Annotated in this window: 207 protein-coding genes, 3 tRNA genes, 1 other RNA gene and 2 pseudogenes (2 of these 213 cut by a window edge); 125 read left to right on the top strand and 88 right to left on the bottom strand. The window is 28.1% G+C overall.

The window, feature by feature from the left end:
* On the bottom strand, positions 1 to 3,270 hold the 5' portion of the coding sequence (locus tag BMUR_RS09665; protein ID WP_013114377.1) for a midas domain-containing protein. The gene continues 741 nt to the left of window position 1, outside the view; the window shows 3,270 of its 4,011 coding nt (coding positions 1-3,270); the start codon lies at positions 3,268 to 3,270; the stop codon falls past the left edge of the window.
* A gap of 33 nt (positions 3,271 to 3,303) precedes the next feature.
* Positions 3,304 to 5,373 carry a hypothetical protein gene (locus tag BMUR_RS09670; protein WP_013114378.1) on the bottom strand — a complete coding sequence of 690 codons (2,070 nt, stop codon included), beginning with the start codon at positions 5,371 to 5,373 and terminating at the stop codon, positions 3,304 to 3,306.
* A 476-nt stretch (positions 5,374 to 5,849) separates the two neighbouring features.
* Between BMUR_RS09670 and BMUR_RS09675 the strand changes: the two genes are divergently transcribed.
* On the top strand, positions 5,850 to 6,455 hold the full coding sequence (locus BMUR_RS09675) for an HAD family hydrolase (protein ID WP_013114379.1): 606 nt from the start codon (positions 5,850 to 5,852) through the stop codon (positions 6,453 to 6,455).
* A gap of 29 nt (positions 6,456 to 6,484) precedes the next feature.
* Positions 6,485 to 8,275 carry a sensor histidine kinase gene (locus BMUR_RS09680; protein WP_013114380.1) on the top strand — a complete coding sequence of 597 codons (1,791 nt, stop codon included), beginning with the start codon at positions 6,485 to 6,487 and terminating at the stop codon, positions 8,273 to 8,275.
* Between the two features lie 4 nt (positions 8,276 to 8,279).
* Here BMUR_RS09680 and BMUR_RS09685 read toward each other — a convergent pair whose 3' ends face one another.
* Together BMUR_RS09685 and BMUR_RS09690 are read right to left on the bottom strand one after the other, a co-directional pair.
* Positions 8,280 to 8,636, bottom strand: a complete 357-nt coding sequence (locus BMUR_RS09685; RefSeq protein WP_013114381.1) for a response regulator — start codon at positions 8,634 to 8,636, stop codon at positions 8,280 to 8,282.
* A gap of 27 nt (positions 8,637 to 8,663) precedes the next feature.
* Positions 8,664 to 8,747, bottom strand: a tRNA-Leu gene (locus BMUR_RS09690).
* Between the two features lie 162 nt (positions 8,748 to 8,909).
* On the opposite strand from BMUR_RS09690, the gene BMUR_RS09695 reads away from it, so the two are divergent.
* Together BMUR_RS09695 and BMUR_RS09700 are read left to right on the top strand one after the other, a co-directional pair.
* Positions 8,910 to 9,914 (top strand): hypothetical protein, encoded by a 1,005-nt coding sequence (locus BMUR_RS09695; RefSeq protein WP_013114382.1) that lies wholly within the window; start codon positions 8,910 to 8,912, stop codon positions 9,912 to 9,914.
* 102 nt (positions 9,915 to 10,016) lie between these two features.
* On the top strand, positions 10,017 to 11,156 hold the full coding sequence (locus BMUR_RS09700) for an HD-GYP domain-containing protein (protein WP_013114383.1): 1,140 nt from the start codon (positions 10,017 to 10,019) through the stop codon (positions 11,154 to 11,156).
* A gap of 9 nt (positions 11,157 to 11,165) precedes the next feature.
* Here BMUR_RS09700 and BMUR_RS09705 read toward each other — a convergent pair whose 3' ends face one another.
* Both BMUR_RS09705 and BMUR_RS09710 read right to left on the bottom strand, forming a co-directional pair.
* Positions 11,166 to 11,498, bottom strand: coding sequence for a hypothetical protein (locus BMUR_RS09705; RefSeq protein WP_013114384.1), 333 nt, complete (start codon positions 11,496 to 11,498; stop codon positions 11,166 to 11,168).
* 2 nt (positions 11,499 to 11,500) lie between these two features.
* Positions 11,501 to 11,974 (bottom strand): chemotaxis protein CheX, encoded by a 474-nt coding sequence (locus BMUR_RS09710; RefSeq protein WP_013114385.1) that lies wholly within the window; start codon positions 11,972 to 11,974, stop codon positions 11,501 to 11,503.
* A 197-nt stretch (positions 11,975 to 12,171) separates the two neighbouring features.
* Between BMUR_RS09710 and BMUR_RS09715 the strand changes: the two genes are divergently transcribed.
* On the top strand, positions 12,172 to 12,489 hold the full coding sequence (locus BMUR_RS09715) for a hypothetical protein (protein WP_013114386.1): 318 nt from the start codon (positions 12,172 to 12,174) through the stop codon (positions 12,487 to 12,489).
* Between the two features lie 3 nt (positions 12,490 to 12,492).
* A complete protein-coding gene (locus tag BMUR_RS09720; RefSeq protein ID WP_013114387.1) occupies positions 12,493 to 21,567 on the top strand; it encodes a midas domain-containing protein in 9,075 nt (3,024 codons plus the stop codon).
* A gap of 124 nt (positions 21,568 to 21,691) precedes the next feature.
* Here BMUR_RS09720 and pyrR read toward each other — a convergent pair whose 3' ends face one another.
* Positions 21,692 to 22,219 (bottom strand): bifunctional pyr operon transcriptional regulator/uracil phosphoribosyltransferase PyrR, encoded by a 528-nt coding sequence (pyrR, locus tag BMUR_RS09725; protein ID WP_013114388.1) that lies wholly within the window; start codon positions 22,217 to 22,219, stop codon positions 21,692 to 21,694.
* 253 nt (positions 22,220 to 22,472) lie between these two features.
* Here pyrR and BMUR_RS09730 point away from each other — a divergent pair, with 253 nt between their 5' ends.
* From BMUR_RS09730 to BMUR_RS14775, 11 genes are all read left to right on the top strand, one after another.
* Positions 22,473 to 23,021, top strand: a complete 549-nt coding sequence (locus BMUR_RS09730) for a flagellar basal body-associated FliL family protein (protein ID WP_013114389.1) — start codon at positions 22,473 to 22,475, stop codon at positions 23,019 to 23,021.
* Between the two features lie 41 nt (positions 23,022 to 23,062).
* Complete coding sequence (gene fliM, locus BMUR_RS09735) at positions 23,063 to 24,094, top strand: flagellar motor switch protein FliM (RefSeq protein ID WP_008722421.1); 1,032 nt, start codon at positions 23,063 to 23,065, stop codon at positions 24,092 to 24,094.
* Between the two features lie 4 nt (positions 24,095 to 24,098).
* On the top strand, positions 24,099 to 25,178 hold the full coding sequence (gene fliN, locus BMUR_RS09740) for a flagellar motor switch protein FliN (RefSeq protein WP_013114390.1): 1,080 nt from the start codon (positions 24,099 to 24,101) through the stop codon (positions 25,176 to 25,178).
* A 149-nt stretch (positions 25,179 to 25,327) separates the two neighbouring features.
* Positions 25,328 to 25,660 (top strand): flagellar motor switch protein FliN, encoded by a 333-nt coding sequence (gene fliN / locus BMUR_RS09745; RefSeq protein ID WP_041750006.1) that lies wholly within the window; start codon positions 25,328 to 25,330, stop codon positions 25,658 to 25,660.
* Between the two features lie 13 nt (positions 25,661 to 25,673).
* Positions 25,674 to 26,228: a Panacea domain-containing protein gene (locus BMUR_RS09750; RefSeq protein ID WP_013114391.1), complete on the top strand. Its 555-nt coding sequence runs from the start codon at positions 25,674 to 25,676 to the stop codon at positions 26,226 to 26,228.
* 163 nt (positions 26,229 to 26,391) lie between these two features.
* On the top strand, positions 26,392 to 26,562 hold the full coding sequence (locus BMUR_RS14770; protein WP_181039133.1) for a hypothetical protein: 171 nt from the start codon (positions 26,392 to 26,394) through the stop codon (positions 26,560 to 26,562).
* 93 nt (positions 26,563 to 26,655) lie between these two features.
* Positions 26,656 to 27,600 carry an N-acetylmuramoyl-L-alanine amidase family protein gene (locus BMUR_RS09755; protein ID WP_013114392.1) on the top strand — a complete coding sequence of 315 codons (945 nt, stop codon included), beginning with the start codon at positions 26,656 to 26,658 and terminating at the stop codon, positions 27,598 to 27,600.
* A gap of 70 nt (positions 27,601 to 27,670) precedes the next feature.
* Positions 27,671 to 28,576 (top strand): M23 family metallopeptidase, encoded by a 906-nt coding sequence (locus tag BMUR_RS09760; RefSeq protein WP_013114393.1) that lies wholly within the window; start codon positions 27,671 to 27,673, stop codon positions 28,574 to 28,576.
* A complete protein-coding gene (locus tag BMUR_RS09765; RefSeq protein ID WP_244833432.1) occupies positions 28,566 to 28,793 on the top strand; it encodes an AtpZ/AtpI family protein in 228 nt (75 codons plus the stop codon). The genes BMUR_RS09760 and BMUR_RS09765 overlap by 11 nt, the downstream gene beginning before the upstream one ends.
* Before the next feature lie 3 nt (positions 28,794 to 28,796).
* Positions 28,797 to 29,996, top strand: a complete 1,200-nt coding sequence (gene pncB, locus BMUR_RS09770) for a nicotinate phosphoribosyltransferase (RefSeq protein WP_013114395.1) — start codon at positions 28,797 to 28,799, stop codon at positions 29,994 to 29,996.
* Between the two features lie 609 nt (positions 29,997 to 30,605).
* Positions 30,606 to 30,749, top strand: a complete 144-nt coding sequence (locus tag BMUR_RS14775) for a hypothetical protein (RefSeq protein ID WP_013114396.1) — start codon at positions 30,606 to 30,608, stop codon at positions 30,747 to 30,749.
* Between the two features lie 3 nt (positions 30,750 to 30,752).
* Here BMUR_RS14775 and BMUR_RS09775 read toward each other — a convergent pair whose 3' ends face one another.
* Positions 30,753 to 31,865 carry an ATP phosphoribosyltransferase regulatory subunit gene (locus BMUR_RS09775; RefSeq protein ID WP_013114397.1) on the bottom strand — a complete coding sequence of 371 codons (1,113 nt, stop codon included), beginning with the start codon at positions 31,863 to 31,865 and terminating at the stop codon, positions 30,753 to 30,755.
* 215 nt (positions 31,866 to 32,080) lie between these two features.
* Here BMUR_RS09775 and BMUR_RS09780 point away from each other — a divergent pair, with 215 nt between their 5' ends.
* Complete coding sequence (locus BMUR_RS09780) at positions 32,081 to 32,305, top strand: hypothetical protein (RefSeq protein WP_013114398.1); 225 nt, start codon at positions 32,081 to 32,083, stop codon at positions 32,303 to 32,305.
* 26 nt (positions 32,306 to 32,331) lie between these two features.
* Positions 32,332 to 32,745, top strand: coding sequence for a hypothetical protein (locus BMUR_RS09785; protein ID WP_013114399.1), 414 nt, complete (start codon positions 32,332 to 32,334; stop codon positions 32,743 to 32,745).
* A 3-nt stretch (positions 32,746 to 32,748) separates the two neighbouring features.
* On the opposite strand, the gene BMUR_RS09790 is transcribed toward BMUR_RS09785, so the two are convergent.
* On the bottom strand, positions 32,749 to 33,459 hold the full coding sequence (locus BMUR_RS09790) for an LrgB family protein (RefSeq protein WP_013114400.1): 711 nt from the start codon (positions 33,457 to 33,459) through the stop codon (positions 32,749 to 32,751).
* Between the two features lie 29 nt (positions 33,460 to 33,488).
* Positions 33,489 to 33,848 carry a CidA/LrgA family protein gene (locus tag BMUR_RS09795; protein ID WP_013114401.1) on the bottom strand — a complete coding sequence of 120 codons (360 nt, stop codon included), beginning with the start codon at positions 33,846 to 33,848 and terminating at the stop codon, positions 33,489 to 33,491.
* A 206-nt stretch (positions 33,849 to 34,054) separates the two neighbouring features.
* Here BMUR_RS09795 and rpmG point away from each other — a divergent pair, with 206 nt between their 5' ends.
* The 11 genes from rpmG to BMUR_RS09850 all read left to right on the top strand — a co-directional run bounded on the left by rpmG (position 34,055) and on the right by BMUR_RS09850 (position 46,499).
* On the top strand, positions 34,055 to 34,231 hold the full coding sequence (rpmG, locus tag BMUR_RS09800; protein ID WP_013114402.1) for a 50S ribosomal protein L33: 177 nt from the start codon (positions 34,055 to 34,057) through the stop codon (positions 34,229 to 34,231).
* A gap of 36 nt (positions 34,232 to 34,267) precedes the next feature.
* Positions 34,268 to 34,340, top strand: a tRNA-Trp gene (locus BMUR_RS09805).
* A gap of 45 nt (positions 34,341 to 34,385) precedes the next feature.
* Entirely contained in the window at positions 34,386 to 34,706 is a 321-nt protein-coding gene (gene secE / locus BMUR_RS09810; RefSeq protein WP_013114403.1) for a preprotein translocase subunit SecE, read from the top strand.
* 6 nt (positions 34,707 to 34,712) lie between these two features.
* Positions 34,713 to 35,300, top strand: a complete 588-nt coding sequence (gene nusG, locus BMUR_RS09815) for a transcription termination/antitermination protein NusG (protein WP_013114404.1) — start codon at positions 34,713 to 34,715, stop codon at positions 35,298 to 35,300.
* A 27-nt stretch (positions 35,301 to 35,327) separates the two neighbouring features.
* Positions 35,328 to 35,750, top strand: coding sequence for a 50S ribosomal protein L11 (gene rplK, locus BMUR_RS09820; RefSeq protein WP_013114405.1), 423 nt, complete (start codon positions 35,328 to 35,330; stop codon positions 35,748 to 35,750).
* Between the two features lie 66 nt (positions 35,751 to 35,816).
* Positions 35,817 to 36,518 carry a 50S ribosomal protein L1 gene (gene rplA / locus BMUR_RS09825; RefSeq protein ID WP_013114406.1) on the top strand — a complete coding sequence of 234 codons (702 nt, stop codon included), beginning with the start codon at positions 35,817 to 35,819 and terminating at the stop codon, positions 36,516 to 36,518.
* 104 nt (positions 36,519 to 36,622) lie between these two features.
* Positions 36,623 to 37,147 carry a 50S ribosomal protein L10 gene (rplJ, locus tag BMUR_RS09830; RefSeq protein WP_013114407.1) on the top strand — a complete coding sequence of 175 codons (525 nt, stop codon included), beginning with the start codon at positions 36,623 to 36,625 and terminating at the stop codon, positions 37,145 to 37,147.
* Positions 37,148 to 37,209: 62 nt separating this feature from the next.
* Positions 37,210 to 37,596: a 50S ribosomal protein L7/L12 gene (gene rplL / locus BMUR_RS09835; RefSeq protein WP_013114408.1), complete on the top strand. Its 387-nt coding sequence runs from the start codon at positions 37,210 to 37,212 to the stop codon at positions 37,594 to 37,596.
* Between the two features lie 132 nt (positions 37,597 to 37,728).
* Positions 37,729 to 41,250, top strand: a complete 3,522-nt coding sequence (gene rpoB / locus BMUR_RS09840) for a DNA-directed RNA polymerase subunit beta (protein ID WP_013114409.1) — start codon at positions 37,729 to 37,731, stop codon at positions 41,248 to 41,250.
* 19 nt (positions 41,251 to 41,269) lie between these two features.
* Entirely contained in the window at positions 41,270 to 45,472 is a 4,203-nt protein-coding gene (rpoC, locus tag BMUR_RS09845) for a DNA-directed RNA polymerase subunit beta' (RefSeq protein ID WP_013114410.1), read from the top strand.
* An 85-nt stretch (positions 45,473 to 45,557) separates the two neighbouring features.
* Complete coding sequence (locus BMUR_RS09850) at positions 45,558 to 46,499, top strand: TDT family transporter (RefSeq protein WP_013114411.1); 942 nt, start codon at positions 45,558 to 45,560, stop codon at positions 46,497 to 46,499.
* A 33-nt stretch (positions 46,500 to 46,532) separates the two neighbouring features.
* Here the strand turns inward: BMUR_RS09850 and BMUR_RS09855 are convergent, their stop codons facing one another.
* From BMUR_RS09855 to BMUR_RS09880, 6 genes are all read right to left on the bottom strand, one after another.
* On the bottom strand, positions 46,533 to 47,288 hold the full coding sequence (locus tag BMUR_RS09855) for a type II restriction enzyme (RefSeq protein WP_013114412.1): 756 nt from the start codon (positions 47,286 to 47,288) through the stop codon (positions 46,533 to 46,535).
* Entirely contained in the window at positions 47,285 to 48,064 is a 780-nt protein-coding gene (locus BMUR_RS09860; protein WP_013114413.1) for a DNA-methyltransferase, read from the bottom strand. Before BMUR_RS09860 ends, BMUR_RS09855 begins: the two co-directional genes overlap by 4 nt.
* A 6-nt stretch (positions 48,065 to 48,070) precedes the next feature.
* Entirely contained in the window at positions 48,071 to 49,345 is a 1,275-nt protein-coding gene (gene hisD / locus BMUR_RS09865; RefSeq protein ID WP_013114414.1) for a histidinol dehydrogenase, read from the bottom strand.
* 12 nt (positions 49,346 to 49,357) lie between these two features.
* The gene (hisG, locus tag BMUR_RS09870; RefSeq protein ID WP_013114415.1) at positions 49,358 to 49,978 is read right to left on the bottom strand and encodes an ATP phosphoribosyltransferase; all 621 of its coding nucleotides are present in this window, start codon (positions 49,976 to 49,978) and stop codon (positions 49,358 to 49,360) included.
* Positions 49,979 to 50,265: 287 nt separating this feature from the next.
* Positions 50,266 to 51,096, bottom strand: coding sequence for a pantoate--beta-alanine ligase (gene panC, locus BMUR_RS09875; RefSeq protein WP_013114416.1), 831 nt, complete (start codon positions 51,094 to 51,096; stop codon positions 50,266 to 50,268).
* Positions 51,097 to 51,100: 4 nt separating this feature from the next.
* On the bottom strand, positions 51,101 to 51,562 hold the full coding sequence (locus BMUR_RS09880; protein WP_013114417.1) for a hypothetical protein: 462 nt from the start codon (positions 51,560 to 51,562) through the stop codon (positions 51,101 to 51,103).
* 382 nt (positions 51,563 to 51,944) lie between these two features.
* Between BMUR_RS09880 and BMUR_RS09885 the strand changes: the two genes are divergently transcribed.
* Positions 51,945 to 52,544: a PDDEXK family nuclease gene (locus tag BMUR_RS09885; protein WP_013114418.1), complete on the top strand. Its 600-nt coding sequence runs from the start codon at positions 51,945 to 51,947 to the stop codon at positions 52,542 to 52,544.
* Here the strand turns inward: BMUR_RS09885 and dcm are convergent.
* From dcm to BMUR_RS09905, 4 genes are all read right to left on the bottom strand, one after another.
* Positions 52,539 to 53,513, bottom strand: a complete 975-nt coding sequence (gene dcm / locus BMUR_RS09890; protein WP_013114419.1) for a DNA (cytosine-5-)-methyltransferase — start codon at positions 53,511 to 53,513, stop codon at positions 52,539 to 52,541. The genes BMUR_RS09885 and dcm overlap by 6 nt on opposite strands.
* A gap of 147 nt (positions 53,514 to 53,660) precedes the next feature.
* Positions 53,661 to 56,855: an efflux RND transporter permease subunit gene (locus tag BMUR_RS09895; RefSeq protein WP_013114420.1), complete on the bottom strand. Its 3,195-nt coding sequence runs from the start codon at positions 56,853 to 56,855 to the stop codon at positions 53,661 to 53,663.
* A 144-nt stretch (positions 56,856 to 56,999) separates the two neighbouring features.
* Positions 57,000 to 58,463 (bottom strand): TolC family protein, encoded by a 1,464-nt coding sequence (locus BMUR_RS09900; RefSeq protein WP_013114421.1) that lies wholly within the window; start codon positions 58,461 to 58,463, stop codon positions 57,000 to 57,002.
* Between the two features lie 29 nt (positions 58,464 to 58,492).
* Positions 58,493 to 59,209 carry a TetR/AcrR family transcriptional regulator gene (locus tag BMUR_RS09905; RefSeq protein WP_041750008.1) on the bottom strand — a complete coding sequence of 239 codons (717 nt, stop codon included), beginning with the start codon at positions 59,207 to 59,209 and terminating at the stop codon, positions 58,493 to 58,495.
* A 294-nt stretch (positions 59,210 to 59,503) separates the two neighbouring features.
* On the opposite strand from BMUR_RS09905, the gene BMUR_RS09910 reads away from it, so the two are divergent.
* The 11 genes and pseudogenes from BMUR_RS09910 to BMUR_RS09960 all read left to right on the top strand — a co-directional run bounded on the left by BMUR_RS09910 (position 59,504) and on the right by BMUR_RS09960 (position 68,542).
* Entirely contained in the window at positions 59,504 to 59,839 is a 336-nt protein-coding gene (locus tag BMUR_RS09910; protein ID WP_013114423.1) for an STAS domain-containing protein, read from the top strand.
* Between the two features lie 142 nt (positions 59,840 to 59,981).
* Positions 59,982 to 60,893: a F0F1 ATP synthase subunit A gene (gene atpB / locus BMUR_RS09915; RefSeq protein ID WP_013114424.1), complete on the top strand. Its 912-nt coding sequence runs from the start codon at positions 59,982 to 59,984 to the stop codon at positions 60,891 to 60,893.
* Positions 60,894 to 60,951: 58 nt separating this feature from the next.
* Positions 60,952 to 61,173 carry an ATP synthase F0 subunit C gene (gene atpE, locus BMUR_RS09920; RefSeq protein ID WP_008723511.1) on the top strand — a complete coding sequence of 74 codons (222 nt, stop codon included), beginning with the start codon at positions 60,952 to 60,954 and terminating at the stop codon, positions 61,171 to 61,173.
* A gap of 28 nt (positions 61,174 to 61,201) precedes the next feature.
* Positions 61,202 to 61,702 (top strand): F0F1 ATP synthase subunit B, encoded by a 501-nt coding sequence (gene atpF / locus BMUR_RS09925; protein ID WP_013114425.1) that lies wholly within the window; start codon positions 61,202 to 61,204, stop codon positions 61,700 to 61,702.
* 39 nt (positions 61,703 to 61,741) lie between these two features.
* Complete coding sequence (gene atpH, locus BMUR_RS09930) at positions 61,742 to 62,290, top strand: ATP synthase F1 subunit delta (RefSeq protein WP_013114426.1); 549 nt, start codon at positions 61,742 to 61,744, stop codon at positions 62,288 to 62,290.
* A gap of 35 nt (positions 62,291 to 62,325) precedes the next feature.
* A complete protein-coding gene (gene atpH, locus BMUR_RS09935) occupies positions 62,326 to 62,970 on the top strand; it encodes an ATP synthase F1 subunit delta (RefSeq protein WP_013114427.1) in 645 nt (214 codons plus the stop codon).
* A gap of 27 nt (positions 62,971 to 62,997) precedes the next feature.
* The gene (atpA, locus tag BMUR_RS09940; protein WP_013114428.1) at positions 62,998 to 64,497 is read left to right on the top strand and encodes a F0F1 ATP synthase subunit alpha; all 1,500 of its coding nucleotides are present in this window, start codon (positions 62,998 to 63,000) and stop codon (positions 64,495 to 64,497) included.
* Positions 64,498 to 64,500: 3 nt separating this feature from the next.
* Complete coding sequence (locus BMUR_RS09945) at positions 64,501 to 65,334, top strand: beta-1,6-N-acetylglucosaminyltransferase (protein WP_013114429.1); 834 nt, start codon at positions 64,501 to 64,503, stop codon at positions 65,332 to 65,334.
* A 28-nt stretch (positions 65,335 to 65,362) separates the two neighbouring features.
* A complete protein-coding gene (gene atpG, locus BMUR_RS09950; protein ID WP_013114430.1) occupies positions 65,363 to 66,241 on the top strand; it encodes an ATP synthase F1 subunit gamma in 879 nt (292 codons plus the stop codon).
* Between the two features lie 128 nt (positions 66,242 to 66,369).
* Positions 66,370 to 67,128, top strand: a pseudogene (locus tag BMUR_RS09955) (ankyrin repeat domain-containing protein).
* A gap of 652 nt (positions 67,129 to 67,780) precedes the next feature.
* Positions 67,781 to 68,542 (top strand): ankyrin repeat domain-containing protein, encoded by a 762-nt coding sequence (locus BMUR_RS09960; protein WP_013114433.1) that lies wholly within the window; start codon positions 67,781 to 67,783, stop codon positions 68,540 to 68,542.
* 634 nt (positions 68,543 to 69,176) lie between these two features.
* Here the strand turns inward: BMUR_RS09960 and guaB are convergent.
* Positions 69,177 to 70,298 (bottom strand): IMP dehydrogenase, encoded by a 1,122-nt coding sequence (guaB, locus tag BMUR_RS09965; protein ID WP_013114434.1) that lies wholly within the window; start codon positions 70,296 to 70,298, stop codon positions 69,177 to 69,179.
* A 283-nt stretch (positions 70,299 to 70,581) separates the two neighbouring features.
* On the opposite strand from guaB, the gene BMUR_RS09970 reads away from it, so the two are divergent.
* Positions 70,582 to 71,643, top strand: coding sequence for a hypothetical protein (locus tag BMUR_RS09970; RefSeq protein ID WP_013114435.1), 1,062 nt, complete (start codon positions 70,582 to 70,584; stop codon positions 71,641 to 71,643).
* A 47-nt stretch (positions 71,644 to 71,690) separates the two neighbouring features.
* On the opposite strand, the gene rbr is transcribed toward BMUR_RS09970, so the two are convergent.
* The 4 genes from rbr to BMUR_RS09990 all read right to left on the bottom strand — a co-directional run bounded on the left by rbr (position 71,691) and on the right by BMUR_RS09990 (position 75,483).
* Positions 71,691 to 72,224 carry a rubrerythrin gene (rbr, locus tag BMUR_RS09975; RefSeq protein ID WP_013114436.1) on the bottom strand — a complete coding sequence of 178 codons (534 nt, stop codon included), beginning with the start codon at positions 72,222 to 72,224 and terminating at the stop codon, positions 71,691 to 71,693.
* Between the two features lie 48 nt (positions 72,225 to 72,272).
* Positions 72,273 to 72,869: a superoxide dismutase gene (locus BMUR_RS09980; RefSeq protein ID WP_013114437.1), complete on the bottom strand. Its 597-nt coding sequence runs from the start codon at positions 72,867 to 72,869 to the stop codon at positions 72,273 to 72,275.
* Positions 72,870 to 73,038: 169 nt separating this feature from the next.
* Positions 73,039 to 74,079 (bottom strand): hypothetical protein, encoded by a 1,041-nt coding sequence (locus BMUR_RS09985; RefSeq protein ID WP_013114438.1) that lies wholly within the window; start codon positions 74,077 to 74,079, stop codon positions 73,039 to 73,041.
* Positions 74,080 to 74,088: 9 nt separating this feature from the next.
* Positions 74,089 to 75,483, bottom strand: coding sequence for a DNA polymerase III subunit delta' (locus tag BMUR_RS09990; protein WP_013114439.1), 1,395 nt, complete (start codon positions 75,481 to 75,483; stop codon positions 74,089 to 74,091).
* A 186-nt stretch (positions 75,484 to 75,669) separates the two neighbouring features.
* Here BMUR_RS09990 and BMUR_RS09995 point away from each other — a divergent pair, with 186 nt between their 5' ends.
* Together BMUR_RS09995 and BMUR_RS10000 are read left to right on the top strand one after the other, a co-directional pair.
* Positions 75,670 to 79,188, top strand: coding sequence for a hypothetical protein (locus BMUR_RS09995; RefSeq protein WP_013114440.1), 3,519 nt, complete (start codon positions 75,670 to 75,672; stop codon positions 79,186 to 79,188).
* A gap of 24 nt (positions 79,189 to 79,212) precedes the next feature.
* Positions 79,213 to 79,911: a ribonuclease HII gene (locus tag BMUR_RS10000; protein ID WP_013114441.1), complete on the top strand. Its 699-nt coding sequence runs from the start codon at positions 79,213 to 79,215 to the stop codon at positions 79,909 to 79,911.
* Between the two features lie 125 nt (positions 79,912 to 80,036).
* On the opposite strand, the gene BMUR_RS15015 is transcribed toward BMUR_RS10000, so the two are convergent.
* From BMUR_RS15015 to BMUR_RS10035, 8 genes are all read right to left on the bottom strand, one after another.
* On the bottom strand, positions 80,037 to 80,372 hold the full coding sequence (locus tag BMUR_RS15015) for a leucine-rich repeat protein (protein WP_013114442.1): 336 nt from the start codon (positions 80,370 to 80,372) through the stop codon (positions 80,037 to 80,039).
* Positions 80,373 to 80,525: 153 nt separating this feature from the next.
* Positions 80,526 to 80,696: a hypothetical protein gene (locus BMUR_RS15020; RefSeq protein WP_013114443.1), complete on the bottom strand. Its 171-nt coding sequence runs from the start codon at positions 80,694 to 80,696 to the stop codon at positions 80,526 to 80,528.
* Positions 80,697 to 80,718: 22 nt separating this feature from the next.
* On the bottom strand, positions 80,719 to 81,804 hold the full coding sequence (locus BMUR_RS10010) for a leucine-rich repeat domain-containing protein (protein WP_013114444.1): 1,086 nt from the start codon (positions 81,802 to 81,804) through the stop codon (positions 80,719 to 80,721).
* Between the two features lie 127 nt (positions 81,805 to 81,931).
* A complete protein-coding gene (locus BMUR_RS10015; RefSeq protein WP_013114445.1) occupies positions 81,932 to 82,579 on the bottom strand; it encodes an outer membrane protein in 648 nt (215 codons plus the stop codon).
* Positions 82,580 to 82,589: 10 nt separating this feature from the next.
* Entirely contained in the window at positions 82,590 to 83,255 is a 666-nt protein-coding gene (locus BMUR_RS10020; RefSeq protein ID WP_013114446.1) for an outer membrane protein, read from the bottom strand.
* Between the two features lie 20 nt (positions 83,256 to 83,275).
* Positions 83,276 to 84,004 carry an outer membrane beta-barrel protein gene (locus BMUR_RS10025; RefSeq protein ID WP_041750116.1) on the bottom strand — a complete coding sequence of 243 codons (729 nt, stop codon included), beginning with the start codon at positions 84,002 to 84,004 and terminating at the stop codon, positions 83,276 to 83,278.
* Between the two features lie 19 nt (positions 84,005 to 84,023).
* A complete protein-coding gene (locus tag BMUR_RS10030) occupies positions 84,024 to 84,983 on the bottom strand; it encodes a hypothetical protein (RefSeq protein WP_013114448.1) in 960 nt (319 codons plus the stop codon).
* 18 nt (positions 84,984 to 85,001) lie between these two features.
* Positions 85,002 to 85,523 (bottom strand): hypothetical protein, encoded by a 522-nt coding sequence (locus BMUR_RS10035; protein WP_013114449.1) that lies wholly within the window; start codon positions 85,521 to 85,523, stop codon positions 85,002 to 85,004.
* Between the two features lie 273 nt (positions 85,524 to 85,796).
* Here BMUR_RS10035 and BMUR_RS10040 point away from each other — a divergent pair, with 273 nt between their 5' ends.
* The 7 genes and pseudogenes from BMUR_RS10040 to BMUR_RS10070 all read left to right on the top strand — a co-directional run bounded on the left by BMUR_RS10040 (position 85,797) and on the right by BMUR_RS10070 (position 92,294).
* Complete coding sequence (locus tag BMUR_RS10040; protein ID WP_013114450.1) at positions 85,797 to 86,216, top strand: HIRAN domain-containing protein; 420 nt, start codon at positions 85,797 to 85,799, stop codon at positions 86,214 to 86,216.
* 38 nt (positions 86,217 to 86,254) lie between these two features.
* Positions 86,255 to 87,271 carry a DNA polymerase III subunit delta gene (holA, locus tag BMUR_RS10045; RefSeq protein WP_041750117.1) on the top strand — a complete coding sequence of 339 codons (1,017 nt, stop codon included), beginning with the start codon at positions 86,255 to 86,257 and terminating at the stop codon, positions 87,269 to 87,271.
* A 106-nt stretch (positions 87,272 to 87,377) separates the two neighbouring features.
* A pseudogene (locus BMUR_RS15250) lies at positions 87,378 to 88,326 on the top strand (Rpn family recombination-promoting nuclease/putative transposase).
* 446 nt (positions 88,327 to 88,772) lie between these two features.
* Positions 88,773 to 89,447: a late competence development ComFB family protein gene (locus BMUR_RS10055; RefSeq protein WP_013114452.1), complete on the top strand. Its 675-nt coding sequence runs from the start codon at positions 88,773 to 88,775 to the stop codon at positions 89,445 to 89,447.
* A 69-nt stretch (positions 89,448 to 89,516) separates the two neighbouring features.
* Positions 89,517 to 90,068 (top strand): hypothetical protein, encoded by a 552-nt coding sequence (locus BMUR_RS10060; protein WP_013114453.1) that lies wholly within the window; start codon positions 89,517 to 89,519, stop codon positions 90,066 to 90,068.
* Positions 90,069 to 90,191: 123 nt separating this feature from the next.
* On the top strand, positions 90,192 to 90,578 hold the full coding sequence (locus BMUR_RS10065; protein WP_013114454.1) for a Fur family transcriptional regulator: 387 nt from the start codon (positions 90,192 to 90,194) through the stop codon (positions 90,576 to 90,578).
* 129 nt (positions 90,579 to 90,707) lie between these two features.
* The gene (locus BMUR_RS10070) at positions 90,708 to 92,294 is read left to right on the top strand and encodes a glycoside hydrolase family 57 protein (protein WP_013114455.1); all 1,587 of its coding nucleotides are present in this window, start codon (positions 90,708 to 90,710) and stop codon (positions 92,292 to 92,294) included.
* A 105-nt stretch (positions 92,295 to 92,399) separates the two neighbouring features.
* On the opposite strand, the gene BMUR_RS10075 is transcribed toward BMUR_RS10070, so the two are convergent.
* From BMUR_RS10075 to BMUR_RS10085, 4 genes are all read right to left on the bottom strand, one after another.
* The gene (locus BMUR_RS10075; RefSeq protein WP_013114456.1) at positions 92,400 to 92,921 is read right to left on the bottom strand and encodes a hypothetical protein; all 522 of its coding nucleotides are present in this window, start codon (positions 92,919 to 92,921) and stop codon (positions 92,400 to 92,402) included.
* A gap of 23 nt (positions 92,922 to 92,944) precedes the next feature.
* Positions 92,945 to 93,297, bottom strand: a transfer-messenger RNA (tmRNA) gene (ssrA, locus tag BMUR_RS14495).
* Between the two features lie 326 nt (positions 93,298 to 93,623).
* Positions 93,624 to 95,432 (bottom strand): LysM peptidoglycan-binding domain-containing protein, encoded by a 1,809-nt coding sequence (locus tag BMUR_RS10080; RefSeq protein WP_013114457.1) that lies wholly within the window; start codon positions 95,430 to 95,432, stop codon positions 93,624 to 93,626.
* A 26-nt stretch (positions 95,433 to 95,458) separates the two neighbouring features.
* Positions 95,459 to 95,719 carry an acylphosphatase gene (locus BMUR_RS10085; RefSeq protein WP_232473656.1) on the bottom strand — a complete coding sequence of 87 codons (261 nt, stop codon included), beginning with the start codon at positions 95,717 to 95,719 and terminating at the stop codon, positions 95,459 to 95,461.
* A gap of 103 nt (positions 95,720 to 95,822) precedes the next feature.
* On the opposite strand from BMUR_RS10085, the gene BMUR_RS10090 reads away from it, so the two are divergent.
* Entirely contained in the window at positions 95,823 to 96,422 is a 600-nt protein-coding gene (locus BMUR_RS10090; protein ID WP_013114459.1) for a class I SAM-dependent methyltransferase, read from the top strand.
* On the opposite strand, the gene BMUR_RS10095 is transcribed toward BMUR_RS10090, so the two are convergent.
* The gene (locus BMUR_RS10095) at positions 96,413 to 97,081 is read right to left on the bottom strand and encodes a phosphatase PAP2 family protein (RefSeq protein WP_013114460.1); all 669 of its coding nucleotides are present in this window, start codon (positions 97,079 to 97,081) and stop codon (positions 96,413 to 96,415) included. The two genes, BMUR_RS10090 and BMUR_RS10095, sit on opposite strands and share 10 nt — an antisense overlap.
* Positions 97,082 to 97,278: 197 nt before the next feature.
* Between BMUR_RS10095 and BMUR_RS10100 the strand changes: the two genes are divergently transcribed.
* Both BMUR_RS10100 and BMUR_RS10105 read left to right on the top strand, forming a co-directional pair.
* Entirely contained in the window at positions 97,279 to 98,031 is a 753-nt protein-coding gene (locus BMUR_RS10100; RefSeq protein ID WP_013114461.1) for a hypothetical protein, read from the top strand.
* The gene (locus BMUR_RS10105; RefSeq protein WP_013114462.1) at positions 98,019 to 99,062 is read left to right on the top strand and encodes a hypothetical protein; all 1,044 of its coding nucleotides are present in this window, start codon (positions 98,019 to 98,021) and stop codon (positions 99,060 to 99,062) included. The genes BMUR_RS10100 and BMUR_RS10105 overlap by 13 nt, the downstream gene beginning before the upstream one ends.
* A 145-nt stretch (positions 99,063 to 99,207) precedes the next feature.
* Here the strand turns inward: BMUR_RS10105 and BMUR_RS10110 are convergent, their stop codons facing one another.
* Positions 99,208 to 100,386 (bottom strand): ATP-binding protein, encoded by a 1,179-nt coding sequence (locus BMUR_RS10110; RefSeq protein ID WP_013114463.1) that lies wholly within the window; start codon positions 100,384 to 100,386, stop codon positions 99,208 to 99,210.
* A 230-nt stretch (positions 100,387 to 100,616) separates the two neighbouring features.
* Here BMUR_RS10110 and BMUR_RS10115 point away from each other — a divergent pair, with 230 nt between their 5' ends.
* Complete coding sequence (locus tag BMUR_RS10115) at positions 100,617 to 102,278, top strand: methyl-accepting chemotaxis protein (RefSeq protein WP_013114464.1); 1,662 nt, start codon at positions 100,617 to 100,619, stop codon at positions 102,276 to 102,278.
* Positions 102,279 to 102,343: 65 nt separating this feature from the next.
* On the opposite strand, the gene BMUR_RS10120 is transcribed toward BMUR_RS10115, so the two are convergent.
* The gene (locus tag BMUR_RS10120; RefSeq protein WP_013114465.1) at positions 102,344 to 103,471 is read right to left on the bottom strand and encodes a hypothetical protein; all 1,128 of its coding nucleotides are present in this window, start codon (positions 103,469 to 103,471) and stop codon (positions 102,344 to 102,346) included.
* 480 nt (positions 103,472 to 103,951) lie between these two features.
* Here BMUR_RS10120 and BMUR_RS10125 point away from each other — a divergent pair, with 480 nt between their 5' ends.
* The 7 genes from BMUR_RS10125 to BMUR_RS10155 all read left to right on the top strand — a co-directional run bounded on the left by BMUR_RS10125 (position 103,952) and on the right by BMUR_RS10155 (position 109,526).
* Complete coding sequence (locus tag BMUR_RS10125; RefSeq protein ID WP_013114466.1) at positions 103,952 to 104,761, top strand: Cof-type HAD-IIB family hydrolase; 810 nt, start codon at positions 103,952 to 103,954, stop codon at positions 104,759 to 104,761.
* A 61-nt stretch (positions 104,762 to 104,822) separates the two neighbouring features.
* Positions 104,823 to 104,895 (top strand) — tRNA-Gly (locus tag BMUR_RS10130).
* 104 nt (positions 104,896 to 104,999) lie between these two features.
* Positions 105,000 to 106,310 (top strand): trigger factor, encoded by a 1,311-nt coding sequence (locus BMUR_RS10135; protein ID WP_013114467.1) that lies wholly within the window; start codon positions 105,000 to 105,002, stop codon positions 106,308 to 106,310.
* 17 nt (positions 106,311 to 106,327) lie between these two features.
* The gene (gene clpP, locus BMUR_RS10140) at positions 106,328 to 106,930 is read left to right on the top strand and encodes an ATP-dependent Clp endopeptidase proteolytic subunit ClpP (RefSeq protein ID WP_013114468.1); all 603 of its coding nucleotides are present in this window, start codon (positions 106,328 to 106,330) and stop codon (positions 106,928 to 106,930) included.
* A gap of 172 nt (positions 106,931 to 107,102) precedes the next feature.
* Entirely contained in the window at positions 107,103 to 108,338 is a 1,236-nt protein-coding gene (gene clpX / locus BMUR_RS10145) for an ATP-dependent Clp protease ATP-binding subunit ClpX (RefSeq protein WP_013114469.1), read from the top strand.
* A 61-nt stretch (positions 108,339 to 108,399) separates the two neighbouring features.
* On the top strand, positions 108,400 to 108,963 hold the full coding sequence (gene efp, locus BMUR_RS10150; RefSeq protein WP_013114470.1) for an elongation factor P: 564 nt from the start codon (positions 108,400 to 108,402) through the stop codon (positions 108,961 to 108,963).
* Positions 108,963 to 109,526, top strand: a complete 564-nt coding sequence (locus tag BMUR_RS10155) for a hypothetical protein (protein WP_013114471.1) — start codon at positions 108,963 to 108,965, stop codon at positions 109,524 to 109,526. Before efp ends, BMUR_RS10155 begins: the two co-directional genes overlap by 1 nt.
* Positions 109,527 to 109,710: 184 nt before the next feature.
* Here the strand turns inward: BMUR_RS10155 and BMUR_RS10160 are convergent, their stop codons facing one another.
* The gene (locus BMUR_RS10160) at positions 109,711 to 111,306 is read right to left on the bottom strand and encodes a peptide ABC transporter substrate-binding protein (protein ID WP_013114472.1); all 1,596 of its coding nucleotides are present in this window, start codon (positions 111,304 to 111,306) and stop codon (positions 109,711 to 109,713) included.
* Between the two features lie 284 nt (positions 111,307 to 111,590).
* Positions 111,591 to 113,201 (bottom strand): peptide ABC transporter substrate-binding protein, encoded by a 1,611-nt coding sequence (locus tag BMUR_RS10165; protein WP_013114473.1) that lies wholly within the window; start codon positions 113,199 to 113,201, stop codon positions 111,591 to 111,593.
* A 350-nt stretch (positions 113,202 to 113,551) separates the two neighbouring features.
* On the opposite strand from BMUR_RS10165, the gene BMUR_RS10170 reads away from it, so the two are divergent.
* The 8 genes from BMUR_RS10170 (at position 113,552) to BMUR_RS10205 (ending at position 123,671) form a co-directional block, all read left to right on the top strand.
* Positions 113,552 to 114,901, top strand: a complete 1,350-nt coding sequence (locus BMUR_RS10170) for a butyryl-CoA:acetate CoA-transferase (RefSeq protein ID WP_013114474.1) — start codon at positions 113,552 to 113,554, stop codon at positions 114,899 to 114,901.
* Between the two features lie 65 nt (positions 114,902 to 114,966).
* Entirely contained in the window at positions 114,967 to 116,892 is a 1,926-nt protein-coding gene (locus BMUR_RS15025; RefSeq protein ID WP_013114475.1) for an acyl-CoA dehydrogenase family protein, read from the top strand.
* Positions 116,893 to 116,927: 35 nt separating this feature from the next.
* On the top strand, positions 116,928 to 118,142 hold the full coding sequence (locus BMUR_RS10180) for an FprA family A-type flavoprotein (RefSeq protein ID WP_013114476.1): 1,215 nt from the start codon (positions 116,928 to 116,930) through the stop codon (positions 118,140 to 118,142).
* Between the two features lie 138 nt (positions 118,143 to 118,280).
* Positions 118,281 to 119,903 carry a hypothetical protein gene (locus BMUR_RS10185; protein WP_013114477.1) on the top strand — a complete coding sequence of 541 codons (1,623 nt, stop codon included), beginning with the start codon at positions 118,281 to 118,283 and terminating at the stop codon, positions 119,901 to 119,903.
* Between the two features lie 81 nt (positions 119,904 to 119,984).
* The gene (gene prfA, locus BMUR_RS10190; RefSeq protein WP_013114478.1) at positions 119,985 to 121,061 is read left to right on the top strand and encodes a peptide chain release factor 1; all 1,077 of its coding nucleotides are present in this window, start codon (positions 119,985 to 119,987) and stop codon (positions 121,059 to 121,061) included.
* A gap of 24 nt (positions 121,062 to 121,085) precedes the next feature.
* The gene (locus tag BMUR_RS10195) at positions 121,086 to 121,778 is read left to right on the top strand and encodes a hypothetical protein (protein WP_013114479.1); all 693 of its coding nucleotides are present in this window, start codon (positions 121,086 to 121,088) and stop codon (positions 121,776 to 121,778) included.
* Between the two features lie 21 nt (positions 121,779 to 121,799).
* Complete coding sequence (locus tag BMUR_RS10200; RefSeq protein ID WP_013114480.1) at positions 121,800 to 123,230, top strand: spiro-SPASM protein; 1,431 nt, start codon at positions 121,800 to 121,802, stop codon at positions 123,228 to 123,230.
* Positions 123,231 to 123,239: 9 nt separating this feature from the next.
* Positions 123,240 to 123,671, top strand: a complete 432-nt coding sequence (locus BMUR_RS10205; protein ID WP_013114481.1) for a hypothetical protein — start codon at positions 123,240 to 123,242, stop codon at positions 123,669 to 123,671.
* 94 nt (positions 123,672 to 123,765) lie between these two features.
* Here the strand turns inward: BMUR_RS10205 and BMUR_RS10210 are convergent, their stop codons facing one another.
* From BMUR_RS10210 to BMUR_RS10255, 10 genes are all read right to left on the bottom strand, one after another.
* Complete coding sequence (locus BMUR_RS10210) at positions 123,766 to 124,752, bottom strand: sugar phosphate nucleotidyltransferase (protein ID WP_013114482.1); 987 nt, start codon at positions 124,750 to 124,752, stop codon at positions 123,766 to 123,768.
* A gap of 79 nt (positions 124,753 to 124,831) precedes the next feature.
* Positions 124,832 to 125,386, bottom strand: a complete 555-nt coding sequence (locus BMUR_RS10215; RefSeq protein WP_013114483.1) for a DJ-1 family glyoxalase III — start codon at positions 125,384 to 125,386, stop codon at positions 124,832 to 124,834.
* A gap of 79 nt (positions 125,387 to 125,465) precedes the next feature.
* Positions 125,466 to 126,050, bottom strand: coding sequence for a tetratricopeptide repeat protein (locus tag BMUR_RS10220; protein WP_013114484.1), 585 nt, complete (start codon positions 126,048 to 126,050; stop codon positions 125,466 to 125,468).
* 88 nt (positions 126,051 to 126,138) lie between these two features.
* Entirely contained in the window at positions 126,139 to 126,771 is a 633-nt protein-coding gene (locus BMUR_RS10225; RefSeq protein ID WP_013114485.1) for a bifunctional 4-hydroxy-2-oxoglutarate aldolase/2-dehydro-3-deoxy-phosphogluconate aldolase, read from the bottom strand.
* Between the two features lie 43 nt (positions 126,772 to 126,814).
* A complete protein-coding gene (uxaC, locus tag BMUR_RS10230; protein WP_013114486.1) occupies positions 126,815 to 128,221 on the bottom strand; it encodes a glucuronate isomerase in 1,407 nt (468 codons plus the stop codon).
* 81 nt (positions 128,222 to 128,302) lie between these two features.
* Positions 128,303 to 129,370, bottom strand: coding sequence for a mannonate dehydratase (uxuA, locus tag BMUR_RS10235; RefSeq protein WP_013114487.1), 1,068 nt, complete (start codon positions 129,368 to 129,370; stop codon positions 128,303 to 128,305).
* Between the two features lie 19 nt (positions 129,371 to 129,389).
* A complete protein-coding gene (locus BMUR_RS10240; RefSeq protein WP_013114488.1) occupies positions 129,390 to 131,018 on the bottom strand; it encodes a mannitol dehydrogenase family protein in 1,629 nt (542 codons plus the stop codon).
* Between the two features lie 73 nt (positions 131,019 to 131,091).
* Positions 131,092 to 132,531 carry an MFS transporter gene (locus BMUR_RS10245; RefSeq protein ID WP_013114489.1) on the bottom strand — a complete coding sequence of 480 codons (1,440 nt, stop codon included), beginning with the start codon at positions 132,529 to 132,531 and terminating at the stop codon, positions 131,092 to 131,094.
* A gap of 73 nt (positions 132,532 to 132,604) precedes the next feature.
* Positions 132,605 to 134,410 carry a beta-glucuronidase gene (gene uidA / locus BMUR_RS10250; protein ID WP_013114490.1) on the bottom strand — a complete coding sequence of 602 codons (1,806 nt, stop codon included), beginning with the start codon at positions 134,408 to 134,410 and terminating at the stop codon, positions 132,605 to 132,607.
* Positions 134,411 to 134,451: 41 nt separating this feature from the next.
* Positions 134,452 to 135,324 (bottom strand): hypothetical protein, encoded by an 873-nt coding sequence (locus BMUR_RS10255; protein ID WP_013114491.1) that lies wholly within the window; start codon positions 135,322 to 135,324, stop codon positions 134,452 to 134,454.
* 180 nt (positions 135,325 to 135,504) lie between these two features.
* Here BMUR_RS10255 and BMUR_RS10260 point away from each other — a divergent pair, with 180 nt between their 5' ends.
* On the top strand, positions 135,505 to 136,212 hold the full coding sequence (locus tag BMUR_RS10260; protein ID WP_013114492.1) for a GntR family transcriptional regulator: 708 nt from the start codon (positions 135,505 to 135,507) through the stop codon (positions 136,210 to 136,212).
* Between the two features lies 1 nt (position 136,213).
* Here the strand turns inward: BMUR_RS10260 and BMUR_RS10265 are convergent, their stop codons facing one another.
* From BMUR_RS10265 to BMUR_RS10295, 8 genes are all read right to left on the bottom strand, one after another.
* Entirely contained in the window at positions 136,214 to 137,236 is a 1,023-nt protein-coding gene (locus BMUR_RS10265) for a sugar kinase (RefSeq protein ID WP_013114493.1), read from the bottom strand.
* A 158-nt stretch (positions 137,237 to 137,394) separates the two neighbouring features.
* Positions 137,395 to 137,682, bottom strand: coding sequence for a thioredoxin family protein (locus BMUR_RS14505; protein WP_083771116.1), 288 nt, complete (start codon positions 137,680 to 137,682; stop codon positions 137,395 to 137,397).
* A 225-nt stretch (positions 137,683 to 137,907) separates the two neighbouring features.
* Positions 137,908 to 138,222 (bottom strand): thioredoxin-like selenoprotein Sec.1, encoded by a 315-nt coding sequence (gene sec1, locus BMUR_RS10275; protein WP_222832558.1) that lies wholly within the window; start codon positions 138,220 to 138,222, stop codon positions 137,908 to 137,910.
* Positions 138,223 to 138,373: 151 nt separating this feature from the next.
* Positions 138,374 to 138,661, bottom strand: coding sequence for a thioredoxin family protein (locus tag BMUR_RS10280; RefSeq protein WP_013114495.1), 288 nt, complete (start codon positions 138,659 to 138,661; stop codon positions 138,374 to 138,376).
* Between the two features lie 40 nt (positions 138,662 to 138,701).
* Positions 138,702 to 139,712, bottom strand: a complete 1,011-nt coding sequence (locus tag BMUR_RS10285) for a permease (RefSeq protein WP_013114496.1) — start codon at positions 139,710 to 139,712, stop codon at positions 138,702 to 138,704.
* Positions 139,713 to 139,849: 137 nt separating this feature from the next.
* Entirely contained in the window at positions 139,850 to 140,020 is a 171-nt protein-coding gene (locus BMUR_RS15285; RefSeq protein WP_275041394.1) for an arsenic resistance protein, read from the bottom strand.
* Positions 140,021 to 140,039: 19 nt separating this feature from the next.
* Positions 140,040 to 140,912: an ACR3 family arsenite efflux transporter gene (arsB, locus tag BMUR_RS10290; protein WP_280513011.1), complete on the bottom strand. Its 873-nt coding sequence runs from the start codon at positions 140,910 to 140,912 to the stop codon at positions 140,040 to 140,042.
* 18 nt (positions 140,913 to 140,930) lie between these two features.
* Entirely contained in the window at positions 140,931 to 141,254 is a 324-nt protein-coding gene (locus BMUR_RS10295) for an ArsR/SmtB family transcription factor (RefSeq protein WP_013114497.1), read from the bottom strand.
* Positions 141,255 to 141,424: 170 nt separating this feature from the next.
* On the opposite strand from BMUR_RS10295, the gene BMUR_RS10300 reads away from it, so the two are divergent.
* Together BMUR_RS10300 and BMUR_RS10305 are read left to right on the top strand one after the other, a co-directional pair.
* On the top strand, positions 141,425 to 142,450 hold the full coding sequence (locus BMUR_RS10300; RefSeq protein ID WP_013114498.1) for an aldose epimerase family protein: 1,026 nt from the start codon (positions 141,425 to 141,427) through the stop codon (positions 142,448 to 142,450).
* Between the two features lie 37 nt (positions 142,451 to 142,487).
* Positions 142,488 to 143,123 carry a class I SAM-dependent methyltransferase gene (locus tag BMUR_RS10305; RefSeq protein WP_013114499.1) on the top strand — a complete coding sequence of 212 codons (636 nt, stop codon included), beginning with the start codon at positions 142,488 to 142,490 and terminating at the stop codon, positions 143,121 to 143,123.
* A gap of 87 nt (positions 143,124 to 143,210) precedes the next feature.
* Here the strand turns inward: BMUR_RS10305 and BMUR_RS10310 are convergent, their stop codons facing one another.
* Positions 143,211 to 144,449, bottom strand: coding sequence for an NAD(P)-dependent alcohol dehydrogenase (locus tag BMUR_RS10310; RefSeq protein ID WP_013114500.1), 1,239 nt, complete (start codon positions 144,447 to 144,449; stop codon positions 143,211 to 143,213).
* A 751-nt stretch (positions 144,450 to 145,200) separates the two neighbouring features.
* Here BMUR_RS10310 and BMUR_RS10315 point away from each other — a divergent pair.
* On the top strand, positions 145,201 to 145,602 hold the full coding sequence (locus BMUR_RS10315; protein ID WP_013114501.1) for a tetratricopeptide repeat protein: 402 nt from the start codon (positions 145,201 to 145,203) through the stop codon (positions 145,600 to 145,602).
* A gap of 345 nt (positions 145,603 to 145,947) precedes the next feature.
* Here the strand turns inward: BMUR_RS10315 and leuS are convergent, their stop codons facing one another.
* The 3 genes from leuS to BMUR_RS10330 all read right to left on the bottom strand — a co-directional run bounded on the left by leuS (position 145,948) and on the right by BMUR_RS10330 (position 150,592).
* Positions 145,948 to 148,509, bottom strand: coding sequence for a leucine--tRNA ligase (gene leuS, locus BMUR_RS10320; RefSeq protein ID WP_008727890.1), 2,562 nt, complete (start codon positions 148,507 to 148,509; stop codon positions 145,948 to 145,950).
* A gap of 469 nt (positions 148,510 to 148,978) precedes the next feature.
* Positions 148,979 to 149,503: a DUF3226 domain-containing protein gene (locus BMUR_RS15035; RefSeq protein ID WP_322785249.1), complete on the bottom strand. Its 525-nt coding sequence runs from the start codon at positions 149,501 to 149,503 to the stop codon at positions 148,979 to 148,981.
* Between the two features lie 63 nt (positions 149,504 to 149,566).
* Positions 149,567 to 150,592 carry an AAA family ATPase gene (locus tag BMUR_RS10330; RefSeq protein WP_013114503.1) on the bottom strand — a complete coding sequence of 342 codons (1,026 nt, stop codon included), beginning with the start codon at positions 150,590 to 150,592 and terminating at the stop codon, positions 149,567 to 149,569.
* A 130-nt stretch (positions 150,593 to 150,722) separates the two neighbouring features.
* Here BMUR_RS10330 and hisA point away from each other — a divergent pair, with 130 nt between their 5' ends.
* The 10 genes from hisA (at position 150,723) to BMUR_RS10380 (ending at position 159,368) form a co-directional block, all read left to right on the top strand.
* Positions 150,723 to 151,439 carry a 1-(5-phosphoribosyl)-5-[(5-phosphoribosylamino)methylideneamino]imidazole-4-carboxamide isomerase gene (gene hisA / locus BMUR_RS10335; protein WP_013114504.1) on the top strand — a complete coding sequence of 239 codons (717 nt, stop codon included), beginning with the start codon at positions 150,723 to 150,725 and terminating at the stop codon, positions 151,437 to 151,439.
* 27 nt (positions 151,440 to 151,466) lie between these two features.
* Positions 151,467 to 152,423 (top strand): FkbM family methyltransferase, encoded by a 957-nt coding sequence (locus BMUR_RS10340; protein WP_013114505.1) that lies wholly within the window; start codon positions 151,467 to 151,469, stop codon positions 152,421 to 152,423.
* A 111-nt stretch (positions 152,424 to 152,534) separates the two neighbouring features.
* Positions 152,535 to 153,041, top strand: a complete 507-nt coding sequence (locus BMUR_RS10345) for a bactofilin family protein (RefSeq protein ID WP_013114506.1) — start codon at positions 152,535 to 152,537, stop codon at positions 153,039 to 153,041.
* 19 nt (positions 153,042 to 153,060) lie between these two features.
* Positions 153,061 to 153,855 (top strand): type I methionyl aminopeptidase, encoded by a 795-nt coding sequence (gene map, locus BMUR_RS10350; protein WP_013114507.1) that lies wholly within the window; start codon positions 153,061 to 153,063, stop codon positions 153,853 to 153,855.
* 89 nt (positions 153,856 to 153,944) lie between these two features.
* A complete protein-coding gene (locus BMUR_RS10355; RefSeq protein ID WP_013114508.1) occupies positions 153,945 to 154,775 on the top strand; it encodes a tetratricopeptide repeat protein in 831 nt (276 codons plus the stop codon).
* A gap of 132 nt (positions 154,776 to 154,907) precedes the next feature.
* On the top strand, positions 154,908 to 155,840 hold the full coding sequence (locus BMUR_RS10360; protein WP_013114509.1) for a hypothetical protein: 933 nt from the start codon (positions 154,908 to 154,910) through the stop codon (positions 155,838 to 155,840).
* A 222-nt stretch (positions 155,841 to 156,062) separates the two neighbouring features.
* Entirely contained in the window at positions 156,063 to 156,737 is a 675-nt protein-coding gene (sdaAB, locus tag BMUR_RS10365) for an L-serine ammonia-lyase, iron-sulfur-dependent subunit beta (RefSeq protein ID WP_013114510.1), read from the top strand.
* Between the two features lie 55 nt (positions 156,738 to 156,792).
* Positions 156,793 to 157,674 (top strand): L-serine ammonia-lyase, iron-sulfur-dependent, subunit alpha, encoded by an 882-nt coding sequence (gene sdaAA / locus BMUR_RS10370; protein ID WP_013114511.1) that lies wholly within the window; start codon positions 156,793 to 156,795, stop codon positions 157,672 to 157,674.
* Between the two features lie 296 nt (positions 157,675 to 157,970).
* A complete protein-coding gene (locus BMUR_RS10375) occupies positions 157,971 to 158,945 on the top strand; it encodes an ankyrin repeat domain-containing protein (protein WP_013114512.1) in 975 nt (324 codons plus the stop codon).
* An 84-nt stretch (positions 158,946 to 159,029) separates the two neighbouring features.
* A complete protein-coding gene (locus tag BMUR_RS10380) occupies positions 159,030 to 159,368 on the top strand; it encodes a hypothetical protein (RefSeq protein WP_013114513.1) in 339 nt (112 codons plus the stop codon).
* 135 nt (positions 159,369 to 159,503) lie between these two features.
* Here BMUR_RS10380 and BMUR_RS10385 read toward each other — a convergent pair whose 3' ends face one another.
* Positions 159,504 to 160,205: a hypothetical protein gene (locus BMUR_RS10385; protein WP_013114514.1), complete on the bottom strand. Its 702-nt coding sequence runs from the start codon at positions 160,203 to 160,205 to the stop codon at positions 159,504 to 159,506.
* Positions 160,206 to 160,475: 270 nt separating this feature from the next.
* On the opposite strand from BMUR_RS10385, the gene BMUR_RS10390 reads away from it, so the two are divergent.
* The 3 genes from BMUR_RS10390 to BMUR_RS10400 all read left to right on the top strand — a co-directional run bounded on the left by BMUR_RS10390 (position 160,476) and on the right by BMUR_RS10400 (position 163,280).
* Positions 160,476 to 161,162, top strand: coding sequence for a potassium channel family protein (locus BMUR_RS10390; RefSeq protein WP_013114515.1), 687 nt, complete (start codon positions 160,476 to 160,478; stop codon positions 161,160 to 161,162).
* A gap of 2 nt (positions 161,163 to 161,164) precedes the next feature.
* A complete protein-coding gene (locus BMUR_RS10395) occupies positions 161,165 to 161,380 on the top strand; it encodes a DUF2905 domain-containing protein (protein WP_013114516.1) in 216 nt (71 codons plus the stop codon).
* A gap of 208 nt (positions 161,381 to 161,588) precedes the next feature.
* Complete coding sequence (locus tag BMUR_RS10400) at positions 161,589 to 163,280, top strand: phospho-sugar mutase (protein ID WP_013114517.1); 1,692 nt, start codon at positions 161,589 to 161,591, stop codon at positions 163,278 to 163,280.
* Between the two features lie 423 nt (positions 163,281 to 163,703).
* On the opposite strand, the gene recG is transcribed toward BMUR_RS10400, so the two are convergent.
* Entirely contained in the window at positions 163,704 to 165,794 is a 2,091-nt protein-coding gene (gene recG, locus BMUR_RS10405; protein ID WP_013114518.1) for an ATP-dependent DNA helicase RecG, read from the bottom strand.
* Positions 165,795 to 165,816: 22 nt separating this feature from the next.
* Positions 165,817 to 166,296: a YkvA family protein gene (locus BMUR_RS10410; protein WP_013114519.1), complete on the bottom strand. Its 480-nt coding sequence runs from the start codon at positions 166,294 to 166,296 to the stop codon at positions 165,817 to 165,819.
* 142 nt (positions 166,297 to 166,438) lie between these two features.
* On the opposite strand from BMUR_RS10410, the gene BMUR_RS10415 reads away from it, so the two are divergent.
* Together BMUR_RS10415 and BMUR_RS10420 are read left to right on the top strand one after the other, a co-directional pair.
* Positions 166,439 to 167,197, top strand: a complete 759-nt coding sequence (locus BMUR_RS10415; protein WP_013114520.1) for a PilZ domain-containing protein — start codon at positions 166,439 to 166,441, stop codon at positions 167,195 to 167,197.
* On the top strand, positions 167,178 to 167,783 hold the full coding sequence (locus BMUR_RS10420) for a 5-formyltetrahydrofolate cyclo-ligase (protein ID WP_013114521.1): 606 nt from the start codon (positions 167,178 to 167,180) through the stop codon (positions 167,781 to 167,783). The genes BMUR_RS10415 and BMUR_RS10420 overlap by 20 nt, the downstream gene beginning before the upstream one ends.
* Positions 167,784 to 167,798: 15 nt before the next feature.
* Here BMUR_RS10420 and BMUR_RS10425 read toward each other — a convergent pair whose 3' ends face one another.
* Entirely contained in the window at positions 167,799 to 168,311 is a 513-nt protein-coding gene (locus BMUR_RS10425) for a chemotaxis protein CheW (RefSeq protein WP_013114522.1), read from the bottom strand.
* Positions 168,312 to 169,049: 738 nt separating this feature from the next.
* Positions 169,050 to 170,234, bottom strand: coding sequence for a cation:proton antiporter (locus BMUR_RS10430; RefSeq protein ID WP_013114523.1), 1,185 nt, complete (start codon positions 170,232 to 170,234; stop codon positions 169,050 to 169,052).
* A gap of 464 nt (positions 170,235 to 170,698) precedes the next feature.
* Between BMUR_RS10430 and BMUR_RS10435 the strand changes: the two genes are divergently transcribed.
* The 14 genes from BMUR_RS10435 to BMUR_RS10500 all read left to right on the top strand — a co-directional run bounded on the left by BMUR_RS10435 (position 170,699) and on the right by BMUR_RS10500 (position 184,334).
* Complete coding sequence (locus BMUR_RS10435) at positions 170,699 to 171,889, top strand: hypothetical protein (protein ID WP_013114524.1); 1,191 nt, start codon at positions 170,699 to 170,701, stop codon at positions 171,887 to 171,889.
* A gap of 20 nt (positions 171,890 to 171,909) precedes the next feature.
* Positions 171,910 to 172,632: a hypothetical protein gene (locus BMUR_RS10440; protein WP_013114525.1), complete on the top strand. Its 723-nt coding sequence runs from the start codon at positions 171,910 to 171,912 to the stop codon at positions 172,630 to 172,632.
* A 132-nt stretch (positions 172,633 to 172,764) separates the two neighbouring features.
* On the top strand, positions 172,765 to 174,771 hold the full coding sequence (locus tag BMUR_RS10445; protein ID WP_013114526.1) for an ankyrin repeat domain-containing protein: 2,007 nt from the start codon (positions 172,765 to 172,767) through the stop codon (positions 174,769 to 174,771).
* 182 nt (positions 174,772 to 174,953) lie between these two features.
* Positions 174,954 to 175,283, top strand: coding sequence for a PadR family transcriptional regulator (locus BMUR_RS10450; protein WP_013114527.1), 330 nt, complete (start codon positions 174,954 to 174,956; stop codon positions 175,281 to 175,283).
* A 23-nt stretch (positions 175,284 to 175,306) separates the two neighbouring features.
* Positions 175,307 to 175,951, top strand: a complete 645-nt coding sequence (locus BMUR_RS10455) for a permease prefix domain 1-containing protein (RefSeq protein WP_013114528.1) — start codon at positions 175,307 to 175,309, stop codon at positions 175,949 to 175,951.
* A 3-nt stretch (positions 175,952 to 175,954) separates the two neighbouring features.
* Positions 175,955 to 176,611, top strand: coding sequence for a permease prefix domain 1-containing protein (locus BMUR_RS10460; protein WP_013114529.1), 657 nt, complete (start codon positions 175,955 to 175,957; stop codon positions 176,609 to 176,611).
* 86 nt (positions 176,612 to 176,697) lie between these two features.
* Positions 176,698 to 177,702 (top strand): hypothetical protein, encoded by a 1,005-nt coding sequence (locus BMUR_RS10465; protein WP_013114530.1) that lies wholly within the window; start codon positions 176,698 to 176,700, stop codon positions 177,700 to 177,702.
* 20 nt (positions 177,703 to 177,722) lie between these two features.
* Entirely contained in the window at positions 177,723 to 178,382 is a 660-nt protein-coding gene (locus BMUR_RS10470; protein WP_013114531.1) for a hypothetical protein, read from the top strand.
* A gap of 34 nt (positions 178,383 to 178,416) precedes the next feature.
* Positions 178,417 to 179,139, top strand: coding sequence for a hypothetical protein (locus BMUR_RS10475; RefSeq protein ID WP_013114532.1), 723 nt, complete (start codon positions 178,417 to 178,419; stop codon positions 179,137 to 179,139).
* 249 nt (positions 179,140 to 179,388) lie between these two features.
* Entirely contained in the window at positions 179,389 to 180,165 is a 777-nt protein-coding gene (locus BMUR_RS10480) for a hypothetical protein (protein WP_013114533.1), read from the top strand.
* A 2-nt stretch (positions 180,166 to 180,167) separates the two neighbouring features.
* Complete coding sequence (locus BMUR_RS10485; RefSeq protein ID WP_013114534.1) at positions 180,168 to 180,842, top strand: ABC transporter ATP-binding protein; 675 nt, start codon at positions 180,168 to 180,170, stop codon at positions 180,840 to 180,842.
* Between the two features lie 532 nt (positions 180,843 to 181,374).
* The gene (locus tag BMUR_RS10490) at positions 181,375 to 182,592 is read left to right on the top strand and encodes an ABC transporter permease (protein WP_013114535.1); all 1,218 of its coding nucleotides are present in this window, start codon (positions 181,375 to 181,377) and stop codon (positions 182,590 to 182,592) included.
* Complete coding sequence (locus BMUR_RS10495; RefSeq protein WP_013114536.1) at positions 182,585 to 183,268, top strand: hypothetical protein; 684 nt, start codon at positions 182,585 to 182,587, stop codon at positions 183,266 to 183,268. The genes BMUR_RS10490 and BMUR_RS10495 overlap by 8 nt, the downstream gene beginning before the upstream one ends.
* A gap of 7 nt (positions 183,269 to 183,275) precedes the next feature.
* On the top strand, positions 183,276 to 184,334 hold the full coding sequence (locus tag BMUR_RS10500; RefSeq protein WP_013114537.1) for a hypothetical protein: 1,059 nt from the start codon (positions 183,276 to 183,278) through the stop codon (positions 184,332 to 184,334).
* 302 nt (positions 184,335 to 184,636) lie between these two features.
* Here BMUR_RS10500 and BMUR_RS10505 read toward each other — a convergent pair whose 3' ends face one another.
* Complete coding sequence (locus tag BMUR_RS10505) at positions 184,637 to 185,068, bottom strand: PepSY-like domain-containing protein (protein WP_013114538.1); 432 nt, start codon at positions 185,066 to 185,068, stop codon at positions 184,637 to 184,639.
* 318 nt (positions 185,069 to 185,386) lie between these two features.
* Here BMUR_RS10505 and BMUR_RS10510 point away from each other — a divergent pair, with 318 nt between their 5' ends.
* A complete protein-coding gene (locus tag BMUR_RS10510; RefSeq protein ID WP_013114539.1) occupies positions 185,387 to 186,388 on the top strand; it encodes an FAD:protein FMN transferase in 1,002 nt (333 codons plus the stop codon).
* Here the strand turns inward: BMUR_RS10510 and rsmD are convergent, their stop codons facing one another.
* The 4 genes from rsmD to BMUR_RS10530 form a co-directional block, all read right to left on the bottom strand.
* Positions 186,389 to 186,958: a 16S rRNA (guanine(966)-N(2))-methyltransferase RsmD gene (rsmD, locus tag BMUR_RS10515; RefSeq protein WP_013114540.1), complete on the bottom strand. Its 570-nt coding sequence runs from the start codon at positions 186,956 to 186,958 to the stop codon at positions 186,389 to 186,391.
* Positions 186,959 to 186,977: 19 nt separating this feature from the next.
* Positions 186,978 to 187,652: a hypothetical protein gene (locus BMUR_RS10520; RefSeq protein WP_013114541.1), complete on the bottom strand. Its 675-nt coding sequence runs from the start codon at positions 187,650 to 187,652 to the stop codon at positions 186,978 to 186,980.
* A 92-nt stretch (positions 187,653 to 187,744) separates the two neighbouring features.
* The gene (metX, locus tag BMUR_RS10525; protein WP_013114542.1) at positions 187,745 to 188,905 is read right to left on the bottom strand and encodes a homoserine O-acetyltransferase MetX; all 1,161 of its coding nucleotides are present in this window, start codon (positions 188,903 to 188,905) and stop codon (positions 187,745 to 187,747) included.
* 78 nt (positions 188,906 to 188,983) lie between these two features.
* Positions 188,984 to 190,279, bottom strand: coding sequence for an O-acetylhomoserine aminocarboxypropyltransferase/cysteine synthase family protein (locus BMUR_RS10530; RefSeq protein WP_013114543.1), 1,296 nt, complete (start codon positions 190,277 to 190,279; stop codon positions 188,984 to 188,986).
* 722 nt (positions 190,280 to 191,001) lie between these two features.
* Between BMUR_RS10530 and BMUR_RS10535 the strand changes: the two genes are divergently transcribed.
* Positions 191,002 to 191,736: an ankyrin repeat domain-containing protein gene (locus BMUR_RS10535; RefSeq protein ID WP_013114544.1), complete on the top strand. Its 735-nt coding sequence runs from the start codon at positions 191,002 to 191,004 to the stop codon at positions 191,734 to 191,736.
* A gap of 415 nt (positions 191,737 to 192,151) precedes the next feature.
* Here BMUR_RS10535 and BMUR_RS10540 read toward each other — a convergent pair whose 3' ends face one another.
* The 3 genes from BMUR_RS10540 to BMUR_RS10545 all read right to left on the bottom strand — a co-directional run bounded on the left by BMUR_RS10540 (position 192,152) and on the right by BMUR_RS10545 (position 194,540).
* Positions 192,152 to 193,417 (bottom strand): RtcB family protein, encoded by a 1,266-nt coding sequence (locus tag BMUR_RS10540; RefSeq protein WP_013114545.1) that lies wholly within the window; start codon positions 193,415 to 193,417, stop codon positions 192,152 to 192,154.
* Between the two features lie 163 nt (positions 193,418 to 193,580).
* Complete coding sequence (locus tag BMUR_RS14780; RefSeq protein ID WP_013114546.1) at positions 193,581 to 193,742, bottom strand: hypothetical protein; 162 nt, start codon at positions 193,740 to 193,742, stop codon at positions 193,581 to 193,583.
* A 69-nt stretch (positions 193,743 to 193,811) separates the two neighbouring features.
* Positions 193,812 to 194,540 (bottom strand): glycosyltransferase family 8 protein, encoded by a 729-nt coding sequence (locus BMUR_RS10545; RefSeq protein WP_013114547.1) that lies wholly within the window; start codon positions 194,538 to 194,540, stop codon positions 193,812 to 193,814.
* A gap of 236 nt (positions 194,541 to 194,776) precedes the next feature.
* On the opposite strand from BMUR_RS10545, the gene BMUR_RS10550 reads away from it, so the two are divergent.
* From BMUR_RS10550 to BMUR_RS10575, 6 genes are all read left to right on the top strand, one after another.
* Positions 194,777 to 195,685 (top strand): SPL family radical SAM protein, encoded by a 909-nt coding sequence (locus BMUR_RS10550; protein WP_013114548.1) that lies wholly within the window; start codon positions 194,777 to 194,779, stop codon positions 195,683 to 195,685.
* A gap of 62 nt (positions 195,686 to 195,747) precedes the next feature.
* Positions 195,748 to 195,888, top strand: a complete 141-nt coding sequence (locus BMUR_RS14785) for a hypothetical protein (RefSeq protein ID WP_013114549.1) — start codon at positions 195,748 to 195,750, stop codon at positions 195,886 to 195,888.
* The gene (locus tag BMUR_RS15040) at positions 195,881 to 196,882 is read left to right on the top strand and encodes a glycosyltransferase (RefSeq protein WP_013114550.1); all 1,002 of its coding nucleotides are present in this window, start codon (positions 195,881 to 195,883) and stop codon (positions 196,880 to 196,882) included. Before BMUR_RS14785 ends, BMUR_RS15040 begins: the two co-directional genes overlap by 8 nt.
* Before the next feature lie 617 nt (positions 196,883 to 197,499).
* Positions 197,500 to 199,674 carry a PTS transporter subunit IIABC gene (locus tag BMUR_RS10565; RefSeq protein WP_013114551.1) on the top strand — a complete coding sequence of 725 codons (2,175 nt, stop codon included), beginning with the start codon at positions 197,500 to 197,502 and terminating at the stop codon, positions 199,672 to 199,674.
* A gap of 221 nt (positions 199,675 to 199,895) precedes the next feature.
* Entirely contained in the window at positions 199,896 to 201,701 is a 1,806-nt protein-coding gene (locus tag BMUR_RS10570; RefSeq protein WP_013114552.1) for a methyl-accepting chemotaxis protein, read from the top strand.
* A 476-nt stretch (positions 201,702 to 202,177) separates the two neighbouring features.
* Positions 202,178 to 203,632, top strand: a complete 1,455-nt coding sequence (locus BMUR_RS10575; protein WP_013114553.1) for a peptidylprolyl isomerase — start codon at positions 202,178 to 202,180, stop codon at positions 203,630 to 203,632.
* Positions 203,633 to 203,710: 78 nt separating this feature from the next.
* Here BMUR_RS10575 and BMUR_RS10580 read toward each other — a convergent pair whose 3' ends face one another.
* Positions 203,711 to 204,079: a DMT family protein gene (locus tag BMUR_RS10580; RefSeq protein ID WP_013114554.1), complete on the bottom strand. Its 369-nt coding sequence runs from the start codon at positions 204,077 to 204,079 to the stop codon at positions 203,711 to 203,713.
* Positions 204,080 to 205,513: 1,434 nt separating this feature from the next.
* Between BMUR_RS10580 and BMUR_RS10585 the strand changes: the two genes are divergently transcribed.
* Together BMUR_RS10585 and BMUR_RS10590 are read left to right on the top strand one after the other, a co-directional pair.
* Entirely contained in the window at positions 205,514 to 208,648 is a 3,135-nt protein-coding gene (locus BMUR_RS10585) for an efflux RND transporter permease subunit (RefSeq protein WP_013114555.1), read from the top strand.
* Positions 208,649 to 208,762: 114 nt separating this feature from the next.
* On the top strand, positions 208,763 to 209,737 hold the full coding sequence (locus BMUR_RS10590) for a sulfurtransferase (RefSeq protein ID WP_013114556.1): 975 nt from the start codon (positions 208,763 to 208,765) through the stop codon (positions 209,735 to 209,737).
* 53 nt (positions 209,738 to 209,790) lie between these two features.
* Here the strand turns inward: BMUR_RS10590 and BMUR_RS10595 are convergent, their stop codons facing one another.
* Together BMUR_RS10595 and BMUR_RS10600 are read right to left on the bottom strand one after the other, a co-directional pair.
* A complete protein-coding gene (locus tag BMUR_RS10595) occupies positions 209,791 to 210,240 on the bottom strand; it encodes a hypothetical protein (protein WP_013114557.1) in 450 nt (149 codons plus the stop codon).
* A 75-nt stretch (positions 210,241 to 210,315) separates the two neighbouring features.
* On the bottom strand, positions 210,316 to 211,311 hold the full coding sequence (locus BMUR_RS10600) for a LacI family DNA-binding transcriptional regulator (protein WP_013114558.1): 996 nt from the start codon (positions 211,309 to 211,311) through the stop codon (positions 210,316 to 210,318).
* A gap of 188 nt (positions 211,312 to 211,499) precedes the next feature.
* Here BMUR_RS10600 and BMUR_RS10605 point away from each other — a divergent pair, with 188 nt between their 5' ends.
* The 9 genes from BMUR_RS10605 to BMUR_RS15045 all read left to right on the top strand — a co-directional run bounded on the left by BMUR_RS10605 (position 211,500) and on the right by BMUR_RS15045 (position 221,554).
* On the top strand, positions 211,500 to 212,564 hold the full coding sequence (locus BMUR_RS10605) for a BMP family lipoprotein (RefSeq protein WP_013114559.1): 1,065 nt from the start codon (positions 211,500 to 211,502) through the stop codon (positions 212,562 to 212,564).
* Positions 212,565 to 212,671: 107 nt separating this feature from the next.
* Complete coding sequence (locus BMUR_RS10610; RefSeq protein ID WP_013114560.1) at positions 212,672 to 214,192, top strand: ABC transporter ATP-binding protein; 1,521 nt, start codon at positions 212,672 to 212,674, stop codon at positions 214,190 to 214,192.
* A gap of 38 nt (positions 214,193 to 214,230) precedes the next feature.
* Complete coding sequence (locus BMUR_RS10615) at positions 214,231 to 215,292, top strand: ABC transporter permease (RefSeq protein WP_013114561.1); 1,062 nt, start codon at positions 214,231 to 214,233, stop codon at positions 215,290 to 215,292.
* A 22-nt stretch (positions 215,293 to 215,314) separates the two neighbouring features.
* Complete coding sequence (locus BMUR_RS10620; RefSeq protein WP_013114562.1) at positions 215,315 to 216,253, top strand: ABC transporter permease; 939 nt, start codon at positions 215,315 to 215,317, stop codon at positions 216,251 to 216,253.
* Positions 216,254 to 216,308: 55 nt separating this feature from the next.
* On the top strand, positions 216,309 to 217,241 hold the full coding sequence (locus BMUR_RS10625) for a nucleoside hydrolase (RefSeq protein WP_013114563.1): 933 nt from the start codon (positions 216,309 to 216,311) through the stop codon (positions 217,239 to 217,241).
* A 16-nt stretch (positions 217,242 to 217,257) separates the two neighbouring features.
* A complete protein-coding gene (locus BMUR_RS10630) occupies positions 217,258 to 218,526 on the top strand; it encodes a M20 family metallopeptidase (protein ID WP_013114564.1) in 1,269 nt (422 codons plus the stop codon).
* A 31-nt stretch (positions 218,527 to 218,557) separates the two neighbouring features.
* On the top strand, positions 218,558 to 219,310 hold the full coding sequence (locus BMUR_RS10635; protein WP_013114565.1) for a glutamine amidotransferase: 753 nt from the start codon (positions 218,558 to 218,560) through the stop codon (positions 219,308 to 219,310).
* 13 nt (positions 219,311 to 219,323) lie between these two features.
* A complete protein-coding gene (gene rbsK, locus BMUR_RS10640) occupies positions 219,324 to 220,196 on the top strand; it encodes a ribokinase (RefSeq protein ID WP_013114566.1) in 873 nt (290 codons plus the stop codon).
* Positions 220,197 to 221,326: 1,130 nt separating this feature from the next.
* Positions 221,327 to 221,554 carry a hypothetical protein gene (locus tag BMUR_RS15045; RefSeq protein ID WP_013114567.1) on the top strand — a complete coding sequence of 76 codons (228 nt, stop codon included), beginning with the start codon at positions 221,327 to 221,329 and terminating at the stop codon, positions 221,552 to 221,554.
* Here BMUR_RS15045 and BMUR_RS10650 read toward each other — a convergent pair.
* Both BMUR_RS10650 and BMUR_RS10655 read right to left on the bottom strand, forming a co-directional pair.
* Positions 221,513 to 222,496, bottom strand: coding sequence for a DUF2157 domain-containing protein (locus BMUR_RS10650; protein ID WP_013114568.1), 984 nt, complete (start codon positions 222,494 to 222,496; stop codon positions 221,513 to 221,515). The genes BMUR_RS15045 and BMUR_RS10650 overlap by 42 nt on opposite strands.
* Before the next feature lie 11 nt (positions 222,497 to 222,507).
* On the bottom strand, positions 222,508 to 222,828 hold the full coding sequence (locus BMUR_RS10655; RefSeq protein ID WP_013114569.1) for a hypothetical protein: 321 nt from the start codon (positions 222,826 to 222,828) through the stop codon (positions 222,508 to 222,510).
* Between the two features lie 309 nt (positions 222,829 to 223,137).
* Between BMUR_RS10655 and BMUR_RS10660 the strand changes: the two genes are divergently transcribed.
* Positions 223,138 to 223,557 carry a PepSY-like domain-containing protein gene (locus tag BMUR_RS10660; protein ID WP_013114570.1) on the top strand — a complete coding sequence of 140 codons (420 nt, stop codon included), beginning with the start codon at positions 223,138 to 223,140 and terminating at the stop codon, positions 223,555 to 223,557.
* Between the two features lie 339 nt (positions 223,558 to 223,896).
* Here the strand turns inward: BMUR_RS10660 and BMUR_RS10665 are convergent, their stop codons facing one another.
* Positions 223,897 to 225,558, bottom strand: coding sequence for a formate--tetrahydrofolate ligase (locus BMUR_RS10665; protein ID WP_013114571.1), 1,662 nt, complete (start codon positions 225,556 to 225,558; stop codon positions 223,897 to 223,899).
* Between the two features lie 237 nt (positions 225,559 to 225,795).
* Between BMUR_RS10665 and BMUR_RS10670 the strand changes: the two genes are divergently transcribed.
* Positions 225,796 to 226,758, top strand: a complete 963-nt coding sequence (locus tag BMUR_RS10670) for a Gfo/Idh/MocA family protein (RefSeq protein WP_013114572.1) — start codon at positions 225,796 to 225,798, stop codon at positions 226,756 to 226,758.
* 119 nt (positions 226,759 to 226,877) lie between these two features.
* Here BMUR_RS10670 and trpA read toward each other — a convergent pair whose 3' ends face one another.
* The 5 genes in view from trpA to trpD are tightly spaced (at most 21 nt apart) and all read right to left on the bottom strand, a layout consistent with a single transcriptional unit that may run on beyond the window.
* On the bottom strand, positions 226,878 to 227,651 hold the full coding sequence (trpA, locus tag BMUR_RS10675) for a tryptophan synthase subunit alpha (RefSeq protein ID WP_013114573.1): 774 nt from the start codon (positions 227,649 to 227,651) through the stop codon (positions 226,878 to 226,880).
* Positions 227,644 to 228,828 carry a tryptophan synthase subunit beta gene (gene trpB, locus BMUR_RS10680; protein WP_013114574.1) on the bottom strand — a complete coding sequence of 395 codons (1,185 nt, stop codon included), beginning with the start codon at positions 228,826 to 228,828 and terminating at the stop codon, positions 227,644 to 227,646. Before trpB ends, trpA begins: the two co-directional genes overlap by 8 nt.
* Entirely contained in the window at positions 228,818 to 229,471 is a 654-nt protein-coding gene (locus tag BMUR_RS10685; RefSeq protein ID WP_013114575.1) for a phosphoribosylanthranilate isomerase, read from the bottom strand. The genes trpB and BMUR_RS10685 overlap by 11 nt, the downstream gene beginning before the upstream one ends.
* Positions 229,472 to 229,473: 2 nt before the next feature.
* A complete protein-coding gene (gene trpC / locus BMUR_RS10690; protein ID WP_013114576.1) occupies positions 229,474 to 230,253 on the bottom strand; it encodes an indole-3-glycerol phosphate synthase TrpC in 780 nt (259 codons plus the stop codon).
* A gap of 21 nt (positions 230,254 to 230,274) precedes the next feature.
* Positions 230,275 to 230,686, bottom strand: partial view of an anthranilate phosphoribosyltransferase gene (gene trpD / locus BMUR_RS10695; protein WP_013114577.1) — the 3' portion only. The gene runs 611 nt beyond the window's last position; only the last 412 of its 1,023 coding nucleotides appear in the window; the start codon falls outside the window, past its right edge; its stop codon occupies positions 230,275 to 230,277.

Consider the following 230,686-nt stretch of genomic DNA (forward strand, 5'->3'; position numbering starts at 1 on the left):
CTCGTTATTATCATCTATAATATCATCAATGCCTTTTATTATATCCTCATTTTTATTATTGTCTATATTACTATTATCAATTGTCTCTTCTAGTTTATCATCATCTTCTTTTATACTATCTGAATTTTCTTCATTATATGAATCAGGTATATCGTCCATATTTTCAATCGTATCATCTATATTATCATCATCATTATTATCTTCACTTTTATTTTCTAGCTCATCATTCAAATTAGGTATGTCGTCTAGATTTTCTATAGTATCATCTATATTATTATCATCATCGTTATTGTCTTTGCCTTTATTTTCTAGCTCATCATTCAAATTAGGTATGTCGTCTAGGTTTTCTATAGTATCATCTATATTATTATCATCATCATCGTTATTGTCTTCGCCTTTATTTTCTAGCTCATCATTCAAATTAGGTATGTCATATAAGTTTTCTATAGTATCATCTATATTACTATCATTATTAGCAGTATCTAAATTATTTGCTTCATCATCATCTGCAATATTATCAGCATCAAGAAGTTCATCATCAGTATACTCTTTCATCTCTGGCATACTTTCATCTTTATTTTCTTCTTCTTTGTTATCTTCTTCATCGTTTATAATGTCGTCCAAGTTAGGTACATCTTCATCATCATCTACAATATTATCAGCATCAAGGAGTTCATCATCAGTATACTCTTTCATTTCCGGCATACTTTCATCTTTATTTTCTTCTTCTTTGTTATCTTCTTCATCGTTTATAATGTCGTCCAAGTTAGGTACATCTTCATCATCATCTACAATATTATCAGCATCAAGAAGTTCATCGTCAGTATACTCTTTCATCTCGGGCATACTTTCATCTTTATTTTCTTCTTCTTTGTTATCTTCTTCATCGTTTATAATGTCGTCCAAGTTAGGTACATCTTCATCATCTTCTATGATATTATCAGCATCAAGAAGTTCATCGTCAGTATACTCTTTCATCTCGGGCATACTTTCATCTTTATTATCTTCTTCTTTGTTATCTTCTTCATCGTTTATAATGTCGTCCAAGTTAGGTACATCTTCATCATCATCTACAATATTATCAGCATCAAGGAGTTCATCATCAGTATACTCTTTCATTTCCGGCATACTTTCATCTTTATTTTCTTCTTCTTTGTTATCTTCTTCATCGTTTATAATGTCGTCCAAGTTAGGTACATCTTCATCATCTTCTATGATATTATCAGCGTCAAGAAGTTCATCGTCAGTATACTCTTTCATTTCCGGCATACTTTCATCTTTATTTTCTTCTTCTTTGTTATCTTCTTCATCGTTTATAATGTCGTCCAAGTTAGGTACATCTTCATCATCTTCTATGATATTATCAGCATCAAGAAGTTCATCGTCAGTATACTCTTTCATCTCGGGCATACTTTCATCTTTATTCTCTTCTTCTTTGTTATCTTCTTCATCGTTTATAATGTCGTCCAAGTTAGGTACTTCGTAATCATCTTCTATGATATTATCAGCGTCAAGAAGTTCATCGTCAGTATACTCTTTCATTTCCGGCATACTTTCATCTTTATTTTCTTCTTCTTTGTTATCCTCTTCATCATTTATAATATCGTCCAAGTTAGGTACTTCGTCATCATCTTCTATGATATTATCAGCATCAAGAAGTTCATCGTCAGTATACTCTTTCATTTCCGGCATACTTTCATCTTTATTATCTTCTTCTATGTTTTCTTCTTCATCGTTTATAATATCGTCCAAGTTAGGTACATCTTCATCATCTTCTATGATATTATCAGCATCAAGAAGTTCATCGTCAGTATACTCTTTCATTTCCGGCATACTTTCATCTTTATTATCTTCTTCTATGTTATCTTCTTCATCATTTATAATATCGTCCAAGTTAGGTACTTCATCAAAATCTTCATCATTTACTATGCTGTCTAAGGAAGATAAATCGCCTATTTTTATACTCTCATCTTCTTTTTTATCCTCTTCAAGTACATCATCTAAAGAAGATAAATCTCCTAATTTTAGACTTTCATCATTATCATCATTATTATCCTCTTCATCATCTTTTACAGTCTCGCCTCCGTCTTCAAGTACATCATCTAAAGAGGATAAATCGCCTATTTTTATACTGTCATCATCTTCTTCATTATCTTTTTTTATTTCAATTTCTTCTACATCATCTATATCAGGAAGATCAACTTTATTTGCTTTTGTGATTCTGTCTCTTTTATTATTAAAGTATTTTATACTATCATCATCTAATGAATCTATTGCATCTATATCGTAGTCATCTATATTAAACTCTTCATCATTGACAATATTGGCATTATCATAGTTATTTATAGGAGGTTCGCTTTCATCATATATATTTTCTTCTTTATCATCATCATCTTCATCATCATCATTGTTAGATTTATTTCTTTCAAGTAAAGAAGTAGTTATTAAAAATAATGATGATAATGATAAAAGAGCAAGTATAATATATTTTAAATATTTCTGTATAATAGGAACATTTAATTCTAATATACCAATGCTGAAATTATCTATATCTTTGACTTTGCTTGAATAGAATGTAAAAGTATTATTATCAACATCAATAGTACCAGAACTTCCAATATCTTTATCCATATATTGTGTAAGACTGTCTCTTGATATGCTGTTTATATCTATAGAAGGGTTATGATATACAACGCCATTAGGAAGAACTACAAAGTTTAAGTTGTAAGAAGTATTTTCAAATATTTTTTTAAATACGCTTGCAACTATATATCCTACTTCTATCCCTCTGTCATTTTTAATTGGTTTTACAAAATAAACACCGTCATAATCTTTATCAAAGAATGCTCTGGCATTAGATTTTTTATAGCTTTCCAAATCTACAGGTTTAGTTTTTACTGGAGAAGAAAATACTGGCTTGCCGTCTGCTAAATATAATGCTACAGTATCAAAAGGATAGTTGCCGCTTCTGAATATTGATATTATTCTGTCTCTTTCGGCTTCATCTATACCGTTTAATATAACCTGCTGAAGTAAGTTTATAAAAGGATAGCTTTCTACTATTTTATTAAGTCTGTCATCATAGTCTTTTACGAGATTTACTATACTGTTTTGACAAATCAAAGCATTTCTGTCAAGTTTTTTTGTATCAACATCAAATGCATCTTTTTTTAGTCCGAATACAAATGTTATAAATAAAGCAAGAACTATTATATTGATTAAAATAGATATATATACAAAGACAGATATCTTACCATGTTTATCAGACATATAATCTCCTCTAAAAAACTACACTATTTTTATTTATTTATTTTTTGTTATACTTCTTTTAGCATCTTCTTCTGCTTTGCTTATTATAGAAGAAAGCATTTTATCAAAAGCAGCAAATACATCATCTGTTCTTGAAACTGGAGATGAATTTAAATCTTCTTTTTTTGTGTTATCAGCTTTTATATTATCGATAGCTTTATTGTATGAATTTAATATATCTTTACTAATATTACTGTAATCGCTTGTTTTGTAATCATCATTTTTCTTAACGAATAAGTTTTTATTCTCTTCTTTATCTTTCAAACTGTTTATTATTGTTTTTTTATTAAATATGTCATCGCTTTCTATTTTTCTATATTCTAAATTATTTTCTTCTGTTTCTTTTGCTATTTTATAATTATCCAAAGATAGAGTTTTAGCTATAAAGCTGTCTTGTGATTTAGCTTCAAGCTCATCATCAGAAATTGACATAAATACTTCTTCTTTATTTTGTGTTTCTTCTTCATTACTATTTTCTGTATTATTTATAGTTTGCTCTTCTGTATATTCTTCTTCTAAATTATTTACTATATTTTCTGATATTTCATCATCTTTTAATTCTTCTTCAATGATTATTTTTTCTGTTAATGTTTCCTCTTCTTCTAATGTTTCTTCAGTAAATGCTTCTTCAATAGCTTTTCTATGTTCTTCCTGCAATTCTCTATTTATATTTTCAAAAGCATGTTCTATATTTATTTCATTATTATTATTATTATTATTATTATTATTATTTAATTCTCCTAATTCTTCAGATACTATTTCTTCTTCAAGATTTTCTTCTGATGTAATTACTGCTTCAGCATCTGTTTTAATGTTTTCTGTTTTTTCTTCTTTTTCTTTTAAATCTTCTTTTGTTATAGCGAATTTATTTTTGCATAAATTTATTTCTTCTTTTATAGAAGATACTATATTTAATATATCTTTTCCTATATGGAACTCTTCTTCTGTTGTGTTTTCATTATTATTATTTTCTTTTATATATTCATCAGGTATTTTATAATGCACTTTTTGTATTATAGGAGGCATTTCTTCAAGCGTGCTGGATTTTGGCATATCAGCTTCTACAATATTTTTGTTTAAAAGTTCATCACTTCCTTTTACGCTTTCAACATAATCCTTATTGCTTTTAATCTGCATAAGGTATTTGAAGAATGCTGCTGCAGCTTTTATTATAAGCTGGCAAAGAAGTATTAATAAAGCAGTAATAGCTAATACTATAAGCTCAAAGTAATTAGGATACTCCTTTCCTATCATAGAAACTGAAAGAGAATCATTAACTATAAAGCTAGGCTGTTTTTTATAGTATGCATATCTATTTATTACAGATGAAACTTTTTCTATGTTGTTATCGCCTATAGATTCTCTTACATTATACACAGAGTTTCTTGAATCACTTACATAAAGCCTTTTATCTGCTACCTGATAATACATAGCTATATCTGATACATAAGCATAATCATTTCTAGTAGCCGCTATTATTTCTCCATACGGATTTTTTATATATTCCATTATATAGAATGCATTTTCATTAGCGGCATTTAATACTAGAGAACCTTTTGTTTTTATTTCATTTATCAAAGTATCCTGAAGTTCTAAAGGCCATGATTTATTTCTTGATAAATACAAATTAAGAAGCATTTTTCCTTCTGTATTAAATACAGTCATTCCTCTTAGATATGGATTTTCTACAGTCATTCTATAATAATTATTTTTATATTTATCTAATTGGGCTTTTGAAGCATTATTATTAGGATTAAATTCTTTTAAAGACTCAGCAGTCTGATACATGCTGTATCCCACATAATCAGATATTGACTGAGTAATTAAATTAACCTGATATTCAGATACGCTATTTCTTTTTATTTTCATTTTCACAGCTATTTTATCGATTCTTTGCATCATCATATCTAAATAATCATTTATAAATACTGATACAGTGCTGTTTTCTGGAAGAATAGTATTGCTTGCTGCACGAGCAAACATTGCTGCTATGAATATAATAAGAAATGATATCATCAAACCAAGTATAGTTTTCATTATTTTTTGCTTTTTGTTTTCATTCATAATGCTTAAGCCTTTAATAAAAATTGTTGAGTATATAAAAAACTACTATTAGTTATCGGCTAAAGCAAATTTTACTTGAAAGTTTTATTTTGCGATTAGAAAGTATAAAAGTATATAAAAAAGTATCTAATAAGAAATAAAAAATACCTCCGCTGAGCCGTATACGACATAAATGCGCCTGACTTTTCGCGTCAGGTGGGCTCCTCAGAAACATGACCTTGATTTCTCAAAACCGTATCGCGATACCGGCGAGCCTATCATTAATGCTTCGCTCCAGATCCCTAATGCATTAATTTATACTGGCGCAAGAATGTACAATCGCTTAACGAGAACAGCAGAGTTGTATACAATATAAATGCTTTTTTATTATTTGTCAATACTGTAAAAAATATATTAACATAATAACTGCTATTGACAAACATTTTGAGAAAAATATAATAATGTTACGCTTATTTTTATTTAATGAGGAATTTTACATGATTAGAAATATAATTTCGGATATAGGTAATGTGCTGTATGAGTTTAGTACAAGCAGTATTTTAGATGAATATGTAGATGAAAGCGATAGAAAAGAGTTTTTTGATAATACTTTTGGAAGTAAGAATTGGAATTTAATGGATAAGGGAGAAATTAGCTTTGAAGATTCAAGAAAATATTTTATAGATAAATGTCCTAAATATGAAGAACTTATCAATAAAATTTTTGATACTTCTTTAACATTATGCCTCAATAAACATCATAATAATATTAATTTATTAAAAGAATATAAAGATAAAGGTTTTTCTATATATTATTTATCTAATATGCCTTCTGAAACTTTTGAGGTTTTGAGAAAAGAAACTGACTTTTTTGATAATACTTGTATTGGGGGCGTTATTTCAGCTCATATAAAGATGATTAAGCCTAATAGAGATATTTATGAATATTTTTTGAGTAAATTTAATTTGAATGCAAATGAATGCGTATTTATAGATGATAATGCTGATAATGTAAAAACAGCTATAGATATTGGAATAAATGCTTTTCAGCTTAAAACAATAGATGATATGCATGCGGTTTTAAAAGAAATTTTACATAAATAATATTTTATTATAAGTTATTAGCAAATAATATGAAGTTTATAAAGAATATTTTTAATAATATAAAAAAAAGATATGGAATATTTCTTCCTTCTGTTATTAGTATATTTACATTGATTAGTCTTATAGCCTCTGTGTGGATAAGCACATTTATATATGAACCTAATATAGTAAATCCGTTTTATGTGTTTGCGGTTATTTTTTTTCCATTTACAAGCATCATAATAGGAATAATACTCGTAATAAAGTTTATAATAGATGCTATACTTAAAAAAGAAGGTTCGCATTTAAAATTGGTTATAGTATTCATAATGGGGCTTATGACTGTTATGCCTAGTATGTTGGTCAGCAAAATATCGACTTATATAATTAAAAGCAATTTAGATTTGTTTTTAGATCAAAATGTCAATGCTTCAGTGTCATATGTAATAGATTTGTCTAATATTGAAATCATCAATAAAAGAAACTATATGACAGATGTTATTAATAGTGTCGGCATAAATTATTTTAATAACATATATCAAAACATTAAATCTGGGAATTTTGATTATAATAGCATATATAAAATGGTTAAAGAATCAGAATATTTTAATAATATAGTTTTTTTATCAAATTATTATAATGGTAATAATATAATATTCTTTAATTCTGGCAATTATATACCTTTGGATATCAATTATAAACTTGATAATAAAGATACTATATTTGTGAACAGTGAATATAACGGACTTTTTTATGTAAATGCTATAATACCTTTAACTTACAGTAATAATTATGTAATATGGTCTGAAGTTATGCCTAGAAACTATATTGAAATTAGAAACAGTGCTTTGGAGGCTTTTAGGATATATAATTCTGTTAATATGTTTGCAAATGAGTTTTCTATAATACTCAGTCTTTTATATTTGTTTATATTAGGTATATCAACATTTTTTTCTATAATACTTGGTATTGCTCTTTCAAGGCTTATAACAAGACCCATCAGTTTGATACTTAGTGCTACAAACTCAATAACTAATGCTGATTTTAATATAGATATGAAGCTTGGCGGTGTTCATGATATGAGAAATTTGATTCATAGATTTAATGTAATGGCTAGAGCTTTAAAATACCATAGAGATAGAGAAAATATAAGAGCTAGGCTTGAAACTTGGAGGGAGGCTGCTATAAAAGTAGCCCATGAGATAAAAAATCCGCTTATGCCTATAATAATGAATGCTGAACTTATTGAAAGAAAATTATCTGTAAATATGACAGAAAAAGATGTTGAAAGATCAAAAAGATCTACAGCTGTTATAGTAAAAAATGCCAATGTAATATCTAGTCTTATAAAATCTTTTTCAGAGTTCTCTTTTGCTATTAAACTTTCTGATGAGAAACAGTCTATTAATAGTGTTATTATTGAGGCAGCTGAATCTTTTAAAAATACTAATAATATAATATTTAATGTTGTTTTAAGTAAGCATGATTATTTTATTAATATGGATAGAGAAAAATTTATAATGGCATTTAGAAATTTAATAAAAAATGCTGTAGAGGCTATGGAAAACTCTGAAAGATCTATAATTTACATATCTTCATATCATGAGATAATAGATTTAAATGAATTTTTTATAGTAAGTATAACAGATACTGGAATAGGTATAGAAAGCGGCAATTTACATAAAATATTTGAGCCTTATTTCACTTCTAAAGATAAAGGTACTGGAATAGGACTTGCTACGGTAGAAAAAATCATATCTGAACATAAAGGTACTATAGAGGTTGAATCTATAGCTGGAGAGGGTACTACATTTTTTATAAAGTTTATGATAGAATCATAAAAAATTAAAGTGCTTCTATTTTACTTACCAATTTAGTTATATGAGAAGGATATTTCATGCAGGTGATATTCAGCCTTTTAGCCTCTTTTTCCATATCTAAATCTATATTTTCATATAGAAAAAATATTGTGAACTCATGAAATTCGGGCATTTTCTGCAATTCACTTATAAACTCTATAACGTTAATCCATACAAGATTAGGATTGAACACCAATATTCTTATACTGTATTTATATATTTTGCTTATAAGTTCATAAAGATTTTCAGCTATGAACACTTGTATAGATGAGCTTTCAAGAGCCGCTTTTACTTTGTTGGAGCGGTTATTATCATCATCTATTATTATAGCTGAGTAATTCATAGGCCAAACTCATTTAAGATATTGATGTGCCGAGAGAGGGACTCGAACCCTCACTGAGTTGCCTCAGGCAGATTTTGAGTCTGCTGCGTCTACCAATTTCGCCATCTCGGCAAAATATTATATTAATAATATAATATCATTTTAATTGCTTAGATTATAAATGATACTTTATAAAAATCAAGTATTATGTTATATATTTTTTCTTTTTTTGTGTATATATGTTTTATTTATTGTAAAATATGGTAAAATGATCATATATGATGAGGGTTTGTTATGAAGATTACATTAGACATGTCTATATCAAAACTTCTTGATGCTTTTGACAGAGAATTCGGCGTATCACTTGGAATATATAAAGGGGCTCATAAATCAGATAATATAAAATTATTTGAAATATCAGACCCTAGAAAAAGTCAAAAGGCTTTTATAGTTATAAATAAAGATACAAGCGTAGAAAGTGCTGAGGCTATGTTTAGAAATACATTCGGCATAAGAGTTCAGATTAAAGATAGAAATGGAAATACAGTAAGTCAGGAAAGTACATTAGGCGGCATTAGAAAGTTAGATAAAGGTTATGTTGATGATGAAAATAAAAATAATTTATTAGAAGATGATGATGCTTCTTCTAATGAAATCCAAGAAGAAAATGGTAAAAAGAAGAAAAGGAAAAAAGCATATTTTCTAAAGCCTAAAACAGTAAAACATACAGTAGAAGATAAAATAAAAGAAATAGACAAATACTATCTAAACTTTCAGAGATCAGAAAGATATAAATATATGCTTAATCTTTTATCATGCATAGAAGAGGCTAAACTTGCATACCCTGATTCCAAAGAATTAACGGATCATATAGAAGATATAAAGTCAAAGTCATTAAATATATCAAATTTAAGTATAAAGAAAAGAAGATTTGCTATATTGGTATTAATTATAGTAACAGGAGTATTATCAGCAGTAGGTGTAGGAATATGGGGGTATAATCTTTATCAAAAGGTAAAAAAAGACAAAGAAGCAGATATTATAATTAAAGAAATAGATAATTTGAGAATGAGAAAAGGTTCTCTTATGGAAAGCGGTAATATATCCGAAGCCAATGCTATAGATGAAAGTATAAACTCAAAATCAGAGCGTCTTAATAGTATTCAAAATGCAAGCAGCGTATCGGTAGCAAATTATTTTTTAATAATAGCATTTTTTATGGCTGTAATAGTAGCTATGTTTATATTAAGGCTTAATAAATATAATGTAACATCTATACGTTTTGGTAAGAATACATAATAATTTTATTACAGCAAAATTATTTTACTTGATAATATATCACTATATGATATTATATACCTTAAAGTGCGATGATTTTTTATTATGTAGAGAGGATTTTAAATGGCAAAAATTATTATACCATTAAATGAAGTAAAAGAGGGAATGAAAGTAGCCAGTAATATATATAATAGTGATGATAAAAGAATAGTAGATATTGGTACTGTGATTACAAAAGATATTATAGAAACTTTAAAAAGAAACTCTATTACAACAATTAGCGTAATGGAGCTTTTAGACCTCAAAAAAGAGAATACTGTTAATACTGCAGGAGATGGTAAAAAAGCTGTTATCAGAGGTATAGTTGAAGAAAACGGTAAAAAAATATTAAAAATAGATAGTGAAGAAGTTGCCAAAAAAAAGGAAATGACTATAGAAAAAACTAAATCATTATATGAAACTGCTAAAAAAGGCGGAGGAATAGATTTTGATTCTATGAAAAAAGAAGTTAATAATATGCTTTCTTCTATAGTAGAAAATAAGGAAGCACATTCTTACCTTTCTATGTTAAAAAGAAAAGATGAAACTATGTATAAGCATGCAGTTGATGTCGCTACTTTATCTGCTATTACAGCTGGAGAACTAAACTTAACTAAAGTAGATATGGCTAATATTATGCTTGGTGCTTTAGTTCATGATATAGGCAAGGTTCTTATTCAGGAGAGTCTCCTTACAAAGGTAAATCTTACAAAAGAGGAAGAAGCCATATTAAAGAAACACCCAACACAAGGCTATAAACTTGTAAAAAGGGATAATTTAGATGACAATATAGCAGATATTGTACTTGAGCATCATGAGAAGTATGACGGAAGCGGATATCCTTTTCAAAAAGATAATAAAGATATAAGTCTTTACAGTAAAATAGTTGCTGTATGTAATACTTTTAATAATCTTATAACCAAAGGCGAACATGGAGTACCTTATACTCCTGATAAAGCTGTAAAGGTTATAATATCGCTTGCTAAAAAAGATTTTGACAGCGATGTTGTGAAGGCATTTCAAAAGGCTATAGGTTTTTATCCTAATAATACAAGAGTTAAACTATCAAATGGTTCTATAGCTAGAGTAATAGAGCAGAATCCTAATCTTCCTTTAAGACCTGTGCTTTCTATAGTAAAACATCTTGACGGTACAGTAAGCGATGGTATGGAAATTGTTGATTTATCTGCTTCTAGTGATTTATTTATTAAAGAGATAATGTAGAATATTTGTTTAATATTTTAGCTTTTGCTTTTTACTTAACAATCTTACCAAATATCTTAATTCATATTTTGAGTAGAAATCTTTAACCATAGTAACTCCTCTTCTATTAAAAAAAGAAAAGTAATGGTATTTTTCTAAAGTTTCTAAAAGTTTGCTGAAATGCTCTTTTTCTAATTTGAAAGCTGATGAAACCTCTTCCAAAGAATATAATTTATCATCATCTTTGAAGTATCTATTTAGAAATTTATTTGATTTTATCGCTGCAGTAATGTTATTAACAATTATTTTTATTATAAAAACTATAATAAACAATATTAATAAATACTGTACTGTTTTTGGCATTATTAATTAGCTTGATTAAACAAAATTAAGTTCATAAATATTTCGCCTAGTTCAGTTTTATAGTTTATGGACAATATTTTATCATTTTCTTTTTCAAGCATAGACATTTGCTCGCTCATAAGTATAGCAGGCGGTGTCATATCCAAATCTATATGTTTTGTAGAGAGATCATTAATAGCACTTCCTGCAACCATATTAACAAATTCTTTAATTGTGGCAATAAATATATCATCTATTGAAGTTATAGCTTCCATATTAAGAGCAGAAGCTAATTTAAAAGCAGTAGCTTTGCTCATATTAAACATAAGTCTTCCGCTTAAATCTCCTGTAATACCTACAAAAACTATAACGCCTCCAACATGATTGGCATTTCTGTATATTCTAACATCGCCTTTTCCAACTTTAGAATTAAAATAGCTTTTTAATATAATTACTGTACCTTTGCTGAAAGCATTTACTACATCTAAGTCAAACATATTTATAACACCATATAATTTTATTTTTATTTATTATCGGAAATGAGTATTATATTTTTAACAGTATAAATTATCAAGATTAAAATATAATTATTTTTACTATAAATAATATATTATATAAATCTTGACTACAAATAAAAAGAATGATATCATTAAATAAAATTATATAGTTATATAAACAATTAACCGATAATGTCATGAGAGATAGAATACTTTGTTTATCTTTTGTATTATTAGTATTTTTATTTGGTATTTTTATAGATATTTTTCATAAAAATAAAAATACTAATAATAAATTAATAAGCATTACAGTAAAAGGAGCTGCTGTTAATCAAGGGGTATATTTTTGCAGATATGGTGTTTCAGTAGCTGAAGTTTTAGAACTCTGCGGCGGTATGACAGAACTAGGTTATTTTCCTTATGGTTTTGATTATAATACGCCTATTACAAATGACACTGTAATCAATATACAAAAAAGGTATTCAACTATAAGAAAAAATTATGAAGAGAATTGAATAGTGGAAAAAGAGTTCGCTAGTATTTTTGAGGATAATAAAGACATCTCACTCAATGAGTATGATATTAATAAACTTATAGAAAGAACTATAAAAATTAAAGAGAATGAATTTCCTATAATATCTATAGGAAATACTGATAAAGACAGCCCAAAAATACAAGGTGTAGTAACTTCTAAAGAATATAATAAAGATATACTCGAATTTAACAACGTTCATGCAAAAGCAAATAGTGATAAATCAGATTCTTTAAATAGTGCATACACAGATGAAGAAAATAAACAATATAAAAATTTAGAAGAAAGTTTAAGTTTATCTGAAAATGATTTAGAATCTGCAGGTAATATTATAGATTCTGAATTAGATATGTCTTCGCTTTTCCAAAATGCATTAAATAATACCGAAGCAAATGATGATAAAAAAGATAATGATAATAATAAAGAAGAAGATTTATTAAATGAACAAAATTATGTAGTTGATAATATATATTCTAGAGAAGAAAACGATATTCATAAAAGTGCTGAAAAAGAAGCATTAACGGAAGATGAATTGAATACTCTTGAAACAGTTGAAGATTTTAATTTAGAAGATTCTTTTGAAAAAAATGAAAATCCTTTAGATGAAGAAGAAGAATTTGAAGATACATCTGATATTTCAAATATAGGAATGAAAGAATATACTGATGAAGAACTTCTTGATATAAATAATATATTAGATGATGAGGAGTTTTCTTCTAATGAGACATTATCAGAAAACTCTATTGAAAATCCTTTAGAAGAAACTTTATCAATAGAAGAAGACCAACCAGAAGAAAGTACGGATAGTACCTCAGATAATGAAGAAACATCAGACCTAGAGATGAAAGAATACAGTGATGAAGAGCTTTTGGATTCTAGTAATATCTTGGAAGAAGCTGCTGCAATTTCAGAAGAAACATCATCAATAGAAGAAGAACAATCAGAAGAAAGTACGGATAGTACCTCAGATAATGAAGAAACATCAGATATAGAGATGAAAGAATACAGTGATGAAGAGCTTTTGGATTCTAGTAATATCTTAGAAGAAGCTGCTGCAATTTCAGAAGAAACTTCTTCAATAGAAGAAGAACAATCAGAAGAAAGTACGGATAATACCTCAGATAATGAAGAAACATCAGACCTAGAGATGAAAGAATACAGTGATGAAGAGCTTTTGGATTCTAGTAATATCTTGGAAGAAGCTGCTGCAATTTCAGAAGAAACTTCATCAATAGAAGAAGAACAATCAGAAGAAAGTACGGATAATACCTCAGATAATGAAGAAACATCAGACCTAGAGATGAAAGAATACAGTGATGAAGAGCTTTTGGATTCTAGTAATATCTTAGAAGAAGCTGCTGCAATTTCAGAAGAAACATCATCAAAAGAAGAAGAACAATCAGAAGAAAGTACGGATAGTACCTCAGATAATGAAGAAACATCAGACCTAGAGATGAAAGAATACAGTGATGAAGAGCTTTTGGATTCTAGTAATATCTTGGAAGAAGCTGCTGCTGCAATTTCAGAAGAAACATCATCAAAAGAAGAAGAACAATCAGAAGAAAGTACGGATAGTACCTCAGATAATGAAGAAACATCAGACCTAGAGATGAAAGAATACAGTGATGAAGAGCTTTTGGATTCTAGTAATATCTTAGAAGAAGCTGCTGCAATTTCAGAAGAAACATCATCAAAAGAAGAAGAACAATCAGAAGAAAGTACGGATAATACCTCAGATAATGAAGAAACATCAGACCTAGAGATGAAAGAATACAGTGATGAAGAGCTTTTGGATTCTAGTAATATCTTGGAAGAAGCTGCTGCAATTTCAGAAGAAACATCATCAAAAGAAGAAGAACAATCAGAAGAAAGTACTGATAGTACCTCAGATAATGAAGAAACATCAGACCTAGAGATGAAAGAATACAGTGATGAAGAGCTTTTGGATTCTAGTAATATCTTGGAAGAAGAAGCTGCAATTTTAGAAGAAACATCATCAAAAGAAGAAGAACAATCAGAAGAAAGTACGGATAATACCTCAGATAATGAAGAAACATCAGACCTAGAGATGAAAGAATACAGTGATGAAGAGCTTTTGGATTCTAGTAATATCTTAGAAGAAGCTGCTGCAATTTCAGAAGAAACATCATCAAAAGAAGAAGAACAATCAGAAGAAAGTACGGATAATACTTTAGATAATGAAGAAACATCAGACATAGAGATGAAAGAATACAGTGATGAAGAGCTTTTGGATTCTAGTAATATCTTGGAAGAAGAAGCTGCAATTTTAGAAGAAACATCATCAATAGAAGAAGAACAATCAGAAGAAAGTACGGATAATACCTCAGATAATGAAGAAACATCAGACCTAGAGATGAAAGAATACAGTGATGAAGAGCTTTTGGATTCTAGTAATATCTTGGAAGAAGAAGCTGCAATTTTAGAAGAAACATCATCAATAGAAGAAGAACAACCAGAAGAAAGTACGGATAGTACCTCAGATAATGAAGAAACATCAGACCTAGAGATGAAAGAATACAGTGATGAAGAGCTTTTGGATTCTAGTAATATCTTGGAAGAAGAAACTCCAATTTCAGAAGGAACATCATCAATAGAAGAAGAACAATCAGAAGAAAGTACGGATAATACCTCAGATAATGAAGAAACATCAGATATAGAGATGAAAGAATACAGTGATGAAGAGCTTTTGGATTCTAGTAATATTTTGGAAGAAGAAACTACAATTTCAGAAGGAACATCATCAATAGAAGAAGACCAACCAGAAGAAAGTACGGATAATACCTCAGATAATGAAGAAACATCAGATATAGAGATGAAAGAATACAGTGATGAAGAGCTTTTGGATTCTAGTAATATTTTGGAAGAAGAAACTACAATTTCAGAAGGAACATCATCAAAAGAAGAAGAACAACCAGAAGAAAGTACGGATAATACCTCAGATAATGAAGAAACATCAGACCTAGAGATGAAAGAATACAGTGATGAAGAGCTTTTGGATTCTAGTAATATCTTGGAAGAAGAAGCTAAATATATTAAAGAATTATCTGGTGAAGAAGTTTTAGATGATAATTTAGAAGAATTAGGAAACATAGAAGAAAGTTTATCATTAGAAGATTTGGAAAATATCGAAGAGGGTTTGGAAGAGCTTGAGCATATAGAAGAAGATATATCAGAATCTGTAGCTTCAGAGGAAGAAAGTTTGTCATTAGATAAATATATGCTTATAGATTCAGAAGACGGAACTAAAATAAAAAGAACTTCTTATGCTAAAGATAATATAGATTTAGAAAATGCTGTATTTTCAGATGAGCAAAATTATGTTGTAAAGCATATATATTCTGAGGAGCAAGATGAACTTATAAAAGAAGTATCAGAAAAAGACAGTGTAACAGAGGAAGAATTAGAGGAATTAGATTTTGTAGAAGAATTTGATTTAAATAACTTTTTTGCTAATAAAAGTACAGATAGCAGTAATATATCTGAAGATGATATAGAAGTTCCTGATTTAGATGATGATACATTTATACCTGTAAATGATGAAGATTTAGCAATGTCTGATGAAGAATTAGATCTGCCTGATATAGAAGATGAAGAACCTAGAGATGCTGATTTATTAAAAGAAGACAATCTAAAAGAAGATGAAAAAGTCATAGAATATGATAAATATAATAATAGAGATGTTGTAGTACCTGATATAGATAATGTTGATTATATAGATGAATCTAACTATATTAATGAAGCAGATAACACTGAAGATGATGTTATACAGTTATCTGGAAATGAACTTGATTTAATAACTAAAGATTTTGATATTAATGAAAAAATAGATAATGATAATATTTCTGATAAAAATGATGCGGAATCTTCAGATGAAGAGCTTGAAGAAATTGATGATGGTTATATAAATACCAATGAGGAAGACATAACTGATGATTACAGAGAAAATAATTATACATTATCAGAAATGTCGGATGAAGAGCTTGAAGAAATTGATGATGGTTATATAAATACCAATGAAGAAGACATAACTGATGATTATAGAGAAAATAATTATACATTATCAGAAATGTCGGATGAAGAGCTTGAAGAAATTGATGATGGTTATATAAATACCAATGAAGAAGACATAACTGATGATTACAGAGAAAATAATTATACATTATCAGAAATGTCGGATGAAGAGCTTGAAGAAATTGATGATGGTTATATAAATACCAATGAGGAAGACATAACTGATGATTATAGAGAAAATAATTATACATTATCAGAAATGTCGGATGAAGAGCTTGAAGAAATTGATGATGGTTATATAAATACTAATGAAGAAGACATAACTGATGATTATAGAGAAAATAATTATACATTATCAGAAATGTCGGATGAAGAGCTTGAAGAAATTGATGATAATTATGAATATGATTTAAAAAAAGAAGAATTATTATCTGACGAAATAAAAGAAGCATCTTCATCAGATATAGAAGATACTTCTATGTTATCAGAAAATATTGCAGAAAATGAAAGTAATTCATCATCAGAAGAAGATTTATCCGAAGAAAACGTATATATTTCAGATACATCAAAAGAACCAGAAGAGGCATCATTAGAAGAATTAAGTGAGCAAGCAGAAGGAGTTTCAGATAGTTCAGAAGAACCTTTAGAATTAAAAGAAGAATTACCAGAAGAAAAAAACGTAGAAGAAACTTCAGAACCAACTAATGATTATATAAAAAGAATGCATGAAGAGTATTTGAATAATCATCATACAGAAGATAACATTCCCTATAATGATGATTATATAAGTAAATTCAAAAACCTTCATGAAGAATATATAAAAGAAAATGTAAAGAAAGAGGAAGAAACTTCTGAGGTATCAGAAGATATTTCAAATCAATCTGAAGATTTGGAAGAAAGTAAAGAAGATATATTATCAGAAGAGATAACTGAACAAACAGATGAAATTGAGAAATCATCTCCAGAACCAACTAATGATTATATAAAAAGAATGCATGAAGAGTATTTGAATAATCATCGTACAGAAGATAATATTCCCTCTAATGATGATTATATAAGTAAATTCAAAAATCTTCATGAAGAATATATAAAAGAAAATGTAAAGAAAGAGGAAGAAACTCCTGAAGTATCAGAAGATATTTCAAATCAATCTGAGGATTTGGAAGAAAGTAAAGAAGATATATTATCAGAAGAGATAACTGAACAAACAGATGAAATTGAGAAATCATTTCCAGAACCAACTAATGATTATATAAAAAGAATGCATGAAGAGTATTTGAATAATCATCGTACAGAAGATAACATTCCCTATAATGATGATTATATAAGTAAATTCAAAAACCTTCATGAAGAATATATAAAAGAAAATGTAAAGAAAGAGGAAGAAACTTCTGAGGTATCAGAAGATATTGAAGAAGAAATAGAAGATATTTCAAATCAATCTGAGGATTTGGAAGAAAGTAAAGAAGATATATTATCAGAAGAGATAACTGAACAAACAGATGAAATTGAGAAATCATCTCCAGAACCAACTAATGATTATATAAAAAGAATGCATGAAGAGTATTTGAATAATCATCGTACAGAAGATAACATTCCCTATAATGATGATTATATAAGTAAATTCAAAAACCTTCATGAAGAATATATAAAAGAAAATGTAAAGAAAGAGGAAGAAACTCCTGAAGTATCAGAAGATATTTCAAATCAATCTGAAGATTTGGAAGAAAATAAAGAATATCCTTTGCCAGAGGATACAAACGAACAAATTGAAGAATTGGCAGAAGAAGAAATAATTAATAATGAAGAAGATTTGACAGAAGAAGAAAAATCAATGTATCACAGCTATTTGAATGGTGATCAATCTTCTAATGATGATGTATCAGAAGAAGTAGAAACATCAGAGGTACCTACTACAGATTATAATGAAGAATCAGAAAAGATAGAGGAAGAAGCAAATCAAGAAGAGACAGTACCAGAAGAATTAATCGAACAAACAGAAGAAGTTTCAGAGAGTACAGAAGAGCCTTCCGATATAAAAGAAGAATTGGCAGAAGAAGAAATAATTAATAATGAAGAAGATTTGACAGATGAAGATAAAGCTATGATAGAAGGCTATTTAGATAAAGTAGACAATTATGCCGAAGAAGATTTAACAGAAGAAGAAAAATTAATGTATCACAGCTATTTGAATAGTGAACAATCTTCTAATGATGATGTATCAGAAGAAGTAGAAACATCAGAGGCACCTACTACAGATTATAATGAAGAATCAGAAAAGATAGAGGAAGAAGCAAATCAAGAAGAGACAGTACCAGAAGAATTAATCGAACAAACAGAAGAAGTTTCAGAGAGTACAGAAGAGCCTTCCGATATAAAAGAAGAATTGGCAGAAGAAGAAATAATTAATAATGAAGAAGATTTGACAGATGAAGATAAAGCTATGATAGAAGGCTGTTTAGATAAAGTAGACAATTATGCCGAAGAAGATTTAACAGAAGAAGAAAAATTAATGTATCACAGCTATTTGAATAGTGAACAATCTTCTAATGATGATGTATCAGAAGAAGTAGAAACATCAGAAGAGCCAAATATTGATAATGTAGAGTTAGAGAAAGCAGATGAAGAAGAAAACAAAGAAGAATTTTCATCAGATGAATTAACAGAACAAACAGAAGAAGTTTCAGAGAGTACAGAAGAGCCTTCCGATATAAAAGAAGAATTGGCAGAAGAAGAGATAATTAATAATGAAGAAGATTTGACAGACGAAGATAAAGCTATGATAGAAGGCTATTTAGATAAGGTAGACAATCATGCCGAAGAAGATTTAACAGAAGAAGAAAAATCAATGTATCACAGCTATTTGAATGGTGATCAATCTTCTAATGATGATGTATCAGAAGAAGTAGAAACATCAGAAGAGTCAAATATTGATAATGTAGAATTAGATAAAGCAGAGGAAGAAGCAAATCAAGAAGAGAGAGTACCAGAAGAATTAATCGAACAAACAGAAGAAGTTTCAGAGAGTACAGAAGAGCCTTCCGATATAAAAGAAGAATTGGCAGAAGAAGAGATAATTAATAATGAAGAAGATTTGACAGACGAAGATAAAGCTATGATAGAAGGCTATTTAGATAAGGTAGACAATCATGCCGAAGAAGATTTAACAGAAGAAGAAAAATCAATGTATCACAGCTATTTGAATGGTGATCAGTCTTCTAATGATGATGTATCAGAAGAAGTAGAAACATCAGAGGCACCTACTACAGATTATAATGAAGAATTAGAAAAGATAGAGGAAGAAGCAAATCAAGAAGAGACAGTACCAGAAGAATTAATCGAACAAATAGAAGAAGTTTCAGAGAGTACAGAAGAGCCTTCCGAATTAAAAGAAGAATTAGAATCAGAAGAAGAAATAATTAATAATGAAGAAGATTTGACAGACGAAGATAAAGCTATGATAGAAGGCTATTTAGATAAGGTAGACAATCATGCCGAAGAAGATTTAACAGAAGAAGAAAAATCAATGTATCACAGCTATTTGAATGGTGATCAGTCTTCTAATGATGATGTATCAGAAGAAGTAGAAACATCAGAGGCACCTACTACAGATTATAATGAAGAATTAGAAAAGATAGAGGAAGAAGCAAATCAAGAAGAGACAGTACCAGAAGAATTAATCGAACAAATAGAAGAAGTTTCAGAGAGTACAGAAGAGCCTTCCGATATAAAAGAAGAATTGGCAGAAGAAGAAATAATTAATAATGAAGAAGATTTGACAGACGAAGATAAGGCTATGATAGAAGGCTATTTAGATAAGGTAGACAATCATGCCGAAGAAGATTTAACAGAAGAAGAAAAATCAATGTATCACAGCTATTTGAATAGTGATCAATCTTCTAATGATGATGTATCAGAAGAAGTAGAAACATCAGAGGCACCTACTACAGATTATAATGAAGAATTAGAAAAGATAGAGGAAGAAGCAAATCAAGAAGAGACAGTACCAGAAGAATTAATCGAACAAATAGAAGAAGTTTCAGAGAGTACAGAAGAGCCTTCCGAATTAAAAGAAGAATTAGAATCAGAAGAAGAAATAATTAATAATGAAGAAGATTTGACAGACGAAGATAAAGCTATGATAGAAGGCTATTTAGATAAGGTAGACAATCATGCCGAAGAAGATTTAACAGAAGAAGAAAAATCAATGTATCACAGCTATTTGAATGGTGATCAGTCTTCTAATGATGATGCAGGAGAAGAAACAGAAATAACAGAAGAAGCTGATGTGGGAAATGATGAAGTACAAGAAGAAATTAAAGAAAATGATAAAAAAGATGATTTAAAAGACGATGATATACTTAAAACAAAAGAAGATAATATAGTAGATGAAGACCTTGAAAATATATTATCTGACAATAATGTTCAAATAGATGAAATAAGAGATTCTGATTTAAATATGTTAGAAAATATTATAAAAGGTAAGGAAGAGGAAGACGGAGAAGAACTTATACGTATAAATAATAAAACAATTGAAAGTAATATTCAGCAAGAAGAAACTAAAGTTAAGTCTGTAGAAAATTTTGATTCTATGGAAGAGCTTTTAAATAAGGAGACAAATATGTCTGAAGAAAAAGAATTACAAACTATAGAAAAAGATAATGTAGACAGCAGTGTTGCAGTTGAAGATGAGTTTAAATTGGGTGATGATAACGGACCTATATTAATTGAAGAAGAACATAAGCCTTCCAATAGCAGTGATGATGACGATTTTGACGGAGAGATAACACAGTCCGATTTGGATTATGCTATTAAATTGTTTGAATCAGAAGAGACAAACGGAAGCAATAATGAATATAGTTCTAAACAGGATATTTTATTATCAGAAAATGAAATTAATAAATTTAAAAAGCTATTTGGTTATTTCAAAAATATTGTAGAAAAGATGTCTCCTGAGGATTTAAATGATTTCTCTAAAACAGAATTTTATGATATGTATTCATCATTATTTAGAAAATTTGGCGATTAAAAATAAAAAAGGGGCTTAAATAAGCCCCTTTTTTATTATAACCTATTTTTATCTATTGCGATTTTTTACATGTATATAGTTATATTATTGTACAATTGTGTAAAAATATATAATTTCAACATCTCTAATTTCTATCTTTTAAAAGTACCAAATCTTCACCTTCTAATTCTTTAACTCTTACAGATACATACTGATCTTCTGGTACATTAAGAGCAAGCCCAACATAATTGGCAGATACAGGCAGTTCTCTTCCAAATCTATCAACCAATACCAATAATGCTACTTTTTTAGGTCTTCCATATTCAAATAAAGCATTCAAAGCAGCCCTAATAGTTCTTCCTGTATAAAGCACATCATCTACAAGAAGTATAGTTTTTCCAGTAATATCAAAAGGTATATCAGTTTCTTTAATTTCCGGAAACTCTGAAAGTGAGGATAAATCATCTCTGTAAAGATTAATGTCTATTGCTCCAATAGGTATTTCTATCTTTACTTTTTCTTCCAAAAGTTTTTTTAATCTTATTCCTAAAAAATCACCTCGTCTTCTTATTCCTACAATAGCGAGCTTTTCAATATCTTCTTTTTCTATGATTTCGGCTGCTAATCTAGGAAGAACTTTTTCATATTCTTCAGCTTTTAATAAAACTCTCATTTTAATACTCCTTAAGATATTGCTTTATTTTTATGAAATTAATCAATTTTTTAAAATTATAACGATTAAAAGAAAAAAAATCAACATTATTATTTTTTTACTTTTGCATAAAAAATATGTTAAGTGTTTTAATACTTTACCGATATTATATATAAAGACAGTAAAAAAAGTTAAAGTTAACATAAGAGTTGCTAATTTTATTTTACTGTTATATAATTGAAAACAAACATATTAATTTAAGTGAGGAAATTATATGGCAGACGAAGAAAACTTAGACGAAGAATTGGATGAAGGCGAAGAAGAGCAAGCCGAAGCTGCACCAAAGAAGAAATTTGGTTTAAGCCCTATGATTGTAAAAATCCTTATGGGAGTTGCTGCCATTTTAGTTGTGGCTTTAATATCTGGGCTTATAGCATTTTTTGTATCTAAAAGTGTAGGAAAAGCTGCAGGAGTTCAAGGCGGAGTAGTTGACGATATGGTAAAACAGCCGCCTCCATCAATATATCGTATAGATCCGGAGTTCAATGTAAACACAGCTGACATGGACGTAGCTAGATATGTAAAGGTTAGTATAATATTAACTTATACTACTAATGTAAAACAGCTTGCAGTAGAACTTCCAGAAAGATTCTATATGATAAGAGATAGAATTACTACAATCCTTAGTTCTTATACTTATGATCAGTTAAGGACTAATGAAGGCAGAGAGCAGTTAAAAGCTGATATTAAGCGAGAGATTAATAGTATGCTTAGAAATGGTCAAATAGATGGTATATTATTTGATAACTTCTTATTAAGCTAATAAAAGAAGAACGGAAAAAATATTTATAGAAGGATACTCGTATGACAGAAGTATTGTCACAAAGCGAAATAGATGCGTTACTAAGTGCTATATCATCTGGTGAAAGTTTAGATAATATTGATACTAAGCGTGTAGAAGTAGAACACAGAAAGATAAAGATATACGATTTCAAACGTCCAGATAAGTTTTCAAAAGACCAAATTAGAACGCTTCAAATGATGCATGAAAACTTCGCACGTGTTACTACAACTTCATTATCAGCACAATTAAGAACATTAGTAGGTATTCACGTAGCAAGCGTAGACCAGCTTACTTATGAAGAGTTTATAAGAAGTGTTAGTAATCCTTCTACTTTGGCTATAGTTAGTATGGATCCTTTGAAAGGAAGTTCTATACTAGAGATTGACCCGTCTATCACTTTTACTATAATTGATAGATTGTTTGGGGGTCCGGGTGAGAGTCCTAAGAATTTAAATAGGGAGCTTACAGATATTGAGTTATCAGTTATGGAAGGTATTATAGTAAGAATACTCGGTAACTTAAGGGAGGCTTGGTCTCAGGTAATAGACTTAAGACCGCGTTTGGGTTCTATCGAAACTAACCCTCAGTTTGCTCAGATGGTTAGCCCTAATGACATGGTTGTACTTATTACTTTGGAGACTAAAGTAGCCGATGTGGAAGGTATGATGAACTTTTGTATACCATATATTACTATTGAGCCTATACTTTCTAAGTTTTCAGCTCAGTATTGGTATGCATCTATTAGAAGAGGAAGCACTAGCGAAAATTTAAAGATAATAAAAGAAAAATTACAAAATATATTTGTTGAAACTTCGGCGGAACTTGGATCTATGCAATTACCGCTATCAGACATTCTCAATCTTCAGAAAGGCGATGTAGTTAAGTTTACTGATACTAAGATTACAGATCCTGTTATATTCAAGATAGGAAACAGAAAGAAATTCTTATGTCGTCCGGGTATATCAGGCAGCAGAATGGCTGTACAGCTTACAGGTGTTATGGATGGCGAGGCTGATATAACCGAAGACGATTTATTAAAAGAGGAGGATTAAGGTTATGATGAGTGACGGTGCATTATCTCAAGATGAAATAGAAGCTTTGCTAAAAGGTGCCGATGAAGCTTTTGGAGGCGATTCCAAAGCATCTAGTAATGGCGGCGGAAATGTAGATAAGCAACTTTTTAATGAAGCGGCTAAAATGATAGCAGAAAATCAAGCCTTTTCACTATCATCTATTTCTACTAAGACTGTATCCATTACTAATATTACTACTACAGTTGGAGATGTTAATAACTTACATCAAATGCTCTCTGGTAAAATGATAGAAGCTAAAGTGGGTTATACAGGCTCTATTACTGGAAATGTTTACTATTTCATGGGAGAAAATGAGGCTTTAATAGTTGCTTCTCTTATGATGGGACAAAAAGAAGCTGCTTTAAATGATATGGTAGCTCAGGTATTAAAAGAGGCTTTCTCTCAAATGGTGGGAGTTTCTGACAGTGCTTTATCTTCTAGGTTTGGCGGCAGTTTTACTAATTCGCCTATAGAAACTTCTATACTAGAAGATGCTTTCAGTATTAATATACCCGGACCTTTGGCTATAGTAAGCGGTTCTTTGTCTATTGAGGGTGAAGTGGAAAATGCTCCATATGTATTTGCTTTGGAACTGCCTTTATTACAAAGCCTTTTAGGTTCTGCTTCTTCATCTTCTCAAGCTCCTGCTTCAAATGCAGCAGCTTCAAGTGCTGGCAGTAGTGCCGCTTCAAATCCTATGGCCGGACTTGTAGATAATCAGGCATTTGATTCTGGTCCTCAGCTTGGTGTACAGCATGCAGAGTTTAATTCTTTAATGCCTGCTTCTGATGTACAAGGAACTGGTAATATCGGTCTTCTTATGGACGTTACCATGAATATGACCGTAGAACTAGGTAGAGCTACTATGACTATCAGAGATATTTTAGGACTTGGTGAAGGTTCTATCATAGAGCTTCAAAAGCTAGCTGGTGAACCTGTAGATTTGCTTGTTAATGGTAAATTGATAGCTAAAGGTGAGGTTGTAGTAATAGATGAAAACTTCGGTGTTCGTGTTACTGATATTATTAACCCTATGGACAGACTTACTAATAAACCTAGATAATATAAGTTAAAATAATTACCAATAAATTATAGCGGGGACTAAAGTCCTCGCTTTTTTATTTTAAATAGTAAAATTTTTTTTATAACTTAATTGAAATTATATAATAAACATATATAATATACTTATTATAAATATACAGAAGTAAAATAATGGCGGATAAAAAGACAGTAACTAATAATCCTAACAATTCAGGCAATATCAGTTTGCTTATGGACGTTACTATTAACGTAACTGTAGAATTAGGAAGAGCACGTTTAACTGTGAGAGAGATATTAAGTCTTGGAGAGGGTTCTATTATAGAGCTTCAGAAATTGGCAGGTGAACCTGTAGATTTGCTTGTTAATGGTAAATTGATAGCTAAAGGTGAGGTTGTTGTAATAGATGAATGTTTTGGTGTGCGTATTACAGAAATTGCTGATTCTATAAATAACATAGTTCCAGAAAAATCTGAAGAAGAAAAGTCTAAAGAAGAAATTAAATAATTAAAGATTATTTTTGTCATTTTATATAAAATTGTGTTATGAAATTTTGGAGATATTCATTATAGAAGATAAATATAAAAATGCAGTTCATTATATAATAGATAAATGTAAAAATCCTTATAAATTAGGTTCTATAAAATTAAATAAAATATTATTATTTACAGATGGTATTTTACTTAGAAAAACTGGTAAGACATTAACTGAGGATACATATATAAAAAGACAATTTGGTCCTGTACCTAAGAATATATTAAAAATTTTAAATATACTCAAGAATGATAATGCTATAGCTATAAGAGAGGGTGAAAAAAATAATGATGCCCGTTTATTTTTTAGCTTAAAAGAGCCTAATATATCAAATTTATCGTCAATAGAAATAGATGCTTTATATACCTTTACAATGCATATATATAATAATTTTAAAGCAAAAGAAATTAGTGATATAAGTTACCAATTTAAAATATGGGATTTTCTTAATATAGGCGATGAAGTGGATTTATATCCATATTTTATTTCTGAAGAGGCAGAAATAACAAAAGAAGATATTGATTGGGCTTTAAGTGTATAAAGGGTTATATTAGATGTCTATCGAAATTATTATAGATGATAATGTAAATAAATATAAAGATATTATTATAAAAGAATATGCTCATTTTTAAAAACTTTATGATTCTATATATAAAAAAATAGCTTCTGGAGAGAAAGGAGAGCAAATAAAAGAAGATACTTTTTTGTTTAAAGAGAGAGATTTATATTCTGATACTAGTAAACAAATAGAAGTTACTGTTTTATTTTCAAGAAAAGCGTTAAAGAATAATAATGATATTTTTATAGAAATTAGGATAATAGCTTTCAAATTTAAAGATTTAAATAATGGCAATATTATAATTTCTAATAATTAATTATAAAAATATTTATTTGTATTATCATCTATATATAAAAATTATTTACTTGAGCTTTAATTTAATAAAATTCTTTACGATAATTTAATTACTATGAATAACAAAAACCGTTTTATAATTTTTTCAGTAGTTATTATCGTTTTAATAATTGTATCTTTCTCATCACTTATTGTTACAGCAAATACTAAAGTTTCTGAAAATATAGTAAGAGAAAGCGAAGTAAATAAAGTTTCTACACCTAGTGAGAAATTTAATGATATAATAGAAAATAGAAAAATTAGGATACTTATAGATCCGGGACATAATGCAGCTACTAAAGGGGCATTAGGATATTTAGGTTATGAATATTATGTTAATTTAAGAGTGGCTAGAGAATTAGCTAAAATACTTTCAGAAGATGACAGATTTGAGTATTTTTTAAGCAGAGACGGAGCATATTACAGCAGACCTATTAAAGAATATATGACTAATAATTATGCTGAACTTTTAGGAATATACAATACAAAAGTAAAAGGCGAAGAGAGAACTGGCAATTTAACTAGATATCAGACTTTAGAGATGTATGCCATAAGACATTATGCTATAGATAATAATTTTGACCTTTTACTTAGTATACATTTTGATTATATGCCTTATATCAGCAGAAGGGCTAAAACTTCTGGTTTTCATGTTATAGTAAGTCCTTATAATAAAGAGTTTCCAGCTTCTATGCAGGTTGCTTATAAATTATCTGAGCGTATGCAGGAAAAATATAAAATATCTCCTGTTATAGGACATGACAGAGTACTTCCTAATAATGTATGGAAATTTTATGATAAAGAGGAATTAATTAAAGAGGGAATATCTTTGAGAGGATTAATAGTTATAGGAGATGCTTTTGAAAATGCCTATAATAAACAGGAAATAAAAAAAGATGTACCTTCTGTACTCATAGAATCTGCTTTTATGCATGAATGGCAGTTTGGAAGCATTAAAGCTATAAGAGAGCTAGCAAATCAAATGTATGAGGCTCTAGTTGATGTATATACTACAAAATAGGTAGTTTAACTGTTGATTAAATATTAATATTTTGATAAAATAGTTACCATTAATTAGGCAGCAGATTATAATGTATATGAAACATAAAAAAAAGAAAAATAATAAATATATTAATAAAAAACCTTCTGCGTTTCATTTATTTTTAAAAAAAATCAGACAGTTTCTCACGCATAAAATATTTTTTATGTTTATACCTCATTCTAAAAAGAAAACTAAAACATTATCGATTCCTGTATATTCTTTAATAATTATTGTTATAGTAATTATTTCAGCATTACTTTCTACTTTTTCTTTTTTGACTAAAAATACTGTACTTGCAAGTAAAACGGAAATATTAAGCGGAAGCTATAAAGATAAATTGGCAGAGATAAATTCATTAGAAACTATTTTTAATTCAGTAGTAACTAATGATTACTATATGACTGACATGTCTAATATTGCTAGTATATTAAAGATAGATAATGATACTATGTCTTTTTCTAATAACTATGCAGATAATATTTTGCTTATGAACTCAAGGGCTGATGAATTAGAAAAAATAAGATTATATTTAGAGGAATTAAAAGCAAATATTAACTCTAAAAATAATTCTCTTGAATCTATTCCTTCAATACTTCCTATAGATTCAAGATACGCAGTTATATCAAGACCATATCAGGAAGGTTCAATTATATCTAAAGGGGTAGGTTTTGAAACTATAGCTGGTACTTTGATAAGAGCAGCTGCATCAGGCACTGTTAATGATGTTTCATATGATAAAGACAGCGGATTTACCATCACTATTTATCATAGATTTGGTATTGTTACAAGATACAGCGGACTTGCTACTTCTGCTGTGTCTGAGAAGATGACTGTAAAAAAGGGTGAAATATTAGGAAATGCCAAAACTGGTATTTTTGACTATGATCTTAAAATAGCGACAAAATATGTTAATCCTTTGATATTTACTACTTTAGAATATGAAGATGGAGAATAAAAACTTAAAAAATGCTGTAAGATATGCGGCACTTGGAGCTGAGTTTGGGAGTATGGTGCTTGGTTTAGCTTTTGTAGGGCATTATGCAGATAAACATTTTAACAGCAGACCTTTATTTACAATAATAGGTATATTTGTTGGTTTTGTTTCCGGCATTTACAGACTTTACCAGATATCAAAGGCTTTTGATAAAATGAATAAAAATAATAAGGATTAAAGTATGAAGCCTATAATAAATAGTTTATTAGATACTGATTTATATAAATTTACCATGCAGCAATGTGCTTTAAGACAGTTTTCTGATGTTTGGGTACGTTATGTATTTAAAAGCAGGAATATATTAGATTGGACTTTTGAAATGCATGAGGAGCTTTTAAGACAAATAAAATATTTCTGCAGCTTAAGTTTCAAAAAAGATGAACTTGAATATTTGGCTTCTTTAAGATTTATAAAAAAAGATTATATAGAGTTTTTAAAATTATACAGACCTTTAGAAGAACATGTAAAAGCCTTATTTGATAATGATAAATTAACCGTTGAAATAGAAGGTCCTTGGTATCAGACTATACTTTGGGAAATACCTATGCTTGCTATGATTAGCGAGATTTATTATACATATACTGTTTGTAAAGAGGATAATGGAAAAAAAGCATATGAACAGGCGGAGATTAATTTATTAAAAAAAATAGATGAAAAACTTCTTCCTATGCATAAAGAAGATAAAGGATTTAAACTTTCAGAGTTTGGGACTAGAAGAAGGTTTTCTTTTGATTGGCAGAATAAAGTTGTTGATATACTCAAGAAAAAACTTCCGTCTTCCTGTTTGGTTGGTACTAGTAATGTTTATTTTGCTAAAAAATATGATTTGCTTGCTGTAGGTACAAATGCTCATGAATATTATCAAATAGGGCAGGCATTGGATAAAGTAAGGCTTGCAGAGAGTCAGAAATTTATGCTTCAGTCTTGGGTTAATGAATACAGAGGTGATTTAGGTATAGCATTGTCCGATACATTAGGTACTGATAAATTTTTGAAAGATTTTGATTTATATTTTGCAAAACTCTATGACGGAATAAGACATGATTCCGGAGATCCTATAGCTTGGGGATATAAAGTTATAAACCATTATAAAAGTCTTAGAGTAGATCCTAAAACAAAAACTCTGCTTTTCAGCGACAGCCTAAATTTTGATAAAGCATATGTCATATATAAAGAGTTTAAAGATGAAGCTAATGTAACATTTGGTATAGGTACTTATATTACAAATGATTTTGAACCAGTTTCTAAGCCTTTGAATATAGTTATGAAACTTCAAAGTGTCAATGGCAAACCTGTAGCAAAACTATCTGATGATGATGGCAAAACTATTTGCGAAGATGAAGCATTTTTGAATTATTTAAAGATAGTTGCCAAAGAGTGAAAAAATAAATATATTTTGCATTCTCCAATTTCTAATGTTGTAATTATTAATAGATTTGTTTCAAAAGTACTTGACAAATAATTTTAATAGTTTATTGTTTTATGCTAAATTATATAATATTAATTATTATATAATTTATATGTTTTACATGTTGTATAATTTATTCTTTTAGTATATAAACATTCAGTCTTTTTGCTTCTTTGGGTCACCAAAAGAAGTGGGGTTTGGGGCAAAGCCCCAACTATAATTTAAAAATATTAAATTAAAAATTTATAAATATTAATAAATTTAGTTTTGAAACAAGTTGATTATATAAATCATATTAAGATAGTTTATAATTTGAATTAATTATAAATTTCACTTTTTATATATAAGACTTGTTTATATATAATGTATGAGTATAATTTTATAAGAGTAAGGTAAATTTCTAACAATTAAATATAATGTGAATAAAAAGTATTTTTATTTTTTATTTATACTTTATTATATAATTTTATTTTCAATAATGTTTAGTAATGTGTAAAAAAAACTTGATAAAATTATATTTTTTCATATTTTCTTGACAATAGCATTATTATTTATATACTTTTAAATAAAAGGGGGAATTATATGCCTAAAAAAGTAAAAAAATTAAACTTAAAAAAAACTAATAATATGTTAACTGAACATAAGCTTGACGATGGAACTATAGTAAAACTTAATCCTACAGTTACAAGAATAGTATTGTTTGATAATAAAAATAAAATTAATTAATAATTATATTAAAATGTTATTATCAAATATATATTTTTGTTTATAATTATATTCTGTATTATATTCATCAGTATATATATCTGTTCTTACTTTCTTTCCTTCTCTTATAAAACTATGTACTTTCTTTAATAATTCTTTTTCATCACCGCTTTTATAGAGTATTAATACGTCAAAGTCATATTCATTTTTTTCTGTATCTTTTTTGTATAATTTATCCATATAAACAGCAAAGCCTATTGCATTTTTTTTATTTTTATTTTGTGTATGAGCATTGAATTTGTCTAATAATTTATCGTATCTTCCTCCAGAAAGTACAGCATCATTATTTCCTTTTATATATCCTTTAAAAATTATTCCGTTATAATATCCAAGTTTGCTTTCTATAGAAAAATCTAAAAGTATATTTTCAAAGTTATTATAGTTTTCAAATACTCCTAATAAGCTTTTTAATTCATCATATGCCTGCTGCATTTTTTCGTTTATTATTATATTTTTTATTTTTTCTAATACTTCTTTATAGTTTCCAGATATGTCTATTAATGATATAATATAGCTTTTTAATTTATCGTCTATATTATTTGATATTAATGTTTTTTCTAAATCATGTTTATTTTTGCTGTATATTAATTTGAGAGTTTCTAATTTTTTATCTTCATCTAGGTTAAGCTCATCTATTAAAGCAGACATAAAATCTATGCTTGATATTTCGAGTATGTATTCTTTATTGATTGCTTTTAAGCTGTCTATTGCCATACTGATAATTTCTAAATTTGAATATTTACTTAAAGTTCCTATTATTTCAACACCCACCTGCTGTATTTCTTCATACTCATTTGAAACTTCATCTATTTTATAAATATCTTCTATATAGAATAATTTTTTTGTGTATTTATCATTATCTTTTAGAACTTTTTTTACTATAGATAATGTAACATCTGGTCTTAATGACTGAAGATTTCCATTGAGATTCATAAATGTGAGTATATGTTCTGTTTGAAGAAAATCTTTATAATTATTATATAGATTATAATCTTCAAATTTGCTTAATTTTATTTTTTTATATCCGTACTCTTCATATATTTTTGTTAATTTAGAAACTATAGTATTTTCATTCATGATATTTATTTCTTCTTTTTAATAATATTTGAAAAGTATTATAATCTAAAAATAAAAAAATAACCATATACAGTAATTAAAAATATGATTGTTTTATTAAAGATGATAAATAAAATATTTATTTAAATAAATTTTACACTTATGGAAATTAAGTATTGACTTATTAACTTTTTTTAATATACTAAAATTTTATATATTAAAGAAGAGATTGTTTTATGAAGAAATATTTATTTATATTATCATTTATGCTTTTAGTTTTATTTTCAGAGCAGGAATGCAAAGGACCAGACGGAGACAGTAAGCCTACTCCTTTCAGAAAAGAATTAGTTTCTATTAGATACAAATATTATTTGGATATAGAAGGTATTTTTTATAGTGTGATAATATTTTCTGCTATTGCTTTGCCTTTACTTTATATAGTTAATAAAAAAATTGACTGATAAATATGTTTTTTGGGAGATAATTTATGATAAATATAGAAGATTTAGTTGATGTAGAAGATGCTAATATAAAAGAAGATGATTGGGAATTGTATAAAGTATTTAAGCCTATGAAAGTTTTTGGCAAGCATTTGGAAACATTATTTGATATAGGTATACATAAGGTTTGGAAACTTGAGGATATTATTAATAGCTTGAAAACTCATGTTAATATATTATCCGATTCAAAAGAAGAATTGAAAAATGCTTATGGGGACTTTATGTTTAAAGATGTAGATGATGATTGGTATAATAATATAGATATATATAAAATACTGATAAAAATAAATGAAGACGGCAGTATAGAGTCAAGAGTAGAATGCGGCGATGATGAGAATACATTCAATGTGTATTTTAGAAATAATGATATAGTAAATATTATGGAATCTAATATAAGATAGTATTTAAGCCCATATCATTAAAAGCAGTTTATAAAGAATAGGAAGAAGCACCACAGTTAAAGCTCCAGCAACTCCAATGGCAAGTCCAGACATAGCTCCTTCAGTTTCTCCCATTTCTATAGCTTTACTTGTTCCCACAGCATGCGAAGCCGTACCTATTGCAAGCCCTGTAGCAAGAGGAGATTTTATTTTAAATATCTTACATACAAATGGGGCAATTGTAGCACCGACCACTCCGGAAATAATAACTGATAAAACAGTAATAGATCTCATTCCTCCCATATTTGCAGTAATATCTACAGCAATTGCCGTTGTAACAGATTTTGTAAGTAGTGAAGGAAATAAGTCTTCAGATATACCTAGTAATTTTGCTGATATAAATATACCAGTTATTCCTATAGAGCTTCCTATTGCTATGCTTATTAATATAACAGCTAGATTTGCTTTAAGAATAGGGAGGTTTCTGTATATAGGAAGGGCTAAAACTACAGTTGCAGGTCCTACAAGAGCATTTATAAATTTACCTCCGCTTTCATTATATACACTATATGGTACTTTCATAAAGTATAGAGAAAAACCTACTAATATTACACTAGTTACTAGCGGGGTAAGTATAGGAAGTTTAGTTTTTATATATATGGTGTATGATATTATATATGCTATTAAAGTTATTACTATTGGTATTATAGGATTTTGTATAAATAGTTCTTTCATAATTAATCTCCAACTATTATTTTTTAATACTATTTTCTTAATTTTGATAATAATTTTTCAAGTATTTGAGCAGATAATCCAGTAGCCGCCATAATAACTACTACCATAAATACACATATGATTACAAAAGGTATAATTTCATCTTTTACATATTTGTATTCGTCCATTATAGCCAAAGTACCGGGTATAAAAAGCATTGACATATTAGCAATTAATAAATCGCTTGCTTCGTCTATGTGATTTTCTTTTAGTATTCCAAGCATAAGCAGTATAAAAAGAAGTATCATTCCTATTACATTCCCTGGTATTGGAAGTTTTAATGTTTTACTAAAAATATCAGCGATAGAGTATATAGAAAAAATGATTGTAAATTGTTTAATGAGTTTCATATTTAATTTTCCGTTTTAAAAAATTTGCTATAAATTATATATATATCTTATTTGTTTTTCAATAGCTTAATACTGTTAAAAATAATGTTTTTATAGTTTTTATATAAAAATATTATTTTTGTATTTAGTTATTGACATAAATTATTTTTGGGTATATAATAGGATACCTTGTAAATTATAGGTCATATAAATTTGAGGAGCTAACAATGGCAGGTGCTAAAGTAAAAACCGAACAAATACATCTTCAATGTACTGAATGTAAAAGAAAAAATTATATAACAACTAAAAATAAACAAAATGTTCCAGAAAAATTAGAATTAAAAAAATATTGTCCTCATGATAAAAAACACGCAATTCATAAGGAATTAAAGGTATCAAGATAAATACTTCTTTTTTATAAGAATATATTTATAAATTTTGGGTCAGTAGTTCAATTGGTAGAGCACCGGTCTCCAAAACCGGGTGTTGCAGGTTCGACTCCTGTCTGACCTGAATAATTCTTAATTATTATTAAAAAAATAATTTAAGGTAAGCTTTATGGCAGATAAAAAGAAAAATAGTTTTTTGAATTCTATACAGGAAATTAAGAAAGAGCTTTTTGAGAGAAGTGTATGGCCTACTCGTCAGGATGTTATAAATCAAACAGTTGTAGTTATAGTTTTGCTTATAGCTGCTTCTGCTTTTTTGGGGGCTGCTGATTATGTTGTAACATTTGTAGTTAGGGCTTTATTAGATGGTTCTATTTTGAGTAGCTTAATATCTTCAAAAATCACATTGATATTAATATTAGCTGTAGTTGTTTTGTTTGTAATATATTTTGCTATTCGTTATATGAGAAAAAATAGATATAATAGGTGAAAAAATATGTCTGAAGAAATGGCTGATATAAAAGATTATAGATGGTATATAGTTCATACTCAACATGGTTATGAAAATAAAGTTCGTGAGCGTATAGAGAAAAGAACTAAAGAAAATGGTATGACTGATTTAATAGTTGATATATATATACCTTCTGAAACTGTAACTTCTACAAAAAATGGTAAGAAAGTATCTAAAGAAGAATTTTTTTATCCGGGCTATGTTTTAGTAAAAATGGTTATGAATGATGCAACACAGTCTATGGTTAGACGTACTCCGGGTGTTGCAGGTTTTATAGGCAGTCATGCTACAACTAAAGAAGAAGGTAATATAATACCTACTCCTTTAAGTGAAGCAGATGTTGCCCGTATATTTGAAAATAGAGATGAAAAATCTAAAACAGAGATAAATGAAATTATAGGAATGGAATTTGATATAGGAGAGAAGGTTCAGGTAATAGACGGGCCTTTCAATGGTTTGAATGGAGTTATAGAGAATATCAATTCTGATAAAGGCAGAGTAACTGTAAAAATAGAAATATTCGGCAGAAGCACTCCTACAGAATTAGAGTTTAGTAAAGTAAAGAAATTATAAAAATAAATAAATCAAGAGGTAGTAAAAATGGCTAAAAGAGTAGTTGGTATTGTAAAGGTTCGCATACCGGGCGGAGAGGCAACACCTGCTCCACCATTAGGACCAGCATTAGGTCAGAAGCAGATACAAATAGCCGCTTTCGTTAAAGATTTTAATGCAAAAACTTCTAAAATGAAAGGGCAAATATTAAATACCTATATAACAGTATATGAAGATAAAACATATACATTTGTTACTAAAGGTACATCTACTTCTACTTTAATTAAGAAAAAATTGGGCATAGAAAAAGGTTCTGGAGAGCCTAATAAAACTAAAGTTGCTGCAATCAATCAAAAGCAGCTTGAAGAAATAGCTCAAGAGAAGATGGCTTATATGTCAGCTAATGATATAGAAGCAGCTAAAAAAATAGTTGCGGGTACAGCTCGTGCTATGGGTATAAAAGTAGAATAATAATATAAAAGCATACCATTTATTATAAATGGAAGTAGACGTTTGAAAAAAAGGAAGAAAATAATTATGGCAACAAAAGAAAAGAAAATAGGTGGCAAACGTTACGACGCTATACGTAAACAAGTAGAGAGATTAAAACTCTATTCAGTAGAAGAGGCTATTGATTTAGCTAAGAAAAATGCTACCTGTAAATTTGATGAAACTATTGAGGTAACAATAAACCTTAATATCTTACCAAAACACTCAATAAGAGATACATTATCATTCCCAAATGCATTTGGTAAAGAAAAAAGAGTAGTAGTATTTGCTCAAGGTGAGAAAGCTGATGAGGCAAAAGCAGCAGGAGCCATGGAAGTTGGTTTTGAAGATTTGATAGATAAAGTTAAAGGCGGATATACTGACTTTGATGTTGCTATTTCTACTCCAGATTTAATGAAGGAAGTAGGTAAATTAGGACAAATCCTCGGAAGAAAAGGTCTTATGCCTAACCCAAAAACAGGAACAGTTACGCTTGATATAGCTCAGGCTGTGAAAAGTTTCAAAGCTGGAAGAATGGAATACAGAGCAGATAAAAATGGTATAGTAAGAATGGGTATTGGTAAGGCTTCTATGAATGCTTCTCAATTAAATGAAAATTTCAAAGCATTCTATGATGAAATTTTAAGAAAAAAACCTACAGATTTGAAAGGTGAATACATTAAAGCAGTAGGCGTAACATCTACAATGGGTGTAGGTATAAAAATAGATCATAAAAAAATCAAAATGTAATTAATTTAGCGATAAACCTATTTTGTTTTTAGCGAAGTCATATTTTGTGATCCCATTATATGAATAGTTACAGCGAAATGGTTTAATATAATAGAGGTGGTAGTATGCCTAATAAGAAAAACATTGAAACAGTATCATTTCTTAAAGAAAGTATGGGCAGCTGTGCAGGATTGGTATTCTTCGATTATAGAGGAGTAACAGTATCTCAGCTTACAGATTTAAGACGTGAATTAGCTAAGACTTCTTCTTCAATGAAAATATGTAAAAACTCTTTAGTTGATATTGCTTTAAAAGAGTTAGGCAGAGAAGTAAAAGATGAAATGTTTGTCAATCCTACAGCAGTAGTATTTGCTAAGGAAGATGTACCTGGTGCAGCTAAAGTAATAAGCGAAGCATCTAAGAAAAATGACAAAATAAAAATTAAAGGCGGCTATATGGGTGAAGATTTACTTGACCCAGCACAAGTACAAGTTGTAGCTAACATTCCGCCAAGAGAAGTTTTGCTTTCTCATCTTGTTACAGCACTCGAGTCTCCTATATCAAGTTTTGCAAACAGCTTGCAAAGCATCATATCAGAGCTTGCTTATGTGCTTGACAGTGTTGAAGAAGAAAAGAAAAAATCAGCTTAATATGCTGGAAAGTTATTAAAAATAATAAAGAAAATTATTAAACAATTTTAAGGAGATAAACAATGGCTTTAAGTAAAGAAGAAATATTACAAGCAATAGAAGAAATGAAAGTTATAGAGCTTCATGAATTAGTAGAAGCTATTAAAGAAAAATTTAATGTAACAGCAGCTATGCCAGTTGCAGCAGTAGCAGCAGCTCCAGCAGGCGGTGCAGCAGCTCCAGCAGAAGAAGAAAAAAATGAATTTGATATCATTCTTACAGGTTTTGAAGCTGATAAAAAAATCGCTCTTATTAAAGAAGTTAGAGCAGTTAGCGGCTTAGGCTTAAAAGAAGCTAAAGATGCAGTAGAAAAAGGCGGAGAAACTATCAAATCAGGCGTTTCTAAAGATGAAGCAGCAGCAATCAAAAAACAATTGGAAGCTGCAGGCGGTAAAGTTGAAGTTAAATAATTATTTTTGTAAATATATCATTAACATTTAATGATTTAAATATTAAGAAGGGTATGATACGCTTGTACCCTTCTTATTACTATTTTTATCAATTCGATTATAAAAAAGCGTTTAATTTGGAGATCTTTTAATATGGCCAATAATATTCAGATAGATAATAAAGTATATCCAGAACGAGGGGTAGAGTTCGCAAAGAAATATAGGATAGAAAATGGACGTGTAAACTTTTCGCGTTCCGCTTCCGTAATAGAACCTCCTGATCTCCTCGCTATACAGAAAGAGTCATACGAGAGCTTCCTTCAAAAGGATGTACCTGAAAATAAAAGAAAAAATGAAGGATTGCAGGAAGTATTGACTTCTATATTTCCTATAGTTGCTTCCAATGAAAAAATGCAAATAGAGTTTATATCTTATTCTATAGGAGAGCCTAAAATTACAGAAAAAGAAGCTAGAAGAAGAGATAAAACTTACGCTTATCCTTTTAAAATAAAAGTTCAATTAACTGTAAGAGACCCAGAAAGAATTATAGAACAAGAAATTTTTGTAGGCGATATACCTGCTATGACAGATAGAGGCACATTTATAATTAATGGTGCTGAACGTGTTGTAGTTTCTCAAATTCACAGATCTCCTGGTGTTGTTTTCAATAGAAGCGACAGAGATGCTATGTTTGTAGCTAAGATCATTCCAGACAGAGGTACTTGGCTTGAATTTGAGCTTGATACCAAAAAAGACATTATGTATGTTAGAATAGACAGAAAGAAAAAACTTCCTGTTACAGTATTTTTAAGAGCTATTGGTATCACAACTAATGAAGAAATTTTGAAATTATTTTATGAAGTAGATAATATATCATTAGAAAAACTTTCAGATGAAGATGCTAAAGAAGCTTTAATAGGCAGAAGATCTTATTCTACAGTATTTGATACAGAAAACCCTGATGAAATTATATTGAATCCAGGCGAACTTATCAACCCTAACTTGGCTGAAAGACTTTTAATGAGTGGTATTAAAGAAATATCCGTATTAAATATGGAAGCAATAAAAGACAATGTTACCATAATTAATACTTTAGATAAAGATACAACAAAAAACCAAGAGGAAGCATGCACTAAAATTTATAATGTTATAAGACCGGGAGAACCTGCTTTAATAGAAAACGTTGTAAGAACTTGTAATGACTTGGTATTTGACCCTAAATTGTATGCTTTGGGTGATGTAGGACGTTATAAAATAAACAAAAGATTAAACTTCCCTGAAAGCGAACAGGATAAAGTTTTAAGACATAAAGATATAATAGAGACTATTCGTTTTTTAATAAAAGTATTTATTAATGAAGAACAGTTAGATGATATAGATCACTTAGGAAACAGACGTGTAAGAAGTGTAGGAGAATTGCTTGCTATACAAATAAAAGCTGGATTTACTAGAATGGAGCGTATAGCCAAAGAAAGAATGCAAATGCAGGATATGGAAGCAGTAACTCCTCAGTCTCTTGTAAGTATTAAACTTATACAGGCTGTAATAAAAGAGTTTTATGGTACAAGCCAATTATCTCAGTTCATGGATCAGAACAATCCATTATCAGAGATTACACATAAAAGAAGATTAAACGCTTTAGGTCCGGGCGGTCTTACTAGAGACAGAGCAGGTTTTGAAGTAAGAGACGTACACCATACTCACTATGGTAAAATATGTCCTATTGAAACTCCTGAAGGACCAAATATCGGACTTATAGTTTCACTTGCTACTTACGCTAAAATTAATAAACATGGATTCTTAGAAACTCCATATAGAAAAGTTATAGACGGAAAAGTAACAGATGAAATAGAATACTTAACAGCACATGATGAAGAGAGATATCATATTGCTGATGCTAATGCTCCTTTAAACGAAGACGGAACATTTAAAGAAAATCTTATATCAACAAGATATAGAAGTGAATTTCCATATTCTTCACCAGATCAGGTTCAGTATATGGACGTTTCACCTCAGCAGATAGTTTCTCTTTCAAGTTCATTAATACCGTTCTTGGAGCATGACGATGCTAACAGAGCTTTAATGGGTTCAAACATGCAGCGTCAAAGTGTTCCTTTGCTTTATCCTGAAGCTCCTATAGTGGGAACAGGTGTAGAGGCAAAAATTTGTCAGCCTGGTACTGGAATAGCAGTACATGCAAAAAGAGCTGGAAAAGTTATAAAAGTTGTACATGATGAAATTATAATTAAACCTACAAAACAAAACAGCGATGATGATTTTGATGTTTATGAATTAGTAAAATATCAAAGAACTAACCAAGATACTAATTATCATCAAAGACCTGTAGTAAATGTGGGCGATGTAGTTAAGGCTGGAGGACTTCTAGCTGACGGACCTGCAACTGACCATGGTGAGTTAGCACTTGGAAGAAATGTCTTAGCTGCTTTCATGATCTTTGAAGGATACAACTTTGAGGACGCTATACTTCTAAGCAGAAGATTAGTTCAGGAAGATGTATTTACTTCCATTCACATAGAAGAGTTTTCTGTAGAAGCTCGTGAAACAAAATTAGATAAAGAAAATATAACTAGAGATATACCTAATGTATCAGATTCGGCTTTCAAAAACCTAGATGAGAGAGGAATTGTAAGAATAGGTGCCAAAGTAAAAGCAGGCGATATATTAGTAGGTAAAGTAACTCCAAAAGGTGAAACTGAAATAACTCCGGAATACAGACTTCTTCACTCAATATTCGGTGAAAAGGCAAGAGATGTAAAAGATACTTCTTTAAGAGTGCCTCATGGTAAAGAGGGTACTGTTATAGATGTAAGAGTGTACAGCAGAGAAAACGGAGATGAATTAAAGCCGGGTGTAGAAGAAGTAGTAAAAGTATTCTTAGCTAAAAAACGTATAATACAGGAAGGCGATAAAATGGCAGGCCGTCACGGTAACAAAGGGGTTGTTGCTAGAATTATGCCTATAGAGGATATGCCTTTCTTAGAAGACGGTACTCCAGTAGATATATGTCTTAACCCATTAGGTGTACCTTCACGTATGAATATAGGTCAGGTAATTGAGATGTTACTTGGTTGGTCTGGTCATAAAATGGGACTTAAATATGCTTGTCCAGTATTTGAAGGACCAAAAGAAGAGGCTTTGAGAGAGGCATTTGTTACAAGCGGTATGAATCCTAATGGAAAGGTTAGACTTTATGATGGAAGAACAGGAGAGCCTTTCAAAAATGAAGTAGCTGTTGGATACATGTATATGCTTAAACTTAATCACTTGGTTGAAGATAAAGTACATGCTAGAAGTACAGGTCCTTACTCACTCGTTACTCAGCAGCCTTTGGGAGGTAAATCTCAGTTTGGAGGTCAGCGTTTAGGAGAGATGGAAGTTTGGGCATTAGAGGCTTATGGAGCTGCAAATATGCTTCAGGAGTTCTTAACTGTTAAATCAGATGATATGACAGGACGTGCTAGAATATATGAATCTATTGTTAAAGGTGATGTTATATCTTCTCCGGGTATACCAGAAAGCTTTAACGTATTAGTTCAGGAACTTAGAGGTTTGGGTCTTAATATTACTATTCATGATGAAGAGGGCAATCAGCTTCCTTCTACTGAAAAAGAACTTAGACAAAAAACTAAAAAGAAAACACAGATTTTTAAATAATTAGGAGAAGTTTAAGTATATGCAATTTTCAAACTTTGACCAAATAAAAATTAGTATAGCAAGTCCTCAGGTTATGAGAGAATGGAGTTACGGTGAGGTAAAAAAACCTGAAACTATCAACTACAGAACTTTAAGACCTGAAAGAGACGGACTTTTTTGTGAAAAGATATTCGGAACTACTAAAGAATATGAATGTTACTGCGGTAAGTTTAAAAGTATTCGTTATAAAGGTGTAGTTTGCGATAAATGCGGTGTTGAAGTTACTCATTTTAAGGTAAGACGTGAGAGAATGGGGCATATAGAATTGGCTGCTCCTGTTGCTCATATTTGGTATTATAGAAATACGCCTTCAAGAATAGGACTTCTTCTTAATATGAATATTGCTCATTTAAGAAGCGTACTTTATTTTGAAAGATATGTTGTTATCGATGCAGGCGACAGTGCCTATTCAAAAGGTGATCTTTTAACTGAAGATGAATATAATGAGGCTTTAGACAGATACGGTGATAATATAAGAATAGGTATAGGTGCTGAGGGCATACGTGATATGCTTAAAGACCTTGATATGGACGAAGAGATTAGAAAGCTCAGAGAAGAGATGATTAAAAAAGGAGAGAAGAGCGACAGACGTTTAAGAAAGCGTCTTGAAATCTTTGAAGACTTTAAGGCCAGCGGAAATGATCCTACTTGGATGATACTTGATGTAGTGCCTGTAATTCCTCCAGATTTAAGACCTATGGTTCAGCTTGACGGCGGACGTTTCGCTACTTCGGATTTAAATGACCTCTATAGAAGAGTTATTAATAGAAATATACGTTTAAGAAGATTATTAGTTTTAAGAGCACCTGATATTATCATAAGAAATGAAAAAAGAATGCTTCAGGAGGCTGTTGATGCTTTGTTTGATAATAGCAGACGTAAAAAAGTGGTTAAGGGACCTGGTAACAGACCTTTAAAATCGCTTTCTGATATGCTTAAAGGTAAGCAGGGGCGTTTCAGACAAAACCTTTTGGGTAAGCGTGTTGACTATTCCGGACGTTCGGTTATTGTGGCTGGTCCTAGACTTAAAATGCATCAATGCGGTCTTCCTAAAAAAATGGCTGTTGAATTATTCAAGCCGTTTATTATGAAAAAATTAGTTGAAATCAATTCGGCTCATAATATAAAATCTGCAAAAAGATTTGTAGAAGAGGGCAGAGAAGAAGTTTGGGGTGTATTAGAAGAGATAGCTAAAGAGCATCCAGTTCTATTAAACAGGGCTCCTACACTTCACAGACTTGGTATTCAGGCATTTGAACCAGTACTTGTTGAAGGTAAAGCCATTCAGCTTCACCCATTAGTTTGTCATGCTTATAACGCAGACTTTGACGGCGACCAGATGGCAGTTCACACTCCGCTTTCTGCTGAGGCTCAGATTGAGGCTTGGACTTTGATGCTTGCACCTCATAATATATTAAACCCTGCAAATGGAGAGCCTATTGTTAACCCTACTCAGGATATAGTTCTTGGTATTAGCTATTTAACTAAATTAAGAACAGGTATTAAAGGTGAGGGAAAAATGTTCTCTTCTCCTAAAGATGCTCTTCTTGCTTATGATAATGATTTAGTTGAGCTTGAAGCTAGAATTAAAGTCCTAATGAAAAATAAAGACGGAGAAGAACAATTCCTTGAAACTTCTGTTGGAAGATTAAAATTCAATGAAGTTATTCCAGAAGATTTTAGATTTCAAAACAGAGATTTTAACAGTAAAGATTTAGCTAAATTCATTCATGAGGTATACTTAAAACATGGTACAGCTGTAACAGTTAATATGCTTGATGATATTAAAGAGCTTGGATATAAAAGTGCTACTGTATTTGCTTCTACTATTTCTATAGCTGATATACTTATACCTCCAATGAAAAAACATGAAATAGAAGAGGCTACTAAACAGGTAGAGTTCATTGAAAATCAATATCAAAATGGTGTTATTACTACAGATGAGAAAAAGCAGAAAGTTATCGACCTTTGGACTACTGTTGAAGGTAAAATAACTGAAGCTATGATGGATAATTTAAGACAAGACCAAGACGGATTTAATCCGGTATATATAATGGCAGACTCTGGAGCTAGAGGTTCTAAACAGCAGATAAGACAGCTTGCTAGTATGCGTGGACTTATGGCTAAACCTTCAGGTGAAATTATTGAGCTTCCTATTATATCTAACTTTAAAGAAGGTCTTACTGTACAGGAATACTTTATTTCTACTCACGGTGCTAGAAAAGGTCTTGCCGATACTGCATTAAAAACTTCTAATGCTGGTTATCTTACTAGAAGGTTAGTAGATGTTGCTATTGGAGTTGTTGTTTCTGAGCATGACTGCGGTACTGTTAAAGGTATTGAAATAGAAGCTATAAAATCTGGAGACGAAATTATTGATCCTCTTAAAAACCGTATAGTTGGTTTCTTCAGTAATGAATATATTTACCACCCAGTTACTAAAGAGCTTATTTGTCCTGCTAATACTGAAATTACTGAAGAGATTGGGGACATTATAGAAAAAGCTGGTATAGAGAAAATAAGAATAAGACACCCTCTTACTTGTGAAAGCAGAATGGGTGTTTGTCAGAAATGCTATGGAAGAAGTTTATCTACTAATAATCTTGCTTCTATTGGTGAGGCTGTTGGGGTTGTTGCTGCTCAAAGTATTGGTCAGCCGGGTACGCAGCTTACAATGAGAACTTTCCACATCGGCGGTGTTGCTACTCAGATGGTTGAAGAAAATGAAGTTAAAGTTAATTACCCTATATATATAGAACAATTCTCAAACTATGTCGTTCAGCCTAATGGTGTGAAAATTACTGCTAGAAAAGGTGATTTGGTTATAAGACGTGTACTTGAAAAATTCGAGAAAAATACTATAAAAGAGTTGTTAGTTGAAAATAATTCTAAAGTCCTTATAGGAGACGTTATTGCCAACACTAAAGACGGAAGTGAAATAAAAGCTACTCATAATGGTACTTTGATAGTTACTGATGATGATAAATATGTGATGATTACAGGTGTTAAACACTCTCTTGCTATTAAAGTGGGAAGTGAGTATAAAGTTGATGAGCATGTATTTATTGAACCTAATACTGTTATAGCGAGCTTTGATACTTATAATGAACCTATTATCTCTGAAAAATCAGGTATTGTAAGATGGCAGGATATTATTCCGGGAAGAACTTTAGTTGAATCCATAGACGAACAGACTGGAAATGTAACTAATATCATTCAGGAGTTTAAAGATGCCAGTATGCAGCCTAAGATATTAATTACAGGCGAGGGCGATCCTTTTGAAACAGATATACCTAATGGTGCCCAGCTTATGGTTGAAAATAACCAAAAGGTTGAAATAGGTGAGGTTATAGCTAAAACTACTCGTATACAGCAGAAAAGTAGAGATATTACCGGAGGTCTTCCTAGGGTACAGGAATTACTTGAAGCTCAGAAACCTAAAGATACTGCTATTATTGCTGGTATTGACGGCGAGGTTGAAATAGGCGGTTCTCATAAGGGTAAAAAAGTAGTTAAAATCAGAAATGAATTTGATGAAACTAAACATTTAGTTCCTCATGGTAAAATGCTTCTTGTAAGAAATGGAGACTATGTAAAAACCGGTACTCAGTTATGTGCTGGTAAAATAAATCCTCATGACATACTAGAAACTCAGGGAGATTTGGCCTTACAGACTTATTTGCTTGAAGAGATTCAGGGTGTATATAAGCAGCAGGGTGTAGGTATTAATGATAAGCACTTCGCTCTTATAATAAGACAGATGCTAAGAAGACTTGAAATTACCGATCCGGGAGACACTAAATATATTGTAGGTCAGTATGTAGATAAATATGAGTTTGAAGAAGAAAATAAACGCTATGAAGAAGCAGGCGGTTCTCCTGCAAGCGGTAAGCCTGTACTTTTAGGATTAACTAAGGCTGCTTTAAATACTGAAAGCTTTATATCTTCTGCATCTTTCCAAGAAACTACTAAAGTTTTAACCAATGCCGCTATTAAAGGAAAAGTTGATAAACTTCTAGGGCTTAAAGAAAATGTTATTATAGGTCATTTAATACCTGCAGGTACTGGCGTTAAATTATATAATAAATTGCATGTCTATAATAAGCATAGCGGTGATTTGGATAAAAAAGATAATGTAGAGACTACCGATAAAGAAGAAGAGGTTATGAAAATAACCGTATAAATAATTTAATTAAAGAGGTTTTCATTACAATATGAGAACCTCTTTTTATAATTCTTAATATATTCAAACAATAAAGTGTAATAAAATGATAAACAAAATTAATAAAATGCCTTTGGCTCTTACTGGTTTGGCACTCGGTATAGGAGGTATATTTAATGCTTGGACTATATTTACTGGTATTAAATATTTTGCTTATATTGGTGCTGTAATTTCATCTATCTTAATACTTACAATTATAACTAAAATATTTTCATCATTTGGGGCTTTTCTTAATGATTTAGAACACCCAGTTGCAGGAAGCACTATTCCTACTCTTGATATGGCAGTTATGGTTATATCATCTTCTGTTGTACAGTTTATAAGACCTCTTGGTATAGCTATGTGGTTTATTGCAATTATTGTGCATATAATATTTGCTTTTACGTTTATAGCACATAGAATTAATTTAAAAGATTTACAGCATATGGTGCCTAGCTGGTTTGTTCCTCCTGTTGGTATAGTTGTTGCAGCAGTTTCTGGTGCTAATATGGGTTTTCCTCAAGTCTCTCAAATAATAGTTTATATAGGAACTGTTCTTTATATTATAATATTTCCTTTTATATTTTATAGAATTATTTTTCATGAACCTTTGCCTGATGACAGATTTCCAGCTTTTGCTGTAATGGGGGCTCCTGCCAATCTTTGTCTTTGCGGTTATTTGACAGCTTTTCAAAATTACAATACTGCTTTGCTTAATTTTCTTTTGGCTTTGGGATTATTTACCACATTTAAGGTTTATTTATCTCTTATAAGGGCTTTTAGAATTAAGTTTATACCTTTGTTTGCAGCTTATACTTTCCCTCTAGCTGTTGGTGCTCAGGCTTTGCTTAAATATGCTAATTATTCAAAAAGTATTAATGGAGAATATGCACATATATGGAGTGCTATAGCTATATTTGAACTTATAGTTGCAAGCATGATGATTATTTATGTCTTCGTAAATATGATGTTCTTTGTTCATAATAATGTTATAAAAGAAAGTAAATAATACTAATTATAATTCTTGTATTTATTTATATAATCAGTTAATAATATATTTAGCTTCTTTATATAAATAAATACTATTATAATTATTTATATCTTTAAATCTAAACTCCCAAATTAAATACTCTTTATTTCTTTTTTCAAAAAATAGTGTTCGTACATTTTTATTTGTATATGATGACCATTGCCTGTATGGATAGTATAATTGTCTTATAATAGTATCTTTAGTTGTTGAGTTTTTAGCTTCTATTAATACAACATTATTTTTACCTTCGTATCCGGCATCAACTTCTGTCTGCACACTCTCAGCTTCTATTAATGTTTTTCCTACATAAAAAGAAAATTTAGGAGTGTATTTTCTTCCTCTTATTGTAAGTACAAGAGTATTATCTTCTGTAAAAGTTCTTATTATACTCGAAGCATAGGCAAAATCTAAATGCTGCATTTCTGAATTACCTACTTTAGCAGTATCTAAATCAAATTCTAATTTTGAATCATATTTTAAAGCTTTAGAAGTTATATCTGGTATATCAATGTATCCTTCTCCTTTTATTATAGCATATTCTCCATTTTTTATAGGAAGTATAAATAATTCTTTTTCTATAAATATATCTGGTCTGCTGTCTCTGTGATCTTGCTTGCATAAAATCCGCACTTCTTTTTCTGAAGTTGTCTTAAAATCTTTAGTAGCATCTTTGATCATTTTAGCATTAATATAAAATGGTTCTTTATAAAAATTATGATTATTTATATTATATTTATCAAATATAGCTTTCCAAGAATTACTACTCATAAAAAACTCTCCTTATTATCAATATCATTAAGTCTTTTATTTGTAAGTTCTATATAATTTTCATCTATTTCTATACCTATATAGTTTCTATTTCCTATTATTTTGCATGCTGCTGCAGTAGTACCAGATCCATTAAAAGGATCCAAAATAGTATCATTTTCTTTTGTTGATGCTAATATTATTCTAGTTAAAAGTTTCAATGGTTTTTGTGTAGGGTGTTTACCATGTATTTTTTCACTTTTTGATGGTGCAGATATTGACCATACGCTTCTCATTTGCTTACCCTTAGATTTTAATTTATCATCTTCAAAATCCATATTCTTCATAAGATCATAATTATAATAATGTTTTGCATTTTTATTTTTTTTAGCCCATAGAATAGTTTCATGGCTATGAGTAAATACCTTACAGCTTAAATTGGGTGCGGCATTAGGCTTATACCAAACTATATCATTTAATATATAAAACCCTAATTTTTCTAATATATATCCGCATTTATATATACTATGATTAGTACCGCTTATCCATATAGTGCCTTCATCTTTTAAAACTCTTCTGCATTTTGATATCCAAGCTTCATGAAAAGCTGTATCTTCTTCAAAACCTAAACTTCTATCCCATTCACCCTTATTTACGCTAACCATTTTACCAGCATGACATGTTATTCCATTATTTGAAAGATTATAAGGAGGATCAGCAAATATCATATCTATAGAGTTTTCTTCTATAGTGTCAAGCACTTCCAGACAATCACCTTTTATTATATTAAAACTCATATATAATTAAAACCTTACTTTTACAGAATTGGCATGTGCTTCTAAACTTTCATGCTCTGCAAAGTTAATTATATTGTCCTTCACTTTTTCTAAAGCATCTTTAGTGTAGTATGTTATATAAGATTTTTTTATAAAGTCATCTACTGATAAAGGAGAAGCAAATTTAGCTGTTCCGCTTGTAGGTATTACATGATTGGCACCAGATAAATAATCGCCCAATGCTTCAGGGGTATAATCGCCCAAAAATATAGATCCGGCATTTTTTATCTTGCTTAATACAGAGAATGGCTCTTTTATGCTTATCTCCAAATGCTCTGGGGCTATTTCATTGCTTATATATACAGACTCATCTATAGTTTCTGTTATTATTATTCTGCCGTTATTTTCTATAGATTCCATTGCTATATCCTTACGGCTTAATTTTTCTAACTGTTTATATAATTCTTCTTTTACTTTTTCTGCTATATCTTTACTTGTCGTTATTAATATGCTTGAAGCTAATTTGTCATGTTCAGCCTGTGCAAGCATATCAGAAGCTATATGTATGGGATTGGATGTCTCATCTGCTATTATTAATACTTCGCTAGGGCCTGCCACCATATCAATAGATACTTCTCCATATACAAGTCTTTTAGCCATAGCAACGTATATATTTCCTGGTCCTACGATTTTATATACTCTTGGAATTGATTCTGTGCCGTAACTTAAAGCTGCTATCGCCTGAGCACCGCCTGTTTTGAAAACTTTATTTACTCCAGCTATTTTTGATGCTGCTAGTATATTATCATTAATTTTGCCCTCTTTGTTTGGAGGCGATACTAATATTATTTCATTTACTCCAGCTACTTTTGCAGGTATTACATTCATAAGCACTGTTGAAGGGTAAACTGCTGTGCCTCCGGGTATATAAACTCCTACTTTTTCTATAGGGTTTATAATCTGCCCCATAACAATACCGTCCTCTTCATTGGTTATAAAACTGTTTCTTAATTGTTTTTTATGGAATTTTTCTATATTGTTATAAGCTAGTTTTAATGTTTCTTTAAACTTTTCATCAACTCTATTATATGCTTCTTCTATCTCTTTTTCTGTTACTCTTAAATTATCTATTTCAGCATTATCAAACATCTTTGCATATTTTTTTAATGCATTATCTCCATTTTGTTTAACATCTTCAAGTATTGCTTTTACCTTTTCATTAACATCATCATAACTGAATTGACTTCTTAATAATATATCATCTAATGACTTACATTCTTTATAATTAATTACTTTTATCATAGTATTGCTTCCTTATAAAACTTCTTCTATATTTTTTACTATTTTTTTTATTAAATCATTTTTAAACTTATAGCTTACTTTATTCACTATGAGTCTTGCACTTATATAATCAATAATATCTTTTATTATTACAAGATTATTTTCTCTTAAAGTACTTCCAGTCTCTACTATATCAACTATAACATCGGATAAATTTAGTATAGGTGCTAATTCAATAGAGCCGTTTAATTTTATTATTTCAACATCTCTGTTTATAGAATTAAAATAATTTTTTGATATATTGACATACTTTGTAGCAACTCTCAATCTTCTTTCAATATCTTCTTTATATCCATTAACAGAAGCCATGCAGACTTTACATTTACCGAATTTCAAATCAAGAAGTTCATATACATCATGATTATTTTCAAGAAGTATATCTTTTCCTACAATACCAATATCGGCAACACCTTTTTCAACATATATTCCTACATCCGAAGGCTTTACTATAAGGTATCTTACATTTTTATCTCTATTTTCAAATACTAATTTTCTGTTATCTTCCAATAGTTCTTTGTTTTCATATCCTATTTTCTCAAATAGAGTATATACTTTATTTACTAATCTTCCTTTAGGTAATGCTATATTAATCATATTTTTATTCTTTTATTTTTAAAATTATTTAAAAATATTATAATGCATAAAGAACATTTTTTCAAATAGTAATATATAAAAAGTTTTTATTTGTAAAAGACAGCTTAAATTTATTAAAATTTAGGCATAATATCATTTTGCTTTATACATTTTAATTATACTGGAATTATTTCATAATACAAAGAAGATTAAAAGTTATTTAAATATTTTAGAATAGTTCATTTTTGATAAAATATAATTGTTTAGATATTCATTGCATAATTCTCTATTTATTTTAGTAGTCAAAATTATTTCAAATGTATATTATCTAATAATCTAGTAGAGCCGCAGTAGCATGATATTAATATAATAGAGTTTTTTGTAGCAGTTTCTACACTAGTTAAAGTATCTTTATCAACAATATCAATATATTCTAATTTAAGCATTTTATGAGTGCGGAGATTATTTCTTATTATATCCATTAAGTAAGAGGATTTTGTGCTTGCTTTTTTAAACTCCTCTCTTGATTCTTTTAATAGTTTATATATTACAGATGCTTCTTCTTTTTCTCTTTCACTTAATAGACTATTTAAACTGCTTAAAGCAAGCATGTTTTCATCTCTTACTATAGGTATAGTTTTTACTGATATATTATACCCTAAATCTTTTATCATTTTTTTTATTAAAAATATTTTTTGATAATCATGCTCTATAAAATAAGCATGTGTAGGAGAGAATATATTAAAAAGTTTTGCTGTTATTGTAACTGCACCCTTATAATACAATGGTCTTTTTATTGCAGATATATTATCCATGTTTATATAAGTGCTGTAATCATCAGGTATCATTTCTTCTACTGATGGTAAGAATAGTGCATCAATTTCTAATTTTTCTAAAGTCTGTTTATCATTATTTATATTTTGAGGGTATTTTTCTATATCTTCTACTTTTGTAAATTGAAGCGGATTAATAAATATACTTACTATAACTATATCACATTCTTTTTTGGCTTTTTTTATTAATGAAATATGCCCTTCATGCAAAGCTCCCATAGTAGGTATTAAAGCAATAGAAGAGTTTGTATTTTCATTGATAAATTTATAAGCACTTTTTATACTTTTTAAGATATTTAAGGACATAAATCTAATCCATTTTTTTCATAATTTTATCCTGATTTGTAGCAGGTTCATAAAAATATAATGCCAGTATTGTTTGAATTGGAAACATTATAACAGCTTCAATAAACATACTAAAACGTCTTATAGTAAATATGATATCTTTTTTTAATACAAATACATTTAATATATAAAGTATTTTTGTAACAGCAAATGCTAAAAATAGAATTATTATTAAAAAGTAAGGCAGTGTATTTGGTGCTGGAAGTATACTAATATATTTAGGTATTTCATTATTATTAGCATTAACAATAAAAAGATATATTCCAAAAAGATATACAAAAGTAAAAAAAACATCTAATATAACTGTAACTATTGCGGCATTTTTATATGATATTTCTGGATAAAGTAAAGTACCGCATGAACGGCATTGTTTTGCATATTTATCGTTTATAGTTTTACAAGATTTGCATTTAATAGTTTTAGCCATAATTTTATTGAGCTCCTTAATTTAATCAGCTTCAAAGTATATTAATTTTTTGTTAATAATAATATTTATAAATAGCAAAATTGTCAACTATGATATATAAAAATAAAAAATTATTTATCATGTTTTAATTTATTCCGTTAGTTAATCAATGTATATAAATTATAATTGTAGATCTTTGTTAATATTAGGAGTATTACTTATGCCTGCTTCATGGAAATAACTTGAACAAAAGTGTTTTAACTATTTACAAAGTATATATAAAAATGTTAATTTTAATCTTGTAGGAGGATCAAATTCTAATATTTCTGATATAAAAGTAATTGATAAAAACTTTTTTATTGAAGTAAAATCTCCAAGTGCTCAATGCGGACAATTTGTAGTTTTGGAAAATGAAAATAATTTTCAATATTCGGATAAAAATAAAACTTCTGTAAATCAATATTCAAATTATATAATAGATTATATGAATATGAATTTTGAAGTGTTTCATAACGTAGGTACTAAAGGTGTTTATCTTGAAGGTATTAGTAAAGAAATCTTTTATTCTTGGATAATAGATTTTTATAAAGCTAAAAATACTAAATATTTTATTACTAAAAAAATAGATTATATTATTATTCCATTAGAAAAAATACATGAATATTTTTATATAAAAGCATGCTATAGAGTAAAGAAAAGCGGTTCATCAGACCCTTCTAATAAAAATATAGAAGAAATAATATATTTTTTAGAAAATTATAATATTGAATTTAAATTAGAGATTGATGGTAAAAAACTTTATATTATTACCGAATATAATATAGTAAATAAAATAAAAATTAATGATTATACATATCAGTTTAATAAAATATCTGAATATAAATATAATGTTAGAAGATTATCTAATACAAGTAATGCTAATGTTATATTTTCTATAAAGCTTATAAAAAATTATCAGGAAGAAGAAGATTTAATTAGCTTTTTGGAAGATATAAAATCATGATATATGTTCTGCTATTTTTATAGCTATATACTGAAGAACATCTATAACAACGGAGTTCCCAAATTGCTTATATGCTTGATTTTTATTATCTATTATTTTAAATGAATCAGGATATCCCATTATTCTTGCACATTCTCTAGGCATAAGTTTTCTGCATTTTCCATTAATTAGATATCCCCCCGTTTTTGAGAATATTCCTCCTCCATCAGCAGACAATGTAATTGCAGATCCTTTAATGCTGTATATCCTTTCTCCTTGTCCGCCCTTATTTATTATACCTAAACGAATGGATTTTTTACTGTATTTATCATCTTTTATATAATTCATAATAATATCATTTCTATTAATATAAGCTTCATTAGGTATTTGATTTTCTTCTAATAAAAAATCTTCTAAGTGTTTTATTAATTCTATTGGTTTAGGAAAATCAAATTTCTTGATGTTTAAATCTTTTCTAAAACATACTATATAAATTCTTTCTCTTTTTTGAGGTATTCCGTAATCTGAAGCATTAAGAACTTTATAATAGAAATCATATCCAAGTTCATTCATAATTTTTATTATTGTATTTAATGTTCTTCCATTATCATGTCTTACCAGATTTTTTACATTTTCCATAAATACAACTTTAGTTTTTTGATGTTTTAGAATTCTAGCTATATCAAAAAATAAATTTCCTCTTTTATCTTCAAAACCTTTTTGTTTTCCGCTTATAGAAAATGCCTGACATGGAAATCCAGCACATAATATATCATGAGCGGGTATTAATTTTTCATCTATTTTAGTAATATCATCATCTGGAATATCTCCAAAGTTTTTATAATATGATTCTTTTGCAAATTTATCCCATTCATTAGAATAAACACATTTTGCTCCAAGTGATTCTAATGCTATTCTAAATCCGCCTATTCCAGCAAATAGATCTATAAATGTTTTATTTTCTAAAAGTTTATTTTCTATATTTATCATATTTGATGTATTATAATTTATTTATATAAAAATTCAATTATTTATTAAAAGCGATAGTTAAAAAACATAAGTTATAAAAATTATAATCCCTGACATTTCTTAAAAAATATCAGGGATTATTAATAATTATTTTTTATAAGAATTAAATTAATTTGCCGTAGTTGTTATAGTAGTGGTAATCTCATCTGAAGGATTTTTAGTAGGAGGAATTTTTATTAATTTCAAGTCGAACATAATCATAAACATACAAGGTAAGAATATGAGTGTAAGAAGTGAAGCAAATAAAAGCCCATAAGCCAATGCCATAACTATAGGAATAATAATGTCGGCTCTGCCGCCTATACCATATACAGTAGGTAAAAGCCCTACAACAGTAGTAACTGTGGTTAAAAATACAGGACGAAGACGCTGTTTAGTACCATCAACAATAGCTTTGGCAACCCCTTTTTTACCTCCTTCTACACCTTCATCTATGATTTTGTTAATGAGGTCAACAAGTATGATACCATTGTTTACTACAACACCCGCCAAACCAATAATACCTACAACACCCATAAATGATAAAGGCATTCTATGTATAGCAAAACCTAATAATACCCCAATTAAACCAAATGGTATAATTATCATTATCATAATAGGCTGTATGAATCTGTTTAACTGTAAAAGCAGTACAATGTATACAAATATGAATGCCATAGCAAAACTGAAAGCTAACTGTTTTAATGCCTTAACAGTTTCTTTAGCTTCACCGCCGAACTCTAGCTTTAATCCTCTGTATTGTTTTGAGAAGTCTTTATATTTTTCTCTAACAGCATTCATTACCTGCTGAGATGTATTTTGTCCATATTCAATATCTGCTGTAATAGTTATTGTTCTCTGTCCATTATAGTGCATTAATGTTGCAAGACCATCTGCAGGTTCTATAGTCGCTAAATTATGAAGATAGAGAAGTCTTCCGCTTGTGTTAGGTATTAGAAGATTAGTAAGATATTGTGTATCATAAGTATATTTGTCATCAAATACTACTCTGAAGTTAAGTTTATTTTCAAGCTCCTGTATATATGTAGCTTCAGTACCATAATATGCAGTTCTAGCTTCATTAGCTACAGTAGCTACATTCACTCCAAGTTCTGCTATTTTATCATAATCGAGCATAATTCTTAATTCTTCTTTACCGACTTTGTCATCATCATCAATGTTAATAACTCCAGGAACAGTAGCTAAAAATGCTTTTATATCTTCTTTAGCTTTTTTAGCAAGCTCAGTATCGTTTCCTACTATTTTTATATCTACAGGATCTCCCGGGTCAATACTTCCTTTAGTATTCATACTGAATATAGGAACAGTTTGTCTTATATCAGTTTTATCTATTTCAGCATTTATTAAAGCAACAAGTTCATCAGCAGTTCTGCTTCTTTCGGCAGCAGGTACTAAATAAACCATAATACCAGCCAAACTTCCTTTTTCCTCAGATACAACCTCTTGATCAACCTGCTTTCCTACAAGTGAATATAAAGCCACAAGCTCTTCTGGTTTTACAACATTTAAAACAGCATCTTCTATTTTAGCTATTTCTTTTGTTGTAACTTCTTTAGTAGTACCAGTAGGCATTTCTATATTGATAACTATAGTATCAGCACTTGTATCGTATATAAGTACGAAGTTTTTGAAACTGCTTTGTGCCAAAAATATTGAAGCTATAAGAAGTGCAACAAAAAAACCTATTACAATATATCTTATATGAATTAATTTTTCTAATGCTGCACCAAAAGGTATTTTCATTTTATCGAATAAAGCATCTTTGTCGAAATCGAGAGGATTTTTAAATTTGCTTTTCTTTTTAGGTTTGTATGATTGGTATTTATCTTCTTTGTCCTGCAATTGGTTAGGCAAAAGCAAAGTAGCCTGAAGCATACTAACAACAAGAGTAAATATAACTATTCTTGGGAAAAGGTTTAATATTTTACCCATCATACCGCTTATTGTAAGCATAGGGAAGAATGCCGCAACTGTTGTAAGAGTAGAAGCCACCATAGGCATAACAACATCGCTTACAGCAAGCCTTGTTGCTTCAAGTCCCTTATATCCAGCCTGTTTGAAGTTGAATATATTTTCTGATACTACTATTGAGTTGTCTACTATCATACCAAGTACTGTAATAATAGCCGCTAATGACATAGTATTAAATGTTATTCCTGCTACCTGCATGTATATAAAACATGAGAACATAGTAATAATCATACCCAAACTTGTAAACATAGCACTTTTGAAATCTAGGAATATTATTAATGTTATGAATATGATTATAAATCCCTGAATAAGGTTTGAAGTTACAATACTTAAAAGAGATTTTATGGTTCTTGAATTATCTCCCATAACAGATACTTGAATATTATCTGGTATCAAGTCAGCATTATCTTTTAAATATTGGTTTACTGTTTCAATAGTTTTAAGAATGTCCGCATTTTCATTTTTTACTACTGATAAAGAATAACCAGGAGATTTGTTTACTCTCATGTATACAGTTTTATCTTCAAATCCTTCTTCAACATGTCCTATATCACTTACTCTTACTCTTTGTCCGTTAAATGTAGAACGTATGACAGCATTGCTTGCTTCTAATGGATTTTGGAACTCTCCGTAAGTTACAACAGTCTGTTCTTTTCCTCCAGATTCCATATCACCGCCAGTAGCTCTTACATTTCTTACACTAAGAGCATTTACAACATCGCTTAAAGCTATATAGTTCTGCCTCATTTTTATGGGGTCTACATAAACTTTAATTTCAGGATCAGTTCTTCCATCTATTCTTATTTCGCCTACACCTTCAAGCCTTACAAGTTCATTTTCAAGCATTTGGCTTACATCAAATAATTCTCTTTCATCGCCTTCCATACCCTCTTTAAAGTGAACAGCCAATGTATATATAGACATTTTATTAGGGTTTAAGTCATATGTTGTAACCTCTTCAACATCTTCTGACAAGTCCGGAACATTCTGCATTTGTCTGAATATTTCATCTTTAACAGGCTGTCTGTCTGGAAGAGTTTCATCTAATGTTACTAATATTATAGCAACGTTTTCAATAATTGTAGTTTCATATTCATCTATACCAGCTATAGCCTGAAGTTCTTCTTCTATAGGTATAACAGCGTTCTGCTCTACATCAAGAGGGGTAGCTCCGGGGTATGTTACAGCTACAAGCATTTTATCTAAATCAGTTGAAGGTATTGATTCTTTTTGCAAGTTAAAATAGTAATATCCTCCAACAAATAATATTGCCATTACTATTATATTTACAAGCATAGTTTTTTTGGCAAAAAATACTATAATTTTTTCCATATATTGCAGCATCTCCTATTTTTTTGTTGTTTATATTGACTAAAAATTTAAAGATTTAATCATTTGGAGGCAATTGAGAATCAGCCTCCAAATGATTTTATATATATTCCTCTAAATCCTTATGAAAATTGCTAAAAATATTTTTTATTCATAATCAATTGCAAGCAGAGCCCTATAATCAAATATTGTCGTTATAAACTCATACTGAAGATTCAAAAGTTCTGTCTGCGTTGCAACTAAATCCAATCTTGATGTAAGCAAATCATCAATTTCCAAACGTCCTTGGTCTAATTTTTGAAGCTGAGTTGCTATTCTTGAATTAATGGCTCTTATCTGCATTTGCTTGCTTGCTATTAAATTTTTATAAGCATTAAATCTTGAAATATATGTTTGCAGCTGCGTATTAAAATCTTTTTCCAATTGATCATACTGAGCTATAATTCCATATAAAGAGTTTTCAGCCATTTGATACTGTGCTTTATTTGCTCTGTTTCCTATAGGGTATGAGAACTGAACTCCTGCAAAGAAGTCAACATTTGTCATACTGCCGAAAGACTTAAAATATCCGTCGCTGTTTGGACTAAGTCCATTTAAACTTACACTTCCTACTAAGTCTAAATTAGGCAAAGTTCCATTTTTCATAACTTCAAGTGTATATTCTGCTCTTATCTTTGACTGATATGCAATTTGTCCGTTTACACTGTCTGCGAATGGTACACTTTCCATCTGCATATTGCTTCCCAAATCTAAATAAGCGTCCCAAGTAGTGTGATCTGGTTTTATGTTAGTTACCGGCATAAAGAAACTTACAGTAGCTAAAAGACTATCTAAATAAACCTGATTTTGAGCATAGTAGTCGCTGTATACCATAGTCTGAGTTCTGGCATTCTGATAGGAGTCATTATCTATAAGTCCGTTGTTATATCTGTCTCTCATCTGATTTTCAAATCTTTTCGCAGTAATATACATGCTTCTGTAGTATGCAAGAAGTTTTTCATACATTATCCATTGATAATAAATTTTCTGATATGATACTATAACACTCGCATCATCTAATTTTCTTTGAAGTTTTGCTATAGCAAGAGCATATTCAGCATCTTTAATAGGGTATCTGTCCAATTTACCGAAAAAATTTCTCAAAAGAGGCTGAGTAACTTCTATTGTTAGCGAAGGAAGATAATTATTAAAATCTACCGAATTAACACCATCAGGGTATAATTTCCCTCCCAAAAAAGAACTATGAGTTAAATTAACAGACCAAGTAGTTCCGCTGTATGGTATTAATGATCCCACACCAATTCCAGCCTGTATTCCAGCCGCTTCTACTGTAGGACCTGCTGTTGTTGAAGCAGTGCTTCCGCTTGATAAACTTCCGTATTTTCCTACAGCACCAAGCTGAGCAGATAAATTAACATCTCCAGAACTTTTGGCACTAAGAAGATTCATTTCAGCATTAGTTTCAGTAACAGCATTTATTTTTAATTCAGGAATCTGATCTCTTATAGTTTCCATATATGCCGCATAAGTTAATGTATTGGTCTGAGAATATAACATATTCACAGTAAAAAACATTAATAAAAATATTGTAAGTTCTATTTTGATTTTCATTAGCACTCCTTAATCTAAATATCCGTAAGTTACCCTTCTGATTTTTTTAAATTTTCAAAACTGTATTTGCTTCCAAGTAAATATAATACAGTTTTACACAAATTATTAATTAAATTATTCAAATTAATCTCCAAACTCCTGTTTTGCTCTGTATTATCTCTATAATAATATAATTTCCTGTCAAAATCATAATATTTAGTCAATATTAATTCAGTTCCTATCCCTGCTATGGTTACTATTATCTGCATATAAATATCATTATATTCAGCTATTGGTACAAAATATTTCTCTTCTATCTTCTTATCTATAAATAAAAATAATTCAGTAAGCCAAAAATACAAATTAACATCTTTATTTATACTTTTTTTAAGTTTTTCAAATCTTTTTTTATCATTAAAAAAAATCGGCTGAAGTTCAAACATTATTTTACCAAATTCGCTTGCTGTAATGAAAAAAAACTTCTTGAAGTATTCAAATAATTCAAATATAACTTTTTCAGGTTCATCATTATATTTTTCTATTATATTTTTAGGATTTATATTCGTTTTCTTACTATTAAGCAATGAAATAACAATATCATCTATATTTGAATAATATTTGTAAACCCCTCCTTGACTTAACTCTGATTCTTTAATAATATCTTTCATTGTAACACTATAAGCAGGCTTTTTCAGAAAAACTTTCATGGCTGCTTCTAATATTATCTTTCTTTTGTTTTCAAAATATTCTTGATTTACTTTAGGCATTGTTTTATTTTGGCGTTCACCTCTTAATTTTAAATTCAATATGAAAAATAAAAATGATACTAGTGTCATTTTTATTTTAGAAACAATATTATTACAATTATTTTTTATTGTCAATAGATATTGTATAATAAATTTTACAAAATTTTTGTATAAATTGATATCATACTATTTATGCACCGGTATAATTATACATTTTATACATAATAAAAATATTTATAATTAACTATTGTAAAAAATATTATTTAGGTTAATATTAACACATCAGAAGTTTAAGAGAATTAAATGGAGTTTTTTATGGAAGTTTCTGTTAAAGAACTTGAAAATAATACAGCTGTACTAAAATTAGATGGAGATATAGATGTGTATACTTCATCGGACTTGAAAGATGTTATATTTTCTCAAATAGAGTTGGGAGCTAAAAAAATAATAATAGATATGGAAGATGTTTATTATATAGACAGCAGCGGTATAGGTGTATTTATTTCAGCACTTGGTGCTTTTAAGAAAGTAAATGGTAAAATATGTTTTGTAAAAGTTACAGAACCTGTTAAAAAGGTATTTGAGCTTACAAAAATAACAAGTTTTTTCCCAATATTTACAAGTGAAACTGAAGCTATGGATAAATTTTGATTTTTTTATTTTGATTAAAAAATAAAAATAAGTAATAATAGTTGATTTTTTATTTAATAGTTATACAATTATTTGAAATTATTTTTATTTTTTAATTGAATCAAAGAAATTTTCTTAAGTTTAAGGGTAGTAATTGTTTATTATGATTAAAGAAGTAATTTTTTTAAAGAAAATTTTTGTATTAACATTTATTGTTGCAGCTATATTCACATCTGATATAGTATATGGGGCTGAAAGTATTAATGACTATATAATGGAAGAGATAACAGATAATACAGAATATCCGTTTTATACTATTCCTATAAGATTAGGTCATTATATTAATTTCGATTTCAAGATAACAAAGCATATTATATTAATAACTTTAGCAGGTATTTTATCTGTTTTAAGCATGAAATATTTGGCACATAAGTTAAAAAGACCTTTCAGAAGACCCACCTACTTACAAAGCATATTAGAAGGTTTAATTGACTATATGAATAAAGATGTAATAGGGGCTGCATTAGGTGAGGAAGGCAAGAAATATGTTCCTTTTTGTCTGACAGTTTTTTTATTTGTACTATTTTCAAATATATTGGGGCTTATACCAGCATCTATTAAGTTTCCTACAGAAAACGGAGGTCATTCATATATAGCAGGCGGACTTGGGGCAAATATAGGTTTTACGGCTTCTATAGCAGTAATTGTATTTATAGTTTATATTTTTGCAGGTATTAGAAAGAAAGGTATAATAAGATATTGGACTTCGTTAGTACCTAAAGGGCTTCCTATACCGCTTATACCTATAATATGGGTATTAGAGGTTATTACATTATTTAACAGGGCTTTTGCTCTTGCTATACGTCTTTTTGCAAATATTACAGGCGGACACATAATGATGATAGTAATACCGTACTTGATTATTATGTCTGGAACTTTACTTGTTTCACCTTTTGCCGTATTATTTTTGGCATTTATATATGTACTTGAGATGTTTGTAGCGGTTTTACAAGCTTATATATTCTCATTATTATCAGCAGTTTATATTGGAATTGCTATTAGTGATGAGCATTAATAATAAATAATTTTAATTTAAATAATTATAATTTTATGATAAAAAGGAGAATAAAAAAATGGAACTTTCTATATTAGGAGCAGCAATTGGAGCAGGACTTGCAGCTATAGGAGTAGGATTAGGAATAGGATTTATAGGTTCTAGAGCAGTTGAGGGCATAGCAAGACAGCCTGAAGTTTCTGGAAAAATACAGACAGCAATGCTTATAGCGGCAGCTTTGATAGAAGGTGTAGGTTTATTTGCTTTAGTTATTTGTATTCTTGCATTATTCACAAAATAATTAAATAAAAATATTTGGAGGTATATGTATGGCACTTTTAAAAATAGATCCCGGTATTATTATTTGGACTTGGATCACGTTTTTACTAGTTCTTGCTATATTAGGTGCTTCTACTTGGAAAATAATTTTGAAAGGCTTGAATGCCCGTGCTGATAAAATACAGGAAGATTTGGAAGAAGCAGAAAAAACTAGAGAAAATGCTAAAAAATCTTTGGCAGCATACAGAGAGCAGATTGATAATGCTAAAGCTGAAGCAAGTTCTATTATAGAAAATGCAAGAGTGGAGGCGAATAGAATTAGAGACAAAATTATCAATAATGCCAGAGAAGAAGCGGAAGTTAATAAAAACAAAATTATGTCTGAAATAGACAGATCTAAAGAAGAGGCTATGAATAGTGTGAAAAAACAGGCACTTGATATTGCTGTTGTTATGGCGGAAACTATTCTTAAAAGAAATATCAATAAAGAAGATAATCAGGCTATAATTAATGAGTTTATTAATAATGCGGGAAAAGAAAACAATAAATAATAAACTTATAAAAAGCATAAGTGTTTAGGAAGTGATATCATGAGAGAAAGTGAAAAATTAGAAATACTAAAGCCAACAGCTAATGCCATATTTGACATAGCTAGAGAGCTTGGAATGATAAGAGAAATATATAATGAACTTACAGAATGTTCTAAATTATTTCAGGATATTGATATAAAGAATTATTTTTTTAATAAATTTATTTCTAAGAAAGACAAAAAAGAATTAATAGATAAAAGATTAAAACCTTTGCTTTCTAAAGAAACTTATGCTTTTGTTTCTATATTGGCAGAACATGACAGCATAGAGGTACTGCCTGATATAGTGAATTTATATAAAGATATAGTAGACGATTATAATAATATAGTAAGAGTTCGTATTATTACAGCTTCTTCTATTGATGATAAAACAATAGAAGATATTATTAATACAGTAAAATGTTTTTCCAGTAATGAAATATCTTATGAAACAGAGATTGATGAGAGTATTATAGGCGGTATAATAGTATATATTGGTTCTACAGTTTATGATTATAGTATAAAAAATCAGATAGATTTATTGCAAAGTAAATTTACACGCGGTAATTAATTAATTAATCTTAAATATTGTAGGAGATTATGCTTATGGAGTCCATTGCTGACAGCATTTTAAAAGATTTAAAAAAAGAGGTGCTGAAAGAAAGCACAAAAGAAAAAGTTAGCAGATTCACACGTATAACAAAAAATGAATCTAATGCTAAAAATTATGCTAAGGCAATGTTTGATGTAGCTTCTGATGCTGGAAAAATAGAAGTGATTAAAAGTGATTTGGATATTGTTTATTCGTCTTTGCTTGTTGATAAAGATATATTTGATTTTTTTAAATCTAGTTTTATAGATGGCAATTTGAGAATGAGTATATTAAAAAAAGTATATGCAGGTAAAATATCAGAAGAGACTTTTAATCTTATTGCTATTTTAATAGAAAGAGATTTACTTCATACTTTATTTGCTGTCATAGTAGAGTATGAAAACCTATGTAATGAATATTATAATATAGCAGTGGTTAAAATTACAACAGCATCTGGTATAAATAATAATATAGAGGATATAGAAAAATTAAAAGAATGTATTAGAAATATGATTAAGAACAGAGATGTTCATTTTATATTTCATACAGATGAAAATATTATAGGCGGTGTTGTGATAGAAATAGAAGATATTGTTTATGATTATAGTATAAGAAGAGTACTTAAAGGATTAAAAACTTCTATTTCTAATGATAATTGATTATATTTTACATTTGGGGAATTGATTATGAATATAAAAGCTAGTGAAATTGCAGCGGTTCTTAAAGAAGAGATTAAGAATTATAAAGCTGATTTTACTCCGAATGAAGTAGGAGTAGTTGTAGAAGTAGGAGACGGTATTGCAAGAGTAATCGGACTTCCGCATGTTATGGCTAATGAAATGATACTTTTTGAAAGCGGTGCGGTTGGACTTGCTTTTAACTTGGAAGAAGAAACTATTGGTGCTATAGTTTTGGGAGATTATTACGGCATTAAAGAGGGAAGTAAAGTAAGCAGACTTAAAAGAATATTAGAAGTTCCGGTAGGCGAGGCTCTTTTAGGAAGAGTTGTTAATCCTTTGGGTGTACCTATAGACGGACATGGTGAAGTTGCTACTGATAAAAGAAGAGTAATAGAGTTTCCAGCTCCGGGTATTGCTGACAGGCAGGCAGTAAAACAGCCGCTTCAGACTGGTATTAAAGCTATTGACTCTATGACTCCTGTAGGAAGAGGTCAAAGACAGCTTATTATTGGAGACAGAGGTACTGGTAAAACTTCTATTGCTTTAGATGCTATAATTAATCAAAAAGGCACTGGGGTAATATGTGTATATGTAGCAATAGGGCAAAAGGCTTCTACCGTTGCTGGTGTTGTTGATACATTAAGACAGCATGGGGCATTAGACTATACTATAGTAGTTGCGGCTACTGCAGCTGATTCTGCTCCGCTTCTTTATATAGCTCCTTATGCAGGCTGTGCTATGGCAGAATACTTCATGTATGAGCAGAAAAAAGACACATTAATTATATATGATGACTTAACTAAACAGGCTAATGCATACAGACAGATATCATTACTTCTTAGAAGACCTCCGGGAAGAGAGGCTTTCCCCGGAGATGTTTTCTATTTGCATTCAAGACTTCTTGAAAGAGCAGCTAAACTCAGCGATGAATTAGGAGGAGGTTCTTTAACAGCACTTCCTATAATAGAAACTCAGGATAATGAGGTATCAGCTTATATTCCTACTAACGTTATTTCTATTACTGACGGGCAGATATATTTGCTTACTAGTTTATTTATGAGCGGTGTGCGTCCTGCTATAGATGTTGGTATATCGGTTTCTCGTGTAGGCGGTAATGCTCAGACTAAAGCTATGAAAAAGGTTGCTGGTACTTTAAGGCTTGACCTTGCTTCTTATAGATCTTTGGAGGCTTTCTCTCAGCTTGGTATTGGACTTGATAAGGCTACTTTGGCACAGTTAGACAGAGGTGCTAAAATGGTTGAATTATTAAAGCAGAAACAATATAGTCCTATACCTTTTGAAGAACAGGTTGTTGTTATATTTGCAGCTACTAAAGGTTTCTTGGACAATATTGAAGTTGACAGAGTTCATGAGTTTGAATGGAGATTATTGCAGTATATTAAAGCTGATAAGCCTAGTGTACTTGATAATATTAGAGAGAAAAAAGATATAGAAGATATGGACGGTCTTTATAAAGTTATAGAAGAGTTTAAGTCTAAGTTCTAATGTATGAGTAAAATTTGTTTTTTAATATTAGCACATAAAAATCATAATCAATTATTAAGATTAATTAATCATCTTAAAAAGGATTTTGATATTTATGTGCATATTGATAAAAGAAGCAAATTGAACTTAAAAAGTTTTGATAATGTCAATATTTATAAAAAAATTGCAACTTATCATGGAGATGTTAGTTTAGTAGATGCTACTCTTTTTTTATTGAAAGAGGCATTTAAAAATAATTATGACAGATATATTTTTATAAGCGGTCAGGATATTCCTTTAAAAACTAATAAGGAAATTATTAATTTTTTTGAAGATAATAATGATAAGCAATTTATATCTTATATAAGTATAAGAGACAACGAAGGTATATACAAAGAAATGTCTTTTAGGCTTAATGCTTATAATTTTGGCAAACTATATAGAAAATTATTAGGCAGAAAATTTAGAGAAGCTATATCTAATATTCCTTTTATAAAGAGGAAAACACCTGAAAATATATATTATGGTTCTCAGTGGTGGAATTTAAATCATGATGCTATTAAATATATACTTGAATATGTAGAAAAAAATCCTGAATACTTAAAAAGATTTAATTATACTTGGGGAAGCGATGAGTTTTTTTTTCAGTCAATATTATTAAATAGCAGTTTTAAAGATAAATGTGTAGATAATTGTCTTCGTTATTTAATATGGGGGGTAGGTACTCCTATTAATTTGAAGATGAAAGATTATGAAGGTATAAAAGAAAACATAAAAGATAATTTATTTGCCCGTAAATTTGATGAAAATATTGATAATGATATAATTGATAGATTATATAAAGATTTAGAAAGTTAAAAAATTCTAATAATTTGGAGTTTTTATTATGGCAGAGAAACTTAATGTATTAAAAGCAAGAATTAAAGCTGTAACAAGCACACATAAAATAACTAAAACTATGGATATGATAGCACGTTCAAGAACTGCTAAAATACTTACAGTAGAGCAGGGTATGCGTCCTTTTACTCAAAAACTCAACAGAATAGTAGAAGATCTTTCGCATTCTGATATGGATCATATTCATCCTCTTCTTGCTCCTAAAAAGAAGATAACAAATATAATACTTTTTGTTGTAACTTCAAGCAGAGGTTTATGCGGTTCTTATAATACTAAAATTTTTGATGAGGCTATGGAGAGGATAAGACACCATCATAGACATGGCAGAGAGGTTCAGCTTCATGTACTTGGTAAAAAGGGTGAGGCATACTTTGAAAAGCAGGGGATACCAATAGCCAGAAAATATCCGCGTATAGATGAGGAATCTACTTTTGATGATTGTGCTACAGTTGTTCAGCGTTTCATGCATGAATATGCAGTGGATAATACTTCAAGAGTTGAGGTAATATATACTAGATATTATACAAGGGTGGTACATATACCTAAAATAAAAAGTTTAATACCTATGATACCAGATGAAGAGGATATTGAAGGTCATAAAATTAAGAAAAAACTTGATTATGTGATAGAGCCTAATATAGAAGATGTATTAAAAGAGATTGTGCCTATGGCTATAAAAACATATTTCTATTTTATGCTTACAAGTTCATTTTTATCAGAGAATGCTGAACGCTCTATTGCTATGAGAAATGCTACTGATAATGCTGAGAGATTAATTACTGATTTGAAAAATAAAGCAAACAGGGCAAGACAGGAACATATTACGAATGAGCTTCTTGATATTATAGGCGGTTCTGAGGCTATATAATTTATTTTGTATATAAAAAATTAAATACCATTCATTATTTATTTTATGGGTGGTATTTTTTATTTTAAATTCTTTCATCATTATGCTATAATATATCAAATTATATTAATTACCATACGGCAGTGTTTATGAAAAAAATAAAAGTGTTAAAAACTATATTGTTAATTTCTTTATTATCAATTATTTTAATTATATCATGCAAGAAAAAAGAGGAGGCTAGTATAAGCAATAATTCTATGTATGTAAGCAGTCCAGATAATATTTATCATAAAACTTACACTAATGTTGTTAAGATACAGGGTAAATTTGTTAATATGAACTCTTCTCTCTCATATGCTAATAGAGAAGAATGAGAATACAGCGAGGAGTATGATATATTTGAGGCTATAGAAAATCATAGCTTAAAAAGAGTAATGGAATTAATAGGAGAAGGTGAAGATATAAATCAAACTTATAGCGGTGAGAGAAAATATAGCGATTTTTTCAATGATTATTATTATCTTGACGGAGCTACTCCTTTAATGTTTGCTATATTTTATAGAGATTTGGGTATAATGAAATATTTGCTTGATAAAGGTGCTGATCCTTATACTAAAGATGATTACCCTTACAATTGGGAAGCCTTTTTATGGGCTTGTGCTGTTGGAAATGTTGATGTAATAAAAATGATTGTAAAGTTTTATCCTGATTTAGTTAATTCTAAACATGTCTATGATGAAAACGGACTTCATATGGCTGCTTTAAATAATAATACAGAGGTATTTGAATATTTAGTTAGGGATTTAGGTATTGATATAAACAGTACAGATGAGGACGGTACTGGAGTTTTGTATTATGCTGAAAAAGACGAGGCAATAAAAAAATTAAAAGAACTTGGTGCCAAATAATATAAATTGTGTAATACATTAATATATTTTAAAAATGAATAAACTATAAAATAGCTAGAGCCTTAAATTGAGATTTTTTAATTAGGCAATTTTTATTAATAATCAATAAAAAATTGAGAGCATTTCATAAATATGCCTAAACAAATACAATTTGTCAAAATTAATTTTTTAAATTTATTATTTGTGGGGACTAGCCCCCACACCCCCAGTTCTTTTGTTGACACAAAGAACCAAAAAGACTGCATTTTTTAGACTAAATTTAGGATATACGCTACATCTAATACGTATATATAAAATATAAAGTTCTACCAATTGCGTATTTATTAACTTTTTTTGAAGCACAAAAAAGTTAATAATTCTATATAAATTGCCTCAGTTGACAAAATTAAATCGTTACAGTATATATTTAAGATTAATATATTAAAAAATCGAGCGAGCCTTGAAGCGAGATTTTTTAATTTTTAATGAAGCAATTTTTATTAATAATCAATAAAAATAGTGAGCGTTTCAAGATGAATGTATTAAAAAATCGAGCGTCTAGCAATGTCTATTGCTAGAGCCTTGAAGCGAGATTTTTTAATTTTTTATAGAAAATAATTTGTTTTTATTGTATAATGTTTCGTAAATTATTAATTAATATACGGCGGTGTTTATGAAAAGAATAAAAGTTTTAAAAAATATATTGTTAATTTCTTTATTATCAATTATTTTTATTATATCATGCAAGAAAAAAGAAGAGGTTAGTGTAAGTATAAGCAATAATTCTGTGTATGTAAGTAATCCAGATAATATTTATCATAAAACTTATACTAATGTTGTAAAGATACAGGGCAAATTTGTTAATATGAACTCTGCCTTATCCTATGCCAACAGAGAGGAAGGGGAATACAGCGAAGACTATGATATATTTGAGGCTATAGAAAATCATAGTTTAAAGAGAGTAATGGAATTGATAGAAGAAGGTGAAGATATTGATGAGTCCTATTATGGAGATGACAGTATATACAGCGATTTTATGAATGATAGTTATGCTGCTAATGGTGCTACGCCTTTGATATTTGCCGTATTCTACAGAGATTTAGGTATAATGAAATATCTTCTTGACAATGGGGCAGACCCTTATGTAAAAGATGATGACGGCTGGAATTCGTTTTTATGGGCTTGCGGTACTGGAAATGTTGATGTAATAAAAATGCTTGTGCAGGCTGATCCTGATGTTGTAAACTCTAAAAATATGTATGATGCAAATGGTCTTCATATGGCTGCTTTGAATAATAATACAGAAGTATTTGAATATTTAGTTAGAGATTTAGGTTTTGATATAAATAGTACCGATGAAGACGGAGACGGAGTTTTGTATTATGCTGATGAAGATGATGCTATAGAAAAATTAAAGGAATTAGGTGCTGAATAATAAAAGTTGTGAGCATCTTGTAAGTTCACCAAATGAGACGCTTAATTAGCAAACAATTTTTATTAACAGCAATATATTTAATTAAAAAGCACTTGATAAGATTCTATATAAAAATAATGTTTTACATGTTGTATAAACTATTATTTTATTATATAAATATGCAGCTTTTTTACGCATCAAAATCTTGTTTCTTGTTCAGAGCGAGTCTGCTTATTTATGTTCTGCGTCATACCTAACAATCGCATGTGCTGCAAATAGAAAAGAACTGGGAGTTTGTAATGTCAAAAACCCTGCAAATATTTTAAATTTAACAAATTTATTTTTTAACAAAATATATTTGTTTAGGTATATACTAAAAATTATTAAAAAATATTTTTATAATAAAAAATACCCCCATATTATAATGGGGGCAACAGTTTAATTAAATGAAGGTTATAAAATATAATGTATCAATTAAGGGATACAAAGTTGCTGACTACGGTAATTTTCAAGTCTTCTAACTTTTGTTAGTATATTCTAACATTTTTATATGTTTTGTCAATACTATAATTGAAAAAATATATAAAAAAAATCAATAATACCAAAAGATATCATTGATTTTTTATAATTTTTAATATTGAAGAAATAATTAATTTTAATAGTTAGGAGCTTTTGAAGTGATTTTTACATCATGAACATGACTTTCTGCTAAACCCTGATTAGTGATTCTTATAAACTCAGCTTTTTCCTGAAGTGTTTTTATATCTTTAGCACCGATATACCCCATTCCAGAGCGTATTCCTCCTACTATTTGATATATAACATCAGCAACATGTCCTTTATATTCAGTAACACCTTCAATGCCTTCAGGTACAAATTTTGATTTGCTAACTACTTCACTTTGGAAATATCTGTCTTTGCTTCCATGTATCATAGCACCTACAGAACCCATTCCTCTGTAAGGTTTATATTTTTTACCATCTATTATAATAACATCTCCCGGAGCTTCATAAGTAGATGAAAATAAACCTCCAGCCATAACAGCATCAGCACCTATAGCAAATGCTTTTACTATATCTCCAGAGTATTTTATTCCTCCGTCGGCAATAGATCCTACATTATTCTTTTTAGCAACTTCAGAAGCGTCATATATAGCTGTAAGCTGAGGAACACCTACACCAGCTATTATTCTTGTAGTACATATTGATCCTGCTCCTATACCTATTTTTATAGCATCTACTCCTGCATCAATTAATGCTTTAGCTCCGTCTGCTGTGGCGATATTACCTGCTATTACTTCTACTTGTTTGTATTTATCTTTTATTTCTTTTATAGCTGTAAGTACATTTTTTGAATGTCCATGTGCTGTATCTATAACTATTAAATCAACTTTAGCTTCTATCAGTTTTTCTATTCTCTCATATCTGTCTTCTGATATACCGATGGCTGCTGCTGCAATTAAAGATCCGTCAGCAGAAAGGCTTGCTTTTTCTTTATCTTCTATATCTTTGAAATTTTTAACCATTTCTACTTCTTTTGCCTGCTGTTCAAGGGACATGTTTTTATGTATAACACCTAATGCACCGCATAATGCCATTGCTATTGCCATTTTAGATTCTGTTACAGTATCCATAGGTGAACTTATCAAAGGAGTATTTAATGTTATTTTGTTTGTTAATTTTCTTCTTAATGAAACATCTTTGGGTAAGATATCAGATTCTTGCGGTACTAATAATACGTCATCGAATGTTAATGCTTCTCTCATCTTTATGGACATAAGTTTTTTCCTCTTTAATTATTTTAGATATGAATTTGAATAAATAGATATTTTAATAAACTATTTTATAATAAAAATGCTTTAATTGCAATTATTTTTTATGTATTAATAAAGATTTTTTCTTATGACGGTATATATGTAGTAAATGTTTATTTATTATATGATTTTTGTAAAAAATATTTGTATTTATTAATTTTTTAAGTAAAATATATTTACAAAAAGATGAAAATATATTATATTATAAGTGTAAAGAAAATTTACTAAGCCTTTTGGGAGGGTAAAAATGACTATAACTTATAAAAATAATGATTTATTTTCTATATATGATAATTACTTGAAAGAGGATAATACTTCTGTAAATAATATGCTTGCTTCAGCAGTAAATGACATAAAAAAATTAGAAAAGAATATACATAATGCCTCTAAGCAAGATATAAAAAGTATTGGAGATATATTAATTAAACTTTCTTTAGCTGCTAGAATGCATTTGAGGCAATATACTGATAGTGAAAAAGTGAAAGATTTATCATTTACAAACAGATTAAGATATTCAAAAGATATTATTGATTATTCTTTAAAAGTTATAGTAAGATATTTAAAAAATATAAAAAATGAAGATATTAATTTTAATAGTATTTCTATATTAAAAAATAATGATGTTATATCACATAGTAATAGAGTATTTTTTACTATTATAAAGTTTATAAAATATTATAATGACAGTATAAACCAAAATATAGTTATAGATATAAAAAATAATTTCAAAAGAAGATATTCAGGATATTATAGAAGTATATTAAAAAGATTTCATATTAATAAAAATATATCAAAATTAGAACATGTTTATAAATACGGTTTGAGAGAGATTTTATTCAATGAGATGATTAATATTTCTTTAGCAGCATTTTGGCATAATATAATAAATTTTGATATATTAGATGAATATAATTCTATGAGATGTTACTCATACTTAAAACATTTTTTAAAATATAATGACGATGTTTCATTGATAGTGGGACTTCATAATGAGTATTACGGATATGGATATGGTATATTTTTGAACTATTACAATACTATAATAAATACAAAACCATTCTTTAAGCCTTACTATATTGTTAGTTTTGATTATACTGATAGTTTAAAATTAACTTCTTTATCGTATTTTCCTTCAAAAATTTTGGAGATAGTTAATCTATTTGATAATATATTATATTCAAAAAATGATTATTCAAATTATAATGATATTTTAATCTGTATAAAAGAAAATTATTTAGAAAGAGAAGTAAAAATTGATCCTGTAATATTTGATATATTTTATTCTTTTGTTGTTGATGCTAATATATAAAAAGGGGGTTTTTATACCCCCTGATAATATTAAAAGTCCGTTATTAATTAAAAGTTTTCAACGCGTACTTCAAAGAATTTTTTAGCATGTTTACAAACAGGGCAAAGTTCTGGAGCTTCTTCGCTTTCAACTATAAAACCGCAGTTTCTGCATTTCCATTGAACTTTAGTAGCTTTTTTGAAAACGCTTCCATTTTTTACAGCTTCTCTTAATTTAGCATATCTTTCTCTGTGTTCTTTTTCAACATCACCTATTAATTTCATAGAACGAGCTATTTCATCAAAACCTTCTTCAGTAGCTTCTTTAGCCATTCTTGGGTACATATTTTCGTATTCTTCATTTTCACCTTCCCAAGCTGATTGTAAGTTTTGAAGAGTATCGCCTATACCGTTAAGATATTTGAAGTGTATTTTAGCATGCTCTCTTTCATTTTCAGCTGTTTCAAGGAAAATAGCAGCGATTTGTTCATAACCTTCATTTCTTGCTACACTTGCAAAATAAGTATATTTGTTTCTAGCCATAGATTCGCCGGCAAAAGCTTCATTTAAGTTTTTTTCTGTTTTTGTACCTTTTAAATTCATTTCAATTCTCCTTTTTTAATTAAACAAAATTATATAAAATTAATAAAATTATTTAGCTGATTTAATTCTTTCTGCTACATAATCCCAATTTACCAAATGATCAACAAAAGTAGTTAAGAAGTCTGGTCTTCTGTTTTGATAATCAAGATAATAAGCATGTTCCCAAACATCGCAAGTTAAAACACCATGTACTTTATCAGCAACTGGGTTCATAGCATTAGCATATTTTCTCACTTCTAATTTACCATTATTCATAACAAGCCAAACCCAACCTGAACCGAATTGAGTTTTTCCTCCTGTAGTGAATGCTTCTTTAAAAGCATCAAAAGAACCGAAATCTGCTTCTATTTTTGATTTTACTTCAGCAGGTATTGCAGCATCTTTTTTTATCATTTTGAAGAACTCTTCATGATTATAAACCTGACCGGCATTATTAAATACTGCTTGTTTGTCAGCATTATTGTATGATAGAGTGATTAATTCTTCAATGCTTTTTCCTTGTAATGAAGAATCTTTAGATACTAAATCATTAAGAGTTGTTACATAAGTATTTAAGTGCTTTCCATGGTGGAAATCCAATGTATTTGAAGACATATATGGTGCTAAGTCTTCTTTAGCATAAGGTAATTTCATTAATTCAAACATATATTTTTACTCCTTCATTTTTTATTAGTATAATAATAAACCTATTTTAAATTAATGTCAAGTATTTATTAAATAATATTTATAGCTTATTAATACTTATTACTATTAATAAAATAAAGGCATACCAATTTAATGGCATGCCTTTGATATTAGTATAACTAATTAAAAATTAATTAGCTGTTTCTGTTGTTTCAGCAGCAGTATTGTCTGTTGTTTCAGCAGCAGTTGGGTCAGCAGCTTCATTCTCATAATCTCTGTAAACTGGTCTGACATCTCTGCCTAATATTTCATCTTCAGTTTGACCATAAGTAAAACCTAATTCATCATAATATTTAGAATATGTAGTTCTAAATCTATCTGAAGTAGTGTATAATATTTTATGGTATTTAGTGATTAATAATTTATATTTAGCTGTTTTTATATTTTCATCAGCTGTTTTTAAAGTAGTTAAATCCCAAAGGTTATTAAACATTTCATTTAAGAAATAAACTTTACTTACATCGCTGTTTTGATTGATAGTAGCTAAATTGTAATTAACTCCGGCTAAATAAGTGTTTAACATAATTAAGTTAGTAGTATCATTTTTAGAAGAACTTTCATTATATAAAGCATTCATTAAATAATATCTGCTTTTAGCGTAGTATCCTGCACTTCCTTTAAATAGGTTGAAAATACCAGCATAAAGATTCAATTCATAATCTGCCTGTATTAATTCATTAGTTTTTCCAAGTATTTCATAGATAGGTTTGATTTCATTATAAAGTCTGAAAGATTTATCTAATTCAGAAAGAGCTAAATCAACATTATTATCACTAGCTATAGGGTTAGCAACTAAATCATAATAATATACAGCATTATAGAACATTTGATTAGTATCAGTAAAATTAACATTAGTATAATTTTCTAATATTTTATTAGCTTTGTAAAGTATTCTGAAAAGATAATCTTCTTTTATTTTAGTAAGGTTAGTTTGAAGAAGATTGTATTCTTTATCAAGAGTAGCATCATCAGTGTTTCTCAAATCAGTAAAAGAAGGGGCAAAAGGTGTTATTTCTTCTACGGTATTTACTTCTGATGATTCTTGATTTTCTCCAGCAGCAGCTGTTTCAGTAGTTTGTTCTGCTGCAGCAGGATCTGTAGTTTCATCCTGAGCGTATACTGGACTTAACGCTAGAATCATTACGCTTAATACAAGAAATAGTTTTTTCATGTATAACTCCTATATGTTTTTATTATAATTGTGTAACCAAGTGTAAATACTGCTTAAACTTTTATAGAGCAGCATTTTAGGTTGAGTATTTGTATTAGTTAGAGTATTGACTGCAGAATCCAATTCATCAATAGTCCATACAATACTTTCATCTGAAACAGAGCTTGGAAATATATAATTTCTATCTTCTATTTCAAGATATTTATCTTCTAAGGATTTTTTCAGAATGTTAATCATTTCTCTAAAGGCATCAGCTATCTCATAATCGCCGTCGCTTAGAAGAGTTGTAAGGGAGGCTATTTGAGAAGGATTGTTATTTAGAGAAGCGTCCATAAAAGATAACAATACTTTGTATATATTATCGCTTGTATTTGATTTTTTGTCAAGTACATATTTTATAGCCTTAGCTACACTTCCGTAAGAATTTTCCAGTGCGAGGACTGTTTTTTCCTCATTGAGCCTCAATCTCTTCATTAATATAGATCTTAAAGTATTTTCTGATAAAGAAGAAAATTTTAATTCCATCATACGGGATCTGAGAGGTTTCATACCGTCCTGAACCAGTTTATTAGCATCAGAAGTTATTAGAATAAATATATTATTGTCTGAAGGCTCTTCTAATGTGCGTAAAAATATATTCGGAGCCCTCTTATCCATTAGTTCTATACCTTCTATGATAACAATTCTTTTACTTGATATTCTCGGCTTTCTGTAAGTTATCTCTATAATATTTCTTACTGTATCAAGAGGTATTACAGTATGAATGATGTTATAATATATTTTTTTTAAAGCGTCAAAAAAATCGCCTTCTATTGATAATTTTTTCTTTCCGCCTTTATTTTTAGCTATATTCAAGGCTTCTTTTGATTTATTTCTAAATATTGAATCTATAAAATCGGCGTTATCGGCATTTAGTTCGTTTAATGTGTAATTTACAGCTAAATAATAAGGTTCTATTAAGGCATATCTTGAACTTTCTTTTTTACTTCCAAGCATATATTCTTTTGGTTCGCTTGACGGGTAATTATCGTAACTATCAAAAAGCATAGTTTCTACTTTATAAAGTATAGACCTGCAGGCTGAGTAAAAATTATTAAATAAATGAGGCAGTTTATATTCCAAATACTGATTAAAATATATTTCAGCATTTCTAAATCTTTCATCTGTAGCTGCTACTATAACGTCTGGATGTTTATATTGATCTATCATTTTGCAGGATTTACATTCATCGCAATATGTTCCGTTTCCTCTCTCGCATAGTATAGCCTTAGCATAATTCAAAGCACTTTCAAATTTGCCAACCCCCTCATCTCCGTAGAAAAGATAAGCATGATGAAGTCTTCCGCTTTTATATATTCCAGCCATTATTTTTAAAGGCGTTGTTTGTCCAAGTACTTTAGCCAATATTAAAACCTCTGATTATATTATTAAATTTATAATATATATAAATCATAAATAAAATTATATCAACAATATTTTTTTGTTCAAAATAAATTATAAGACTTACAATGACGATATTTTATTATAGTGTTTAATTTTTTTATTTTTTAGTATATTATAACTATAATAATTAAGAACAAGGAATTTTTAATGGCTTCAAATAATGACATGATAAATGATAATTTAAATTTAGAAAGCGGAGATAAATCTTTAAATGAAATATCTGAAAATTTAAAAGAAAAAGAAAGCATTTTAAAACTTCAAGATGAACTATTAGAAAATATTGAAGAAAAGATAGATAAAAACAATTCTGTATATAACAGTATAATGCTAGAACAGAATCTAAAGACTTTTAAAGAAATATCATCTTTAAGAAAAAATCAGAAGGATTTAGAAGATTCTCTTTCTGATAACATAAATGAAGCTATTAAAGAAAATAACAATAAGTATGATGAATTGATTAATAATTTAGGAAACAAATTAGAAAAGCAGCAAGAGTCTAATAAAAGCAAATTAGAAGATTTATCTAATCAAATAGAGAACACTAAAGAGGAACAATCAAAATACTTTGAAGAAGAAAAAGAAAATATTTCTAAGTTAAGAGAAGAGTTAGAAGAAAGCATTACAGAGAAAATCGAAAAAAATAATACAAATAATAATAATGTAATGTTAGAGCAGAACTTAAAAACTTTTAAAGAATTTTCAAGCTTAAGAAAAATACAAAAAGAATTAGAAAGTTCTATCAAAGAAAATAATAGTAAGTATGATGAATTAATTAATAATTTAGGCAGTAAATTTGATAATGGTATAGAAGAAGCTAAAAAAGAATTAGATAGCTTGAGTTCTAAACTAGAAGAGCAAAAAGAATATAGTAATAATAAATTAGAAGATTTAACTAAAGAAATAGAAAACACTAAAGAGGAACAATCAAAATACTTTGAAGAAGAAAAAGAAAATATTTCTAAGTTAAGAGAAGAGTTAGAAGAAAGCATTACAGAGAAAATCGAAAAAAATAATACAAATAATAATAATGTAATGTTAGAGCAGAACTTAAAAACTTTCAAAGAAATCTCTAGTTTAAGAAAAAGCCAAAAAGATTTAGAAGACATTATTAATAGCAGCTTAACAGAAAATAATAGTAAGTATGATGAATTAATCAATAATTTAGACAGTAAATTTGAAAGTTATGCAGAAGAAACTAAAAAAGAATTAGATAATTTAAGTTCTAAGCTATGGCAGGAAAAAGAATATAATAAAAATAAGTTAGAAGATTTAACTAAAGAAATAGAAAGTAGTAAAGAAGAACAATCAAAATACTTTGGAGAAGAAAAAGAAAATATCTCTAAATTAAGAGAAGAGTTAGAAGAAAGTATTACAGAGAAAATCGAAAAAAATAATACAAACAATAATAGTGTAATGCTGGAACAGAACTTAAAAACTTTCAAAGAGATATCATCTTTAAGAAAAAGTCATGAAGATTTGGAAAGTTCTATCAAAGAAAATAACAATAAATATGATGAATTAATTAATAATTTAGGAAATAAGCTAGAAGAAGAAAAAGAGTATAATAAAAATAAATTAGAAGATTTAACTAAAGAAATAGAAAACACTAAAGAGGAACAGACAAAATACTTTGAAGAAGAGAAAGAAAATATTTCTAAGTTGAGAGAAGAATTAGAGGAAAGCATTACAGAGAAAATAGAGAAAAATAATACAAACAATAATACTGTAATGCTGGAACAGAACTTAAAAACTTTCAAAGAGATATCTAGTTTAAGAAAAAGCCAAAAAGATTTAGAAGACATTATTAATAGCAGCTTAACAGAAAATAACAGTAAATATGATGAATTAATTAATAATTTAGGAAATAAACTAGAAGAAGAAAAAGAGTATAATAAAAATAAGTTAGAAGATTTAACTAAAGAAATAGAAAACACTAAAGAGGAACAATCAAAATACTTTGAAGAAGAGAAAGAAAATATTTCTAAGTTAAGAGAAGAATTAGAAGAAAGCATTACAGAGAAGATAGATACTAATAATGCCAATTATAATAATGTAATGCTGGAACAGAACTTAAAAACTTTCAAAGAGATATCTAGTTTAAGAAAAAATTATAAAGATTTGGAAAGTTCTATCAAAGAAAATAACAGTAAATATGATGAATTAATTAATAATTTAGGAAATAAACTAGAAGAGCAAAAAGAATATAATAAAAATAAGTTAGAAGATTTAACTAAAGAAATAGAAAACACTAAAGAGGAACAATCAAAATACTTTGAAGAAGAGAAAGAAAATATTTCTAAGTTGAGAGAAGAATTAGAGGAAAGCATTACAGAGAAAATAGAGAAAAATAATACAAACAATAATACTGTAATGCTGGAACAGAACTTAAAAACTTTCAAAGAAATCTCTAGTTTAAGAAAAAATTATAAAGATTTGGAAAGTTCTATCAAAGAAAATAACAGTAAATATGATGAATTAATTAATAATTTAGGAAATAAGCTAGAAGAAGAAAAAGAGTATAATAAAAATAAATTAGAAGATTTATCTAATCAAATAGAAAACACTAAAGAGGAACAGACAAAATACTTTGAAGAAGAGAAAGAAAATATTTCTAAGTTAAGAGAAGAATTAGAAGAAAGCATTACAGAGAAGATAGATACTAATAATGCCAATTATAATACTGTAATGCTGGAACAGAACTTAAAAACTTTCAAAGAAATCTCTAGTTTAAGAAAAAACCAAAAAGATTTAGAAGACATTATTAATAGCAGCTTAACAGAAAATAATAGTAAGTATGATGAATTAATTAATAATTTAGGAAATAAACTAGAAGAGCAAAAAGAATATAGTAATAATAAATTAGAAGATTTATCTAATCAAATAGAAAGTAGTAAAGAAGAACAATCAAAATACTTTGAAGAAGAGAAAGAAAATATTTCTAAATTAAAAGAAGAGTTAGAAGAAAGCATTACAGAGAAAATAGAGAAAAATAATGCCAATTATAATACTGTAATGCTGGAACAGAACTTAAAAACTTTTAAAGAAATATCCTCTTTAAGGAAAGGACATAAAGATATTGAAGAAGAAATGCATCAAACTTATGAGAATATAAATAATAAAATTAATACTCATATAGAAGACCAGAATACCAAATATGATGCATTTATCAAAACTATCAATGATATTTTAGAAAAAAATAATATAAAATACGAAGAGCTTGCGGATGATTTGAATAATAGGTTTAATCTTAGTATTGATGAGCAGAAAAAATATTTTAATAGAGAAAATCAAGATACAGACAGCAGATATGAAGCATTCATTAAAAATATTAATGAAATATTAGAAAATAATTATTTAAAATATGAAGAGCTTGCAAATACTGTAAATGCAAAATTAGAATCTAATAAAGCACAAGATTATAGCAAAGGACTAAACAGAGTAAATTATAATAATAATCAAAATGAAAAGCTAGTTAATTATATAGAAAATAGACTTAATGAAGAGAGTTCTAAAAATGATAAAAGAATTAAAAAAATAGAAGATAATCAGTCGAAGAATAATAAAGAAATTAAAGAAGTAAATAAAAAAATAGGTAATGTTGCTATAGTATCTGTTTCTTTATTTGTTGTTATCATAATAGTATTTTTGGCTTATCAACTATTATAATATTTTTAGGAGGGATTAATTTTTATGGACATGTTTGACTCTAAATATAATTCCTCTATTATAGATAAATTTGCCTATGAAAAGGAATATTTATCATTAGGTTATAAATATATATGCGGTATAGATGAAGTAGGGCGGGGCTGTTTATTCGGACCTGTTACGGTTGCTGCTGTTATAATGCCTTTGGAGCTTAATAATGATGTTGAAGTAGCAAGAGAAAATATAGTAGAAGAGGCTGATGACTCTAAAAAAATATCTGCTAAAAAAAGAGAAGAGCTTTATGATAAAATTATTAGTAAAGCATTATGCTATAGTGTATATTCAGTTGATGCTAAAACTATAGATGAGATTAATATTTATAATGCTACAAAACTTGCTATGGTTAATGCCGTTAGAAACTTAAATATAAAGCCTGATATACTTCTTATAGATGCTGTAAAACTCGATATTGATATAAAGCAATGCTCTATAACCAAAGGTGATTTTAAATCATATAGTATAGGCTGTGCGAGTATAGTTGCTAAGGTAGAAAGAGACAGAATGATGAATGAACTTCCAGAAGTTTATCAGAAATATAAAGTTGCTAAAAATAAAGGCTACGGTACTAAAGAGCATATGAAAGCTATTGAGATGTACGGAGCTAGTGATATGCATAGATATTCATTTGAACCTATAAAATCAAATTTCTCAAGTAAAAAAGATGAAGATAATCTTATTTTATAATAATTATTTATTAAAAATTATTAAGCTTGTTGCTTTTTTATTTTTGTCTTTAATGAAGTCATTTTATTCGGCATAATAAAAAAGGTATAGTTGTAAAACGAGTATATAATTAATAAAAAAAATTCTTAATAGGTTATAGAATTTCCATAATGTATTGAAGTCCAAGAAACACCTAAAAAATTATCCCATCTATTATCATTTGGATTAGATGCGGCATTAGGAAGGTATAAATCTGTAGGAGAAACTGAAGTAAAAGGAGAAGCTGTCAGAGCATTTGGAGAAGTTCCTAAATACTCAATATTTTTAAGAGAAGTGCAGTTTTCAAAACTATTATCATTAATCTTTATTATACTGCTAGGTATTTTAACATTAACTAAAGATGTACAGTCTTTAAAAAAGCCTGCGGTTATTTGCTGAATTGGAGGAAGCAGTACTGTAGTTAATGCTGAAATTCCCTCCAATGTAAAAGTGTAAGAAGTTTCAAAAGATGAACCTGATAAATCTAATATTATATTATTTTCATTTTGAAGAGCTTTTTTTATATTATCAAAGATTAATGAGTTATTATCAATATGTCCTGTAATTATTATATATTTTTCCCTGTTTCATTTTTATTATTTTCCAAAAACAGATTTTATTTCCTCTTCAGTAGAATCAGCTCCAACGCTGTGTAAATTTACGCTTACTGCATCATTATTTAAATTACATATGCAGTATGGAGAAATCAATTTATAATTGCATGAAGATACTACTATAGAGATAAATATTATTATTAGTTTCTTCACCTATTTTTCCTGTTATATTTTTTTATCTAGGCATGCTTTTACCATAATTTATTGTTTTCCCATTCCAATCATAGCTTAAGAAATTATTCCAGCTATTATCTTGCGTATCATTTGCCACATTAGGAAGATATAAACTCTCTAAAGGAGCAGCTCCTGCTCCTACTAGTTTGTATTCAGAAAACACTGTTGCATCAGATTTAACAACTGAAGGAGTAGTTCCCAAATATTCTATTTGTTTCAAAGAAGTACAGCCTGAAAAAGCATATTGACCTATTGACTGTATAGATATAGGAAAACTAATTTTTTCTAGTGATGAACAGTTATAAAAAGCCATAGCAAGAATTTTTGTTATTTTTTCATTTAAAGTTACTTTTTTTAAAGCTTTACATTCTGCAAATGCATAAGTAGCAACACCCTGCAAATATGTAGGAAAACTAATTTCTTCTAATGAAGAGCATGAACTGAATGCATTACCTTGTATAGCTAATATTGATTGTGATAAAACAACATCTTTCAAACTTGAACAATTATAAAAAGAATTAGCATTTATTTGAATCATTTTTGTCTTACTTAAGTCTGCTTTTTCTAATTTTATACATAATTGGAATGCTGATTTTTCTATTGACGTTAAAGAAGAAGGGAAGTTTATTGTTTTCAAACTTGAACAGTCATAAAATGCACTCTCTCCAATTGAGATTACAGTTTCAGGTAATTTAACGCCGGACAAATTTTTATTATTCTTAAAAGCATTAGCGGCTATGTTTGTTATTGTAGTTTGACTTAAATCAAGATAAACCCCGTCTTTAGTATATTTATCTTTTTTTATAATATTGTTTATTTTTGATATGGCATCGTTTTCATCAATATTTTCTTCTGTATCTTCTAAAAAGATAGAATAATATCCGTATTCATTAAAATATTCCATCATTTTATTTTCTATGTTTTCTTCAGTTTCATTAGCTTTAACAGAATAATTTCTTATAATATTTTCAGGAACATTTTCAGGGGATGATTGATATATTTGATTGTTTGAAGGCAATGTAGGGTTATTACTGCATGATAGTACAAATAGTGATATCATTAATAAATATTTTATATATTTAAACATAAGTATTATACTCCTAATTAAATTATCGCCATCTATTCTACAATAGTAAAATAAAAAAACAATACATTATAAAAAAAATTTTATTTAAATATTAATTTTTTTTAATATTTAAAAATAGTATAATACTTTATAATTTAGGTACTTTAAATCTTAATCCTAATAATACTTCATGATAACTGTCAGCTTTTGTATCTATTAAATATCTGTACCCCAAATCTATTGACATATATGGAAGTACATTAAAAGCAAATCCTCCGCTGAAGCCAAAAACCAATGTACTTACGGCATTTCTAAATTTAGTTTCGGTGTTTTGTGATTCTGCACAAAGGCAGTCTTTTATTCTTCCTCCAATGGATAGGCCTAAATAAATTGTAAAAGGAGGGTATTTATTGAGAAGTGTTTGTTTATAGCTTTCATCTGTTAATTTTTCTTTTATGAGAAAGAAGTTAATGTCAAAATATACAGAACCTAAAAGTGTATGAAGGCTGATACTGTCAGACATACTTATTATTTTTCTTCCCAAATACTCAAATTCAAATCTTACAGGAGATGACTTATTAATAGTAGGTATGCTGTATCCTAATGAAAAACCTCCTCCAAAATAATTAAGATATCCTTTTCCTCCATCATCTTTAGTATAAAAATAACTTCCGTCATGTGAAAATACAAATTTAGGAGCTATATATAATCCTTCAGGTATAATTGCAAATAGCTTATTAGGATTACAATATATAAACATAAATAAAAATGCTGCTATTATATAATATCTTTTCATCTAAGTTCTCCTAAAAATTAAATCTTACAGAAACTGCAGCATCATGCCCAAATTTATTTTCTAAATTAAGAATCAGTCTGTATCCTAAATCTATACTTACTACAGGTGTTATATGGAAAGCTAAACCTCCGCCAACTCCGTAAATAAATTGAAAATTATTATAATATGTGCTGTTTTTGAAAATACCGTTATATTCATAACTAGTTTTTATAATGCATGTATTTAATGCTCCTCCCAATAAAAAACCAAGATAAACTGACATTACAGGTCTTTTACCTTTATGCATTATACTTCTTACAGAATCCTTATTATCATAATTAATATACAAAAAATTGATATCATAGTATGCTGCTGCTAAAAATGTATGAACTTGCATGGATTGTACATTATTAAGATAAGCATTATTAGGAGTAGGGTTTCTATATAAATATTCAAATTCTATTCTTAATGTACTATATTTATTAAGCACATCAAAATTATATCCGATTGATATACCGCCTCCTGCATACATATTTTGAGTATTTTTTTTATCTCCTTCTTTTTGTATTCCGGAATCTCCAATATTAAATATAAATTTAGGGGCTAAATAGAGTCCTATATCCATAGCTGTAAGCATATTACCAAAACAAGCTGTAATTAAACAAGCAAGCAAAAGTTTTTTTATTATAAACTTCATAAAATAATATCCTCTTTAATTTAAAACAATACTCCAATAGCAAATCTCGGCAAAGGCACAATTCTCAATAAATGATTGTAAGAATACCCAATGTCGAGTATTGATATATCAAAGAACGGACGCAAACCGCTGTTTATACCGAAACTTCTTGATAAATCTATCCTAAAGCCAATTTCACCTGAAATATAAAAATCATATATATATGTGTTTCTGTTTGTATAAGCAGAACTTTCTTTTATATATTCTTTATTATGAGTAATAAAGAGAGTTCCTCCAAGTTTTGGCATTAAGAAAAAACCTGAGGCTCTTTCTTCTTTATTAAAATAGAATCTGGCACCTATTGAAAGCCCTATACCATAAACATCGCCATTGTATGTGATTTTTGAATTATCATAATATGTTTTCATAGCATAAAATCCTGCATCAATATTCAAATCTATTTTATTATCTATTCTGTATGTATATGTAAGATCAAGTCCGAAATTTCCCTGAAGCTTTAAATTATTAGGGTTGTTACTTGGAAAGATTATATTTACCGCTGAAGGAGCTATTAACATATAAAAAATAGTAGAGCCGAAATTTACGCCTATAGAATGTCTGTGCGAAATTAAAGCATTTGTCTGAGTATCATATTTTATGTTTTTATCTACTGTATAATTTGATATGTTTGTATCACCTGATGTATTTTGAGCAAAAGATATGCTAGTAAGTATAAAAAGTAATAGAGCAGTTAATTGTTTTTTCATCATCATATTATTATACCCCTAACTAAAATCTCAAACTAAAACCTATTCTAGGAAAAAATGATATCTTTATAGCCGATACATAATTTACCCATCTTGGAAAAGATTCCCAAGTAGGTATTGTAGAGCTAATATCAACTAATCCGCTTCCGAAAAATCCAATTCCTTCTCTTATATCACCGTATAGGCCGGGTATTCCAGACCTTACATAGTATCCTATTTCAAGTATTGATATATCTATATATGGTTTTACAGGCCATTCTCTAGTAGGGAATAATTCTATAGTCCAGCCTAATTCATAAGAAAAATACATAGTTGTGTCTATAGTATGACGTTTTGTTTTTACTCCGGTAATACCATTTTCAGTTTCAACATCATACATAAATGTCTCTAATCCAAATCTGAATGTATTTACAACCTGTCTGTTCTTTCCGCCAAAAAATTTTATTCCTATTGTAGCAGGGAAATATATTAAAGATGCTTTTAAGTATGTATCAGAGCCTATTAGAGTATCAAGATTTCCGCTTATAAGATTTCCGATATCTCCATTCTGATCGTTGTTAGGAAGAAAAGAATTTGCTAATTCGCCTACTTTATCTCTAGGTATACCAAGCTGAAATGACATAGCCTGTACACCAAAGCCTATTTCTATACCTATACGCGGGTGAAGAAGTAATGTATATGATATATTAGGAACATACCAAAAGTTTCCTTTAGCTTCTATAGCATTCAAATATTGATCTATTGAGCCTAAATCTATACCTGCTAATCCTGTAAAGGTCTGATAATTATTAAATACTGTATTTAAAAGAGAAGGAAACATACCGGCATATCCGGGACTTAAGTTTATACTTATAATCTGTCGGCCTTTAATCCAGCTATAAGTATTTGTATCTGATTGTGTAGATAAAGCTATTCCATTTGCATATAGATTAATAATAAATACATTAAATAATACTATAGCAGATATAAGGATTTTTTTCATACAGTATAACCTTGAAAATTATTTTTTTGGACCTATAGTATTAGGATTTCCAAAATTACTTGAATTCAATCCGGCAAATAAATCCTTTAATTTCTGAGCTTCCTCTTCTGTAACTCCTGAAGTCTGTACTATCTGATCTACATTTACTTTACTTGGATCTCCGCCGCTATTAACAATTTCTTTCATAACACCCGTAACATTTTCTTCGCCTACTACATTCATAACTTCATCAATTGATTCTTTTGCTTTTTCATCCATTTCTACAGTGTATAAATTATCCCCGCCGGGAACTGTTACTATATATCCTTTATCACCGCCTTGATAAACTCCTCCAAGTCCTAATATAGTATCTGTAAATGTATATTCAGTATTGTTTATTGTTAATTTATTTCCGTTTACTGATACACCTTCCCAAGTATCATTTTTCATTTTATTTAAAAAGAATTCCGGACCGGGTTCCGTTATTGTTAAAGTTGTTTTCTTGCATGAGAATGCTGAAAGTAAAATAAAAGTTATTATAATATATTTTGAAAAATTCATTTACGTTCTCCTAAAAATAAAAAATATACTGTTATTTAATTATATAATTTTTATTCATAAAAACAACTAAAATAAAAATAACATTTATATAAACTCGGATATAGTAATAATAAAATTTAATTTACATGTTATAAAATCATATATTATTTTATAATGTATTAAATATACAGCTTTATTTTTATAAAATTGTATTATTTTCTATCTTGACAGAAAATTTGAATTGAAGTAAAATTTATAATGTGCATTAAGATTTTAAGGTAAATTTCTCGTTTTATGAATAAAAGTACAAAACATACCACCTATATAATTAATCATGAAGAAAGCTTCAAAAGAATTATTATAAATAGAAATTATAAAACTAAAAGATATTATATAGATTTTTTTGTGGCAGGATATAAATATAATGACGGGAAAGATTTAATATATTCGCTTTTAAAAAATGAGCCTATTAATTTAGTTCATGAAATAGCAAATCCATATGACAGGTTTGCAATAGCTATTTATGATAAGGATTTTGTAAGACTTGGATATGTTCCCAGTGTTATATCACCTTTAATATCATATAAACTTGAAGATAAGAGAAATAGGGTATATGCAATAATAAAAAATGTAAAATTAGATGCAGCTGATGAATGTAAAATAGAGATTAGAGTTTTTATAGATATAGATAAAAAAAAGAAAAGAGCTGTTTGATTTGCATATTAATCAATATATGATATTATATGTCTGTTATGAATAAAGTTTCAGTAAAAACCGAATTAGACTTTCAAAAAATAAAAGATAATTACATAAAAGAGCCTTTTAAATACTGTATTTATGTATTAACAGGTAAAGAAAGGCTTTTTAAAAAGGCATTTGCAGCTGCTTTGCATTCATCTATGTTTCCAGATGAGGGCGACAGCGAGATGAATTACAGTGTATTTTATGATAAAAATGATGCTGTAGGGTTTGCTCCTTTAGAGGTTGCTGATACTCCGCCTTTTGGCTCTAAACTTCGCCTTATTATAATCTATAAATACAATAATTTTCAGGAGGATTTTTTAGAATATTGTTTAAATCCTTCCAAAACTGCTGTAGTTGTATTGGAAACAGAAAGTTCATTAGAAGAAGACCCTATATATAAATATTTTTCTAAAAAACAGGGTTCGCATAATATTAATTTTATAGACTTTCCTCTTCCAGATGAGAAGGATTTTAGAGGATTAATAAATGCTTATATAAATAAACAGGGTAAAAAGATATCTTCAGATGCTGTTGAATATTTAATTAACAATATAAACTTAGATTATGATTCTCTTTATTCAGAGCTTGCCAAAATATGCAGCTACAATGATAAAGAATATCTGAACGTAGAAGATATAATGGATTTTACATATGTATCTAAAAACAGGAATATATTTGATTTTTTGGATGCGGTTTTTGAGAGAAACAGAAGAAAAACTTTCAGCATAATGCATAGATTGGATCAGGAGGCTTCAAGCTCTCTTACTCTTATGATGAATAATTTTTTAGCTATATACTACATGAAAATATTTCCTCCTCAGACTACATTAAATGAAATAAGCAAATTAACAAAGATTCCAGAGTTTATACTGAAAAAAAAGAAAACTTCATTAAAACTTTTTTCCTTGGAAGAGGTTGATGAAATAATATCTAAAATATCGTATTTAAATACATTGAGCGTTACAACACCAGCAAATATTTTTAAAGCATATTTTGAGTTATTTTTATTTACTATAACTAAATAATTAATAAATTTGTATATATATATGCCTAAACAAATACAGTTTGTCAAAAAGTAAATTTAAAAAAATCATTTTTGACAAATTATTATTGTTTGGTCATAATGTATTTATGAAAAATAAATTAATGACAAAACAAATAAAATATTTCAATCCTTTGAATGATTATTTTATAAGATATCTATTTACTTATAAAGGAAGCAGTGAAACTATACTTTTAGACTTTATAAATTCTATAATGATTAATGCCAATATGAAGACTTTTCGTTCTGTAGAAATATTAAACTCATTTTAACTTGAAAAAAAATAAAAATTTAAAAGAAACTATAGCACCGAAGGCGGACAGATGTCGCAGACGCCTTGACGTCAAATGTATTACTCAAAATGGTTCTGTTGTTATTATAGAAATTTAGCTTCAAGGCAATTCAAGATTTTCAGAACGAATACTTTATTATTGGGCAGCTAATTACAGTAAATTATTAAAGCATGGCGAAAGATACGATGAACTTACTCCTGTAATAAGTATTAATTTACTCAATTTCAATTTAGATAAAACTAAAAATATACATTCATGTTATATGCTTTATGAAATGAATAATAAAAAACTTTTAACAGATTATCACAAATACATATAATAAGATTAAATAATTTATTGTATTATGAAGAGTATTCAACCGCACCTATAATAAAACGTTCCATAAATATTTATAATTACGGTGCGGGTTGGTGCCGCGAAGCGTACAGGTTGTAACAGCTCGTAGGGAGGTGTCTATGTCTGAAATAGTAAAAGAAAAACCCATAATGGAAGAAGTACAGAAAAAATATAATAATTTTGTAAAAAGCAGATTAATGATGATGGAATATAAAAAAAAGAGGCATATTTATACGGCAATCGAATAATGCTTGATGAGGAAGGAAGATTGGGAAAATAAGAAGGTATAAAATAAGGTATAGAACAAGAAAAATATTCATTAGCCAAAAATATGAAAAAAGAAAATATAGATATTAATGTTATAAGTAAAATAACAGGTTTGAGTATAGAAAAAATAGAAAAATTATAATAAAAATATATGACTAAAATAACAAAATGTAATAATATATTTGTTTGCAAGTTTTTATTTTAAAACAATAATATATAATTGTTTTTGATATTCATAGACTAATACTATAAACTCATAGTTAAATTTTCTATATTGTATAAAGAATAGTAGTATTGAGTAAGCATTCATATTAGTGCTTTGCGTACTTCATAATGTAAAAGCCTGATATAAATTTAAAAATAATATATTTTTAATCACTATAAATATTTATCAAATAGCTTTTAAAGAAATCTAAAGAGTTTTATATATTAATTTATCATAATTTTATACTTTATATTTATATTTGTTATTAATTTAAGAAAATCATTATTTTAATAAGTCAAAAAAATTATACTGTAATTATAAATTTGTTTTGACAAATAACAGTTTGTTTTGTATAATATTATTAGCTTTGGAGGGCAGTTTTTATGTATTTAGTAAATCTTATGGAACAAAAAGTTTCAAAATTAGCAGATTCATATTTGAAAGAAAAAAATATTCCTGTTAATACAAATATGCGTATGGATATTATAGCATATACTTTAAATAGAGTTCAGCCTCAGTATGTTACAAGTGCTAGGGGAGTGCTTCACAGCTATAATAGAGATCCTATTCAAAGCAATACAGAAATACTAAGCATTATAGCAGATGCATGTGATATAGTGAGCAGAAGAAAAGAAAATACATTACTTGAGTCAGTTCCTTCTATTGATGAAAGCGGATATTATTTAACTTATCCTAGTATAATGGGTAATATTACAGCTTCCAGTAATTTTGAAAAAATAGAAAATGCTTTAGTTTATATATTTTGCGAAGGAAAGATACTTCAGGGGTATGGGGTTAATTTTCCTAATCCTGCTATAGTATCAAGCAATGTACCCGGAAAGTTTATGTTTTGTTTTATGCCTAAAAAAGTTGATTCTAATGAAGAAGTAGAAGTTAATTTAGATATTGTTATAGAGTCTGAAAAGTTTATGCAGTATGAAAGTGTTTTATCATTTAAGATAAAACCATCGTATTATAATGCAGGCGATATGCCTTTATTTTCTATAGAAGAGGTTAATGACATTCTTTTAATAGAAAATCATAATATACCTAGTTAAATAATATCTATTTTAAATAATGATTGGTTATTATTTTTTAATATAATCTTTTTTATTTAAGAGAAGTTGATGAAAGTAATTAGATTTATTGTGTTTGCCTGCTTTTTGGTTATTTTTATAGTAATAGCAAATTTAATTCATAAAAATATAAACTCTTATGAAGCGGTAACTATAACAAGCCCTTTTACATATTCTAATATAATAACTTATGGAAATAATGATATTAAGGCTTTGGCATCGCTTTCTTTTAAGGATTCGCTTGATAGTTTATCTGAGATGTTTGATATTGACAGAGATTTTATAGCTAATAATATTTTAAGAAAGATTATTAAAATAAGGGAAAATGAAGCAGAGCTTGTAGTTTTTACAGATAATAATTCTATATGTCAAATAACAATTAATAGCTCTAGCAATGTTGATGTCTTTCTTGAAAATGTTTTAAGCAGTTTGTCTTCCAACAATATACAGCCTGATAAATATTTATTAGATGATACTGACGGCAATATATTATCTGAAGTTTATACACATAAGTCTGATAATTATAAAATTATTATAACAAAAACTTATTTTAAGGATTATGACAATCTAACTATAGATTATGTTAATTTAAATATGAATTAATATTTTTTAATAGTGAAAATATTATATTTTTTTCTTGACAAAAAATTTACTTAATTATATATTTAGATTACTAAATAAGATTTATTATTAATTATTTTTTTATATCATAAGGAAATTATCATTATGAATAATACAAGAAACACTATACAAAAGCAAGTTATTTTAAATGCTGTAAGAGAATTGAAAAATCATCCAACTTCAGAAGAAGTTTATAATTATATTAAACCTAATTTTCCATCTATAAGTTTAGGTACTGTATATAGAAATTTAAATTTATTATCAGAAACTAAAGAAATACAAAAACTTTCGGTTATAGATGATGCAGTTCGTTTTGACCATATTACAAATGAACACTATCATTTTCAATGCAGCAAATGCAAAAAGTTATTTGATATACCTATGGAATATCAAAAAAAGCTGGACGAATTAGTTTCAAAAGAATATGACGTAGAAGTATTGAAACATGATATAGTATTTACTGGAATATGTAAAGAATGTAAAAATTCTTAATATTTTATGTATTTTAAAATAATTGATAATGTTTATTTTTTATTGATAAAACTATATTTAAAGTCTTGATTTTAATATTTATATTTTATATACTAATTATATATAATATTTTTAATTGAAGGAATAATTATGTCAAAAGGCTATTTAGCTTTAGTGCTTCATGCTCACCTACCTTATGTGAGACACCCTGAACATGAAAATTTTTTGGAGGAAGAGTGGCTATATGAGGCCATTACAGAAACCTATATACCTTTATTAGATGCTTATGATAGAATGGTTAATGATGGTATAAACTTTAAAATAACTATGAGCGTAACTCCTCCTCTTATGAATATGTTAGCTAATGAGTTGCTTCAAAATAGATATGTTAATTATATAGAGAAATTGATTAAGCTTTCAGAATTAGAGTGTGAAAGGACTTCATTAGACCCGAATTTTCATCATACTGCTGAGTTTTACAGAGAAAAGTTTAAAAAGATAAGAGATATTTTTGTTTATAAATACAATAAAAATATATTAAACGGTTTCAGATACTTTTTAGAAAGAGGAAATTTAGAGATAATTACTTGCGGTGCAACACATGGATTTTTTCCATTTATGCAGGAATATCCCAAAGCAATAGAAGCCCAATTAAAAATGGCTGTAAAAACCCATGAAAAGCATATGGGTAGAAAGCCTACTGGAATATGGCTTGGAGAATGCGGATTCTTTCCGGGACTTGAAAAACATCTTGCAAACAATGGACTTAAATATTTCTTTGTTGATACGCATGGTATAATGTATGCTGATAAAGTTCCGAAATACGGAGTTTATGCTCCTTTATACTGTTCAAGAGAGAGCAGAGTAGCTGCTTTTGGAAGAGATATAGAAAGTTCAAGAAGTGTGTGGAGTGCAGAAGTAGGCTATCCGGGTGATTTCAGATACAGAGAATTTTATAGAGATATTGGTTATGATTTGCCTTTTGAATATATTAAAGATTTTATACAAAGCAATGGTCTTAGAAAAAATACAGGTATAAAATACTATAGAATTACAGGTAAAGACTGTCCTAAAGAGCCTTATAACCCAGAGTGGGCTATGGAGGCTGCAGGTGATCATGCAGGCAACTTCATGTTTAACAGAGAAAAACAAATTGAATATTTAGCCTCTGTAATGGACCGTCCTCCTATAGTTGTATCTCCTTATGATGCTGAACTTTTCGGGCATTGGTGGTATGAAGGACCTATGTTTATAGAGTTTTTAATGAGAAAGATACATTATGATCAGAACACAATAGAAACTATAACTCCTAAAGAATATTTGGAAAGACATCCTGTAAATCAAATATCAATGCCTTCTATGTCAAGTTGGGGAGCTAACGGATATGGTGAGGTTTGGCTTAATGGAAGCAATGGCTGGATATACAGACATTTGCATAAAGCAGCTGAACGTATGATAGAATTAGCTCATGATTACTATAATGAAACCGGGCTTTATGAAAGAGCATTGAATCAGGCAGCAAGAGAATTATTGCTTGCTCAAAGCAGCGACTGGGCTTTCATTATGCATACAGGTACTATGGTTGATTATGCTGTTAATATAACAAAACTCTATATTAGAAGATTTACTGATCTCTACTATGCTATTAAAAACAGAGATTTAAACGAAGAATGGCTTAGAAAGATAGAGTGGCGTGATGATATATTCCCAGAGATGGATTTCAGAATATACAGTTAAAAATAATTTAATAGAAAAAATGAAAGAGCATGTATATTTAGTATGCATGCTCTTTTTTTATTTTATATAAACTGAATTAAAAAGTAATATTAAACTATTTTATAATTAATTTTTTATTTTTTGAATGTACCACTCTGTATCGCCTAGATTTTCCTCTAATGCTTCTCTTAAACCTTTTAAGTTAAAATATCCCAATAATTCATCATTGCTGTATAACTCTACCTCTAATGAATCAAGCAGTATATTTATTAGATTATTAGCCCTAATTCCATCATCTGTATTTATACCTATTCCAATATATGTTGATTCATTATCTTCAATAACATCTTTATCAGAAATTGAATATGTAATATAATTATTTGATTTTTTCTTTATACGTAAATATAATTCATTTTCAGATATTATTTTATCACTATATAATAAAACAACAGCAATTTGATGATTATCATATGCTGATAACCAATTATCAGCTATTGAAGTATCTAATACTGATTCATATTTGTTATCAAAATTCATTATAAACATTAGATCATTATCAATATTAATCTCCCATTTAGCAAATAATGGAATAGAAAATACGCTTATAAATAAAAAAATAAGTAGATTAAATTTTATTATTTTTTTCATAAAGGACAACTTACTTATAAAAAATATGGAGATGGCGGGACTCGAACCCGCGTCCTACGAAGCGTACCATATTCGTCTACATAGCATATCTTATCTTTAAGAGTTTCGCTTTATAGGTAGAAGACAAGCAGAAAAACTATAAAACTAGTAAGAGTATACGTAATATCAGGCTCTTACAGCACCTAATACAAGTTCTATGTGTTTTGACACCGAGAAAACAACCCATAGACAAATTGCTTAATCAGCGGCAGCTTCAATTAAGCTGCAAGTGCGTATTCGTCTGCACTTATTGTTTAGTATGATATTAATGTGCGTACACCTAGCACAGCTATGCAAAATACGTTCCAACCATCGCAGTCGAAGCCGGAGCATCCCCTTTCAAAGAACTGTGTTTATAGTGTATCATTTATAATAAAAATGTCAATATTACATATATTTATAATACATATTTTAAAATATATTTTCTTAAGTTTATTATTTTTAATTACATAAATTGATTATTGTTTATGATTCAGGCTTTATAATATTAATGACAGTTATTTAGCTTTTTTCAGGCATATTAGCGGTCAGACTTTATTATAAAATAAATTTTTAGCTTTATATTTATTTTATAGTCTCAAATAAATATAAGAATTATTTTGTATATAAAATCTTTTACCCAAATAATAAATATGTATTTAATATTAATAATTTCTGCTAATACTATCCTCTAGGAAGCAGTTTTGTAGGATCTATTGCTACTCCCTGATATGATATTTTAAAATAAAGTTCACTTCTATCTATCATACCAGTATTACCTATATCGCCTATGTATTCGCCTTTACTTACAATATCTCCAAGTTTAACATTAACTTTTGATAAATGAGCGTATGAAGTATTATATCCGTTTTTGTGCTTCAATATAATAACAGTTCCAAATCCGCGTACATTATCAGCATATTCAACTATTCCGTCATCAGAAGCTACAACTTTATCTCCTACATCTCCCAATATATTAATGCCTCTGTTTGCAAGTTTATCTGAAGTTACTCCATATCCGGAAACTATTATACCTTTATAAGGCCATATAAAAGAACTTTCAGGTAATATACTGTCATCATTAAATGAGTATGATATCATTTTTGTAGTCTGTACTTTTATGCTGGCTCCTATATAAAGTTTATATTCATTAGCATTTTTTATATTATTAAGCTGCATAAGACTTCTCAAATCCATTTTATGACTTTTTGCTATAGAATATAAAGTGTCTCCGCTTTTTACTTTATAGATAGATGTAACTAATGCAGATGTTTTTGGAGAATTGGCATATACTTTTAATGTGTCGCCTATTTTTAATATATATTTGTCATTTAGATTATTTAAAGAATATAGTTCTACCAGATCCATTCCTCTGACCAATGCTATTTCGCTTAAAGTATCTCCGCTTTTTACTTTATAATTTTCTAATGTTCTGTACTGTGAAGGCTTTGATGATGTATTTATATTAACATTATCATATAATTTTAGAGTATCACCTACTTTAAGAACATAATTATTTTTTAATCCGTTTAATGCAAGTAAATCATTTAATGACATAGAATTTTTTGCTGCTATTTCTCCTAAAGTATCTCCGTATTTTACTTTATATGTTTTTATAGTTTTGCTTTGTGAATTTGAAGAACCTTTAGAGTATATTTTTAGTTTTTCTCCGGTTCTTAATTTATATTTAAGAGGATCGTCAATATTATTAATTTTTAAGAATTCATTAACACTTATATCATTTTGAAAAGCTATACCGTATAGAGTATCTCCGCTTTTTACAGTATAATATTCTACTTCTTTTTGTATATTAGAATTATTATTATTTTCTTTTTCAGCTCTTTCTGATTTTGCTACATACATAGTTTTTCCCACATAGAGCTTATATTTATTGGGATCGTCAATATTATTAATTTTTAAAAATTCACTTGCCGTCATACCATGAGCGAATGCTATGCCGTATAAAGTATCTCCGCTTTTTACTTTGTATGTATCATAATTTTTTTCTGAAACATTATCTTCAGAAGGGGATAAATTAGAAGTGTTTGAAGTATTATTTGCTACTTTTAGGATCTCTCCGATTTTTAAATTGTATTTGTTAGGATCTTTAATATTATTAATAGCTAAAAACTCATTTGCAGTCATTCCATGAGAGAACGCTATGCCGTATAAAGAATCCCCATTTTTTACTTTATAGTCTTTATATGATTTATTTTCTTCTCCTTTCAAACCATATACTTTATTTTCAGAATCATATACTAAACTGTATCCAGCATCTTTTACTTTTAGAGTTTCACCTACTTTTAATTTGTATTCATTAGGATCTTTGATATTATTTAATTTGAAAAACTCACTAGCACTCATGTTATGAGCAAATGCTATACCGTAGAGAGTGTCTCCATTTTTTACTTTATAATCTATAAAATCAGCCCCAAAGCTAATACTAAAGAATGTGCATCCTATAACAGATGCATATTTAAAAACATTTTTCATAATTATTTTAGTTCAAGTAAAGGTTATTAATTTGCTATCTCAAAAACTTCATCTATAAGCGGGTCAGATGGAGTAATAGTAACAGTATATTCTTTTACACTTGACATTTGAGGACCTATCTTTATTTTTTCCACAAACTCGTCAATATCCTTTTTAGTGTCTAAATATCCCACTACTTCAACGGAACCGTCATAATTGTTCCACACTTTTCCGCTGACTTTCATCTCATCAGCTATTTGTTTTGCATAGTATCTGAAACCTACGCCTTGAACTCTTCCTTTTAACATAATATCTACTTTAAACATACTACGATTATCGGAAAAGTATTTTAGTTAATTTATACTGTACATAAAAATTGACAATTTATACAAACAATATAAAATTATAACAATGATTGATATAGAAATAAAAAATATAATACTTAAATTTATAACTAATGAAAAACTTTTCTCTCCCAAAAAAATAGATATAGGCACATTATCTATGCTTGAAGAAATTGATTTTAGTTTAGAAAGCAGAGTTCTGGACTTGGGCTGCGGATATGGAATAGTAGGGATACTTGCTGCAAAAATTATTGGAGAAGATAAAGTTGTAATGTGCGATATAGATGATAATGCTGTAAATACATCGAAAGAAAATGCCTTATTAAACGGATTAAAAAATATAAGTATTATAAAAAGCGACGGGCTTAAAAATATAAATTATAAAGATTTTTCTCTAATACTTTCAAATCCTCCATATCACAGCGATTTTTCTACAGCAAAACATTTTATAGAAGAAGGTTTTTATAAATTAATATTAAATGGTAGATTTGTTATGGTTACTAAAAGGCTTGATTGGTATAAAAACAAATTAACCTCCGTTTTTGGCGGAGTAAAGATAACAGAAAAAAATGGATACTATATATTTATAGCAGAAAAGCGAAATAATATACCCTCAAATAAAATAAAAAAGAGATTAAAGAAAGCAAGTAAAAATAATCATAAATGACCGAATATAGGAAGCCCAGTTATATGAAAGAATGCTAAATTTGACAAAAAACCTATTACGGTGCCGAATATTATACCGCATACCACATCAAGAGGATAATGAAGTCCAACATATACTCTGCTGAATGCTATTAAAGAAGCTATTGGATAAAATAATAATGCTGAATATGCACTATAGCTTCCCATACAAAAAGATATTGCAAAAGCTACCATAGTATGCCCTGAAGGAAATGAATGTTTATCCGGAGGATACATTATAGGTACTTTATCATGCTTTTTATAAGGACGCATTCTGCTGAAAAAACTCTTTATATACAAAAATAAAAATATGCATAAAAATACTGCTGCTACCGCCCTTGAAAAATATAAAGCTGCATATCTTATTCTAAACATGTAAAATAGAAGATAAATCAAAACCCATATATATCCGTCTCCCATTCTGCTCATAAACTTCATAAATGTTTTTACAGGACCTTTCCTATTATCTTTAAAAATTTTTAAAAACAGTTTATCATCTATTTTAGACATAAATTTTATTAAAGGGAGGCTATTTATATAATTAATTCTTTTTTGTTTTCTTCTTTTTTTGAGAATTTTTTTTATTTTTTTATTTCTTCTTTTTTTTATTCTTTTAGATTCGCTATTTTTTTCTTTATCCATAAAAGAAGTCCAACTTTTAGATATTGTAATAAAATATCATAAAATACAAATAAATCAACTATTTATAAATTCTTTATATTATCAAAAATATATTTGTATTATATTTTTTTATATACAAATAAATTTAATATTTTAAAATATTTAGTGATTTTTTTAAAGTTTCCGAAAATAATCTTAAAAATATTAGGATATATAATGTGCTTGTAGGAAATGATGCATATGAAAAGTTTATAGAATATATTGAAAATAAAATAAACTTTGATTTTCTTTCTCGTATACCGGGTTCAGATGATACATTGGAATCTCAAAGAGAATCTATTATCAACTTAATAAAAAGCTCAAAGAGTAATGAAGCTTTTTTGGATTATATATCATATACATATACCATACTTGAAAATGATATAATAAGACAGATAATCTCAATATCTTGGCTTAAAGGCAATGGTATTGAGGATAGAATTATTAATGATGATAAATTTGAACTTGATAATAATGAGCTTATAAATTATATATCTGTACTACTAGTATTAAGAGATATAATGCATACAAGCTATATAGCTTCTCTTCCTATATATTATGAATATAAGTATGAACCTAAAGAGTTTATAGATAAAGCCAGAGAAATGATAGAGCATTCTATATCAAATATATCCACACTAGAGCATATTAATCCTATATTTATAGCAATAGCAGCTAAAAGTGTTTTACCATATTCTATAACAAATGATGAGCTTTCAAGTTCTTCTAAATTAATAGCAATACTTTTTAATTTATCAAGAATAATGGCTTCATATCCTTATAGTGATAAAATTATAGAAAACACTCAGCCGATATTTTCAAGTGCTTTGTATAACTTAGTAAACAATGCTTCTTTTTTGGGACTGGATTATAAAATGGTTAGGGTTATATATGATAAAGCAAAAACAGGAGAAATAAAGTGGAAAAACTAGCAAAATATAATATCACTTTTATAGTAGCTGCTGTATCATCTTTAACTATAATATCGATGTGTGCTTATATGATAGTTAATATGCATACCTATGTTATGAGAGTATTAATGTTTATAGAATTTTTATGCTCTTTTTATTTTGTATGCGTTTTTTTCTATAAAATGAACAGATATTCAAGAATAGAAGTTTTCTTCTATCTTGTTGTATATTTAGTGCCTTTTATATTATCAATATTAGGGCTTTTTTATATAACTAACTTTTTCTCTCTAAACAGAGTATTTTTAAGAGAAAATATTGCCGCTTCTTTCCTTACAAGAGGCTATCATGTACTATTTATATTTTATATATCACATATAATATATTTCTTTTATTTATTTAGTTCTGAAAATAGAACTAGCTTTTATTCTCTTATATCATCATATTTCATAATAACTATTTCCATAATTATGGCTATAATATTTATAGTATTATACGGAGTAATCAACTGGGTATTTGACAATAAAATCATTACATCTTATGAAAATACAAGAAATGAAATTGTATATGAGGCAGAATTAGCATTCTCTCAAAATGCTGATAATGATAAATTAGAGTATGAAGGATTTGCTAAAAGCTATAATATGGCTGTAATTTATTATGAAAATGAACTTAAATATAGAACTGATGATTGGGAAGATTTTGAAAGCAGACATCTGCTTTTTGAGGCTGCTATTATGCAGGGAAACGGATTTTTATTTATAGGAAGCGGAAAAGATTTTATATATCCTTATTATATGTTTATATTAATATATGTAATAGTAAACTCTTTAATATTAACTTGCTCTATAATATTCTTTAAGATATTTATTACCAGTAAATTCAGTAATTATGTTAATATCATGATAAAAGGTTTTAAAGAAGACAGTTATATATATGCAATAGAAACAGAAAATATGGATAATACAGAAATTAAAACTTTATCAGAACTATATAATAAAAAATTATTAACTTATAAATACAGAGAAAGATTTATTAAGATGTTCACTAGATAATATATTATTATGAGTTCTTTATATTTGTTTTGAAATTCTAAAGTATTTTTGCTGAATACTTCTTGTTTTAGTATAATTTATAGCGATTTAATTATAATATTGAAATTTGTAATGTAAAAGTATAGCTATGAGCGAAATATATAAATTATAATAAAGTTTCTATAAACTGTTTTGCTGCTCTAGGGCTTCTACCAGCACTTCTTATAGCATAGCTTTCTGCTTGTTTTATAAGTTCTTCTTTGCTCATTTTGATATTATTTTCTTTGGCATAAGAAAGCACAATATCTGAAAATAAATCTTTATTTGGTCTTTGATAAGTAATAATTATTCCAAAACGATTTGTCAAACTCATTATCTGCTGAATAGTATCTTCTATATGTATATCATCGCCTTGTCTGTCATTAAAATTCTCTTTTATTAAATGTCTGTAATTAGAAGTAACATAAACTAATACATTATTTGGAAAAGAGTTTACTCCTCCTTCAAGTACAGCTTTTAAATATGAAAAAGTATCATCATTAGAAGAGAAAGTTAAATCATCTATAAATATTATGAATTTAAGAGGACTTACGCTTAGCATTTCTATTATATCTGTGATGAATGACAGCTGATTTTTTTTAACTTCTATAAGTCTTAATCCTTCATCTTTGAACATATTTGCTATTGCTTTTATAGTACTGCTCTTGCCAGTTCCGGCATCTCCGTAGAGAAGTATATTATTTGCTTTTTTTCCTTCTAATAGGCTTTTTGTATTTGCTATAACTTTGCTTCTTTCTCTTTCATATCCGTATAGCTGTTTAATATCCTGCATATCCTGATGCTTAGCTGGTATTATATTTTTTTTGTCATCAAGCGTGAACATGTTATTATTATAAAATATACCATAACCTTTTTTATTTATATCATTTATATGGTTTATATATATACTATAAAAATCAATTTTTTTATTTTCTATTTTTGATACAGAGTATTCTTTTGAAAATAACATATTAAAATCAAATGATGATAATAATTCAAAAAAATTAAGTTCATTTTTTAGAGCATTTTTTAAAGCATCATTTATATTTTTATTTCTTATGTATTTATTGATATAAATATTATCATCTTTAAATATTTGTTCTAATATATAATCGCCTATTGTATCATTGTATTTGAAAAGCTCGTATAAAAAATCGGAATAATAATCTATCACTTTTATTTTGTTATTATCATTATAAATTTCTAAAAATTTTAATAACTTTTTTATAACTTTTGTTTTTATAATATTTCTGAATATTACTATATTAGAGAAACCGATTCTAATTTTTATTATTTGATTATCCATTATCATTATTCCGTAATTATTTTTTATAGTGATATATTTTAAGTTTATTATAAATAATATTCAAGCACTTTTCATGTAATTTTTTTTTGATTTTGTGTATAAAATGTAAATTTTTTGTTATATTTAATACATAATGTATAGTTTATATAGGAAAATATCTATTTTATTTTAAATAAATAGGTATGTAATTCCGAAATCATTATAAAAACATTTACTGGAGATATTTTATTATGAAGATAAGAACTCGATTTATTATATTTGGCGTATATACTTTTGTTGTTACAATATTATTGATATATCTTCAGATAAGAATAGTAAGAAGTGTAACAGAATACAGCCGTATTTATCAGCATACTATAAAATCATCAGCTATAGCAAGGCAGTATCAGCAGAATTCAGCATTTTTAACTCAATTTGTAAGAAGCTATGTAGCTACTGGAGATGCTAAATATGAACAGGCTTATAATGACTGTATAGCTATATCAGGCGGTACAAAACCAACACCATTAAATTATGACAGAGGAATATACTGGTCTATTTATTTCGGAAGCGGACAGAAGCCTTCTTATGACGGAGAAACTAAATCATATTCAAATGTGATGAGAGATTTGAACTTCTCCAAAGAAATGTTTGATTATCTTACTTTATCAAAAAGCCGTTCAGAAGAATTAGTAAAATTAGAAGTTCAGGCTATGGAAATAATAAAAAGTATTCCAAGAAATCCAGACGGAAGTATACCTGATGAGTATAAAGCAAGACAGTTAGAAGCTATAGAGCTTGTTAATGGTAAATCATATGAACAAAGTGTTTCTCAAATAATGATTCCTATTAATCAGTTTTTTGATAAACTTGATTCTGATAATAATTTTAATCTTCAAAATGCAGCAAAAGAAGTTAGAAAAGACACTATATTGTTTTTTATATGTTTATTTATAGTAGGATTTTCTGTTGTCATTTTCTTGGCTTCTTTAGGAAGAAAAATAGGAAAGAATTTGAGATTATGTGTGAGTTTGGCTTCAGAAATATCTCAGGGTAATTTAACTGTAAAAATAGATTCAAGCAAATACAGAGGACACAGCGAATTCGATTCACTTCTAAGCAGTTTTGATGAGATGGTATCACGTTTAAGAGAAATTATCACAAGAGTTTTGGAAAGTTCAAGAGAGATTTCAGAGGCAGCTACAGAAATAGCTCAGGGAAATACTGATTTATCAAGCAGAACAGAAACTCAGGCTTCACATTTGGAAGAGACTGCTTCATCTATGGAGCAAATTGCTTCTACAATAAAATCATCTGCGGATAATTCTTTAAGAGGCAATCAGATGATGCAGGATTCTGAGAAATCAGTTCAGGAGGCTGGAGAGATAATTGAAGCTACTACTAATAATATAGAGCTTGTATTTGAGGCAAGCAATAAGATTACAGATATAACTAAAATAATAGAAAATATAGCTTTTCAAACTAATATATTGGCACTTAATGCTGCAGTAGAAGCTGCACGTGCTGGGGAACAGGGTAAAGGATTTGCTGTAGTGGCAAGTGAGGTAAGAAACTTAGCTCAGACTAGTCAGTCTTCTGTTAAAGATATTACTTCTTTAATTGCTGACTCTAATGATAAAATTAGAATAGCTACTGAAACAGCTAGGAAATCTAAAGAAATATTTATGGATATAGAACAAAAAATTGAAGATACTTCTAAGATTATGCAAGACATTAGTGCTATGGCAGTAGAACAGCAGGCTGGAGTAGATCAGGTAAATATGGCAGTTTCACAAATGGATCAGTCTACTCAGCAGAATGCTACTTTGGTAGAGCAGGCTACAGCTTCTTCTGAGGCTTTGATGGGACAGGCTAAAGAATTAGTTGATTTGATGCATTTCTTTAAAGTTTGATAAAAAATATTTATGCAAAAAATAATAGCTATATAATAAATTATATAGCTATTTTTTTAAGGCTTTTATATATTATAACTTTTGATTTTTTCTATCCAATTATTATATTCTTCATCAGATATCTCATCTAATATTTTAACATATGGTTTTAATTTTTGATGCGGTTTTGAAAAGTAGCTTATATCCCATTTTATAGGATTTTTCCACATTCCGTCACTATCCATAATAATGATATGCATTCCGTCTATATCATCAGGTATCTCTTCAGGAGACATATCCCCGTAAAGCATAGTATTTAAATCAAGCTCGCCATTTTCATCTTCTATTTTATAACTTCCGTCTTTTTGCATGGAATATATGGTGTAGTACTGCATATGTGCTTTAGTTTCTACTAACTCATTAGCATAAGAAGTACCAGAAGCTATATTATAAATATTTTCGTCAAACTCATAATTATCTATTCCGTATCTTTTTAATAATCCTTTTTTATATAATTCGGCTTCTAATAATGTTATAAGATAGTATGAGTTGCTCATATCAGAAGCCTCTATAAAAAAACCTCTTTGTGTTTTTTGTGACAACACCAAAATTTTTGTTTTGCAGCATGCTTCTATGGCTATATGAATATATGCTAATGATTTTATATATGTTTCTAAATACTCTATATGATCTATTAAGTCTAAAGATATGAAATATTTTCTTAAATCCTGATTGGAGCAAAGTACAGTCATAAGAGGAGCTATCATCATATCTATTCCAATAAAAGCCTCCAATGATTTGTAGTCAGTTCTGTACATAACATCTATATTAACACTAGCAATATCATCTTCAGTAATATCATCTTCATCAGTATTATAAAGCTGAGATACATTTTCTATAAACTGGCATGCCTGATAAATATTTTTCGCAAATAAATTAATAATATTTTTTCCCATTTCTTCATCAGCAATTTCACTGTGAAACACAGCATGTCCTACAAAATTTGCCGCATAATATGATTTTAATATATCCATATTATCAAATTCTTTAGATATTTCTGTGCATACATCTAATTCTTTTTCTTCATTACTCTTGATATACTCTTTTAATTTTAAGAAAGTTTCATTTTGTGATATTATCTTTTTATTTACAACTTCATCAATATTAGCCTTTTTCTTTGCATACTCAATATATTCTTTGACTATACCTTCCATAATATAAAACTCCTAACATAATATTATATTTATTTATTATACTTAAAAATTTTTATTCTGTCAAAATTTAATTTATAATGAAAAAATATGAATTATTAATTTTTCATTAGACTTATTTCAAAAGTACTTGACAAGATTTTATACGAAAAGTTTGTAATTTATTTATTATAAATGCAATGTTGTATAAATTATATATTCAAGATGCAAAAATGCAGTTCTTTAGCCTAATACTGGCTTTGACTTATTAACGGTTCGTCAAAGTTGCTGCGGCAGTACATATGACTTTCTATTGCTGCAAAATAAGAAGTTGTATGCGGCACAAAGCCCTGCAATATTTAAAATTTAAAGAAATTAATTTTTTACAAATTATAGTTGTTTAGATATATACTAAAATTTAATTATGTAAAAAGCTTTATTTATGATGATAATTGTTTAGATTTTAATACTTGTTTTTGTTATATTTTATGATAGTATATTTTTATGAAAAGTTTAGATAAGATAAAATTAATAGCAACCGATTTGGACGGTACATTTTTAAATAACGAGAGTGAGATAAGTGATTATAATAAAAAAGTTTTTCAGTATTTAATGAATAATGGTATTGAAATTATACTTTCCACTGGAAGACCTTTTAACGGTATGCAGCGTTATAAAAATATGATTAATAATGATAATTACTCTATAGTTTTTAACGGTGCTATAATTGCTGATACTAACGGAAAATTTATATATAATAAGGTAATAGATGAGGCTTCTTCAAGAGGTGTAGCAAATTTAGTTAATAAGTATAAAGTTTATCTTCATGTATACAGCGGAAATAAGTATATAGTATCCGAGCCTGATTTTTATTATGAAAGATATATAGAAAAAGAAAATATTACTGATACAATAATAGGGTTGGACAATGTAGATAATTTTGAGTTCAGTAAAATGGTATTTATAGGGGAAAGGGAAGAACTTCTAAGACTTCAGTCATATATAACATCTCATTTTAATGTTCATACATCATTTTCCCATACAAATTTTTTAGAAGTATTGGCTAACGGCATCAATAAAGGCAGTGCTTTAAAATGGCTTTGTGATAAAAAAGGTATTAAAAGAGAAGAGATAATAGCTTTTGGCGATAATTATAATGATATAGAGATGATTGAATATGCAGGTGTAGGAGTAGCTATGTATAATGGAGAAGAAGATGTTAAGAAAAAGGCAGATTATGTATGTTTAAGCAATGATGAAAACGGGGTAGGAGAGTTTTTGAATAAGTTTTTAAATTTGAAGATAATTATTTAGAATTTTATATATATGGTGTTGACATTTTTTTGTTTTATGTTATATTATTGTCAATGTCTATGCGGGAATAACTCAGTTGGTAGAGTTTCTGCTTGCCATGCAGACTGTCGCGGGTTCGAGTCCCGTTTCCCGCTCATTTTATACCCCAGTAGATGGCTATTCTATTGGGGTTATTTTTTTTATTATAATTTTATTAATTAAAGCTTAATAATAAAGCTTAATAAAGGTATTATTAAAAATGGATATTAAAGATTTGAATTTTGAAACTTCAACCGATGAAAAAGATTTAGTTACACTTAAACTCGTTGTATCAAAAGATGCTTATAATAAAGAGTTGGAAAAACAAATAGAATATTATAAGCCTAGAGTTAATGTTAAAGGTTTTAGAGTAGGTCATGCTCCTAACAATATTATACTTTCAAGATACAGAGAGGCTTTGGAAGGTGCCGCTAATGAGGTTTTAATAGAAGATGCTTGGAATACTTATCATGATGAGAAAAATGTTAAAGCTTTAGGTACTCCTAAACTTCTAAACTTAGAAAACAAAGATGACGGACTTCATCTTACTTATGAGTATTACCCTATACCAGAGTTTGATTTGCCTGATTTGTCTTCTATAAGTGTAGAAAAAAATAAATACACAGTTGATGACAGTGTAGTTGAAGAAGCATACAAATTATCTCTTCAAAGATTTGCTCATTTTGATGAAAGCGAGTTAAAATCAGAAATAGGCGACAGAGTATATGTTAAAATAGAATTTGATGATGATGAAAATAAAAAATACAATAAAGAATTAACTGTTGTAGCAAGCGATGATGAAAATGACAGTATATTTGCAAAAAATGCTGTAGGTGTTAAAAAAGATGATAAAAAACTTCTTAAAACTTATGTTGACGGCAGAGAAGCTACACTAATAATGAATATTGTAAAAGTAGAAAAGCCTGATATGAAAGATGATTCCAATGAGGAAGACAGACAAAAAGTAAAAGAATCTTTAAAAGATCATTTAATAAAAAGAGCAGAAGACAGAGCAAATAGCGAGCTTGTAAATGATACTTTATTCAATAAATTAATAGAATTAGTAAATATGACTCTTCCAAAAGGCTATTATGAAGAACAATTGGAAAGTTCATTAAATGAATTTGACAGATCTATGTCAAGCAGAGGTATGAGTAAAACTGATTTCTTAATTTCTGTAGCCAAAACTGATGATGATATTAGAAAAGAGTATGAAGAGAATGTAAGAAAACAAATAACTTTTGATATGATTATGGCAAAATTAGCTGATACTTATAAAGATTCTATCACAGTTAATGAAGATAAAGCTAAAGAATATGCTAATAGAATGTATCAGTATCAAAGTTATATGGGACTTGCTAAACTTCCTAAAGAAGAACAGCAGAATATTATCAATTATATAATGCGTGATGCTCAAACTAGAGCTACTTCTGAGGCTATACTAGATTATGTAAAAGAACATGTACAGGTATCAGAAAAAGATGCGGGTAAATTCAAGCCGGAAGAAAGTGATGTTTGGGGCGGATATTAATAGTTAAAAGGATAAATATGGATTTGGAGAGAAATTATATGACTATACCTTATGTAATAGAGCAAACTAGCAGAGGGGAGCGTTCTTACGATATATACTCAAGGCTTTTAAAAGACAGAATTATATTTTTGGGCGGAGAGATTAATGATGATGTTGCTAATATAGTTATAGCACAGCTTTTATTTTTGGAATCTGCTGACCCAGAAAAAGATATTTCTTTATATATAAACAGCCCGGGAGGAGTTGTTACAGCTGCTTTGGGTATGTATGATACTATGCAGTATGTTAAGCCAGACGTTGCTACTTTGTGTGTAGGGCAGGCTGCTTCAGCAGGTGCTTTGCTTCTTGCAGGAGGGGCTAAAGGTAAAAGATTTGCTACTGCTAATTCAAGAATAATGATTCACCAGCCTTCAGGCGGTTCAAGAGGTATGGTTACTGATATGGAGATACAATTAAAAGAAACTATACGCTTGAAAAGCATACTTAATAATATTATGGCTAATCATACAGGTCAGGATATTAAAAAACTTGAAGCTGATATGGATAGAGATTATTTTATGAGTGCTGATGAAGCTAAAGATTATGGAATAATAGATAAGGTTTTCTCTAGCAGAGAATAATAATATAATTTTTATTTGAAAAATAATTAAACAAGGGGCATATTAAGCCCCTTGTTTTGAATGCAAGTTTTTTATTTTATTATTGAAATTTATTATTGAAATACTTATATTTTAATATAGAATATATAAACTTAAATGATAATATATTTTTTAATATATAAATTGGAGAGATATGTCTAAAAAAGGTAATGATAAAAAAGAAGTTTGTTCTCTATGCGGAAGAGAATTAAAAGAATTAAGCCGATATATTGAAGGTAATGAAGGATATTTATGTTCTGATTGTTCTGCTATAGCAAATGACTATTTTAACATGAATGTTCAAAAGAAAAAATCTAAAGAAAAAGATTATGAAATAAAAATACTTCCTCCTAAGCAGATAAAATCTTTGCTTGATGAATATGTTATAGGTCAGAATTATGCTAAAAAAGTTTTATCTGTTGCAGTTTATAACCATTATAAAAGAATAACTCAAAGTGCAGAAGATAAAAATGATGTAGAAATAGAAAAGTCTAATGTACTTTTGATAGGTCCTACAGGAAGCGGTAAAACTTTACTTGCTCGTACTTTAGCTAAGGCTTTGAATGTGCCTTTTGCTATAGCTGATGCTACTACTGTAACAGAGGCTGGATATGTGGGTGATGATGTTGAAAATATTTTACTCAGACTTATACAGAATGCTGACGGCGATATAAAATTAGCAGAAAAAGGTATAATATATATTGATGAAATAGATAAAATTTCACGCAAAAGTGAATCCCGCTCAATTACAAGAGATGTATCAGGTGAAGGCGTACAGCAGGCATTATTAAAAATTGTAGAAGGTACTGTTGCTACTGTTCCTCCTCATGGCGGAAGAAAACATCCTCATCAGGATAATTTGCATATAGATACTTCTAATATACTTTTTATATGCGGCGGGGCTTTTATCGATATAGAAAAGTCTATTGCTGAACGTACCTCTAAAAAAGGTTTGGGTTTTGCTGCCGAAGTTAATTCTATGGATAATCTTAATTATGATGAGATAATGAAAAATATTTCTACAGAAGATTTGGTTAAATACGGACTTATACCAGAGCTTATAGGAAGGCTTCCAGTAATAGCTACTTTAGAAGAGTTAAAAGAAGAAGAGCTTTTGCAGATACTAAAAGAGCCTAAAAATGCTTTGACTAAACAGTATCAAAAATTATTTTCTTATGACAATATAGAATTAAAAATAGATGATGAGGCATTAAAAGTTATAGTGAAAAAAACTATGGAAGAGCATACAGGAGCAAGAGGATTAAGAGCTTTATTTGAACGTGTTATGCTTGATGCTATGTATGATATGCCTGATGATAATAAAGAAAAAAAAGTTTTTGAGCTTGATAAAGAATATGTTGAAAGCAGATTAGGTACTGTAAACGAATAATTTTATATATTTAATTATATTACAAATTAAAAATAACAAAATAATTTTTTAGGGAGTTTTAATGTTACCAGTAAATGATTTAAGAAAAGGCGATGCTATAATTTTAGACGGAGAGACTTATTTAGTTGTAGATGCTCACTTTCATAGAGCTCAGCAGAGAAAAGCAAATGTAAAAACTAAATTAAAAAATATGCTTAAAGGAAATATGATAGAAAAAACTTTTTCATCTACTGAAAGTGTTGAAGAGGCTGATTTATCATATAAAAAAGCTCAGTATCTTTATGAAGAAGGCGATAGTTATGTATTTATGATACTTGATAATTATGAACAAGTTCATGTAAGTGCTGATATATTAGGCGAGAGTAAGTATTATTTATTAGATAACAGCGAAGTTGATTTACAATACATTAATGATGAAGTTACAGCAGTACGTTTTCCTATACATGTGGTATTGGAAGTTACTTATACAGAACCGGGTTTTAAAGGGGACACTACAGGCACTACATTAAAACCTGCTAAACTTGAAACTGGTATTGAGATTAATGTACCTTTGTTTATAAATATAGGTGATAAAATTAAAGTTGATACTAGAGATGACAGTTATGTTGAACGTGTAAATAAGTAATGCTTTATATATTTACAATTATTTTAGCTTTATTTATATTAATAACTATATTTTTTATAAAAGTTAATTTCTTAATATATACTTTAGCAGCTCTTTTTATAGTTCATATAATATTTACAAAGTCTTTTTATAAAACTATAAAAAAGCTGCTTTATTTAATTCCTTATTTTCTTGCAATATTTATCATTCAGGCATTAAACTCAAGAGGGGAATATTATACTATTTTTGGTATTTATCTCGATAAGGTTGGAGTTAATTTCACTATTATTTATTTTATTAGAATAGCATCTGTTCTTTATTTTTTATCAATTTTCTTTATCATAATAAAAAAATTAAAAGTTCCAAACGGATATTTTTTTGATGAGATGATAAGAATAAGTATTTTTATGAAGATAGTAAGAAAATCATTTTTTCTTGAGTTCAATAAGATAAGAGATAAAAATAAAAGTTTTAAAGATAAATTAAATTTAATAAAAAATTTATTAGAGAATGTTTATAATGATTCTTTTAGGCTTTATCCTTATGATAGTTTAATTTCTTATTATAGGAATTTAAATAAGTAATAAAATTGTTTTTAGTTTATTTATTTGATTCTTATTGATTTAAGTAATAAAAAAAATTATGCATACAGTTAAAAAAGCTATAAATTTAAAAATTTTTAGTATCTAATAAAAAAAAGAGAAGATATTTTAAATCTCCTCTTTTTCAATTTTTTAATTAAAGTTAATGAAAAATAAATTATAAAAATTATTTCTCTAAATACGAATAATGAAATCTGTATTTAGCTAAAGGATCTAATTTATAGTCTTTAAGTTTTTTATCAACCATTAAAACATTGGATCTGTAATGTATAGGTATTATAGGCATATCATACATAAGTATAGCCTCAGCATCATGAAGAACTTTCATTCTCTCCTCTGGATTAACTATATATTTTGAGCTTTCTATAAGTTTATCATATTCTGGATTATTGTATCCGGGATTACTTGGAGCATAGCTCAAATATAGTTCAAGCATAGTCATAGGATCATTATAATCACCAGTCCATCCGCTTAAAATCATCTGATAGCTTAAATCTCTGAAACTCTGAAGTATGACAGACCATTCTCTAGGTACTATAACAGCATCAACTCCAATATTTTTCCACATCTGCTGTATAGCTTCTACCATAACAATATTTCCATCATTAGCAGCTAAAACTTCTATAACAGGATAATTTTCACCATTAGGATATCCAGCCTCAGCCATTAATTTTTTAGCCTCTTCTATATTTTTTTGATAGTCATTTGTATTAACACTTATATAATCACCTCCGTTTGCTCTGAACTCTCCTTTATAATCGCTTATTAGAGGCGGTACAAAAGCTCCAGCAGGTATTTGTCCAGCTTTATTTACTGATTCTACTATATAGTTTCTGTCTATAGCAAGTGCTAATGCTCTTCTTACTCTTGAATCTTTAAATGCTTCATTAGTAAGATTTATTTCAAAGAATGTAGTACCATATGCCTGATTCATTACTATTAAACCTTCTTCTTGAAGATTTTCTATTTCCTGATTAGGCACTAGTGTAGAGAAATGTATTTGTCCATTTCTTAAAGCGGCTAATGCAGTATTTTTATCGGCTACCATAGAAACAGTAATATTTTTAGCAACTAATTTATCTTTATCATAATAGTTGGTATTAATTTGCATTACTATTTTATCATCTCTTACTCTTTCAGTCATTTTATAAGGACCATTTCCTATATAGCTTTCTGGTGTCTGAACCCAAGTATCTCCATATTCTTCTATAATGTCTTTTCTTACAGGCACAAACATATCAGCAAGCTCTAAAAAATATGCAGTAGGATTTTCTAATGTTATTTCTAAAGTATAATCATCTATTTTTTTTATTCCTAATTCTTCTGTACTAATTTCTCCTTTAGATATTTTTAATGCATTTTTTATAGGGGCCATAAGAGAAGCATATGGAGCAGCCGTTTTAGGGTCTACAAATCTTCTGTAGCTGTATACAAAGTCATCAGCTGTTACTGGTTTTCCGTCAGACCACTTTGCATTTGTTCTTAAATAAAATATATAACTAAGTCCGTCTTCGCTCATTTTGTAGTTTTCAGCCATTCCGCCAACTAAATTTCCGTCTTTATCCTTTTTCATAAGACCTTCAAAAAAATGTCTTATATAAACAGTACCAGCACTTGCAGTATTAAGATGCGGGTCTATAGTAGCAACTTCTCCTCCTAATGATATAACTATAGAATTATTGTCATTAGAAGATGGTTTGGAAGAGCAAGATAATGCTATAAATGAAAGCATTATGATAATAAATATATTTTTTTTAATCATGACATTATCCTCAAATTATAGTTTCTTATCTATTTTAGTATAAAATAATAAAAACTACAAATTTTTTATATAATAATTGCTTTAATAATATTAGACTCATTTCAAAAGTTATTTTATATTTTATACTAAATTTAAGAATTTATCCTATATGTAAAACATAATTAGTACTATCTAGCATTATTTTACACTTGTAGTTTTGTGAGGCGTATCAGATATTGAATACGTAAAAATGACAATAAAAATTAACAAACTTAAGAATTTTTAGTATACACAACTTATAATTATTAATTAGTCTGCTCCAAATAGCAGTAATTAAATCTATGTCTTCCTAAAGGATTTAATACCAAATCTCTCAAATATGGATATACTATAAAAGAATCTGATCTATAATATAGAGGTATAATAGGCATTTCATCTAAAAGTATAGCCTCAGCTTCTTTCATATTTTCCATTCTCAGTTTATTATCATATGATAACTTAGCTTCGGATATTAAACTATCATATTTTGCATTTGAAAAACCAGAGTGATTAACGCCTCCATAGCTTATCATAACATCAAGCATTGTCATAGGGTCATAATAGTCGCCAGTCCAGCCCATTCTAGCAATTTGATATTTTTTCTTTGTAAGAGCTAATAATGTAGCTGGAAACTCTTCTTCCTGTAAGTCAGTATTGATATTTAAATTATCCTTCCACATTTTTTTAATAGCTTCTCCAACTTCATAAAACATACCGGGAGATACTTTTAACTGCAAAGCAGGATAGTTTTCTCCGTTAGGGTATCCGGCCTGAGCCATTAATTCTTTAGCTTTTATAATATTTTTTTCGTAGCTTTCTGTATCTATATAATTAGAAGATTCATCTCTAAAAGAATATCTAACACCTTTTACAGCAGGCGGTACAAAAGCACCAGCAGGAGTTTGAGATCCTTTTATTATATTATTAACTATATATTTTCTGTCTATAGCAAGCGATAATGCCTGTCTTACTAATTTATTTGTTAACGCTTCATTTGTTATATTTAATTCAAGATATATAGTTCCTATTGCATTATTTGGAACAATATATCCTCCATTTTTGAGATATTCCAACTCATAAGCAGGTGCTTCTAATGCTGAAAAATGTATTTGCCCGTTAGTAATTTGTTCAATAACTTTTACAGCATCAGAATTTGACACAAAAGTTATTCTCTTAGCTATTATTTCATTTTTATCATAGTAGTAAGGATTTTCTTCAAATACTATTTTCTCATTTTCTTTTATTTCGCTTAATTTATATTGACCATTGCAAATATATGTTTCAGGTTTCAGCGTCCATTTATCTCCGTATTTTTCTATAATATCCTTTCTCAAAGGCACAAATATTCCGGTAGAAGCCAGAAAATCTATGAAGTACATAGATGGAGTTTCCAGTACTACTTTTAATGTATAATCATCTATAGCTTCCGCCCCTAAATTTGTTATACTCATAAGTCCCATTCTTATATCTTTTGCATTTTTTATAATTTCCATCATATAGGCATATGATGCATTGATATTTGGGTCTACAGCCCTTCTCCAGCTGTATTGAAAGTCATAAGCAGTTACCGGTTTTCCGTCAGACCATTTTGCATTTGTTCTGAGATGAAATATATATGTTAATCCGTCTTTTGATATATCCCAGCTTTCTGCCATACCAGCTCTTATATTATTGTTAGGGTCTGTTTTTGTTAAACCTTCAAATGCATGCAGTATGTATGTACTTACTACACCTATAGAGTTTAGTGTAGGATCTATCGTAGCAGGCTCACTTCCCATATTAATGACAATATCTCTTGTGGGATCTATTTCTTCATTATGACTATTGCAGGAAACGATTACAGTAATAATTAATAAAAAGAAAAAAATATTTTTCATTTTTTACAGAACTCCGTAACAAAAATCATTTAACATATAATTTATTATTATAATTAAATATTAGTATAAAGTCAATATTAATATAATACATATTTTTTTGTGATTTTATAAAGCGATAATAATTTTATTTATAATGTTTTATATTGTATAGTTTCACAAAAATATTTTTATGCATATGTGAAAATATAATTATTAAAAAAATAAAAAATATAAGTTTTCTGTTTGTAAAAATATAAAAAAAATATGTTCAATAATTAAAATTCAATTGACAATCGAATTTAAATTTACTATACTAGAGTTTATTAAAAAACGATTAATTTTATTCAAAAATATTAAGTGGGGAGTTTTTTATGGATTTTAAAAAGATTTATCAAGAAAAATTAACTACAGCAGAAGAGGCTGTAAAAGTTGTAAAATCAGGTGATTGGGTTGACTATGGCTGGGTAGTTGCTACTCCAATAGAATTGGACAAAGCCTTAGCTAAAAGACTTCCGGAATTAAAAGACCTTAATTTCAGAGGCGGAATATTATTTTGGGAGCCTGAAATATTCAAAGTTCCAGATGCTGCTAAATATATGACATGGAACTCATGGCATATGTCCGGATTAGAAAGAAAAGCAATAGACAAAGGTTTCTGTTTCTATGATCCTATACGTTATTCAGAAATGCCAAGATATTACAGAGATTTGCCAAGAGGCATAGATGTAGCAATGTTCCAAGTATCAGAAATGGATGAAAACGGATATTTCAGTTTCGGTCCTAATGCTTCACATATGCAGGCTATGTTAGAAAGAGCTAAATGCGTTATTGTAGAAGTTAATAAAAATATGCCAAGATGTTTAGGTGCTGCCAATATAGGCGGAGAAGCAATTCATATTAATCAGGTTGATATGATAGTAGAAGGAAATAATCCTCCTATAGTAGAGATGGGCGGCGGCGGAGCAGCTACAGAAGTAGATAAAACAGTAGCTAAACTTATAGTAGAAGAGATACCAAACGGTGCTTGTTTACAATTAGGTATAGGCGGTATGCCTAATGCAGTTGGTTCATTAATAGCACAGTCTGATTTAAAAGATTTGGGTGTTCATACAGAAATGTACGTTGATGCTTTTGTTGATATATCTTTAGCTGGAAAAATAACAGGTTCTAAAAAGAATATAGACAAAGGCAGACAAACTTATGCATTCGGTGCTGGTACTAAAAAACTTTATGATTATATACATAATAACCCAGAATGTTTATCAGCTCCAGTAGATTATACTAATGATGTAAGAGTAATATCTTCTATAGATAACTTTATGTCAATCAATAATGCTGTTGAAATAGACTTATTCGGACAAGTTAGTGCTGAATCAACAGGATTCAAACATATAAGCGGAGCAGGCGGACAATTAGACTTCGTATTAGGTGCTTATTTATCTAAAGGCGGTAAGAGCTTTATATGTTTGTCTTCAACAGTAAAAGGTAAAGACGGACAATTACAATCAAGAATAGTTCCTAGCTTTGCTAATGGTACTATTGTAACAGATACTAGAGCTAATACTCATTATGTAGTAACAGAATATGGAAAAGTTAATTTGAAAGGATTAACTACTTGGCAAAGAGCAGAAGCTTTAATATCTATAGCACACCCTGATTTTAGAGATTCTTTAATAAAAGATGCAGAAAAAGCTAAAATTTGGAGAAAAAGCAATAAATAAATTTGAATATTGATTATCAATTTTATATACTATTAATTAAATAATATTGTTATAAGGAGAAGTAAATGTTTAAAACAACAGAAAAACATGAAGAACTTCGTGCCAAAATAAGAGCTTGGGCTGAAGAAGTAGTAACTCCAATAGCTCATGAGCACGACCAAACAGGTAAATTTCCAACAGAAGCTGTTAAACAATTAGGTAAAGCTAAATTAGATATTATGGGCTTACCTTTTGAAACAAAATATGGCGGAGCAGGATTTGACAATATTGCTTATGCTATAGCTGTAGAAGAACTTTCAAGAGTAGACGGCAGTATGGGTGTAATTTTATCAGCTCACTGTTCTTTAGGAAGTTATCCTATCTATGCTTTCGGTACAGAAGAGCAGAAGAAAAAATATTTAACTCCGCTTGCTGAAGGTAAAAAAATAGGTGCTTTCGGTTTAACTGAGCCAGAAGCAGGTTCTGATGCAGGCGGTACAGAAACTACTGCAGAATTAAAAGGTGATCATTATATATTAAATGGTGAAAAAATCTTCATCACTAACTCTATTGAAGCTGAAACTTATGTAGTATTTGCTGTTACTACACCTGGTATTGGTACTAGAGGAATCAGTGCTTTCATCGTTGAAAAAGGCTGGGAAGGATTTGAGTTCGGTGAAAAATACGACAAATTAGGTATACGTGCTTCTGCTACAGCTCAATTACTTTTCGATAACGTAAAAGTTCCTAAAGAAAACTTACTTGGTAAAGAAGGACAAGGCTTCAAAATTGCTATGCAGACTCTTGACGGAGGACGTATTGGTATTGCTGCTCAAGCATTAGGTATTGCTCAAGGAGCTTATGAAGCTGCTGTTGCTTATTCTAAAGAAAGAATACAGTTCGGACGTCCTATCGCTCAGCAGCAAGCTATTGCTTTCAAACTTGCTGATATGGCTACTAAATTACGTGCTGCTAGACTTCTTATCTACAGTGCTGCTGCTAAAAAAGACAGACATGAACCTTATGGTACTGAATCTGCTATGGCTAAATTATATGCTTCTGAAATAGGTTTGGAAGTTGTAAACCAAGCTCTTCAAATCCATGGTGGTAATGGTTATATTAAAGGTGCTTATATAGTAGAAAGAGCTTACCGTGATGCTAAAATTTGTACTATTTATGAAGGTACAAGTGAAATTCAAAAAGTGGTTATTGCTGCTTCTATACTTGGTAAAATGCCTAAATCTGGCGGCGGTGCTGCTGCAGCTGGTCCTATGGTTAAAAAAGGTCCTATCACTGGTGAAAGAAGAAATATCATCTTCAAAGAAGGTTCAGCTCAAGATAAAGTTGACGCTTTAGTAGCTGCACTTAAAAAAGACGGAATTGACTTCTCTGTTGGTATAGATATTAACACTCCTATAATCAATGCTGAAAGAGTTGTTTCTGCTGGTAAAGGTATTGGTGATAAAGGAAATATGAAACTTGTTGAAGATTTGGCTAAAGCTGCTGGTGCTGCTATAGGTTGTTCACGCCCTGTTGCTGAAGAATTAAAATACTTACCTATCATCAGATACGTTGGTATGTCTGGTCAAAAATTCAATGGTAACTTATATATAGCTTGCGGTATTTCTGGTGCTAACCAACACTTGAAAGGTATCAAAAACGCTTCTATAATAGTTGCTATAAACACTAAAGCTTCTGCTAAAATATTCAAAAATGCTGACTATGGTATAGTTGGAGATGTTAAAGAAATTCTTCCATTACTTACTAAAGCTCTTGATACAGGTGCTAAAAAACCTGCAGAAGTTCCATACAAAAAAATGAAAAAGATTACTCCTAAGAAAACAATCGAAATACCTAAAATCTATGTATGCAGCGGTTGTGGTTATGAGTATAATCCATTCATTGGTGATCCAGAATCAGAAATAGCTCCAGGTACAGACTTTACAGCTCTTCCTGAAGAATGGGTATGTCCTGAATGTAGTGAAGAAAAAGCTAACTTCATTAAGGCTTAAGTTTAAATTAAATAATAATAATTAGGAGGAAAATAATGCATTGCGTTAGAAAAGTTACTGAAGATTTATATTGGGTTGGAGCTAATGAACACCGCTTGGCTCTATTTGAAAATGTTCACCCTTTGACTAAAGGTGTTTCTTATAACTCTTATGTTCTTTTAGATGAAAAAACAGTTCTTTTTGATACAGTTGACTGGGCTGTTTGCAGACAATTCTTAGATAACTTAGAATATGTTTTAAATGGTAAAAAACTTGACTATATGGTTATCAACCACATGGAACCAGATCATGCTGCTTCTATAGACGAAGTTTTAATAAGACACCCTGAAACTAAAGTTATTGCTACTGAAAAAGCATTCATGTTTATGGATCAGTTCGGATTTACTATTCCAGACGATAAAAAAATACAAGTAAAAGAAGGCGATACTCAAAAATTCGGCAAACACGAAATACTTTTCGTTGCTGCTCAAATGGTACACTGGCCTGAAGCTATGGTTAGTTTTGATACTACTAATGGTGTATTATTCTCTGCTGACGCTTTCGGTTCTTTCATCGCTTTAGACGGAAAACTATTCAATGACGAAGTTAACTTCGACAGAGATTGGTTAGATGAAGCTAGAAGATACTATACTAACATCGTTGGTAAATATGGTCCTCATGTACAAAACTTACTTAAAAAAGCTGGCGGAATCATTGATAAAATTAAAATGTTCTGTCCTTTACATGGACCTGTTTGGAGAAACAATCTTGGATATATCCTTGATAAATACAACAAATGGAGTACATATGAACCTGAAGAAAAAGGTGTATTAATTGTATATGCTTCTATGTATGGTAATACTGAAAATTTGGTTGGCGTTTTAGCTTGCAAATTAGCTGAAAAAGGTGTTACAAACATCGTTATGCATGACGTATCAAGCACCGATGTTTCTTACTTGATTTCTGATACTTTCAAATTGAGCCATATTGTATTAGCTTCTGTTACTTACAACCTAAATATTTATCCGCCTATGCATAACTATTTAGATGATATGAGAGCTCTTAACGTTCAAAAACGTAAATTTGCTATCATTGAAAATGGTTCTTGGGCTCCTAAATCAGGTACTTTAATGCAAGAGTTCATTGAAGCTAACTTAAAACAATGTGAGATTTTAGATGCTCAGGTTTCTATTACTTCTTCTATGAAAGCTGCTAACGTTGGAGAAATGGATGCTTTAGTTGATGCTATAGCTGAATCTATTAAAAAATAATAATATAATATAACATATTATTGAATAAAGGCCGATTCGGGTTTGATACTTGGGTCGGCTTTTTTATATAAATGATTTTTTTTTTTTGACGAAAATAATAAATACTAAATATAGGGGATAATAAGGAAATAATTTTTTATGGTAAGTATTAAAAGACAAAGACAGATTAAATTATTTTTTATATTATCTATTATATTAATCATAATAATAATTTTATTTTTTACATTTGGATATTTTCCTTATGGGCTTCATAAAAAAAATATGTCTGATGTGAAAATACCAAAAGATAGTATCGCATATATTAGTGTGAAAAGCCTTGATAAAAGCATACTTAAATTTTCTGATTCCATATATGCATATAGAATATCTCATGACGAATCTATGTATGATTTTTCTATTCTTGTCAGAAGTGTAGATGCTTTCGCAAACAGATTAAAAACAAATGATAATTTTTTTGTTAAAATGGTTTCAGATTCAATATTAAAAAGAAATGCTGCTTTGCTATTTTGGGGATATAATGGAAAATTAGAAAACGCTGAAATTTTTTATCTTTTTGATATAGGAAGGCTTAATACTTTTTTATTAAATGCATTTTTTAATTCCGAAACTCTTACAATAGAAAATAATACTTATAATTTGAAGAAAATTAATTATGACGGAAATAGAATATATGCTTTAGACAATGGTGCTCCTTATTTCTTTTTTAGTTTTTATAAGGGTGTTTTAATAGCTTCTAAAAATTATAATCATATTAAAAAAATTATAGATTTTTTTAAATCAAAACCTTCTGATTTAAATGATATAGCTTTGCTTGATAAAGTAAAAATTGAATATAATGCAGACATTTCTTTTTATGTCAACAAAAATCTGTTTGATTATAATAAATGCGAAGGTTCTATTTTATTTGCCCCATTAAAATATTTTGATAATGTTTATAATATATATGGAAATATTAAACTTAATGACGATAACGGTCTTTGTGATATTTTTGTGGATTATGAGTACGGAGGTTCTGACAGATATTCTCTTTACGGATTAAATGGGAATATTGATATACAAAATTATCTCTCTAAAGACAGTACTATTATGTATTTAGGTGTAAAGTCATATTTGGCTGGTCTTTATCCTATAATATATAATGATTTGAAATTTAAACATGATAATGAACTTTCTTCTGAAATATTTAATCTATTTACAAAAATGAATGATGTATATTCATTTGGAAGTATAATTAATGATCTTTATGGAGAAATTGCTGCTGCTTATATAGAATCAAAAAGATCTGAACTTATTTATCCTGTTATTATATTTAATATAGAAAATGATAATTCTCTTTTGCCTAAATTAGAAATAGCACTTTTAAATAAATATCCTACTCTTATTAAAGGAGAAAGAAGCTATAACAATAATTTTATATATTCTTATGATTTGAATAATGCTTCTAATGTACTTTATTATACGTTTATAGGAAGCATATATTTTGCAAGCGAAGATGAAAAGGCAATAGAAACAGTAATTGATAACAGCTACTCTTCAGAGACTTTGGAAGCATATATAAAATCTCAGACTTCCAAAGATATGAATGCTGATTATATATTTACAATACAGCTTTCTAAATCTCAGGATATATTAAGAAATTTTGATATACCTCTTAGAACTTGGAGCTATCCTAATAGTATTATAGTGGGTTCTACCATAGGCTCAAATTATACGCATATTAATATTGACTTTAAGGCTAATTTTAATAGTGTAACTAAATAGTTTTTTATTATCATTAATAGTAGTTGATAAATATAATTATTCATATATAATAGTCATTATTTTGGGAGAGAAATTTATTTTATGTCTATAATTGATAAACTTTCTTTGGTAGAAAATACATATGAAGATATAGTGCAGAAACTTAATGATGCAAATATAAAAGATAATAGAGTTATTCAGGATTTGATGAAAAAAAAATCTGAGATAGAAGATATTGTTGAAGAATACAGAAAATTAAAGACTGTATTAAAAGAAATAGATGATTCAAATGAGATGATTAATAATCCGGAAACTGATAAAGACCTTAAAGAGATGGCATTAGCAGAAATAGAAGAACTTAATCAAAAAAAAGAAGATATCATAAACTCTCTTAGACTTCTGCTTCTTCCAAAAGATAAAAATGATGGAAAAAATATAATAATTGAAATAAGAGTAGGTACTGGAGGAGATGAATCCGCTTTATTTGTAGGTGATTTGTTTAGAATGTACAGCCGTTTTATAGAGAGAGCTAACTTAAAAATGGAGATAATAGATACAAGTCCTACAGAACTTGGAGGATATAAAGAGGTTATATTTTCTGTATCTGGAAAAAATGCCTACAGAGCATTAAAATTTGAAAGCGGTACGCATAGGGTGCAGAGAATACCTGCTACGGAGTCTGGAGGACGCATTCATACATCAGCTTCTACTGTTGCGGTTATGCCGGAGGCTATGGAAAGTGATGTTGTTATTAAAGATGAAGATATAAGAGTTGATATATTCCGTTCAAGCGGTCCGGGAGGGCAGTCTGTTAATACTACGGATAGTGCTGTTAGGATTACGCATTTGCCTACAGGATTGGTAGTGCAGTGTCAGGACGAAAAGAGTCAGCATAAAAATAAGGCTAAAGCTTTAAAGGTACTTCGTGCTAGAATATATGAAAAAGAAGAAGCTGAAAGAAAAGCTAAAGAGGCAAAAGAAAGAAGAGAACAGATTGGCTCTGGGGATAGGAGCGAAAGAATAAGAACTTATAACTTCCCTCAAAACAGAGTTACTGACCATAGAATAAATCTTACTCTTTATAAATTAGACAGATTTATGGACGGCGAGATAACTGAAATAACAGATGCTTTATTTAAAAAAGAGCAGGAAGATATGCTTGCCTCATATTCTGATTAGTATTTTTTTGATTACGGATTATTTATGAAAGACGTAGAAAATATATTCGGTGAAGAAAAGATTATTCATAATATATATGCTAATGAAGATACTATAATTGCTTATATCAAAAGTTTTGATAATGTTTTATACTGCGATTATTCTTACGGCAGTGATAATGATTATTTGATGGGATTATTTGCTTATCATAGAGATAATAAATATATTTTTGGAGAGTTCGGCTCTTTTAAAGAAAATAGAGATGAATTAAAACTTGTAGTAAGTGATTATCCAGAAATTATAACCATAGACAGCTATGAGCTTACTAATGATAAGTTTATAGATTTGCTTAATTTATATAATATATCTATGTGTCAGATGTATTCTTTACTTGGAGAAAGTAAAATAAAAAATATAAAAACAAGTGCATTAAAAAAAATTACTTTAAATGAATATAAAGAAATTTTTCCGCATAGATATATAAATAACAGAATAAAAATGTACGGTAAGGGTAAATATGAAAGGGCTGCTATATACAATATATTAGATGATTTAGCATACAGATGCCCTTATTGCGGTGCTACTTCTCTTTTAAAAATAATAGATAATAAAGTTAATAATTTTAAGGATGTGCTTATAAATGAACTTTATAATGAGCATATGGAGAATAGTTTATATTTATGCCGTATTTGTAATTTAATATCCAGAACTCCTAATGATATTATGGATTATATTTAATAATTTAAAGAGGTATATAAAATGAGTTTTTTAATATTGATTGATAAGTCTTTTGATAATGAGTATTCTAAAGAGTTTGAAAGTGTTTTTTATAATAAAGCTCTAGTTTTAAAAAATAATTTGAATTGCGATATTAAATATATAGAAAATAATGATCTTGAAAATATAGAAAATTATTTGAATAATATTTATAAAGAAAGCGGGAATTATGATAATATAATTTATATACCAAGCGACATGCCTCTTTTTAATATTGAAGAGACTATTAAACTTACAAAAATTCATGAAGAAAATATCGCTTATTTTAGTTACGGAGAGAATTATCCTTCAGGTATTGTTCCTTTTATAATAAGAAGAACAGCATTTGAGAAATTATTTAATATCATAAAAACAAAGGATATAAAACCTTCTGAAAATGCTATAAGCAATATAGTATTTGTTGATCCTAATTTTTTTGAAATAGAAATACTTATATCCGAATATGATATGAGATATTACAGACTTTATCTATTTGCAGATAGTAAAAGAAACGCTACTCTTATAAAAAGACTTATTGATAATGAAAGCTATAAAGAAATGGCTGATTTAATAAAAAATAATACAAGCATAAGAAGAACTTTGCCTTCATATATAGAGATAGATATTAATAACAGACAAAATGTTTTAAACAAATATTTATTGAAAAGTGAAACTATAAAAACAGAACTTACTAAAGAAGAGAAAAATATAACTTTAGAAGAGTTTAAAACTATTTATAATAAAATATTGAGTTTTTGCGGTGATTTTCATATGTCTATAGGAAGCTACTATGAGCCTCTTTTAAATAGCGAATTATTTGATATATTAGACTTTGCTATTCAAAATAAGAATGTTAATATATATTTAGAGACTAATGCTTTACTCCTTGATAGTGAAAAAGCTAAAAGATTAATAAATATGCAGTCAGAAAATAATAATTTGCATGTTATTATTCATTTAGATACTATAGATGAAAATGTTTACAATAAAATATATGATAGCGGTGATATAAAAACTATTATGTCAAATATAGATTATTATCTTCTTAGAGAGCCTAAAAATACATATATGCAGATAGTAAAGCAGAAAGATAATTTTGATTATTTAGCATCATATTATAAATATTTTGATAAATATAAAATAGAGATTATAATGCAGAAATATTATACTTACAGAGGTATTATAGATGATAACAGAGTAGGGGATATGGCACCCCTTATTAATACTGGCTGCTGGCATTTGGCTCGTGATTTATTTATAGATTCTTACGGAGATGTTTATATTTGCAGATTTGATATTAATAAAGAAAAGAAAATATCTTCCATATACGATACTTCTTTAGAGGATATATGGAGTTCATTAGATAAATATTATGCTTTAAAAGATTTGGATTTTTGTAATAAATGTGATGAATGGTATTTATATAATTTTTAATTTATAATTATGGAACATATAGTAGTAAGATATTTAGAGTTTGTTTTAGCCTGTTATGTTGTTAGATTTTTATCTATAAGGCTAGTATTGGAATTTCAGTTTGTTAAGAAATTTTATTATATGAGAGAGATACTTCCCGGTGTTCGTAATTGGAATAACAGACTTAAACTTGTTTATTATTTTGAGCTTTTTTCTTTTATTCAAAGTTTATTTATAGCATTATTTTTTATTGTTTTTTTCGAGTTCGTACCTTTAAAAGATCATATAAAACTAATTATCGGATTTTTAATGTACTCCTCTCTTATAATAGCAGATAAGGCGAGATTTTCTATTATACATACAAATTATCCTTATTCACTTTTTATAATGGATACAGCTATATTTTTATTTATTAGCCTATTACAGTTTATAGTGATGGCATTTATGAATGCCACTTTATAAAATACGATTATAGATAAAAAACTATTTTATTATTTTTAATATATAAAAAACATTTATGTTACTAAAGCATTTATATGCAGTAAACTTTTTTATATTAATTTTGCTCTATTGTGATAGAAGCACCTATATCCATAGAATGAGTTTTTCCTTTATAGTTAGCTTTTTCAGATATTATAGAATTATCCATAAAAGCATTTGATATACTGGCATCTTCAAATATGATGCAGTTTTTTAATATAGAGTTTTCTATCTTTGAGTTTTTTCCTATATGCACATAAGGTCCTATTACAGAATTTTCTATTTTTACATCCTTATCTATAAATACAGGCGGTATTATAGCAGTATCTTTTATTCCTTTGCTTAATATTTCATGTTTTATGATAGTTTTATTAGTTTCTATCATAGTGGACTTTTCACCGCAGTCATACCAGCCGTCTAATTTGAATGTTTTAAATATGATGCCTTCTTCTATCATATGTTCTAATGCATCTGTAAGCTGATATTCATTTTTAGTTTTTATATCATTGTTTATTATATATTCTATAGCTGAAAATAATTCTTTGGAATTTACTATATTGTACATTCCAGTAAGAGCTAAATTACTTATAGGTTCTTTAGGTTTTTCTACTAATTTAGTTATAACCCCATTATCATCTAAGATAGCAACACCGAATCTGCTTGGATTATCTACTTCGCATACTCCTAAAGCATTTTCATTTTTGCTTACTATATTTGATAAATTTAATTTGAATATAGTATCTCCTAGAATGATAAATATTTTATCATTATCTTTGATATATTCTCTTGTAAGGTAGATAGCATGTGCTAATCCCTTATATTCCTTTTGCTCTACAAATGTCAATTTTATATTTTGATATTTATTTGTTAAGTATTCAATCATCTGATCTTTTAAATAACCTACTATAAATATTACCTCTTCTAAATTCTCTATAGAAGATATTTCAGTCATAATAAAATCTATAATAGTAGAACCTGCTATAGGAAGAATTGGTTTTGGTTTTGTAATGGTATGAGGTCTTAATCTTGTGCCTTCACCTGCTGCTGGTATAATAACTTTCAATTTTCAATCCTTAAAAAAAATCTTTTATATATAATAATATATATAAAAGATTTAATAAAATCAATATAGATTTTGGTATTTATTTTATTAAATTAACTAATAAAGCATTAGCTAATTCTTCATTAGATCCTGTTAAGTATTTTACTAATTCCAAAGCAAAAAATACAGTAGTGGCAGGACCCTTAGAAGTAATAACATTGTCATTGCATACAACAATATCTTTTTCTACATATTCTCCGCCTTTAACAGCACTTTCGCAGCTAGGATAGCAGGTGTATTTTCCTTTTATAACTCCAGCCTCGCCAAGCACTATAGGAGAAGCACATATTGCAGCCACTAATTTTTTATCTTCATACATTGTTCTGATTTTTTCAATAACTCTTATATCTGCTTTAAGATTGTTCATTCCGCCGTAGCCTCCTGCAAGTGCTATAGCATCAAAATCATAATTCATAATTTTTTCTAAAGAAGCATCAGCTTTTATAACTATATTATGAGCTCCTTTTACTTCCAAATTATCAGTTAATGATGCTGTAATAACTTCTAGTCCGCCTCTTCTTAAAACATCAATGATTGTTACAGCTTCTACTTCTTCAACTCCTTCTGCTAATGGTACTAAAACTTTTTTTGACATAATCATATGCTCCTTTTGTAGTATAAAATATTAGCAGCATGATAATATTATATTACTAATATTGCAAGTAATTATATTGTTATTTAATTTTATTAATTTCATCTAAGGCTTTTTCATATCCTAAATCTGCCGATTTCTGTAAGAATTTATTAGATTTTAGTATATATTTTTCTTTTACCTCTGCATCTTTTTCATGCTTAGAGAGTATATTATAAAGTTTATATAAATCATAATAGGCTATATAGTCCTCATTGTTAAATTCTAATGTGAGTTTTAAATATTTAATTGCCTTTTTATATTTTTTCTTTTTTCTATAAGCTACAGACATTAAATAGTAAGCATCAGAATATGCTTGATTTTTTATTATTACTTTTTCTAAATCTTCAATAGCTTTATCATATTCATTTTGATACAAATAAACTTCAGCTCGGTAATAATAAGCATCACTATCATGAGGATATATTTCTATAGATTTATTGTAAGTCTCTATAGCTTTTTCATAATTTTCTATTTCATAATAAACCCTTGCTAAATTATGATATGCATCCAAATTATTATTATCAAGCTCTATAACCTTTATTAAGTCATTAATGGCTTCATCATATTTTTTATTTTGTATATTGTTTAAAGCACTGTAAAAATATTTATTTTTTTCATCAATCATTATAAATAGTCCTATTTTTAATATAATTATTTTTATTTATTATTATATATTAAAAACTATAATATTGAAATTATTAAAAAAATAAGAGTTATTTATTTAATTCTTTTATCAATTTAGAAGCCTCTTCAAATCTTTTTCTAATTTCTTTCCAGTTTTTCTCTTCCATTAAGTTTCTAGGGCAAAGCCAAGAACCTCCGCAGGCAAATACATGCTTATTTTCTAAATAATCTTTTACATTATCAATGCTTACTCCTCCTAAAGGCATAAATTTAACACCTGTATGCTGATAAACAGGAGCTATATTTTTTATCCAATTAATGCCTCCGAATAAACCAGCATGGAAAAATTTTATATATTTATGCCCATAAGCTAAACACTGCTCAAGCTCGGAAGGTGTTGCTGCACCGGGTATATAATTATATTTTTTAGTTTTAGCATATTCAAGCATAATAGGCTGAAAACCTGGGCTTATTATTATATTAGTTCCCAAATCAAGTATTTTATCAACTTGTTCTGTATTTAAAACAGTAGCAGCTGCCCTTGGAAGAGTAGGGTAGTCTTTTGCTAATATTTCTAATGCTTTATATCCGTATTCTGTTCTAAGTGTTAGTTCTATAGAAGGCAGAAACTCCAAACAAAGTTCGGCTATATTTCTTATCTCTTCTTCATTTTCTACAACCACTACAGGTATAATTTTATTTTGTATATATTTTTCAAACATAAAAACTCCGTAAAAAATAATAGATAATTTTAATTTATCATACTTAACTATTAAAGTAAATATTAGAATTATTAAAACATATATTTTCTATTATAGTACCTAAATATTTAATATCATTAGGCACTTCGCCGTCTTTTGCCCATTTGCCTATTAAATTGCATAGTATTCTTCTAAAATATTCATGCCTTGAATATGAAAGAAAACTTCTTGAGTCAGTGAGCATTCCTACAAATAAGGCTAAAGAACCGCTGTTTGCAAGCACTTTTAACTGCTCTTCCATTCCGTCTTTATTATCTAAGAACCACCAAGCAGAACCAAGCTGCATTTTACCTTTTATGCCTTCATCTTGAAAACAGCCCATAAGTGTAGAAAGCGGATAATAATCTTTATTGTTAAGACTATAAAAAATAATCTTTGGAAGTCCTCCGTTATTATTGGCAGTTTTCAATAGTGATGATAATTTTTCTATAATATTAGAATCTCCTACAGAATCATATCCTGTATCAGCACCTAATTTTTTAAACATTACTTCATTATTGTTTCTCATAGCTGAAATATGTATCTGCATAACCAGATTTGCTTCTTTATATTTTTGAGTTAATTTAATAAGTATATATGTTTTGTATTTTTCTATTTCTTCTAAAGACAATTTTTCTTTATTCATAGCCTTTTGGAAAATAGCATCTATATTATTTTCATCATCTAAATCAAAAGGTACTAATGACAAAGAACAATCGCTTGATACACAGCCTAAAGTTTTAAAATAATTTATTCTATTATATAAAGCTTCAACTAATGATTTTATATCTTTTATATTAACAGAACTTGCTTTTTCTAACTTTTTTATATATTCGCTGAAGTCCGGCATTTCTATATTAATAGCCTTGTCTGGTCTGAAAGAAGGAACTATATTTGTATCAATTTTACCTATTTGAGCTTTTCCTTCATTTATTAATTTATGGTATTCTAAATCATCTATTGGATCATCAGTAGTGCCTATTGTATGAACTTTAAATTTTTTAAGAATATCTTTAACTGTCATATTCTGTAATTTTTCATTAGCTTTTTTCCAAATTATATCAGCATTATTTTCATTTATAATTTCATAAATATCAAAATATCTTTGAAGCTCCAAATGACTCCAATGATATAATGGATTTCCTATTAAATTAGGCACAGTTTTTACCCAAGCTCTGAACTTGTCATAATCTTCAGCATCTCCTGTTATAAATTTCTCATCTATTCCATTTGCCCTCATCATTCTCCATTTATAATGATCTCCGTAAAGCCAAATTTCAGTAAGATTATTAAATTTTTTATTTTCAGCAATTTCTTTTGGGCTCAAATGACAATGATAGTCAAATATAGGACATTTAGAAGCATAATCATGAAAAAGTATTTTAGCTGTATCATTGTATAATAAAAAATCTTTATCCATAAAATTTCTCATAATATTTATCCCTCTTAATTAAAATAAATGCAATACAATTATAACTTTTATAACCGTATTGCATTAATGATATATGTATAATTATTTACTCATTTTTTCTATAGCTTCCCATAAACCTTGTAAATAAACAGCACCTAATGCTCTGTCATAAAGTCCGTATCCGGGCATAGATACTTCGTCCCAAATAGCTCTTCCATGATCTGGTCTGAAAGGTCCTTCAAAACCTATATCATAAAATGCTTTCATAATGGCGAACATATCCATAGAACCGTCGCTTGATAAATGTGCTGCTTCTTGGAATTTTCCAGGTGCAGTATACTCTAAGTTTCTAACATGAGCGAAGAAAATTTTACCTTTCAAACTTCTTACTATATCAGGTATATCGTTTTTAGGATTAGAACCTAAAGAACCAGCACATAAAGTTACACCATTACAAGGACTATTGACACTATTAACCATTCTCAAAATGTTTTCTTTATTAACTATAATTCTAGGAAGTCCAAATACAGGCCAAGCAGGATCATCAGGGTGTATAGCCATTTTGATATTGTATTTTTCACAAGTAGGCATTACAGCACTTAAGAAATATTTTAAATTTTCAAATAATTTATCATCATCAACACCTTTATACATTTCAAAAAGCTCTTTTAATCTGCTGAGTCTTTCAGGCTCCCATCCGGGTAAAACAAATCCATTAGAATTTGAATCAATTTGTTCAAACATTTTTTGAGGATCTATTTTATCTATTACATCTTGGTCATAAGATAAAACAGTAGCTCCGTCTGGTCTTACTTTTGCTAAATCGCTTCTAGTCCAGTCAAATACAGGCATAAAGTTATAACATACTAAGTTAATTCCAGATTTACCTAATACTTCTAATGTTTTTATGTAGTTTTCTATATATTTATCTCTGCTAGGCAAACCTATTTTTATATCATCATGTATATTTACACTTTCTATGCCGTATATTTTTAATCCGGCTTCTTCAACTTCTTTTTTTAATTTTTGTACATCTTCTTCTTTCCAAGCTTCTCCAACCTTACTGTCATATAAAGTTGTTATAACTCCTTTTACTCCGGGTATTTGTCTAATCTGTTTTAGAGTAACAGAATCAAAATTCTTTCCAAACCATCTTAAAGTCATTATCATAATAGAATTTCTCCTTAATTTATTTAATATATTTGTTTAAGCATTCCCTAACAGCATTTACGCCTATTATCATTTCTTTGAAATATTCTTCTATTCTGTTTCCTAGATTTATTTTTTCATCATATAAATCACAAGCAAATATAATTTTGTTTGATAGTATAGGTTTTAAATTATCTCCTACGCTATTTACATCTTTAAATTTTATGTTTTTTATATGTTTCTGCAATTCTTCAAGCATAGGATCAGGGCTTATTTCCATAGTATTGCCATTGTCATCTATTCCCATTAAATATCTAAGCCAAGCTGCTATTGTTATAGGTATTCCAATTAAAGAAGAGGTATCAAGTCCGTTTTTTACATAAGATTTTAAGGTTTCTCCATATCTGATAGGTATTTTTTGCGAAGTGTCTGCAGCTATTCTTTTAGGAGAATCTGGTATATATGGATTGACTAATCTTTCTTCGATAACCTCTTTGATGAAGTTCATTGGATTTAAAATTTTAGGATTAATAACTACTTTCATACCCTCATCATATCCTATTCTTTCAACTAGTTTTTTTAATAGAGGGTCTTTCATTTCATTATATATAAAATCATAATTTTGTAAACACCCAAATATCGCCAAAGCTGTATGAAGAGGATTTAAACAAGTAGTAACTTTCATTTTTTCAGAGTTTTTTACAGTTTCTCTGTCTGTAATATATACTCCTGCTTTAGTTAAATCAGGTCTGCCGTTTGGAAATGAATCTTCAATAACCAAATACTCCGGCACTTCCGCATTAACAAATCCAGCCATTGGATTATGTCCTACTTTGAATATCTGCATATCTTCAAGCCCTATACTTTCAAGTTTTTTTGATATAATTTCAGAAGGTCTAGGTGTAATTTTGTCAATCATACTAAAAGGAAAAGCAGTTTTTTTATTATCTTCAAGATATTCTATAAATCCATTGTCAGCAAAGCCTTTTTTTACCCATTCATTAGCTATTTCAATAATAGAATCTTTTAATCTATCCCCATTATTAGAACAATTATCAATACTAAGCATTGCTATAGGATAGGCTCCGTTTTTATATCTTTCTAAAAGCATAGCACAAGCAATACTCATAATATTTTTTGCTTTTTTAGGTTCATTTTCAATATCATAAGCAACTATTTTATTATAATTACCATTAGAATCTTTTATAGAGTAACCTTTTTCTGTTATAGTAAAACTTACTATTTGAAGCGAATCTGATATAAATATTTTTTTTAATTCTTCATAATAATTGATAAAATCAGCATGAAGTATATCAGTAATGCTTCCTATAACTTTTTTATCTATATTCCCATCACTTTTAATAGATGCTAAAAGAGTGAGATTATCGAAAGGCTTATAAACTTTTTCAAGCATTTCATAATCATCATCTCTTCCAGCACTATGTGTATCGACAGCTATTATACCAGTATTTATAACATTATCATTTAAAAGAGTATCCGCTATTCTCGCAACAAAACCTCTGAATATATTACCAGCTCCGAAATGAATCCAAGTTGGTTTTTCATTTGTATTTTTTCTAATTTGTTTTATATCATATTTTGGTATTTCTATATTATTTTTTTCAAAAAAGGTTTTATTGTTTATTAAGTTTTCAATATTAATTTTCATTTTATAGCCTCTAAGTTGTATACTAGTATATTAATTTTACAAAAATAATATAAACTGTCAAGCAAAAATTATATTATTGATTTTTAGCTTTTATCTCAGCTATAGCTCCTTGTATCTCTTCCATTTTCTCTCTAGTAAGAGGATAGAATCTCATAGCTATTATATTTAATACCCATCCAATCATAGGAGCAAGGAATACACAAAACATAGTTACCCAGAAAATTCCTGTTGTGTATGGAGTATCAGGAGTAGGCTGAGTAGTTTTGAAGCCTATCATAGCAATTAAAAGTCCTACTATAGTAGTAGCGAAAGATGATATTATTTTGTCTACGCAGCTGAATAATGTACCCATCAAACCCGGAACATATTTTCCAGATCTATAAGTTTCATAGTCGGCACAGTCGGCAGTCATAGGTATAACTATATTAGTAGATATTCCAGCAAAACCCTGCATTAATATCCATAATACTATGAATGCTATAGTAAAGAAATTAGGATTTTTAAAGCTCATAGTAGTAGGCTCTCCAAAGATAAATAATAATAATAGAAGAGCAGCAAATATTATACAGCCTATAGTACCAAATAATAATGCTTTTCTCTGACCCATACGGCTAGCTACAAATTTCATACCCAATATTATTATAATTATACTAGGTATACTATATATAGCAGAAACCTCACCGCTTAAAGCATAATTTCCGCATATTATACCGTAAAGCATAACTAATACTATAGAGTTAGATTGTATAGTAACAAAAAGTTTACTTGTAGAAGCTGCAATTACAAGCATTTGTATTGCTCTGTTTTTTGTTATAACAGTCCAATAATCTTTAAAAGTAATTAATTGAGGCTTTCCAAGTCCAAAATATTCTGTTCTGTCTTTAGTCCATAATCCTATTATAGCTAGTGCAGATAATACAGCAGATACTATTATAGTAAATATTAAGAAAGTATTAAAAAACTCAGCATTAAAACCGCCGTATTTTGGTATCCACACTTTAGAGACTACAATCTGCATACCAGCAAATAATACAACATTATAACTTCCGTCAAATATTGTAAAATAAGGTCTTTGCTTAGGATCATTAGTAAGACAAGTTTGAGCTGATTTTGTAACAACACATTGTAAAGTATATCCTATAATATATACAGCATATACCAATATAAAGAATAATAATCTCATATTTTCAGGAGCTTTATATACAAATTTGTACATTATAATACAAGATATAATCATTACGATATTTCCGGCAACTATAAAAGGTCTGTTTTTACCAAATTTTCCATTAGTTTTATCTAGTAAATAACCAACAAAAGGATCTGTTATAGCGTCCCAAATACGCATAGCAGTAAGAAGTGTAGATACCAAAACTACTCCCAATCCCAACATTCCAGTGGCATAGTATGATATAAAAAACATAAAAAACATGTATAAATTAGTAGCGGTGTTATTAAAAGCAAAAAATGCTATCTGCCATATTTTGGCTCTATGATAATTAATTGTATTATCCATATTTTGTGCCTCCTATTTTTTATAAAGGGCAGGAGAATTATTTTTAATTTCCTACCCATAGTTTTTTCAATTATTATTTTTTGTAATCTAGCGGTAATTTAGTCCATCTGCTTCTTATGTAATGAGCAACTGCTTTAGGCTGACGAGTTCTAGTAAATATACCTTTTTTATTTCCGTCTACTCTGAATATTCCTTCAGTAGTTTGGAAATCAGCAAAGTTCCATAACTGCTCGCCTATTATAAAGTCGTAACTATCAAAAACTTTGAAGTTCATTTCGTAGTATTCGCATTGATATTCCTCACTCCACATAACAGAAGGAAGTTTATGAACACCTGCATAAGTATCAGCCCCATATTCTGTAAACATAACAGGTTTGTTCATGTCTTTATAAAGGTTCATCTCTTCTCTGAATTTTTCTTCTGACATGTCTATTTCATAACCGCCCAAGAAATACCAGCCGTAATATCTGTTTAATGTAATTACATCGCATAGATGCATGCATTTGCATTTACCCGGAGCAGATGCCTGAATAGCAGCAAAAGTTTTTGGTAAGTTTTGTTTGTCTATACTTTTTGCAAAGTTGAATATATCTTCAAAGTATGGCAAAGCTTCATCTTTGGAAGTGTCAGGTTCATTAAATAAACTCCACATAACAACAGAAGGGTGATTCTTATCTCTTGTAATAAGCTCCTCTACAGCTTTTTTATGTATTTCTTTAGTTTTTGTATGTACTTCTTCCAAAGAGAAATAATCAGCTTTTGAAGCACCCGGATTTAATACAGATCCCACATCGAACATACCAACAGCAGCTATTTCATCTATAATAACTATACCTTCTCTGTCAGCAGCCTGCATTATCTCTTCACTATATGGGTAATGAGATGTTCTAAATGAATTAGCACCTATCCATTTAATAAGTTCAAAATCTCTTTTTATTACAGGAGGATTATAACCTCTTCCAGCTGTTTCACTGTCTTCATGTTTTCCAAATCCTGTAAAATAGAAAGGTTTTCCGTTTATTAAGAATTTTGTGCCTTCAACTTTTATTGTTCTTATTCCAAAGTCAAGATAATATTCGTCTATTAGCTCTTCACCGTTTTTAATGCATGCTTCAAATTTGTATAAATAAGCAGCTTTCGGATTCCACAATTTAGCATTTTTAATAACTATTTTTCCATTTTTTCCTTCGGCACTTGCTGCTTCTTTTCCTTCTTCATCGTATATTTTTACGAATACTTTATTTTCACCTGTAGTATGTACTTCGTAATTTACAATTCCGTCACTGCCGTTTATATCTGATAATATATCTATATCATAAATATATTCTTTGTTTGTAACGGTAATTTTTACAGGTCTGTTCAAACCAGCATAATTGAAGAAATCAAAAGAAGGTTTGATATATTTTTTTCCTGAAGGTTTAGTTTCTGTGTGTCCGCAAGGCAGTGTAGTATTGCTAAGCTCATTATTAACAACTACAACTAACTTATTTTTTTCTCCGAATATTCCAGCTTCATTAACTGGAGCATTGAAAGGCATAAATCCGCCTACATGCGTACATACTTCTTTTCCGTTAATATATACAGCAGCTTCATGTGTAGCACAGCCGAATCTTATATTAACATTTTTATCTTTCCATTCTAAAGGAAGATAGAATGATGTCTCATACCATATATCTCCGGCATGTTCTCTTATGTTTTTATCTGTAAAAAGATCATTAAAACTAGATGGTACAGGTATAAATGTTGTATCTTTTAATCCGTTGGCATAACCATTTTTTCTGCCTTCATTGTTTGAGTCTATTTTAAACTCCCACATTCCAGATATATCAACAACTCTTCTTGTTCTGCTTTCCCTAGGATATAACATAGAATTAACCATAAAAACAATTTCCTCCGTAAATCTATAATTTTATATATTAATTAATCAAAGAATAATTTTGTCAAGTCAATACCAACTTTAAGTTCAAATCCTAAACCTTTTTTATTTGCTTCAGATGTTCCCATTTTAAATATTCCGCCGTAGAATAATCTAGGTTCAAAGAAGAAAGTCCATTCTTCTAAGAAGAACTGTAAACGAGGATTGAATCTTATCCAATACCAACTATTGAAATCAGTTTGAGCACCTGATAATATTTTGAATTGTATTTCTGGTCTTAAAGCAAACCAATCATTGAAACGCATTTGATAAGCTACTCTAAACTCAGTACCATCATACCAGCCTTGAGTTAATTTTCCTGAATTAGGATCATACTGATTTCCTCTTAAATATATATTCTGCTGAGCCATAAATGTTATAGAGTGAGATTTGAAAGCTGCAACATCCGGAAGTTTTTTATTCAAATACATTACAAATACAAAATCTCCTGATGAAGTAAGTCCCAAACTAAAAGTATTTAAGAAATGTACATTTGCTGTTAATTCTAAATAATTAAAAGGATTAGCAAGATTTTTTCCTGGTCTGTTTCCTTCTATTCTATTCCAACCTGTAAGATTATCATATTGTGCTTGGAATATAAATCCAAATCCCAACCAAGGTACACTTTTTAATGTCTGCAAATATGTAAGTTTTGTATCAAAATTTTCCATAGTTCTTGCACCTTTAGGATTGCTTCCCAAACCTGTTAGATCTCCTGAAGCATATTCAACATAAAAACTTAGCATTTTCATTGAGCCGGGATATACATTGAAAAATTTAAATGCTGGATTTGTTTGCGTATTTGCTGCCTGCTGAGCGAATACTGCAGAGCTTGCTAATAATGCAATACTTATGATACTAATAAATAATTTTTTCATAATAAAAACTCCTTTACTAACATACTAGTATTTTAGTAAAATAAAATACCATTGTCAATAAAAAACAGAACTTTTTTATATTTTTTATTTATTTTAAATACCTTGAAGTTTATTAATAAATAATGTATGCTTATTTGATATTTTTAATAATAAATATTTTTAAGGATATACTTTGACACTATGCCTAAATCTAAAAATAATAATGCAGATAATATTATAGTACTTGAAAGAGATATCAATGAACCTATAGGGGATTATGCTGTAAGATGTTTAGAATATAATATTATGACAATGAATTTGGTACCTGGTACTTTTATAAGTGAAAAGATTATAAGTGAAATGCTATCAATAAGCAGAACGCCTATAAGAGAGGCTTTCTCCAGACTTGAGAAAATAAATTTAATAGAGATATATCCGCAAAAAGGTACTATGGTATCATTAATAGATACTTCTATTGTAGAAGAAACGAGTTTTATGAGAATGGTATTTGAAAAAGAAATAATCAAAATTGTTTGTAAGAATTTTACAGAAAAAGATATAAAACTTATAAATAAAAATATAGAAGCATATGAAAAAAATATTAACACTGATAAACTTTATGAACTTCTAGATTTGGATAATGAATTTCATAGAATACTTTTTTTTATAGCAGATAAAAAACTAACATATAATCTTATTAGGGATTCTATAAAACACTTTAATAGAGTAAGAATATTTAATATGCTGGAAATGGATAGAGGAAGAACATTAATAGAACATAAAAATATATTAGAACATATTAAAGAAAAAAATGTGAAAAAACTTCTTTCTTTAATAGAAGCTCATATTACTCATGTAAAAGATGACATGGTTTTTTTAAAAAGTAAATTTCCTGAATATTTCAAATAATTTATCTTTTTACATCAAGTCCGTCTTTAGATTTCATAAGATTTATAACCTCCTCTTTTGTAGTTAAATTCCAATCTCCGGGTATACTGTGTTTTATGCAAAAAGAAGCTGCGGCAAACTCTAATATATCCTGATAATCAGTAAATAACTGTATTCCTGAAAGTATTCCAGCAGCAAATGAGTCTCCTGTACCTATTCTATCGATAATATTTTTTATATAGTATTTTTTTGATTTGTATAAATTATTATCTTTATAGAGAAGACTGTATATGTTATTATGATTTGAGTTTATTATTTCTCTTCTTGTTGTTACTGCCATATCCAAAGAGTATTTATCTATTAATTGCTGCATAATAGATTTATAATCATTGTCGCTTATATCTGAATCAACATCTATATTGCTCTGTACGCCCAAAATTTTAACGGCATCGTATTCATTAGCAAAAACTATATCAGAATATTTTATTATTTCGGGCATTACCTCATCTATTCTTTTTCCGTATTTCCATAATTTTTTTCTATAGTTTATATCACATGATACCTTTACATTTCTTTTTTTAGCCTCTTTCACAGCATATAGTGTAAGATCGGCAGCAGTTTGGCTAATTGCTGGTGTTACTCCGCTTACATGAAAATATGATGCATCTCTAAATACTTTATCCCAATCAAAGTCTTCTATTAATGCTTGTGATATAGAAGAATATTCTCTGTCATAGATAATATTTGAACTTCTATAATTATTTCCCTGATCTACAAAATATATGCCGAGTCTTTTACCTTCCCAAGATATAGCCGAAGTATCAACCTTGTGGCTTAACAGCAACTCTTCAACTTTTTTTCCTATAACATTATCTGGAAGAGCAGTTACATATCTGCTTTTTAAACCAAATATTGAAGCTAAAACGCATATATTGGCTTCAACTCCTCCAAATGTGGCATTAAGTTTTGATGATTGAAATAATCTTTCATTGTTTGCTGATGAAAGTCTTAACATTATTTCACCGAAACCCACTATATATGACATAGAATGTCCTCTCTCCAATTATACTGACATACTACTATATTAGTAAAATAAATATGAAATGTCAATAATAAATTATAAAATTTTTTAAAAAATAAAAGAGTTTAAATATTAAAAATATTCAAACTCTCTTAATTAATAGATAATATTTTTATTTTTTATTATATATTTTCTTTTAATAAACTTATTATCTCTTCTTTGCTTAATACCTTTCCATATGAAAGCACTTTATCATCTAAAACTAAAGCAGGTGTTGACATTACACCATAAGAAGCTATTTCAGCCATATCCTCTACATACTGAACTATCAAATCTAGTTTAGCCTCTTCAATAGCAGCTATTACATTTTCTTCTAATTTTTGACAGTTAGAGCATCCAGTTCCAAGTATTTTTACTCTAGCCTCTACAGGGGACTCTTTATTTGTTTCCTCTTCACCGAAGAGATTAATGGCAGGTCCTCAGCCGCAGTTTCCGCCGAAAAAAAGATCTTTTAATGACATATGTTTCTCCTTTTATATATTAAAAATTATTCGCTTAAAGGCTCTTATCAGAGGCTCATAATTTTTAATTCGTTTTATATATTAAAAATTATTCGCTTAAAGGCATAATTTTTAATTTGTTTTATAATATTAAGAATTACAAGCTCTAAAGCTATTATTAAAATTTATATACTCTTATAATTTTTCTTTTAAAATATTTATTATTGTTTCTTTACTTAATACCTCACCATATGATACAAGCTCATCATTAACAATAAGTGCAGGCAAAGTCATAACTCCGTAATATGACATACTCCCCTTACTTTCTGTAAATTTTATAGATAAATCCAAATCCAAATCTAATATAGCATTTCTGATATTGCTAAGCATATTTAATGAAGCATCATCATCATTTCTGCCTAATAATAATATTTTTTCTATTTCTCTTTCCTCATCTTCTAGAGGATCAGGCAAACAGCCTCAGCCGAATTCTATATTTTTTTTAATCATAATTTTTTAAATACCCTTTAATTCATAATTTCTAAATACATAATATAGGTATATTGAAATAATTGCAAATTTAAAATTAAAAAAATAATACAAAAAAGGCTTAGATACAATATATATCTAAGCCTTAAATACAATTAAGAAGTATGCTTATTTATTTTACTTTATCTTTTAATAAAGCGATGATTTCATCTTTTGTAAGCACTTTTCCATATGATAATACTTTTTCATCAAGCACCAAAGCAGGAGTTGACATTACACCGTAAGAAGCTATTTGTGCCATATCCTGTACATGTCCGACACTTAAATCAATACCAATTTCTTTTACAGCTTCTAAAGCATTTTTCTCAAGTTTTTGGCAGTTTGAACAGCCGCTTCCTAATATTTTAATTCTAGCATTTGATGATGAACCACCACAGCAGCAATTTTTTTCTGATGACATAGTTTTATCTCCTTTTTTTTATTTTTTTATTATATATTATTTATACAAATAGAAAATAAAAATTATTAAATAAATATCCAATAATTATTATTCCTAAAGTTACTATACCCACAAAAAGAACAAGAAGCTGTATTTTTACTACCTTTTTTATCATAATAATTGACGGAAGTGATAAAGCAGTAACCGCCATCATAAATGATAAAATAGTTCCTATTCCAGCACCTTTATAAAATAAACTTTCAGCTACTGGAAGAGTACCAAATATATCTGCATACATTGGTATACCAACCAAAGTTGCTAAAGGAACAGAATACCAATTATTTTTTCCTAGTACAGTATTTATCCATGCTTCTGGTATAACATTATGTATAAAAGCTCCTATTCCAACTCCTATAAAAATATATAAATAAACTTTTTTTATAGTCTGCATTACCTGATTTTTTGAGTATATAATTCTATCTTTTTTTGTCATAGTCTGTATTTCTACATCTGCATTTGATTTTATATTTTTAACAAAATCTTCTAAATATCTTTCCATTTTTAGTTTGCCTATTAAAGTACCTCCTACAACAGCAAGTACAAGCCCTACAATAACATAAGCTATAGCTATTTTCATTCCAAACACACTTGATAAAAGTATTAAAGAAGCCAAATCTACAAGAGGTGAAGATATTAAAAAAGAAAATGTCATAGAAATAGGTATGCCAGCAGAGGTAAATCCTATAAATAAAGGTATTGAAGAGCATGAACAAAATGGAGTAACCGTTCCGAAAAGTGCTGCTAATATATTTGCTGATATTCCATTAAATCTGCTTAATATTTTTTTGGTTCTCTCTGGAGGAAAATAGCTTTGAATATATGATATACAAAATATGAGTACAGATAAAAGTACAAATATTTTTATAACATCATAAATAAAAAACTGTATTACTCCCTTCATTGTTTCTGATAGGGCAAAATTATTTAATATATTGCCTATCAATGTATTGAGCCATTTCATAGATATTATCTGATCCTGTATAAAAACAAATATTGATTTTATAACTAACATTTTTATAACTCCTAATTTTATTTTTTAAATTAACTTCTAAACTTTTTGTATTAAAAATATTTAGAGTAATAACATTTACCATTTATAGATAAAACACTGCATATTGATATTATGTTTTGCATTATTACCCCAATTTATTAATTTTTAAATTTATTTTTTGTTGCATTTGCTATTTTTACAAGGGTGAGCATTACAGGTACTTCTACTAATACTCCTACAATAGTAGCAAGAGCAGCTCCAGAATTAACTCCGAATAATGATACAGCCACAGCAACGGCAAGCTCGAAGAAGTTGGAAGCTCCTATCATAGCAGCAGGAGATGCTATATTATGGAGGAAGTTTTAATAAATAAGCTGCAATATAAGCTATGAAAAATATTAAAAAAGTTTGTAATATTAAAGGTATTGCTATTAGAATTATGTGTAAAGGATTTGATAATATAATGTTTCCCTGAAAGCTAAATAATAGTATTAATGTTAATAATAATCCTATCACTGTTATATTATCAAATTTATGTACAAAAATATTATTGAAATATTCTGTCCCTTTTTTAGTGCATACATAAACTCTTGTGGCGATTCCCGCTATTAGCGGTATAAGTACAAACAATACCACAGATAAAAATAGTGTATCCCAAGGTACTGTAACATTTGATATACCTAATAAGAATTTTACTATAGGAACAAATGCTATGAGTATTATTAAATCATTGGTTGCTACCTGAACAACAGTATATGATGGATTTCCTTTTGTTAAAGCACTCCATACAAATACCATAGCAGTACAAGGAGCAGCCCCCAAAAGCACAGCACCTGTCAAATATTCTTTTGCTAAATCCTCAGGTATTATATTATTTAATATAGTATAGAAAAAGAAAGATGATATAAAAAACATAGTAAAAGGTTTGATAAGCCAATTTACAGCCCAAGTTAAAAAAATACCATTCGGATTTTTGGTAACGTTTTTTATGCTTTGAAAATCTACACTCATCATCATAGGGTATATCATAAGCCATATTAATACGGCTATTGGTATTGATACATTTGCATATTCAAATTTATTTAATGTGTTTGGTATTACCTGTAAAAATTTTGATATTAATACCCCTATAATCATACATATAAATACCCACAATGTTAAATATTTCTGAAAAAAACTTATATTTTCTTTTTTTTCATCATTATTATTCATATTATCCATTATTTTATCCTCAATAATTTATTTTTCGCATTTGCATTTTGATGTGCTTTCATCATTTTTATCTGATACTATAGTTGTATAATAGCTTAATAATTTTTCTGCATTTTTTATTCCTTCTTCATTAAAACTATAATAAGTCCATTTGCCTTCTTTTCTTCCTACTACAATATTTGAATCGCAGAGTATTTTCATATGATGTGATAGTGTAGACTGTACTATATGTAATTCTTCCAAAAGTTTGCATGCACATATTTCACCATCTTTAATCATTTCTAATATTTTTAATCTATTTTCATCGCATAGTGCTTTGAATACTATTGAATTATTTTTATAATCTTGCATTTAGTCTCCTGTATTATTTTTTATTTACTGCAAACATATCGAAATATATCGATATATAGTATAGCAAACATATCGATAATTGTCAATGTGTTTTATTATTATTTTATTGAAAAAATAAGATATAATGATATAATTTATCACTAATATATAAGATATGGAGCTTTATAAATATGCAGGCTAAAAATTTTGGAAACGGTTACCTTTTGTATGAATTAAAAAATAAAAATGACATGATATTAAAACTAACAGATATAGGTGCTTCTATAACTGGAGTATTTTTTAAGGATAAAAACGGAAATGAAGTACAGGTATCATTTGGAAGCGATGATTATTCATTTTACTTAAAGCCTCATGATTATATAGGGGCTTCTGTTGGAAGGGTAGCCAATAGAACTATAAATGCCGAGTTTACTCTTGATGGGATAACATATAAATTGGCGAAAAATGATAATAATAAACATCATTTGCATGGAGGTACAGAAGGTATTTCATTTAAGAAATTTGATTCTAAAGTATTGGGAAATAACTCCGTATCATTTACATATTTTTCTCAAAACGGGGAGGAAGGATATCCTGCCAATGTGAATATTGAAATAATATATACTTTAACAGATGATAATGAAATATTAATAAATTATTTGGCAAGTGCAGATGCTCCTACACCTTTGAACTTAACTAATCATGCATATTGGAATCTTAATGGAGAAGGTGCTATATATGAGCATGATTTATTTATAGATTCTTTGTTTTATCTTCCAGTAACAGAAGAATGCGTATCAAGCGGTGAGATATTAAAAACAGAAAATACTCCTTTTGATTTTAGCAAAACAAAAAAAATAGGTGCTGATATAGAAGAAGCAAATGGTTATGATAATTGTTTTATATTCAATGAAAAAAATATCTTGTCATATACAAATGACAGCAATAATTTTAATAAATTAAGGGCTTCATGCTATAGTGAAAAAACAGGAATATGTTTAGAACTTTATACCACAAAGCCTGCTATGCATTTTTATTCTGGTAATATGCTTGATAACAGAGAGGTGAGAAATACAGTTTTGAATAAGCATAATGCTTTTTGTTTTGAGACAGAGTTTTTACCTGCTGCTGTTAATTTCCCTCATTTTCCAAGCATAATATTTGACTCTAATAAAAATTATAATCATAAGACTATGTATAAATTATTATTAAAATAAAAAATATAAAAATAAAAAAATATTTTCGGGACTATTTATGAATGACAAAAAATCAATTATAATAGAACATTACATTGAAAGGGTAAAAGATTTTAATATACCAGAATATCAGGTTTTGGACTGGGAATCACAAGATGCTCAGGAGGCTAGGTTTAAAACTTTGCTTGAGCATTTTGATATAAGAGAATCTATTTTGCTTGATGTAGGCTGCGGACTTGGACATTTGGCTGAGTATATAGATAAAAAAAATATCGACACATACTATATTGGTATAGATATAATGCCGGAGATGATTGAAAGGGCAAAAAAGAAAGTTTTTAAAAATATCAATCCTCAATTTATGACTATTGATTTTTTTAAGACTTCTGATATTGAAGATGATTTTGACTATATATATTCTTCTGGTATATTTAATCTTAATCTTGGCAACAATGAAGAGTTTTTGAAAAATGCTTTAAAAAATTTCTTGATTGCGGCAAGAAAAGGTGTATGTTTTAATCTTCTTGATATTTCCTGCAAAGAAAAATATGGAGATAAATATTATTACTATAAAAAAGATGATGTATTTAATATGGTATGTGATATAGTAAAAAATTTGGATTTAAAATGCAAGATAAAAATATCAGATGAGTATTTATCAAATGATTTTTCTGTGTTTATAGATATGCTTTAATTTTAATAAAAACAAGTAGAATATAATAGATTTTGTATTATTAAAAAATAAAGGCTGTTATCAGCCTTTATTTTGAGTAATTATTTTTTATTTGGTTATAGTACGCATGTCTATTACATATCTAAATTTTACCTTTCCGTCTATAACTTTTTTGTATGCTTCTTTTATAGTTTGAGCATCAGCTTTTATTATCTCAACTGTAGGATAAATATTATTTTCTATAGAATAGTTAAGCATTTCCTGAGTTTCTTTTATTCCGCCTATTAAAGAGCCGAATAATTTCTTACTGCCATGTTGACCTATCATAGCAGTAAGTGTAGGCATTTTTGAAGTTCTAGGAAGCCCTAATAAACACATAGTACCGCCTCTTTTTAGCATACGCATATACATGTTTACGTCATAGTATGATGGTATTGTGCTTATAATATAATTAAGAGTATTATTAACATTTTTTAAGTCTTCTGCATTATTTACATTAACGTATTTTACTGCCCCCATATTTAAAGCGTCCTCTCTTTTATCTTCTGTGATGTCAAAAACTGTAACTTCAGCACCTAGTTTTACAGCATATTTTACTGCCATATAGCCAAGTCCTCCAAATCCTGCAATACCTATTTTTTCTCCCTTTTTCACATTCATATCTTTTATAGGTGAATAAGTAGTGATACCTGCACAAAGGAGAGGAGCAGCTTTATCAAGTTCGGCATTATCTGGTATAAGTATTGCAAAGTTTTCAGATACTACTATATTGTCAGAGTATCCTCCTTGAGTTATCTCATTGCTATGAAATCTATCCCTTGAACCATAAGTATAAACCGCTCTATTTAAACAATACTGTTCCAAATTATTCAAGCAGCTTTCACATTGTCCGCATGAGTTTACCATACAGCCTACGCCAGCAAAATCTCCAACTTTAAATTTTGATGCTTTACTTCCTACTTGTACAACTCTTCCTACTATTTCATGTCCCACTACAAGCGGATTGCTGCTTGATTTACCTTCAACAACATGTATATCACTATGGCATATTCCTGCATAAAGTATTTCTATTAGTACATCATTTTCTCCAACGGCATGTCTTGTAAACTCATGATATTTAAAGTCCATATTGGCTGAAACTGCTGCAAATCCTCTTGATTTTACTCTTCCATTTGCATTGGTTTGTATATTGATTGGGGATTTTTTTAGTTCCTGATTATAAATTATATTAGAATAGCTATTTTGATTATTATTTTCAATATTTATGCTTGTTTGAGCATTTGATGAATTATTGCATGACAGTACATACAATATTGAGAGTATAGTTATTAATATAGCTTTTTTCATTTTTTTATCTCCTTCATAATAGATTTCTATAATTATATTATATCATTGAAGTAAACTCCAGAGGCAATATTTTTTATATTAGACTTGTTTCAAAACTATTTGACAACATTAAATATGAAATTATTTAATTTTTTAAATTAAAAATACTATGTTTTACATGTTGTATAAACTGTTGTTTTAGTATATAAACCTGCAGTCTTTCGCTGCCGAAGGCACGCAGAGCGGCACTCTGTGTACTTCGTAAGGGCAAAGCCACAACTATAATTAAAAAAATATTAAATTAAAAAACTATAAATATTAAGAAGTTGAGTTTTGAAACAAGTCTATTAATTTGTTAATAAAAATTTTATTCTCCCACCACCACACATTTTATATTATAATTTTTATTTGTTGTTATTATATTTTTTTATAAACTTTTACTGTTATTATAACGCCAGCCCTGGCTTTATTTAAATTTACAGTCTTTACAACGCACGTTAAACGAAATTCTAAATATAAACTAGTTATAAATTCTAATTTTGACTATATATGAAATTCAGCTTACCGTGCGTTGAATAAAGCCATAAATTTAAAAAAATTTTGGTCGGGATCTAATATATGTTTTTAAATAATGAAATCTATATAAAATTGTAATTCAAATTAAAGTAATAAATTCTAAAGTGAGGAGTTATAAAAATTTTTAAATAAAATTTTAAAATACGAAAAATTATTTATGTTATAATTATTTATCTTTATCATATAGGAGCTAGCAATGTCAATCTTCAACTATTTTTTAAAAAAGCATATAGACAAATCTAAATTAGAAAAATTTCGTTTAAAAGATTATGATAAAGCTATAAACTTTTATGAAGAAGCTTTAAAAGATAATAAAGATTTGAAAATAGATCCAAATCATATTAAATCATATAATAATAGAGGAATGATTAAATATGATATGGGTTTTTTTGAAGATGCTATTAAAGATTATGATAGAGCAATAGAACTTGATAATAATTATTTTGAAGCTTACTTTAATAGAGCAAATGCTGAATATAGTTTAAAAATGTATAAAGAGGCATTAAAAGATTATAAAAAAGCTTTGGAGTTAGATACTACTAATAATACCGTCATAGAAAATATAAAAAACATTGAAGATGAATTAGGTTTGAAATAAAATTTAATTAACTAAAAAATTTTATTCTAACTTCAACACTAGCTTTATTTAAATTTACAGCTTTTACAACGCACGTTAAATGAAATTCTAAATATAAACTAGTTATAAATTCTCATTTTGACTATATATGAAATTCAGTTTACCGTGCGTAGAAAAATATTTTTAAATTTAATAAACACTTGGGCGGGTGCTTTAATTTGTAATCAGGCTATAAAAATAATAAAAATTAAAATGTGAAAATAAAACAATAAAATATAAAGGGCGGGATGTAATTAAAGCCAAATAAAAAAGAGTAAGGATTTTTTAAGTCCATACTCTTTTTTATTATTATAAATTAATTAAATATTATTTTACAACTATGTTTACAAGCTTACCTTTAACATAAACTACTTTAACAATGTTTTTGCCGTCTGTAAACTGTTTTACTTTTTCGCTTGATAGTGCCTGAGTTTTAGCATCATCTTCGCTTATATTAATATCAGCTTCTACTCTGTCCCTTATTTTACCATTTACTTGAAATACTAATTCAAATACATCATCTTTGCAGTACTCTTCATTATGTTCAACCCAGCTTTCTTCAAGTATCATCTTACCAAAGTTTAATATCTGATAAAGCTCTTCTGTTATATGAGGAGCTATAGGATTAAGAAGTATTAAATATCCTCTTATAACCTCTTTAAACATAGCATATTCATCATCACCATTTAATTTTATTGATGACATATCATTTAAAAGCTCCATCAAAGCAGCAATTGCAGTGTTAAAATGGAATCTGTCTTTGATATCTATTGTAACTTTTTTTATAGTTTTATGATATTTTTTATAAAGATTTTTAGCTTCTTTTGATAAGTTATTATAATCAAATGATTTATTATTTTTGAATGCCTCTTCATCTTTGTATTTTAGAAATAAGTTCCAAATTCTGTTTAAAAATCTTGCAGAACCTTTAACACCCTCATCAGACCATTCTTTATCTTTTTCTGGCGGAGCAGCAAACATAACAAATATTCTAACGGCATCAGCCCCAAAAAGCTCTATAATCTCAGTAGGATCAATACCATTCGCTTTTGATTTAGACATCTTTTCCATTTTTACTATTATATCTTCTTTTTTTATACCGTCTTTTTCATATGCTTTATTATTCATCTCTTCCTGAGTATAGAATTTTTTTAGCTCTCTTGATTCATAGCTGTTTGCTAAAACCATACCTTGAGTAAGAAGTCTATTAAAAGGCTCATCTCCTTTGATAAGTCCGATATCTCTCATAAACTTGTACCAGAATCTTGAATATAAAAGGTGCATACAAGCATGCTCAATACCTCCTATATACTGGTCAACTCCAAGCCAAGCATTGGCAATAGCTGGGTCAAAAGGCATTTTATCATTATGAGCATCAGTATATCTTGCATAATACCAAGAACTGCATGTAAATGTATCCATAGTGTCAGTTTCTCTTTTTGCCTTTCCTCCGCATTTAGGACAAGTCGTATTAACGAATGACTCAGATTTTTTAAGAGGGTTATCTCCAACTGTAAACTCAATATCCATAGGAAGAGTTATAGGAAGTTCGCTTTCAGGCACAGGAACAATTCCGCATTTCTCACAATGTACAAAAGGAAGAGGATTACCCCAATATCTTTGTCTTGATATAAGCCAATCTCTAAGTTTGTATTGTACTTTCTCGCTGCCGAAACCTTTTTCTGATGCATAGCTAATTGCTTTTTTAATAGCATCTCTTGTAGAAAGTCCGTTTAAAATATCCGAATTAACAACAACTCCGTCTTCAGTATATGCTTCAGTCATGTTTTCGGCTTTCAAAGAATTATCAGCATTCTGTATAACCACTTTTACAGGTATATTATATTTTTTAGCAAATTCAAAGTCTCTTTGGTCATGAGCAGGAACAGCCATTACAGCACCGCTTCCGTATTCAGCCAAAACGAAATTAGCAGCGTATAAAGGAGCTTTTTCTTTATTGAAAGGATTAATAACATATCTTCCAGTGAATACCCCCTCTTTCTCATAATCAGTTTTTTGATCTATTTTAGCAGATTTTTTTATGAACTCTTCTACAGCATTTTTTTGCTCAGCTGTACACATATCTAAAAGTCCGTCATAATTCCAAGCTATAGCCATGTAAGTAACACCGTAAATAGTATCCGGACGGGTTGTAAATATAGGAAAATCCTTTCCGTCATCTAAAGTAAAATTAACATAAGCACCAACACTTCTTCCTATCCAGTTTTTCTGCATAGCTATAACATTATCAGGCCAGTATCCTTCAAGTAATTTTAAATCTGCGTCTAATTGTTCAGCATAATCGGTAACTTTTATATACCATTGTTCTAATTTCTTTTTAGTAACTTCTCCGTCGCATCTCCAGCAAGTTCCTTCAGGAGTAACCTGCTCATTAGCAAGAACTGTATTACAATGATCGCACCAGTTAACGTCTCCGCCTTTTCTGTATAGAAGACCTTTCTCATACATTTTTAATATAAACCATTGTCCCCATTTATAATAGTCAGGTAGACAAGTAGTAACTTCTCTGTCCCAATCATAAGAGTATCCAAGTAAGTTTAACTGCTCTTTCATGTTAGCAATATTTTTTAAAGTCCATTCTGCTGGGTGAGTTTTATGTTCTATAGCAGCATTTTCTGCAGGCATACCAAAAGCGTCCCAACCCATAGGATGCAAGATATCATATCCTAAAAGCCTATAGTATCTAGCTATAGAGTCAGCTATAGTATAGTTAGAAACATGCCCCATATGCATTTTACCAGACGGATAAGGAAACATTTCCAGTACATAGTATTTTTTGTCTGTAGGTTTAGATACTGTTTTAAAAGAATTATTATCTTTCCAGAATTTCTGCCATTTCTTTTCAATGGTAGTAAAATTATATTCCATAATTAACACTCCGTAGTTTGATACTATTTATTAATAAAAAATTAATTTATTATTTACATATTTTTATGACAAAAATTATATTGCAAAACTCTATATTTTTCAAGTGATAATATTATTTTAAATTTATTGCACACTACACTATTTATTTTTTATGATTTTTATAATTAACTCTCTTAAAGTTTTTACTCAACAATATAAATAAATTTAATAATTTATTATAAACTGCCCACCCTTTATATTTTATTGTTTTATTTTGTAATTTTAATTTTTATTGTTTTTATAGTTCAATCAGAAATTTTAGCACCCACCCAAGAGTTTATTAAATTTAAAAATCTACTCTACGCACGTTAAGTGTAATCTTATATATAATCAAAATTAGAAAGCACAATTAAATTATATTTTTAATTTCATACTGCGTGCGGTGAATTTAGATATTACAATAGATTTTTATAGAGTTAGTATACAAATTTTATATATTTAAATTTTTACTTAATAAGTATTTATCAAAAAAATTTTTTAATGGGCTTATATAATTATCAGATATGTTCCAAATTTCATTATTTGTATAATTTCTTTTATCATCTTTAATTTCTTTTTGATTATATCCTTTTATTGATTCTAAATAAGCATATATTTTTGCTTTGTTTACTGGTATATTAGTATTATCCAATTTTTCTATGCATCTTATATAATTATCAAAACAATTCATTATTTCTTTTCTTACAGCAATATTAATAAGCATATTTTCTAAATTTCCGTTATCTTTATTATTTGGAAATAAAAATATATCATCATCAGCAATATAATTTTTTAGGTTAATTTTTATATTATTCATAGAACTTTTTATATCATTATCAGCATCAAATATAACAATTAATCTATAATTATCATCAATGTATTTTTTTATATTAATAACTTTATTTTCATTAAAATCTTTACCGCCATTTATTTCTATTTTTATATTGTTATTTATATAATTATAATGATATTTAATATAATTCTAAAAACTTTTTGTCGGCTTTACCTTCAACTAATATTAAATATTTTTGCTTCATAATCAGTACCTTATATCAGAATCATTTTCAAGCAGCTCTTTGATACAATGTGTATCATAGTTATAAGATTGAAAACCTTTAGTTTCTGTATTCACTATATTTATAACATTTATAGTATCTTTTATATCTTCAAACTCATCAATAACTATTTCAGATAAAAATTTTAATACTTCATAGCTATGTGTTGTAAAGAACATTTGTATATCATTATTTTTGCTTAGATTTAATATGCTTCTTAATAAATGCTTTATAGTTTTATGATGCAAACCATTTTCCATTTCATCAACTAAAATGGTATTATATTTATTTGTTATTATAGGCAGTATAATAGATAAATATTTTTTTAATCCATCACCCATCAAATTTAATAATACTAATTCATTTATACCATTGATATTAATGTATATATCATTTTTTAGTATATTAATTGCTTTTATGTCTTTATTGAAAAATGAAATCATTTTTAGTAATTCTTCTTCATTTTTATTTTTTAATATTTCAATTAAATAGTTAACTAATAAATTATATTCTATTATATTAGGTATATATGCTTCTCTTTTATTATCTGTATTTTCAGTTTTTCTGTTCATCATAAATATAGTATTATTAATGTTAGGTATTGTTATTTTTTTTTCTTCTATGGTATTAGAATGTTCATCAATAATAATTATATTATAATTTAATTCAATATTATCATCATTAATTATTTTTTCATCTTTAAATATTGGGCTTATATTTATATTATAGCTTTTATTATCATATTTAGTATAATGTAAATTTATATTGTTATTATAGTCAAAATTATGGAATAGAGTTCGTATTTCAGCTTTATTATCTGTGAATCTATTTATAGCTTTTATATTTTCAATTATCTTGATACGGGATTCTGATAAAGTGAGCATTAAGGCTTCAAGTATACTTGTTTTACCGCAGTTATTTTTACCTACCAAAAAATTTATTTTTTTTATATTGTCTATTTTTAATTTATCAAAACCTCTGAAATTTTCTATATATAAATCTTTAATCATAATAAATCCATAAATTGAGATTATTATTAAATATCGGAGTTTGAAATAAAAAAATTCAGTTTATTAATTTTTATAATTATAATTATATGATATAATTATTTTATTATTTTATAAAATTAGAGGAATTAAAATGTATATACTGCCAGCAATAGACTTGAAAAACGGAGAAGTAGTAAGACTTGTTGAGGGAGATTATAATAATAAAACAACTTATTTTAAAGACCCTTTGGAAGTGCTGGATTTTTTTGTAGAAAGCGGAAGTGAGTATCTGCATGTTGTTGATTTGGACGGTGCTAGCGATGGAGAGACAATTAATTTTAAAACAATAGAAAAAATAATAAAAAGATGCAGTTTATTTGTAGAAGTAGGCGGCGGTATAAGAAATGAGGATACTATAAAAAGGTATTTAGATATAGGTGTAAAAAGAACTATACTAGGTACTGCTGCTGTTGAAAATATAGATTTTACAGAAAGTATGATTAATAAATATAAAGATAATATAGCAGTTTCTATAGATTCAAGAGACAGAATGATAGCAGTAAAAGGCTGGAAAGAGATTAAGAGACATGATTCTGTAGAGTTTTGTATTAAGCTTGATAAAATGGGTATTGATACTATCATATATACAGATATTTCAAAAGACGGAAAACTTTCTGGTACTAATTTAGAAATATATAAAGAGTTAAGAGAAAAACTTTACTGTAATATTATAGCTTCAGGAGGAGTTACTTTTGAGGAGGAGATTATAAAATTGAGAGATATGAATATTAATGGTGCTATAGTAGGCAAGGCTATATATGAGGGGAAAATGGATTTAAAAAATATAATTAATATTTCAAAAAAATAATTATATTATTTTGCAGGTATATTTCTTATGAAAGATATAATGGAATTATTAGAAAAGTGCAGAAATACAGTAAAAAATAAATTCACTATAGAAGAAATAGAAAAAATAGAAGAGAGCGATAATTTTATAAAAGCTATGATTGAAACTAATAATTTTAATATTTTTTATAATATGCTTAATGAAGATTATTCAAAAATGTTATTTGAGAAAATAGTAAGATACAGATATATGCTGTCATTTTACAGAGATGTTCATATGAATTTTAAGAAAGAAGTATTATTTAGTTTTAAATACGGAGTTATTTCTGTGTATGATTGGATTATGAAGATGATTTCTTTTTTAATTTTTGATAGGAAATATTATCCTAAAGAAATAGGAGCATTTGCCTTATTTCATATATTTAAGATGAATCAATATAATGTTTTGGATATTTTTGAAGCTGCTAATGATAGTATTGTATTTGATGTAGGGGCTTGGAAGGGGGATACTGCTTATTTCTTTTCTAAAAGATGTAATAGTAATGCTAAAATATACGCTTTTGAGCCGGATAAAAATGCTTTTTGTACTTTAAAATCGATAAGAGAAAAATATAATTTGAGTAATGTTATACTTGAAAATATTCTTTTTTCTAATAAAAATGAGACAGTTGATTTTATATCTATGACTCCCAATATCCCTTCTGTTAAGATGAGTGCTGTTACAATAGATGAATTTGTAAAAAATAATAATATAGAAAGAATAGATTATTTAAAAATGGATGTTGAAGGTGCTGAGATGAATATACTTAAAGGGGCAGTGAATACAATTAAAAGTTTAAGACCTTCGCTTGCTATTGCAATTTATCATGGAGGTGAGCTTTTTATGGAAGATTTTTATAAGGTTCCAATATTTATAAAAGAGATAACAGAAAATTATGAATATTATATAAGAACATTTGCTCCTTGGGGCGGCGAGACAGTGATTTTTTGCAAACCTAGAAAATAGAAAAAATAATAAAAATATGTTATACTATTATAGCAGAGCTTACTAATTGATGATATTGACTTTTTATAAGTATCTTATAAAATCAAACTATATATTTAGGAGATTAAATTTATGGCAAAAAGAGATATGATAAACAGCGTTATAGGAGACGGCTCATCATTTAAAGGCACTTTTATTGTTAAAGGTTCTTTTCAAATAGACGGCAAATTTGAAGGTGAATTGAAAATAGACGGTCATTTAGTTATAGGTCCTAACGGTAAAGTAAAAACAAGTACAATTATTACAGAAAGTATTACAATAGCAGGCACTTTGATTGGAAATATTGATGCCAGAAGAGAGGTAATATTAATAGAAACAGGAAGAGTTTTAGGAAATATAGAAGCTCCTAAAATAGATGTAGGCGAAGGTGCTGTTATACAGGGTGAAATGACTATTACAGGCGGTCAGAAAAAAGATATTTCAAAAGTTGTTGAAGAATCGTTTACCGGAGTAAAAATAGAGGATAACTCTTTTGATACTAGTAATACTTCATCTGTTAATTTAGAAAGTAATAATACATCAGCTGCAGAGAATAATAGCTTTAACAGCAATTCTCAAAACAGCAGCAGTATTTTTTGATTGATAAAGGTATATAAAAATGGCTATAAAAATAAAAACTCCAGCTGAAATTAATTTAATGCGTGAAAGCGGTCATATATTAGCTAATGTATTTAAAGAAGTGGAAAAGATTGTTCAGCCGGGTATTTCAACAAAAGAGATAGATAAGTTTGTGTATGATTATATAAGAAAGCATAATGCCAAACCTTCATTTAAAGGTTATGGTAATCCTCCTTTCCCCGGTTCTATATGTTCTTCTATTAATAATGAAGTAATACATGGAATACCGAGCAAAAAGAAAATATTAAAAGACGGCGACATAATAGGTCTTGATATAGGCGTATATTATAAAGGCTATCATTCAGACAGAGCATTTACTTTTAAAGTAGGAAATGTATCTGAAGAGGCTTCAAGGCTTATTGATAAAACTATGGAGTCATTTTTTAATGGTGTTAAACAAATTAGAAATGGTATTCATTTGGGTGATGTTTCTTATGCCATACAAAAAACGGCAGAAGATGCAGGTTATTCTTTAGTAAGAGAGTTTCAAGGTCATGGAGTAGGTGCTAATTTGCATGAAGAGCCTGCTGTACCTAATAGAGGAAAGCAGGGTACTGGACCTATACTTAAAACTAATATGGTTATAGCAATAGAACCTATGGTTAATATGGGACATCATGCTATACTTATAGAAGACGATGATTGGACTATTATCACTAGAGACGGCTCATTATCCGCACATTATGAACATACAGTAGCTGTAAAAGAAGATGGGGTAGAAATACTCACAGCTTTGGAAGATGATGAAATAGTAAAAAAGTATATGAATAGTTAATATATTTAAAGCAAAAATTATATAATGTAAAAATTATATTATACCGATAAATATTTATATAATAATATTTATTTTGATGTAGCTTATTTATGAAACGTATATTTTTAATATTTAATATATTGGTACTTAGCACTTTATATGTATATGCACAAGGTCAGTCGCTTAATGTTCCAAACAGAACAGCTGATACAGTTAGAACTGCTACAATAGATACAAATATGTATAGTTCATTATTTAACGGAAAATTGGAGCCTGCTTGGGTATATATAGGCGAGGCTAAAAGAGCGATATATAACGGTGATATTCCTTATGCTTTATACATTATGAATAAAACTGTAATGTATTATCCTGACAGTGCTGATGCTCATTATTTTTTGGGCTTAATATATGAAAAAGAAGGCGGTAATCCTGCAGAGCAAGGCGGTGCTGCTTCTTACCGCTTGGCTATAGAAGAGTACAGAAAGGCCATTAATTTAGCTACTAATCTTACAATACCTGCTTACAAATTGGACGCTTATTTCAGTCTTCTTTATATTTATGAAAAGTTAATCGATGAAAATAATTATGCCAATATAGAAAAAGAAATTATTGCTATGGCTGAAAATACTTATATAGCGAAAGAAAAAGGAAGAATATATTTCAGATTAGCAGAGCATTACGGCAATAGAAACAGAGGTACAGCTGTAATTGATTATTACAGACAGTCTTACCTTAATGGATACAGACAAAAATTATCTCTTTTTAGAATGTCTTTAATTTACAGAAGAATGCGTAATTATGTTCAGGAAAAAGAGACTTTGACTCTTGCAAGCAAATATAGTTTTGATAATGTAGAACCTAGTAATTTTGAAGTAGAAAAAGCCATAGTTCAAAGATTAGAGGCTTTGAAGAATGTCAGAATACCTAAAAAATTGAATTAATAGTATTATATATAAATGAGGCAGTGATAATTTTTTATCATTGCCTTTTTATTTGCATAAATATATATTGTTAAAAAGTCTTTATTATATTATTATATACCAATTCAAAATAATAAAAATAGAGAAATAAAAATGAAACCGATTATTTTATCATTAATGCTTTTATTTATATCAGCATTATTTTTATATCCTCAGGAAAATGAATTAAATAATAATAATGAACTAAATTATCTATCAGATGATTATACTTTTACTAATCCTTTTCGTATATATAGTGTTGATAAATATTATATGGGCTGGCAGGATCCTAGGGCATTTATAGGACGTATATTATTTGGAAAAAATTTTAATGTAGAAAATAATTTATCGCTTATAGCCCCAGATGCTAATTGGGATTTTAAATCGATATCAGTATATGTAGAGGGCCGCCTTGCAAGTGAGATAATGTTTTACAGAAATAAATATTTTTCTGTAGGTATGGGCGGAGCTATGGAGATATCTATACTTGGAAGAAACAGCGGATTATTTGATGTATATGATTTTTCAGGGCAATTTATGGTATTTGCCGACCTTTGGCTTCAGAATCTTGTAGGCATTAATATGAAAATAAGATTTATACCAATGTATCATCAGTCAACACATTTGGTAGATGGTTTTAAGGGAGATACTTCAATAAAAAGCGGAAGCAGTTATGAATTCGCCTCTATAGCAGTTTATTATTATATTAAAAATTTCAGTATATATTTGGGTTCTGAAATTTCATATAATGCTGTAGGAAACAGTCCTCAATTATTTAGAATACATACAGGGCTTGATTATAGATTTCCTTTATATAAAGATCAAATCAGCTTAATAACAGGCATAAATATTGCAGCTATTTTGGACAAAAAAGATAGATTAGGTCTTATAAAAGATCCTTGGCATGCTGCTGTTAATTTCGGACTTGGTGTAGAGTTTTACAGATATGCTGTAGCTTTGAAAGTAGGATACGGTAAGCCTAGAGGGGCTTCAAGCTATTTTGGTTATGAGACTAAAGTGGGACTTGAAATAAGTTTATTATTTTAATTTCTTTTATAAAATAAATATTTTTATTTGTATATTCTTAAGTATATTATAATATAATAAATATTACTAAAAAATACTATATAAAGTAAATAATATTTGAAAAATTAATAATTTATTAAAAAAATTTTATTATTTTTTATTATTTTTGCTAATAAAATAAATAATGTGTTACAAAAATCGTTTATATATGTTAAATTATAGTTAAATAAATGGAGGAAAATTATGGCTACATTATTTGATATAATAGGTCCTGTGATGATAGGTCCTTCAAGTTCGCATACCGCTGGAGCTTGCCGTATAGGAAAACTTGCCAAAAAAATTTTGGGTGAGGACGTAAAAGAAGCAAAAATTTATCTTCATGGTTCTTTTGCTTTAACTTGGAAAGGTCATGGTACGGATAAGGCTATTTTGGCTGGGCTTTTAGGATTTGAAACAGATGATCCTAGACTTAGAGATAGTTACAATCTTGCTGAGAAGGCTAATCTCAAATATGAATTTATACCTACAACTTTAAGAGATGCTTTTCACCCTAACAGTGTTTATATTGAAGCTAAAGGGGAAAGTAATGAGATTAATATTTTAGCTTCATCTATTGGAGGAGGTTTGATAGTATTAGATAAGGTAAATGGTATAGAGGTTCATTATAAGGGTGATTTTCCTACTATTGCTATAGTTAACAAAGATATACCTGGTATTATTGCTCAAGTTACTTCTATTATATTTGAAAATGATATTAATATTGAAAATATGAATGTAACACCGCAGTTTGAAGGTCCTAATAAGGGATATGCTATTATTGTTATAGGTATGACTGATGTTATATCTAAAGAGATAGAAGAAAAAATAAGAAGTATAAAAAATATAAGGGATTTTGTATTTTTGGATAAATTGTATTAAAGAGTATTTTTAGATATAGATAATAAAAAAATATATATACGGAGAATAATATAGTATGGATATAAAATCTATAGAATCATTGGTAGCTATGGCTAATGAACAAAATAAAAAAATAAGCGATATAGTAATAGATATAGAAGCTAAAGCCCAGAAAACGGACAGGCAGTCAATAATAGATAAGATGACTAGTTATTATGATATAATGAAAGAGTCTGTTGAAAATGGGAAAAGAGATAAATTTAATTTTGTAACAGGTTTGCAAAATGAATGTGTTGATATAGTAGAGAAATTTTATAAAGCTAAAAAAAGTATATTAGGAGAGACTGTAGGTGAGGTAGTAACTGCTGCAATGGCTGTTAGCGGCTATAATGCTTGCATGGGTAAAATTATAGCAGCCCCTACTGCAGGAAGCTGCGGAATAATGCCTGCGGTACTTACAGTATGTGAAAATAGAGGATACAAAAAAGAGGATATCGTAAAATCAATGTTTACTGCAGCTGGTCTTGCTGATATTATAGCACAGATTGCTACATTTGCAGGTGCTGGCGGCGGCTGTATGGCTGAATGCGGAAGTGCTGCTGCTATGGCTTCATCTGCTTGTGCTGAGATTATGGGCGGAACTCCTGAAGAATGTGCTCATGCTTTTGCTTTATCATTATCGGCTGTGCTTGGTCTTATATGCGATCCTGTGGCAGGATTTGTTGAGGTGCCTTGTATGGGTAAGAATGTTATGTCTGCTGTTCATGCTATTGTATCAGCTGAGCTTGCTTGTGCAGGATTTAAGAGTGTTATACCTCCTGATGAAGTTGTGCTTGCAATGAAAGAGGTTGGTGATGGTATGGACGAAAGATTTAAAGAAACTGCTAAGGGAGGACTTGCCAATACTCCTACTGGGCGTGCTATTGCTGAAAAACTTTTGGGAAGAATAAATAAATAATATTTATAAATATTTTTAGGTCTGCTGTATTTGGCAGACCTTTTTTATTGATTGTTTATTTTAATAGTTATTAAGTGGTTAAAAAAAACTGGTATTTGTTTTTGAGCAGAGTTTGTGCAGGCATCAGTTTTGATTAAGTTAATATAGTGTTATGACAAAAGTTAGTAATACATTTGCAAAAGCGTGAAATTTACAAAATAAAAAATTAATTATTAAATAAGTATAATATAATTTCTTGATATAATGTATAAGTTATGTTAATATATTAATATACAATAAGCTGTACGGAGATTATTATGAAAGTTATCATGCTATTATTTTTGATGTTTGTACTGTCATGCTCACAAAATTCTAATATTAACACTGATAGAAATACGCAGACTGATGAAGATGCTGTTATAGATGATAATATAGTTCATGATATGTCTTTAGAAGAGGCTTTAGCTGAGTATGATGAGAGACCTTGCATTGACATAATAAAAAATTTGATTTCTTCCGGTAATATTAATAATACTCTTACAGAAACTACAAATATAGTAAATACAGAAGATACAGAATATGATCTTAGCGTTACTTTTGATGAGGGTACTACAGCTTTAATGATAGCTTCTTACTATGGATATGCTGATTTGGTAAATGCTCTTATACAAAATAATGCTGATGTAAATTTAAAAAATAAAAGAAATTATACGGCACTTTTATATGCTACGGATATATGGGCTAGACAGGGTATTGGAATATATGACAGTAATTATAATGTTGTTGAGCTTTTAGTAATGAATGATGCTGATATTAATGCTGTTAATAATTATGGCTGGAGTCCTTTATTTTTTGCTGCTGACAATTCTAATTCTGATATAGTTGCGTTTTTATCAGATAATGGGGCTAATATTAATTTGGTATCTGATGAGGGAATAACTCCTCTTTTAATAGCTAATGATGTTGAAAGTGTGAAAATTTTATCTAAAACTACTAATATAAATAAAGCTAATGCATCAGGGGTAACTCCGTTAATAGCTTTTTCAGGACGCGAGATATCAATAGAAGCTATTAGTATTTTGCTTGAAAATGGTGCTGATGTTAATAAAATAGATAAAGACGGAGAGACTGCCCTTTCTACCGCTATAGAAAATAGTAATTTTGAGGCGGCTTTGCTTCTTATTAATAATAATGCTAATCCTAATTTGGCTAAGAAAAAAGCTAAAGAACTTGCGGGTATTGCAAGAGAGTTAGGTGATGAAGAGGTGGCTTCTATATTGGATAAATATTAAATATTTTGACAATTTGGTTTATTTTGCTATATTTATTACATATAAGTAAATATAATAAATTTATAATATTACGGAGTTTTTATAATGTTTGACAACAATGTTCATTATATAAGAAAAGAGTTAGAATCAATCTATACTATTATAGTAGAGAATTTAGGAAAAGAATTGCTTAATACTGAAATCAGACGCTTGGAATATGAGCCTAAGATGGATAGAATTAATATTAATAACTTTATATTTATAAGACTTACTTTTGAAAATGAATATGATCATAAAGAACTATACTATGATATATATATTGAAGATGAAGACGGACATGATGTTGAGAGAGCTTTAATTAGTGTGGAAAAACCTTTTTCTAAGGTTGTTGATAAAATAGATTATTTGGTAAAATTAAATTATCAAGCTAATAATGATGATTAATAGTTATTATTGTATTCAATAAACTTTTATCTTTAAACTTTTAATTGATTTAAGTGGTTAGATGAAACTTTATATAAAAAATAAGGAGGCACAAAAGCCTCCTTATTTTTTATATTATTTTGACAGCTATTTTTATTAGTTTAATGCTTTAGTAGAAAGTACAAATTTATCTTCTCTGTATCTTTGAGTATTTCCGCTTATTATATCTGTTAATGCTTCCATTACTTCTTTTTCACTATCACCATCAACTATATATAAAGTATCTCTGTCAACTAGGTAATATCCTTCATATTCTGTATCATTATCATATCTTTCTTTATTTTGAACTATGCAGGCATTTCTATTTTTTTTATCATCTTGAACATTAAGAGTAACATCGTCAACCCATACTAATGTAGAATATTCATCTCTTCCGTCAATTCTTCCATTTTCATATTCTCTTTTACATATTTCAGATGCACTATTGAATAAGATAAACTCTTCTTCAGTTTCTAATCTTCCGTCATCATAATCTTCTTCAGACTGATACCAAGTAGTAGAATATAGTCTGTCTAATAAACTGTATCCTTCAGGAGTTTGAGTATTTCCAGAAGATGTATTATCATTTGCTGAAGATGTGTTATTGTCAGATGTATTATTTGCTTTAACAGATGCATTTATTGCTAAAGATTGAGTTCTTCCGTCCCAATTAGCCAATAAAGTACCTTCTTTAACATTTTTATCATCGCTTGGGACTATAGTTGTTAATGGTTTATCTCCTATTGTAGGAGCTTGATTGCTGTTACAAGAGACTACTAACGCAGATAAAATACTTAATATTAATATTATTTTTTTCATAAATATTATGACCTCATTTTATTATTATTTTTAATATAAGTATAACATAATTTTCAAAAAAGTGTAAAAAAAATTTATTTTTAGTATTGTTTTTTAAATTTTTTTTATATATTTAATAACATAGTAAATTATAATTACATAGTTGTATGATTATATTATCTAAAAAATTATAAAAAATAATAGTTTTTATTATAATGATAATAATTATTTTTGACAATTTTTTATATTATTCTATAATAAATTAATTAAATAATATATAGGGGTATTAAGATGCTGCAGTATGCCGTTATAGGTGTAGGAACTTTAGGTAAGGCTTTGATTAACAGGCTTATGACAAAACCTTCCATTGAAGTATTTGCTATAGATAATGATATTAACGAAATAGAAGCTATAAAAAATAATGTAACTCAGGCTATGAGACTAGATTCTACTCAGAAAGAGGCATTAGAGGCTATTGAAATTAATAAATTTGATGCTGTTATACTTACGATAGGTGAAGATATGATGACAAGCATATTAACTGCTTTGCTTTTAAAAGAACTTAATGTTAAAAATATTATAGCCAGATACTCAAATGAAAAGCATAAGGCAATACTAAGTATGATAGGCATAACGCATTTGGTAAGCCCTGAAGAATCTATGGGTATACATATAGCAGAGCAGCTTGAAGTAGGCGATACTGTTTTGCTTTATGATTTAACAGAATATCATTCTATAGTGGAGTTTCCTGTTCATGGAGGATTGGCTGGAAAGAATTTTAAAGAGCTTGATCTTAGAAAGAAATATAAAATTAATGTTGTAGCAATAAAAAAAGAGACGGTTGGTATATTGGGGGAAAAAAAGGTTGTTGTAGACTGTACTCCAGATCCTGATGAGCCTATGGTAGAAGGCGATATATTAATTATTGCAGGGCATGATAAAGATATAGAAAAAATGAATAAAAAGATGTCTGAATAATAATGAATACTCAGTTTGCTAAGATTTTTATAGTTATAGGAATAATATTTGTAGTTATAGGCGTACTTTTTTTGCTTAATATAAAAATTCCTTTCGGTAAACTTCCCGGTGATATAGTAATAAAAAAAGAGAATTTTACTTTTGCATTTCCTCTTATGACAAGTATTATAGCTAGTATTGTGCTTTCTTTTATAATGTGGCTCATTTCTAAATCCTGATAGTTATTTTGCTATATTACTAAACATGTACCAATAGTATCAGCTTAAAAACTTGAAATTATTTTTACTAGTATATCATATGGAAATCAATAAAAAGCATTATATCAAAAATCTAATTAAATAAAAACATAATATTTTTAACTTGATTATATACTTTTTGTATACTATAATTTATATATAGAATTTTTAAAAATTAGAGGTGTGTATAATGGAACAAGAAGTAAAAGCAAGAATTGATTCATGGCTTAATGGTCCTTATGATGAAGAAACAAAGAAAGAAATTAAAGCATTATTAGATTCAGGAAATGAAAAAGAATTAACCGATGCATTTTACCGAGATTTAGAGTTTGGTACTGGCGGACTTAGGGGAATAATGGGAGTTGGTACTAACAGAATGAATAAATATACTGTAGGAGTTGCCACTCAGGGACTTGCTAATTATATATTAAAGCAAGGAGGAAGCGATTATAAAGTTGCCATAGGATATGACTCAAGAAATAATTCTGATGTATTTTCAAAAGCTGCTGCTGAGATACTTTCTTCAAACGGAATAAAAGTTTATTTATATGATGATATTCACCCTATTTCGCTTCTTTCTTATGCTGTAAGAAGTTTAGACTGCATTGCTGGAATAGTTGTTACTGCAAGTCATAACCCTAAAGAATATAACGGATATAAAGTTTATTGGACTGACGGAGCTCAGGTTATACCGCCTCATGATAAAAATATAATAGATGAAGTGTTAAAAGTTAAGCCGGAAGAAGTAAAAATGGGAGACGCTTCAAAAATTACTATAATAGGAAAGGATATTGAAGATAAATACATGAATGATTTGATGGGGTATTTAGTTAATCCGGATATCATCAAAAAACATCATGATATAAAAATAGTTTATACTCCTATTCATGGTTCTGGATACAAAATGGTTCCTATGGCATTAAGAAAAGCAGGATTCACAAATCTGACAACATTAGAAGGTGCTCAGCCTCCTAATGGAAATTTCCCTACAGTTGAATCTCCTAACCCAGAAAATCCTGAAGCATTGCAGATAGCTGTTAATAAAGCAAAAGAAATAGGTGCTGAACTTGTTATGGGTACTGATCCAGACTGCGACAGAATGGGATGTGCTCTGCTTACTAAAGACGGAAGTTATATGTATCTTACTGGTAATCAAATAGGATCCATAATGGCATACTACCTCATTACAAACAAAAAAAATATTAAAAATCCATATATAGTAAAAACAATAGTAACTACTGAACTAGCTAGGGCTATTGCTGATGCTAATAATGTTAAGATTTATGATGTGCTTACTGGCTTTAAATGGATTGCTGATGTTATAGAAAGAGATAAAGAAGGAACATATTTATTCGGATTTGAAGAGAGTTTCGGTTACTGTATAAATTCAAATGTACGCGATAAAGACGGTGTTAGTTCTTGTTTGATGCTTGCTGAAGTACTTGCTTACTGTAAAGATAATAACATTACTTTAGCTGATTATTTAGAAAGTATTTATGAAAAATATGGATACTTCTATGAAGAGACTATATCAATTACAAAAAAAGGTGCTGACGGAGCTAAAGCTATAGCTGATTTAATGACTTACTACAGAAACAATTTACCTAAAGAAATTTCAGGCGTTCAAGTAGAGACTATAAGCGACTATGAGAAAAAAGAAGTTTATGATAATACAGGTAAAAAAATAAAAGATATTACTCTGCCAAAATCTAATGTTCTTCAATACATACTCGCAGATAAAACAAAAATTACTATAAGACCTTCTGGTACTGAGCCTAAAATAAAATTCTATTTTGAAGTTTGCGTAAAAGAAAGTAAAGATAAGAGACTTAATATAGCAAGAGAAAAAGTAGCTAATTTCAAAAAGTTTATCAAAGAATAATTTATATATAATTAACTAAACACAAAAAGCCTCATTATTTAATGGGGCTTTTATATATTTTTAACTTTATTCTAACTCCCCGCCCATTTTAGTTTGTAATTTTTATTTGTTATTATTGTATTATTTTTCTTTATTAATTTTTACTGTTATTATGACGCCCGCCCTAGCTTTATTTTAGGTTACAATCTTCACAACGCACGCAGAGTGAAATTATAAAATATAAGTTAATTTTGAATTCTAATTTTAATTATATATAAAATTCAGCTAACCGTGCGTAGATAAAGATTTTTAAATTTAATAAACGCTTGGGTGGGTGCCATAATTTTTAATTAGACTATAAAAATAATAAAAATTAAGATTTTAAAATAAAACAATAAAATATAAAGGGTGGGGTATGAGAATAAAATTTTTAAAATATGAAAATTATTCATCTTTCACTATTCTTGATTTTAGATAATTAGCTTTCAATATAAATGCTTCATTTTCTCTATAAAAAGTTTCTTTTGATATTTCGTCTTTAAGTAAAGAACGCATTTCATCTTTAGCCTTACGCATTATCTCTTTATCTTTTATTATGTTTCCAAGTTTAAAATCTGGAAGTCCGCTTTGCTTATCTCCTAAAAACTCTCCAGCCCCTCTCAATTCCAAATCTTTTTCTGATATTTTAAATCCGTCAGTAGTTTCGCATATTATATTAATTCTCTCTTTTATAATGTCATTAAGCTCGCTGTGAAGTATAAGATAGCAATATCCTAATTTGTCGCCTCTTCCCACTCGTCCGCGTAATTGGTGAAGCTGAGATAAACCAAAACGCTCTGCACCTTCTATAAGTATTGTTGTAGCATTTGGGTTATCAATACCCACTTCTATTACAGTAGTTGAAAATAGCACTTTTATTTCACCGCTTGCAAATCTATTCATTATATATTCTTTCTCTTCATCTTTCATTTTTCCATGTATTATTTCTATTTGGGTATCTGAGAAGTATGTTTCTTTTGCCCTCTGAAACTCGCTTGAAAGAGTAATAAAACTAGAATCATTATTTTCTATTAGAGGAAAAACAACATATCCCTGTTCTCCTTTTGATATTCTGTTTTTTAAGAATTTGTAGCAATGATCTCTTTCATAAAGCTCTTTATACTTAGTAAGCACACCTTTTCTTGAACTAGGAAGAGTTTTTATAATAGACAGATCTAATTCTCCAAATAATGTTAATGCAAGTGACTGAGGAATAGGAGTGGCAGTCATAAGAAGATAATCAACATTTTTACCCTTTGATAATAATTTATTTCTTTGGGCAACTCCAAATCTCTGCTGTTCGTCTACTATTGCATAAGAAAGATTTTTAAATATTACTTCATCATATATAATAGAATGCGTTCCTACTAATATATTGCTTTTACCTTCTCTAAGTCTTTTTAATAAATATCCTCTTTCACTTTGACTTACAGAAGATGTTAGTATATCTATTTTAATAGTATCTTCAAGTCCTGCCAATTTAATAAGTTTCTTAAAAGTATTATAATGCTGCAATGCTAATATTTCAGTAGGTGCTAAAAATGCTGTCTGAAATCCAGATTCTGCTGGTATTAATGCAGTTAAAAATGCCACTATAGTTTTGCCAGCTCCAACATCTCCTTGAAGAAGCCTGAACATTTGCTTTTTGGAAAATAAATCGTTTTTTATTTCTTCTATAGCATTTAATTGATCTTCAGTAAGTTCAAAAGGAAGAGCAGATTTTACTTTTTCAAGCATAGTTGAAGAATTATATCTTTCATCTTTTATTAAAATATTAGGTCTTCTCTCACTTAAATGTATATACTGAAAAGTTAAAAACTCTTCAAAAATTAAACTCTCTCTAGCCTCATCAAGAGCTTCAAATGATGTAGGAAAATGCATCTCTATAATGGAGGAAACAAAACTTTTAAGCCTGTATTTTTTTTTTATCATGTTTGGAATATCATACTTCATGTTCTTTTCAAATACTTCAAGCTCATCTACAATCAAAGTTCTTAATTTTTTTTGCGAAAGCCCTTCAGTAAGAGGGTATATTGGAACTATCTTTCCGTATGATAATGCATTTGAAGAAGGCTTTTCAAACTCAGTCATTCTGCATTGAAGTTTCCCCCTGTTTCCTCTTACAAACTTTCCAGTTAAATATAATTTAGCACCTTTAGCAACTCCTGCAGGAAGTCTTCCGCCGTAAATAGGTACTTCGCATATTGCAGCCCCATCGGTAACTATAACTAAAGGCTTATTTTTATACTGAAAATTAAAAGAGGATATATCAAGAACTTCTACATATACAACAGAAGTTTTTTCTTTATTTTCTAATGCTTCATGAAGTTTCAGAGTTTTTCTTCTGTCATCATAGTCTCTTGGAAAAAAAGCTATTAAATCATATAGTGTTATTATTCCTTTTTTTGCCAATATTTCTGCGTATTTAGGACCTACACCTTTTGAAAATTTAATGCTTTTAGTAAAAATTTCTTTGCTGTAATCGCTTTTTTGCAAGACTTCGTTTTCCTATTATATTTTATTTATCATTATCATCGATTATTTTATATTCTACTTCAGTAGCCGAATTATTTTCATCTGCTTTATTTTCTATAATTTCAGATGTATCAGTATTATCTTCGCCGTATTTCCAAGCTTTGTATTTATTTAAATCTTCAGAGAAATATTTTAAGCATAGTCCTATTATAAAAGCATCGTCCAGCAATCCAGCTATAGGTATAATATCAGGTATTGCATCTATTGGCATTATAATATATATCAAAGCTCCTGCTATTGAAGCAATAGTTTTCCAAGGTATATTTTTATAGTTTCCGTTAATGTAATCTCCTATCATATCTATCATTAATTGTATTTTATCTAAAAATTTAGAAAGATGTGCTGATGATGAGAGATTTAGTATTTCTTTTGATTTAGCAAATATAGATTTAAGTTTATCTAATGTAATGTCTAATGAGAATTTATCCCATAATTCTTTTGCTTTATTTTTCATATCACTCATAAAATCCCCCTGTCAAAATTATACATTTTCCGTATATTATAACATATAAACAAAAATTAGTGTTATATTTTTTGCTGAAAATATTGCATAAATAATAAATTATGTTATACTTAAAAGTAAGTATTGACAGGAGTTTAATAAAATGGATAAAGAACAAGCAAAAGGCGTTATAATAGAAAATGATCCTTCTATCTTAAATAAATACAAAACAGCTTTTAATGATAAAATTAGTATAAGCAGTTTTACAGATACTAATTCATCTTTAGCATACATTATAGAAAATAATTTGAATATATACTTTTATATAATTAGATATAATGAATCAGAAAAGGATAGTATTAAATTTTTTACTGATAAAATAAGAAAGATAAATCCGCAAATAAGATTAGTACTTACTGATATATCTGATGACTTTAATGCTGAAAACTACCCTAATGCCTTGACTTTCCCTAAAAATACTGATATAAGTACAATAGTACATGCTATTACCACTGAAATATCTAATAATGCAGAAGATACTTCCAAAAGAAGAAGGCAATATTCAAGAGTAAATTGGCCTTTAAATGTTATTATAGCTTATAAAGATAAAATTAGAGGTACAATAGATAGAAATATACTTTCTATAAGCGGTAATGGTGCTTATATATCTTCTGATACTAATATACCAGATAAAGGTGATATGCTTGGTCTTACAATATCTTTCAAAGATTTTAAACTCTTTACTGAAGCTAAGGTAGTTTGGATTAATAATGATAATCAAAAACCTGATTTGCCTAAAGGTTTTGCTGTGCAGTTTATTGATATAGGTATGGCTTCACAAAAAATTATTGACCAAATTATCCGTGATAAACTATTACAGGAAATATTAGTAGAATTTAAAGATGAGAACTTCTCTTCATAATGATTCTGATATAAAAGAAGCTAAACAATTAATAAGAACTTCTTTTAAATTTATTAGAAATAATTTAGATGCCTCTTTTATAGAAACTAAAAGTAATATTATTTTTAAAAAGTTTAAAAATATAGTTAATATTAGTAAATTTACTTCTATATGTGTATATATTGACTTTAATCATGAAGTACAAACTCAAAAAATCATTCAGTATGCAATGAATAATAACATCAAAGTATCTGTTCCATTTCTAGTAGATGCTCATAATATGAAATTAAAATATATTAGTGATTATAATAAAGATATCAATAGAAATACTAGATTTGGTAATGGAGAACCTTTTGAATACTGCCGGGACTGCAGTATTGATGAGGTTTCTATGTTTATTATACCCGCACTAGCATTTGATGAGAAATGCAATAGGCTAGGATTTGGAAATGGATATTATGATAATATCTTGAAAATAAATAAAAATGCCCTCAGAATAGGTCTGGCTTATGATTATCAAATACTGCCATCTATACCAAAAGATGATAATGATGAAATATTGGATATTATTATAAGCGAAAGTAAAGTAATAACAGCTATTTTTTAATTAATTATCTTTTACTTATTTCTCTTCCTCATCAGAATCATCATCTTCATCTGTAGTAAATAGTTTTTCCAAATCAAGAACAACCAACAATTTGTCTTCTAATTTACCTACACCTTTAATATATTTCTGACCTATACCGGAAAGCATAGGAGGAGGCGGCTGAATATCAGAATTAGAAATAGATACTACTTTAGAAATGGAGTCTATAATAATACCCATATCAACATCTTCTATTTTTACAATGATAATACCAGTATTTTTATCACCTTCGGTTTCTTCTAAATGAAATCTTTTCTTTAAATCTATGATAGGTATAATATTTCCGCGTAAATTTATTACACCTTCTACAAAATCTGGGGCATTAGGTATAAGAGTAATCTTTTCCATTTTGATTATTTCTTTTGCCTGCATAATATCTATAGCATATTCGCCGCTGCCTAGTCTAAAGGTAACAAGGTTGGTACTATCTTCAACATCAGCTCTGCTTTCTGTACTTTCTGCAGGTTGTTGCTCTAGCTGTTCTGCCATTTAAAATGCCTCCATTTGTATTTACGAGTTAATTTATTATCGGAAATAATTTTTTAATATTTTATAATATAACAAAATATTTGCAATTATAAAAATTAAATATGATATTAATTACCTGTATTATTTTATGTTATTTTTACCTAAAAGTCAATAATTTTTAATGTTATGATAACATACTTAATTTTATTTTTTATTGTAATGTGTAATTATGAACAATATCTTAAACTTATTTAAGAACTATTTTAATTATTCTTTACAGCAATTAAAATATGATGATTTATAGTATGTTATTATTGTCTGCTCATTTATTTCCGCCTTGTTAAACGTATAAGTATTTTTATATAGAGCTGATATAAAAATAAGCAGATTAAAGTAAGATAAAAAAGGAGGTATAAATATTTCTTACAATAAAAAATAAACTGGATTTTAATCACTGAATAATTTGAAATTGATGATTTATTAAATTATAGAATACTACGGATTAATTTTATATATGTTAAAAGTTTGTACTAAAAATTTTTAAATTTGTCACTGATGCACTTTTATAGAATTATCAATTTTTTTGATGCAGCTTTACCAAAGTTTATACTGGCACCTGTGTAGTCAGGCTAGTCCCAACAAATAAGTAAAATTTAAAAATTTTTAGTATATATTTAAACAACTATAATTTGCAAAAAGATTATGATTTAAAATTAATCAAAACATAATAACTAATTTTTAAACAAATTTAAAAAATAACTATTCATGCTCTAATAATCTTTTATAAAAAAACTCTATTGCAAAAGCTCCGAGAGGGGCAGTTATAAGTATTGCAAGTACAGCTATAGTGAGTATAATTTCGCCAGATGAAAAGCCTAAAGATAAAGGAATTGAGCCTATCGCAGCCTGTACAGTTGCTTTCGGACAGTAGGCAATCATGCTAAATATTTTTTCTTTTTTATTTAGATTAGTTTTTATTAGAGAAATTAAAACTCCAAGCATTCTAAAGATTAATACAGCAAATATGAGTAAAATACCAGTAAATCCAGTATTGAGAGCATATTTTATATTAACAGCAGCACCTACAAGTACAAAAAGTATAATTTCGGCAGCTACCCAAAGTTTGGAATATTTTAAAGAAAGCCTCTTTGATAATTCTGGTCTTTTAGTTTTTAAAAATGCTCCTACACTCATAACAGCAAGAAGACCAGAAAATCCTATAATACCATTAAAAAATTTTGAGTTTTCTATTGTTACAAGTATAAATGATATGGACAATATTATAACCACTTTGGCACTGTCTCTTATATGAAAGCGTGAGAAAAGTTTTGTGAGTATTAATGCTATTATAACACCTATTAAAAGCCCCAATATTATAGAAGTAGGTATTTTCATAAAATTAAGTACCGAAACACTTCCTCCTTTAACTAAAGAAGTAAAAGAAGCAAATAACACTATTACAAATATATCATCAACAGAAGCTCCAGCCATAAGTAATTGCGGTATACTTTTATTAGTGCCATATCTTTCATCAATAAGTTTAAGCATTTTAGGAACAAGTACAGCTGGTGAAACAGCAGCAACAACAGAACCCATTAAAGCTGCTTCAAATAAAGTAATATTAAAAAGTCTCGGAGCTATTAAAACCATTCCTATTATTTCAAAACTTGCAGGGAGAAAACACATTAGTATTGCAGGACGTCCTACCTTTTTTAAATCTTCTATATTAAGATTAAGACCAGCACGTGTAAGTATTATAATAAGAGCCAATTCTCTTAAATCGGCAGATATTGAAAGTATTGAACTATCTAATAAATTCAAACAATATGGACCTAATATAATTCCGGTTATAATAAGTCCTAAAAGAGATGGAAGTTTTAATGAAGAAAATATTTTTCCTAAAAGCATTCCGCATAAAAATATTAATGCCAAACTAAGAAGCATAAGATTAATCCTTTTTAATTATATTTGATTTTTTAAGATTTGATAAAATATAAAACCGCTGTCTGCAATTTATAATTTTTTATTAAAGATATACTTATCTTTAATAACTTAAAAAATCATAAAATTTGCAGAAGTCATCAGCTTTTATATTTTATAGTGAATAATATTAAGCGGTTTGATTATTTTTTTATTTAAATCTATTAAAATAAATAAAATAATCTAAGGAGACCTCATTCCTTATTTGTATTAATCATTTTATCATAATTATTTTTTATTTCAAATTTTTTGATACTTTACAATTGATTTTTATATTTTATTATGATATTATTTTTTGTAAATGGTGTTTTTTATATAAAAGTATTAAATATATTGTTTGCTATTTGTGTTTTTATAATATTTTTTGTGTCATAAAAATATAAATAGGAGTTTTTTTATGAGAAAAACCAAATTTACTTACTTACTTAATGATATTTTTAGTATTATTTAATTTTTACGCCTGTACAAAGCAGTCAGCTGTAAATCCTATTAATACACCAAATGTTATACCGCAAAGAACTTTAGAAATAGCATTTGCTTATGATAATAATAATATCGTTAAAAATAAAACTACTAATGTATTAATGCAGTTAGAAGATGATGACAGCGGATTTTATATGTTTTCTACAAAAAAAGATGATAAAGATTATGCAGCATATTTAATTGATGCTAAAAATAATTCTTCTATATCAATGTATTATGAAAATGGTTCTTTGTTTCCATATAAAATAATGCTGGTTCAAGATAATGAATCTTTAGTTGGATATACTTCAAAGCACCGTAAAGACAGTCAAAACTTCGATATTATTTGGTATTCAGAAGGCGGATATGGTGAAACTGTAAAAAATATACCTTTAAAAAACTCTATATATGATCATAGTTCGAGTATAGGAGTTGATTCAGATACTGATTATCAAATAAAAACTATAAAAATCAGTCTTCGAATATCAGAAGCTATTAATAATTATGTTGATAATAATGATACAGTTAAGCCTATGGCTAGGTCGTTATTTAACTCTTTTTCTAATTTTTGGAAAAAAGTATTTTCTGCTATAGTAATAGTAGTTGCTGTAGTAATTGCTGTTTTTGTACCTCCGCTAGCTCCTGCTATGGTAGAAGTTATAACTAATACTATAGAGTATATGCAAGTTATTGATATAAAAGCAGCAGAAGAAGATAAAAATGCAGCAGCTTCTGGGCTGAAAAAACTATTTATATCAAAAGCGGTCAATAATATTTCAGAAGTTAATTTATATCAAAATAATGATGAAATACGTCTTGATAAATTAGGAGACATTTTTTATATATTTTTTGATGTTACAGAAGCTGAGCTTGATAAATTTAAAATTAAAGCTACAATGGAAAATGAAGCTAATGGATGTAATCTTATAAATACTTATTATAAAATATGGTATAATGGTGAAACTATAAAAGTTAATGAGAAAAATATTTTGTTTGATGAACAAAAATTAAATAATAATCAGGATTTTTCTCTAAAAATAGAAAAAATGTATAATGACAGCGGAAATAATAACATATATATAGATATTGAGGTTGGTGCTAATACTATGATCAATAGTGAAGCATTATCTTCATTTAGATTAATATTAAAACCTTAATATGTAAAAAAGGATAATTTATGAAAAATATACTAATAATGTTATTGATATTTTCAAATATAGCATTAGCCTCTTCCTTTGAATTTGATTTTTCTGTTTCTTCAGGAGCTACATTTGATTTCAGCTATAATAAAGGATATCTTTTCAAAAAAAGTTTAGATGGTTTCAGATTAGGTTCAGGGTTTTCATTAAGCATATTGCTGTCATTGGGCAGAAATGATGAAATTAATAATAATATTTTAACCAGTATAAGCAGTATGATTGAAACAGGGTATAATTATTATATGAGGGAGAGAATGGGTAGTAAAGATTATTATACTGATGACGGATATTATATATATGATTATCATAGTATTATTTTAGGATATTTGCTTAGACTAAATTTTCACAATAAAGTTTCTTTAGGTATAGGAGGAGGAATTTTTATTCCTTTATACAGTACAGCTAATAAACAAGATTATTCGTTTGGACTTGGCGATTATAGAGATATGACAGAGTTTAATCAAAAAAATATTGCTTTTATGTATAAACTTCCTTTTATGCCTTATGTAAAATTAAATGTTGTAAGATATTTCTATTTTTCAGACAGATGGTCTTTTAAGATAGGAGGAAATTTAATATACAATTTTGGTATGGAGCTTGATAATTATAGATTAGGTTTTTATAATGTATATAGTAAATATAATTTTTCTTCTTTTGCTGCGGAGCTTTATTTGGGTATTTCTTTCGGAAGGGCTAAGTAATAATTAATCAGTAATGTTTATAATGATATCAAGTGCATTAAAATTTTCTGTATAATTTTTTTATTGTACTTGATATTTATTTATTATCTAATATACTTATTACTGATAATTTATAAAATTGGAGTATCAGAAGTGAAACGTATTAAATTTTTAGCTATATTCTTAACTTTTAGTTATTCTATATTCGCATTAACAACAAATGAAACTAGCTTGTTTAATGCTATTAATGAAAAAAACGCAGATAATGTATCGAATATATTATCTAATTCTATGGATATAGATATAAATGTGTTGGACGGGGAAGGGTATACTCCTTTACATAGAGCAATTTATAATAGAGATTTAAACACTGTAAATACTTTGCTTCAAGATGAAAATATAAATGTTAATTCCAAACTAGATATGAAGGTAAGCATAGACGGCTGGTATTTGGGCGGTGCAAGTCCTTTGATTTTAGCTTCATATATAGGCGATGCAAATATAGTTAAGGCTTTGCTTGATAATAATGCTAATATTAAAGCTAAAGATGATGTTGATGGAAGTATGGCTATACATATGGCATCAGCTAATGGGAATAATGAAGTAATAGCAATACTTTTGGAGAAAGATCCTACTACAATAAATGATACAGATAATAGAGGAAATACTCCTTTGCATTGGGCTTCTATGAAAGATAAGCCAGACACAGTTAAATTATTAATGGAAAATGGTGCGGATATAGAAGCAAAAGATGCAGACGGCTGGACGGCTCTTCATTATGCAGCTGCTTTCTCTTCACTTCAGACCGTTCAGGCTCTTGTTGATTTGGGTGCTGATAAAGAGAGTTTAACTAAAGACGGAAATACTCCTCTATATTATGCAAGACGTGATGATGTGAAAAATTATTTAACTGGTAATATAGCAAGAGAGGACGCTGATGATGAAACTGCTGCTGCTGATAATAATACAGAAGAAAATGCAGCAGAAGAAACTCAAGATGAAGTGGTTCAGGCAGATGCGGGAGAAACTATAGATGAAAATATGCAAGGCGAAATAGCTGAAGAGTCCGTTCCAGAACAGAATGCTGCTGCTGTATATGATACTGAAAATAATAATGAACAAAAACCTCTTGATGTTAAACAGCTTGAACTTTTAGTTGCTGTAAAAGATTATGATATAATAGCTATAAATACTTTAATAAAAGAAGGAGTTAATCCTAACTTCGTAGATGAAAACGGATATTCTCCTTTGCATTTAGCTGTTATCAATAATAGCCTAGATTCTGTAGAGGCTTTGCTTTCTTATAAAGACATAAATAAAGAGGTAAAACTACCTTATGAAGCTACTTTGGATAATTGGTATTTGGGCGGAGCTACTCCTTTAATAACTGCTTCATACATAGGAAATGCTGATATAATGTATACTCTTATAGAGGCTGGATGTGATATAAGAGCAAGAGATGATATAGACGGAGCTATGCCTGTACATGTGGCTTCTGCTAATGGGAATGATGACGCTTTAATATTATTATTAGAAAAAGATAAAACATTGGTTAATGAAACAGACAATAATGGAAATGACACTCCTTTGCATTGGGCTTCTATGAAAGATAATCCTTCTACAGTTCTTGTACTTTTAAAATATGGTGCTGATACAAAAATACAAAACTCTGATGGTAATACGGCACTTCATTATGCAGCAATGTATGCTTCTTCTGATGTTATAAAAAATATAGTTTCTTCTGATAAATCAAGTGTTAATATAGCTAACAATGAAGGTATGTACCCTATACATTATGCTGCTTTGGAAGATAATTCTGATGCTTTAGTATCTTTAGTTCAGGACGGAGGAGCTGATGTTAATATAAAAGACTCTACTGGAGATACAGCTTTACATTATTCAGCTGCTTACGGAAATATGGATAGCGTTATGGCATTGGTAGAAAAATGTAATGCTGATAAAAATATAAAAGATGGAGACGGTTATACAGCTGCTGATTTGGCTTATGATAATGGATATGAAAATATAGCTTCTTATTTGAGAGGTGATTCTAAGTATATACCTGAAAATAATAACAATACTACTACTAATGATGATAAAAAAGAATTAGTTCTTCCAGAATATATAAGAAAACCAGATTTAAATAAAAAATGGTGGTAATTATCATTATATTATAATTGTGTACTAAATAGGCTTGAGATTATTATAAATTTCATGCCTATTTTTTTGTTTTAATAAAAACTGTTCATTTTATATATCTTATAAAATACAGCTATTGACAAATTTATACATTTACTTTACTTTTATTTATAATTATTAATTGAATGAGGATTTAGAACATAATGTATATAGAAAGCGATATCATACGAGGTCATATAGATGCTGTAGTTTTGCATTTTTTAAAAGATAATGATTCCTATGGTTATGAACTTTCTAAATTGATAACTGATAAGACAAATGGAGAATATGAGATTAATGGACAGACTTTATATAGTGCTATAAGAAGGCTTGAAGGTAAAAAGTTAATAGAGAGTTATTGGGGTAATGAAAGTCAGGGCGGAAGAAGAAAATATTATAAAATTACTGAAGAAGGTAAAAGTTTTTTGAAAGAAGAAACAGAGATATGGATTTTTACTAAAAAAATAATAGATAAACTTCTTGATATTAAATAGGTATTGAATAAAAGAGAAATATTATGATTGATGATTTTTGTAATGAATTAAAAAATAAATACCCTAATACTCAAAAAGTTAGGGATCAGATTGAAGAGCTTAGAAATTATTTATACATGAAAACTGAAGAATATATTAATAATGGAAAAGATGAAAAAGAAGCTTTTTACAACGCAATTAAATCTTTTGGAGATATTGATACTCTTATTGAAGAGATATCTAAGGATGCAAAAATTGTTAATAAATACAGATTATATTTATTTTCTGCTATTATTGATATTTTTGTTGTAGTTTTTTTAAGTTTGTTATTATGTTTTATTTCTTTGAAAAATAATAATATATCATTTTTTTCTTATATAAATAACTCTTTAATTGCCGGTATGTTTTTTATTATTTCTGGGATAATTGCTATTTTTTTAAGTACAGTAATACCTTTTATTAATATGCGTAATATATACGAAACAGTAGAATATACTTATAGTGATTATAAAATAAACTTAAAATATTCTATAATAGGTTTTATTATTATATCTATGGCAGTATTTATATTTAATATTATTTTCAGCCCGCATCATATTTGGTTTCTATTTGTTATTATATATGCTTCTTCTTGGCCTTTAACTGTATTTTTCTTTTATAAATTTTTTAAATGTTCAAAAAGGAACTGATTTATGAATATTAATGATTTTTATAAAAATATAAAAAAGAAATACCCTAATACTAAAGAAGTTCTTGAGCAGTTAGATGAAATAAAAGATATGCTTAATTCTAAAGTTAAAGAATATGTAAAAGATGGTTTGAAATATGAAGAAGCATGCACTAAAGCTATAGAAGAGCTTGGAAATATTGATGAAGTTTTTGAAGATATAAGTAAAGATGCTAAAATTGTTTATAATGTTTATATAAAAATATTAACAGCTTTAATATCTTCTTTTTCTACAGCTTTTTTGGTTTTTATTTTGGGTTTGATTATAGAGAATGTAAGTATTTTTAATGAAACTACTAAAATCGGATATAAACTTACTATGCCTTATTTTTATTTGATGTTATTTGTTTATATAGTTGTTTATTCACTTTGGAATTTCTCTGATAATATCAAACCTAAAATAAGAAAATATGGCCATGATATTTATAAAATTAATTTAAAAAACTCAATTATTGCAGTTATATTATATTCTGTAATAATGTTTATCATCAATATACTTACTATTAAGTATAATGATTATTTATGGTTTATTTGGGCTTTTATCGGAATATTAAATTGGACTATTTCTATAATTGCTGATTACTATTTATTTAGGAGTAAAATATTTGAATATAAAAAATAAATTTATAATATTTTACACAAAGTATATTGACAGACATAATACTTATGCTATAATAGTAATATAAGATAAATAGTAGGTGTGCTGCTTTGAAGAAAATATTATTAGTATTTATTATATTGTCAAGTTTTCTTTTTGCTCAGAATGATTTTGTAAAATCTGGTTTTCATTATAGTTATAACTATTTTGGATTTCCATTTTCTGTTGATTTAGGATATGCATATAAAAAGAATTCACATTTTGTATATGTACCTCGTGTAGGAATAAGTTTTGATTACGGCTCTGAGTCATCATTTGGAATATTTGCTAATATTGGAATGGAGTATAGATACAGAAGATTTTTTATAGATTTAAATTACAAACAAGGAATAACGCCTCCTTTTTCTACATTTAATTATAAAGATTTGGAATATTACGGACAATTAAAATTAGGATATTCTTTCGATAATGTAATGATTTCTTATGGAATGAATATAGGTAAAATACTTTCTTCTGAGAGGGAAGTTTACAGATTAAGTTCTATTTTTAAGATTAATCAAAGTGTCGGTTTAAGTTCTACATTTGTTGATGACGGTATTAATAAATTAAAATTCAATGCTGGAGTGGGGGCAAGCATTATACCTAATGAAAATCAGTATTCATATAATGTTTCAGCTAGTACGCCTTATTCATTCTTTCATTATTGGGGCGAGCTTGGTATTATGCCTTATATAGGATACAGTGCTTATTTTGATAAAAGCGAGAAAAAATATTCTATAGGGTTTAAATATTTATACTCTCTTATGATGATGCCTTTAACCAATTTAGAAGCTCATCTTAAAAATATGGATTTTCTTACATTTGTTCATTTTGAATATAAATTTTTTATGAGATTTCTTCCATCTGGTTTTAATGATATATACTTAGTTGCTTTTGGAAATGTGGGATACGGAAAATATTTTGAAACTAGTATTGATAAAGGAAATTTATTGTACGTAGTAGGCGGAGGAATAGGATATAACCTTTACGGTACAACACCTTTGCAATTAACTTTTGGTGTTGATAATAATAAAAGTTTGGTTATGAATTTGATAATAAGCACTATAGTGTTTTAATATTTTGGAGTTTATTATTTATGGTAAATGTTAAAAATAAAATTATATTTTCTTTTTTATGCTTAATCTTTTATACAGCATTGAGTTTATCATTTTATTTAATACCTTTTAATTCAGAAGTATTGAGTATAATTGCTATATTTTGTACTACTATATTTAGTGTATTTTTTATACTTCCTGCTTTTTTGTATTCTCCTATTTATTCAATAGTTATTGGTATTTTATATTATATATTTTTTAGATTGTTTGAAATTATAAAAGTGTTTACCACTTTGGATTCTACATCTGTAACTTTGATTTATATGATATTTCAAAGTGTTTTTGGTATTATTATTAATATATCTGGTATTATATTAACTTGCTTGACTATTTATTTTATCAAAAATTATATTAAAAATAAAGGTATTGATTTTAATATTAGTATGGCTTTAATAACTGCTTTGATAATTGCATTTATAAGATTTGTTATAAACGGATTAACTTTTTCATCATTCTTTTTTAGCTTTATTAAAAATAATATAACTATTAATAATGATATAATAATTCAGCAGATTATTTCTTATGTTATTTCTGTTGTATGTACTTTTATGGCTGTGATTATTTCTTATTTTATTTATATGAAGGTAAAAGACAAACCTTTTTTTGCTAATAATTTGAATAATGATGTTAATAATGAGTAGTTTTTATTGTATCTTGTTTTAAGGAGTATTTAATATGATAAAAAAATTTTTAACAATTTTATTTTTATCTTTTGTTTTGACTATTTCAGCTTTTTCATATAGTAAGGATTTTAATGAGCTTTATAATCTTTACTATATGATTAATACAAATAAAGAAGGGGATTTAAATGCTGTTATAGAAAAAATAAAAAATGCTAATTATGGAAATATAGAAAAACAAACTTATGAGAATCTTATTTTACTTATGGATATATATATGAATCCTAAAAGTAAAAGAGAAGCTTATAAATTATTAAATGATAATATAAATAAGAATACCCCGTTACTTTCAGAAAAAGATGCTGATTATATGTCTTCTGTTGCTGATGTGATGAGCGGTGCTATTAATTATTCTTCATTTAATGATGTTATAAAACTTTCAGCAAAAGCTGGGGAGATATATGATAATGCTTTAAAAATCAATGCAAGTCATTTTCCTTCACTCTTGGGTAAGGCAATACTCACAGCATACAGTCCAGAGTTTGTGGGAGGCGGAATAGATAAAGCACTTCCAATATTTAAAAAGGCTGAAAGCAATGCTAAAGAGAAATGGGAAAAACATATAGTTTATTTATGGACTTCTCAGGCTTATTTTAAAAATAATGATAAAGCCAATTATGATAAGTACATGAAAATGGCAAAAGATATATTTCCAGAGGGGGCTTTTATAAAAAATGTTATTGATATGAATGCTAAAGGAAAAGGAATGTTTAATTAATATATTATTTAAGAATTATTAAATATAGTGATATGTATTGCAATTATATAAAGCTATGATTTGCACTTTCGCCTCAGGCGTACTTCGTATGGTTATTTTATATTACGCCATACCTAACGGTACTTCCTTCGGTCGCAGGCGGACAGACGTCATAAAAGAACTAGGGTGCTGCATAGCACACAGCGTGGTGGGCAAAGCCCTGCAAATGTTAGAATAAAAAATTGTAATTACTATAATAAGGATATTAAAATGTTTAAAGTGATTGTTTTGATTTTTATTAGTTCTTTCTTAGGATTATACGCTGAAATTTCAAGCGAGGCTAATGCTGTATTAAAAGAAATAGATAATAAAAATAATGAATATCATTCAGGTGAGAGACTTGTAAGAACGAGTGAGGCTAAAGATATTTTAAATAGAATAAAAAACAGCAATTTAAGCGAAGAAGAGAAAATGTATTTAAGTATAGAATGCTATACTCTATGGGCTAATGTATCTATAGCAAGCGGAACTTTTGAAGAGGATTATAAAATATTAGGTGATATATATAAAAATCTTAAAAAGGATAAAGTTTTTAAAAAAGGCTCTTCTGATATTTACGGAGCTTATGCTAATTTTGCTAATTCTTTTACTTCTCTTGCTTTTTTCAATAAAAAATATCCTTACAGTGTGATTGTTGATATGTATACTTATTCCCGTTTGGCTTTATTAAAGAACAAAAATAATATAAGAGCAAAGCAGGTTTATGGAATGTGGCAGATAGCTACTTTGAGTTTTTATAATAATGCGGCATACTATTCTGTGATGACATCATTAAATGATACAAGCAGTTTACCAGATTATATGATTTACAGAGCTTATATTTACAGATCTATGGCATATATGAAAGTAAATGAAACAGATAAGGCATTTGAAGAATTGGATAATGCTTTGAAAATGTATCCTAAAGGTTTTTATGGGTATTTATTAAAAAGCTCTTATGATAAAGGTAATGACGGATTTTTAAGTGCGGAGGGGGGTGACTTTTAATTATGATAAGATGCAAAAATATATCAAAAATATATAAGACTAAAGATTATAATATAGCAGCAAATAAAAATATTAGTTTAGAGATAAAAGACGGCGAAATTGTTTGGGTGGCTGGAGTTTCTGGTGCGGGTAAAAGTACGCTTCTTCACATACTCTCAAGTATAGATATTCCTACAGAGGGAGCAGTTTATTGGAATGATAAAGAGGTTTCAAGATTGAGTGATAGAGAAAGAAGCAGTTTCAGACTTTTAAACATCGGGCTTATTTTACAGTCGCTTGAATTATTAAAAACTCAGAGCGTATTTGATAATGTGTCACTTCCTCTTAAATTTTTAAATGAAAGTTCTTCTAATATAAATAAAAAAGTTAATGAAATATTAGAAAACTTAAAAATAGATAATTTGAAAAAGAAAAAACCAGAACAGCTTTCAGGAGGACAGAAACAGAGAGTAGCTATAGCTAGAGCATTAGTAAGCGAAGCTCCTTATATATTCGGCGATGAGATAAGTGCTAATTTAGATACTGACACGAGCAAATTTATTTATGAATATATAAGAAACACTATAAAGAGAAGAAACGGCATAGGCTTTTTTATTTCGCATGATGAATTGATAGAGAATTATGCTGATACAAAATACATTATGAGGGATGGAGAAGTAACACTTAATATATGCTAAAAATTTTTAAGTTTGTCAATTTTTTTATTGTTCTTTTTCCCGCCGCACACCATACTTAACAGTACTTCCTTCTGTCGCAGGCGGACAGCGTCAAAGAACCTTATATTCTCGACAAGCTCGGATACGCTTCGCGAAAGTGCAAGTGTAAAAATAATCCTAAATTGTAATAACTATGTTTTATATATAGGATAAATTATTAAATTTAGACTAAAATATAGCCTTTCGCGACTGCGGGCTGTGCCTGCTTCTTTGTGTCACGCCACAGGCGGACAGCGTCCAAAAGAAGTGGGGTGCGGGGCAAAGCCCTGCTAGATTTTAAATTTAAAAAAATAATTTTTTAACAAACTATATTTGTTTAGGTATATACTAAAAATTTTTGAGTTTGTCATTTTTTATTCAACTTTTTCCCGCCTAGCACACAGAGTGGCGGGCTTCGCCAAAAGTTGTAAAAAGTGCAAGTATAAAATTAATAATAAAATAATAAATTAAAAACTTAAATTGATATTGTTAACAACTATAACGGAATAGAAAAATGAATATAATAAAATTAGCTTTTGATAATCTCTGGTATAATAAAACCAGAACAATTTTAAATATGATACTTATTATAGTATCTTTCGTATCTCTTATGATGATAAGCGGATATAATAATTTTACTAAAGAAGGAATTATTACAAGTATAAATACAAGCGGAGGCTCTCTTGTAATAGCTGATAAATCATATTGGGATAAAAAAAGCGAAAAAATCAATATGCTTAAAGATAATGATTTTGAAATTATTTATAAAAAACTTGAAACTATAAATGAAGTTAATGATTATCAGAAAAAATTAGATATAAGCGGACTTATAGGCAATGAAAGTAAAAGTAAATTCTTTTCAGGATATGCTTATGAAAAACCTTCAAAAATCATGTCGTCAGTATCGTTAAAATCTGGCACACCTATATTTGATGATGATATTAATACTATGGTACTAGGTAAAGATTTGGGAGAGTTTTTTAATCTCAATTATGATGAAGAGCATTACTTAAATTTGATGACTGATTTCGGAGAGGGTATAAGTTTAGGTTCTTTAATGGCTGTTGGTTTGATATCATTAAATAATAGTGCTTCAGATGCTATTACTATTTATTGTCCTCTTAATGCTGTATATGAAGTATTTGGTCTTGAATATGGCGATGCTCATAATTTACTCATATATTTAAAAGATTATAAAAAGGCAGAAGAAATAAAAAATAACCTTAACAAATATTTTAATGAAAACAATTTAAATTATGAGGCTAAAGACTGGAAGGATTTGAATGCATTTTTACTTTCTGTAATTGATATGAATACTAATAATTATTTAATAGCTTTGGGAGTATTGAGCATATTAGTATTTGTTTCAGTTATGCAGATGCTTACTACAAATTTTTTGGAGAGGTTAAATGAGTTTGGTACTATGCGGGCATTAGGAATAAATATAAAAAATGTAACTTTACTTTTGTTTTTGGAAATTATCATAATGGCAGTATTAAGTTCAGTTATTTCGATAATTATTTCTTACAGTGCTTCTGGAATACTTAATGTTTCAAACTTTATAATGAAATTTCCGGGGGCTACTGACGGTTATCCTTTAAGTTTATTACTAACATTTAAAGACACTGTTTTAATATTTACTTGGGTATTATTAGTATCTATACTTGCTGGTATTTATCCAATAATAAAGGTTATAAAAATGCCTATAATAGAGGTTATAAAATATGTTTAGAAGATTTTTAAAAGTTTTATTTATTGTAAGTATTTTATCTTTTAATTTATACAGTCAGAATATATTTGATGATTTTGTTAATATTTACAATAGAGGCGGCAAAAATTATAAACTATCAGGCACATTTACTGATATAAAGGACGGCAGAAAAACTATTAATAATTTTGACATGATAGTTGGAAAAGATTATAAATTGATGTATTTAAAAGATAATAAAACTTTATTTTTAGCTAATAATCAGGGTTTTTTTGTTCAGGGAGAGAAGCAGGTTTCGCCTTTAAAAATATCTGGAAGTTATGTTGTAACGGGTGCTGCCAATATGAATGATTTGATGTCCATAAACTTTACTGATGATTATAAAATTGAAAAAGAGATAAGTTCAGAAGAGGTAAATTTAATAAAGAAAAATAGAAGCGTTCCTTATGCTAAGGCGGTATTAAAAAAAACTTCTAATGGCTATAGTATAGATTTTTTTGATAACAGTGGTAAAGCATTAAAAAGAGGAATATATAAAATTAGTAATAATACTTTTAATGATATGGAGTTTTATAATTTGATTATTAATACAAATTTAAGTACAGTATGCCGTATAGAAAGTACAGAACCTTCAAATTATTCAAGCTCATATTTTAGAAGTGAAAACATGAAAATGCTTTTTAGTTTATTTAAAGATTAATTAAAGAATGAAAAATATAAAAATATACTTTATTTTTTTTATTGTATCGTCTATAGCATTTGCTGATATAACTCCTAAGTTTGGAATAAAAAATAGTTTTAGTTATATAGATATGAAAGAGGATGCATTTATACCAAATTCTGTTTTAAGTAATGATACTTATTTTTATTTGGGGTTTGAATATCTTAATAATAATTTTTATTTTTCATTTAAGCCCGCATTAAGAATATACACTAAAGATAACAGAGATATTATTTATAATAACGGAAGTTTTATAAAACAGACAGACAATAAAGCATATGCTTCTTTTACTTTTGATGAACTTCAGTTTACATATATAAATGATATTTTAGGATTTTATATAGGTAAAAGAAAATTCCATTTCGGGGAAGGTTTTAATAGGCAGTATATGTTTGTAGGCGACAGTGTATTATATAATGATTTTGATGCTTTATATAATAGTGAGCTTAATTTTTATCAAAATAATATAACGCATTCTATAGGATTTATTACAGATACAAAATCAATAGATTTATTGGAAGAGCCAAAGTATTACAGAGCTTGGTATTATTTAAAATATTCTTCTTCTCATCTAGGTTTAATGGCTATTGCAAAATATACTTATGACTTAAAACTTAAAAATAGTTTAATGCTTGGTTTTGAGGCTTCATATATATTTGATATAGGGCTTAAACTTTATGGAAATGTTACTTATAATATTTTAAGCGGCAATAATCTAGGAAAAAGTCTTAATGATATAAAAAGTTTATTAGGTATTAATTATACTTTTATTTATAATTATGATTTTATATTAAGTCCTTATATAGAATATTTTTATGAGGATAGCCATTCATTTTATTCTATAGGGCTTTATTTATCTTTTCTTAACAACTTGTTTAATATAATAACTTATTTTTCTCATTCGCCTAATTATAAAATGGATTTAAATACTAAACTTCTTATTAATTATAATAATTTTAATTTTACTTTTAATTATTATACTCCATTTAAATATAATGAAGTTTTAGAGCATGTATTTGAAATATGTCTGGAATATAACTATTAACAATATAGAAAATAGTGTATAATTATATTTTTTAATTATGTTTATTTTTTTGTACTATCCGTACTTAAAAATAGCCGGCATGTACTTGTATATATTAAAAAGAAAATATAACTTTATTTTGATAAATTATAGTTGTTTAGATATATACTAATGTTACAAAGATTAATAAAATTATGAAGCAATAAAAAATTAGTAGAATTACTTGTACTAATTTTTAATAAGTTAAAAACAAAAAGAGATGCTTAAAAAACATCTCTTTTTTAGTATTTTTCATAAACCGCTATTATTTCATAAACCTTGCTTTAATCGTCCCATTTTTGTCCCATTAACTGTCCATTAGCTGATACGAATAATTCCATCATATTATTAAGTTTTATTTTATAATTACCCCATTCTTTTTCTACATCTATCATTCTAGCCTGAGGATAAGTTCTTCTTACTGTATTAGCAACTGCCTGAGGCAATACGCTCATAGGTACTCCGTTATATTCTCCGTCTATATTAAGCCAAGTTCCGTTAGCTGAAAAGTCTATAGAAGCTCCGTTTGATAATTTAACTTCAAATTTTCCGTCATCTCTCTCTACTTTCCATATTTGTGCCTGAGGATAAACTCTTTGTATAAATGTTCTTGCTCTTTGAGGAAGTGCTGAAGCAGGTACTACCCAATCGGCAAATAGGCTTGAAGTTGAAACTATTGTTAATGTTATTAATAAAGCAAATAATTTTTTAGTCATATTTAGTCTCCTTAATTTCTATTAATACCCTGTAAATTATCTTTACAATTATAAGTATAGCAGAAAAGAGATTAATGTCAATAGAATTTACTTTATTTTTACAATTTTTTTACAGAATAATTGTTTTTTTATCTATATATACTACATATTAAACATTGTATAAAAACATATATTAAACTTTTATATATACTAGTAAATATTCTTTACTTTAACATATTTTTTTATAATATATAATAAATAATTAGGTTAAAAATATCATTTTTACAATCATTTTTAATAAATGTTTTATTAAGTAATAAAAAACGTACGGATTTATTTATGAAAAAAAAGATTTATTTTGCCATACCTATAATAGCATTAGCATTAATAATAGCAATTTCTTTTTACAGAAGCAGAGATAAATATGTAAGAACAACTATAATAATAAGCGATACAATACTCAATATAACAGCACAAACTTCAGATAAAACTATGAATAAATTAACACAGGATATCACAAATGAGATTAACAGAATAGATAATATATTAAATCCTTATAATGAGAATTCAGAAATAGCTAAAATAAATAAAGAAAGTTTAAGCGGTAAAACTAATATAGCAGTATCTGATGAGCTTTCTCATATATTTGAAACAGGTTTAAGATATTCTAAATTAAGCCCTTCATTTGATATAAGTATAAGACCTTTAATAGAACTTTGGGGATTTGGAGTTAAAGAAAATCAGACAGTTCCATTAAAAGAAGATGTATATAAAGCTTTATCATATATAGATTATTCAGCTTTGAGTATAATAACAAATGATGACGGTAAAAAGATATTAAAATTATCAAAGCCATTAACGTTTGATTTCGGTTCATATGGAAAAGGTTATATAATAGAAAAATTAAAAGAAGTATTTGCTGAAAATAATATAAAAAATTATCTGATAGATTATGGCGGAGATACATATGCAAATGGAGTAAACAGCAAAGGCAACCCTTGGGTTATAGCAATAAGAAATCCTAGAAATGATGCTGATGGTTATTTAGGCTTGCTTGAAGCTACAAATTGTACTATAGTTACAAGCGGAGATTATGAAAGATATTTTACTCAGGACGGTACTAATTATCATCATATAATAGATGCTGAAATAGGATATCCTACCTACAATAGTATATCTGCTACAATAGTACATACTAATGCTGAAGAAGCTGATGCATTATCTACTACGGCATTCTTAATGGGTACTAACTTCTTTACAAATGAAGCTTTTAAATATAAAGAGGCATATATAGTAACTCCAGAAGGCGAGCTTTATATTGTAACTAATGAAAGTTTTTAATTAATTTTTTATATATTTAAGTATTACTAAAATACTTTCACCATAGCTTTTTACATCATAATGCATTATATCTTTTATAAGGTTTTTAAAATTTTCTTTTTCTAAAAAAGCTTTATAATAGTCATCACCAAACTCTGCTGCTAAAACTCCATCATCATTTAATAGTTTTCTCTCTATTACAGCATTCAAGCAGTCAAAGTATATATTTGAATGATAAGGCGGGTCAAAGTATATTATATCAAATTTATCATTAGTTCTTTTTACATAATCTAAAGCTGATATTCTTTTTACTTTATAAAGAGAATTATCATTGTCAAATATAGCTTTTGCATTTATAAATATAGTTTTTACAGCCTCTCTGTCTATTTCTACAAGTGTAGCATGTTTAGCATTTCTGCTTAAAGCCTCAAAAGCAATAGCTCCGCTTCCAGAACATAAATCAAGCAAATTTTTACCTTCAGCATTGACTATATTAAAAAAAGCCTCTCTTACCTTTGACTGAGTAGGTCTGAAATCTCTCTTCGGAGTTAGTACTTTTCTTCCCTTTTTATTTCCAGATATAATATACATATTTTGTCCAAATAAAAAATTATTTATATAAAACTCTAATCTGAGCAAAAGCAGCATTCACATTTAAATAAAGTATATTATCCTCTGTTCCCATAACAAAGTTTGTCTCCCCAAAACTTATGCTGTCTCCTGTGGGAAGAGATACACTTCCAAAGGCACTTGAAGCCTTTATATGAACCTGCACTTTATCGCTTATAAAAACAACAGTGTCAGAAAATACTGTGTTTATATCTATAATTCTGTTTCTGTCTATTTCTAAATCGGATAAGTCTATAGTTTTAGTTTTAAAATATACATTATATTTAGTTCTTTTATTTTTAGGCACACTGTCGCTTACATAATGCATTCCTACTAATATATATACTCCTAAAAAAATTATAATCATTCCTATAATCACTCTAAATATAGGAGTATATAGTATAAAAGGCATGTTAATATTAAAGCAGTATCTTATTAATATATATATACCGCCTCCTATGACAAATAACCCCAAAAGAAGTTTAGAAGCATAAAATCCTCTTCCAAAAATTAAAGCTATTCCCCAAGCAATTATTAAAAAAGAAACAATTATAGTAAATACAGGCGTATATGCTAATGCAGGAATATAAATATGAAAAACATACTGAAGCAGTATATAAGCACCTATTATTATTACAATACTTCCTATTAAAAACCTTGAAAATATAAATTTCATATCTCTAAATACCTTAAAAATTATATATATGTTTTTTATATACTAAACAATATTATCAAAAAAACAAGTGCTTTATAAAAAATATATAGGCTTTAAATATTTAAAAATTTCTTTATACATTTAGTTTGTTCTGGATTTTTTATTAAAAAAGCATCATGTCCGTAATTGGATTCTATTTCATAAAACTCTGTGCTTATATTAGCATGCTGATATGCCGAAACTATTTCAGCCGACTGTGTGCTAGGATAAAGCCAATCGGATATAAATGATATAACAAGTACTTTATTAAGAGATACATTTTTCTTGTTTTTAATTTTTTTTATATCATCTTTAGCATCAAAAAAATCCATAGCTTTAGTAAGATATAAGAAGCTGTTTGCATCAAATCTCGATGTAAATTTTTCTCCATTATAATGAAGATAATTTTCTACTTCAAAAGAAGGAGTAAAGTATTTTAAAGCCTTTTTTCTTCTTCTTCCGAATTTTTTTCTCATATATTCTTCGCTCATATATGTAATATGTCCGAGCATTCTAGCCAAAGCAAGACCTTTATCTGGAGAAGACATTCCATAATATTTTCCTCCATACCATTCATTGTCTTCTGTTATAGCCTCTCTTGCTATTTCATTAAAAGCTATCTGCATAGGAGAATGAGTCATAGTGCTTGCTATTATAATTGCTTTTTCCATCATTTGAGGATAAGAAGCTGTCCATTGTAAAGCCTGCATTCCTCCCATAGAGCCTCCTATTACACAGTAAAGTTTTTTTATTCCTAATGCATCTATTAATATTTTTTGTACCTTTACTATATCTTTAATCGTAAATGTAGGAAAATCTGTTCCGTAGCATAGATTACTATTTGGTTTTTTTGAGGAAGGTCCAGTGGTGCCGCTGCAGCCTCCTAAAACATTTGAGCATATGACAAAATATTTATTAGTATCTATTGCTTTGCCTTTGCCTACAAAATTACTCCACCAAGAAAGTACATCTGCATCTCCTGTAAAAGCATGGCATATTAAAATGGCATTATCTCTATTGATATTTAAATGTCCTGAGGCAGTGTATGCTATAGTTAATTCTTGTATAGAAGCCCCGTTTTCAAATTTAAATGCCTTATCATAATGAAAGAATTTAAGGCTGCTTTTTTCATCTGTTATAATCTCTTCTATAATTTCTTCTATTTTATTGATTTGTTCTTTAATTTTACTTTTTTTATTTTTTTTATCTTTTATTATATTTTTTATATTCTTCATAAATAAACCCCTAATAAATATTATTAAAAACAAGAGTGAATTATATTATTATCACCCTTGTTTTTTATGCTTATATAATTATTTGCTTGCTATAGCTAAAGCTTCGTCCAAATAATAAAGTATATCATCAATATGTTCTATTCCTATAGAAAGTCTTATAAAGTTTTTGCTTATTCCACCTTTTATTAATTCTTCTTCTGATAATTGAGAGTGCGTAGTAGAAGCAGGGTGAGCAACCAAACTTTTTACGTCTCCTACATTAACTAAATGAGAGAATAGTTTTATATTGTCTATAAACTTAACAGCAGCCTCATATCCGCCTTTAATTCCAAATACAACCATTCCGCCGAATTTATCTTTTAAATATTTACTTGCCAAAGGATATGAAGGATCATTTTTTAGTCCCGGATATCTTACCCATTCAACTCTATTATCTTTTTCTAAAAACTCAGCAACTTTTAAAGCATTATAAGAATGTCTTTCCATTCTTAAAGGCAAAGATTCTATTCCTTGTATAAAAGACCAAGAATTATCAGGTGAAAGACAAGCCCCCAAATTTCTAAGCGGTACTGTTCTTACTCTTAAAGCAAAAGCAGCATTTTTAAGTTCATCAGGCAAATCATAAGCCCAGCGAAGTCCATGATAATTTGAGTCTGGTTTTGAAAATAAAGGAAACTTATCACTTTGCCAATTAAAATTACCGCTGTCAGTAATAATACCTCCTATAGCACTTCCATGTCCGCCTATCCATTTTGTAAGAGAGTTTATTACAATATCTGCACCATGTTTAATAGTCTGCAAAAGATAAGGTGTTGTAAAAGTTGCGTCTATTACAAGAGGTATTCCGGCATTATGTGCTATTTCAGCTGCTTTTTCAATATCTGTAAAATCAAGCGAAGGATTTGATATTGTTTCTATAAATATTAATTTTGTTTTATCAGTAATTGCCTTAGCAAAGTTTTCTGGATTTTTAGCATCAACAAATTTTGTATTAATACCGAACTTTGGAAGTATTGCCCCAAACTGAGAATATGTTCCGCCGTAAACATTAAATGCAGAAACTATTTCATCTCCAGCCTCGCATATTGTAATTATAGTATAAAATATAGCATTAGTACCAGATGATACAGCAATAGAAGCAAGTCCTCCTTCCATAGCAGTAATTCTTTTTTCTAGTACATCAGTTGTTGGGTCTCCCATTCTTGAATATATATATCCAAGTTCTTTTAAATCAAATAAATCTGCTGCATGTTTAGAATCTCTAAATAAATACGAAGTCGTTCTATATATCGGTACTCCTCTGCTTCCAAACTTATCATCAAAATCCTGACCTGCATGTGCTGCTATTGTTTCAAACTTTAATTCTCTTGACATATATTCTCCTTTTATATTTTTGTACAAAAAATTTAAAAATAAAAAAGCCGCCAAAAATTAATTTGACGGCTGAAATTACAAAATAAAAAATATATTATATTATACAGCCATCATTATTAAACATACGCATTTGCATGAGGCAAAGCATCTGATTCATAACGATGATTGATTTCATTTTTTATAATTCCTACAATTAAATCTTAGTTTTTATAGTATATAACAATATATAATTATTTTCAATAGTAATTTAATCATTTTTTATATATTTGTTTTTAAGATGCTTTTATATTATCTAAAACTATAGAATCAGCATTAAATAATAAAATTTTATCTAAAAATGGTATATCTAATTTTAAAAATACACTATAATGCCAGCTATGCCATATATGTTTGTATTTTATTATATTATTTATATTTTTGTATTTTTCTATGTTCGTTGATTAATAAAAACTTATTTCACAATTTTTTATTAATAATAAATAATAGAATAGATTAAAAAATCGGGCGTCTAGCAATTTTTATTGCTAGACGCCTTAAAGCGAGATTTTTTAATTTTTTAATTAGGCAATTTTTATTAATAACAATATAATAAATTGTGAGCGTCTGGCAAGTTTACTTGACAGACTCAATTAGCGAACAATTTTTATTAGCAACAGTAGAAAATAATTTGTTTTTATTGTATTATATTTTGTAAATTATCAATGTACTATATGGCGGTATTTATGAAAAATATATTATTAATTTTTTTGCTATTAATTATTTTTATTATTTCATGTAAAAAGAAAGAAGAAGCAAGTGTAGGTATAGGAGGAAATACTTCATATGTGAGTTCTCCAGAAAATATATATCATGCGGTATATACAAATGTTGTAAAGATTCATGGTAAATTTCTTAATATGAACTCTGCTTTCTCTTACGTAAACAGAGAGGAAGGAGAATACAGTGAAGATTATGATATATTTGAAGCTATAGAAAATCATAGTTTAAAAAGAGTTCGGGAATTAATAGCAGAAGGCAATGATATAGGTCAGACTTACAGAGGCGGCAGAAAATATAGTGAGGTTCTTAATTATGATTATTATCTTGATGGAGCTACTCCTTTAATGTTTGCGGTATTTTATAGGGATTTAGGTATAATGAAATATTTGCTTGATAATGGTGCTGATCCTAATATTATTCAAGATGAACATGGACGGAATGTATTTTTACTTGCTTGCGGTTTCGGAAATGTTGATATAATAAAGATGATTGTAGATTTTGACTCTGATTTAGTTGATTCTATATCTAGCCTTAATGAGAATGGACTTGATATAGCTTATTTGTATGGGAATATAGAAGTATTCGAATATTTAGTTAATACATTGGGTTTAACTACTGATCTTTTGGATTATGTCGATGAAGAAGATCCGTACGAAAATACTGAGGACATAAAAAAATTAAGAGAACTTCTGAATTAAATTATTTTTATATAATATTTTTTATCTTAATAATTAATAAAAAATTATAAATAACGCACGGTGAATGAGCTTTTATCTATCAATTCATTATATTTTTTATTTTGTATATTTTATAAATAAAATTCTTCGTGCGTTGTGTAAGCAATAAATTTAAATAAATCTAGGGTGGGCCGTATAAATAACAGTGTAAACTTAAAAATAAAAATGAGACAAAATAGCAGATTAAAATTATAAGCCTAAAGGGCGGGGAGTTAAAATAAGTTTTAAAACTTGATTCACATACCATGCAATTTATTCCATAGCACTTTATTAAAAAATTCAACTTTAATTATCTTTATAACATACTTATAAATTTTAATCCCTGCTCAAGCTTATATTTAACTAAATTGTAATAAAAAATTATATATTAATATTTTTATGAAGCAGCTTTTATATTTAATACAGGCTTTAATCTGTCTATTATATCTGCTGTAGGCATTATTAATTTTTCTATTTCCATTGAATCTTTATATGCCTGAGGTGCTTCATCTAAAGTATTTTTTGATATACTGCTTGAATAAATACCTTTCATAGATTCTATAAAATCTTTCATATCTATTTGTTTTCTTGCCTGCATTCTTGAAAGCACTCTTCCTGCTCCATGAGGTGCAGAATAATTCCAATCTTCATTGCTTTTTCCTTCGCATATTAATATACCGTCACGCATGTTAAAAGGAATTATCATTTTTTCTCCCTTATAACTTCTTATAGCACCTTTCCTTATTATAAAATCTTCAAAATCTATAAAATTATGTATAGATGAAAAAGTATCTTCTAATTTTATATTAAGAGAATCTTTTATAATGTTAAGCATAGCCTCTCGGTTGATTTTGGCATAATACTGAGCTATTACCATATCGATGCAGTATTCAAACATAGATTTTCCGTATATATAATCTCCGCTTCTTACTATTTCAGTATACTCATTATATTCTTTTGTTGTTTTATCGCCGGAATCATTTACACTGTTTAAAAAATCTTTTGCTTCTTCTATTCTTTTTTTATTCTTTCTTACATGATATTCGCATACCATAGTTCCGAAATTTCTTGAGCCTGAATGTATAGTAAGAAAGTAATCATTATTTATGGCGCTTCCTATCTCTATAAAATGATTTCCTCCTCCTAATGTTCCGATAGAGTTGTGAAACTTTTCTAAATCCATTTCTATTCTTTGGCATAATTTTTCTATATAATTATTATCTATTTCAAATGGGGTAAAGTTTGTATTATATCTTTTGTTATAAGCAATTATAAAGTTTCTCATAAGTTCATTTAATTCTTTGAAATTAAAAAATGAATAATTACTTTTTTTATGAGTTTTAACACCCATAGGAATATTTTGTTTTATAGTTTTGTCAATTTTTTCAAGCTCAATATTTTTTATATTATCATTTAATTTTGAAGTAAGCATTCCGCAGCCTATATCAACTCCTATATGAAAAGGATTTACTCTGTCAGTTAAAGGCATTGTAAAACCTATTACTATACCCTTTCCAATATGAGTGTCCGGCATTATTCTAACTTTCACATTTTCGCTTGCTTTTTCATTTAAAATATTATAAATCAAAGAATAAGATTCTTCATCAATATTGTCAGTAAATATTTTGCAGTCTTTATTGTATTTTCCTTTTAACTCTATCATGGAAGTATACTCCTTTCTTTAATTATTAATAATATTATAAATCATATAAATGTCAAAAATTGTCATTTATATTATACAGTAAAAAAATTTTAAGTTTTTTGATTATATAATTAAGAATTGAGCATTAAATTAAGTTTATTAATCATTTTCAATATTATTAAGATTATTCTAAAAATGAATTTCTAAAATTTTCTCTCATATTTTTGAAAGGTATAAACCAAGAAATTTTATTTATAAGTTTATCTATTTTGTTATTCAAATAATCATTACTATGTATTCCAAGTCCTTTTATTTTTTGATCCATAATAATTTGAATATATTTCATAGGATTTTGATGATAGTATGGTGTATAATAAAAATAATTCCAGAATAATTCTACAGCTTCATTTGAAGGTCAGTTTTTATTCCAAGATTTTATTTTTCCTACATAATGCATTATTGCCGACTTATCTATATTCTTAGAAGAAAAGTCATTCCATTTATTATCAATAAATTTTATTTTATCTCTAAATAAATAATTTAATATATCCTGATCGACACATTCTATCACATTATAGTATTTATTAAAATAATTTTCAGATTCTAAGTTTAGATTTTTTTCCATGTAGAGTTTATTATTTAATAATAAAACACCAGAATTAAAATATTTATGTTTGTCTTCAATTCCTATTTTTGTCTTATACTTTTTTAAGAAATTTAAATCTCCTGTATCTTCCACAGCAAGAGCAAAATATTCTGATATATCTATATTAAATAATTCTGATAAGCTTGAATTAACTATGATATCGCAGTCTAAATATAATACTTTATCAATATTTATAATTAAATTAGGTATATCTAAACGAAAAAAAATCGAAGGGGCATAATGTCTTTGATAGTTAATTTTTTCGAACCATTTATTATATTTATCTATATTAGGAGTATAGTATTTTATTTTAAATGTTTTTATCTCTTTTAGTCTCTCTATCATCATTTTATTCTCATCTGATATATCATTAGTTATGACATGAAAACTAAAAGATTCATCATCTTTTGAATTTTTTAATATTGATACTATTGTAGCTGACATAAAAGGAGCATATTTATCATTAGCAGTAAAGCATATATTCATTGTTTCTTGCATTTAATTACACTCCATAATCAAATACAAAAATAAAATATTGCTTATAATTGAATTGCTTGCTTGCTTGCTTGCTTGCTTGCTTGCTTGCTTGCTTTATAATTGAACATAAGATAATCCAAGAAGTTTTTTTAATATACATCATTTTAATAAATAAAGCAATACATATTGACAAAATATTAATATACAGTATTATATATAAATATAATATTTTAATATATTTTAAAGAGATAAATTATATGATTAAATACAGAGAGATTAACTGCAAATCGGCTTTAAATAAAATAGACAATGAATATGGATTTTGCTATGATTTAAATATTTACAGAGGCTGTCTTCATAAATGTTATTACTGTTTTGCTGTGTATTCTCATAAATATATTAATTCAAAAGATTTTTTCGGCGAAATATTTGTAAAAAAGAATATTGCAGAAGTTTTAGAAAAAGAATTATCATCGAGAAATTGGAATAGAGATATTATTAATCTAGGAAGTGTAACAGACAATTATCAGGATGCAGAAAAAGATTATAAACTTATGAGAGATGTTTTAAAACTTTTAATAAGATATAAAACCCCGATGTGTATATCCACAAAAAGCGATTTGATATTAAGAGATTTTGATTTGATAGATGAGCTTTCAAGTATAGTACCTGTAAGAATAGCGACAACTATAACAGCATTAGATGAGAAATTGTCATCATTAATAGAGCCTAATGTAATAAGCCCGGAGAGAAGATTAAATATATTAAAAGAGTTTAAAAATACAAAAGCTATAACGGCGGTTCATACTATGCCAGTAATGCCTTTTATAACAGAAAATGAAATTGAAAATATTTTTAAAAAAGTAAAAGAGTATAATATAGACTACTGTGCCGCAGATGTACTAAAATTAAGAGGCGAATGCAGAAAGATATATCTTGATTTTGTTAGGCGTACATTTCCAGAGCATTATAAAAAATATTTGTATATTTACGGAAGCGACGGACTTTTAAAAGATGAATATAAAGAAAAACTATACTCAAAAATAGAGGCATTAGAAGAAAAATATAATATCAAATACAAAACTAAAGAAGAACTCAATACAGAAGACAGTGTTTATAACAGATATAAAAACAAGGTTATGGAAGAAGAGCCTAGTTTGTTTTAGGATTTATTGTATTTTTTATATATTCTTGTTATAATAGGTATATATTTTTTTTAGGAATTATTATGTACAGACAGACAGACAGACAGACAGACAGACAGACTAAAAAATATTTTATAAAAATTATTAACCCCACACTTCTATTTTTATATAGAAGTGTGGGGTTTTTGTGTTTAACTAAAAAGAAGGATATATATAATGAATAAGGTAATGAATATATGTTTAATTTCAGATGATAAATTTGTAGAATATATTGCTACATTAATAGTATCAATATTAAAAAACTCTTCTGAAAATGATAATTTTTGTTTTCATATTATTGAAGATGGTATTAGAGAAGAAAATAAGAATAAATTATTAATGCTTAAAGAGATTAAGGATTTTGAAATAAAGTTTTATAAACCCAATTATAATAATATAGAAAAATATAAAAAATGGCAGGAAATATTCAAAAAAAATAGTTATCCAGTATGGCATTACAGTGTTTTTATTAAACTAGATATTCCGATTATATTAAAAGATTTGGATAATGTATTATTTATAGATGCAGATTCTATAGTATTAGGAGATATTGATTTTATATATGATGTAGATATATCAAATTATTTTTTTGTTTCTCAATTTTTTTATTATAAAAGTCTAAAAAATCTTTATCCGAATTTATATAAATACATATTAGATATAGGCTATAAAAATCCAGAGTATAATTATGTTTCTAGTCAGGTACTAATATTTAATATAAAAAAAATAAAAGAAATATTTAAAAAAGAAGAATATTATTATAATAAAATTGATGAATGTATAGATAAATACATTAATTCAATCTTTACAGAAGAGCATATATTTTTATATGTGTTTAGAGATAGTATTGCTTTCTTAGATTTAAAAGTTGATTGTAATGAAAATACAGAGAAAATTATAATTTCAGATTATTTTGCTTCTTCTGGTAAGCCACTAAAATATGGATTTGATAAACCAATAAATGAATATTATTATAAGTTTTGGGAATATTTTTCTTTAACTCCATTCTTCAAAGAAAATTATTTTAAATATATGGAAATATTTTCTATTAACAGAACTAGAAAAGCTTTATATAAATTAACTGATAAAATAGTATGGTTTGTTCCTTTTAGGGGTATGAGAGATAGAATAAGAAAAAATATTATTAAAGATATAGATGAAATTATGAAATATAACTAATTTTAAAATTTATATAATTATACTTTTTTTATTATTTATAAGTATACTCAAAAATATAGAAGCATTAGAAGAAAAATATAATATCAAATACAAAACTAAAGAAGAACTCAATACAGAAGACAGTGTTTATAACAGATATAAAAACAAGGTTATGGAAGAAGAGCCTAGTTTGTTTTAAATATTGTTTAATATAGTTAAACAATTTTATTATCATTTTTAAATGCAATTTTAGTTAACAATAAGTAATAAACTCTGCTGCTCATTCACTTTTTCTATTGTGCTTACAATATAGTAATAGTTTGTAAATCTAAGTTTTAGAAAAGATCAATTCAGCACCTACAGTTGACAAATTTAAAAATTTTTAGTATATAGTATATCTGTAAATTATATTAAGTATTAAATTTCTATAATAAAATTTATTTTGTAATCAAATAAATATATATATATTATTAATTTCAAAAATTATTGACAAAAATATATACAATTACAAAAAAATTTATTATACTTATAGTAAGAATTGATGTTTATATGTGATGTTGGTATACATAATACTTTATTTTATCATATCGCTCATCTTCTTATCAAAAAATATATTTTAATAATCTGGAGTTCTTTATATGAAGGATAAAATTTTCGGTGTACTGCAAAGGGTTGGAAGATCATTCATGCTTCCTATAGCTGTGCTTCCTGTAGCAGGTTTGTTTTTAGGTATAGGAAGTTCATTAACTAATACTACAATGCTTGAAACCTATAATTTAATGGGTATCTTGGGTCCGGGTACTATTGCCTATGATATATTATCAGTATTAAGTGAGGCTGGTAATATAATATTTGGGAACCTGCCTATTATATTTGCTATGAGTGTAGCTATAGGTATGGCAAAAAAAGAGAAAGAGGTAGCTGCTTTATCTGGAGCTATAGCATTTTTTGTAATGCATGCTTCTATAGGTAAGATGATACAGGTTATGGGCGGAGCTGATAAACTTTTGGCTGGTTCTACTACTAATGTTGTAGGTATATTATCACTTCAAATGGGTGTATTCGGCGGTATTATAGTAGGTCTTGGAGTAGCTGCTTTGCATAATAAATATTATAATATAGAGCTTCCTCAAGTATTGTCATTTTTCGGCGGTACAAGATTTGTTCCTATAATATCTTCTATAGTATTTTTGGTAGTAGGTATATTAATGTATTATGTATGGCCTCCAGTACAGGTTGTTATGAATAAATTAGGCGACTTAATAGCTGGTTCTGGTTATATAGGTACTTTATTCTACGGTATAATAGAAAGAGCATTAATACCTTTCGGACTTCACCATGTATTCTATACGCCTTTATGGCAGACTTCACTTGGTGGTACTATGATGATAGACGGCAATTTGGTAGAAGGTGCTCAAAATATATTCTTTGCTCAGTTAGGCTCTCCTACAACAACTGCTTTCAGTGTTGAAGCTACTCGTTTTATGACTGGTAAATTCCCATTTATGATATTCGGTTTACCTGGTGCTGCTTTGGCTATGTATAAAACTTCAAGACCAGAAAAAAGACAGGTAGTAGGTGCTTTGCTTTTCTCTGCTGCTCTAACTGCTATGCTTACTGGTATTACTGAACCTATAGAGTTTACATTTATATTTGTAGCTCCTATATTCTATGCTATTCACTGTGTACTTGCTGGTATATCTTTCATGCTTATGCATATACTTCATGTTACAGTAGGTATGACATTCTCTGGCGGTTTTATAGACTTATTATTATTCGGTATAATACAAGGTAATGCTAAAACTAATTGGATATGGATAGTAATAGTAGGTGTTGTTTATTTCTTTGTTTACTATTTCTTATTCTCTGCTTTAATTAAAAAATTTGACTGGAAAACTCCAGGAAGAGAACCAGATACAGAAGAGCCTAAACTATATAGAAGATCTGATGTTGAAGCTGCTAAAAATGCTGGAAAAGAAGGCGAAGTATCTCCAGCCTCTAAATATGAAGAAGCTCCATTAATAACAGCAGGACTTGGCGGAAAGAAAAATATAAGCGATGTAGACTGCTGTGCTACAAGACTTCGTATAACAGTATTTGATGCTTCTAAAGTAGATGATTCTCTATTAAAACAAAGCGGTGCTGCTGGTATCATCAAAAAAGGTAATGGAATACAGGTAATATACGGACCTAAAGTTACTGTAATAAAATCAAGACTTGAAGATTATTTGCATGATCCTATAAGCGATGAAGAAGTATCTGTTAATACTGCAAATACCGCAGCAGAACCAGTAAAACAGGAAGAAAAGAAAGAAGAACCTGCAGCAGATAAAAAATCTGAAAATAAGGCAGCAGCTTTGGTAGATAAAGTATATGCTCCTATACAAGGTAATATAGTAAAATTAGAAAGTGTTAAAGATGAGGCATTTTCAAGTGGTGCTATGGGTAAAGGCATAGCTATTGAACCTAAAGAAGGCAAAGTATATGCTCCTTTTGACGGTATAATAGAAACAGCTTTCCCAACAAAACATGCTATAGGATTAACTTCTGATAAAGGAGTTGAACTTCTTATACATGTTGGTATGGATACCGTGAAATTGGGCGGTGCTCACTTTATTTCACATATAGAAGAAGGTCAAAAGATTAAGAAAGGTGATTTATTATTGGAATTTAATATAGAAAAGATAAGAGGAGCAGGATATCCTACACTTACTCCTGTTATAGTAACAAATTCTGATGATTATTCAGAAGTTGGTATTACAAGTGCTTCTTCTGTAAATGCAGGCGATGATTTGCTTGATGTTAAAAAATAAAAAATAAATAATCAATAATATAATAATAGGGGAGTTATTAATTTAGCTCTCCTATTTTTTTATTTAATTTTTTTATTGCATTTTTTTTATTTTATTATATTATATTAATTAATAATATTTGATAGTGTTTCCGAGAAATGTTAATTTATTATAATTGAAGATAAAAATATATATTATATAGTAATTTATACCTTATAATTAAAATATTTGGAGAATTATTTATGAATGATAAGAAAAAGAAGTATGTATTAATGCTTAAATTTTTACTTCCGTTTGCTGCGTTTATAATAGTTATGGTTGTAGCATTGATGTTATATTTTATACCTATGTACGAAATAGAATTTGCCTTAGAGATAGAATCTAATATGTATAAGAATGAAACATCAGTTACTACTTGGCTTAATTATTATTATTCACAAATAGAAGTTTTAGCATCGTATTGTAAATATGAAACAGATTATACTCAAATGCTTGATTCTTTTAAAGAATTAGAAAGTATAAAAGAAGAGATTAAAAATATACATTTCAGCGGAACAGTATCATATAAAGACGGAGGATTATTGGTAATAGTATACGGAGATAATATAGAAGGATTTGACCAAACTACTAGAGAGTGGTATATAGAAGCTAAAAAAGATACTTCTAAAATATTTATTAGCTCCCCGTATATAGACGCTGAAAGTAAAGAAACAGTTATAACTGTATCAAAAGGTGTAACATTAAACGGAACTTTTATAGGAGTAATTGGCATAGATATATCTTTCAAGAAAATATCAGAGCTTTTACTTAGTAATAGTGACAGCAAATATTATATATCATTAGAAGATGGTCAATTTATTACATATTCGGACAATAGTTTGCTTTTTAATAAACAAAGAACTATATATACAGAGCTTAATGCCCCTAGACTTAATGGTTCTAACTATGCTTTTTCTATTGGCAAATCCAAATGGACAGCTGTATATGATATACCAAATACTCCTTGGCTTTTAGTAGGAAATGGAAGTTCATCTTATCTTAATAATAAAATAACTACACTTTCTATTATAATGGTTGTAGTTGCTATAGGATTTTTATTGATTCAGTTTATACTTGTCATGCTGAATGTTACTCCATTATCTCAGACTTTAGATAGAGCTATAGATGTTATTAAAAATATGACAGATAAGCATTTCAATGCTGTATTTGAAGATAAGTTATTAAACAAATCAGACCAAACTGGGATTTTAGTTAATTCTATACAGGATATGCAGAAATCTCTTGGTAACTCTATACATTCTTTGCAGGATTCTCTGAATTTTATTAATAATGAAATAGATACTGTTGCTGACGGAAGTACAAATTTATCCGACAGAACTAACACTCAGGCTTCTTCTCTTGAGGAATTATCCAGTTTGATAGAATCTCTATCATCATCTCTTGATGAAACAAATATTCAGTCTAATGACGCTAAGGATATGAGTGTAAAAGTGGCAGATGCTACAAAAGTAGGGGTAGAATCATCTTCAGAAATTATAAATAGTATGAATGAAATATCTGAATCTAGTAAAAAGATATCAGAGATGACAAAACTTATACAATCTATTGCTTTTCAGACAAATATATTAGCATTAAACGCAGCAGTTGAAGCAGCAAGAGCCGGTGATCAAGGTAAAGGTTTTGCTGTAGTGGCAAGTGAGATACGCTCTTTAGCTCAGAATGTTGATGAAACGGCTAAAAATATTACTAATACTATTAATGATGCTTTAGCTAAAGTAGAGGCCGGAAATAAAGCTGTTGAAAATTCTTCAAAAATACTTAACGATATAGAATCTTTAGCACAGGATATGCTTACTAAATTAAGTTCTATATCTGAAAGAGCAGTTATAGAAGCTGATAGTATAAATCAAATTAATGTTTCTGTAAGACAGCTTAATTCTATTACAGGAGAAAATAGTAATTTAGCAGAGGCAAATGCTAGTTCTACAAAAGAAGTAAGAACAAAAATAGAAGATATGGTTGAACAAATTAATAGTTTTAAATTTTAATTACAAATTATAAAAGAAATGGCTTTTATATATTGTCATTTCTTTTATAATATATTTTCTGCCAAGAATATATACCCAAACAAATATAGTTTGTCAATTTTGAGTTATTGATAAATGTAATTATAAGTTATAAAGTATTATTAGTTGTTAATAAAATAAGTTTTAAATGTAGAATAAATAATTTTTTTACATAATAAGTAATCATCCGCATACCATCACTACAGACAGACTTTGTCTCGGGTACTTCCTCACTTTGTTCAGTCGTGTTGACATTCTATAATGGCAGATAATACTCTGTAGGAATGTGTAGCGACAAATTTAAAAATTTTTAGTATACACAGATTTTATAAATTTTATATACTACAATATACTTAAATTTAATTTTGCAAAAACTTGAATTTTTTAAACTCTTCTTATATAATTAATACTTTATAATAGTTTTTAATTAAAATAAAAAAGATTAAGGATAAAAGATAATGTCATCTAGCAAGAAATTTGTACCAAAAAAGAAAAGCCCAGTAGTAAAAACTTTGCAATGGCTTGGAGTATCAGCTGTTTCAATACTTTTGATAGTGTATTTTTTAGTTGTAGATACTAGAGGAAGCCAGAAAACTCCTACTATAGGATCAGTTAATGGAACACCTATATATTACACAAGTACAAGTCCATATGGCAGAGCTTTTAAGCAGATAGAGGCTTATTATCAGAGTTTAGGAATACAGATTAATAATGAAATGTATCAATATATAGAAGATTTAGCATTCAGACGTGCTGTTTCTACTATACTTTTAAATGATGTTGCTAGAAAAAATATTAATGTGAGCGATAATTTTATAGTGGAAGCTATGAAAAGTGAGTTTATAGATACAAATGGAGTCTATAATGAAATGGCTTATGAATCATTTATTAAAAACTCTACTCAGGCAGAAAAATTGAGAATAGAAAAAGATTTGAGAGAGAGTATATTATCACAAACAATTTCTTCTGAGCTTTTTACAAGTATTAAAATAAACTCTCTTGATATTCAAAAAGAATATAAAAGAGAGTTCACTAAAAGAGATATAGAGATGGTTTATATAGATGCTGCTGCAATAGTGCAGTCAAATGAAATAGCAGTTAATGATTTGGAGAAGTATTTTACAGACAATAAAACTAATTTTGTTCAGGCTGATATATCTTGGATAATGCTTGAAAGCGGCGGAGTGGCTGATAACTTATACAAAACTTTAAAAGATGATATAACTTTATTTGAAAAAAGTGCTTTAGAAAAAGGACTTAATACTAATAATTATAAATTAGGCTATATTACAAAAATGCAGATGCCTTCAGATGATTTTGCAAATAAAATATTTTCCGATAATAAAGGACAAAAATTACTTGAGCCTATATATGCAAATGGGTACTATTACATAGTTCTTGTTAATGATATAAGAATACCTGAAAAATATACTGATGTTAATCAAAATGTATTAAAAAATGAGTATTTAAATGCTAATATTAACACTCTTTTAGAAGCTGAAAAAACTAAACAGGCAGAAGTATTAAAGGCAGCAGCTGCTAATATTAATAATCTTCAAAGATTAAATGGAAACGGATATATAAGATATTACAGACCTTCTCAGCCTTTTTCTTATAATCAGGGAAGACTTAGTACAGTTGACGGAACTATTATACCTGATTCTTCTACAGAAGCTTTTTATAATCATGTATTTTCTCTTCAAACTAATACTGTAAGCGATGTTATAAAACTTGATAACGGAGTTGCTGTAATAAAATTAATATCTGAAGAAAAACCTAATATGACTGCTTCATATACTTTAAATTCTGACAATATGAATGCTATTAAAAGACAGAGAATTAATAATATTCAAATAGAGTGGGAAAATGAGAATATAGCAAAAGCTAGAGTAAAAAAACATAATATAAGATAAAATTTTATTTTTTAATTATAATAAAAAAGAGGGCTTAAAAAAGTCCTCTTTTATTTTGTAAAAAATTATTTTTTTTAACTACTTTTTAAATATAAAAAATACGGCTAATATCAAACACAAAAAACCTATAAAATGATTTAATCTTAAAGTTTCTGTTTTAAAAAATACAACGGTAAATATTGTGAATATTGTTAAAGTTATAACTTCCTGCATTACTTTTAACTGCATAAGTGAGAAAGGTCCGCCGTTTCCAGAAAATCCTATTCTATTTGCAGGAACCTGAAAACAGTATTCAAATAATGCTATTCCCCAGCTTATTAATATTATGATAGGCAGTGATAGTTTTTCAAATCCTTTTATTTGACTGAATTTTAAATGTCCGTACCAAGCAAATGTCATGAATGTATTTGACATAATAAGAAGTAATATAGTAATTAGGGCTTTCATAATGATTTTTTGTCCTCCGTTTACATTATGTAAAATAGTTTTATTGATAAAATATTATAAATAAAAAAAAATTATTTTCTAGTTTAATTTTTTATATTTTAAAAAAAATTATGAATTATTAGAGTATTTGAAAACAAGAAAATTATATTATATTTTCTACATTTTTGTATATACTGAAAATTTTTGTTTAATATCCATAGATAATGTATAGTTTTTAGTTTAAAAAAATAAGTCATTTTTTATAATTTAAATTATCACAAATTAAATTATAAGAAATACCTATGCAGCGATGTGATACAAATCAGAAAGATAGAAATAAAAAAGTCTTTGAAATTTAATATTAGTATACAAACTTATTATTGGAAGAAGAAATTCAAATAAACATCTTATATAGAAAATAATGGCAGTAAAATAAAAAATACTACTAATAAAGTTAAAAAGAAAAAGATTATTAATATGGTAAACTAAAAATTAAAAAATTCTTAGAATAAATAAAATATCACAATATGTACTAATTCTATTGAAACAATATTAAAAAAACATTACTTATACCAAAAAAATAACAAAAAACATAGAGGTAAGCATACTTTTTATATAAAAGAAGCTAGAGATAAAGTTCAAATTTATACTTCATCACACTCTTTTTTATGTTAAATACTATATTATTTGTTAGCGGCAGTTTGTGTAGCTGCAAGAATATTGTTTATATATTTATATTCTGAAAAAACACTAGAAAGTACTATTGATTTTATTAAACATATGCTTGAAGATTTTCCTTTTTATATTCATTGTATTCAAACATGCGATGGGCTAGAGAATTTACTTACAAAAAACTTTTATTTGATAGATAATATATGTTATATAGTTTTGTAAGAAGAAGCATATTAAAAGAGTTTATATTCCTACTATGAAGTACCAACATTGGTTTAATAGAGTAACATCATTGAGACTTAAAAGAATTTCATGACTTTTGTAATCAAGAATTAACTTTAGAAAAAGCTAATAAAAAATTAAGAAAACATAATAATTTTTGGAATTACAAACGCATACACTATGCTTTAAATTATTACATACATATGCCATACTTGAAAAAATTAAAGAATACTTAAATGCAATATCTATATCTGCAATGAAAAAATTTTTAAATTTACCAAAGATATATTTTTTAATTATGGTTATTTTTTTGTCAATTAAAATAATTATTTCTTTTATGCCAATCACATATTTAAATAACTTGGAATAAATCCGTAATTATTAAAATTATCAATATTATTTTAAATTATTATATAAATAATATCACTATGTAGTTATACTATATTACATCATCTATAATATATAACTTTTTATATTTTTTTAATTTAAAACTTTTTTTACATTTTATCGTCTAATATGATATAATAAATAATATATGATAAAAATTAAAAAATTTGGTTTATGAGTAAATTAATAGAAATAGTTGTAAAAAGACCAGTAACCATACTTATGGTAATAGTTTCAATACTTATATTAGGGCTTATTAGTTTATCTAGGCTTTCTATAGACTTTATGCCAAATATGCAGATTCCTTACATAAGCATATATACAAGATATAAAAATTCAGGACCTGAGGAAATAGAAAAATCCGTTACTAAGATAGTTGAAGGAGCTGTTGCCACAGTTAATAATATAAAAAATATAACCTCTACTTCAATGGAAGATTTTTCAAATGTACTAGTAGAGTTTAATTGGGGTACTGATTTAACTGAGGCTACAGAGGATATAAGAGAGGCTTTAGAACAGGTTACAGATTTGCTTCCAGATAATGCAGATAAACCCGTGATAAGAAAATTTGATATGGACGATACTTCATTAATGGAAGTTGCTGTTTACGGTATTGACGACCAGTCTACATTGTATAATATAGCAGATAATCAGATAGCTCCGCAGATAAAACAGGCTAAAGGTGTGGCACAGGCTAAAGTTATGGGAGGATTAAAAAGTCAGATAAAGATTGATGTTAATCTAAACAGATTAAAAGCATATAATATCAATATTAATGAAATAGCTTCTGCATTATCACGCGATAATAATAATCTTGTAGGTGGTCAGGCAGATCAGGGATTTTATAAATACACTATAAGAACTATGGGTGAAATAACTAGTATTGATGATATAAAAAATACTACTATTACTTTAATAAAAGACGGAGAAAATAGTTCTGTAATAAAGGTTCAGGATTTGGCTGAGGTGTATGAGGGTTATGATGATAATGTTAATATTATAAGAGTTAATGGAGAGAACTCAATATCAATAGCAGTAAGTAAAGAGTCTGGAGCCAATACTGTAGAAGTATCAAAAAATGTAATAAAGCAGCTTGAAGAGTATAATTTCCCAGACGGTGTAAAATATCAGATAATGTTTAATACAGCAGACAGCATTAATGAATCTATAAGCGGAGTACTTGATGCCGCTTGGCAGGGAGGACTTTTTGCTGTTATAGTGCTTATGCTTTATATGTGGAATATAAGAACTGTATCTATAATAGCAATATCAATACCGCTTTCTATAATAGTAACTTTTACACTCATGTATTTTATGAAAGTTACTTTAAATGTTATATCGCTTTCCGGTCTTGTTCTTGGAATAGGTATGATGGTAGATAATTCTATAGTTGTGCTTGAAAATATATTTTATTATAGGAATAACGGATTTGGAAAATATTCTTCTGCTATAAACGGTACTTCAAAGGTGTCTCTTGCAATTTCAGCTTCCACTTTTACAACTATTGCTGTATTTTTGCCTTTTATTTATCTTGAAGGTATGGTTAGCCAAATGTTTAGAGATTTATGTATAACAGTTACAATATCAATGATAGCTTCTTTATTAGTTGCTCTTTTGATAGTACCTATGTTTGGGGCGAGACTTGTTACAAATAAGAGATTAAAATTATTAGGCAAATTAGAAATTCTGACTAATAAATACATACACAGCAATATAAACAATATCTATAATAAAATACTTTCTTTTTCTATTAAAAGAAAATTAGTAGTACTTCTTCCTTCTATGATATTAGTATTTTCTGTTATAATATTCGGTTTAAAATTCATAGGTAAGGAAGGCTTTCCAAGAACAGATGAAGGTCAGTTTATGGTTCTGGTAACTATGCCTATAGGTACTAAGTATGAGCAGACACAGTCTTTCGTGGCATTAATGGAAAATGATATAAGAGAAATTATTAAAGATGATTTAACTAGAATTCAGTCAAGAATAAGAAAAGGAAGCGAAGCAAACAGTGCTAATATAAGAATACAATTAAAAGCAAAGAATGCTGGAAGAGTTGGTGATATCAATGAATATGCCGAGAGAACAAGAGAAAAACTTCAATTATACCCTGCTAGGATAAATGTAATATTGTTAGGATCAATGTCTAGTTCTTCAGGCGGAGAGGCTATAAGAATAGAGATGCTTGGAGATGATACAGTTCAGGCTAAAGAGCTTGGAGACAGAATAGTTAGTGCAATATCCAATATAGAAGGTATAAGAGGAGCCATGGTTGATATTGACGAATCAAACAGAGAACTTCAGGTATATGTTAATAGAGATATTGCTGCCAAAATGGGACTTAAAGTTAATGATGTAGCAAGAATAATAAATACCAGTTTTGCAGGAAGAACTGCAACTACAATTACACCTGAAAATTCTGATTATACTGATATAGATGTTAATGTTCAGCTTGAAAATATTGACAGAGTTACTATAGAAGATGTAGAAAAAATAAGCATACCAGTTAAAGGAGTATTAATACCTTTATCTTCAATAGCTGATATAGTAAAAAGTTACGGACCAAATAGAATAGAGCGAAAAGACAGAAAAAGATTTACCGTTGTAATAGCAAATACTTACGGAAGACCTTTGAATGAAATAATAGATGAAGTAAAAGAGGTAATAAAAAAAGATGTATTTGTACCAAGCGGAATATCTATAAATTACGGAGGTGATTTTGAAGATATGAATGAGGCATTTGCTCAGCTTTTACAAACTTTAATATTGGCATTGGTATTAGTGTATGCAATAATGGCTAGTCAGTTTGAATCTTTGATAGCTCCTTTTGTAATAGCATTTGCAATTCCTTTCGGTTTTGCAGGATCACTCGCTGCCCTTATAATAACAAATACTACTTTAAGTGCATACAGTGCTATAGGCTGTATAGTACTTATAGGAATAGTTGTTAATAATGGAATAGTTTTAATTGATTATATGAATCAGCTTATGCATGAAAAGCATATTAAAGGTGATGAGGCTGCTTTGATTGCAGGGCAAAGAAGATTAAGACCTGTACTTATGACTACTTTAACTACTATACTTGGTATACTTCCTATGGCTTTAGGAATCGGAAGCGGTAATGAAATGTACAAGCCTCTTGCTACTGCACTTCTTGGCGGGCTTAGCGTTTCTACATTATTTACTTTAATAATAGTGCCTACAATATATGCTGCTATAAGAAATAAAATACCTCTTAAAGATTATGACCAAAAAGACAGAGACAGTGCTAATGATTTTGCTTTAAATGATGCTGTTAATAATATGTAAAATATTTAAAATTATTTATTAACATTCTAACTAACATTATAATAAATCATTGACGAATATTATAATTATAATATAATCTTATTCATACAAATTTATTTCGGGAGAAAAGAAAGTATGAAAAAGTTTTTATTTTTATTAATTCTAATATTGTCTGTATTAGCTTCCTGTTCTAAAACAGAAACTAATTCAAATACTAATCAGTCATCAGTAAATGCTTCCCCTGTTGAAAAGACAAGAGTATATGTAAATGCTGATTGGGTGAAAAGCGTTATAGACGGCAATCAGCCTCAGTCATCTAATTATGTTATTTTAGAAGCTTCTTGGGGAGATGCAAGTGCTGATTATAAAAAAGCCCATATACCGGGTGCATTGCATATAAATACCGATTTGATAGAAGAGCCTGAGTATTGGAATGTAAGAACACCTAAAGAAATAGAACAGGTTATGAAAGATTTTGGCATATCAAAAGATACTGCCGTTATAGTATATGGAGAGCCTTCTCCTGCAGCAAGAGTTGCAACAACTCTTCTTTGGGCTGGTGTTGATGAAGTGCATGTATTAGATGGTAATTTGAAAGCATGGACTGATATGGGTTATGCTGCTTCAAGCAATACTGAAAAAGCTAAGCCTATAGATGATGTTGGAGTTATAGTTCCAGCTCACCCAGAATATATTATATCATTGCCAGAGCAGATAATAGAAAAACAAAAAGATCCTAATTTCAAACTTGTAAGTATAAGAAGTTGGGACGAGTTTACTGGAAAGGTAAGCGGATATAGTTATATAGAAAGAGTAGGGGAGCCTAAAGGAGCTGTTTGGGGAAGAGATGAATTTGATTATGTTGATGATAATGGTAAAATCATAAGTATAGATGAAGCTCAAAAAATATGGAATGAATGGGGCGTAACTAAAGATAATGAAATATCATTCTACTGCGGCACTGGCTGGAGAGCTGCTATACCATTTTTAATAGCTTATCAGGAAGGCTGGACTAATGTAACTTTATTTGACGGCGGCTGGTATGTATGGCAGATGAATCCTGAACTTCCTGTTCAGTTAGGAGACCCTAGAGAAAATACTAATAATTAATTTATAGTATAGATTCTAATTAAAGCGGACATTATTTTTTATATGCCCGCTTTTTATTTTTTAATATTTTTTGATTTTTTTATAAATAAATAGTACAAAGAAGTTTTTATAAACTCTGATATATAAACTATAAAAAATATTAAAGTCATGTAATAATATGCTAATAAACTTTCTCTTGAAAACATTCTTAAAAAAATAATAAAAAGTATTCCTAAAATAATTAGAGAAATATTGAAGAGCATCATATATTTATTACTATATATTTTTGATTTAAAAAAATAAAAAAATACAATAGCAGCAATTATAATTATAATTAATATTAAAAATGAGGCAGCATTTATTAAAAAAGGAATGTTATAAATAGTTTCAAATTTTTTGTTGTAATAAACAAAATGCCTCATAACCCCCATTTTCTTTTTTGATAAAAATTGTAATGCAAATGCTGATATTACAAATAATACTTGTATTACTGTTACAGAAATGAAAGATATTTTTTTAATCATATAAACTCTTTAAAAAATAGTATTAATTTTGAATAAAATTATCGTAAAACTATTAATCTTTATTATTGATATTTTTTATATTTTTTTGCATGAGTTTCTGATTACTATATTAGGCTGTAATATTATGTTGACATTATCGTTTATTCTTTCGCTTATAATATTAAGTATTGAAAGTACAGCATTTTTACCCATTTCATATGCCTGAGACGATACGGTTGTTAATCCTATTATTGAAGAAAAAGGTATATTGTCATAACCTATTAATGATATGTCATTTGGTATTGATATATTAAATTCTTCAGCAGCTTTTTTTATACCAAAGCACATAACATCGCATGCTGAAAATATTGCCGTATATTGTAATTTAGATTTTAATATCTCTTTCATCTGCATATAGCTTTCATCAAAATTAAAATTAGCTATTTTTTTATATTTACAGCAGTCAAAATCTATATTATTATCATTTAATGCCTTCATAAATCCGTTAAATCTCTCTTTTTCTGTGCTTATATCTTCAGGCCCTGCCATATATATAATATTTTTATGCCCCAAATCTATTAAATATTTAGCAGCATTATAAGCCCCAATTTCATTATCAGATCCTACATAGTTTATATTTTCAATATCAACTTTTCTATCTAAAAATACTATAGGTGCATTTGATTTTTTCAGTATGTCATTAAAATATTCTGTGCTTCCTATGGAAGGTACTATTATGTATCCGGATACTCCAATATTTGTTATATCTTTAAAATATTTATTTAATATATCTTTATTTTCTTTAAATTGAGAGAGTATTATATGATATCCGTAAAGATTTGCAGTATTTTCTATTCCTTCAATGATATTTGCAAAAAAAGGATTTGTAATATCTGGTATAATTACTGATATTATTTGTTTTGCTTTAGAAGTTTTTTTTAGATTATAGCCGTCAGTTTTGATAATTTTTTTTATTTTGTTTTGAATTTTTTCATCTACGCTGCTGTTTCCGTTTAATACTCTTGAAACAGTTGCAACAGAAACATTTGCTTTTTTAGCTATATAGTTTAAAGTGATTTTTTTGTCGTTCATAATTTTTAATCTCATAATTTCTATATTTAAAAATATAATATATCAGGTATTATTTGTCAATATTGTATTATTAAAATAATTTATTTCTGAAAAATTTCTGAAAAATTTCTGAAAAAAAATTGACAAGTATTATATTATTTCTATACTAAACTATATAAAACATATTTATTTAAAAATAGGAGATTAAGATGCTAAAAAAATTAAATGTATTGTTTCTTATTTCAGTTATGACATTATTGTCATGTTCTAATTCTAACAGCGGCGACAAAGCTGCTTCAGGAGATGGTAAAAAAATAAGAGTTGCTTTGGTGTTAGCTGGTTTTTTGGGCGATAAATCATTTAATGACTCTTCATATATAGGAGCTCAGCAGGCACAAAAAGATTTTGGTGTAGAAGTAAAAGTTATGGAATCAAAAGTTCCAGCAGAATGGGAATCAAATTTGCTTGCAATGGCTTCTGATAATTATGATTTGGTATTAGGCGTTTCTACACAATTACAGGATATTATAAATAAACATGCTTCATCTTTTCCAAATATTAAATTTGCTTTAATAGACGGCGTTGCTGATGAAGGTCTTACTAATGTTATCTCTTCAATATTTGCTCAAAATGAAGGTTCTTTTTTAGCTGGTGCTGTAGCTGCTATGTTTACTACTAATACTTCTATCCCTAATGTTAATGCTGAAAAAATAGTAGGCTGGGTAGGAGGAATGGATATACCTGTATTAGCTGATTTTTATACTGGATTTAAACAAGGTGTTGAATATATAGATCCTCAAACTAAAATTTTACAGTCTTTTGCAGGTACATTTAATGATCCGCTTAAAGGTAAAGAATTAACTATAGCTCAGTACAGTCAGGGTGCTGATATAGTAATGAATGTTGCTTCAGGTACTGGAAACGGAGTTTTAGAAGCATCTAAAGAACAAAACAGATATGCTATAGGTGTAGACTTGGATCAGGATTCTACATATCCCGGACATATAGTTACTTCAATGCTTAAAAGAGTTGACAGAGCTACATATCTTGCTATAGAATCAGTTGTAAATAATACTTTTAACGGCGGAGAAGTAATATATCTTGATATTGCTAACGGAGGAGTAGGTTTAACAGATATGAGCGTATTAAAAGAATCTTTAGCAGATAAATTCCCATCATATATACTAGACGAAGTTAAAAACTTAGAAGAAAAAGTAAAAAACGGCGAAATAGTTGTTAATTATTATCAAGGTTTCGGTAATCCAAAAAAATAAAATACAGTTTTTAGGCATAACCTTAAATTATATACTTTATTTTAAGGTTATGCTTCCTACCTATTTAAATAAAATTAATAATTCAGTTCATATAATGGAGGTTAAATATGTCCAATAGTTATTGTTTGGAAATGAGCAATATTAAAAAAAGTTTTGGAAATATTAAAGCCATACAAAATGGTAATTTCAATCTAAAAAAAGGTGAAATACATTCACTTATAGGGGAAAATGGTGCTGGTAAATCTACTATGATGAAAATAGCTTATGGACTATATGCTCCAGATGAAGGGGATATTCTTATAAAAGGAGAAAAATATGAATCATTAAATCCTAAAAAAGCTATTGATATAGGTATAGGAATGGTGCATCAGGAGTTTATGTTAGTAAAAGAATTAACAGTTCTTGAGAATATTATATTAGGATTTGAAAAAAGAAAGGGTATAGCTATAGATTTTGAATCTTCTAAAAAAGAAATTAACAGATATATTGATACTTATAAAATGGATATTCAGATAAATAAAAGAATTGATCAAATATCTGTAGGAGAGGCACAAAGAGTAGAAATAATAAAAACTTTATACAGAGGTGCTGAGATATTAATATTTGATGAGCCTACAGCGGTACTTACACCTCAGGAAACTAAGGAATTTTTTAAGATTTTAAATATTTTAAGAGAAAGCGGAGAGTCTATAGTATTTATATCTCATAAACTTAATGAGGTTATGGAGATATCAGATAGAATTACAATAATGAGACAGGGACAGTATATAGACACTGTTAATAAAACTGAAACAAATGTAAAAGAATTAGCTAAAATGATGGTTGGAAGGGATATTTTCTTAAATGTAGAGAAGAAAAAATCAAATGTATATGATGTTGTTTTGAAAGTTGATGATTTATGGACAAGCGGTGAAAAAGAGCTTTCAAAAATAAGAGGAATAAGTTTTGATGTTAAAGCTGGAGAAATAGTAGGAATTGCTGGAATAGATGGTAACGGACAAAGTGAATTAATCGAAGCTATATGCGGACTTAGAAAAGTAGAAAAGGGAGATGTGTATTTAGATAATGTTAATATTACAAACAAATCTCCATTAAAAATAAGAAATTCAGGATTAGCACATATACCTGAAGATAGAAATTTAAGAGGACTTAATAGAAGTTTGAATATAGCAGAAAATATTATAGCATTAAAGTTTAATAAAAAACCATATGCCAATAATATGATTATGAATGATAAAGAAATTATAGATAAAACAAATGAATTAATATCCAAATTTGATATAAGACCTGCTGAGGCTTTAGTTGCTGCTACGCATCTATCAGGAGGTAATGCTCAGAAAGTAGTAGTTGCAAGAGAAGTAGATGCTAATGCTAAATTGTTAATAGCTTCTCAGCCTTCTAGGGGTGTTGATATAGGAGCAATAGAGTCTATAAGAAAAATATTAAATGAAGAAAAAGAAAAAGGAAAGGCTATATTATTAGTTTCTGCCGATTTGGAAGAGATATTATCTTTATCTGACAGAATAATAGTAATGTATGAAGGTTCAATAACTGGAATGCTTAGTCCAGAAGAGGCTAATGATGAGAATTTGTCTCTTCTTATGGTTGGTGAAAATCCTCATCAATAAGTTTTTTATAAATATCATTGTATTATTGGAGTGAACATATGAATAACAAATATATTAAGCTGCTTTCTAATAAGTATATAAATGTATTATTTACTATAATCATATCTATGTTTATAGGTGCTGTTATAATTCTTATGATGGGACATAATCCTATAAACGCATATATACAGTTATTTAGGGCATCATTTATAGGTAAATTAAATTTGGGAACAACATTAGAAAAATTTGTACCACTATTTTTAACTGCATTAGCTTTTGCTGTATCATCTAAAGTGGGTATATTCAATGTAGGAGTTGAAGGTGAACTTTATTTGGGAGCTATAGTAACAGCTTGGGCTGGTGTTTATTTTTCTTTTTTACCTTTTCCTTTGCATTTTTTAGTATGTGTTATATTAGCTGTAATAGTTGGCAGTGCTTGGGCTTCTATACCTGCTATATTAAAAGCATATTGGAAGGTTAATGAGATATGTGTTACTATTTTGATGAATTATGTTGCTATATATATCACTTCATATTTGGTTAATGGTCCGCTTAGTGCTAAAACAGGTGTTGCAAGAACTCTTGATGTTGCTAAAGATATTACACTATTTCAGTTTATGAGACCAAGCCGTGCTAATTTAGGTATTATAATAGCTATATTAATAGCAATTTTAATATTCTTTATACTTAATAAAACTACATTAGGATACAGAATAAAAACTGTAGGATTAAATGAAATGCATGCTGACTATGTAGGCATAGATTCAAAAAAGACTATAGTATTCACTATGATGTTCAGCGGTGCTATAGGAGGTATAGCTGGTTTGATTGAAGTATTAGGTGTATACGGATATTTTTTGGATAATTTTTCTGCTAGTTTGGCATTTGACGGAATGCTTGCTGCTCTTATAGTAAAGAATGATTTGAAAATGCTTCCTTTTATATCTATATTTCTTGCTGCTTTGAAATCAGGGGCTTTGGGTATGGAAAGATATACTGGTATTCCTAAATCATTAGTAGATACAATAATAGCCGTTTTTATAATATTTGCTACTATGGAAATACTTGTATCATTTGCTGATAAAATAAAAAATAAAAAAGCAAAAAAATTAGAAGCTTAAAAATTAGAGAGGTAATAAGATTATGGATTTAATGAATATTTTTGATTATACACTTGTACATGCCACTATAAGAGCTACTACACCTATACTTTTTGCCGCTCTTGCTGCTGTAATTACTCAGCAGGCTGATATAATAAATATAGGTACTGAAGGTATAATGCTTATGGGAGCATTTGTAGCAGTATGCGTGAGTTTCTTTACTGGAAGTTGGCTTGTAGCTATATTTGCCGCTATGATTGCTGGAGTTGTATTTTCTTTAATAATGGCTGTAGCACATATCAAATATAATGCTGATATTTGTGCTATTGGTACTGCTATTAATTTATTGGCTGTAGCTTTAACTAGATTTTTATTAAAACAATTTTTAGGTGCCTCTGGTACATTTCATGATCCTAAAATTGTAGGAATACCTAAAGTTCATTTTGATTTTTTGACTTCTAATAAATATTTAAACAGTTTGTTTAATGATTATTCTATATTAGAAATATTTGGTATAATAGCTGTTATAATATTTGCTTTTCTTCTTTACAGAACTGTATGGGGACTTAGATTAAGAGCTACTGGTAAATTTTCTTTAGCTACAGAAACAGCTGGAATAAATATTGTTGCTATGAAGTATCAGGTTATGATAATATCAGGAGTTTTAGGCGGACTTGCAGGTGCTCATTTATCTATAGGTTATTCTCAGCTTTTTACTGAAAATATGACTAATGGAAGAGGATTTATGGGAGTAGCTGCTATGTTCTTTGGAAATGCAAATCCTATATTCTCTTGGATAGGCTGCACTTTATTCGGACTTATAGATTCTATAGGTGCAAGACTTCAGTCATACGGCTGGCCTTCTCAGTTTGTTCTTATGCTTCCATACGTTATAACAATATTAGTACTTACTATATCTATGATTCATAAGAAAAGAAGAGAAATAAAAATAAAAAGCTCATTAAATAAAACTAAAGAATAAACTAAATTATATATAAATAAAAATTATAAAATAAATTTTTTAAGGAGAAAAAACAATGGAAAAGATAATACTTGACTGCGATCCCGGACACGATGATGCTGTTGCTATTTTGATGGCTGGAATACACCCTAGCATAGAACTGCTTGGTATAACAACTGTTGCTGGAAATCAGACTTTGAATAAAACTACAATAAATGCTCTTAATGTATGTCAGTATTTAAATATAGATGTTCCAGTATGTTCTGGTATGAGCCTTCCTATGGTGAGAAAGGTTCAGACTATTGCTGATGATATTCATGGCGAAAGCGGTTTGGACGGTCCTGTTTTTGATAAACTTACTAAAGAGCTAGATAAAAGACATGCTGTGAATTTTATAATAGAGACTTTAAAAAATAGCAATGAAAAAATTACACTTGTTATTACAGGACCTATGACAAATGTTGCTATGGCTTTCAGAATGGATCCTTCTATAATTGAAAAAGTTAAAAGGATAATATTGATGGGAGGAAGCTATCAGCTTGGAAATGTAACTCCTGCTGCTGAGTTTAATATATTTGCTGATGCTGAGGCTGCTTATGTTGTATTTAATTCTGGAGTACCTCTTGTAATGATGGGACTTGATCTTACAAGACAGGCTTTATGCTATCCTAGTATTGTAGAGAGAATGGGTAAAATAGGCGGAAATGCTTCAAAACTTTTTGTTGATCTTATGGGATTTTTCTGTAAAACTCAAAAACAAGTATTCGGTTGGGAGGGAGGTCCTTTGCATGATCCTACCTGCATAGCTTATCTTATAGATGAAAGCTGCATAGAGACTAAAGATATGTACAGCGAAGTTGAAATAAGAAGTGAAAAATGCTATGGAAGAACTTTATGCGATTATTTTGGCGTTACTAAAAATAAACCTAATTCCAAAGTTTCAATTAAATTGGATATAGAAAAGTTCTGGAATATAGTAGAAGAATGTATAAAACTATATAATAAATAATTAGGAAATAATAATTATGCTTGAAACATTAAAAAATACTTTAAATAAAAATAAAGATATTTATATAAAAAAATTAACAGATTTTGTTAAAATAGATACTCATGTATTAGGTCATGGAATAGACGGCGGTCTTGAAGATGCAGGGCAGAAATATTTAATGGATTTATTCAAAGATATGAATGCTGACAGTATAGAAAAAGAAGATATGAATGAAAGTATAATTGAAAAATCTATTAAAGAACATAATGAAGGAAACCCAAATCATAATTATGATAATAGATATAATGTGTATGCATCTTTTAAGGGAAAATCAAATAAATCTATAATGTTTAACGGTCATGTTGATACTATGCCTTCAGGAGATGCTTCTTTATGGGAGAGCGATCCTCATAGTGCTGATATCAGAGATGGAAAGATATACGGATTAGGTGCATGCGACATGAAAGGCGGCTTAATGGCTGGAATTATGTCAGTTCAATTATTAAAAGATTCAGGCATAGAGCTTCCTATAGATGTTATCATTACCGCTGTAGCTGATGAAGAAGGCGGAGGAAATGGTTCTATAATGGCTGCTATGGGCGGTAAAAAAGCTGATGCCGTTATAGTGTGCGAGCCTAGCGATAGAGAGATAATAGCCGCTCATATGGGATTTATATTTTTTAGAGTTGAAGTAAAAGGTGTTTCTGTGCATTCCGGATCAAAATGGAATGGAGTAAGTGCAATAGATAAAACTATAAAGATTATAAATGCTATTAATGAATTAGAGCATAATTGGCTTATGAAATATAAACACCCTCTTCTTCCTTCTCCGAATTTAAATGTAGGAGTTATAAGCGGAGGTAAAGCAGGTTCTACAGTTCCAGACTATTGTAAGATTGAAACTTGCGTGCATTATCTTCCTAATATGATGACTCATGAGCAGGTTGTAAAAGAGTTTACTGAAACAGTGAATATGTGTGCTATGGGAGATTCTTGGCTTAGAGATAATATGCCTAAAATAAGCATATATCAGTCTGGAGGCGGATTTGAAATGGATTTAAATGATCCTTTTGTAGATGTATTTAAAAAATCTTATAAAGATGTATATAAAAAAGATGCCGAAATAGTTGGCTCTCCTGCAGGATGCGATGCTAGAACTTGGAGAAATATAGCTAAATGCCCTACGCTGCAGTATGGTCCGGGTTCAATTAAACAATGTCATACTGTTAATGAATATTTGAATATTGATGAATATTTGGAATCAATACTTTTATATTCTAATATAATATTAAATTTTGCAAAATGATAAAACATAATAAAATATAAGGAGTAATAAAATGTCTAAAGATAAAATATTATTTATGGGAGAATCTTGGGTTATATATATGACACATCAGAAGGGATTTGATATGTTTACAAATTCTGTTTATGAAGAAGGTGCTGATATTCTTTTAAATGTTTTAAGAAAGAATTTTGATGTTGATTATATAACAGGTCATGAAGTTCCTACAAAAGCTCCAAATACAATGGAAAAATTAAATGAATACAAAGCTATTATTATAAGCGATATAGGTGCTAATAGTTTTTATCTGCATCCTGATACCTTCTCAAAAGGATTAAGAACTCCAAACCGTATAAAACTTATGGAAGAGTATGTTAAAAACGGAGGCGGTTTATGTATGGTTGGAGGGTATTTAACTTTTCAAGGAATAGACGGAAAAGGTCATTGGAAAAATACTGCTGTAGAAAAGCTGCTTCCTATAGATTTTGAAGTATTTGATGATAGAGAGGAATGTCCTGAGGGTGTTAATCCTGTGGCAGTGGATTCAAATCACCCAATATTAAAAGGAATAGATACTGATTTCCCTTATTTTTTAGGCTATAACAGAAGCATATTAAAAAACGGAGCAAGTCTAGTTGCAAAAGTTAATGAGCATCCTTTTATAGCTGCTTGGGATTATCATAAAGGAAGATCTGCTGTATTTGCTTCTGACTGTGCACCTCATTGGGGCTCTCATGAGTTTATGCAATGGAAACATTATGAAACTCTTTGGACTAATATTGTAAAATGGATAAGTAAAAATATATAATCAGGGGTAGAATGTGAGTAAAAGTATTTTGGTGATAGGAAGTATAAATAAAGATTTGGTTGTTAATACACCTCGTTTCCCTAAAGAGGGAGAAACTATACTTGGAAATAGTTTTACTACAAGCAATGGAGGAAAAGGTGCCAATCAGGCATGTGCTATAGGAAAATTGGGCGGTAATGTAAGCATGCTTGGAGCAGTGGGAAATGACAGCTTCGGAAAGGATTTATCAAATGCTTTATCTTCAAATAATGTCAATATAGATAATCTGATAATTAAAGATAATGTAGCCACTGGAATAGCTATAATTACAGTTACTCAAAGCGGTGCTAATAATATAGTTGTGGCACAGGGAGCTAATGCCTTAATAACAAAAGATGATATTAAAGAAGAACTTATATCTATGTATGATATAATAGTTATGCAGCTTGAGATACCTTTAGATATAGCAAAATATGCAGCATGTATGGCTAAGAAGCTGGGTAAAACAGTTGTTTTAAATCCATCTCCTGCAGTTAAACTTGATAGAGAGTTTTTAAGCTGTATTGATATAGTAATACCGAATGAAACTGAAATAGATATTGTAGGCGGTGTAGATTATATACTTGAATGCGGAGTTAAAAATATTATATTAACTTTAGGAGCTGAAGGCTGCGATTTAATAACTAAAGAAAAAAGAAAACATTTTGATGCATATAATGTTCAGGTTGTTGATACCACTGCGGCAGGAGATAGTTTTTTGGGAGGAGTTATAAGAATGCTTGCTGATGATAAAACTATGGAAGAGGCTATCATTTTTGCTGTGAAGGTATCGAATATTACTGTTACTAGGAAAGGAGCTATAGATTCTATACCAAATTATAATGAAGTTATTAATAGAAAATGGTGATTAATTAATATTCCTAAAAAATAAAGTCAGATTATTTATTATAAAAAATAGTCTGGCTTTTATTTAATATTCTAATTTAATTGTTTTACTTTATCATTATTATGAAATTATAAAAAATAATATTTTAGTTTTATATGTGTTTTTTAGTTTTATAATATATTTTTATTAAAAGCAAGCAATAGTATATTTATCATATTTATCGTTCTTACGTTCTATATTCTATAATAGTGGCAGCTTCATATCGTTTAAAAACATTTATTGGGGTATTAGATGAAATACCGCTGTGAGTTTAATCCATAAGACTATTTATAGAAGATAATTTTAAAATTTTAGATAAAAGAGACCTTTAGGTATATCAGGGCATTTAAGAGTGAAATATCAAGCTATGAGTGATGATTATTGTATCGATGCTTTAGATGAATAAATCAACTGATAATAAAAAATATCTGAATAAAATAAGACTTTATTTTTATGCCCTAATATTGTAAATTACAACAAAGATGAATATAAAATTAAATATTCTGAACTTCATTATTTCTATTATTATAGTAATTTTGGTTATTTGAAAATAAAATATAAAAATAGATGACGATCAAATTTATTTCAAAGAAAAATTATTTGAAATAAGAGAGGCTTTGATTTCAGATATAGAATTATCTGATATATTAAAAAGATATTAATAATTTCAAAAATATCATTGTATATACCTATAAAAAATTAAGAAATAATTTTAGAACATATTTTATTAAAAAAGTATTTAATAAAAAATAAGATTATCATTATGACGGCATATAAAATATTTTAAGTTTTAGAGATTTCATTATTTATAATAGATATTTACATAAAGATAATTGTTCTTTTGAACTAGGAGGAATTAATATTATATTAAATAATAATCAATTATTATTTAATACTGACATCATATTTAATGGATATGTAGGATATCATTTCATTTTTATTGCAAAATCAATAAATAAATATTATCTTCTTCCTAATGGATTGGAAAGTATAAATACACCAGATAATAAATGTATGCTCGGGTTTCTTTGGGTGCATCTTGGGGAGTTAAAAAGAAAAAGAGTATTACAAAATAACGATAATATTAAAGTATCAGATGTAAGCAGACTAAAATGGGAAAATATACTAAATTTACCAAAGAAGAAGATTTTTTTATGTACAATACGCATATAGATTTTGGAAAAAAGTATTTTGATAATGACAAAAAATATATAGATAATGAGTTTTATGATAGATTTTTAAAGAAGCCTTTAGAATATGCTATTGAACACTATGAAGATAAAATAGAAAGATTATTATTATCTATATTTTATAATACGCTCTATTATTACACCTATTAAAATAGTGGATATTCCTAACATTATAAAAAATATCCAAGTGTTCATCTTTAAATAAAAATATTCAAAGTATCTTATATACATATTGAGTATAATAAAGAATATTGAAAATTTTACTATAGAATAGATTTTTAGTTTGTATCCTATTATAAGACTTATAATATCTGAAATTAAAAATAAAATACTATATATTAATAGCTCCCCTGATGAAGATTGAAATATTATAGGCTCACTTGATTTACCGAATACTGACATTATAGAAAGTATGATATTTAAATATAATAATCCTATTGTATAATAAATAGGTGAAAATTTTAAATATTTATCTCCAAGTTTTTTATTTATATCTGTTATACCTATTAAAAATATCAATATACTTGTTGTTATAAACCTTATATAATTATTAAGCATTAAATCTATTGAAGATATATCAAAACCTTCAAGTCCATACCAAGTTATTAATCCTATTACTGCTATTGAAAGTACTGCATAGTTTTTCTTTATATATGCTATTATAAAAAATATTATAATACTTATGAGAGACAGAAGAATAAAATTATCTTTATTATTAGTTATTATATACGATACTGTAAAAATAAATGCTGATAAAAATATTGAAGATACTGCTATTATAGCAGAAGAAGTTTTTGGTAAATATATTTCTTTTCTTTTAAGAATCTCATCAGCTATAAATCCGGATAAAAAAAGCAGAGCGAATAAAATTGCTATAAAGTAAATGGAAAATATATAAAAACTTATAAAAGATATAAATCCTATAGAAACCATTATAATACCTGTTATCATTATGGCTCTTATTATAGGCTGAAAATCTATATAATCATTATCATATTTATTTGATAATATTTTAAATTGCTCATCTGTTATTATATTATCTTTATTCCATTTTTTTAATTCTCTTAATATAAATCTTTTTTTACTGCTCATAATATATTTAATTAATAATCTTTAAATATTTCTTTTCTTATATATTTTATATTATCTAAAGTATATTGTGTATAGTCATTATCATCAGATTTCATTGCTCTTAATACACTTAAATATTTTATAAAGTTTTTAAAACTTTCAATTAAATTTTCAGGAACAATTATTTTTATATCTCCTTTTATATCGTCATTAAAATCTTTGCTGTTTTCATTCATTATCATAGAGCAAAACTCATTTTTATTTTTAAAAAATTCGTCTAAGTTATTATTTTCTAAATACTTAATAAGCTCATCTAATTTATCAGTTATTAATTTTATATTTTTATTATTCATAGATTATCCAGTTATATAGATTTTCTTTTAATACTTTAATATTATAATAAAATAATTGCAATAGAATTAGCGTTTGTAATTTAAATATTTTACTAAATTAACTTATTTAAAGTAAAAAATATTTACATTTTATATTTGTTTTAGCTAATAAAATTTTTTATGTATTAAATGTATTGTTTTATTATAAAATTATGATATTTTAAGTAAATTTTTTGTAAAATATATTGACAAAATATGCTTTTAGGCTATATTTATAATTGTAAAGATAATTTACAATAACATATGAGAAAAATTAAAAGGAGATTTACTATGACTAAAAAATTATTTGCTTTATTAATCACTTTGACTATTATTTCTACTTCAAGTGCTTTTGCTGATTGTTCTTCACTTCCACAGAATGCTAGAAACTTTATACAGAAAGTTTATCCTAATGTTAAGATATGGAAGGCAGAGAGAGATGACGGAAAATTTGAAGTAAAATTATCAAACGGTTCTAAAATAGACTTTTTGTATAACGGAGAGTGGAACAGTATAGACGGTGAGTACAACACAGTTCCTTTCAGTGCTTTACCTCAGTCTCTAGCAAACACTATAAAAAATACTTATTCTAATGCTGTAATAATAGAAATAGAAAAAGAATGGGGCAATTACAAAGTTAAACTAAATAACTTTATGGAATTATTTATAACCCCTGACGGACAGCTAATGGGACAGAAATTTGATGATTAATGATATATTACTTATAACAACACTTTAACGGAAGAGCTTGCTCTCTCTTTTTTATCAAAAAGTAATATTTATTTTTTATATAAAAAAATAAAAAGAATAATAAAAAGTAAATCAGAAACAAGAGATAAAATAAATAAAATATAAGAGCAATAAAGCACATAAAATAACATATAGTATAATACTTGAACAATTTTATTTTTTACAAATTATAATTGTTTAGTTAGATTTAAATAATATATTTTTATTCAGATTTATAAAAAATTAATGTTTAAATAAAAAATAGCTGTCTTCAATTTTTAATTTTTATATATTGAAAACAGCTATTTTCTTCAATATCTATTAGAATAATCCGCTTATTTTTCCATTTTCATCTATATCTATATTGCATGCAGCGGGTATTTTAGGTAGTCCCGGCATATCTATTATACCGCCAGCCATAGCAATAATAAATCCTGCACCTGAAGCAAGTTTTACTTCATCGATATTTAGAGTATATCCTTTAGGGGCATTAAGAAGTGCCGGATTATCGGATATTGATTTTTGAGTTTTTGACATACATATAGGCAGATTTCCAAATCCTATAGTCTCTATTTTTTTTATCATTTTATTTGCTTTAGCTGAGAATTTAATGTCGCCTGCACCGTATATTTCTTTGCATATAAGTTCTATTTTTTCTTTGATGCTTTTTTCTAAATCATATAAAGGTTTATAATTAGATTCTTCAGAAGCGGCTTTTACAACTTTTTGAGCCAAATCTTTTCCGCCTTCTCCTCCTTTTTCCCATACCTCGCATAATGATATATCTGCTCCAATATCTTGGCAGTGTTTTGTTATGCATTCTATTTCTTTTTGAGTATCAGAAGAGAATTTATTAATAGCAACAACAACTGGAACATTGTACTTTCTCATGTTTTCTATATGCTTATCCAAATTCTCAAAACCTTTATTTAAAGCATTCAAATCTTCTTTATTAAGCTCCAAAGCTCCTCCATGATGCTTTAATGCCCTTATAGTGGCAACCAAAACTATGCAGTTTGGCTTTAAATCAGCAGCACGGCATTTAATATCAAGAAACTTTTCAGCTCCCAAATCGGCAGCAAATCCAGCCTCTGTGATAGTATAATCAGAAAGTTTTAAAGCTAATTTTGTAGCAAGTATAGAATTACAGCCATGTGCAATATTGGCAAAAGGTCCTCCATGAACTATAGCAGGAGTATTTTCTAATGTCTGTACCAAATTAGGTTTTATTGCATCTTTAAGCAAAGCACAGGCAGCACCTTCAACTTTTAAATCTTTTACTTTTAAAGGATTATCATTAACATCATAAGCAAATACAATATTTCCTATTCTCTCTTTCAAATCCATTAAAGAGTTTGAAAGACAAAGTATAGCCATAATCTCAGAAGCAACAGTTATTTGAAATGATGACTGTCTAGTAACACCATTTTCACTTCCTCCTAAACCTATAACTATATCACGTAATGCCCTGTCATTCATATCGACAACTCTTTTGAATACTATTTTATTTGTATCTATTTTTAATTCATTTCCCTGTTTTATATGATTATCAATACAGGCTGATATTAGATTATGAGCAGAACCTATAGCATGAAAATCTCCGTTGAAGTGTAAATTAATATCTTCCATAGGAACTATTTGAGCATATCCGCCTCCGCATGCCCCGCCTTTTATTCCAAATACAGGACCTAAAGACGGTTCTCTCAAAGCTGCTACTGCATTTTTACCTATTTTATTTAATCCCTGTGTTAATCCTATTGTAACAGTGGATTTTCCTTCTCCTGCAGGTGTTGGAGTGATAGCAGTTACCAAAACCAATTTTCCGTTTTTTTTGTCTTTTAAGTTATTTAGTAATGATAATTCTATTTTAGCCTTATATTTGCCATATGCTTCATAATCATCATCTGTAAGATTAAGCATTTCAGCTATTTCATTTATTCTTTTTAATTTGCATTCTTGTGCTATTTCTATATCTGTTTTCATAATGTCTCCAATAGATATTTGTAATATTTTATGATTTTTATTATTGATTTTAATAATAGAAATATACAGCATTTTTTAATTATTTGATAGTATTTTTTTCATTAATTACTTAAATTACTTTAAAAAATACTATTGAATTTTGTATAATTATTATTATAATTTTGTAAAAGAGGTTTAAGTATATTTATTTTTTATTATAGAAAATTACTTCTTAATTTTTAATAAAGGATTTGTTTAATGGATAAAGTTAATATTAGTCTCATAGGTGTAGGAAGAATGGGGCAGTTTCATTTAAATGTTATAAGCCAAATAAATCATATAAATTTATCTGGAATATATGATGCCGATGAAAATCATCTTAATGAAATATCTCAAAAGTATAATATAAAAAAATTTAATAGTATCGATGAAGCTATAGATAATGCAGATGCTGTAATAATAGCAAGCCCTACAACTTTTCATTTTGAAATAGCTAAAAAAGCCGTAGAAAAAGGAAAACATGTTTTGGTAGAAAAACCTATGACAGAAACTTATGCTCAGGCTTTAGAATTGGAAGAGATTGTAAAACAAAAAAATGTTATACTTCAGGTAGGACATGTAGAGAGATTTAATGGTGCTGTTCAAGAACTTCATCATATAATAGAAAATCCTTATTTAATAGAGGCTAGAAGATTGGCTCCTTTTACTCCTCGTATTACAGATGTAGGTGTTGTATTTGATATTATGATACATGATTTGGATATTGTAACTTCATTAGTAAAAAAGCCGGTTATAAAATTTTCTGCAAGCGGAAAGAGAATAAGAACAAAAAATGAAGATATAGCCAGTGCATTATTAGAGTTTGAAGATGAAACTATAGCTACAGTAAGTGCAAGCAGGGTTACTCAGGAAAAAATCAGAACATTGGCTATAAGTACAGAAGAAGCATACTTTTTATTAGACTATGCTACTCAGGATATAACTATACATAGACAGGCAGCAAGTCAGAGCAATATAAAAACTTCTATAGGTATAAACTATAAACAGGAATCTATTATAGAAAGAGTATTTATTCACAGAGATAATCCTTTAAAATTAGAAGACGAGCATTTTGCTAATTGTATATTAGGTAAGGATAAAAGATTTGTTTCTATAGAAGATGATGTTAATACTATCAAATTAACAGAAGCTATATTAAAAGAGATAAAAAAGACTTGGTAAATAGTTTATAATAAAATATCTGATTTTTTTATATTATTAATAATAAATTAAATATTAACAAAATTATTAATATATATAAAAAAATCATGATAATTTATTTTTAATTATTAATATTTAATTTATTCATTCATAGCATTTTTCATATCTCTCACATACTCTCCTATATATTTTGGCGAATTATTTTCATATTTATCGCAAAGTTTTATTATTGCACTTCCAACTATGACACCATCAGAATACTTACTTATATTTTTAGCCTGTTCTGTTGTTGATATACCAAATCCAACTGCCGCAGGTATATTTGTATTTTTCTTTATTAAGTCTACAATTTTAGCAATATCTGTTTCTATTTTTTGACGAACTCCTGTAACTCCAAGCGATGATACGCAGTACACAAAACCTGATGCCTCTTTTGAAATTTTATGTATTCTGTTTTCTGAAGTAGGAGCTATTAAAGAAATTAAATCAATATCATATTTTTTGCAAAATGGCTCAAATATATTTTTCTCTTCGAATGGTACGTCTGGAAGTATTAATCCGTCAATATTTATTTCTTTTGATATGGATAAAAAATTTTCTATATCATAAGAATAAACAACATTAGCATAAGTCATAAAAACTAAAGGTATATCGCTGTTTTTTCTTATTCTTCTAACCATATCAAAAATTTTCTCTCTGGTTACATGATTTTTTAAAGCTTTTTCATTGGCATTTTGTATAACAAGACCCTCTGCAGTAGGATCCGAAAAAGGTATTCCAAGCTCTATCAAATCAGCCCCATTTTCAATCATAGAATATATAATATCCTCTGTTAATTCTAAAGAAGGATATCCGCAGGTTATAAAAGGTATAAATGCTTTTTTATTTTCAAATGCTTTGTATATATTACTCATAAATATTTTCTCCTCTGTATTTAGCTACTGATGAACAATCCTTATCCCCCCTTCCAGAAAGATTAATAACTATAATATCATCTTTATTCATAGAAGGAGCTTTTTTCATGGCATAATAAACTGCATGGGCACTTTCTATAGCAGGTATTATACCCTCTATACGAGATAAATATTCAAATGCTTCTATAGCTTCATCATCTGTAACAGCAACATATTCAGCTCTTTTAGTATCATGCAAAAAACTATGCTCAGGACCTACACCGGGGTAATCAAGCCCAGCAGATATCGAATAAACAGGAGCTATCTGTCCTTGACTGTCCTGACAAAAATATGAACGCATGCCATGAAATATACCTATTTTACCTGTAGAAATAGTAGCAGCTGTTTCCAATGTGTCAATTCCTCTTCCTGCAGCCTCACAGCCTATAAGTTTAACATCTTTATCTTCAATAAAATTATAAAAAGCCCCCATAGCATTAGAGCCTCCTCCTACGCAGGCTATTATCATACTAGGTAATTTATTTTCATACTCATAAATCTGTTCTTTTATCTCCTTTGAAATAACAGCTTGAAAATCTCTTACAATAGTAGGAAAAGGATGAGGTCCCATAACAGAACCTAATACATAATGCGTATCATCTATTCTTGAAGTCCATTCCCTTAAAGTTTCAGATACGGCATCTTTTAAAGTTGCAGTTCCTGTTTTCACAGAATGCACTTTAGAGCCGAGTAAACGCATTCTATAAACATTCAAAGACTGCCTTTGTATATCCTCTTCGCCCATAAATATTTCGCATTCCATATCCATTAATGCGGCAACTGTTGCTGTCGCTACTCCATGCTGTCCTGCTCCTGTTTCTGCTATTACTCTTTTTTTTCCCATTTTCTTTGCAAGAAGTATCTGACCTATTACATTATTTATTTTATGAGAGCCTGTATGATTTAAATCCTCTCTCTTTAAATATATTTTTGCTCCCTTTAAATTATCAGTCATTCTTTTTGCAAAATATAGCCTTGAAGGTCTGTTGGCATAATTATTTAATAAGTCTTTTAATTCAGCATTAAAATCTTTATCATCTTTATAATAATTATAAGCCTCTTCCAATTCTAATACGGCATTCATTAAAGTTTCAGGTATAAACATTCCTCCATGCATACCAAAATATTTATTTCCCATTATAAGCTCCTTTAATTATGTTTACTTCATCTATAATACTTTTCATTTTGTTAAAATCCTTAACTCCATTAACTTCCAATCCGCTTGATAAATCTATGCAATAAGGATTTAATTCCAATGCTTCTTTTATATTATTAATATTTATTCCTCCTGCCAAAAAATATTTTGTATTAAACTCTTTTTTAAAATTTTTATCATTATCTAATTTGTTTTTTAAAAACTTCCAATCAAAACTATTTCCAGAACCTGCATTACTGCTGTCAAGAAGAATAAAATCAGATATAAAAGAATGATTAAAAGAATATTCATCTTTTATAGAAATAGCCTTGATAATATCAGCATTAATTTTTGATTTTAAATTATCCAAAAAATCATTATCCTCTTTACCATGAAGCTGAACTAAATCTATTATATTTTCATTAAATAAATAAGTTATAAAATCAATGCTGTTATCACGAAACACTCCTACTGCTTTTATAGTATTTTTTAATTTTCTTTTTAATTTATAAGCCAAAGAAAAATCAACCTTTCTTTTACTTCCAGAGGCAAAAACAAAACCTATATAATCAGCATCAAGTTTATTAGCATAGTCTATATCCTCTTCTCTAAAAAGCCCGCAGGTTTTTATAAGTGAACTTCTCATAATTAATATCCCATAAGTGTTTTTATTTCTTTTATTTTATCTTTTTGCCTCATTAATTGCTCTCCTATGAGAACTGCATTTACTTTATTTTCTTCTAAAAGTTTTATATCTTCTCTGCTTTTTATACCGCTTTCAGAAATTGATATTATATTTTCTGGAATAAGTTTTATAAGATCAAATGTATTTTTTATGCTGGTTTCAAAAGTTTTTAAATTTCTATTATTAATACCTATTATTCTTGTGTTGGAAGAAAGTGCCTTATTTAAATCATCTTCATCATGCACTTCTACTATAACAGAAAGCCCCAAACTATCAGCAAGTGAAAAATAATCAGCTAATTGATTTTTATCAAGTATGGCAGCTATAAGTAAAACAGCATCTGCATTAATAGCTTTAGCCTCATATATCATATATTCATCTATTGTAAAATCTTTTCTTAAAACAGGAATACTTATATTTTTTTTAATATTCTCTAAATATTCATTACTTCCTAAAAAATAATAAGGCTCGGTTAAACATGATAAAGCACTAGCACCAGCTCTCTCATAATCTTTTGCTATATTAATATAATCAAAGTCATTAGATATAATACCTTTTGAAGGAGAAGCCTTTTTTACTTCGCATATAAAACTAACACTTTTTTTGATTGAGTTTTCAAATAAAAAATTATTATTATTAGATTTATTTTCTGCTAACTCTCTTATTCTCTGTAAAGAGATATTTTTTTTATTAATTTCAACTCTTTCTTTTGTTTTTTCTACTATATTGTCAAGTATTTTCATAATATAAAACCCCGATGATATTTATGCCAATTTAGCATTGCTTTTTTCTATAAACATATTAAGTTTTTCCATAGCTTTACCGCTGTCTATAATCTCTTCAGCCATTTTTATACCATCATAAATACTTTCAGTTTTACCAGCTATATATATAGAAGCCCCAGCATTTAAACATACTATATTTCTTTTAGCACCTTTAAGTTTTGAAGATAATATATCTTTAATAATATTAGCATTGTAAGATGCATCTCCTCCTACTATTTCATTTTTATCATAAAATGAGTACCCAAAATCCTCTGGAGAAATATAATAAGTGCTTAATTTGCCATTATCTGATATTTCGCAAACCTTTGTTTTTGAACTTATAGATATTTCATCTAGCTTATCCATTCCATAAACAACCATTCCCCTTTTTACACCTAAATTCCTCATAACC

Origin of the sequence: Brachyspira murdochii DSM 12563, from assembly GCF_000092845.1 — a bacterium.
Lineage (GTDB): Bacteria > Spirochaetota > Brachyspiria > Brachyspirales > Brachyspiraceae > Brachyspira > Brachyspira murdochii.

Coding starts and splice junctions, on each gene's coding strand:
- BMUR_RS09670 (WP_013114378.1), bottom strand. CDS start 5,373: ATGAATGAAAACAAAAAGCAAAAAATAATGAAAACTATACTTGGTTTG.
- BMUR_RS09675 (WP_013114379.1), top strand. CDS start 5,850: ATGATTAGAAATATAATTTCGGATATAGGTAATGTGCTGTATGAGTTT.
- BMUR_RS09680 (WP_013114380.1), top strand. CDS start 6,485: ATGAAGTTTATAAAGAATATTTTTAATAATATAAAAAAAAGATATGGA.
- BMUR_RS09685 (WP_013114381.1), bottom strand. CDS start 8,636: ATGAATTACTCAGCTATAATAATAGATGATGATAATAACCGCTCCAAC.
- BMUR_RS09695 (WP_013114382.1), top strand. CDS start 8,910: ATGAAGATTACATTAGACATGTCTATATCAAAACTTCTTGATGCTTTT.
- BMUR_RS09700 (WP_013114383.1), top strand. CDS start 10,017: ATGGCAAAAATTATTATACCATTAAATGAAGTAAAAGAGGGAATGAAA.
- BMUR_RS09705 (WP_013114384.1), bottom strand. CDS start 11,498: ATGCCAAAAACAGTACAGTATTTATTAATATTGTTTATTATAGTTTTT.
- BMUR_RS09710 (WP_013114385.1), bottom strand. CDS start 11,974: ATGTTTGACTTAGATGTAGTAAATGCTTTCAGCAAAGGTACAGTAATT.
- BMUR_RS09715 (WP_013114386.1), top strand. CDS start 12,172: ATGAGAGATAGAATACTTTGTTTATCTTTTGTATTATTAGTATTTTTA.
- pyrR (WP_013114388.1), bottom strand. CDS start 22,219: ATGAGAGTTTTATTAAAAGCTGAAGAATATGAAAAAGTTCTTCCTAGA.
- BMUR_RS09730 (WP_013114389.1), top strand. CDS start 22,473: ATGGCAGACGAAGAAAACTTAGACGAAGAATTGGATGAAGGCGAAGAA.
- fliM (WP_008722421.1), top strand. CDS start 23,063: ATGACAGAAGTATTGTCACAAAGCGAAATAGATGCGTTACTAAGTGCT.
- fliN (WP_013114390.1), top strand. CDS start 24,099: ATGATGAGTGACGGTGCATTATCTCAAGATGAAATAGAAGCTTTGCTA.
- fliN (WP_041750006.1), top strand. CDS start 25,328: ATGGCGGATAAAAAGACAGTAACTAATAATCCTAACAATTCAGGCAAT.
- BMUR_RS09755 (WP_013114392.1), top strand. CDS start 26,656: ATGAATAACAAAAACCGTTTTATAATTTTTTCAGTAGTTATTATCGTT.
- BMUR_RS09760 (WP_013114393.1), top strand. CDS start 27,671: ATGTATATGAAACATAAAAAAAAGAAAAATAATAAATATATTAATAAA.
- BMUR_RS09765 (WP_244833432.1), top strand. CDS start 28,566: ATGGAGAATAAAAACTTAAAAAATGCTGTAAGATATGCGGCACTTGGA.
- pncB (WP_013114395.1), top strand. CDS start 28,797: ATGAAGCCTATAATAAATAGTTTATTAGATACTGATTTATATAAATTT.
- BMUR_RS14775 (WP_013114396.1), top strand. CDS start 30,606: ATGCCTAAAAAAGTAAAAAAATTAAACTTAAAAAAAACTAATAATATG.
- BMUR_RS09775 (WP_013114397.1), bottom strand. CDS start 31,865: ATGAATGAAAATACTATAGTTTCTAAATTAACAAAAATATATGAAGAG.
- BMUR_RS09780 (WP_013114398.1), top strand. CDS start 32,081: ATGAAGAAATATTTATTTATATTATCATTTATGCTTTTAGTTTTATTT.
- BMUR_RS09785 (WP_013114399.1), top strand. CDS start 32,332: ATGATAAATATAGAAGATTTAGTTGATGTAGAAGATGCTAATATAAAA.
- BMUR_RS09790 (WP_013114400.1), bottom strand. CDS start 33,459: ATGAAAGAACTATTTATACAAAATCCTATAATACCAATAGTAATAACT.
- BMUR_RS09795 (WP_013114401.1), bottom strand. CDS start 33,848: ATGAAACTCATTAAACAATTTACAATCATTTTTTCTATATACTCTATC.
- rpmG (WP_013114402.1), top strand. CDS start 34,055: ATGGCAGGTGCTAAAGTAAAAACCGAACAAATACATCTTCAATGTACT.
- secE (WP_013114403.1), top strand. CDS start 34,386: ATGGCAGATAAAAAGAAAAATAGTTTTTTGAATTCTATACAGGAAATT.
- nusG (WP_013114404.1), top strand. CDS start 34,713: ATGTCTGAAGAAATGGCTGATATAAAAGATTATAGATGGTATATAGTT.
- rplK (WP_013114405.1), top strand. CDS start 35,328: ATGGCTAAAAGAGTAGTTGGTATTGTAAAGGTTCGCATACCGGGCGGA.
- rplA (WP_013114406.1), top strand. CDS start 35,817: ATGGCAACAAAAGAAAAGAAAATAGGTGGCAAACGTTACGACGCTATA.
- rplJ (WP_013114407.1), top strand. CDS start 36,623: ATGCCTAATAAGAAAAACATTGAAACAGTATCATTTCTTAAAGAAAGT.
- rplL (WP_013114408.1), top strand. CDS start 37,210: ATGGCTTTAAGTAAAGAAGAAATATTACAAGCAATAGAAGAAATGAAA.
- rpoB (WP_013114409.1), top strand. CDS start 37,729: ATGGCCAATAATATTCAGATAGATAATAAAGTATATCCAGAACGAGGG.
- rpoC (WP_013114410.1), top strand. CDS start 41,270: ATGCAATTTTCAAACTTTGACCAAATAAAAATTAGTATAGCAAGTCCT.
- BMUR_RS09850 (WP_013114411.1), top strand. CDS start 45,558: ATGATAAACAAAATTAATAAAATGCCTTTGGCTCTTACTGGTTTGGCA.
- BMUR_RS09855 (WP_013114412.1), bottom strand. CDS start 47,288: ATGAGTAGTAATTCTTGGAAAGCTATATTTGATAAATATAATATAAAT.
- BMUR_RS09860 (WP_013114413.1), bottom strand. CDS start 48,064: ATGAGTTTTAATATAATAAAAGGTGATTGTCTGGAAGTGCTTGACACT.
- hisD (WP_013114414.1), bottom strand. CDS start 49,345: ATGATAAAAGTAATTAATTATAAAGAATGTAAGTCATTAGATGATATA.
- hisG (WP_013114415.1), bottom strand. CDS start 49,978: ATGATTAATATAGCATTACCTAAAGGAAGATTAGTAAATAAAGTATAT.
- panC (WP_013114416.1), bottom strand. CDS start 51,096: ATGTCCTTAAATATCTTAAAAAGTATAAAAAGTGCTTATAAATTTATC.
- BMUR_RS09880 (WP_013114417.1), bottom strand. CDS start 51,562: ATGGCTAAAACTATTAAATGCAAATCTTGTAAAACTATAAACGATAAA.
- dcm (WP_013114419.1), bottom strand. CDS start 53,513: ATGATAAATATAGAAAATAAACTTTTAGAAAATAAAACATTTATAGAT.
- BMUR_RS09895 (WP_013114420.1), bottom strand. CDS start 56,855: ATGGAAAAAATTATAGTATTTTTTGCCAAAAAAACTATGCTTGTAAAT.
- BMUR_RS09900 (WP_013114421.1), bottom strand. CDS start 58,463: ATGAAAATCAAAATAGAACTTACAATATTTTTATTAATGTTTTTTACT.
- BMUR_RS09905 (WP_041750008.1), bottom strand. CDS start 59,209: ATGCCTAAAGTAAATCAAGAATATTTTGAAAACAAAAGAAAGATAATA.
- BMUR_RS09910 (WP_013114423.1), top strand. CDS start 59,504: ATGGAAGTTTCTGTTAAAGAACTTGAAAATAATACAGCTGTACTAAAA.
- atpB (WP_013114424.1), top strand. CDS start 59,982: ATGATTAAAGAAGTAATTTTTTTAAAGAAAATTTTTGTATTAACATTT.
- atpE (WP_008723511.1), top strand. CDS start 60,952: ATGGAACTTTCTATATTAGGAGCAGCAATTGGAGCAGGACTTGCAGCT.
- atpF (WP_013114425.1), top strand. CDS start 61,202: ATGGCACTTTTAAAAATAGATCCCGGTATTATTATTTGGACTTGGATC.
- atpH (WP_013114426.1), top strand. CDS start 61,742: ATGAGAGAAAGTGAAAAATTAGAAATACTAAAGCCAACAGCTAATGCC.
- atpH (WP_013114427.1), top strand. CDS start 62,326: ATGGAGTCCATTGCTGACAGCATTTTAAAAGATTTAAAAAAAGAGGTG.
- atpA (WP_013114428.1), top strand. CDS start 62,998: ATGAATATAAAAGCTAGTGAAATTGCAGCGGTTCTTAAAGAAGAGATT.
- BMUR_RS09945 (WP_013114429.1), top strand. CDS start 64,501: ATGAGTAAAATTTGTTTTTTAATATTAGCACATAAAAATCATAATCAA.
- atpG (WP_013114430.1), top strand. CDS start 65,363: ATGGCAGAGAAACTTAATGTATTAAAAGCAAGAATTAAAGCTGTAACA.
- BMUR_RS09960 (WP_013114433.1), top strand. CDS start 67,781: ATGAAAAGAATAAAAGTTTTAAAAAATATATTGTTAATTTCTTTATTA.
- guaB (WP_013114434.1), bottom strand. CDS start 70,298: ATGTCCATAAAGATGAGAGAAGCATTAACATTCGATGACGTATTATTA.
- BMUR_RS09970 (WP_013114435.1), top strand. CDS start 70,582: ATGACTATAACTTATAAAAATAATGATTTATTTTCTATATATGATAAT.
- rbr (WP_013114436.1), bottom strand. CDS start 72,224: ATGAATTTAAAAGGTACAAAAACAGAAAAAAACTTAAATGAAGCTTTT.
- BMUR_RS09980 (WP_013114437.1), bottom strand. CDS start 72,869: ATGTTTGAATTAATGAAATTACCTTATGCTAAAGAAGACTTAGCACCA.
- BMUR_RS09985 (WP_013114438.1), bottom strand. CDS start 74,079: ATGAAAAAACTATTTCTTGTATTAAGCGTAATGATTCTAGCGTTAAGT.
- BMUR_RS09995 (WP_013114440.1), top strand. CDS start 75,670: ATGGCTTCAAATAATGACATGATAAATGATAATTTAAATTTAGAAAGC.
- BMUR_RS10000 (WP_013114441.1), top strand. CDS start 79,213: ATGGACATGTTTGACTCTAAATATAATTCCTCTATTATAGATAAATTT.
- BMUR_RS10010 (WP_013114444.1), bottom strand. CDS start 81,804: ATGTTTAAATATATAAAATATTTATTAATGATATCACTATTTGTACTA.
- BMUR_RS10015 (WP_013114445.1), bottom strand. CDS start 82,579: ATGAAAAGATATTATATAATAGCAGCATTTTTATTTATGTTTATATAT.
- BMUR_RS10020 (WP_013114446.1), bottom strand. CDS start 83,255: ATGAAGTTTATAATAAAAAAACTTTTGCTTGCTTGTTTAATTACAGCT.
- BMUR_RS10025 (WP_041750116.1), bottom strand. CDS start 84,004: ATGATGAAAAAACAATTAACTGCTCTATTACTTTTTATACTTACTAGC.
- BMUR_RS10030 (WP_013114448.1), bottom strand. CDS start 84,983: ATGAAAAAAATCCTTATATCTGCTATAGTATTATTTAATGTATTTATT.
- BMUR_RS10035 (WP_013114449.1), bottom strand. CDS start 85,523: ATGAATTTTTCAAAATATATTATAATAACTTTTATTTTACTTTCAGCA.
- BMUR_RS10040 (WP_013114450.1), top strand. CDS start 85,797: ATGAATAAAAGTACAAAACATACCACCTATATAATTAATCATGAAGAA.
- holA (WP_041750117.1), top strand. CDS start 86,255: ATGAATAAAGTTTCAGTAAAAACCGAATTAGACTTTCAAAAAATAAAA.
- BMUR_RS10055 (WP_013114452.1), top strand. CDS start 88,773: ATGTATTTAGTAAATCTTATGGAACAAAAAGTTTCAAAATTAGCAGAT.
- BMUR_RS10060 (WP_013114453.1), top strand. CDS start 89,517: ATGAAAGTAATTAGATTTATTGTGTTTGCCTGCTTTTTGGTTATTTTT.
- BMUR_RS10065 (WP_013114454.1), top strand. CDS start 90,192: ATGAATAATACAAGAAACACTATACAAAAGCAAGTTATTTTAAATGCT.
- BMUR_RS10070 (WP_013114455.1), top strand. CDS start 90,708: ATGTCAAAAGGCTATTTAGCTTTAGTGCTTCATGCTCACCTACCTTAT.
- BMUR_RS10075 (WP_013114456.1), bottom strand. CDS start 92,921: ATGAAAAAAATAATAAAATTTAATCTACTTATTTTTTTATTTATAAGC.
- BMUR_RS10080 (WP_013114457.1), bottom strand. CDS start 95,432: ATGAAAAATGTTTTTAAATATGCATCTGTTATAGGATGCACATTCTTT.
- BMUR_RS10085 (WP_232473656.1), bottom strand. CDS start 95,719: ATGTTAAAAGGAAGAGTTCAAGGCGTAGGTTTCAGATACTATGCAAAA.
- BMUR_RS10090 (WP_013114459.1), top strand. CDS start 95,823: ATGATTGATATAGAAATAAAAAATATAATACTTAAATTTATAACTAAT.
- BMUR_RS10095 (WP_013114460.1), bottom strand. CDS start 97,081: ATGGATAAAGAAAAAAATAGCGAATCTAAAAGAATAAAAAAAAGAAGA.
- BMUR_RS10110 (WP_013114463.1), bottom strand. CDS start 100,386: ATGGATAATCAAATAATAAAAATTAGAATCGGTTTCTCTAATATAGTA.
- BMUR_RS10115 (WP_013114464.1), top strand. CDS start 100,617: ATGAAGATAAGAACTCGATTTATTATATTTGGCGTATATACTTTTGTT.
- BMUR_RS10120 (WP_013114465.1), bottom strand. CDS start 103,471: ATGGAAGGTATAGTCAAAGAATATATTGAGTATGCAAAGAAAAAGGCT.
- BMUR_RS10125 (WP_013114466.1), top strand. CDS start 103,952: ATGAAAAGTTTAGATAAGATAAAATTAATAGCAACCGATTTGGACGGT.
- BMUR_RS10135 (WP_013114467.1), top strand. CDS start 105,000: ATGGATATTAAAGATTTGAATTTTGAAACTTCAACCGATGAAAAAGAT.
- clpP (WP_013114468.1), top strand. CDS start 106,328: ATGGATTTGGAGAGAAATTATATGACTATACCTTATGTAATAGAGCAA.
- clpX (WP_013114469.1), top strand. CDS start 107,103: ATGTCTAAAAAAGGTAATGATAAAAAAGAAGTTTGTTCTCTATGCGGA.
- efp (WP_013114470.1), top strand. CDS start 108,400: ATGTTACCAGTAAATGATTTAAGAAAAGGCGATGCTATAATTTTAGAC.
- BMUR_RS10155 (WP_013114471.1), top strand. CDS start 108,963: ATGCTTTATATATTTACAATTATTTTAGCTTTATTTATATTAATAACT.
- BMUR_RS10160 (WP_013114472.1), bottom strand. CDS start 111,306: ATGATTAAAAAAAATATATTTATTATCATAATGCTTTCATTTATAGCA.
- BMUR_RS10165 (WP_013114473.1), bottom strand. CDS start 113,201: ATGAAAAATATTTTTTTCTTTTTATTAATTATTACTGTAATCGTTTCC.
- BMUR_RS10170 (WP_013114474.1), top strand. CDS start 113,552: ATGGATTTTAAAAAGATTTATCAAGAAAAATTAACTACAGCAGAAGAG.
- BMUR_RS15025 (WP_013114475.1), top strand. CDS start 114,967: ATGTTTAAAACAACAGAAAAACATGAAGAACTTCGTGCCAAAATAAGA.
- BMUR_RS10180 (WP_013114476.1), top strand. CDS start 116,928: ATGCATTGCGTTAGAAAAGTTACTGAAGATTTATATTGGGTTGGAGCT.
- BMUR_RS10185 (WP_013114477.1), top strand. CDS start 118,281: ATGGTAAGTATTAAAAGACAAAGACAGATTAAATTATTTTTTATATTA.
- prfA (WP_013114478.1), top strand. CDS start 119,985: ATGTCTATAATTGATAAACTTTCTTTGGTAGAAAATACATATGAAGAT.
- BMUR_RS10195 (WP_013114479.1), top strand. CDS start 121,086: ATGAAAGACGTAGAAAATATATTCGGTGAAGAAAAGATTATTCATAAT.
- BMUR_RS10200 (WP_013114480.1), top strand. CDS start 121,800: ATGAGTTTTTTAATATTGATTGATAAGTCTTTTGATAATGAGTATTCT.
- BMUR_RS10205 (WP_013114481.1), top strand. CDS start 123,240: ATGGAACATATAGTAGTAAGATATTTAGAGTTTGTTTTAGCCTGTTAT.
- BMUR_RS10215 (WP_013114483.1), bottom strand. CDS start 125,386: ATGTCAAAAAAAGTTTTAGTACCATTAGCAGAAGGAGTTGAAGAAGTA.
- BMUR_RS10220 (WP_013114484.1), bottom strand. CDS start 126,050: ATGATTGATGAAAAAAATAAATATTTTTACAGTGCTTTAAACAATATA.
- BMUR_RS10225 (WP_013114485.1), bottom strand. CDS start 126,771: ATGTTTGAAAAATATATACAAAATAAAATTATACCTGTAGTGGTTGTA.
- uxaC (WP_013114486.1), bottom strand. CDS start 128,221: ATGAGAAATTTTATGGATAAAGATTTTTTATTATACAATGATACAGCT.
- uxuA (WP_013114487.1), bottom strand. CDS start 129,370: ATGATAATGACTTTAAGATGGTTTGGAAAGAATTTTGATTCTGTTACT.
- BMUR_RS10240 (WP_013114488.1), bottom strand. CDS start 131,018: ATGAAAATTAATATTGAAAACTTAATAAACAATAAAACCTTTTTTGAA.
- BMUR_RS10245 (WP_013114489.1), bottom strand. CDS start 132,531: ATGGATAATACAATTAATTATCATAGAGCCAAAATATGGCAGATAGCA.
- uidA (WP_013114490.1), bottom strand. CDS start 134,410: ATGGTTAATTCTATGTTATATCCTAGGGAAAGCAGAACAAGAAGAGTT.
- BMUR_RS10255 (WP_013114491.1), bottom strand. CDS start 135,324: ATGAAAAAATTATTTATTAGTATCATAAGTATTGCATTATTAGCAAGC.
- BMUR_RS10260 (WP_013114492.1), top strand. CDS start 135,505: ATGCCTAAATCTAAAAATAATAATGCAGATAATATTATAGTACTTGAA.
- BMUR_RS10265 (WP_013114493.1), bottom strand. CDS start 137,236: ATGTCATATATAGTGGGTTTCGGTGAAATAATGTTAAGACTTTCATCA.
- BMUR_RS10280 (WP_013114495.1), bottom strand. CDS start 138,661: ATGTCATCAGAAAAAAATTGCTGCTGTGGTGGTTCATCATCAAATGCT.
- BMUR_RS10285 (WP_013114496.1), bottom strand. CDS start 139,712: ATGTTAGTTATAAAATCAATATTTGTTTTTATACAGGATCAGATAATA.
- BMUR_RS15285 (WP_275041394.1), bottom strand. CDS start 140,020: ATGATAGGAGCTTCCAACTTCTTCGAGCTTGCCGTTGCTGTGGCTGTA.
- arsB (WP_280513011.1), bottom strand. CDS start 140,912: ATGGATAATATGAATAATAATGATGAAAAAAAAGAAAATATAAGTTTT.
- BMUR_RS10295 (WP_013114497.1), bottom strand. CDS start 141,254: ATGCAAGATTATAAAAATAATTCAATAGTATTCAAAGCACTATGCGAT.
- BMUR_RS10300 (WP_013114498.1), top strand. CDS start 141,425: ATGCAGGCTAAAAATTTTGGAAACGGTTACCTTTTGTATGAATTAAAA.
- BMUR_RS10305 (WP_013114499.1), top strand. CDS start 142,488: ATGAATGACAAAAAATCAATTATAATAGAACATTACATTGAAAGGGTA.
- BMUR_RS10310 (WP_013114500.1), bottom strand. CDS start 144,449: ATGAAAAAAGCTATATTAATAACTATACTCTCAATATTGTATGTACTG.
- BMUR_RS10315 (WP_013114501.1), top strand. CDS start 145,201: ATGTCAATCTTCAACTATTTTTTAAAAAAGCATATAGACAAATCTAAA.
- leuS (WP_008727890.1), bottom strand. CDS start 148,509: ATGGAATATAATTTTACTACCATTGAAAAGAAATGGCAGAAATTCTGG.
- BMUR_RS10330 (WP_013114503.1), bottom strand. CDS start 150,592: ATGATTAAAGATTTATATATAGAAAATTTCAGAGGTTTTGATAAATTA.
- hisA (WP_013114504.1), top strand. CDS start 150,723: ATGTATATACTGCCAGCAATAGACTTGAAAAACGGAGAAGTAGTAAGA.
- BMUR_RS10340 (WP_013114505.1), top strand. CDS start 151,467: ATGAAAGATATAATGGAATTATTAGAAAAGTGCAGAAATACAGTAAAA.
- BMUR_RS10345 (WP_013114506.1), top strand. CDS start 152,535: ATGGCAAAAAGAGATATGATAAACAGCGTTATAGGAGACGGCTCATCA.
- map (WP_013114507.1), top strand. CDS start 153,061: ATGGCTATAAAAATAAAAACTCCAGCTGAAATTAATTTAATGCGTGAA.
- BMUR_RS10355 (WP_013114508.1), top strand. CDS start 153,945: ATGAAACGTATATTTTTAATATTTAATATATTGGTACTTAGCACTTTA.
- BMUR_RS10360 (WP_013114509.1), top strand. CDS start 154,908: ATGAAACCGATTATTTTATCATTAATGCTTTTATTTATATCAGCATTA.
- sdaAB (WP_013114510.1), top strand. CDS start 156,063: ATGGCTACATTATTTGATATAATAGGTCCTGTGATGATAGGTCCTTCA.
- sdaAA (WP_013114511.1), top strand. CDS start 156,793: ATGGATATAAAATCTATAGAATCATTGGTAGCTATGGCTAATGAACAA.
- BMUR_RS10375 (WP_013114512.1), top strand. CDS start 157,971: ATGAAAGTTATCATGCTATTATTTTTGATGTTTGTACTGTCATGCTCA.
- BMUR_RS10380 (WP_013114513.1), top strand. CDS start 159,030: ATGTTTGACAACAATGTTCATTATATAAGAAAAGAGTTAGAATCAATC.
- BMUR_RS10385 (WP_013114514.1), bottom strand. CDS start 160,205: ATGAAAAAAATAATATTAATATTAAGTATTTTATCTGCGTTAGTAGTC.
- BMUR_RS10390 (WP_013114515.1), top strand. CDS start 160,476: ATGCTGCAGTATGCCGTTATAGGTGTAGGAACTTTAGGTAAGGCTTTG.
- BMUR_RS10395 (WP_013114516.1), top strand. CDS start 161,165: ATGAATACTCAGTTTGCTAAGATTTTTATAGTTATAGGAATAATATTT.
- BMUR_RS10400 (WP_013114517.1), top strand. CDS start 161,589: ATGGAACAAGAAGTAAAAGCAAGAATTGATTCATGGCTTAATGGTCCT.
- BMUR_RS10410 (WP_013114519.1), bottom strand. CDS start 166,296: ATGAGTGATATGAAAAATAAAGCAAAAGAATTATGGGATAAATTCTCA.
- BMUR_RS10415 (WP_013114520.1), top strand. CDS start 166,439: ATGGATAAAGAACAAGCAAAAGGCGTTATAATAGAAAATGATCCTTCT.
- BMUR_RS10420 (WP_013114521.1), top strand. CDS start 167,178: ATGAGAACTTCTCTTCATAATGATTCTGATATAAAAGAAGCTAAACAA.
- BMUR_RS10425 (WP_013114522.1), bottom strand. CDS start 168,311: ATGGCAGAACAGCTAGAGCAACAACCTGCAGAAAGTACAGAAAGCAGA.
- BMUR_RS10430 (WP_013114523.1), bottom strand. CDS start 170,234: ATGCTTCTTAGTTTGGCATTAATATTTTTATGCGGAATGCTTTTAGGA.
- BMUR_RS10435 (WP_013114524.1), top strand. CDS start 170,699: ATGATATTTTTAGTATTATTTAATTTTTACGCCTGTACAAAGCAGTCA.
- BMUR_RS10440 (WP_013114525.1), top strand. CDS start 171,910: ATGAAAAATATACTAATAATGTTATTGATATTTTCAAATATAGCATTA.
- BMUR_RS10450 (WP_013114527.1), top strand. CDS start 174,954: ATGTATATAGAAAGCGATATCATACGAGGTCATATAGATGCTGTAGTT.
- BMUR_RS10455 (WP_013114528.1), top strand. CDS start 175,307: ATGATTGATGATTTTTGTAATGAATTAAAAAATAAATACCCTAATACT.
- BMUR_RS10460 (WP_013114529.1), top strand. CDS start 175,955: ATGAATATTAATGATTTTTATAAAAATATAAAAAAGAAATACCCTAAT.
- BMUR_RS10470 (WP_013114531.1), top strand. CDS start 177,723: ATGGTAAATGTTAAAAATAAAATTATATTTTCTTTTTTATGCTTAATC.
- BMUR_RS10475 (WP_013114532.1), top strand. CDS start 178,417: ATGATAAAAAAATTTTTAACAATTTTATTTTTATCTTTTGTTTTGACT.
- BMUR_RS10480 (WP_013114533.1), top strand. CDS start 179,389: ATGTTTAAAGTGATTGTTTTGATTTTTATTAGTTCTTTCTTAGGATTA.
- BMUR_RS10485 (WP_013114534.1), top strand. CDS start 180,168: ATGATAAGATGCAAAAATATATCAAAAATATATAAGACTAAAGATTAT.
- BMUR_RS10490 (WP_013114535.1), top strand. CDS start 181,375: ATGAATATAATAAAATTAGCTTTTGATAATCTCTGGTATAATAAAACC.
- BMUR_RS10495 (WP_013114536.1), top strand. CDS start 182,585: ATGTTTAGAAGATTTTTAAAAGTTTTATTTATTGTAAGTATTTTATCT.
- BMUR_RS10500 (WP_013114537.1), top strand. CDS start 183,276: ATGAAAAATATAAAAATATACTTTATTTTTTTTATTGTATCGTCTATA.
- BMUR_RS10505 (WP_013114538.1), bottom strand. CDS start 185,068: ATGACTAAAAAATTATTTGCTTTATTAATAACATTAACAATAGTTTCA.
- BMUR_RS10510 (WP_013114539.1), top strand. CDS start 185,387: ATGAAAAAAAAGATTTATTTTGCCATACCTATAATAGCATTAGCATTA.
- rsmD (WP_013114540.1), bottom strand. CDS start 186,958: ATGTATATTATATCTGGAAATAAAAAGGGAAGAAAAGTACTAACTCCG.
- BMUR_RS10520 (WP_013114541.1), bottom strand. CDS start 187,652: ATGAAATTTATATTTTCAAGGTTTTTAATAGGAAGTATTGTAATAATA.
- metX (WP_013114542.1), bottom strand. CDS start 188,905: ATGAAGAATATAAAAAATATAATAAAAGATAAAAAAAATAAAAAAAGT.
- BMUR_RS10530 (WP_013114543.1), bottom strand. CDS start 190,279: ATGTCAAGAGAATTAAAGTTTGAAACAATAGCAGCACATGCAGGTCAG.
- BMUR_RS10535 (WP_013114544.1), top strand. CDS start 191,002: ATGAAAAATATATTATTAATTTTTTTGCTATTAATTATTTTTATTATT.
- BMUR_RS10540 (WP_013114545.1), bottom strand. CDS start 193,417: ATGATAGAGTTAAAAGGAAAATACAATAAAGACTGCAAAATATTTACT.
- BMUR_RS14780 (WP_013114546.1), bottom strand. CDS start 193,742: ATGAAATATATTCAAATTATTATGGATCAAAAAATAAAAGGACTTGGA.
- BMUR_RS10545 (WP_013114547.1), bottom strand. CDS start 194,540: ATGCAAGAAACAATGAATATATGCTTTACTGCTAATGATAAATATGCT.
- BMUR_RS10550 (WP_013114548.1), top strand. CDS start 194,777: ATGATTAAATACAGAGAGATTAACTGCAAATCGGCTTTAAATAAAATA.
- BMUR_RS14785 (WP_013114549.1), top strand. CDS start 195,748: ATGTACAGACAGACAGACAGACAGACAGACAGACAGACTAAAAAATAT.
- BMUR_RS15040 (WP_013114550.1), top strand. CDS start 195,881: ATGAATAAGGTAATGAATATATGTTTAATTTCAGATGATAAATTTGTA.
- BMUR_RS10565 (WP_013114551.1), top strand. CDS start 197,500: ATGAAGGATAAAATTTTCGGTGTACTGCAAAGGGTTGGAAGATCATTC.
- BMUR_RS10570 (WP_013114552.1), top strand. CDS start 199,896: ATGAATGATAAGAAAAAGAAGTATGTATTAATGCTTAAATTTTTACTT.
- BMUR_RS10575 (WP_013114553.1), top strand. CDS start 202,178: ATGTCATCTAGCAAGAAATTTGTACCAAAAAAGAAAAGCCCAGTAGTA.
- BMUR_RS10580 (WP_013114554.1), bottom strand. CDS start 204,079: ATGAAAGCCCTAATTACTATATTACTTCTTATTATGTCAAATACATTC.
- BMUR_RS10585 (WP_013114555.1), top strand. CDS start 205,514: ATGAGTAAATTAATAGAAATAGTTGTAAAAAGACCAGTAACCATACTT.
- BMUR_RS10590 (WP_013114556.1), top strand. CDS start 208,763: ATGAAAAAGTTTTTATTTTTATTAATTCTAATATTGTCTGTATTAGCT.
- BMUR_RS10595 (WP_013114557.1), bottom strand. CDS start 210,240: ATGATTAAAAAAATATCTTTCATTTCTGTAACAGTAATACAAGTATTA.
- BMUR_RS10600 (WP_013114558.1), bottom strand. CDS start 211,311: ATGAACGACAAAAAAATCACTTTAAACTATATAGCTAAAAAAGCAAAT.
- BMUR_RS10605 (WP_013114559.1), top strand. CDS start 211,500: ATGCTAAAAAAATTAAATGTATTGTTTCTTATTTCAGTTATGACATTA.
- BMUR_RS10610 (WP_013114560.1), top strand. CDS start 212,672: ATGTCCAATAGTTATTGTTTGGAAATGAGCAATATTAAAAAAAGTTTT.
- BMUR_RS10615 (WP_013114561.1), top strand. CDS start 214,231: ATGAATAACAAATATATTAAGCTGCTTTCTAATAAGTATATAAATGTA.
- BMUR_RS10620 (WP_013114562.1), top strand. CDS start 215,315: ATGGATTTAATGAATATTTTTGATTATACACTTGTACATGCCACTATA.
- BMUR_RS10625 (WP_013114563.1), top strand. CDS start 216,309: ATGGAAAAGATAATACTTGACTGCGATCCCGGACACGATGATGCTGTT.
- BMUR_RS10630 (WP_013114564.1), top strand. CDS start 217,258: ATGCTTGAAACATTAAAAAATACTTTAAATAAAAATAAAGATATTTAT.
- BMUR_RS10635 (WP_013114565.1), top strand. CDS start 218,558: ATGTCTAAAGATAAAATATTATTTATGGGAGAATCTTGGGTTATATAT.
- BMUR_RS15045 (WP_013114567.1), top strand. CDS start 221,327: ATGGGAAAATATACTAAATTTACCAAAGAAGAAGATTTTTTTATGTAC.
- BMUR_RS10650 (WP_013114568.1), bottom strand. CDS start 222,496: ATGAGCAGTAAAAAAAGATTTATATTAAGAGAATTAAAAAAATGGAAT.
- BMUR_RS10655 (WP_013114569.1), bottom strand. CDS start 222,828: ATGAATAATAAAAATATAAAATTAATAACTGATAAATTAGATGAGCTT.
- BMUR_RS10660 (WP_013114570.1), top strand. CDS start 223,138: ATGACTAAAAAATTATTTGCTTTATTAATCACTTTGACTATTATTTCT.
- BMUR_RS10665 (WP_013114571.1), bottom strand. CDS start 225,558: ATGAAAACAGATATAGAAATAGCACAAGAATGCAAATTAAAAAGAATA.
- BMUR_RS10670 (WP_013114572.1), top strand. CDS start 225,796: ATGGATAAAGTTAATATTAGTCTCATAGGTGTAGGAAGAATGGGGCAG.
- trpA (WP_013114573.1), bottom strand. CDS start 227,651: ATGAGTAATATATACAAAGCATTTGAAAATAAAAAAGCATTTATACCT.
- trpB (WP_013114574.1), bottom strand. CDS start 228,828: ATGGGAAATAAATATTTTGGTATGCATGGAGGAATGTTTATACCTGAA.
- BMUR_RS10685 (WP_013114575.1), bottom strand. CDS start 229,471: ATGAGAAGTTCACTTATAAAAACCTGCGGGCTTTTTAGAGAAGAGGAT.
- trpC (WP_013114576.1), bottom strand. CDS start 230,253: ATGAAAATACTTGACAATATAGTAGAAAAAACAAAAGAAAGAGTTGAA.